The sequence below is a fragment of the uncultured Ferrovibrio sp. genome, assembly GCF_937960835.1.
GTDB lineage: Bacteria > Pseudomonadota > Alphaproteobacteria > Ferrovibrionales > Ferrovibrionaceae > Ferrovibrio.
The window spans coordinates 57,672-264,262 of record NZ_CALGPC010000003.1; the positions used below are offsets into that span (position 1 = coordinate 57,672).

Here is a 206,591-nt window from a genome sequence, read left to right on the forward strand (position 1 = left end):
AAGATGACCGATGCCCTGGTGGCGGCATTCATTGCGCAGCAGATCATAGCGTGCCTGACGCGCCTCGGCCTGACGGTTCGCCGTCGGCTTGGCGGTATGTTTCCAGGTAAGCACGCGGCTTTCGATGCCGGCGCTCTTCAACAGCCGCGCGACATGGCGGGCCTCTTTGGTCGATTCCGCGCGCAGGCGGTGATCGACGATCAAGGCAACAAGGCCGGCTTTGTGTTTGGCGGCCCAATCACGGGCAAGCACGGCGAGCGCCATGCTGTCGGCACCGCCGGAGACGGCGACCGCGAGCTTCGCTGCCTTGTCGGATGCCAGAAGCGGCCGCAGCAGGCGATGGAATTCGGCAGCCGTGACAGGCTTTACGGCGCGGTCTTTCGCCGGCTGCACCATGCGGGGGCGGTTATTTGCAGTTAAGCTTGCCGCGCTCGCGGACGGCTGCGTCCTTCACGTGGGTCGGCGCGTTGGGGAATTCCTTCGCCAGCTGACCGAGCGCAGCACAAGCCTCCGGCGTCTTCTTCATCGCCGCTAAAGTCATACCGAGTTTAAGCAGGCTGTCGGGAGCCTTGGCGCTTTTCGGATAGTTCTGATAGCCCTGCAGGAAGGCCTGCGCCGCCGGCTCGTATTGCTGGCGGACGTAATAGGTTTCGCCCAGCCAGTATTGCGCGTTGCCGGCCAGCATGTCCTGCGGATGCGCGCCGAGGAATTCGCGGAAGGCGGCCTCGGCATTGGCATAGTCGCTCTGCACCAGCAGGCGATAGGCGTAGTTATAGCGCTCCTGCGGCGTGCCCTGCGGCAGCTTGCCCGCAGCGCCGGCGGGCGGCGTAACACGAGCAGTTTGCTGCTGGCCCGACTGCTGACCAGGCGCCACGGGCAGCGGGCGGCCCTGCGCGTCAGCGGGCATGGTGCCGAGGACGCCTTCGCGGCTCGGTGCCTGGCCGGGCGTGGCCGACGTCGAGCCGCGCGCCAGAGGCAGTGCAGCCGGCTGGCCGCCCGGCTGTGTGCCTGGTTGTGCGCCCTGGCCTTGCTGGGGCTGCGCGCCTTGGCCTGGCACTCCAGCGGGCGCCTGACCGGCGCGCTCAAGCTCGCTCAGACGGAAATCGACATCCTCGACCAGCTTGTCGAGACGGCGCTGCGCTTGCGTGGCCTTGAACTCGACCTCCTCGAAGCGTCCGGTGAGTTCGCGGATCTGGTTTTCCAGATCGTCGATGCGGGCATTCAGCCGGTTGGCGATGGAACCGCCGCTGCCATCCGAGTCAGTCAGTGCCGGGCCAGCGCCGCTGCCGCCTGAGGGCGGCGTACCGCCGCGATAGACCTGGCGCTGCAGGGTACGCAGGTCGTTTTCCAGCCGGTTGAGGCGGTCGATGGTCTGGGCGTCCTGGGCGGAGGCAGGCAGCGCCACGAGCGGCGCGGCCATCAGCAGCAAGGCGGCGAAAACAGGTTTGGCAAAAGACGCAGGCATAGCAGGACCCCACGGTAGCCGACTCGGCGGAAAACCAAGCTGGTCGATTTTAAAGGGGTTTACGTCAAAAGCATGGCGTGTCGCAACGGCGAGGCGACGCGGCAGGAAAGCCGCACCCGCCCCGGATACGATGTGCCTGCGTCTTGCTGCGGCCTATCAGTTAGCCAGCACCGTGACGCCCCGGCGGTTCTGCGCCCAGGCAGCCTCGTTGGAGCCGATCGCCACCGGGCGCTCCTTGCCATAGGAGATCGTGCTGATGCGATCGGCCGGGATGCCCTGATTGACCAGATAGGATTTCACCGTCGTGGCCCGGCGGTCGGCGAGCGCGAGATTGTATTCACGGGTGCCGCGCTCATCGGAATGGCCTTCAATGACCACGCGCCACTGCGTGTTGCGCTTCAGCCAGGCCACCTGCTTGTCGAGCGTGGCGCGCCCTTCAGGCTTCAGTGTGAAGGAATCGTAGTCGAAGAAGACGCGGTCGCCGACTTCCATTGCGAACTGGCGCTGCGCCTCCTCTCGGCCGAGCGGTGCGGTCCCCACATCGCTTCTGCCGCCCGTACCGTAGGCGCCAGAGGTTGTCGCACCACCAGCACCACCACCGCCCGACAGCGAAGGATCGTAGGACGGTGCCGATTCACAGGCCGCCAAAGCCAGCGCCAGCGCGCCGAAGAGCGCGGACCGCATCATCATCTGCATGAGTTGGATACTCCCCTTTTTTGTCTGCCCGATTCAAATGATCCATAGCAAAGCGCGGCTTTGCGGCAGAAAGGCGCGGGATTTGCGGCAGGAAAAGGGCGCGAAGGGGAAACACCCTGACAGAAATCGCGCCGTAGCAGCGTATACGCAGCCCGAGATAGCAGAACACCCGCCTGCGCCTGACCAAAGCCAGGAGCAGAGCGGGTGTTCCTCAAATCATCATTCCGGGCAGCCTAGCCGCCCGAAGCGATATTAGTTCGACAGGACCGTCACACCGCGACGGTTCTGGGCCCAAGCAGCCTCGTTCGAACCCAGCGCCACCGGACGCTCCTTACCGTAGGAGATCGTGGTGATGCGGTTCGCCGGGATGCCCTGGTTGACCAGGTAGTTCTTCACGGCGTTGGCGCGACGCTCACCCAGCGCGAGGTTGTACTCGCGGGTGCCGCGTTCGTCGCAGTGACCCTCGATCACGACCTTCCACTGCGGATAGCGCTTCAGCCAAGCAGCCTGCTTGTCCAGCGTGGCGCGGCCAGCCGGCTTGACCTCGTACTTGTCGTAGTCGAAGAACACGCGGTCGCCGACGTTAACCTGAAAGTCCTGCACCGAGCCGGCCTGGATGCCGGCGGCAGGGGTGGTAGCAGCAGCAGCGGTGCCGGTGCCGCCGGTGGAGGCGGCTTGTTCGGGGGCCTTCTCGCACGCGGCAAGGAACAAGCCCAGGGCAGCAACGGCCAGGAACTTGGAGCCGAAGGTGTTGAGGCGCATTTTTTTTATCCCTCCAAGGGTTTCGAAGTGAGTCAGGTACTAGAGAACAAAAAATCAGGACCGGCGTTCCGCCTCGGGATCGTCACTTTCTCGTCCCTAGTGCGGCCCGCCTGACTGGTTACCGCCGTTCCGAGTGCTTCGTCGGGAGTTGGGTTTGCAAGACGGACTGTCCTGCAAATGAACCAACGGCAAACGAGGCTGGAACCTTGGTCCAAGCCATTGCGTCATAATCGACTATATGCCCCGGTTTTCGGGGAATCAATAGGGGCTAAGGACTTAGCCGAGCGTTGTTGCAGAAAAGCCGCAGCGCCCGGCGGCAGCAATCCGTATCCTGACTGTCGCCCGAAGGATTAACGGATCAGGGGCGACAGCGGCGACCAGGCCGGGTCGGAGGCATCGATCGGAGTAGGAATTTCCCGTTCGTTATACCCGGTCAGGTCGATGGAGACGAGCCGGACGCGCTGGCCACGCCCGCGGGCATCCGGCGGCGCTTCCCGATAGAACATCAACACGCGGCCATTCGGCGCCCAGGTCGGCGCTTCCTGCACCATCGGCGAGGTCGAAAGGATTCGTTCGCCGCTGCCATCGGGGCGCATCACGCCGATGGAGAATTGTCCGCCGCCTTCCTTGGTGAAGGCAATCAGATCGCCGCGCGGCGACCAGACCGGCGTCGAGTAGCGGCCCTGGTTGAAGCTGATGCGCCGCTGGTTGGTGCCATCGGCATTCATCACGTAAATCTGCTTCGAGCCGCCACGGTCCGAGTTGAAGGTGATCTGCCGGCCATCAGGCGAAAACGACGGCGAGGTGTCGATCGCCGGATCATTGGTCAGGCGCGACCGCTGCCGCGTGCGCAGATCCATCATGTAGATGTCGGAGTTGCCGTCCACCGCCAGCGACATGATGACGCGATTGCCGTCCGGCGAGAAACGCGGCGCAAAGGTCATGCCCGGGAAATCGCCGACCAGTTCCTGCTGTCCGGTATCGATGTTGAACAGATACACGCGCGGCTTGTCGTTGAAATAGCTCAGATAGGTGATTTCCTGCTGGCTCGGCGAGAAGCGCGGCGTCAGCACCAGATAGCGGCCATCGGTGAGGAAGCGATGATTCTCGCCATCCTGATCCATGATGCCCAGGCGCTTGATGCGGCGATCCGGCGGGCCGCTCTCGGCGACATAGACGATGCGGGTATCGAAATAGCCGTCCTCGCCGGTAACGCGCTTGTAAATCGCGTCCGAAATGAGATGCGCCAGGCGACGCCAGTTATCCGGGGTAGTGAACAGCGCCAGGCCGGTCATCTGCTGCTCGGCGGCGACGTCCCAGAGGCGGAATTCGCCGCGCAGCCGGCCGTCGGCCTGCAGCTCGATGCGGCCGTTGACCAGCGCATCGACATTGATGACACGCCAATCCGCAAAACGCGGCTGCACGCGCATGGCCTGCGGGGTCTGGATATGCGCGCGCGGATCGGCCGGCTTGAACAGGCCGGAGCGTTCGAGATTGGCGCGGATGACGCGGGCGACGTCCTGACCGATCTTGGTCGCCTGCGGATTGTCGGCATCGAAATCGGAGATTGCGATCGGCACCGGCTTGAAATTGCCGCGGGTGATGTCGATCTCGACCGCCGCAGTTGCAGGTCTTGCGACCGCCAAGACAACAATCAGCGACGCGAGAAACGCCCCCAGCTTCGGCAGTTTGGACCTGCGCTTCATCCTGTTCTCCGTCATGATTTACCCACCCAACATTTGTCGCGGATCGAAGTTCAGGATGATCTCCTGACTCCATTTGTCCTTATTGCCCGGCGGCAGTTTGAACGGTGCCGCTTTCAGCACGGCACGACGCGCCGATTCAGCCGCTGAGCGGTAGGCCTCCTGGCCCGGCATATACATTCGCGCCTGATCGACGATCTCCGGCTGCGTGCGCAGGCTGCCATCCGGATTGAGGCTGAACCGGATGCGCACGATCAGATTCTGCGCATCCCGCGCGCCCAAATCAAACAGCCACTGATCTTCGACCTGCTTGCGGATGAAATCCTTCTCGCTCATCGAGATCGGCAGATTGGGATTGGAGGGGCCTTCCATGCGCTGCGCGGAGGCCGGCGGCGTGCGCGCAGCCGTCTGCGGCGCCGGATTGGGCTGGGTCGCCGGCGGCGCTTTCATCTTGTTCACCAAAGCCGCCACGTCGGCAAAACTCGGCGCCTTGGATTTTTCCTCAGTGCGCTGTGCCGGCTTGGGCGGCGTCGGCTTGGCTTCCGGCTTCTTCTCCGGCGGCTTGGGCTGCTCGGGCAGCTTGGCCTCTTCCTTCGGCTTGGGCACCGGTTTCGGCGTCGGCTCAGGCTCGGGCATCGGCGCGGGCTTGGGCGCCTCGGCCTGCTGCTTGGGCGGCTCGGGTGCTGGTGGCGGCGGAGGGGGCGGGGGTGCGACCGCCTGCGGCTGTTGCGGCGGCTGCGGCTTCGGCTCCTGCTTCACTTCCGGCGCCGGCTCTTCCTTCGGCTCGGCCTTGTTCTCGACCGCCTTGGGCTGCGGCTTGGGAACATTGGTCTTCTCGGCGATCGGCACGAACTCGGCCAGGATCACCGGCGGCTCGGCCTCCTTCGGCGGTTCGAAGATGTGCGGCAGGCCGAACATCGCCACTGCCAGGATTCCGGCATGGAGGCTCGCCGACAATATATACGAAGACCGATGCACTGCAGCCGACCCTACTCTTCCTGCCTCAACGCTTGCTGCCGCTGGCCGGACCGGTGCCACCGCTCGGCGGATTGCCGACCAGAGCCACCTTGGTGAAGCCGCCCGAATTGATGACACCCATCACTTCCAGCACTTTGCCGTAATTGATCGCCTGATCGCCGCGCACAAAGATGCGGCGGTCGGGCGCACTGCCGGCAATCGCCTGAAGGCGTGGCACCAGCTGGTCTAGCTCAACCGGTGTTTCCTGAAGGTAAATGACGCCCTTGGAATCGACCGTGATGCTGAGCGGCTCGTCCTGGCCCTGGATGGCAGCGGCCTGGGTCTGTGGCAGATCGACCTGCACGCCGACGGTCAGCAGCGGCGCGGCCACCATGAAGACGATCAGCAGCACCAGCATCACGTCGACCAGCGGGGTGACGTTGATGTCCGACATCGGCCGGCGCTTCATCCGGCCGGACCGGCTGCCGCCCTGGAGCTGGATCGCCATCTAGGCCGCCTCCTCGTCGAGCTGGCGCGACATCAGCGCCGAAAACTCGCCGGCGAAACCCTCAAGCCGCACCGACAGCCGGCTGAGATCATTGGAGAACTTGTTGTAGGCCATCACCGCCGGGATCGCGGCCAGCAGCCCGAGCGCGGTGGCAAACAGCGCCTCGGCAATGCCCGGCGCAACCACCGCCAGCGAGGTGTTCTTGCTGGAGGCGATGGCATGGAAGGAATTCATGATGCCCCAGACGGTGCCGAACAGGCCGACGAAGGGCGAGACCGAGCCGACGGAGGCGAGGAAACCGAGATAACGCTCCAGGCGTTCCATCTCGCGGTCAATGGACACGCGCATCACCTGACCAATGCGCACCTGCAAGGAGCCCAGCCCCTGCTTGCCGCGCACCAGTCCGCGCTCGGTGGAGCGACGCCATTCGCGCATGGCAGCCAGGAACAGCACCGCCATCGGATGCTGCGGGCCGGAGATCGACAGCCGGTCATAGAGCGCATCCAGCGAGCCGCCCGACCAGAAATCGGTCTCGAACTTGTCGGTATCGGCGATGACCTTGCGGATCTTGATCAGCTTGTCGAAGATGATTGCCCACGACCAGAAGGAGGCCAGGACCAGCATCAACATCACGGCTTTGACGATCCAGTCGGCCTGGAGGAAGAGCGTCCATAGCGATAAGTCGGAAGCCACTGAAGAGCCCCCGAGCGGCATGGCGCTGACGGTCCTGTCCATACGATTTGGTCCTTCCGTTATAAGTTTCAGATCAACGCGACAAATTTGGTGAAAGTGTGGCGAATATCGCCGCAATTGCCCTCGGAACGCGTGTGGGGCGTCCCTTCTGATCGATACAGGCCAGCTTGACCAAGGCTCGCGCCAGCACCTCTTCCCCGCGCCAAACGTCCTGCTGCAGGCTGACGCTTGCCCCGCGTGATTCGGTGATTGTCGTGAAAACCGTTAATTCTTCGTGCAAGCGGGCGGGCTTGAGGTATTCGATGTTGCAGGCCCGAACGGCGAAGGCGATACCTTCCTCGCCCCGCATCAGGCCAAGCTGGTCGATGCCATGCTGCAACAGCAAGTCGGACCGGGCGCGTTCGATAAAGCGCAGATAATTCGCATAATAAACGATACCCGCGGCATCGGTGTCTTCCCATTGCACCCGTAACGCGTAGCGATGGGCCTGATCAGACATCGTCGTCCTCGTCGCTGGCCAGCAGATCGAGCTGGCTGTCCTGCGGACGCGCCGGCATCGGCAAGCCAAGATGGGCGAAGGCCTGCGCGGTGAGCAGCCGCCCGCGCGGCGTGCGCTGCAGGAACCCCTGCTGGATCAGATAAGGCTCGATCACGTCTTCCAGCGCGTCGCGCGGCTCGCTCAGCGCCGCGGCGATGGTCTCGACGCCGACAGGACCGCCCTGGAAATCACGCGCGATCATGGTCAGGTAGCGGCGGTCCATGGCATCCAGCCCGCGTTCGTCGACCTCCAGCCGCTTGAGCGCCGCATCGGCCTTTACGGCATCCACCAGATCGGCCTTGGCAACGGCAGCGAAGTCGCGCACCCGGCGCAGCAGACGGCCGGCGACGCGCGGCGTTCCGCGGGAACGGCGGGCAATCTCGCGGGCGCCGGAGGCATCCAGGTTGAGGTTCAGCACGCGGGCACCGCGCCGCACGATCAGCTCCAGTTCTTCCACCTCGTAAAAATTCAGGCGCAGCGGAATGCCGAAGCGTTCGCGCAGTGGCGTGGTCAAGAGGCCTGAGCGGGTGGTGGCGCCAACCAGCGTAAAAGGCGGCAGGTCGATGCGTACGCTGCGCGCCGAGGGGCCTTCGCCGATGATCAGGTCGAGCTGGAAATCCTCCATCGCCGGATAGAGGATTTCTTCCACCGCCGGATTGAGGCGATGGATCTCGTCGATGAACAGGACGTCGCGCGCCTCAAGATTGGTAAGCAGGGCGGCGAGATCACCGGCCTTGGCTATCACCGGGCCGGATGTGGCCTTGAAATTGACGCCGAGCTCACGGGCGACGATCTGTGCCAGCGTGGTTTTGCCCAAGCCCGGCGGCCCGTGCAGCAGCACATGGTCCAAGGCTTCGCCGCGCGCCTTGGCTGCCTCGATGAATACCTGCAGATTTTCGCGGGCGCGCGCCTGGCCGATGAAATCGTCCAGGGTCTGCGGGCGCAGATGGCGCTCGAAATCATCGCCATCGGCAGATGCGGCGGAAACGAGCCGCGAGCCCGCTTTGGACCTGTCAGTCATCGCGCCAACTCCTTCAGCCCGGCGCGGATGAGATCCTGCACATTGGCCTTGTCGCCGAGGCTGCGCGCTGCCGCGGTGACCGCGCCGAAAGCCTCAGCCCGCTTGTAGCCAAGATTGACCAGCGCCGAGAGCGCATCGGCCACGGCGCCATTGGCATTCTCCGCATCCGCACCGCCCGGGGGTGCCTGCAAACCCGGACCCAGATCGATGCCGCCGACCTTGTCCTTCAGTTCGGTGACTAGCCGCGCCGCCAGTTTCGGCCCCACGCCGTCGCAGCGGTTCAGCATCGTCTTGTCGGCCGAGGCGATGGCGCGCACCAGTTCGTCCGGCGACAGCGTCGAAAGGATGCCGAGCGCCACTTTGGCGCCGACGCCCTGCACTGTCTGCAGCAGATTGAACCAGCCGCGTTCGGCTTCGGTCGCGAAGCCATAGAGATGGATATGGTCTTCGCGGACATGGGTTTCGATATAAAGCTTCACGGCTTCGCCTGGCCGCGGAAGTGACCGCAAGGTGCGTGCCGAGCAGAAGACCTGATAGCCGACACCGCCGACATCGAGAATGCAGGCGGCATCGGCGACGGAGTCGAGCAGGCCGCTGAGTTTGGCGATCATCGCGCAGCCCGTAAAAGCGCGGCTTCCGCGCTGCGGACGACACGGGCGGAAGCGGCAAAATGCGCATGGCAGATCGCCACCGCCAGGGCATCGGCGGCATCGGCGCCGGTGACGTTCACGCCGGGCAGCAACCGCTTGACCATGGCATGGACCTGTTCCTTGTCGGCATGGCCGGTGCCGACCACCGCCTTCTTGACCATGGTTGGCGCATATTCCGCCACCGGCAGGCCAAGCTGGGCTGGCGCCAGCAGCACGACGCCGCGCGTCTGGCCAAGCTTCAGGGTCGAGGCCGGGTTCTTGTTGACAAAGGTCTCTTCCACGGCGGCGGCCTGCGGCTGCCATTCGGCGAGCAGCAGCGCAAGCGCGTCATGCACGGTACGCAGCCGGTAGGCGAGTTCGTCGTCGGGGTTGGTGCGGATGGTGCCGTGGGCGACATGGCTCAAGCGGTTGCCCTCGGCGAGGATGATGCCCCAGCCGGTGGCGCGCAGACCCGGATCGAGTCCGATGATGCGCATGCGCTCCGCCACTTCGCCTACTGCCCGCCCCCTTTTGCCTGCCGAGACGCTCAGCTGGCGAGCTTCTTCAGCTCGTCGTCCGAGATCTCGAAATTGGCATAGACCTGCTGCACGTCGTCGGAATCCTCAAGGACTTCGATCATCTTGAACAGAGTCTCGGCCTTTTCGCCGTCGATCGGCGTCGTCGTCTTCGGCCGCCAGACCAGCTTGGCCGATTTCGGCTCGCCGAACTTGGCTTCCAGCACCTCGCGCACCTGGGCGAAATCGTCCTGGCTGCAGGTCACGGTATGGCCGTCCTCATCTGACTGCACGTCGTCGGCGCCGGCCTCCAGCGCCCCTTCGAACAGCGCTTCGGCCGAGGCGGCAGAAACCGGGAAGACGATCTCGCCGACCCGGTCGAACATGAAGGCGACCGAGTTGGTTTCGCCCAGGGCGCCGCCGTTCTTGGAGAAAGCAGCGCGGACTTCGCCTGCGGTGCGGTTGCGGTTGTCAGTCAGCGCTTCCACGATCACGGCAACGCCGCCCGGGCCGTAACCCTCGTAGCGCACCTCTTCATAATTGTCCGCCGCGTCGCCGCCGCTGCCGCGCTTGATGGCGCGCTCGACCGTGTCCTTCGGCATGTTGGCGGCACGGGCGGCCTGGACGGCGGCGCGCAGGCGCGGGTTGGTCGCCGGGTCCGGCTGGCCCATGCGGGCCGCGGTGGTCAACTCGCGGATCAGCTTGGTGAAGATCTTGGCGCGCTTGGCATCCTGCGCGCCCTTGCGATGCATGATGTTCTTAAACTGGGAATGGCCGGCCATGACCTTAAACCTATGGCATGAGATAAAGGGCTGTGAACGAATCGGGCATATTTATCATATTTCCGATCATGCGGGCAGCCGAAGGCCGGCCGCCGCTGGCGCCCGGATAAAGCTGACGGGCGATAATTGCAAGCCGCGCGAAGACTGCGGTGGCAGATGCCTTGCTACCGCTCGTTGCAGGCCGCACGCTTGCAGGAAAGAAACACGAACTATACCATCCGCCGCGGCGGCGCACCGGTCTGCCCCGCCAGTTTCCTGACGGGGCGCGCATGCCTGATCTCATGAGTTTGATTGCCGTCCCGCGGGTGGCATCACCGCATTCCTCGGGAGCGCTGCCTGGCTATCCGCAATCCCGCCTGCTGAACGACGCCCATGCCTATTGGCTGGCCTGCCGCTCGGCTGCCGAGATGCCGTCTTGGCGGACGGTCAATACGGCGGCGCTGGACCCATTGCGGCCCCATACGATCCTGTTCGAGGTGCAGCGGGAACCCCTGGATTTCCGCTATGCGGAGATCGGCTCCACGATCCGGGGCATCAGCAATTCCGATCTGACCGGCACGCTGATGAGCGCACTGCCCCACCAGCAGCCGCCCAGCAAGGTCTGGGACCATTTATCCGGCGCAGTGGACGCACGCGCGCCGGTGAAGGGCGTGCTGCCCTATGTCGGAAGGCAGCGGGACATCAACAGCATCTATCATATCGTTCTGCCGCTGGCCGACGACGGCGAAACCGTGGACCGGCTGCTGGTCTGCGTCGATATCGGCCCGTCCTTCCGGCTGCAGGATGGCACCCCGCCCTTTAGTCAGCTGGGCTGAGACAACGGGCCTATAATCGGATCGCCATTGGCGATGGAATTTCGTCGCCGCGTTGGCGCTTCAGTCCTTAAGCGCCGCAGCGACGTGGCGGCGCAGTGCGGGCACGACCTCCGCATCGAACCAGGGCTGGCGTTTGCGCCAGCCGATATTGCGCCAGCTTGGATGCGGCAGCGGAAAGAATTGCGGCGAATAGGCGCGGAAATTCTGCACCGTTTCCGTCATCGTCTTTCCCCGCCGGCGGCCAAGATAATGCGCCTGGGCATATTGGCCGACCAGCAAGGTGAGGCGGATATTGGGAAGTTGCGCCAGCAGACGGCCATGCCAGCGCGGGGCGCATTCCGGGCGCGGCGGATTATCACCGCCCTTCGGATCGCGACCAGGATAGCAGAACCCCATCGGCATGATGGCGATGGTTTCCATGTCGTAGAAACGATCGCGATCCATCGCCAGCCATTCGCGCAGCACGTCGCCGCTGCGGTCATTCCAGGGCAAGCCGGTCTGATGAACTTTGGTGCCCGGCGCCTGGCCGATGATCAAAAGCCGCGCGTTGGGCTTCAAGCGGACCACCGGGCGCGGGCCAAGCGGCAGATAGGGGCTGCACAGATCGCAGCCCCGCACCTGCGCGAGCAGCCTCTGAAGGCGGCCGGTCACGCGCTATAGCATGGCCTGCTGCAGCCGGCCGCCGAGGCGGATCGGCTGGATACGGGTAGCCAGGCCGGTGCGATCATCGGTTTCGACATAGACGGCGCAGAGGGTCGCCTCGCCCATCGCCGGCTCGAAACGGCCGCCGGGCACGCGGCGGGTGAAGCGGTTGAGCGGCTCGGTCTTTTCCATGCCGATCACCGAATTGTAGTCGCCGCACATGCCCGCATCGGTCTGATAGGCCGTGCCGTTGGGCAGGATCTGCGCATCTGCGGTGGGCACATGGCTATGGGTGCCGCAAACCAGCGAGACACGGCCATCGCAGAAGTGGCCCATTGCCATTTTCTCCGACGTCGCTTCGCCATGGATATCGACGACGATGGCATCCGCGCCTGAACCGAGGCGGTATTTCTGCAACTCTCCATCGACGGCCGCGAAGGGATCATCGAGCGGGTCCATGAAAATGCGGCCCATCACCTGGATCACCAGCACCTTCTTGCCGTTTTGCAGCGTGAACAGGCCCGCGCCCTTGCCGGGCGTGCCCTTCGGATAATTCAGCGGCCGCAGCAGGCGCGGATCGCCGTTGATGTAGCTGAGCGTCTCGCGCTGATCCCAGGCATGGTTGCCGAGCACGATGACATCGACGCCGGCAGCATAGAATTCCTCACAGATCTTGCCGGTGATGCCGAAGCCAGCAGCCGCATTCTCGCCATTGACCAGTACGAAATCGAGGCCAAGGCTGCGGCGCAGTTCAGGCACGCGAGCCACAATCGCATCACGTCCGGCCCGCCCGACCACATCGCCGCAATAAAGAAGTTTCACCGGCTCACTCACTTTCCTTAGCATTCTGACCGAATGCGACCGCGCCGCGTTCGGTCACCACCCAATCCAGCATCTCGTCGCCGTCGCCGTGGGGCAGTTCCGCCACCTGCTGTACCGCGAAGGCATAGCCCACGGCCAGCGGCAATTTTGCGCCCGCCGCCCTGGTGCGCCGCAGGGCCCTCAATGTCGTGTCATAATAGCCGCCACCCATGCCAAGGCGATGGCCTTCGCGATCAAAACCCACCAGCGGCACCAGCAGGACATCCGGCTGCAGCGGCGAACTGCCTTCAGGGGGGGCTGGAATGCCATAGGCGCCCGCTGGCGGCACTTGGCTCAGATCCTTGCATAAGCGGAACAGCAGCAGGCGGGAGCCTGTCTGGATCACCGGCAGCACGATCAGCGCGCCCCGGCGCTGAAGCTGCTGCAAAAGCGGGCGCGGATCGAGCTCATCACCCATTGGCCAGTAGCCAGCGACCACCTGACCGGCCTTAACCGGGATCGCCGCCAGGAACCGTTCGGCAGCAAGCTGTGCAATGGCCGCGCCATTGGCGGCGGCGGCTTCAGCGCGGCGCTGCTTGAGCTTGGCGCGGAAACTGGCCTTGCGGGCGTCGGTATCTGGATCGGTGCTAATCAAACGCGATTGGAAAAAAGAAGCGGACGGGCCCGCCATGGCCGTTGGCGTGAGCAAACCTCTGTGGCCTGGCGTACCAGGTGGGCGCCGTATATCCGAAACCACGGTTCCGGTCAGGGACAGCTCCCTCAGAGATGAGCATTGGCCCCAGGGTTATGTATGCCTGACGTACCGGGCAGCACTCCGTCCTAGCCCTTATTTAGGCGCTCTCCAGGCGGGCGGCAATATCCTCCAGGCGTTTTGCCAGGCCAATCAGCGCATCGTTGTCGCCTTGCGCGGTTTTCTGCTCTTCGCGCATGGCGGCGATTTCCTGTTTGATGCTGGCAATATCGCGCTGTGCAGTCTCTAGGTCGTCGGCCAGGGTCAAAGCCGTCATGAGCAAAAGCCGCGCCTCTCCCACCTGGCCAACCAGTGCCGCCAATTCGCGTACCCGCCCATCGATGATCTGCGACAGGCGGCGGACCTGCTCCTCTTCGCCATCGTCGCAGCCGATCGAATAAAGGCGGTTATTAACGGTCACATTCACCTGACCCATGCCACACTCCTAAACTCTCGAAGGCAGTCTGACTGAAAGGCGCAAAGCGCCTGAATCTATTGCCGATGGCTTTAACGCGCCGCCTCGGCATCCAAAGCCTGGCGCAGGCGAGCCATCGTGGCTTCCAGCCTTGCGGCGATGCCCGACTGGAATGCCTGCATCTCGGCGCGCGCGGCCTGAGCCGCTGCCAATTCGGCCTTGAGCGCGGCGACTTCACTCCCGGCAGCGGAAGGCATGGCGCCATCGCCCGATGCCTCGTCCTTACCGCCCGATCCAGCCGCAGCCTCGGCCGCGGCGAGTCGCGTCTGCAAAGCATCGCGCTCGCTTTTTAGCTGAGCGATCTCCCCCTCCAGCGCTTCGATACGCGCATCGTCAGCCTGACCGCTATCGGCCGTATCCTTGCCGGCCCGCTCGGCCTCAGCCTGCATCTGGGCAAGTTCCTGGCGCAACGCATCCACCAGGGCGGCACGTTCCCGCAGACTGGCGGCTTCGTCCTTCGCGGCCTGCAATTCTTCCCGCAGCAGGCGCAGCTCGCTCGTGAGCTGCCCATGCTGGTCCGACAGGCTGCGATAGGCGGCCGCGCGCTGTGCCAGCGCCGCATCCAGACGCCGCACCGCTCGCTCCATGGCGGCTATCGCTGCGGAGGCACCGGATTGCATCAGTTCTTTCTGATAATTGGTCTTGGCTTGTGTAGTTGAGATGGAAGATAAACTTCGTGCCACAGAAGCGTCAACCAAAGCGACCTCCCCTCCAATATCATGCTGTCTTCGTTCACAATGATTTCCGATCCTTGGTTCTATGCCGCCGCCTTTCCGGCGGTATTGATCGTTGGCCTCAGCAAGGGCGGCTTCGGCCCTGGCACGAGCCTGCTTGCCCTGCCGCTGCTGAGCCTGGTCCTGCCGCCCCTGCAGGCCGCGGCGATCATGCTGCCCGTGCTCTGCGCCATGGATCTCGCGGGCCTGTGGGGCTATCGCGGCCTGTGGGACCGCCGGAATATGGCGATCATCCTGACAGGCGCGCTGATCGGCATCCTGATCGGAACCTTGACCGCAGATTATGTCAGCAATAAGGGCGTCCAGATCATCGTCGGCGCCGTCGCGGTCGTCTTCGTACTGCAGAAATGGCTTGGCCGCGGACAGACCGAACCCACCGCGCCCAATGTCGCCAAAGGCCTGTTCTGGAGCGCCTGTTCGGGCTTCACCAGCTTCATCGCCCATGCCGGTGGCCCGCCCCTGCAGATCTATCTGCTGCCTCAGCGGCTGGACAAGACGCTGTTCGTCGGCACGACGGTGGTGTTCTTCGCCGTGGTCAATTACGTCAAGCTGATCCCTTATTGGTGGCTGGGCCAGTTCACGCCGGAAAACCTGGGCACGGCGGCGGTTCTGGCCCCGGTGGCAGTAGCCGGGGTGTATCTCGGCATCTATCTGCACCATAAGCTGAGCGATGCCGGCTTCTACCGCATCGTCTACGTGTTCACCTTCGTCTGTGGACTGAAGCTGCTGGCGGACGGATTCGGCCTGCAATTCCCATAACGTTGCTGGCCAACCCCTTCCGGCCGTTGCCGCGGCCGTACAATTTGTTCTAGCGTGGCGCGCGCCGGGGGGATGGAACCCTCGCACATAGCGCCCAAAGGCTGCGGATACCGGCGCCTGGCGCTCTGAGAGGAACAGCGCATGACGACGATTTACGACCGCGATCTCGATAAAAATCCCGCCAATTACGAACCGCTGTCCCCATTAAGCTTTCTGCGCCGCACGGCCGAGGTCTTCCCCGACCGTCTTGCGGTGATCCATGGCGACTTGCGTTACACCTATGCCGAGCTATACGCGCGCTGCCGCCGGCTGGCCTCGGCGCTGGCACGGCGCGGCATCCGGCGCGGCGACACCGTGGCGATCGTCGCCGCCAACACGCCCGCGCATCTGGAGGCGCATTTCGGTATTCCGGCGACCGGCGCGGTCATCAACGCGATCAACACCCGCCTCGATCCGGCCGCCATCGCTTTCATTCTTGAGCATGGTGAAGCCAAGATTCTGTTCACCGACCGCGAATACAGCGCCGTGGTGAAGGAAGCCGTCGCGCAATCGAAGAACAAGCCCTACGTGATCGACATCGACGATCATCTCTGCACCACGGGCGAGCTGTTCGGCAGCATCGAATACGAGGATTTCCTGAAACTGGGCGATCCCGATTATGCCTGGGCCGGGCCGAGCGACGAATGGGATGCCATCGCGCTGGGCTATACCTCGGGCACCACCGGCAACCCCAAGGGCGTGGTGACACATCATCGCGGCGCCTATCTGAACGCCATGGGCAACGCCGTGACCTGGAACCTGCCCAAGCATCCGGTCTATCTCTGGACCCTGCCGATGTTCCATTGCGACGGCTGGTGCTTCCCCTGGACCATCACCATGCTGGCCGGCGTGCATGTCTGCCTGCGCAAGGTGGACCCGGCCTTGATCTTCGACAGCTTCGTCAATCATGGCGTGACGCATTTCTGCGGCGCGCCGACCGTGCTGAACATGCTGATCAATGCGCCGGCAGAGGTGAAAGCCAAGCTGAAGCCCGGCGTGAAATGCATGACCGCCGGCGCCGCGCCGCCGGCCGCCGTGCTGGCCGCAATGGAGGCCATGGGCTTTGACGTCACCCATGTCTACGGCCTGACCGAAGTCTATGGTCCGGCCGTCGTCTGCGACTGGCATGATGAATGGGACAGCCTGCCCCTGCCCGAAAAAGCAGCGATGAAGGCGCGCCAGGGCGTGCGCTACCACGTCGAGGAAGACGTCACCGTGATGGACCCGCAGACCATGCTGCGCGTGCCTGCCGATGGCCAGACGATGGGCGAGATCATGTTCCGCGGCAACATCGTCATGAAAGGCTATCTGAAGAACCCGAAAGCGACGCAGGAAGCCTTCGCCGGCGGCTGGTTCCATTCCGGCGACCTGGCCGTGCTGCACCCCGACGGCTACATGCAGATCAAGGACCGTTCGAAGGACATCATCATCTCCGGCGGCGAGAATATCTCGACGCTGGAGGTCGAGGGCGTGCTCTACATGCACCCCGACATCCTCGAAGCCGCCGTGGTGGCGCGGCCCGATCCGCATTGGGGCGAGACGCCCTGCGCCTTCGTCACGCTGAAACCCGGCGCGACGACGACGCAGGAGGAGATCATCGCCTTCTGCCGCGAGCGGCTGGCGAAGTTCAAATGCCCCCGCACCGTGGTCTTCGGCGAATTGCCGAAGACCTCGACCGGCAAGATCCAGAAGTTCGAGCTGCGCGAGAAGGCGAAGGCGCTGACCTGAGGTCAGCCCTGAGGTCAGCGCTGACGCCTAAGCCTCAAGGCTCAGCGCCGCGCTTCTCGCGCAGCAGCAAGGATCACTGCTGATAGCGTGTGATCTCTTCCTTAAGTTTCAATTTTTCGCGTTTGAGTTGGGTCAAGCGAACCTGATCGGGCATGGGGCGGTGAATCTCGTCATCGATCTGATCTTGCAACGCATGATGTTTTTCGATGAGAGTGTCGAGATGCGCCGTATTGTTCATCGCATGCTCCTTCTGTCAGTTCGGAGCGCGTCATCCGGCACGGCCTCCCCAGCCCTGGGCGCGGCCGCACCGACACGCGCCTGTTATGATCTAAGCACTGCCCTGTCAGTTTGTCAGCCCCAAAGACAAAATTTCCTTCGGATGTGAGACGATGCGCCGCACAATCAAAACGAGTCGCGCAACAGCGAAGAAGGCAGCGGCAAAATCGGCACCGCCCGCATTGACAGAAACCGTGCCTACCGCGACACGCCGCCGACCGGTCGCTGCAAAAGCTGCCCCCACCGCAACCATGACGATCCGTGCGCCGGCGCAGCGGCGGCTGGTGATTGGGATCACCGGCGCCTCAGGTGTGGTCTATGGACTGCGGCTTTTGGAATGGCTCAAAAACAGCAGCATCGAGGCGCATCTGGTGCTGACCCGCGCTGCGGAAATGACCATCGCTTATGAAACGCCGTATGCGATCAAGGATGTGAAGGCCCTGGCGGCGAAGACCTATCCGATCAGCGATATCGGCGCGGCAATTTCATCGGGTTCATTCCAGACGCTGGGCATGGTGGTGATGCCATGCTCGATGAAGACCTTGGCGGAGATCGCCACCGGGGTGACTTCCAACCTGCTGACACGGGCCGCCGACGTGACCCTGAAGGAGCGCCGCCGCCTTGTGCTGGTGCCGCGCGAGACGCCGCTGCATCTGGGCCATCTGCGCAACATGACTGCGGTGACGGAGATGGGCGCCATCGTGGCCCCGCCGATGCCGGCCTTCTATGCTCAGCCCGAAAGCCTGGACGATCTGGTCAACCACACGGTAGGCCGTGTGCTTGACCTGTTTGGCATCGAAACGACGCTGGTCAAACGCTGGAGCGGCAAGCCGCTCAAGCCGTAAAGGCCGCGCGCAGCAAAGCCGCACCCAACTCACGGGCAGCCTCGTCCCGTGGGGCCAGGCCGTCGAGATAGGCATAAAGATGCGCGGCCGCGGCCATTTCCTCGTCGGCGGTGTCCTGCATCGCCGGACTGAACCGGCTGGCCGCCGCCAGCCAGACCTGGGCGATCTGCTCAAGCCGCAATTCCAGCTGCTTGGCCTCGTCATAGAGCGCGGCCGCCGCGGGCTCGTCGGCCTGCAGATCCTTCAGCGCCCGGCGCGCCTGCCGCAGCGGCAGCAGCGCGGCGTTGACCGGGGCCACCGCCGCCTGGGCGCGGTCCAGCTCGCCTGCGGCCCAGCCGGCGAAGCCACGCCGGGCCCGCCAGAAGCCGAGCAGCAGCATATTCACGTCAGCGCCGAAGCGGTCCTGCAGGGCCAGGCAAGCCTCGGCCACGCCCGGCCGCCCGTAAAGAGCGACGGAAAAACCCCAGAATCCGGCACCCCGCTGGTTGCCGGTATTATCGTCTGCACCCGTGCCTAGCTGTTTCATTCATGCTATGGTTAGGCGCTTTTCCGTGAGGATGAAAGGCGCGGGCCCCGCTCGCGGCTGATGTAATGAATTTGACCGGTCCGATCGACCAAGAGGCCTTGCAGCGCAAACTCGCCGATCTCCGCGCCGAACATCGCGACCTCGACGACGCCATCACTGCGCTGGCCGAGCAGCCAAGCCTCAACCTGATTCAGATCCAGCGCATGAAAAAGCGCAAGCTGGCGCTGAAGGATCAGATCGCCAAGATCGAGAATCTGCTGATTCCCGACATCATTGCCTGACCGCCACACTATCAGGAATGCACGATGATCGGCACCGAGGTGCGATCATCGGAAAATGCCACTACGCGGCTGCCGGCGTGACCCTGAAGGAGCGCCGCCGCCTTGTGTTGGTGCCGCGCGAGACGCCGATGCATCTGGGCCATCGACAGCTGCCGCAGCGTTGATCAGCAGACCCTCGCGGGCGGCTCTGCCCGAGGCGGCGTCATATACGGCGCGACGCCGTTGGTGAGCGTTATGGCCTGATTGATGAAATATCGGATGAAAAAAGAATTTAAAAATATCACGCTGGGAAATTGGGGCAGCTGCGCCAGCGCTGCCGGGCTGCCCACGATGACAAATTCCCGTTCATTCGTAATGTCCTAGGACGCCCGAAGGATATGATCCAGCTGGTCGCGCTCCACTTACGCGCCGCGCTTCTCGATCGTGCGCTTTTCTGCGAGAAGCCGATTGGCCGCGCTTAGAATACGCTCGCGGTCCGCGATCCCAAGCAATCCTGAGACCGGTGCGATCTGCCGCAGATGCGCGCCACGATCACTATCCTCTCGCAACGCGCTGAGGATTGCCGGCGCGCCATCATCGAGCAGTTGCTCCCAGCGATCGATGAAATCATCGCGCATAGAGCGGACCTCGCGATAGCGCTGCAAGGTGCGGCGCATGACTTTCAGCGTCTCGGTCGGATGATCGCGCAGCAGCCGGTCAAGCTCGCTCACCATCAGCCAGGCAACAATATCCTGCCGGCTGAATCGCGCTGTTAGGGGCAGATCCTCGAAGCGGATCCGGTCGAGCGGATCGATGCCAGCATAATCCAGGGGCACCAGCATGCACCGTGTGCGGCCGCGGAACGCCACGCCGATCGGCCGCTTCTCCGCCTGGCGAAAATACCGGGCCGGTCTCCGGTTGAACTCGGTGGAACTGATTGTCTGCATGCTGCACTCGAATTACGTAATTGAGCTATAACTCAATGATATTATTAGCCTCGCGGAAAGCAAAAAATCGCAAGCTGGCGCTGAAAAGATCAGATCGCCAAGATCGAGAATCTGCCGATTCCCGACATCATTGCCTGGCCGCCACACTATCAGGAATGCACGATGATCGGCACCGAGATGCGATCATCGGAAAATGCCACTACGCGGCTGCCGACACGCTGGAACACCAAATTCACCTTCGCATCACCGACGCCGATATCGCTCAGCACCAGGCGGTCGATTGCAGAGGGCAAGGCCGGACGGTGGATATGAATCTCACCGCGTTCGCCATCGATGCGCAGCCCTAAACCCGCTTGCAGCAGCATGAAGATCGCACCGGCCGCCCAGGCCTGCGGCAGGCAGGCGACCGGATAATCGATCGGCGGCTCTCCCTTGGCGCGCGGGAAGCCGCAGAACAGTTCCGGAAGGCGCATGTCGTAATGCACGGCCGCCTCGAACAATTCGTCCAGCAGCCGGATAACGCCATCGCGCTCGCCATACCGCGCCAGGCCTGCCGCGCAGAGCGCTGTATCATGCGGCCAGACGGAGCCGTTGTGGTAGGACATGGGATTGTAGCGGGCCTGGCCGGGCGCCAGCGTACGCACGCCCCAGCCACTGTCGAAAGCCCCGGACAAGATCTGCGCCGTCACCTTTGCCGCGCGATCCGGCACGGGCAGGCCGACATAAAGCAGGTGCCCGGCATTGGAGGCGCGTACACGACACAGTGAACCGTCGCCATCCAGCGCGATCCCATAGAAGCCCGCCTCCGGCATCCAGAAATGATCCTCCACGGCGCGGCGCAGCATCTCGCTGCGCATCTGCCAGCGGCCGGCGGCAACCGCATCGCCGCGCCGCTCGGCCAGTTTCGCCATAGCCGTCAGCGCAGCGAAAACATAGCCCTGCACCTCGACCAGGGCGATCGGCCCCTTGGGATTGCTGCCATCGGCATGGAAGATTGAGTCTTCGCTGTCCTTCCAGCCTTGATTGGCAAGACCCGATGTCTCGCCGCGGGCATAGACGAGGAAGCCCGTAGGCGTCGATTGCATGACCGATTCGATCCAGGACAACGCCGCGACCAAGGCAGGCCAGAGATCCTCGATGAAAGCCAGATCGTTGGTGCGTTCGGCATAGGCGCCAGCCAGCATGATGAAAAGCGGCGTGGTATCGACGCCACCATAGTAGCGCTCGAACGGTACCTCCTGCAGCCGCGGCATCTCGCCCTTGCGGGTTTCGTGCATGATCTTGCCAGGCGCTGAATCGCGGAAGCTGGAGGTTTCCTGGGCCTGATGCTGGGCCAGGAATTTCAACACGCCGCGCGCCAAGGCCGGATCAAACCATAGGGTCTGCAATGCCGTGATGATGGCGTCACGGCCAAACGGCGTGGAGAACCATGGAATGCCGGCATAGGGATAGGGACCAGTCGGCAATTCGCTGGTCAGCAAGGCAAGATCGGCGCGGGATTTATCGAGCCAGGCATTGAACAGGCGGCTGTTGCTGCGCAGCCGCCCGCCGCGCCGCAGTCGCAGACGCATGGCCCGGCGCGCTTTTGCAGCCGCCGCCCGATACCGCACCCTGGATGGCGATGCAGTGCCAGGCATGCTGCCGATTTCGAGGTAGAAGTCGATGCAGCCATTGGGCGGCAGCAGGATCAAAAAATCGGCGCGATCGGCCGTCAGACGGGATGGCGGATGCGAAAAGGCAATGCAGGTGGCGCGTTCCAGGCCATCAAGGCCTTCATAACGGAAGGTCACGCCGGCATTTTCGACCTGTACCGGCAACATGCGACCGCGGCGCTGGCGCATCTGGCCGCGCACCTCGAACATGTCGAAAAAATCGGCACCGAAACGAAAGCCCAAGGGCAGAGCTGCTTCGCGGTCGCTGTAATTGACGCAGCAGATGCGCTCATACAACCGGGCATCCCACAGAAACCGGCTGCGTTCGATATGGATTACGCCTTCGGGAAGGGAGCGGCCACCCAGCGGCGGCAATGGCCGGTTGGTGACATGGGCGGTGAAGAAGATGTTATCGCGGCTGATCGCGGCACTCAGCAGTGACGGGCGTTCGCCTGCCAGCGTCAGCCGGAAATCGGAGAGGATGCGGGTATCGTTATGGAACAGCCCGTCGCCTTCGCCGAGAATATTTCCGTAGGCATCGGCAATAATGAAGGTGTCGCCCTCTTTAAGCGCATAGAGCCGGTTGGGAACGCGCGGTTCGGCGACGGTTTTCTCCTGGCTCTGCGGAACTGCAGCGGCGGGCGACAATCCTTGCGACATGGGATACTCCGACGCTTCCCCCCTTTTTCCCAGCAAGGCTAGGCGCCGGCCGGCATGCCATCTGCAAGGAGACCGATGGATGCCGGCCTGGCCGGAGCCTGACGACGATTTAGGCTGTCTGCATCAAAGCAGGAGTGCTGGCGGCATCGTCGAGGCGGCCAAGGCGCCAATAGAGTTCAAGATATTGCCGCGCCATGACTGTCGCCGAGAAGCGCAGCTCGAAGGCACGCCGGATCTGCCGGCGGTCCAGCTGGCCGATCTGCCAGACCGCCGTGACCGCATCCTCTTCGGTATCGATGATGCGACCGGTCAAGCCATCCTCGACCACTTCCGGAACTGAGCCGCAATTCCACGCCACCACCGGCGTGCCGCAGGCCATGGCTTCAATCATCACCAGACCGAAGGGCTCGGGCCAGTCAATTGGGAAGAGCAGCGCCAGCGCATTGCCCAGGAAATCGGATTTCTGCGCATCGCTGATCTCGCCGATATACTGGATCAGCTTTCCGTCTATCTGCGGCTCGATCACTTCGCGCCAATAGACGCGGTCGGCAGCATCGATCTTGGCGGCGATCTTCAGCGGAATGCCGGCGCGCCGCGCGATCTGGATGGCGCGGTCGGGACGCTTCTCGGGCGAAATCCGGCCCAGGAAAGCCAGATAGCCGCCGCTTGGCTGCGCCGTGAAGCGATACAGATCGATCGGCAGGCCATGGTGGACGGTGCCGATCCAGTTGGCGAAGGAAAGCGGTGCGCGCTGGCTGTTGGAAATCGAAACCAGCGGATAATACGGCCAACGCTTGTAGGCGAGGTCGAGATCCTTCATGTCGAGCCGCCCGTGCAGCGTCGTCACGGTGCGCTCGGCAATGTCCTGGAAATACGGGAAATGCAGAAGATCGACGTGGAAATGCAGCACATCGAATTGATCCGCACGCCGCCGCACCTCATGCAGCATCGAAAGATGCGCGGCGATGTCGGATTTCAGCGCTTCGGGGTCGAGGCGGATCGCCTGGTCGCGAACCGGAACAAGCTTGGCTTTGGTGACAGCGTCGGCGCTGGCGAATAATGTGACCTCATGTCCGAGATCGACCAGCGCGTCGGCAAGATAGGCCACAATGCGCTCGGTGCCGCCATAGAGCTTCGGCGGCACCGCCTCGTACAGAGGGGCGATTTGCGCAATTTTCATACGAATCTCCTCCTTCCTCCTAGCAGCCTGTGGTCGCCTTCGCCGGACGCGCGGCAAGCGCTGCCCCAGGTAAACACCTGACGGAGGAAATCGGATCATTTTGGGCGGAACCCGCAGCAAGCCGCCAGCGGGGTAGCCGCGCTTGCCGTATCCTCCCTCGAGCAACACGGGCAACGAAGCCGCTCGGGCCGCGCGCTCTATAGCCGCGTCAAAGCCCGGCAGCCGGGATGCGGGGCATCCCCGGCGGCGCAGAGATAAGCACGGTTTGCCATGGTTCAAGAGGTCGGCGATCCGCCGCACCCGCGACGAGAGAATCAGAAGCGATCGATCTCAGCCGAGCAAACGCAGGATTTCTGCCGCTGCCGTGCGACCGGAGATCCACGCGCCCGTTGCCGAGCCAACCCATTCGGACGGCGCGAAAGCCTCGCCGGCAAAAACCAGCCGCCGCTGGCCGCTGCGAGCCGCGTTGCGGCGAGCGATCGAAAAGCCGGGTCGCGCTGCTGCAACGGCGCCACGGCTATAGGGTTCCGCCCCCCAGCGGGAGGCAATGCCTTTGATGAAACGGCGATCGATCTCCTCGCCCAAAAGGGCTTTGAGCTGCGCGCGGGCGGCGTCGATCATCGCGGCCTCGCCCTGCGTTTCCAGCGCCCGCGCATAATCGCCGCCAACCACAGCGACGGCGACCGGCTGCGCCTGCACATTCAGGCGGAACAGCATGGGGCCTGTGCCACGCGCAGCACCGGCATCGACCCGCAGAAGCACCTGGGTATTCACCGGCGCTTCGAAGCTGCCCGGCTCATAATGCAGCGCAATGCGGTTGAGCAGTCCCATGGAGAGCCGGCGTAAGGCATCGCGCTGTTCCGCCGGCAATGCGGGCTGGAAGACCAGATCACTTTGCTGCAGCACGCCGATCGGCACCGTCACGATGCAGGCGGCGGCGCGGACCTGGCCCAGCGCCGTGGCAACCGTAGCGCCGCTGTCACCCCATTCGATGCGTGTCACGGGATGCGACAGATACACAGGCAGACCTTCGGCATAGGAGGCCAGCCAGGATCCCATGCCACCAGGCAGCCAGGCATCGTTGCCGGTGCCGGCCAGCCGCGGCACATCGATGGCAGCCACCTGGCCAAATTCAACGCCGATATGCAGCGGGCCGGCCAGCGCCCGGGCCGTATCGGCCCAGCGGGTATCGGTGCCATTGCCATTGAACTTCACCCGGCTGGCCAGCGCGACATCGACGCGCAGGGTCTGCGCATCCACGATGGCGTCGTCTACCCGGTCGTACAAGCTGCCGAGCGCGTCGTAATCCAGGCCGGAGGCCTCGCGCACACCATCGCGCGTGCGATCGAACAACCAGAAATCGCCATCATCGGCCTGCAGCTTGACCTCGCGGCGGCGCAAGTCGGCGACCAGCGGATTGATATCGGCCGAACGCAAAGAGGCAGCACCGAGATCGACGGGGAAGCCAAGCCGCACCGTATCGGTCCAGATACGGCCGCCGATGCGGTCGCGCGCTTCCAACACAGCGACGCTGCGGCCGCGTTCAGCCAAAATGCGCGCGGCAGCAAGGCCGGCAATCCCAGCACCGATGATGGCAACATCGACGCTGCCCGGCAGAGCGGGTTGGGGGTGTGTCTGTGCAAGCGCAGTGTCGCGACGCGGCCATAACGGCAACGCTGCCGTCGCCAATCCTCCTTGGATCGCCCTTCTGCGCGATATGCCTGCCATTGCGCTATTATGCCTGCATGACTGCCGGAATGGGAGGGCTTGCAGCCCGGTCCAGGGCGCGGCCTGCCCGATACGACACCAGATAGATTTAAAGCCGGGCCGCGATGCGGCCCGGCTTGGTCGTCTTGACGGTGCAACGGCGCGTTACTTGGCGAAAGCCTGACGCAGTGCGCTGTTCGCCTGGCTGATCGCAGCGGACGTGGCCGGGCTGTCGGCAACGCCATGCAGCATGACGAAGTCGTGGATCGTGCCGTTGTAGCGCGTCGAGGTGACGGTTACGCCAGCTGCGGTCAGCTTGCGGGCATAAGCCTCGCCTTCGTCGCGCAGCAGGTCATTCTCAGCGACGATCACGGTCGCGGAAGGCAGGCCCTGCAACTGCTCGACCGATGCCTTCAACGGGAAAGCGAGGGCATCGTTACGCACTTCCTTCGGATAGTAGGCATCCAGGAAGTAATGCATCGCATTGGTCGTCAACCACGGACCGTTGCCGAAGGCCGTGTACGAGCCGTTCTGCGAGACGTCGTCGGTCACCGGATAGAACAGCACCTGATGGCTGATCTTCGGGCCGCCGCGCTGCTTGGCCAGCAGGGTCACCGCCGCCGCCATGTTGCCGCCGGCTGAGTCACCCGCGACCGCGATGCGCGATCCGTCGACATTCAGCGCCTTGGCATTATCCACCACGTACTTGGTGGCGGCATAGGCTTCCTCGTTCGGCACCGGATACTTCACCTCAGGCGCCCGGTGGTAGTCGACGAAGATCACGGCGGCCCGAGCACCGACGGCGATCTCGCGGATCAGGCGATCATGGGTATCCTTGCCGCCCAGCACCCATCCGCCGCCGTGAAAGTACATCACAGCAGGCAGGGCTTCGCTGACGCCTTCAGGCCGCACGATCCGGAGATCGACCGCCCCTAGCGGGCCGACCGGGATGGTGAGGTCCTGGATGCTCGCCGGCTGCTTGGCGACCGGGCCGGCCTGGGCGCCGGACAGGACCTTGCGGGCCTCTGCCGGGCTCAGCGTATAGATGGGCGGGCCACCGGCTGCGGTAACGGCGTTCACGAAGTTCTGGCTGACCGGATCGAGATTGGCGGCCTGGGCTCCGGCCTCCCCGGAGATGGCCAGGGCAAGGCCGGCGACCAGGGCGGTAGTGGCGACAAGCTGGCGGGTTTTGCGTGCGATAATCATGACTTAGCTCCGTGATCTGTTGGTTGGCGGTGTCTGGCTGGTGGGCCAGGTGTCCGTCACCGGACAGGAGTTATTTATCGTGATAATTAGTCGCTTGATAATTGATTTCTCCGAATACCTGCTATGAATTTATCGCAGGCGATAATTTATCACGCTATATAATAATGGGCACAAGACAGGAGCTATTGTCATGACGGGACCCAAATCCCCCTCCCCCGACCAAATGCTGCGTTTGGACAACCAGCTCTGTTTCGCCATTTATTCGACGGGGCTGGCCTTCAACCGGCTTTACAAGCCCATCCTGGACGAGATGGGCCTGACCTATCCGCAATATCTGGTGATGCTGGCGCTGTGGGAGCAGGACGGCCAGACCGTCGGCGCCCTGGGCGAAAAGCTGTTCCTGGAGTCGAGCACGCTGACGCCCCTGCTCAAACGTCTGGAGACAGCTGGCTATGTGAAGCGCAGCCGCAACCCGGAAGACGAGCGCCAGGTGCAGATCACCCTGACCGAAACCGGCCGCGCGCTGAAGGACCATGCCCTCGTCTGCCCGACCACGGTGGTGCAGGCCTCGGGACAAAGCCTGAGCGCGTTGATGGAATTGAAGGAAGCGGCGGTGAAGCTTCGCGACGCCTTCAATGCCTACAATGCAGGACGCTGAATGGTCTTATGCTTCCGAACGGAAGGAGTGGGCGGAGAAGACGCCGAGCACTTTCAGCGAGCGGCTGAAATACTCCAGTTCCTGCAGCGCCAGATCGACATGACGCTGGGCCGGATGACCGTCGATCTCGGCATAGAATTCGGCAACCTTGAAGCCATCGGTCAGATAGCTTTCCAGCTTGATCACGTTCACGCCGTTGGTGGCGAAGCCGCCTAGCGCCTTGTAAAGCGCGGCCGGCACGCTGCGCACCTTGAACATGATGGCGGTGATGCAGCCGCCTTTGTTCGGATCAGGATCGCGGCGCTGGCGCTCCAGCTTGATGAAGCGCGTCGTATTGGTGTGATTGTCCTCGATATCGGCGCGCAGGATCTGCAAACCGTAAAGCTCGCCGGCAATGGCCGAAGCAATCGCTGCCTCTTCGGGATTGTTGCGCTCGGCCACGTCCTTCGCCGAACCAGCCGTGTCGCTGGACACCACAGGCTCGATGCCAAGATCCTTGATCAGCCGTCGGCATTGCGACAGCGCCTGCACATGACTGTAGACGCGCTTGATGCTTTTCACCGTGGCCGATTTCGGCGCCAGCAACTGATGGCGCACACGTAGGAAATGCTCGGCCGTGATGTACAGGCCGCCGGTGGGCAGCAATTGGTGGATGTCCGCCACGCGTCCAGCAGTGGAATTCTCAATGGGGATCAGTGCGCAGGCTGCCTTGCCGTCGCGCACTGCAGAGAAGGCATCCTCGAAGGTCGCACAGGGCAGCGGTGCAAATTCGGGCAACGCCTCGCGGCAAGCCAGATGCGAATAGGCGCCCGGCGCGCCCTGAAACGCCACGACCGTTGCGGGATCGGTGGCATCGGTGGCGAGATTGGGCGCGAGAGCGGACGCGGACATGCGAATAACTTCTTTTTTAGATCGGAAAATGCGGATATGGCCTAGCGGCCCGTCATGACCTGGCGGATGCGATCGAGGTCAGAAGGAGTATCGACCCCGAGCGGAAGGGTGTCAACGACAGCCGCCGCGATGCTCATGCCGTTCTCCAGCGCGCGCAATTGTTCGAGCTTTTCGCGCTGCTCCAGCGGCGCTGGCGGCAAGCTGACGAAACGCTCCAGCGCCGCACGGCGATAGGCATAGATGCCGATATGATGCCACAGCGGCCCCTCGCCAGATGGCACCGGGCGGCGGCTGAAATAGAGCGCGCGGCCAATGGTCGCGCCCGACTGAAGGCTAAGCACCGCCTTCACGACATTCGGATCGTCAATCTCGTGGCTTTCGACAATGGGGGTCGCCAGGGTGGCGATGTCGAAGGCAGCATCGGAAAGCGGACTGAGTGCGGCGCGCACCACCTTGGGGTCGATGGCCGGCAGGTCGCCTTGCAGGTTGATGACAGCATCATGGCGCCGCTCGGGGTCCAGCTTGGTCAGCGCCTCATAAATGCGATCCGAGCCCGAGGGATGGTTGGGATCGGTCATCACCGCCTCGCCCCCGGCCGCCCGGACGGCATCGGCGATGGCGGCATCCCCGCAGGCCACGGCGACCCGGGAGAAGCCAGCTTCCTGCGCGCGGCGCAGGCAATGCACGATCATCGGCAGGCCATGGATGTCGGCCAGCGGCTTGTTGGGCAGGCGGGTGGAGGCCAGCCGCGAGGGGATCAGGACGATGGGATTCTGCGGTAAAGAAGCAGTCATGGCGGCTCGGCGAAAAGCGGGACGGGACAAGCGGTTGGCGGCGACTCGAGACAGAGCCACAGGGTGCGGCACTTCGCCGCAGCCAGCGCTGGCGTCAGCTCTTATCGTGCCGATATATACGGGTTGCGAACGGTCCGGGGAAGCCGCTAATGTGCAGCGCGTTTTCGGGCCGTTTCGGGCCCTTTTGCCCATGCTTTCCTGCCGTCAGGAGTGACTTCAAGATGGATAGTTTCGAGCTGAACAAGATGATCGGCGCAGTGCTGTTCTGCCTGCTCATCATCATGGGTGTGAATCAGTTCGGCAACATCGTGGTCAAGCCAAAGCCGCTGGCTGAAGCCGCCTACAAGATTGAAGTCGCCGAGGAAGCCGCGCCGCAGGGCGGTGCTCCGGCCGGCAAGCAGGAAGATGCCGATCCGCCGGTGGCCGAGGTCCTGGCCAAGGCCGATGTCGAGGCCGGCAAGAAGGCGTTTTCGAAATGCGCCGCCTGCCATACTGCTGAACAGGGCGGTGCTGCCAAGGTTGGCCCGAACCTCTTCGGCGTTGTCGGCGCCAAGAAGGGCCATATGGACGGCTTCGCCTATTCGGACGCTCTGAAGAAGACCGAAGGCGACTGGACGTATGAGAATCTCTACGCCTTCCTGAAGAACCCGAAGGCCTATGCCCCGGGCACCAAGATGGCCTATGCCGGCTCGAAGAGCGCCACCGAACGGGCGAACCTGATCGCCTATCTGCGCTCGGTGTCGCCGAACGCGCCGCCGCTGCCGAACTAAGACATGATGTTGGCGACAAGGCCGGGGCTGTCGAAATGAGCGACATCCCGGCCTTTTCCATGTCTGCCGATGCGCTGGTGGCTTTTGCCAACCGGCTGGGCGATCTGGCCCGCGATGCCATCCGCCCGCATTTCCGTAAACGCATCGAAATCGAAAGCAAGGCCGACGCCTCGCCGGTGACCATCGCCGACCGTGCGGCGGAAGCCGCGATGCGTCAGGCCATCGAGGCGGAATATCCCGATCATGGGATCTATGGCGAGGAGTACGGCCATGCGCGGCCGGATGCGCCCTGGCAATGGATCCTCGATCCGATCGACGGCACCAAGAGCTTCGTCACGGGACTGCCGATCTTCGGCACGCTGATTGCGCTGACCTATGAAGGCCAGCCGGTGCTGGGCGTCATCGATCAACCGATCTTGAGCGACCGCTGGCTTGGCGCGCTGGGGCGCCCGACTACCTATAACGGACAGCCGGTGCGCGCGAATACCGGCACCGAGCTCAGCGGGGCCGCCGTGATGACCACCTATGTCGATCTGTTCACCGACAGCGAAAGCGCGGCCTTCAATCGCTTGCGCAAGGCCTGCCGGCTGAATCGGATGTCGGGCGACTGCATCGCCTATGCGATGATCCCGGCTGGTTTTGCCGATATCGTGCTGGACGGCACGGTGCAGCCCTATGATTACGCTGCGCTGATTCCGGTGATCGAAGGCGCTGGCGGCCTGATTACCGACTGGGAAGGTCGGGCTCTGGACACCAAGAGCCCGGCGCGGGTGCTGGCTGCCGCCAATCCTGCGCTGCATGCGGCAGCGCGCGAGATACTCAGCGGAGCATAAGCCATGCGGAAGACGCTTGTTGCGGTTGCCATCGCTCTGAGTTTAACCGCTCCGGCGGTGGCGCAGACGGTGAGCCACGCGCTGTCGCTGGGTGATGCGCCGAAGTACCCGGCCGACTTCAAGCAGCTGGATTATGTGAACGTGAACGCTCCGAAGGGCGGTGAGCTGCGTCTTTCCACGCCGGCCGGTTTCGACAGCCTCAATCCGTTCATCCCCAAAGGCGACGACGCGCCGGGGCTCGGACTGATCTATGAGACCCTGATGACCTCCCCGCCCGACGACGATCTCAGCGAATACGGGCTGATCGCGGAAACGGTCGAGGTGCCCGAGGACCTGAGCTGGGTAATCTTCAACCTGCGCGCCGAGGCGAAATGGCCCGACGGCAAGCCGATCCTGGCGGAAGACGTGGTCTGGAGCTTCGAACAGATCAAGGAACATGGCGATCCCACCCGCCAGCTTTATTACGCCAATGTGCAGAAGGCCGAGGCGCTGGGGCCGCGCAAGGTGAAGTTCAGCTTCTCCGGCCCGAAGAACCGAGAATTGCCGCAGATCATCGGACAGTTGCCGGTGATCCAGAAATCGCTGTGGGAGAAGCGCGGCTTCGACAAGCCGACCTTGGAGAAATGGGAAGGCTCTGGCCCCTACCGGATCAAGGAATTCGAAGCGAACCGCTTCATCGTCTATGAGCGGCGCGAGGATTGGTGGGCCAAGGATCTGCCGATCAACAAGGGCCGCTACAATTTCGGCACCATCCGCTACGACGTCTATCGCGACCAAACGGTAGCGCGCGAAGCCTTCAAATCAGGGCAATACGATTTCCGCGGCGAGAATAGCGGCCGCGAATGGGCCACCTTCTACGACTTCCCCGCCGTCCATCAGGGCCTGGTGAAGAAGGAGATGGTCAAGCACGAGCGGCCAGGTGGCATCAGCGGCTTCATCTTCAACACCCGGCGCGAGAAGTTTCAGGACATCCGCGTGCGCCGCGCCCTGATCCTGGCCTGGGATTTCGAATGGGTAAACAAGAACCTCGCTCATGATGCCTATTACCGGCCGAGCAGCTATTTCGACAATTCGGAATTCGCCGCCACAGGCGAGCCTTCGCCGGAGGAACTGAAGCTGCTGGAGCCGCTGCGCGGGCAGATCCCGGACGAAGTCTTCGGGCCGGCCTACAAGGCGCCCGTCTCCGACGGCTCAGGCAGCGACCGGCGCAACCTGCGCGAGGCGGCGCGGTTGCTGAAGGAAGCCGGCTGGGACGTGAAGAACGGCCGGCTGGTCAACGCCAAGGGCGAAGCCTTCACCATCGACATGCTGTTGCGCGATCCCAGCTATGAACGCATGGGCGCCCCATGGGCGCAGAACCTGCAGCGGCTCGGCATTCAGCTCAACATGCGCAGCGTGGACAGCGCCCAGTATGTCAACCGCGTGCGCAGCTTCGATTACGACGTGATCTATGCCGGCTGGGGGCAGTCGAATTCGCCGGGCAACGAGCAGCGCTTTTTCTTTTCCAGCCGCGCCGCCGACAATCCGGCCAGTCAGAACTACGCCGGCATCAAGAGCCCGGCCATCGACAAGCTGATCGAGGCGGTGATCCACGCGCCGAACCGTAAGGAGCTGGTGGTCGCCACCCGCGCGCTCGACCGCGTGCTGACCTGGGGCCAGTATATCGTGCCGACCTTCGGCCTGAATGCTGACCGCATTGCCTATTGGGATAAATTCGGCAAGCCCGAAAAGACACCGAAGAATGGCGTCGATTTCATGTCCTGGTGGGTCGATCAAGACAAGGCGGCCCGCATCAATGCCGCCCGCGGGAGATAGGTAAGCATGTCGTGGCCTGAACCTATAGAGCTTCGCGATTCCGCCGTGGCGCTGGTGCCGCTGTCGCATACGCATCACGACGATCTGGTCGAGGCGGTGAAGGACGGCGAACTGTGGAACCTCTGGTATACCTTCATCCCGACCCCGGAGAAGATGAAGGCCGAGATCGACCGCCGGCTCGATCTGCAGAAGAAGGGCTCGATGCTGCCCTTCACGGTGATTGACCTCGCCAGCAACAAGCCGGTCGGCATGACCACCTACATGAACATCGATGCGGCCAACAAGCGCGTCGAGATCGGCTCCACCTGGTACCGCAAAAGCGTGCAGCGCACCTCGCTCAATACCCGGGCCAAGATGCTGCTGCTGAGCCATGCTTTCGAGACGCTGGGCTGCATCGCCGTCGAGTTCCGCACCCACTTCTTCAACCATCAGAGCCGCAAGGCCATCGAGCGGCTGGGCGCCAAGATGGATGGCATCTTGCGCAATCACCAGGTTGCCCCGAATGGCAGCCTGCGCGATACCGTGGTCTACAGCATCCTGCCCAGCGAATGGCCTGCCGTGAAAGCCAATCTGCAGCACAAGCTGAAACTGGCGGAGGGTCAGGCGACGTGACGCTCGCGCGTATCTTCGCCCTCGTCCTGATGCTGGCTTCGGCTGCGACAGGCGCGATGGCGCAGGCACGCCATGGTCTTTCTGCGTTTGGCGATCTGAAATACCCGCCCGACTTCAGGCATTTCGATTACGTCAATCCCAATGCACCGAAGGGCGGTGAGCTGCGGGCCTGGCAGCTCAACGTCTTCGACAATCTCAATCCCCTGATTCTCAAGGGGGTAATGGCGCGGGATCTGACGCTGGCTTATCAAAGCCTGATGGTGCGCGCGATGGACGAGCCCGATGCCGTCTATGCTGCTCTGGCCGAAAGCGCGGAGCTGTCGCCCGACCGCCGCTGGGCCGCCTTCAACCTCAATCCCAAGGCCCGCTGGCATGACGGCACGCCGGTCACTGCCGAGGATGTGGTCTTCACTTTCGAGGCCGTGAAGAAGGACGGCCATCCGCTGTATCAGCTGGTGCTGCGCGATCTCGACAGCATCACGGCGGAAACGCCGCTGCGTGTCGTTTTCCGGTTCAAGGAGAGCGAGACCCTTCGCGACCTGCCGCTTACCGTGGCGCAGATCCCGATCATGTCGAAGGCCTGGTTCACCGGCCGCGATTTTGCCAATCCGACCATCGAGCCGCCGCTTGCCTCGGGCCCCTATAAGATCGCCCACGTCAATCCGGGACGCACGCTGATCTTCGAACGCGTGAAGGATTGGTGGGCCAAGGACCTGCCCGTCTATCGGGGCCGCTATAACTTCGATTTCATCCGCGAAGATTACTATCACGACCGCGACATCGCGCTGCAGGCCTTCTTCTCCGGCGAATACGATTTCCGCGAAGAGATCATCGCCCGCGCCTGGGCGACGGCCTATCACGGCAAGCCGGCCTTCGATGCCGGGCGGATCAAGCGCGAGGTGCTGAAGGATGAAACGCCGTCAGGCGTGCAGGCTTTTTTCCTGAACAGCCGCAAGCCGCATCTGAGCGACCGCCGCGTCCGGCAGGCGCTCAACCTCGCCTTCGACTATGAGTGGATGAACAAGACGCTGTTCTACAGCCTGTATAAACGCACCCGCTCCATGTTCGAAAACTCCGATCTGGCTGCTACCGGCTTGCCCAGCGAGGCGGAGCTGAAACTGCTGGAGCCCTTCCGCGGCCGCATCCCTGACGAAGTCTTCACCACCGAATTCCAGCCGCCGGTGAGCGATGGCAGCGGCAACAACCGCGCCAACCTGAAGAAGGCGCAGGAATTGCTGCTGCAGGCGGGATGGCGGATCAAGGATGGCCTTCTGGTCGATAGCCAGGGCAAACCGTTTGAGCTGGAATTCCTGCTGTTCGAGCCGAGCTTCCAGCGCATCATCAATCCCTTTGCCCGCAGCCTGGAGCGGATCGGTATCACTGTCGCCATCCGCCTGGTCGATGTCTCCGCCTTCGAGAACCGGCTGCGCAGCTTCGATTTCGACGTGATCGGGCGGCGCTTTTCCCAGCCGCTGACGCCTGGGGTTGAGCAGCGGAATTTCTGGACCTCGCAAAGCGCCGCGAGTATCGGCAGCTTCAATTATTCCGGCATCCGCGATCCCGTGGTGGATGAACTGGTCGAACATATCGTCACCGCCAAGAGCCGCGACGAGCTGCGTACCGCCACCCGAGCACTGGACCGCGTGCTGATGTGGGGCTGGTACGTCATCCCCAACTGGTATAGCGGCACAGTAAAGCTTGGCTATTGGGACCGTTTTGCACGCCCTGCCGTCAAGCCGGCCTACGATACCGGCCTGATGGACACCTGGTGGATCGACAGCGCCAAGGACAAGGCGTTGAATCTGGCGCGGCAAAGGTGAGACACTGACGCCATGCTTGCTTACATCCTGCGCCGCCTGCTGCTGATCGTGCCGACCCTGCTCGGCATCCTGGTAATCAACTTCGTGATCATCCAGTTCGCACCTGGCGGCCCGGTCGAACAGGTGATTGCGCAGGTCACCGGCACCGCCGCCGATGTCACCGCCCGCGTCTCAGCCGCCAGCGGCGGCGAGGCAGGCCCTGGCGCTGGCACTTTCGTCCAGGCCGGCGATACGGCCGGCAAATACCGCGGCGCCCAGGGTCTGGATCCGGAATTCATCAAGAAGATCGAAAAGCAGTTCGGCTTCGACAAGCCGCCGCATGAACGCTTCTTGCTCATGCTGGGCGACTACCTGAGCTTCGATTTCGGCGAGAGCTATTTCAAGGCGCGGCCGGTGGTCGACCTGATTATCGAGAAGCTGCCGGTATCCATTTCTCTGGGCGTCTGGACGACGCTGCTGGTCTATCTGATCTCGATCCCGCTCGGCATCGCCAAGGCGATGCGGGACGGCAGCCGGTTCGATATCTGGACCTCGGCAGCCATCGTCATCGGCTATGCCATCCCAAGCTTCCTGTTCGCGGTCCTGCTCGTGGTGCTATTTGCCGGCGGCAGCTTCGTGCAATGGTTCCCCTTGCGCGGCCTGACCTCCGACAACTGGAACGAGCTCAGCCTGATCGGCAAGGTGGCGGATTATTTCTGGCATATCACCCTGCCCGTCCTGGCGATGGTGATCGGCGGTTTCGCCTCGCTCACCATGCTGACCAAAAATTCCTTCCTGGAAGAGATCAACAAGCTCTATGTGCTGACGGCACGCGCCAAGGGCCTGTCGGAAAACCGGGTCCTCTATGGCCATGTCTTCCGCAATGCCATGCTGCTGGTGATCGCTGGATTTCCGTCCGCCTTCATCAGCGTTCTGTTCACCTCCTCGCTGCTGATCGAGGTGATCTTCTCGCTGGACGGGCTTGGCCTGCTCGGCTTTGAGGCGGCGTTAAAACGCGACTATCCGATCATGTTTGGCTCGCTTTACATCTTCACCCTGCTTGGCCTGATCGTTAATCTGATCTCTGACCTGATGTACGTCGCTGTCGACCCCCGCATCGACTTCGAGAGCCGGGAGGCGTGATCGGATGCAGATGAGTCCGATCAATACCCGGCGCTGGCGCAATTTCGTCGCCAACAGACGCGGCTTCTGGTCGCTGTGGATATTCCTCATCCTTTTCGGCCTCAGCCTGTTCGCCGAATTCCTGGCCAATGATGCGCCGCTTGTCGTGCGCTATGACGGCAAGTTCTATTTCCCGGTCTTCAAGGCTTATCCAGAGACCACATTCGGTGGCGATTTCGAGACCGAGGCCAAATACCGCGATCCCTTCGTCCAGGAACTGATCCAGGAGAAGGACGGCTGGATGATCTGGCCGCCGATCCGCTACAGCTACCGCACCATCAATTACGACCTCGGCCGCCCCGCCCCGGCGCCGCCATCGCGCGAGAACCTGCTCGGGACCGACGACCAGGGACGCGACGTGCTGGCGCGCCTGATCTATGGCTTCCGCATCTCGGTGCTGTTCGGCCTGGTACTCACCATCCTCAGTTCGATCATCGGCGTTGCCGCCGGTGCAGTGCAGGGCTATTTCGGTGGCAAGACTGACCTGATCTTCCAGCGTTTCATCGAAATCTGGTCAGGCCTGCCGACGCTCTATCTGCTGATCATCCTGGCTTCCATCGTGCAGCCGAATTTCTGGTGGCTGCTTGGGATTATGCTGCTGTTTTCCTGGATGGCGCTGGTCGGCGTGGTCCGTGCTGAATTTCTGCGCGCCCGAAATTTCGGCTATGTGCGCGCCGCCCGCGCGCTCGGCGTATCGAATATCGCTATCATGTGGCGCCACCTGCTGCCCAATGCGATGGTTGCAACATTGACTTTCATGCCGTTTATCCTCAATGGCTCGATCACCACGCTGACGGCGCTGGACTTCCTCGGCTTCGGCCTGCCGCCCGGATCGCCGTCACTGGGCGAATTGCTGGCCCAGGGCAAGAACAACATCCAGGCGCCCTGGCTCGGCATCACCGCGTTCGCGGTGCTGGCGATCATGCTGAGCCTGCTGATCTTCATCGGTGAAGCCGTGCGCGACGCCTTCGATCCGCGCAAGATTTTCCGGTGATGTCATGAGCGAGGCTTTGCTGCAGGTTCGCGATCTGAGCGTCCGCTTCGGCGAAGGCCCGACAGCGGTGGATGCCGTCAGGCATGTTTCTTTTGACATCGCCCGCGGCGAGACGCTGGCGCTGGTGGGCGAAAGCGGGTCGGGCAAGTCAGTGACCGCCCTGTCGGTCATGCAGCTTCTGCCCTATCCGCTTGCCACTCATCCGTCGGGTTCGATCCAGTTCCGTGGCGAGGAACTGGTCGGCGCTCCCGAGAAGGTTCTGCGGCGCATCCGCGGCAACCGTGTGGCAATGATCTTTCAGGAGCCGATGACCTCGCTGAACCCGCTGCACACTATCGAGCGGCAGGTCAACGAGGTCCTGTTCCTGCATAAGGGCCTGCGCCGCGAAGCCGTGCGTGCCCGTACCCTGGAACTGCTCAAACTGGTCGGCCTGCAGGAGGCCGAAAAGCGGCTGAATGCCTATCCGCATCAGCTTTCCGGCGGCCAGCGGCAGCGCGTGATGATCGCCATGGCGCTGGCCAACGAGCCGGACATCCTCATTGCAGACGAACCGACCACGGCGCTCGACGTCACCATTCAGGCGCAGATCCTTAAGCTGCTGAAGGATTTGCAGGCCCGGCTGGGTATGGCTTTGCTGCTGATCACCCATGATCTCAGCATCGTGCGCAAGGTGGCCGACAAGGTCTGCGTGATGACCAAGGGCGAGATCGTCGAGGCCGGCCCGGTCAACGAGGTCTTCTCCGCGCCACGGCATGCCTATACGCAGAAGCTGCTGGCGGCCGAGCCAAAGGGCCGGCCGCATCCGGCATTGGCCGATGCGCCGATGGTGATGGAAGCCCAGGGCATCAAAGTCTGGTTTCCGATCACCGCCGGCCTGCTCAAGCGCACCGTCGGCCATGTGAAGGCCGTGGATGGCATCGATCTCAGCATCCGTGCCGGCGAAACCCTGGGCGTCGTGGGCGAAAGCGGCTCGGGCAAGTCGACCTTGGGCTATGCGCTGCTGCGGCTGCAGAAATGCGAGGGCAGCATCCGCTTCAAGGGCCAGGAACTTCAAGGCAAGAGCTGGGGCGAGATGCGCCCGCTGCGTCCGCAGATGCAGATCGTCTTCCAGGATCCCTTCGATTCCCTGAGCCCCCGCATGTCGGTTTTCCATATCGTCGAAGAAGGTCTGCGGGTGCATGGCCTGGGCGGCAGCGAAGCAGAACGTCGCAAGCTGGTGGCCGATACATTGCACGAAGTCGGCCTCGACCCCGCCACCATGGATCGTTATCCGCATGAATTCTCCGGTGGCCAGCGCCAGCGCATCGCGATCGCACGCGCCATGGTGCTGAAACCCCGCTTCGTGGTTCTGGATGAGCCGACCTCGGCCCTGGACATGAGTGTGCAGGCGCAGATCGTCGATCTGCTGCGCGATCTGCAGGCCAGGCACAAGCTGGCCTATCTCTTCATCAGCCACGATCTGCGAGTGGTGCGCGCACTCGCCGACCGTGTGCTGGTGATGAAGGACGGAAAGGTGGTGGAGCACGGCTCTGCCGAACAGATCTTCGCTGCGCCGCGCACAGATTACACTCGCGCGCTGATTGCGGCCGCGCTCAATCTGGACGTCGCGCCAGCCGGCGTCGTACGCAGTTAGACATCATGGCATTGCTGATTTATTCACCGAGCCACGCGGTGGCCGATTGGGCCAAGGCCATTCAGGCGCTCGCTCCCGATCTCGATATCCGCATCGATCCGGAAGCCGGAAATCCGGCTGACATCGACGTCGCGCTGGTCTGGAAGCCGCCGCCGGGTCTGCTGCAGCGCTTTTTCAATCTCAAACTGATCCATAGCTTTGGCGCCGGGGTTGACGGCATCCTGGCTGATCCGAATATCCCGAAGCATGTGCCGCTGGCGCGCGTTGTCGATGGCGGGCTGACGGTCAGCATGGCGGAATATGTATTGCTGCATGTGCTGCGCTTCCATCGCCAGCTCGACGTTCTGCAGCAGAACCAGCGCGACCGCACCTGGCGCTGGCTGCCGCCGGTGGACGCGAGCGAGCGCGTCGTCGGCATCATGGGGATGGGTGCGCTGGGCAGCCATGTCGCACCCAAGCTGGTCAATCTCGGATTCCAGGTGGCGAGCTGGAGCCGCAGCCTCAAGGCCGTGGAAGGCGTCACCAGCTTTCACGGCGACGAGCACTTGGATGGCTTTTTGCGCATCTGCAACATTCTCGTCTGCCTGCTGCCGCTGACGCCGCAGACCAGAGGCATCATCAATCGCCGGACATTATCCCTGCTGCCGCGCGGCGCCTATCTGATCAATGCCGGGCGCGGCGCGCATGTGGTGGATGACGATCTGCTGCATGCACTGGACAGCGACTGGCTGGCCGGCGCGACGCTGGATGTCTTCAACGAAGAACCGCTGCCGCCTGATCATCCCTTCTGGACGCATCCGAAGGTGACGGTAACCCCGCATAACGCGGCCGACAGCATTCCAGCTCATGTGGCGCCGCAGATCGTCGACAATATCCGCCGTCTGCAGAATGGCCAGCCGATCCTGCGGCTGGTGGATTATGCGCGGGGATATTGAGGCTTTCGCCTCAATCGCTTGCCGCCACTCACTGCCACTTGCGGAAAATCTCGACGAACTTCTCCTCGCCGCAGGCAATGAAGAAGCCGCGTGCAACGCAATTCTCGGTCTCGCCCAGGCGGCGGCGCACGGCTTGCAAGGCAGGCAGGGCTTCCTTGGTGATCTGCTTCTCCTTGAAGCGCAAAACCTCGCCTTCGGTGCGGGCACCGTCATAGATCACGCCCAGGCTTTCCTCGGCGGCAATCTCCGGGCGGCGCTTGTAATAGGTGTTCAGGCTTTTCAGACCGCCGGTCTTCTGGATGAACTGAACGAAGTTGCTCAGTCCCGTATGGCGCTGATCCGGCGCGGTCGACTTCTCTTCACAGGCCGTCAGCAAACCGGCCAACACGACGGCGGCAACACTCGCCGCGGCGCGATTCAACAGCATTTTTCTCTCCACCCCGAGAATCAGGGATCGGCCGGCTAATCCACCCACGGGCCGATCATTGGCGCAAACTTAAAAACCGGGTTGTTAAAGAAAGCTATAAGGATCGACGTCCACGGCGCACTTTACAGCCGATGGTAGTTTGATCTTAGCAAGCCATTCTCGCAGCACGTTCGGAACATCGATATCGCGGGCGGCTTTCAGCAACAGCCGTTCGCGGAACCGGCCCCGCAAATAGTGCAGGGGCGCCGGCGCCGGCCCCAGGACAACCAGGCCTGGACCGCGCGGCGCGGCCTGGGCGAGCCCACGTGCTGCTGCCTGCACCTGGGCCTGGTCTGAACCGCTGAGGATCAGCGCGGCCAGCCGGCCAAAAGGCGGCATACCGGCACGCTGACGCTCCGCCATCTCGGCAGCGATAAAGCCGGCACTGTCATGGCGCGCGAGCGCCGCGATCACCGGATGCTCTGGCAGAAAGCTTTGCAGCAGCACACGGCCCGGATGTGCGGCGCGGCCGGCGCGACCGGCGACCTGGGTCAGCAATTGATGGGTGCGTTCGGCGGCGCGCGGATCGCCGCCCGCCAGACCAAGATCGGCATCGATCACACCGACCAGGGTCAGCAACGGGAAGTGATGACCTTTGGCGACGATCTGCGTGCCGATCAGGATATCGATCTCCTGCCGCTCCATGCGCGCGATCATCTCGGCCAGCTGACCAGGCGAGGTCATGGTATCGGACGCCATGATGGCCAGGCGCGCATCCGGGAACAGCATTGCGGCTTCTTCCGCCAGACGCTCAACGCCCGGACCGCAGGCCTTGAAACGATCCTCAGCGCCGCAGGACGGACAGGCCTCGGGCAGGCGCTGCTGATGGCCGCAATGATGGCATTGCAGGCGGCCATGGCGCTTATGCTCGACCAGCCAGGCCGAGCAGTTCGGGCAACTCAAGCGGTGGCCGCAAGCGCCACATAAAGTGAGCGGCGCATAGCCACGGCGATTGAGGAACAGCATGGCCTGCTCGCCGCCAGCAAGGGTCTCTTCCAGCGCCTGGACCAAAGGCGCGCTGAGAAACCGCTGGCTTGGCAGTTTCTCCTTGCGCAGATCGATCACCGCGATCTGCGGCAATGCAGCGGCGCCATGACGTTCGGGTAGCACGGCATGGGCATAGCGGCGGCGTGCCACATTATACAGGCTTTCCAGCGATGGCGTCGCCGAGGCAAGCACAACGGGTATGCCTTCCAGCTTGCCGCGCACAACCGCCATGTCGCGGGCGTTGTAAATGACACCTTCCTCCTGCTTGTAGGAGGCGTCATGCTCCTCATCGACGACGATCAGGCCAAGATCGGCATAGGGCAGGAATAATGCCGACCGGGCTCCAATCACCACATGCGCTTCGCCACGGCTGATCGCACGTAAAGTCGCAGCGCGGCGCCCTTCCGCCATCTCGGAATGCCATGCCCAGGCGGGTGCGCCAAAACGCTGCTCGAAGCGATCCAGCGATTGCTGCGTCAGCGCAATTTCGGGCAGCAGTACCAAAGCCTGCCTTCCCGCTGCGAGACAGGCAGCAATCGCTTCGTAATAGACCTCCGTCTTGCCGGCGCCGGTCACGCCTTCCAGCAAGGTTACCGAAAAATCCCGTGCATTGACCGCGGCGCGCAGGCCGGCTGCAGCCTCTGCCTGGGCGGTATTCAGCGGCCGGCCCGGCTTGCGCCAGTCAGGATGCGGCGGCGGGCGGAAAGCAGGCACGCTCTCTGCCCGCAAAGCGCCAAGTTCGAGCAGCTTGCGCACCACGGCGGACGAAACGGCGGCGGCTTCAGCCAGTTCGGAGATGCCAAGCCCAGGACGCTCGCGCGCGATATCCAGCACACGCTGACGCTGCGCGCTGGGCCGCATCTCGACGCTGGCGCCAGGATGCAGCACCTGGCGCATGGGCGGCGGCGCGATCAGCGCCCGGGGCTCGGGCAGGCACATTTTTAACACAGCGCCGGACGGGTTGAGCGTATAGCCTGCCACCCAGTCGACCAGCTTGCGCAAGGCCGAACCGATCGGCGGCGCATCACAGGAGCGGATCACCTGCTTGATCGTCTTGCCCGGCCCCAGCGGCTCGGCCTCGCCATCCCAGACCACGCCCAGAGAGACCCGGTTGCCGATCGGCACTTCGACGATCTCGCCGGGCTGCAACCCGCCCGCGCTGGCGCGATAGCTGAACGGCTCCGCCAGCGGCAGAGGCAGCAGAACACGAACCAGATCGGCGGCAGTCAAGGGGTGGGTTCCGGTAGAACAGGAATACGGGGTCAGGTATTGTTAACCAGGTGATTACAGCATTCGCTTATAGCATCCGAGGGCGATTCGGCGCGCCCGCCAGAGTGCCCGTCGAGGACCTCGCCGTGGAGAGTTAGGAGCTTGGAAAGATGAAATTTTTCGTTGATACCGCCGATATTGCCGAAATCAGCGAGTTGAACGATACCGGGCTGCTGGACGGCGTCACCACCAACCCCTCCCTGGTGGCCAAGACCGGCAAGGACTTCTTCGCCACGGTGAAGGAAATCTGCAAGATCGTGAAGGGGCCGGTATCGGCTGAGGTCACCGCCACCGACCATGCCACCATGCTGGCCGAGGGCCGCAAGCTGGCCGAGATCGCCACCAATATCGCGGTGAAGGTCCCGCTCACCCTGGACGGACTGAAAACCTGCAAACTGCTGAGCGATGACGGCATCATGGTCAACGTCACGCTCTGCTTCTCGCCCGCCCAGGCAATCCTGGCCGCCAAGGCCGGCGCGACCTTTATCTCACCCTTCGTTGGCCGGCTGGATGATATCGGCCATGACGGCATGGGCCTGATCGCCGACATCGTGCAGATCTACAACAACTATTCCGACTTCCAGACGGAAGTGCTGGTCGCCAGCATCCGCCATCCGATGCATGTGGTGGAGGCTGCCAAACTGGGCGCCGACATCTGCACCGTGCCGCCCGCCGTTCTGAAATCGCTGGTCAAGCATCCGCTCACCGACAAGGGGCTGGATGCCTTCCTCGCTGACTGGAAAAAGACCGGGCAATCAATCCTAGGAAATCCCTGATGGCCGATTATCGTGCGCCTGCCAGCCCACGTTCCGCCCCCGCTTATCTGGATGAGGCGGATGTCGTCGCCTGGCTGAGGCAGAATCCCGATCTGCTGACGCGCCATCCCGATCTGTGCGAGGTGCTGCTGCCGCCGTCGCGGGCGCAAAGCGGCGACAACGTCGTCGATCTGCAGCGCTTCATGGTGCAGCGCCTGCAGGGCGAGCTTGCGCGTGCTTCCGATGTGGGCGCGGAATTGCTGGATGCGAGCCGGCAGAACATGTCTGCGACGCAGCGCGTGCACGCAGCCGTGCTTGCCCTTCTGGAAGCCGGCAGTTTTGAGCATCTGATCCATATCGCCACTCAGGATTGGACGGACCTGCTGGAGGTCGACACCATCAGTCTTTGCGTCGAAGGCGATCCGCACCGCATGAAGGACATCATCACCGGCGGCGTCTTCGTGCTGCCGCATGGCGCCATCGACACGCTGATCGGCGCCTTGCCAGCTCTGCTGCGCGATCACTGCGAGGCTGCCGAATGGCTTTATGGCCCGGCCGCCAATCTGGTGCGTTCGGATGCCCTGGCACGGCTCGATTTCGGCCCGACCGCGCCGCAGGCGATGCTGGCGCTCGGCTCGCGCGAGCCGGACAAGTTCCAGCCCAATCAGGGTACCGAACTGCTGCAATTCATTGCCGGCGTGCTCGGCCGATCGGTACGCGCATGGCTCGATCTGCCGCAGCCCTGAAGATCGAAGAGGAAGACCGGCTGCCGTTCTTCCTCGCCGCCGAAGACGCCAAAGCCGCGGCTGAGGCCTGGTATCGCTGGCTGGCCAAGGAAAAGCGTTTTTCGAAACACACGCTGCGCGGCTATGGCCTCGATCTCGCCGGCTTCTTCGCATTCCTCGCCGATCACCTGGGGGAAGCAGCGACGCTGCAGGACCTGCGCACGTTACGGCAAAGCGATTTCCGTTCTTACCTTGCCCGCCGTCGCGGCGATGGTCTCGAAGCCAGTTCGCTTGCACGCAGCCTCAGCGCCATCCGCAGCTTCTTCCGCCGTCTGCAGCGCGATGGCCTGGTCGATAATCCAGCGGCACGGCTGATCCGCACGCCGAAGCGGCCGCATAGCGTGCCCAAGCCACTTTCTGTACCCGCCGCCCAGCAGGTTATCGACGCGGTCGAGGAATTCTCTGAGACGCCGTGGCTTCAGGCGCGCGATACGGCAATTCTCACTCTGCTTTGGGGTGCGGGCCTGCGCCTGGGTGAAGCGCTGAGCCTGAATGGCGATCAGATCCCGAAAGGCGACAGCCTGACCGTCACCGGCAAGGGCAACAAGCAGCGGCTGGTGCCGATCCTACCCGTGGTACGCGAGGCAATCCTCGCCTATGCAAAGCTTTGCCCTTATCCGATCGGCCCTGGCACGCCGCTTTTTTATGGCGCGCGCGGTAAAAGGCTGGACCCTGCCATCGTGCAGAAAGCAATGCGCCAGGCCAGGCGGGCGCTGCAACTTCCTGAGACGGCAACCCCGCACGCATTGCGGCACAGCTTCGCCACGCATCTGCTGGCCGGTGGCGGCGATCTGCGCACCATCCAGGAATTGCTCGGCCATGCCTCTCTCGCCACCACCCAGCGCTATACCGAGGTGGATGCGGAGGCGCTTCTGCGGGTCTACGACAGCGCACACCCCCGGGCCCGCGGCGTCAGCACGACTTCGTGATCGCCGTCATCTTGCTCCAGCCGCAGGTAACGGTAGCATCCATCGTATCTGAGAGACGATGCCGATGCGCCGCTGGATCCTCCGCTCCCTTCTGATCGCCCTAGCCCTGCTGATCGTCCTGCCGATTCTGGCCTCGGGCGGCAGCATCGCCATGGCCGAGCGCAAGCATTGGTCGACCAGCCGCTGGGATTCCGCCGGCCTGGCGCCCGATCCGGCCGCGGTGAAGGATGCTGTGGTGCAGGTCTATGGCGCGCGGCTTTGGGGCTGGCGCGGGGCGCTCGCAGTGCATACCTGGATTGTGGTCAAGCCGGCCGGAGCGCCGTCCTACACGCGGTATGAAGTGGTCGGCTGGGGCAGTTCCCCGGTGCGGATCAGCCAGCGCGTGCCGGACGGCTACTGGGCCGGCAACGCCCCGGAACTGCTGCTCGATATGCGGGGGCCGGAGGCCGCCTTTGCCATTCCTTTGATCATTGCTGCCGCCGAACGCTATCCCGGCCGCGAGAAATACGTGATGTGGCCCGGACCCAACTCGAACAGCTTCGTCGCCTATATCGCCCGCCAGGTTCCGGAACTGGGCCTGCATCTGCCGCCGACCGCGATCGGCAAGGACTGGATCGGCACCGATCAAATTTTCGCCCCCGCTCCCAGCGGGACGGGCTGGCAGATCTCGCTTTTCGGCCTTGCCGGGGTGACGGCGGCGGTCAGCGAGGGGATTGAACTCAACCTGCTCGGCCTCACCCTTGGGGTGGACCTGCTGCGGCCCGCCTTGAAGCTGCCTGGGATCGGCCGGCTCGGGATGCCTGCCCATGACGGCCCATTGACGCCGTTTCTCGTACCGGCCGCCGCCCAGGAAACCAGCGGTTGAGCTGCCCGCTGCCGTTATAATTGCAGCCATTTCCCCGCCGGCAGTGTTAAACTGCCTCTCGGCAGGCAGCGTTAGGGATGACCTTGATGACCAATCACCGCAAGGCGTCGTCCCTAGCCCCAGAGGAGTGCGTTATGCTCAGAAACACCGCCCATTTCGCCGCTTCGGCGATCGACGCCGCGTTGACGCGTGGCATGGTCGAGGCCGAACAGACGTCCTGCTGATGCGGGATTGACCAAGAGCGGCGTGCCATGACCCAGTCATCTGCCAACCCCGCTCATGCGCCGGCCATGCCGGTGCTGGCAGGAGGGGATCGACCCAACCCTGGCAGGCTGAACCCGGACCGGGCCGGCATCGGCCTGCGTGCCCCCCATCATCGCGCGTTGCTGGAGCTGCGGCCAGCGGTGGGCTGGGTGGAAATTCATGCCGAGAATTACATGGGCGGCGGCGCGCCGCGTTATTATCTGGAGCAGGCGCGGGCGATCTGGCCGGTTTCAGTGCACGGCGTGGGCCTTGGCTTGGGCGGCAGCGAATTGCCGGATGCGGCCCATCTCGAAAGACTGGCGGCGCTGGTCGAATGGCTGGAGCCGGTGCTGGTGTCGGAGCATCTTGCCTGGGTGGGCGTCGATGGCCGCTACTATAACGACCTGCTGCCGATCCCCTATACTGATGAAAGCCTGGAACTGGCCAGCCGCAATATCGATATCGTGCAGGCGCGGCTGAAGCGACCGATCCTGATCGAAACGCCGGCGACTTATCTGCGCTTTCGCGAAAGCCACATTGCCGAGGCAGAGTTTCTAAGCCGGCTCAGCACCAGCACCGGCTGCGGCATCCTTTGCGACGTCAACAATATCTATGTTTCCAGCGTCAATCATGTCGGACGCGAGGCTGCGCCTGCGGTGGCGGAAGCCTATCTCGACAGCTTGCCGCCCATGGCCGTGCATGAACTGCATGTGGCCGGCCATACCGAGATCGACGCCGATGGGCAGACAATCCTGATCGACGATCACGGCTCCCTGGTGGCCGAGCCGGTCTGGCGGCTTTATGCCAGCGCCGTGCGGAGATTCCCGCATGCCGCCACCTTGCTGGAATGGGATGTCAATATCCCGCCGCTGCCGCATCTGGTCGCCGAAGCCGAACATGCTGACCGCCGTCGCGTCGAAGCGCTGGCAGCCCTTGCAGCGCCGACTGTTGGGCAGACTACCGGGGATAGCGATGAGCGCGCTGCTTGAACGCCAGCGGGAATTTGCCACGGCGCTGACCGACTCGCTCTACATGATCGCCGAGAAGGTGATCGGCGACGCGATTCCGGCCGAAGGCCGCGTGCAGATCTATGCCGATCATTTCCGCACCAGCCTTCTGGAGGCGCTCGCCACCACCTTCCCGGTGACACGAGCCCTGGTTGGCGAGGCTTTCTTTGCCCAGACCGCGCGTGACTTCCTGATTTTCGAGCCGCCGCGTTCGCCCATCCTTACGCAATATGGCGGCGGCTTCCCAACCTTTCTGGCGGCCCTGCCCGACCTGGGTGGGCATAACTACCTGCCCGATATCGCGGCTTTCGAATGGGCGCTGAACACTGCCTATCACGCCGAAGACGCGACCCTGCTGCGTCCTGAAGATCTCCCCGATGCTGAGGTGACGGCGCAATTGCACCTGCCGCTGCATCCTTCGGCCCAGCGGCTGTCAACGCCGTTCCCGGTCAGCGAAATCTGGCAGGTTCATCAGCCGGACGCGCCTGCCGTGGACCGGATTGACATGAATGGAAGCGGCGAGCGTCTGCTGATCTGGCGCCAGCATATCGATATCCGCTGGCGCAAGCTCAATCCGGGCGAGGATCTGCTGCTGGCGGAGCTCAGCGCCGGCGCTCCGCTCGGCAAAGCAGCCCTGGCGGCTTCCGGACAGCCTGGCTTCGATTTCCCCGCCAGCTTCAGCTGGATGCTGGATGGCGGGATCTTCGCCCGGCCGGCGGATCTGCCGCCGCAGGCCGAATAGGCAAGCTGCGCCGTCAATCCAGCCAGGCGTAAGCCGCCGTCAGCATCGCCTCGATGCCCGCCTTCAGCGAAGGATGGATCACCGGCGCGAAGAACGGCGAGTGATTGACCGGGATCGGCTCGCCGCCGGCTTGCGCCTCGGCGAATTTCTTCGGGTCGGTACCGCCGACCCACCAGAAGACGGACGGCACGTTCCAGGCTGTGCCGAACAGACCAAAATCCTCGCTGCCTGACAGCGGCTCCATCGGCAGCATGCGCTCGGCGCCAAGCCGCGCGGTCATCGCATCCACCGTGCGGGCCATCGCCGCCTCGTCATTGATGGTGACGGGGAACTTGCTGATCTCGCGGATCTCCGGCGGCCGCGGTGCACCGGAGGCAGCCGCCTCGGCATCGATGATGCGCTTGATCGAAGCGAGCACGCGGCTGCGCACCTCCTCCTTGAACGAGCGCACATTCAGACGCAGCAGAGCTTCGTCAGGGATAACGTTCTCATTGAAGCCCGACTGCAGCGTGCCGACGGTGACCACGGCGCTGTCGACCATCGCCACCTCGCGCGACACCACGGTCTGCAGCCGCATCACGGTGGCCGAGGCCATCACCACCGGGTCGACGCTGTTCTCCGGCTTGGAGCCATGGGCGCCGCGGCCGATCATCTTCACTTCCCAGCTATCGGCGGCCGACATGGCAATGCCCGGCTTGTAGCCGATCATACCGGCCGGGATCGGGATCAGATGCTGGCCGAGGCAGACATCGGGCTTGGGGAAACGTTTTACCATGCCATCGGCCAGCATCGCGGCAGCGCCGGCGCCGATCTCTTCGGCCGGCTGGAACACCGCCATCACCGTGCCGCGCCACAAATCGCGCGACTCTGCGAGCAGCTTGGTCACCGCCATCAGCCAGGTGACATGCATGTCATGGGCGCAGGCATGCATGATCGAAACCGATTGCCCGAAGCGGTCCGTGCCGGTCTGCTCGCTGGCATAGGGCAAGCCGGTCTTTTCCTTGACCGGCAGACCGTCCATGTCAGCGCGCAGCAGAATGCAGGGACCATCGCCATTCTTCAGCAGGCCGACCACGCCGGTCTTGCCGATGCCGGCATGGACCTCGTAGCCATGATCCTCCAGCCAGCGCGCTGCGATGCCAGCGGTGCGCACCTCCTGCATCGACAATTCGGGATGCTTGTGCAGATCGATATAGATCTTCTCCAGCTCCGGCAGCAGGGCATCGATCCGGCCGAAGACCGCGGCCTTTGCGTCACTGGATTTGGCGGAGGCGACCTGAAGATTCATCGCGGCAGTCCTTAATGATGGATCAGTGGAATTCGCTTAGAGGCGGTAGCCCGTCGCGGCGGCGCGGCAAGCCGATCCGCGCAAGCTTGAAATCCGCACAGGCATCGTCGATCTCGTCCAGCAGGGCGAAAATCTGCTGTGCGATGCGCAGCACATCCTGCTGCGGCAACGCGTCCGGATGCTCGACCAGAGTCAGCAATTGCAGGATTTGCCTCTGCTTGGCGACCTGCTCAGGTGTCAGGTCGGCAGTGGAGGCGTCGAGATCACACCAGCGGCACATCCTGCAATTTGACAGGATCGTCCGCCTGCGGTCAATCTGAGTTTGCTGCTGCGCGGCCCTTCACGCCGCGGCCCGCCCAGATCAGAGCCACCGGGCCCAATAATACGCTCAGGCCCATTACCGCGAAGCCGATCCCCCAGGTCAGCGTGTTCTCGCCGCCGATCGCCTGCTGCGCCGCATCCAACGCAAGACCGACCACAATGGGCCCCAGCACGGAAACGCCGAAGCCCAGGGTCGAATGCAGCGCCATGGTGGAGCCGCGATGCTCCGGCTCGGCCGCTGCCATCATGCCCGACGTCAAGGAGCCCGAATCCCCTGAGATGAAAATGTAGTAGATCGCGCAATAGATGAGCACGCACCAGACCGGCAGGGCGGCCGTGAAGCCGATCATCACGCCGAGCAGCCCCGAGATGCTCATGATTGCGATCAACGCACGGCGGCGGCCGAATTTCAGCGCGAGCTCATTACCAAGCAGGCTGGCCGGCAACCCGATCAGTGTGATCACCGCCGCCAGGACGGTTGGGCTCGGCAAATGCTCCGCCCAGGCGCCGCCCTGGGCGGCATCCCGAGCCAGAACATAGACCAGGAAGGCCGTGATCCAGGCGCGGATCGCGGTCAGCTCGAAGCCATGCGCCGCATAGCCAAGGATATAGCCCATCGCATCGCGATTGCGCAGCACGGGCTTGAGCGCGAAAAGCGGCTGCCCCTTTTTCCGCTGCGGCGGACGCGGCGCGAGCAGTATCCAGGCGGCCACCGCAGCCAGCAGGGAGCCCAGGCCGAGCACGGCAAAACTCACGCGCCAGTCATACCATTCCGCCAGCAATCCGGTGACGGTGAAGCTGAGCGAGATCGCGATCGAATAGCTGGCCGTGTAAAAAGTCACTGCGCGGCTTTGCTCGCCGCCTTCCAGACGATCGGTCAGTGCGCGCAGCCCTGGCATATAAACGGCCGCCTGCCCGACGCCGCCGATGGCGCGCAGCAGAAAGCCGGACCAGAAGTCATCGGCGAGAAAAGCGAAGGCCACGGTGGCGACGCCGGTGACGGCGCTGCCCAGCACGAAGATGTTACGGGCATCATAGCGGTCGGTCAGCGTGACGGCGGGCGCCACCAGCAGCATGTAGCCAAGATAATAGACGCCGGCGATCCAGCCGGCTTCCGTATTGTTTAAGTTCCAGGCCTCGATGAAGGTCGGCATCAGGGCGGGGAAGCTGGCGATGGGGAGGATGGCCAGCACCTCCAGCGCGGCGAGCAGGAGGATCAGTTGACGCGGGGACATATCTGGGCAGGGCGGATGGGCATGCTATTGTTGTCATGCAGTATTCACCGATCTCGTCCAAACCGCCAGAGGGAACGCCGCCTTCTCCTCCGGCCAGACCATAAAAGGGATTTTTATGCTGCCGCTCGTCTCCCGCCGTCGCTTTCTGTTCGGTTCCGCCGCCCTCGGGTTGAGCCCGCTGCTGGCCTGCGCGCCGCGTTTCGAGAATGCCGCCCCGGTGGTGTTCGTACATGGCAACGGCGATACGGCTGCGTTGTGGCACACGACATTCTGGCGCTGGGAAAGCAATGGCTTTCCGCGCGACCGGCTGTTCGCGGTCGACTTCCCCTACCCGCTGGCACGCAATAACGACGCGGTCTTCCAGCGCCTGCGCTCGTCCAGCACCGACCAGCGCGAACAGCTTGCCGCTTTCGTTTCCGAGGTCAAACAGCGGACCAATGCCGCAAAGGTCGCCCTGGTCGGCTCCTCGCGGGGTGGCAATGCAATCCGCAATTACATCAAGAATGGTGGGGGCGCAGCGCATGTTTCGCATGCAGTTCTGTGCGGCACGCCCAATCATGGCGTCATTGTCTCCGACCGGGTTCTGCTCGGCAGCGAATTCAACGGCAGCTCCGCCTTCCTGCGCCAGCTGAACGAAGGGCCGACCGAGACTGTCCCCGGTCCGGCCTGGATGACCACCCTTTCGGACACCAACGACAAATTCGCCCAGCCAGATGGCCGCTATCTGGGAATGCCCGGTCAGCCGACCGGTGTGGCCTTCGACGGCCCCGCATTGAGAGGGGCAAAGAATGTGGTACTGCCTGGCCTCGATCATCGCGAAGTGGCCTTCCATCCAAGGGCCTTCGCCGCGATCTGGGAATTCATCATGGGCGGTGCGCCGGGCACCACCGGCATCGCCGCCGAGGCAGCGCCGATCCTGAACGGCAAGGTCAATGGAATGACCAGCCCGCCCAGCGGCTCTGCGGTGCAGACCAATTTGCCCGTGGCCGGTGCCGTGGTGGAAATCTACGAGACCGATCCGCGAACCGGCGAACGGCGGCGGCAAGTGCATCGGCAGGAAACCGGCGCCGATGGCTATTGGGGGCCGTTCCGCGCCTCACCCTATGCGACGTACGAATTCGTCATCGCCACGCCGGATCATCCGATCACCCATATCTACCGGTCACCCTTCCCGCGTTCATCCTCGATCATTCACCTGCGCCCCGGCTCGCTCAGCGACAAGGCCAAGCTGGCCAGCAGCGCGATTACGCTGAGCCGCCCGCGCGGCTATTTCGGAATAGGCCGCGATACCATCACCTTCGACGGTCAACCCGCAGAGGGTATCGCCGAGGGTGTGCCGAATGTTTCAACAGCGACTTTGCTGCTGCCGGCAGGCTCACCCAAACGCAGCGTCGTCTGCCGGTTCAACGATGAAACCATCGCCGTGCAGTCCTGGCCGCTGGCCGATAACCGCGTGGTGATCGCGGAGCTGCATTACTAGCGGCGGATCAGCAGCAGCCCGCCGCCAACGATCAGCGCCGTGCCGATCCAGGCCGCCAGGCTGGGTATGTCCCCGAAAACCACCCAGCCGATCAGGGCAGCGAAAGCCACCGAGGAATAGCCGAACGGCGCCAGCCAGGCAGCATCTGCGATCTGATAGGCGCGGACATTGCAGAGCTGCCCGGCGATGGCCATCGGCCCCAGCAGGGACAGAGCTGCAAGCTGTTGCCACGATGCATCCTCCCACAGCAGCAGCATCGGCACGATCAGCAGCAGCGTGGCGAACCCGTTGACATGCAGCAGCATGGACAGCGCGCTTTCATGCCGGGTCAGGAACTTGATCAGGATGATCTCGCAAGCGATCAGGAAGGCGCCGAGGATGCCGAATAACGGCCCCCAGCCTGCTTCGAGCATGGCGCCCAAGCCACCGGCCGGCGCATTGCCGCGCACGATCACAAACGCCCCGGCCAGACAGAGCAAGGCCGCAAGGATCTGGCCGCGGCTGACACGTTCCCGCAACAGCAGCACGGCCAGGAGCATGGTGAACATGCCCTGCAGCAGCGCCAGCGCCGCGGCATCGGCCAACGGCATCAGCATCGCTGCCGCCACGTTGCAGCTGCCGCCCGCCACGCCGCAGAAGGCGCGCAGGAAATGCAGCCAGCGCCGCTGGCTGGCTTGGATGGCAGGCCAGACCTCGCGGCGGAGGGCGACCATGCCGCTGACGGTGACAAAGCCACTCAGATAGCGGATGAAGATGATCTGCAGCGCCGGAATGACACCACCGATCAGCTTTCCGGACGAAAAAAGCAGTGAAAAGGCGAAGGCGCCGGCCAGGACCCAGAGTGCGGCGGCCAGCTTCGACTGGCCCCAGCCGGCAGTTGCGTGGGCAATGCTCTGATTGTCGATCATGCCCCTTTTCCTAGCCCGGAACAGGGATCATCGACCAGACCCCGGCCGGAGCAGGTCCGACCTGCCGGGCGGCCAATTGTCCCTGACGGTCCCGGCACTATTTCGCTTCCTAGATTGCGGGGCTGCGCTGCCCCTCCAGGCCGCGGAGGCGGGACAGGAGAGCCATGGGAACAACATTCGCGACATCGGTCACCCTGCGTCCCGCCCGGGCCGAGGATCTGAACTTCGCCTGGTCGATTTACGCCGAGGGCATCCAGCCTTTCGCCTCGGCCTATTATCACTGGGACGAGAAGGATCAGGCTGCCCGTTTCGCACGGATCTACGACTGGCGCCATTCGGCGATCGTGCAATGCGGCAGCGACGATGCCGGCTGGTTCACCATTACCCGCACCGAGCGGGCGATCTGGCTGCAGCAATTTTTCATGAGCGTTGAGTTCCGCGACCTCGGGATCGGCAGCTACCTGCTGGAGCGCCTCTGCGAGGAATGGGATGAAGCGCGTGAAACCGCTTCGCTGATGGTCCTGCGCAACAATCCGGCGCGGCATCTTTATGCACGCTTCGGCTTCCGCACCATCCGGCGCAACGACAGCTGCGACTTCATGCTGCGGCGACCGAGATGACAAAGCCGGCATGAAGCCGAAATGAAAAGGGCGGCCTGGCGGCCGCCCTTTTGCAGTAATGCCTGAAGTCAGCCATCAGATATTGATGGTGCGGCCGTCCACGGCCAGCGCGGCTTCCTTCACCGCTTCCGTCAGCGCCGGATGGGCATGGCAGGTGCGGTAGATATCCTCCGCCGAAGCGCCGAACTCGATCGCCATCACCACTTCCTGGATCAGATGGCCGGCATCCGGGCCAATGATGTGGCAGCCGACGACACGCTTGGTCTTCTCGTCTTCGAGGATTTTCACGAAGCCATCGGTCATCGTCATGGCGCGGGCACGGGCATTGGCCGTGAAGGGGAACTTGCCGGCCTTGTAGGCAATGCCTGCAGCCTTCAGCTCTTCCTCGGTCTTGCCGACGCTGGCGACTTCCGGCCAGGTGTAGACCACCGCCGGAATGGCATCGTAGTTGATATGAGGCTTCTGGCCGGCCAGCATCTCGGCCAGCACGACGCCTTCTTCCTCGGCCTTATGCGCAAGCATGGGACCGGCGATGACATCGCCGATGGCATAGACGCCTGCGGCAGTGGTCTGGAAATGGCCATCGGTCTTGATGCGCCCGCGCTCGTCCAGCTGAACGCCTGCGGCTTCCAGGCCGAGCGCATCGGCATAAGGACGGCGGCCGATCGAAACCAGCACGATATCCGCCGTCATTTCCTCGGCAGCGCCGCCGGCAGCCGGCTCCATGGTCAGGGTGACGCCGGACTTTCCGGCCTTGGCGGAGGCGACCTTGGTCGACAGCTTGAACTTCATCCCCTGCTTGGAGAGGATGCGCTGCATCTGCTTGGAAACTTCGCCATCATTGGTTGGCAGGATGCGGTCGAGGAATTCCACCACCGTGACTTCGGCACCCAGCCGGCTCCAGACCGAGCCGAGCTCCAGGCCGATCACGCCGCCGCCAATCACCACCATCGTCTTCGGCACCTTGCCCAGTTCCAAAGCACCGGTGGACGAGACGATCTGCTTCTCGTCGATCTCGATACCCTTCAGCGGCATCACGTCGGAGCCGGTGGCGATGACGATATGCTTCGCCGAGTAGGTGCCGGCCGATTCACCCTTCACTTCCACCTTGCCGCCGCCGAGCAGCTTGCCTGCTCCCTTCAGCCAGGTGATCTTGTTCTTCTTGAACAGGAACTCGATGCCCTTGGTGGAGGCATCCACCACGCTCTGCTTCTGCTTCATCATCGCCGGCAGGTCGAGTTCGAGCTTGCCCACCTTGATGCCATGCGTGGCGAAGCCATGGCCGGCCTCGTTGAACAGTTCAGACGATTGCAGCAGCGCCTTGGAGGGAATGCAGCCGACATTCAAGCAGGTGCCGCCCAGCGTGGCGCGCTTCTCCACCACTGCGGTCTTCATCCCAAGCTGGGCGCAGCGGATGGCCATGGTGTAGCCGCCCGGCCCGGCGCCGATGATGATGATGTCGAATGCCTGTTCGCTCATCGCTGACTCCAAAATTTTCTGATTGTTCTTGGAAACTGTGCCGGGTGGAAGGTGACGCGGGACCGGCGCAAAAACAAGGGCGGGCCCGAAGGCCCGCCGCACTGATCACATCTCGAACAGCAGACGCTGCGGATCCTCGATGCATTCCTTGACCCGCACCAGGAAGCTGACCGCCTCGCGGCCGTCGATGATGCGGTGGTCGTAAGACAGCGCCAGATACATCATCGGGCGGATCACCACCTGCCCGTTGATGGCCATCGGACGCTCCTGGATCTTGTGCATGCCAAGGATGGCCGACTGCGGCGGATTGATGATCGGCGTGGACATCAGCGAGCCGAACACGCCGCCGTTGGAGACGCTGAAGGTGCCGCCCTGCAGCTCATCAAGGCCAAGCTTGCCGTCACGGGCGCGCTTGCCGAAATCGGCGATCGCCTTCTCGATGCCGGCGAAGGACAGCTGATCGGCATCGCGGATCACCGGCACGACCAGACCGGTCGGCGTCGAGACCGCGCAGCCGATGTTGTAGTAGTTCTTGAAGACGATATCGTCGCCCTCGATCTCGGCATTGACCGCCGGGAATTCCTTCAGCGCCTGCACGCAGGCCTTCACGAAGAAGGACATGAAGCCAAGGCGCACGCCATGGCGCTTCTCAAAGGCTTCGACATACTGCTTGCGGGCAGCCATCAGCGCCGACATGTCCACCTCGTTGAAGGTGGTCAGCATGGCGGCGGTGTTCTGGGCTTCCTTCAGGCGGCGCGCGATGACCTGACGCAGCTTGGACATGCGCTGACGCTCTTCGCGGGCCGCATTGGGGCGCGGACCGGCCGGCACGGCGGGCTTGGCAGCCGGGGCCGCGGCGCCGCCCTGCAGGAGACCGAGCACATCGCCCTTGGTGACGCGGCCATCCTTGCCGGTGCCGGTCACGCCGGAAACGTCGACGCCCTGCTCGGCAGCCAGCTTGGCCGCGGCGGGCAGCGGCTGACCAGCCGCAGAACCGCCCTGCGTGGCAGCCGGGGCGGCGGCGGGGGCAGGGGCAGCAGCCTGCGGCGCCTTCGGAGCCTCAGCCTTGGCAGCCGGCTTCGCGGCAGCGGCACCAGCGCCCGCGGTCAAGGTGGCGAGCAGGTCGCCCACCTGCACGGTGGCGCCTTCCTGAGCAAGCACCTCGGCCAGCGTGCCGGCTTCCGGCGCGTTGACCTCGACGGTCACCTTGTCGGTTTCGAGTTCGACCAGCAATTGGTCCCGTGCGACCGCCTCGCCCGGCTTGACGGCCCAGCGGCCCACCGTGGCTTCGGAGATCGATTCCGCCAATTGCGGGACGCGAATTTCGACTGCCATTTCATACTTCCTTTATCTAACGACGCCCCTCGACTTCAGCCTCGGCGGCCCATCAGGCCGTCAAGGCGTCATCGACCAGCTTCGCCTGCTGTTGGTTATGCTTGCTCATCAGGCCGGTGGCCGGCGAAGCCGCCTCGACACGGCCGGCATAGACCGGACGCTTCACCTTGGAGCCCATCTCGGTCAGCACATGCTCGATATGCGGCTCGATGAAGCTCCAGGCGCCCATATTCTTCGGCTCTTCCTGGCACCAGACGACCACCTTGGCGTTCTTGTAGCGCTGCAGTTCGCTCATCAGCGCCTTATGCGGGAAGGGATACAGCTGCTCGATGCGCAGGATCACCGTATCCTTCATCTCGCGCTTCTGCCGCTCCTCGAACAGGTCGTAATAGACCTTGCCGGTGCAGAGGATGACGCGCTTGATCTTCGCATCATCAAGCTGCGCATCGTCCCACAGCACGCGATGGAAGGACGAGCCGGGGCCCATATCGGTCAGCTTCGAAACCGCCAGCTTGTGACGCAGCAGCGACTTCGGCGTCATCAGGATCAGCGGCTTGCGGAACTTGCGATGGATCTGCCGGCGCAGGATGTGGAAGTAGTTCGCCGGCGTGGTGCAGTTCGCCACCTGCATGTTGTCTTCGGCGCAGAGCTGCAGATAGCGCTCCAGGCGGGCCGAGCTGTGCTCCGGACCCTGGCCTTCATAGCCATGCGGCAGCAGGACGGTGAGGCCCGACATGCGCATCCACTTGGCTTCGCCCGAGGAGATGAACTGGTCGAACACCACCTGCGCGCCGTTAGCGAAGTCGCCGAACTGCGCTTCCCACATGACCAGCGCGTTCGGCTCGGCCAGGCTGTAGCCATACTCAAAGCCAAGCACCGCGGCCTCCGACAGCAAGCTGTCGATCACCTCGTAATGGGCCTGGCCCTCGGCGATATGGTTGAGCGGCACATAGCGCTCTTCCGTCTGCTGGTCGTGCCAGACGCTGTGGCGCTGGCTGAAGGTCCCGCGGCCGCAATCCTGGCCCGACAGGCGGACCGGGAAGCCTTCGAGCTGCAGCGAGCCGAAGGCCAAAGCTTCCGCCGTCGCCCAGTCGATGCCTTCGCCGGCCTCGATGGCATTGCGGCGATTCTGCACGTTGCGCGCCAGCGTCTTGTGAATGTTGAAGCCTTCCGGAATCGTCGTGATCGCCCGGCCGATCTTCTTCAGCGTCTCGATCTCCACCGCGGTGGTGCCGCGGCGGTCCTCGCCGGAGGCGATCTCCAGGCCCGACCACTTGCCTTCCAGCCAGTCAGCCTTGTTGGGCTTGAAGGACTTCGAGGCCTCCAGCTCTTCCTCCAGGCGGTTCTGGAATTCGGTCACCATCGCCTCGGCTTCCGCCTCGGTGACGACGCCCTCCTCGATCAGCCGCTTGGCATAGATCTGCCGCGTCGTCGGATGCGTGGCGATCGTGCGGTACATGATCGGCTGGGTGAACGACGGATCGTCGGTCTCGTTATGGCCGTGACGGCGATAACAGAACAGGTCGATGACCACGTCCTTCTTGAACTTCTGGCGGAACTCGGTGGCGATCTTCGCCACATGAGTCACCGCTTCCGGATCGTCGCCGTTGACATGGAAGATCGGCGCCTGCACCACCTTCGCGCCATCCGACGGATAGGGCGAGGAGCGCGAATAGGACGGATTGGTCGTGAACCCGATCTGGTTGTTGACGATGATGTGGATCGTGCCGCCGGTGCGATAGCCGCGCAGCTCGGACAGCGCGAAGCATTCCGCCACCACGCCCTGGCCGGCGAAAGCCGCGTCGCCATGCAGCAGCACGGTCAGCACCTGCTCGCGCTCGGTGTCGCCATACTGGGTTTGCTTGGCGCGCGCCTTGCCCAAGCAGACCGGATCGACGATCTCAAGATGCGACGGGTTGGCCGCCAGCGACAGGTGCACCTTGTTGCCGTCGAACTCGCGGTCGGCGGAAACGCCAAGGTGATACTTCACGTCGCCCGAACCCTGGAAATCGTCCGGGTGGTAGGCCATGCCCTTGAATTCGGAGAAGATCGCGCGATACGGCTTGGCCATCACGTTGGCCAGCACATTGAGGCGGCCGCGATGCGGCATGCCGAGCACGATCTCGCGCAGGCCGAGCTGGCCGCCGCGCTTGATGATCGCTTCCATCGCCGGGATCAGCGCTTCGCCGCCTTCCAGGCCGAAGCGCTTGGTGCCGGTGAACTTCATGTGGCAGAAGCGCTCGAAGATCTCGCCTTCCACCAGCTTGTTCAGGATCGCCTTCTTGCCCTCGGGCGTGAACTGGACTTCCTTGTCGCGCCCTTCAATGCGCTGCTGGATCCAGGCCTTCTGCTCGGGGTGATAGATGTGCATGAACTCGACGCCGATGGTCGAGCAGTAGGTGCGGCGCAGGATCTGGAGGATTTCGCGCAGCGTCGCGGTCTCCAGGCCCAGCATATTGTCGATGAAGATCGGCCGGTCCATGTCGGCTTCGGTGAAGCCGTAGGTTTCCGGCTCAAGCTCGGGATGCTCGCCGGGCGCCTGGATGCCGAGCGGATCGAGCTGCGCCTTGAGATGGCCGCGGATGCGGTAGTTGCGGATCAGCATCGCCGCGCGGATGGTATCCAGCGCAGCGGCGCGGGCATCGGCGGCGGAGGCGCCGGCCTTGGTGGCGCGCTCGGCGGCCTTGACCGCCTTGCCCTGCGGGCCGAGCAGGCCTTCGTCCTCCAGCGGCACCAGCGAAGCCGGCGGCGCCCAGGAGGGGCGGCTCAGCGCCTGTTCGGGCTTGGCGAAATCTTCGCCCAGCGCCTCGAAGAACTGCCGCCAGGAGGCGTCGACGCTGTTGGGGTTGGCAACGTACTTGGCATACAGCTCCTCAACGAAGGTGCTGTTGCCACCGTAGAGGAACTGCGTGCGTTCAAGCTGCGCCGTCATCGATGTCATGGCGCCGCTTGTTGGCCGGCGCCGTCCTCTGGTTACTTCGGTTACTTCCCGTTCAACAGATCGACCAAGGTGGTGCCAAGCGCTGCCGGGCTATCCGACACACGGATGCCGGCCGATCGCATGGCATCCAGCTTGGTATTCGCGTCGCCCTTGCCGCCCGAGATGATGGCGCCGGCATGACCCATGCGGCGGCCCGGAGGCGCGGTGCGACCGGCGATGAAGCCAACCGTCGGCTTCTTCACCTTCGACTTCTTCAGAAACTCGGCGGCTTCCTCTTCGGCGCTGCCGCCGATCTCGCCGATCATGATGATGCACTCGGTTTCCGGATCGCCCAGGAACAGGTCGAGCGCATCGATGAAGTTGGTGCCGTTGACCGGGTCGCCGCCGATGCCGATGCAGGTGGTCTGGCCGAGACCGGCCGCAGTCGTCTGCGCCACCGCTTCATAGGTCAGGGTGCCGGAGCGCGACACGATGCCGACCTTGCCGCGGCGATGGATATGACCCGGCATGATGCCGATCTTGCACTCGCCCGGCGTGATCACGCCCGGGCAGTTCGGACCGATCAGGCGGGTCTTGCTGCCGCTGAGCGCGCGCTTGACCTTCACCATATCCAGCACCGGGATGCCTTCGGTGATGCAGACCACCAGCGGGATCTCGGCGTCGATGGCTTCAAGGATCGAGTCGGCCGCAAACGGCGGCGGCACGTAGATCACAGAGGCATTGGCGCCGGTCTTCTCGACCGCCTCGGCCACGGTGTTGAACACCGGCAGACCGAGATGCGTGGTGCCGCCCTTACCCGGGGTGACGCCGCCGACCATCTTCGTGCCGTAGGCGATCGCCTGTTCAGTATGGAAGGTGCCCTGGCTGCCAGTGATGCCCTGGCAGATGACCTTGGTGTCCTTGTTAACGAGAACGGCCATTTACTTGGCTCCCTTCACGGCCTTCACCACCTTCTCGGCGGCATCGGCGAGATTGTCGGCAGAGATGATCGGCAGGCCCGATTCGGCCATGATCTTCTTGCCCAGATCGACGTTGGTGCCCTCGAGGCGAACCACCAGCGGCACCGACAGCTTCACTTCGCGGGCAGCGGCGACCACGCCTTCGGCGATGATGTCGCAGCGCATGATGCCGCCGAAGATGTTGACCAGGATGCCTTTGACGTTCGGATCCTTGAGGATGATCTTGAACGCTGCAGTGACGCGCTCCTTGGTGGCGCCGCCGCCGACATCGAGGAAGTTGGCCGGCTCGGAGCCGTACAGCTTGATGATGTCCATCGTCGCCATGGCCAGGCCGGCGCCGTTGACCATGCAGCCGATCTCGCCGTCCAGCTTGACGTAGTTCAGCGACCACTTGGCGGCTTCCAGCTCGGAGGCATCCTCCTCGTCCGGATCGCGCATATCTTCGACATCCTTATGCCGGTATAGCGCGTTGTCGTCGAAGTTCATCTTCGCATCGAGCGCGATCATGTCGCCCGCGCCGGTGACCACCAGCGGGTTGATTTCGACGATCGAGGCGTCGAGGCCGACGAAAGCCTCGTACATCGCCATCATGAACTTCACCGCCGACTGCACCTGCTTGCCTTCCAGGCCGAGGCCAAAGGCAATCTTGCGTGCGTGATGCGGCTGCATGCCGGTCGCCGGGTCAATGGCGACCTTGAGGATCTTCTCCGGATGCTTGGCGGCAACCTCTTCGATCTCCATGCCGCCTTCGGTCGAGGCCATCACGGTGATGCGCGAGGTGGCGCGGTCGACCAGCAGCGAGAGATACAGCTCACGCTTGATGTCGCAGCCTTCCTCGATATAGAGGCGCTTGACCACCTTGCCTTCCGGGCCGGTCTGGTGCGTGACCAGCGTCATGCCCAGCATCTTCTTGGCATTCTCTTCGACGTCGTCGAGCGACTTCACCACCTTGACGCCGCCGGCCTTGCCGCGGCCGCCTGCATGGATCTGGGCCTTGACCACCCAGATCGGGCCGCCGAGCTCGCGGGCTACGGTCTTGGCTTCGTCAGGAGAAAAGGCGACACCGCCGCGGGGTACGGCAACGCCGTATTTCGCGAGCAGGCTTTTTGCCTGATATTCATGGATATTCATGCTGACCTACGGGTTTCGGACCAGAGGCGGGAGCCCAGGTTATGCGGATTGCCGTTCGGGGCCGAGGTTATAGCAGCCTGTCGAAAGCCTGCAACCTTTGCTCCTGCTGAAAGCAGGGGTTTTCGACGAAAGTTCACGGACTTGCGTTCGGCCCCTGCACGCCGCCGTGACCATGGTCACGGAAATATCTGTACTTTGCCGGATGAGCTGATGGCCGCCCTCAGCGGCGGCGGCGCAACTCGCGCCCCTGGCTCGGACCGTCTCCGTAGGAGAAAAGCCGGCTGCTCAACTCTGGGTTGAAGTCAATCTGACTAAGCGAGATTGAGGTGGTCTTGCCCTGCGCGTCGGTCACGGTCCAGCCGGCGAATTCCAGCGGCCTGTCCCCGAAGACCAGGGTCAGCGTGCCTTCCTTGGGACGCGAGGGTTCGAACAGGGTGACCCGCAGGATGGCCGCCCCGCGCTCCACCTTGGCTATGCCGACGCTGTCGTCGAATTTGACCTCATCGCGCAGCAGCATATCCAGCGGCGTGGCACCCAGCGGGATACGCTCCACACTGCGCAGCTCACGATCCTCCATGATGATATAGGCGCCGTCGGAAACGATCAGCATCGGCACCGGCGGATCGAATTCAAAGCGGAAGCGGCCAGGCCGGCTCAAGAAAATCTGGCCTTCGGCGGCATTGCCGTCAGGGCCGACCTGAAGGAATCGGCCTTTCATCGTGCGGACGCTGTTGAAATAGCCGGCGATGCGCTGCAGGTCCTGGCGGTCCTGCTGGGTCAGTTGCGCGCTGGCAGGTGCGGCGGCATAGGCCACCGGCAGGGTCAGCTGCGCCGCAGCGGCAGTAACCGCCATGGCCAGCAGAAAACGGCGGCGGCTCAAGGCCCGGTCTTGAGAGTCTTGAGACTGAACGACCGTGTCCTGAGCGAGAAGGCCCTGAGCGGCGATGGCGGGAAATGTTGGAAGCATGGTTTGAGGCGTAGCCGTCGGGCGTGGCGAAATCAAGGCGGGCCGCTTACTCTTCCATGACAGCGATAGGAGCGCGCATCATGATCCTCACCAGCACCGACAGCGTCGAAGGCCGCAAGATCACTGCCTATCTCGGCATCGTGGCCGGCGAGGCCGTGATGGGCACCAACATCTTCCGGGATTTCTTCGCCGGCATCACCGATATCCTCGGTGGCCGCTCCGGCGGTTATGAAAAGGAGCTGCGCAAGGCCAAGGCGCTGGCGCTGGAAAGCCTGGTGGACGAAGCCAAGCAGCTCGGCGCCGATGCCGTGGTCGGCCTTGATCTCGATTATCAGCAGATCGGCGGCACCGACAGGCAGATGCTGCTGGTCGCGGCGAGCGGCACGGCCGTCAAACTGGGATAATCCTTCCACACATCCAAAAGCCCGGCCAAAAGCCCGGCGCGAACGGCTGCGCTTTCCGTCTTTTCGGCTGATCTTTGTGGTTGAAATGAAACGAACGTTCGATATTATGGCATTCTACATCCAGCCGAGAATATGCCATGACGCGCCCAACCGCCCCTCTTCGCCCTTCTTCCGCAAAAAGCACGAATATTCGTGCTATTATTAACGTACTGGCCAGTCGGCTGGTCTTGAAAGCTGCTTTTCGTCTTGCACCGGGCTGGGCTGCAGCCTACGCAGCCCGGCTTTTCCTCATCCCGCTCCGCCGCCCCGCTCCCAGTCGCTCAGGATATACCTTCCGCGGAGCGCCCCTTGCGGTCGAGGCGCCATCCGGCCCGGTGGCCGCCTGGCTTTATGGCCGGCGCGAAAATCCCGCCGGCCCGGCCATCCTGCTCGTGCATGGCTGGGAAGATGATCATCGCAGCTGGGCAGGTCTCGCGGATAAGCTGGTCCGGCGCGGCTATCAGGTACTGACCCTGGATCTGCCCGGCCACGGCCGCAGCAAGGCCAAGCTCGCCAGCCTTCCCATCCAGGCAGCCGCCATCGCCGCAGTCGCCCGCGAAGCAAACGCGCTGGGCCTTACGCCCTTCCGGGCCGTAATCGCGCATTCGCTGGGCGGGACGGCGACGCTGATTGCCGCAACCGAGATGGGGCTGCGGGCGGAGCGTTTTGCGATCCTCGCCGCGCCGAACCATCCCCGCCTCTTTGCCGGCGCGCTGATGAAGGTCTATGGGCTGAATCAGCAGCGCACGGCGAAAGCCTTTGCCGAGATCGAGCGGCTCGTCGGCCGCAGCATGGATTCGCTTTACCTGCCGCCCAAGCTGCGGCAGCTCGCAGCACCAGGCCTGATCCTGCATAGCCGCGACGACAGGACGGTGCCGCTGCAGCATAGCCAGGAGAATGCCGCCGCCTGGCCGCAGGCAGATTTCCGCATCCTCAACGGCCTAGGCCATCGCCGCCTGATGACCGATCCAGGCGTGCACGAGATGCTGCTGCATTTCGTAACGGCCGACGCGCCAGCGGATGCATTTGGGCTGAAGCCTGAGGTGGCTGCGTAAAAACCCGTCAGCGTCATGCCCAGCCTTAACGCCCAGCTACCATAGCCCCTCTACTTCAGCGCCGCCGCGTGATGGGCAATGTGATCGCCGATGAAGCTGGCGATGAAATAATAGCTGTGATCGTAGCCCGGCTGCAGACGCAGCTGCACCGGAATGCCAGTCTTGCTGGCCGCCGCGACGAAAAGCTGCAGCTTGAGTTGGGTCTCCAGGAACTCATCCGCACTGCCCTGATCGATCAGCACCGGCTTGCGCCAAGCCGTTTGCGTAGCCAGCGCGGTGGCATCGTAAGCACTCCATGCGGAGCGATCTGCTCCAAGATACCCTGCGAAAGCTTTTTGCCCCCAAGGCACCTGCATCGGCGCAACGATGGGAGCGAAGGCGGAGACGGATCGATATTGCTGCGGGTTGCGGAAAGCGCAGACGAGCGCGCCATGGCCGCCCATGGAATGGCCAAAGATTCCAGCACGGGCGCTATCGACTGGGAAATGCCGCGCCATCAGCGCCGGCAATTCCGCCGTGATGTAGGAATACATCCGGTAATGTTTCGACCACGGCGCCTCGGTTGCATCAACATAGAAGCCCGCGCCGGAGCCGAAATCGTATGCGTCGTTCTCACCTGGCAAATTGACCCCTCGTGGAGACGTGTCCGGCGCCACGAGGATCAGGCCATGTTCGGCGGCATAACGCTGGGCGCCGGCCTTGGCCGTCACATTCTCCCAAGTGCAGGTCAATCCCGACAGATAATAAAGCACCGGAAGCCTGGCGCCGTCTGCCGCCTGCGGCGGCAGGTAGATGGAGAACTCCATCCGGCAGTCAAGCACGGCTGATGCATGCGCCCAGACTTCCTGCCGGCCGCCGAAGCAGGCCCATTGTTTGATGCGTTCCATCAGACAGCTGCCCTAGAACGTGACGACCGAGCGGATAGACTTGCCCTCATGCATCAGGTCGAAGGCATCGTTGATCTTTTCCAGCGGCATCACATGGGTGATCAGATCGTCGATATTGATCTTGCCATCCATATACCATTCGACGATCTGCGGCACGTCGCTGCGCCCGCGCGCGCCGCCGAAGGCTGAACCTTTCCAGACGCGTCCGGTAACGAGCTGGAAAGGCCGCGTGGAGATCTCCGCACCTGACGGCGCCACGCCGATGATGATGCTTTCGCCCCAGCCCTTGTGGCAGCATTCCAGCGCCTGGCGCATGGTCTTCACATTGCCGATGCACTCGAAGCTGTAATCGGCACCGCCCTTGGTCAGATTGACGAGATACGGGACCAATTCGTCATCCTTCATGTCCTTCGGGTTGACGAAATGTGTCATGCCGAATTTCTCGGCCATTTCCTTGCGGGCCGGGTTGATGTCGACGCCGACAATCATGTTGGCGCCGACCATGCGCGCGCCCTGGATGACATTGAGGCCGATGCCGCCAAGGCCGAAGACCACGACATTGCTGCCTGGGGTGACTTTCGCCGTATAGATCACCGCGCCTATGCCGGTGGTGACGCCGCAGCCGATATAGCAGACCTTATCGAAAGGCGCGTCCTCGCGGATCTTCGCAACAGCAATTTCCGGCAGCACCGTGTAATTGGCGAAGGTGGAGGTACCCATATAATGCCAGATGGTCTCGCCGCGGCAGGAGAAGCGCGACGTGCCATCCGGCATTACGCCCTGGCCTTGCGTGATGCGGATCGACTGGCAGAGATTGGTCTTGCGGCTGAGGCAGTATTCGCATTGCCGGCATTCCGGCGTGTAGAGCGGGATGACGTGATCGCCCTTCTTCACGCTGGTCACGCCCGGACCGATATCGACCACCACGCCGGCGCCTTCATGGCCAAGGATGCAGGGGAACTTGCCTTCCGAATCCATACCTGAGAGCGTGTAGGCATCGGTATGGCAGACGCCGGTGGCCTTGATCTCGACCAGCACCTCGCCCGCCTTCGGTCCTTCCAACTTCACCGTTTCAATGCTGAGCGGCTTTTTCGCTTCGAAGGCGACGGCGGCGCGGACTTCCATGGGGCTTCCTCCTTGGGTTTGTGCCACCTGGATGATAACCCGCCTGCGCTTTGGGGAAAGCCCGAATTACCGAGATGAAACAGCTTCAAGATGAGGGTTCATGAATAAAACAAAACCCCGGCATCGCTGCCGGGGTTTGCATGTCATCTGAAATCTCATCAAGCTATTCGGCTGCTTCGATATTCCGGGCAAGCACTTCGCGCTTGCCGACATGGTTGGCGGCGCCGACCACGCCTTCCTTCTCCATGCGCTCCATGATGCGGGCGGCGCGGTTATAGCCAATCTGCAGGTGGCGCTGGATAAAGGAGGTCGACGCCTTGCGCTCGCGGCAGACCAGCGCAACAGCCTGATCGTAGAGCGCGTCTTCCTCGCCGCCCTCGCCGCCGGTGCCCGGCATACCGAACTTGCCGCCATCGGGATCAGCAGTGACGGCCTCGACATAGACCGGTTCGGCCTGATCCTTCAAGGTCTTCACCACGCGCTCGACTTCCTCGTCGGAGACGAAGGGGCCGTGGACACGCTGGATGCGGCCCGCGCCCGGCATGAACAGCATATCGCCCATGCCCAGCAACTGCTCGGCGCCCTGCTCGCCCAGAATGGTGCGGCTGTCGATCTTCGACGTCACCTGGAACGAGATGCGGGTGGGGAAATTGGCCTTGATCGTGCCAGTAATGACGTCCACCGAGGGACGCTGGGTCGCCATGATCAGGTGGATGCCGGCCGCGCGCGCCATCTGCGCCAGGCGCTGAATGGCGGCTTCGATCTCCTTGCCGGCGACCAGCATGAGATCGGCCAGTTCGTCAACGATGACCACGATGAAGGGCAGCGGCGAAAGATCGATCGGCCGCTCTTCATACATCGGCTTGCCGGTTTCCGGATCGAAGCCGGTCTGCACGGTGCGGCCAAGCTTCTCGCCCTTGGCACGGGCCTGCGCCAGGCGCTCGTTGTAGCTGGCAATGTTGCGCACGCCGAGCTCCGACATCTTGCGATAGCGGTCCTCCATCTCGCGCACGGTCCATTTCAGCGCCACAACCGCCTTGCCCGGCTCGGTCACCACCGGCGCCAGCAGATGCGGAATGCCGTCATAGACGGAGAGTTCCAGCATCTTCGGATCGACCATGATGAAGCGGCACTGATCCGGGGTCAGCCGGTAGAGCAGCGACAGGATCATGGTGTTGATCGCCACCGACTTGCCCGAACCGGTGGTACCGGCAACGAGCAGATGCGGCATCTTGGCGAGATCGGCGATGATCGGCGCGCCACCGATATCCTTGCCCAGCGCCAGGCCGAGCTTGTTCGATGAGGCCTCGAATTCGGCCGAGGCCAGCAACTCGCGCAGATAAACCGTTTCGCGCTTGGCATTGGGCAACTCGATGCCGATGGCGTTGCGCCCAGGGATGACCGCAACGCGGGCCGAAAGCGCGCTCATCGAGCGGGCAATATCGTCAGAGAGCCCGATCACACGGCTGGACTTGGTGCCGGGCGCGGGCTCAAGCTCATACAGCGTGACCACCGGACCGGGACGGACCTTGGTGATCTCGCCCTGCACGCCGAATTCGTTCAACACCGATTCGAGCATGCGCGCATTCTGCTCCAGCGCATCCTCGTTGATCTTCTCACGCGCCGAATCCGCCGGCGGCGGCTTCAGCAGCGACAATTCCGGCAGTTCGAAATCGCCTTCGCCCAGTTTGAGCGAGGTCTGCGCCTCGCGGGCAGCGCGGCTGCCGGTCTTGGGCTTCTCGATGCGGCGGGTGACGCGGCCCTCATCCGCCTTCTTGGCGGCGGGCAGGCGCGGCAAGTCCTCGTCCTCATCCAGGGTTTCGTCCAGATCCTCCTGATCGGCGTAATCCTCGTCGTCCTCAGCCGCAGCACGGCTGCTGCGGCGCAGGCTGGGCTCGGATTGCCGCAGCACGGGCTCGTCCTCGTCATCGCGGCGCGAAAAGATGGAGCGCAGGCGCTCGAAAAAGCCGCCCACCACCTCCGGCGCTTCCTGGCCCGCGCGGGCCACCGCCTTGCCGCCGCGATAAAGCCCTTGAGCGGCAAGCCCCGTAGTGGCCGCAGCGCCCAGGCCAAGGCCGGCGCCCATGCGGCGCCATTCATTCAGCGACAGGCCCGAAGCGAAATAGAAAGCCAAAACCGCGAAGCCAAAGCACAGCACGGCCGGCAGCACCGCCGACATCGGCAGGCCGAAGGTCACGCCGAGCGGCACAAGCTGCTGATAGAGAATGAAATCGCCAAGAATGCCGCCAAGACCAGTGCGCAGGCTCCAGACCGCCGGTACCGGCAAGGCGGCGGCAAAGCTTGCAAACAGCAGCAGCGTCAGCGGTACCAGCGCAACGTTGAGCCACCAGCGCGGCAGGCCACGATGGGAAACGATGCGAAAGCCCCAGGTGGCGAACAGCAGCACCATCAGCCAGGCCGAAAGGCCCAGCGTCTGCAGCAGGACGTCGGAGATATAGGCGCCCGGCAGGCCGAGCCAGTTCTGGGGTGCCTGCGGCGTGGCGTGATTGAAGTTCGGATCGGTGGGGTTGAAGGTGGCCAAGGCCAGCGCCAGCAGGAAGCTGAAACCAAGCAGCAGCACGCCGCTGCCCTCGGCGGCGCGGCGACGCAGGAAATCGTCGAAGCCATCCGGAAAAAACCGCGCCTTCTTCTTCGACCTGGAAGCCATACCCTTCCTCGCCGCTTTTGCCATGACCCCATTAACCATACGAACAGACATAAAACCGGGCCGGGACAGACTCTTCCGCCCCAGCTTGCCAGAATCTAACGCCCGAGAGTGTTACTGAATCGTTGAAGCGCCAGCTTGGTGGTCTCCACATCGGCCACCAAGGCCAGCCGAAGATACGGTTTTCCGGCTTTTTCGCCGTTATTCTCGGGCCGGGTCAGATAGCCGCCGGGCAAGGCCCGGATGCCAGCCTCCTGCCACAGCTTCTTGGCCGCGGCCTCCGAATCACCCACATCGAGCCAGAGATAGAAGCCGCCGGCCGGCCGGTAGAAGCCGAACCGGTTGCCAATGATGTTCTGGGCGATATCGAATTTCTGCCGGTACAGCGCGCGGCTGGCCTCGACATGGGCCTCGTCGCGCCACAAGGCCGCCGAGGCAGCAGCCACCGGCATCATCAAGCCGGCACAGCCGTAATTGCGCAGCTTGATGAAAGCCTGGCAGATCGTCAGATCGCCGGCGGCAAAACCCGAGCGCAGGCCCGGCACGCTGGAGCGCTTCGACAGCGAATGGAAGACGATCACGTTCTTCAGCGCATCGGCGGTTATCTTGCCGCCGCTGAGATGCATCGCTGCTTCGAGCCCGCCCGGCGGCGGCACCTTGTCGTAGATCTCGGAATAGCATTCGTCGAAGGCGATGACGAAATCGTATTCCCGCGCCAGTTCGATCAGCCGGGCGAGATATTCGATGCTGGCGACCGTGCCCTGCGGATTGGCCGGGGAGCACAGGTAGACCAGCGCCGTGCGGGCCAGGATATCCGGCGGCAGGCCGGCGAAATCCGGCAGGAAGCCATTCTCGGGCGTGGCCGCGACGAAATACGGCTCGGCGCCTGCCGTGACCGCGGCGGCCACATAGGTCTGATAGAAGGGATTGGGCATCAGCACCAAGGGCCGCTCGCCCTTGGGCCCCTTCTTCTCCGGCACGACCACCTGCGAGATCATGTACAGCCCCTCGCGGGTGCCGTTCAGCGCCACGACCTGCCGCTCCGGATCGATCAAGCCTTCAGGCAGGCGATAGCGGCGCTGCAGCCAGCCGGCGATGGCGGCACGCAGGTCCGGCGTGCCATTTGGCGTGGGATAACGGCTTAAGCCCGCAAGATCGCGCCCCAGATGCTCGGCCACAAAATCCGGCATCGCATGCTGCGGTTCGCCGATCGACAGGTTGATCGGCGTCATCCCCTCAGGCAGCGGCTCGGAGTCGAGCAGCGCGCGCAGGCGGGTAAAAGGATAATCGGTCAGCAGGTCGAGACGGGGGTTCAGCATGACACTCAAAATCGAATCGGCCCGCGAATCGGGCCAGGGGCGGCTTTGCCGCAATCTACGGGCGGACGAGTCGGGGGGCAAGCCAGCATCGCTCCCCCACCCACCGGCAGCCATCCTGATTTATTTCGTGTCCCGCCCCTAACAACACACGCAACACGTGTTTATCCTCTCGGCGCATCACGGGGAAAACATCCACTTATGATTACGCTTGGGCTGCCTGCTGGCTGCGGCAGCCCTGCTCTGGATTTCGCCCCCTCCTTTGTGCAGGACAAGATTGGCGTTGTGATGCTGCACGGAAAAAAACCGTCCATAACAGCCTCAATGAAGCGCGGCAGCAGGTGGCGTCCGGCCAGGGCGACAATCGCCGCGATTTCATGGGTCTGAACCATCCTTGCAAGTGCGGGCCATGGCCAGGTGGCGGCATGGATCAGCAGGCGGTTATGAATTGGTGTAAACTGGAAGCCTCCTGAAGGAGTGCTTCCATGACTGAGGGATTGCTGTCTGTCCTGACTTTGCTCGCTGCTTTGGGCAGCGGACTGATCGGTGGCGTCTTCTTCGCCTTTTCCACCTTCGTGATGAAGGCACTCTCCCGGCGCCCGGCCGCCGAAGCCGTCGCCGCCATGCAATCGATCAACATCGTCGTGATCAATCCCTGGTTCATGGCGGCCTTCCTGGGAACCGCGGCACTTTGCCTCCTCCTTGCCGTCCTGGCATTCACCCAAGGCCCGGCGCTGGCTCTGCCCCGGATACTGGCTGGCGCAGCTTTGTATGCCGTCGGCACGTTCGGCGTGACGATGGTTTTCAACGTGCCGCGCAACAACAGGCTGGCGCGGATGCAGCCTGCCAGCGCGGAGGCAGCCGCTTACTGGCCACGCTACGTCGCTGAATGGACGGGATGGAATCACCTGCACACCATTGCCGCCTTGGCTGCATCAGCGGCGTTCATGCTGGCACTATTTGGAATCGATTAAAAAATCCCAGGGATGCTCTCCATAAGGGCTGCTGGAGCCGAAACCGATGCACGACTGCCTGCACCGGCGGCTGCGTAAAAGCTGCCCCCCATAGCGCCCCGTCATGATATGATGGCGCCATGGAGCAGAAACCCCATGCCTCGCCGGCCTGCGCACTGAATGAAGCGCCGGACAGTTATCTTGGCTATCTGACGCCGGCAGAGATTGCCGCGCAGCTTGCGGCCATTGCACGCGCCGCGCATGCAAGCGGCCGGATGGCCTGGGCCGAGAAGATCGAGAGCATCCTGCGCAAGTTGCCATCCGCCTCACCTGCGCCCGAGATCGCGGATGCCGGCGCCGCCCTCGATGCGCTGCTGCCGAAGATCCGCGATGATGGACTGCACGCGACGCTGAAATCGCTGCGTGCGGAGTGGTAGACAGCTAGGCCTGTTCCGGCCCAGGCGGTCCACCGAAAGGCTTTCCTTCACCCGGCGCCATTTCGCCCTCGCCCTCGCGCTCCCGCAGGACACGCAGCGGCGGCGCGCTGCCATCCTTCTGGGTGCCGAAGTAGATGGTGCGATGCGGCCGCGGAATTTCGATTCCCAGCTCATCGAAACGCTTCTTGATGCGCTTCTGGAATTCACGTCGCACGTTCCACTGCTGGAACGGGACGGTGCGGAACCGCGCGCGGATGACAAAGCCCGACGTATCCAGCCTTTCCACGCCCCACATCTCGAATGGATCCAGGATACGGGCATTCCATTCCGGCTCGGCGCGGAATTCCTCGGCCAGCGCCTTCAACACCTCGATCACATGGTCGGGATCCTCGCGGTAAGACACATTGATGTCGAACACCGCCTGGGCGTAGCCGCGCGTCATGTTCTTGATCTTGGTGACCTCGCTGTAGGGGATGACGTGAACGATGCCGTCAAGGTCACGCAGCTTGATGGTGCGGATCGAAATATCCTCCACCACGCCGGCATTGCCGCCGAGATCGACGATATCGCCCACCGCCACCGTATCCTCGGTGAGGATGAAGATGCCGGTGATGATGTCTTTCACCAGGGTCTGCGCGCCGAAGCCGATGGCGAGACCGACCACTCCTGCGCCTGCCAGCAAGGGTGCGATATTGATGCCAAGCTCTGAGAGCACGATCAGCCCGGCGATCAGGCCAAGGATGATCGACACGGTGCGCCGCAAAAGCGGCAGCAGCGTGCGCACGCGGCCCGAGCGCGGCGTCGGGCGCCCATCCGGGCCCGGCTGCGTCAGGTAGTATTCAATGCCGGTGGCCGTGGCTTCCCACAGTGCAACCGTAATCATCAGCACGAGCAGGATGGTGACCATCCGTGCGACGACGGTGCGCCCGGTTTCGGTGGCAAGCCATCCCAGCGCATCGATGCCCCAGGACTGCAGGATCGCGAAGACCGCAATCACATAGATCACGCTCCGGATGATGCTGAGCAGAAGCGGCAGGTAGCGGTTGGCGCGTGCCTCCAGGCCGGGAAACCGAGCACGGGTTTCCCGGCTGATGGCGAATAGCCGGCCAAAGGCGCGCTCGGCAGCGAAACGCAGTGCGCGTGCCAGTACAATGATCGCAATCGTCAGCAAGGTGCCGCGCAGGACGACGCGGAAACCGCCTTCGACGTCGAAGGCCCAGATCGCGTAACTGACAGCGATGTAGAGGATTGCCAGAACATGCCAGATATCGCCGATGCGCTGTCTCAGGACGCGCCAGGTGCGGCTCTTCTGCGGTGTTTCAGGTACGCCCGCATCTTGAGACGGTGCGGTCGCTGCGGCATCGGCAGATGGCTGCTGCCCTCGGATACGGGCGGCAACCGGCGTGCGGATTTGCAGCACCAGAACGGTCAACAGGCCAGCGAAAGCAAAGCCGATCAGCTTGGCCAATGTGTCGACGGCTTCCGGCGGCACACGCACGCGCTCGGCAATCCGGACCACCCCATAGCCGTAGATCGCAACAGCGCTTAAGCGCCGCAGCCAGAGCAATGCGTAATGGGCGCTTTCCTCGTCCAGGCGCAGCAGGCGATTCTGCACTGCGCCATTGGTCAGCAGCGTTTCGGCCGCGATCCCGATGGCGCGCCCCCCGACAAAGGCGAACACGACGATCTGCGCCAGGTCGCGGGTCAAGGCGTTGGGGGCCAGAAATGCCAGGATGCCATGGGCACTGGCGGCGAAGACGGCAATCGGCACCAAACCGATCAGCACCCGCAGGATCGCAAACAGCACCTGAAGCCAGGCGCTGGGGCGCTGGCCTTGTCCGCTGCGCGGTGCATGTAAAGCGGCCAGAGGCCGCCGGATCAGGATATAAGCCAAAGCCTGCAACAGCAGCGCCGCGAGCAGCGTAGCGCCCAGCTTCAGCAGCACATCGGTCCATAAAGCACGTCGGCGCGGATCCTCGATCTGCAACTGCGCCCAATCGGCCAAAGCGGGAAGATCGGAGAACAAGGCGCCGATGGCGGCAAAGGCACTGCCGGCCTTGCGCATCTGTGTCAGCACACCATCCACAATGGCGGAGCTTGGATCTTCCGCCTCAGCAGGGGACGTATCGCTGCCGTCACGCAGCGTTGCCAAGGCGCGCAGGGCCTGGATCAGCTTCCTGCGCTCGTTTTCGTCTTCCAGGCGATCGGCGAAGGCTTGCAATTCGCCAGCGCTCAGCGGCGCTGCCGCGGCGGAAGACTGCGCCTCGGATGATGCCTGGACTGTTGGCAGCAACAAAGACGGCTGTGCCGCGGCCGTTGCCGTCGTCAGAAGGCCAAGACAGAAACATAACAATGTCAGGGTTCGCCGCGCCGGCTGACGCAGCCTGGAGAGAATCGGATTTTCAGTCATCGGGGTGAGCATTTAGCCCATTTTCCGGCATTAGCCACCCCATCGCCGGCTGCCGGGCTGATTGGTTTCGCTCCGCAGTAATAGTCTTCGCAACCAATAGCTTGCGGCTGCACATCAGGCTGATCCTTTGGCCTCGCAAAGGCAGCGCCTTGATTGGTGGACACTCTCAAATGAGAAGATGTGGCGCCCAGGAGCTCAAGCCAAGCACGCAAAATCAAAGGCTTACGGGTTGGCGGGACACTCGCCCCTATCCGCATTTTGCCCCTGAATGTCCCCCGGTTCCATTCCGCATCCAGGCGTGGAACCAATTGTCCAGGATCGGTTGGGCGCCGTTTCTCATAATCTCGGTTTATCGCCTTTGGCGCATAATTCAGAAATATGCGCTAATTCCGATATTTCATTTTTATCGGAATTAGCGCATAATGAGGTTGGAGTGAAAAATGTCCGACCTCGCCCGTACACCGCCCCAAATCGGAAACCTGATCCGCCGCGCCAGGAAGAAGCGTGGCCTGAGCCAGTCGCAACTCGGCGAGCTGGCGGGCCTGCGCCAGGAGACGATCTCGCTGATCGAGACCGGCAACCCGGCCGCGAAGCTGAAGACCATCCTCGCCGTGCTGGCCGCCCTCGACCTTGAATTCCGGATCGTCCCGCGCAGCAAGGGCGCTGCCGCCGAGCTTGAGGACATCTTCTGATGCCACGGCGTCCCCGCCACCAACCGTTGCACGTGCTGATGAACAACCGCCTTGTTGGCCACCTGCACAGGGCGGCCAGCGGCGCGGCTCCTGAACCAGTCAGGATCGCGCAGAACCGCAAGAGCCGCCATATCGACGGCGATCTCATCCTTGGACTTACCTGACGCCTCCAGAAGAGTGAATGGAATTTGGATCGTCGTTGTTTAAGGCGAGCCTGATGAACTTTGCATGAAATGTCTCACGCAATCTCAGCCAGTAAGTAGCTGGTACTGCGCCCCCCTCCCTCGTCCTTGACCAATATTTTACGCTCCAGAAGATCTGTGATGTCGCGCAGCGCCGTGTCCGGCGAGCACTTCTCGATCTTCGCCCATTTCGACGATGTCAGCTTACCTTCGAAGCCGTCTAGCAACCGGTTCAGCATGTCGCGCTGACGTGGGTTTAGGGAATCGCCCGCGTGCGTCTCCCAGAAACGCGCCTTCTTCAATACGCCTGCCAGAATCACTTCCGCACCCTCGAACGCCCGCGACAGGCATGCAAGGAACCACCCTAGCCACTCTGTAATGTCCAGGTCGCCCTTCTGCGTCCTTTCGAGAATCTCGTAATATGCCTTGCGCTCCTGCCGGATTTGCGCGGACAGGCTGTAAAAGCGTTGTGTGCTCTGCTCTGAGCGCGCAAGCTGCATGTCAGCGATGGCGCGCGCGATACGTCCGTTACCATCCTCAAACGGGTGGATGGTAACGAACCACAGATGGGCAACACCCGCCTTGAGCACTGGATCGACGCCGGCTTTAGCGTTGAACCAATCAAGAAATATCTGCATGTCGCCGGAAACACGCGATCCTTCCGGCGCCTCATAATGCACGCGCTCGTGCCCAACCGACCCCGAGATCACCTGCATGGGTCCAGCTTTGTCGTCACGCCACGCGCCGACGATGATGCGGCGCATCCCGCTGCGCCCGGTCGGAAACAGGGCTGCATGCCAGCCGAACAATCGCTCGTCGGTGAGTTCCTGATCATACTTCTGGGTCGCGTCGAGCATCATCTCGACGACGCCCTCGACATCGCGATCCGCCGGAATCAGCCCACCGATATCCATGCCCAGACGCCGGGCAATGGATGAGCGCACCTGATCGCGATCCAGGATCTCACCCTCGATCTCGCTGGACTTCAGGACCTCCTCAGTCATGGTCCGGAGGGTTGCCTCGCTGCGCAGCTCGAAGCCGAGCCCCTCCATCCGCCCGATCAGCCGTCCCTGACGGTGCCGGACGGCGGCAAGCGGCTCCGCCAGGACCTTGTGATCCCAGCGGAACTCCGGCCAATCCGGCAATTCATGAATATAAGGCATAATCTCCGCATCCCATGCGGTGATTATGCCAGCTATTCCCCGCACCACTCAAGTATAATCTCCGCACATCATGCGGAGATTATCGCACGGGCGGCCCTCGCCTTTGGCTTCGTCTATATCCATCCGTTCGAGGACGGTAACGGCCGCATTCATCCGTTATCTGATCCACCATGTCCTCGCCGAACGCGGCTTCAGTCACCGGGCGTGGCGTTCCCGGTCTCGGCGGCGATCCTCGACCGGATCGACCGCTACCGTCGGGTGCTGGAGAGCTACTCCCAGCGCCTGCTGCCGCTCATCCAGTGGGAGACGACACCCGAAGGTTGCCTCCTTCATCGACATGCCCGAACGCATGACCGACCTCCTCTTCACCAGAACGGCGGACGCGTCTCGCAACGCGCCCGCAAAAAAGAATTCGCGGCCCTCACCGACGAAGAAGCCACGCGCATCGAGACGATCTACCGCGAGGCCTTCGGCGAAGCCTGACACAACTGCGGCTGCGACCTCTCGCTCAAACATACTCCTTTGACTTCGGCCCTCACCATCACCCTGGCGAGGGATCAATACCGAATGTGGAGGCGCGAAGGTGGCTCCGGGAGCGCGGCGAGCAGAGCCCGGTGTGGCGCAGCCGACGCGCGCGCAATAGGTATTTGCGCAAGGCGGGCATCGCGATTGCCGCGTAAAACAGCGTGAACGAGCGCCAGCTCATGGCGATCTTCGGCTGACCAACCATGAAGGAGACGGCTCGCTACATGAAGGCCGCGCTCCAGAGGTGCGCGCTGCGAACGCCATGACGCTGTCATGCTGGATCAAAAACCGAACAAAAATGTCCCGCTTTGCCCGCACCGCAGACCGGCGGACATTTTCCGCATCTAACTCTTTGAAAGATCAGGAGTGCGATCAGGAATGGTGCCCAGGGACGGAATCGAACCGCCGACACGGGGATTTTCAGTCCCCTGCTCTACCATCTGAGCTACCTGGGCCCACGGGCAACTGCGAGCCGGAATGGGCCGCAACGGCGCGCGGTTATAGACAAAATCCCCCTGCCTGTCCATATCAACGGCTGCACAATTTTTTCAGCTTCGCCAATCGCTTCGTTCCACCGTTATGTCTGCCGCCCCCGTCATCGCCGTTGCCGGTCTGACCAAGACCTATGGGTCGGCAGCCGCCCCCGTGGTGGCGGTCGATGGCATCGATTTCACGGTGCCGGCCGGCGGGGTGACGGCCCTGCTGGGCGGAAATGGTGCCGGCAAGACCACGACCCTGGCGATGCTGCTTGGGCTGCTCAAGCCTACGGCCGGCAGCATCACCGTGCTGGGCATCGACATGCTGCGCGATCGCCACCGCGTCCTGCCGCGCATGAATTTCTCCAGCCCCTATGTCGATCTGCCGCATCGGCTGACAGTGGCGCAGAACCTGCGCGTCTTCGCCGACCTCTATGCCGTGCCGCACCCGAAGGATCGAATTGCCGAGCTGGCGCGCGATCTCGATTTCACCGCGTTGCTCGACCGCCCCTCGGGTGCCCTGTCGGCTGGACAGAAGACGCGGGTGGCGCTGGCAAAGGCGCTGATCAACAAGCCGGAACTGCTGCTGCTGGACGAGCCGACGGCATCGCTCGATCCCGATACTGCCGATTGGGTGCGCAGCCTGCTGGAAACCTATCAACGCGAGCACAAGGCGACGATCATGCTGGCCTCGCACAACATGGCCGAGGTGGAGCGGCTGTGTCAGCAGGTGCTGATGATGAAGCAGGGCCGCATCGTCGATCGCGGCGCGCCCGGCGAGCTGGTCGCCCGCTATGGCCGGCAGAATCTGGAAGAGGTTTTTCTCGACATCGCGCGCGGCCGCGGCAAGGCAGCGGAACAGGCCACCGCATGAACGGCGAGCTTCTCGGTATCAATCCCTATCGCATCCTCGCGATGCTGCGCCGGCATTGGTATGTCCTGTCCGGCTCGTGGACACGCGTGGTCGAGCTGATCTACTGGCCGGCCGTACAGATGATCATGTGGGGTTTCCTGACGCAGTTCCTGGCCGGCAAGACCTCCTTCGTGGCGCAGGCCTTTGGCGTCTTCCTGGCCGGCATGATGCTGTGGGATTCGCTGTTCCGCGTGCAACTCGGCGTCGCCATCTCGTTTCTGGAGGAAATGTGGGCGCGCAACCTTGGCAATCTCTTCGTTTCGCCGCTGCGTCCCAGCGAATTCGCTCTTTCAGTGCTGCTGATGGGCGTGCTGCGCGCTTTGGTCGGGATGATCCCGGTCAGCCTGATGGCCTGGTGGTTCTTCGGCTTCTCGCTGTATGAGATGGGCTTTGCCCTGGCCGCCTTCTTTGCCAGCTTGATGATGTTCGGCTGGGCGCTCGGTATCGCCGTCTGCGGCCTGATCATGCGGCATGGCTTGGGTGCCGAAAGCGCCGCCTGGGGCGCGATGTTCCTGATCCTGCCGGTGGCGGCCGTCTACTATCCCGTCGCGGTACTGCCGGATTGGCTGCAGGTGATCGCCTGGTCGCTGCCGCCGGCCTATGTCTTCGAGGGCATGCGGGCGCTGCTGATCGACGGCGTGTTGCGCACCGACCTGCTGCTGGGCGCCTTTGCACTGAACGCACTTTATCTGGCGCTGGGCTTTGCCGCCTTCATGGGATGGTTCGAGGCGTCGCGCCAGCGCGGGCTGTTGCTGGGCCAAGGCGAATAAGCGCCGCGTCACCGCGCTGCGGTATTCTGGTGCTGCGGTATTCTGGTACTGCGGTTGCAGCCGCTCTACATCAGGGTCCAAAGATCATTCCGCCCAGCAGCCGGTTCGGCAGCAGCGTAAAGATCCCGGCGATGACCAGACCACCAAAGAAGAGCGAGATCATGCTCCAGCGATGGCTTTGGATATTCCGGCGCCGGACCTGGTAGATCGCCCAGGGCAACGTCACCAAGGCGACGACCGACAGGATATGGATCGGGCTGAACCCGCCCGGCCGCAGCCCCGTGATCCAGAATGAACTGATCGCCGCAATCGCCATCAGTACCACCCAGGCCCAGCCGAGCCGCTTATGCCAGCCCGTGCCCTTGCGCCGGATCAGCATGACGCATCCCAATACAAGGGCCGCCAGAGTAGAGGCCAGATGGATCTGGATGGCAGGGCTGGCGGTCAGGATCGGGGTGAAGTTCATGGCGGAAAACTAGCCCCACCCCCTGAAAATCGGCTATGCCATAGCTATATTCATGTGACTTCTATCACAGTCGCCGCTGGGGAAATCCCACGCCCCACATATCCAAGGATCTTGCCGTGACCGCCACCATCGCCCTGGTCGATGACGACCGCAACATCCTCACCTCCGTCTCCATCGCGCTTGAGGCAGAAGGCTACAAGGTCCGCACCTACAACGACGGCGCCGAGGCGCTGCGCCATCTCACCCAGCAGATGCCGGACCTCGTCATCCTCGACATCAAGATGCCACGATTGGACGGCATGGAAACCTTGAGCCGGCTGCGCCGCGTCAGCCAGGTGCCGGTCATCTTCCTCACCTCCAAGGACGAGGAGATCGATGAGGTTCTGGGCTTGAAGATGGGGGCCGACGACTACATCACCAAGCCGTTCAGTCAGCGCCTGCTGATCGAGCGGATCAAGGCGGTGCTGCGGCGTGCCGAGGCGAACAAGCCCGGCGCGGAGGAAACGGCAACCGACAAGCTGATCGTGCGCGGCCCCCTGGTGCTGGACCCGGCGCGGCATCGCTGCACGTGGAACGGCCATGACGTGACGCTGACGGTCACCGAATTCCTGCTGCTGGAGGCGCTGGCGCAGCGGCCCGGCCATGTGAAGAACCGCGACCAATTGATGGACGCGGCCTATGATGACAACGTCTATGTCGACGACCGCACCATCGACAGCCACATCAAGCGGTTGCGCAAGAAGTTCAAGGCCGTGGACGACAACTTCGACGCGATCGAAACCCTGTATGGCGTCGGCTATCGCTTCAAGGAGCTTGCGTCCTGAAGGAAACCCGCCCGCAGCGGCGGCTGATGTCGCCGCTGACTCGTCGCATATTACTGATCAATCTGGCGGCACCGATATCGCTGGTTCTGGCGTTCCTCTATCTCGACCAGTTCCGGCTGGGCCTGATCGAGTCCCGCCTCACCTCGCTGCGCTACGAAGCAAACCTTATTGCCGGCGCACTGGGTGAATCTGCGATCAGCACCGAGGAATTCGCGCCCGCCCTCGATCGCGAGATGGCGCGCCAGTTGCTGCGCCGTCTTTCGGCGCAATCCAGCGCACGGGCGCGGCTATTCGATGCCGAAGGCGCGCTGATCGCCGATAGCCGTCTTCTGCTTGCCGCAGGCCGCGGCGTCGTCACCCGGCAATTGCCGCCACCGGAGATCGACACGCCGTGGGAGCGGGCACTCGTTGAAGTCTATGAAAGCATCAATGCGCAATTCATGACCCGGCTCGACCTGCCGAAATATGTCGAGCTGCCCTTCACCCATGCCAACGACTATACCGAGACCCGCAAGGCGCTCTCGGGCGACAGCGAAAGCCAGCTTCGCGACCTTGGCGGCGGCCGCATCATGCTGTCCACCGCAGTCCCAGTACAGGGCCTGCGCAAGGTGGTTGGCGCTCTGATGCTCAGCGTCGACAGCACCGAGATCGATACCAGGGTGCGTGAGGAGCGCCTGGCGGTGCTGAAGGTCTTCGCCGCCGTGCTGGGCTTCACGGTGCTTGCCTCATTGTATCTCGCCGGCGCCATCGTGCGGCCGATCCATCGTCTGGCCGAGGCCGCCGAACGCATCCGGGCGGCGAAAGGCCGGATTGCCCATCTGCATATTCCCGATTTTTCCAACCGCGACGACGAGATCGGCGATCTGTCCGCCGTCTTGCGGGCGATGACCGGCGCCTTGACCCAGCGGCTCGACTCCATCGAGCGCTTTGCCGCCGATGTGGCGCATGAGGTGAAGAACCCGCTGACCTCGCTGCGCAGCGCCATGGAAACCTTTGCGCGCACCGACAAGCCGGAACTGCGTGAAAGGCTGCTGAAGGTGATGCAGGACGACGTGCGGCGCATGGATCGCCTGATCTCCGACATCTCGGCTGCATCGCGGCTTGATACCGAACTGGCCCGCTCCGAGGCAGCGCCGATCGACATCGCCGAGATGCTGCGCTCGGTGGTGGAAACTTATGTCGTGCGCGGGCAAACCGAGCGGATGCCGAAGATCGAGCTCAAGCTGATCGAGCCCGGCCCCTATATGGCGCCGGGTTTCGAAAGCCGCTTGGGCCAGGTGGCGCGCAACCTGATCGACAATGCGATCTCCTTCAGCCCGCCCGGCGGAACCATCACCGTCACGGTGCGGCGCGAGCCGAAGCATGTGGTTTTCACCGTCACCGACGAGGGGCCGGGCATCCCGGAGGAAAATCTGGAATCCATTTTCGACCGCTTCTACAGCGAACGTCCCGCCGACGAGGCGTTCGGGCTGCATTCCGGCCTGGGCCTGTCCATTGCCCGGCAGATCGTGCAATCGCTTGGCGGGCGAATACATGCCGAAAACCGAGATGACGGCGTAAGCGGTGCACGTTTTGTGGTACGGCTGCCGCTTTAACCATCATCGGCATGTGATTTCACAGGGGCATGTATTGACTCTCCATGAGGTCAACGGCAGGCTGCGCGGCCATGCTAACTCTCCATGCCAGCTGCGTGGCATTGGCCGGCGAAGCGGTGCTGCTGCGCGGCCCGTCCGGTGCCGGTAAATCCGATCTTGCCTTGCGCTTGATCGAGGACGGCGCGCAATTGGTTGCCGATGACCAGACGCGCTTGCGCCGCGATGGCGCCATCCTCCAGGCGACCGCGCCGGAACGCCTCTATGGTCTTCTTGAAATCCGCGGCCTTGGCCCGGTCGATATCCGCACCATGAATTTAATGCCGGCAGAGACTGCACGGCTGCGCGTGATTTTCGATCTGCTGCCGCGCCCTGAAGTGCCGCGCCTGCCGGAACCGCGTTTTGAGACACTGCTTGGCGTCACCCTGCCCTGTCTTGCTCTCGATGCGTTCAGCACCAGCGCGCCCGTCGTCGTGCGCTGGGCCTTGCGCCTTGCCATCGCGGGCCGCCTGTTTGAGCCGGCGGAAGTGCATGACATGAGGCAACCATTGTCGCGCGGGGCCTGATGGCGGAAATCATCCAGATGCAGCAGATAGCGCCGGTTCGGGTCGTGATCGTCAGCGGCCTTTCCGGCGCCGGCAAGACGACCACGCTGAAACTGCTCGAGGATATGGGCTATGAGGCTGTGGACAATCTTCCATTGTCTTTGCTGCGTCGTCTGACCGCGCCGGAGGAGACCGGCCCGGTAGCGCATTCTGGAGGAGATACTTCGCGGCGTGCGATTGCCGTCGGCGTCGATACCCGCACCCGCGATTTCCAGTGCGAAGCGCTGTCTGCGCTGGTCAACGAGTTGCGGCGCCGCGCCGATCTCGAAACCAGCCTGGTGTATTTCGACTGCGACGATGACGTTCTGCTGAAACGGTTTACAGCAACACGGCGGCGCCATCCGCTGGCCGCCGACCGCCCGGTTGCCGACGGCATTGCGGCCGAACGCCGGCTGATGTCCACGCTGAAGACCGAGGCCGATCTCGTGCTGGATACCACCGCGCTGTCGCTTCCCGACCTAAGGCAGGTCCTGGCCGCGCAATTTGCGCTGGACGACCAGCCTGACCTTAGTATCATGGTGATATCCTTCTCCTATAAACTCGGCCTGCCTCGCGAGGCGGATCTGGTGTTCGATGTGCGCTTCCTGCGCAATCCTCATTATAACGACGAATTGCGGCCTCGCACCGGCGAGGATCCGGCTGTGGCAGCCTATGTCGCCGCCGATCCGGGTTATGCCGACTTCTTTACCCGACTGTCCGAGATGATCACCGCATTGCTGCCGCGCTACGCCGCCGAAGGCAAACGCTACCTGACCATTGCCATCGGCTGCACCGGCGGCCGGCATCGCTCGGTCGCCGTAGCGGAAGCGCTGGGCAAACACTTGCGTGCGGCGGGACAGCATGTCGATATTCGCCACCGCGATCGCGACCAGGCGAACCCTTGAAGCGCATCGAGAAACGCCTAACCCCATGACAGATATCGTCCCAGGATCGGCCCCATGATCGGTATTGTCGTCGTCACCCACGGTCGCCTCGCCGAAGAATTCATCCATGCGACCGAACATGTGGTCGGACCGCAGAAGAATCTGAAGGCGGTCTGCATCGGACCCGAAGATGATATGGAGCAGCGCCGGCAGGACATTCTGGCCGCTGTTGCCGAGGTCGATGCCGGCAAGGGCGTGATCGTTTTGACCGATATGTTCGGCGGCACGCCGTCGAATCTCGCCATCTCCATCATGGATCAGGCCAAGGTCGAGGTGATCGCCGGCGTCAACCTGCCGATGCTGATCAAGCTGGCCAGCGTGCGCACGAAATCCGAGCTGCCGGCAGCCGTCGCGGCCGGCCAGGAGGCAGGCCGCAAATACATCAATGTCGCCTCCAAGCTGCTGGCGGGGGAATCCGATTGATGGATGCGTCCCTCAACAAGGGCGGCGCGCTGCGGTGTAGCGTCACCATCGTCAACCAGCGCGGTCTGCATGCCCGCGCGGCGGCGAAATTCGTCCAAGTGGTGGCCAGGTTCCCGCAGGCCAAAATCCAGGTCCAGAAGGACGGCCAGACGGTGAACGGAGAGTCCATCATGGGGCTGATGATGCTGGCCGGTACCCAGGGCAGCAGCATCGAGATCATCGCCAGCGGCCAGGAGGCCGAGGCCGCCCTCAAGGCCCTGATCGAGCTGATCGAAGGCAAGTTCGGCGAGGCGGAATAGTCCGGACTTAATATTCCTATATAAAGATTTCTTTATATAGTGCTGGACAGACCTGTCCGCCCCCTGCTATATCCCGCCGGGTTTTCGACCCTGAACTGGAGCGGACGGACGATGAGTGCGGATTACAAGGTAAAGGATATCGGCCTGGCCGATTGGGGCCGTAAGGAACTCGATATGGCCGAGACCGAGATGCCGGGTCTGATGGCCGTGCGCGAGGAATTCGGCAAGAGCCAGCCGCTCAAGGGCGCCCGCATCGCCGGCTCGCTGCACATGACGATTCAGACCGCGGTGCTGATCGAGACGCTGAAGGCGCTCGGCGCGGATATCCGCTGGGCTTCGTGCAACATCTACTCCACCCAGGACCACGCCGCCGCCGCGATTGCCGCTGCCGGCATCCCCGTCTTCGCCGTGAAGGGCGAGACCCTGGAGGAATACTGGGAATACACCCACCGCATCTTTGAATGGTCGGACGGCGGCACGCCGAACATGATCCTCGATGACGGCGGCGACGCCACGCTGCTGATCCATCTGGGCATCCAGGCCGAGAAGGATCCGTCTGTCATCTCCAAGCCGACCAATGAGGAGGAGACCGTCCTCTATGCCGCGATCGCCAAGCGGCTTAAGGAGCAGCCCGGCTGGTATTCCCGCATGGGCGCTGCCATCCGCGGCGTGACCGAAGAGACCACCACCGGCGTGCATCGCCTCTATATGATGGCCAAGGAAGGCCGCCTGCTCTTCCCCGCCATCAACGTCAACGACTCTGTCACAAAGTCGAAATTCGACAATCTCTATGGCTGCCGCGAAAGCCTGGTGGACGGCATCCGCCGCGGCACCGACGTGATGATGGCCGGCAAGGTCGCCGTCGTCGCCGGTTTCGGCGATGTCGGCAAGGGCTCGGCTGCCTCTTTGCGCAATGCCGGCTGCCGGGTGATGGTCACCGAGATCGACCCGATCTGCGCGCTGCAGGCCGCCATGGAAGGCTACGAGGTGGTCACCATGGAAGAGGCCGCCCCCAAGGGCGACATCTTCGTCACCGCGACCGGCAACATCGATGTCATCACCCTGGACCACATGCGCCAGATGAAGCATCGCGCCATCGTCTGCAACATCGGCCATTTCGACAGCGAGATCCAGATTGGCGCGCTGCGGAACTACAAGTGGCACAACGTCAAGCCGCAGGTCGACGAAGTCGAGTTCCCCGACGGCAAGCGCATCATCGTCCTGTCGGAAGGCCGCCTGGTTAACCTGGGCAATGCCACCGGCCATCCGAGCTTCGTGATGAGCGCCTCCTTCACCAACCAGGTGCTGGCGCAGATTGAGCTGTGGACCAATCCGGGCAAGTACAAGAATCAGGTCTATACCCTGCCGAAGCACCTCGACGAGAAGGTGGCCAGCCTGCATCTCGCCAAGGTCGGTGCCAAGCTGACCAAGCTGACGCCGCAGCAGGCCAAGTATCTGGGCGTCGATCAGGCCGGGCCGTTCAAGCCGGACCATTACCGCTACTGATCCGCTCCCCTTGGGGAGCGCAAGCGATGGCCGGGCCGGAGAAATCCGGTCTGGCCATTACCATTTTGAAGCCTTGTATTCCCTGCCCCGGCTGTCGATAGTGACCCCCATGTTGGGGGTAGTGGTGACGAGATGTTGAGCGCGGCCGAATTAGGCCTGGGGCTGGCGGCCGTGGCCGCGGCAGGCTTGGCGGGCTGGCAGGCCTTGCGCGCCCAGCGCCTGTCCCGCCGCCTGCGCGAGACCGCCGCCGAGCGCGATCTGTTCGAGGCGGAGCGCTATGCCATTCGCACCGAAACAATCGCTCTGCGCGAAAAACTCGCGGCCCTGACCAGCGAGAGCGAAAACCGCAGCGCCGAGGCGCAGGCGCTCCGCCAGGCTGAGCTGGACGCCAGGGCGATCCTGGATGCCGCCCCCTTCCCAATCTGGCGCCGCGACATGCAGGCCCGGCTGCGCTGGGTCAATGCCCGCTACGCCCAGCTTGCCGAGACGACGCCCGAGGACGTGATCCGGCGCGGCCTGGAACTGGCCTCGCCGCATGATTTCGACCAGCCGCGCAACCTGGCACTGGATGCGCTGAACACTAAAACCCTGCAGACCCAGGAACGCCGCTTCGTCGCTGAAGGCGACCGCCGCAATTACCGCATCTTCGAACTGCCGGCGGGCGACGGCACGCTGGGCTTCGGCCAGGACATCACCGCCGAAGCTGATGCCCGCGGCCAGCTGCGCCGCCATATGGATGCCCATATGGAGGTGCTGCGCACCATCTCGACCGCCACCGCCATCTATGGCCCTGATCGCAAGCTGCTGCTGTGGAACCGCGCCTATGCGCGGCTTTGGGGCCTGGACGAGGCCTGGCTGGAAACGCGCCCCAGCTTCGGCGAGGTGCTGGAGCAGTTGCGCGCCGACCGCCGGCTGCCAGAGCAGATCGACTGGCAGGCCTATAAGCGCGGCCAGCTGGCGCTGTTCACCACTGTGATCGAGCGGCAGGAGGAATTGCTCCACCTTCCCGATGGCTCGACGCTTCGACTCATCATCAGCGCCTATCCGACCGGCGGCCTGCTTTTCGCCTATGACGACGTCACCCGCCAGCTCACCTTGGAGCGCGCCACCAACACCATGATCGCGGTGCAGCGTGCGACATTGGACAATCTCTACGAGGCGGTGGTCGTGTATGGCTCCGATGGCCGACTGTCGCTGTATAACCGCGCCTTCGCCCAGCTTTGGCAGATCGACCCGGATCTCCTCAATCGCCAGCCGCATCTGACCGAGGTGCTGGAAGCGGCACGGCCGCTGATGCAGCGCGGCCCGGACTGGGCGCAGCTGCGCGAGCGCCTGACCAACAGCTTTGCCGCGCGCAAGCCCACGCGCGGCCGGCTGGAGCGCGGCGATGGCCTGGTGATCGATTACGCTTCAGTGCCGCTGCCCGACGGGGCCGTGCTCTATACCTATCTCGATGTCAGCGACAGCATCCGCATCGAGCGGGCCTTGCGCGAGCGCAACGAGGCGCTGGAGCGTACCGACCGCATGAATGCGGCCTTCATCAATAATATCACCCACGACCTGCGCTCTCCGCTCGGCACGCTGATCAGCATGACCGAGGTGCTGAGCCAGGGCATTCTGGGTCCGATGAATGCGCGGCAGGAGGAGTATTGTCGCGACATCATGGTCGTGTCGCGCCACCTGCTGCGCCTATTGGACGACATCATCGCCATCGCCACTATCGAGGTTGGCCAGATGGCGCTGGAGCCCGAAGAAGTGCCGGTCGAAAAGCTGTGGCGCGAGCAGGCGGCGCATTGGCAGGAAGTGGCAGATCGCCGCGCCATCATTCTGGATTTGCCGAAAGAAACCCCGTTTGAGGCCGTCACCGGCGATGAGCAGCGCCTGCGCCAGGCGCTCGACAGCGTCATGGTCGCGGCGCTGGACGGCACGCCGCAGGGCGGCCGCGTCAGCCTCAGCATCAACGGCGTCGATACTCAGAATCTCAGCTTGCGCATCGAATGCCATAGCGGCGGCCTGTCGCCGGTGGAACCGCGTCAGCTTTTCGCCGATCTGGCCGATCCAGCCGGCGAACGCCGCGCCGACGCCGATCTCTCGCTGGTGGTCGCCCGCGGCCTGTTCGATCTGCACGGCGCCCGGCTGCATCTGGATACCGCCAGGGACGGCCAGCAGGCGGTGGAAATCCTCTTGCCGCGTAGCGTTGCGGCTGCACCCGTCCATCCTTAGAGTCACGGCATGCCGGTGATTCGAAGCCTCACGCTGCCCGACGAAGCGGCGACCGCCGCCTTGGCCGGCGCGCTGGCGCCTTTGCTGCGGCCCGGAGATGCCGTTCTGCTGGATGGACCGCTGGGCGCCGGCAAGACCAGCTTCGCCCGCGCGCTGATCCGTAGCCTGTCGCATCCCGGCACGGAAGTCCCCAGTCCCAGCTTCAACCTGGTGCTGACCTACGACACGCCGCAGGCAACGGTGTGGCATTTCGACCTTTACCGCGTCGCCGATCCACGCGAATTGGATGAGCTTGGCCTGGATGAGGCGATGCAGGACGGCATCACCTTGATCGAATGGCCGGAGCGGCTTGGATCGCAATTGCCCGCCCATGCCCTGAGCGTTCGCCTGGCCCCTGCATCCGCACCGACCGCGCGGCAGGTAGAGTTGCTCGGCGACGATGCCTGGGCGCAACGCTTATCTTCTTTCAAGGTATCCAGTGATGTCTGATCGCGCCGCTGTTGATCGCGCTGCATTGTCCGATCGCTTCCTGGCAGCGGCCGGCTGGGGCTCTGCATCCCGCACCAAGCTGGCCGGCGATGCGTCGTTTCGCAAATACGAACGCCTGCAGCGCGGCAGCGAGCCGGCCGTCCTCATGGACGCAGCGCCGCCGCAGGAAGACGTCCGCCCCTTCCTGCGCATCGCCCGCATGCTCCTGGGCTTTGGCTACAGTGCGCCGCGCATCCTGGCCGAGGATGTCGAGAACGGCTTTCTGCTGCTGGAGGATTTGGGCGACGGCCTTTATGCGCGTCTTCTCCGCCAGGGTGCGAACGAGACCGAGCTTTATGCCGCCGCCATCGACTTCCTGCTCGACCTGCATCGTCATCCCGCTGCTGACGATCTTGCAGCTTATGACGAAAAGCGTCTGGTGGAGGAAGCCGAACTCTTTCTCGATTGGTATCTGCCGGCCCTGACCGGGCAGGAGACGGATACCGGGCTGCGCTCGGAATTTTGCGACCTTTGGCATGCGCTGGCGCCGGAGGTGGCTTTGCCGCCGCGTGTGCTGGTGCTGCGCGATTTCCATGCTGAGAATCTGCTGTGGCTGCCCGAACGCAGCGGCACCGCCAAGGTCGGCCTGCTGGACTTCCAGGATGCTGTGGCCGGCCATCCAGCCTACGATCTGGTGTCGCTGCTGGAAGATGCCCGGCGCGATGTGCCGCCGGAACTGGCCGAGGCGATGCTGCAGCGCTACGTTGCTGGCAGCGGGAAAGACGATCAGAGCTTCCGGCGCGCCTATGCGATCCTTGGCGCGCAGCGCAACATCCGCATCCTTGGCGTCTTTACCCGCCTGTGGAAGCGCGACGGCAAGCCGCATTACCAGGCCTTCATGCCGCGCATGTGGGGTCTGGTCGAACGCGATCTCGCCCATCCGGCGCTGGCCGATCTGCGTGCCTGGTTCGACCGCACTGTGCCGCAGCCGCTGCGCCTGCAGCCCCTGCCGGGCCTGCCCGAACTGGCGGCGGCATCATGATTTCCATTCCCGCAACGGCGATGGTTCTTGCCGCCGGGCTTGGCACCCGGCTGCGGCCGCTGACCGAGCATACTCCCAAGCCGCTGATCAAAGTCGCGGGCCAAACCTTGCTGGATCGCTGCCTGGATCGTCTCGTCGAGGCCGGCGTGCAGCGCGCCGTCGTCAACATCCACTGGCTGGGCCAGCAGATCCGCGATCATCTCGCCAGCCGCAGGGATATCGAGATCGTCATCTCGGATGAGAGCGACCTTCTGCTGGAAACCGGCGGCGGCATCGCCAAGGCACTGCCGCTGCTGGGCGATGCGCCCTTCATTTCCGTCAATGCCGATCTGATCTGGCGCGATGCCGTAAGCGGCGGCAACAGCCTGCGGCAATTGGCGATGGCTTTCGATCAGAACGCGATGGATGCGCTGCTGCTGCTGCAACCGCGCGAAAAGGCTACTGGTCATAATGGCGCCGGCGATTTCAATCTGGCGCCATCGGGCCAGCTCAGCCGCCGCGGTGAAGCATCGCAGGCGGCCTTCGTCTATACTGGCGTGCAGATTTTGCAGCCGCGGCTTTTCACCGGCAGCCCCGCGGGAGCTTTTTCGCTGAACCTCCTCTACGACCGTGCGATTGCTGCCGGCCGTCTTTATGGCCTGCCGCATCAGGGCGACTGGGTGGATGTGGGCAGCCCGGCCGGTCTGGCGGCGGCGGAAGCTATGTTCAATGGCGAGCGCGACTAGGCCGCAGCTTTACACCATCGCCCCCGGCCGGCCTTTCCTCGATTTGCTGGCGGCGGGAATTCTGCGCCGCTTCGGCACCGATCCGCTGACGCTATCGCGTGTGACTGTCCTGCTGCCGACGCGGCGCGCCTGCCGCGGCCTGGCCGAGGCTTTCCTGCGTGCCCGCGATGGCGAGGCTTTACTGCTGCCGAAAATCCGCCCGTTGGGCGATATCGACGAAGACGAACTCGACTTACGCGGCATCGATACTGCGGAGGAGGCGCAGCCTTTCGCGCCGCTCGATCGCATGCTGCTGCTGGCGAAGCTGATCGCGGCATCGCCCTTGGCCGGCGGCGACAGTGCCACGGCCTTGCGGCTGGCGCGGCTGCTGGGCGATTTCCTCGACAATGCCGCCACGGAAGAAGTCGGACTGGATCGCCTGCCCGATCTCGTGCCCGCCGAACTGGCCAGCCATTGGCAGGCGACCCTGGAATTCCTGCGCGTCATCCGCGAGCATTGGCCTCGCATCAAGCAGGAACAGGGCCGCCTCGATGCAGCCGAACATCGCCGCCAGGCGATGCAGCGCTGGATCGATCATTGGCAAGCCGCGCCGCCCACCGAACCAGTGATCGCCGCGGGTTCTACCGGTACTATTCCCGCCACCGCGCGACTGCTGAAGCTGATCGCTCGTCTGCCGCAAGGCGCCGTGGTGCTGCCGGGACTGGACAGGCAGCTCGATGATGCCGCCTGGACCGCAGCCACGGCCGAGCCGACGCATCCGCAATTTGCGCTGGCCCATCTGCTCAACACGCTGGGGGCTTCGCGCGCCGATGTTGAAGACTGGTCGCCGGATGCGGCGCCTTCGGCCATTTCGGCCGCACGCGCAACCTTGCTGTCGATCGCGTTGCTGCCGCCATCGGAGACACATCGCTGGCGCAGCCTGCCAAATGGCATTCCACCGCAAAGCTTCCAGGGCCTGAAGCGGATTACAGCCCCGGGGCTGCATGAGGAAGCGCTCGCGATCGCGCTTGCCATGCGCGAAACCCTGGAGACCCCGGGCCGCACGGCTGCGCTGATCACGCCGGACCGCAATCTGGCGCGCCGGGTGGCCGCAGAACTGAGCCGCTATGGGATCGCGGTCGATGATTCCGCCGGCCAGCCGCTGTCGCAGACACCGCCTGCGGTCTTCCTGCGCCTGCTGGCGGAAGCCGTGGCTGAGGATTTCGCGCCAGAGCCTTTGCTGGCGCTGCTGAAGCATCCCTTCTGCACGCTGGGCCTGAAACGCCGCGAATTGCTGCGCTGGGTGCGCAAGATGGAACGCCGCGTCCTGCGCAAAACCTTGCCTCTGGCTTCGCTGGACGATCTCGCGGTGGAACTGGGCAAGCACGAGGAGCTGCTGGCGAATTTCGCGCGGCTGCGCACCGCGTTGCAGCCAGCACTGTCGTCAGAAACAGAGACACTGGCGGAGATGCTGCAGGGCCAGATCAAGGCTGCCGAGGCTTTAACAGCGCCGGATGCTGCATCGAGCGGCGGCCAGACGGAACTCTGGCGCCAGGAAGCCGGCGAGGCCCTGCATGATCTGGTCGTGGAACTGCTTCAGGCGACTGAGTTCGGTCCAGTAACGCGGCGCGAATGGCCGCGGCTGCTGGACGCTCTGCTGGAAGGCCGTGTGGTGCGGCCCCGCCATGGCCGCCATCCACGTCTGTTTATCTGGGGCTTGCTGGAAGCCCGATTGCAGCATGCAGACCGCGTCATCCTCGGCGGCCTGAACGAAGGCACCTGGCCGCCTCAGACGCATGACGATCCCTGGCTGAGCCGCCCGATGCGCGCAGCCCTCGGGCTGGCACCGCTGGAACGCCGGCTGGGACAAACGGCACAGGATTTCGTGCAGGCAGCCTGCAACGATGATGTCATCCTCACACGCTCGGAGAAGGTCGACGGCACGCCCACCGTGCCGGCGCGCTGGCTGCTGCGTCTTGACGCGCTGCTGAAGGATGACGAACGCTGGCAGGCCTGCCACGCGCCACACTATCTCGAATGGGCAGCGCAACTGGACCAGCCGGAGGCATTCATCGCCAGCGAGCCGCCGCGTCCTATGCCGCCGGTGGAAGCGCGGCCCCGGGAACTGCCCGTCACCGCCATCGAAACCTGGATCCGCGATCCTTACGCGCTTTATGCAAGGCGGATTCTGGATCTGCGCAAGCTCGACCCCGTCGGTCCGCCGCCGGATGCCCGCCTGCGCGGCGAGGTGATCCACAAGGTGCTGGAAATCTTTCTCGCCAGACACGGCGATACTTTGCCCGATGACGAGACCGCCCATGCCGAACTGCTGGCCCTGGGCAGGCAGCATTTCGGCGCCTGGCTGCAACGGCCGAATATCGCCGCCCTCTGGTGGCCGCGTTTTGAGCGCGCCATGCGCTGGTTCCTTGCCTATGAACGCGAACGGCGCACTGCCGGCTTCCGCCCCGTATTGCTGGAGAAGGACGGCCACTATGTCTTCCCGACACCGGGCGGCGCCTTCACCCTGAAAGCCAAAGCCGACCGCATCGACCGTCGTGACGGCGTCGGCGATCTGGCCGTGCTTGACTACAAGACCGGCACCCCCCCTTCGGTGAAACAGGTCCATAGCGGTCTGGCGCCGCAGCTCGCACTCGAAGCCGCCATCGCCCAGGCGGGCGGCTTTCCTGAACTGACACCGGCCACGATTGCTGAACTTGTCTATATCCGGCTTGGCGGCGGCGTCGAGCCCGGCGAGGCGAGATATATCGAAGGCACCAGCCGCTCGCCGGTGCCGCCGCCCGATGAATTGGCGAAACTCGCCTTGCAGCGATTGCAGGGCTGGGTGGCGCGCTTCGATGACGAGAGCACGCCCTATCTGTCGCGGCCGCGGCCGCAATTCGTCGACTATCCCGGCGATTACGATCATCTCGCCCGCGCCATCGAGCGCGCCGAAGGCATCGGGGAAGAGTGATGATGTCGCCCGATACCGAACTTTCACTGCATCAGGCAAACCAGCGCGTTGCCGCTGATCCCACGCTGTCGGCCTGGGTGGCGGCCAATGCGGGCTCGGGCAAGACGCGCGTGCTGGTGGACCGCGTCACCCGGCTGCTGCTCGCCGGTACCCGGCCAAGCGGCATTCTATGTCTCACCTTCACCAAGGCGGCAGCCGCCGAAATGGCGATCCGCCTCACCGACCGGCTCGGCGCCTGGACGACGCTGCCCGATGACGCGCTGAAGGCATCCCTGTTCGAATTGCTCGGCCGCCCCGTGACAAACGACGACATGCTTACAGCCCGGCGGCTGTTTGCCCGCACGCTGGAGGCACCCGGCGGCCTGCGGCTGCAAACCGTGCATGCCTTCTGCGAGGCGCTGCTGCAGCGTTTCCCTGTCGAGGCCGGCGTGCCGCCCGGCTTTGCCATTGCCGATGAGGCGATCACCGCCGATCTGTTCGCCGAAGCCCGCAGCCGGGTGCTGGAGCAGGGCCTCTCCGGCGATGCAACGCTTGCACCGGTCATCCGCTTCTTCGCCGAGCGTCTGGACGATGCGCGCTTCGAGCGGCTGTTCGCCACGCTGCTTGGCAAGCGCCGCGACCTTGCCGTGCTGCTGGAGGATTCCGGGGGTGCAGAAGCCGCGATTGGCCGGCTTTATGCACAGCTCGGCCTGCCGCCGGATGCGACCCGCGAGGGCGAAATCCGCCGCCATGTCGATGGCATGGCCATTGGCGACTTGCGGCGCGCGGTGGCTGCGCTGCTGCAAGGCGGCGCCAATGACAGCAAGCTGGGTAAAAAACTGGACCAGTGGCTTGCCGCCGGCTGTCTGCCGGAGCGCTTCGAGGCGGAATGGCTGCCGGCCTTCTTCACCAAGAGCGATCCCAATAAGGCACTGGACAAGCTCGCCAGCAAGATGGCCGAGAAGATCGCTTCCGATTGCGGCGCCATCCTGCAGGCCGAGCAGCAGCGGCTGCTGGCACTGAAGCTGATCCTGAACGCCCTGACGGTTGCCGAAGCAACGGCGATGCTGCTGCGACTGGCCGAGCATATGCTGCACGCCTATGCCGAATTGAAGGCCAGGCGCGGCCTGCTCGACTACGATGACCTGATCCTGCGCAGCCGCGAACTCCTGGTCGAGCCCAGCCGCGTGCCCTGGGTGATGTTCAAGCTGGATCAGGGCATCGACCATATCCTGGTCGACGAAGCGCAGGATACCAGCCCGGATCAATGGTCGGTGGTCGCCGCGCTGGCGGAGGATTTCTTCACTGGCTTCGGCGCGCGCGACGTCAGGCGCACAATCTTCGCCGTCGGCGACGTGAAGCAATCGATCTACAGCTTCCAGGGCGCCCGCCCGCAGGCCTTCCTCGACATGCGCAAGGATTTTGCCCGCCGTGCCGAAGCAGTGGGCGAGCGGCTGCATGCCGTGCCGCTGGAAATGTCGTTCCGCTCGGCACCGGCAATCCTGCAGATGGTCGATGCCGTTTTCGAGGACGAAGCAGCACGCAAGGGTCTGACGGAGGACGGTGCCGAACTGCGTCATCGTGCCAGGCGCCGCGAAGAAGCCGGGCGCGTCGAAATCTGGCCGCCGTTTAAGCCCGATCCGGCAGCGCAGAGCGAGCCTTGGGAAGCGCCGCTCGATTATGTCGGCAAGCGCGATCCGCGCGTACGCCTGGCCGAATGCATTGCCGCTCAGATCAAGCAGTGGACGCTGCATGAGGATCTGCCCAGCGCGGGCCGCAAGGTCAGGCCGGGCGACGTGATGATCCTGGTGCGGCGGCGCAACGTCTTCTTCGAGGCGATGGTGCAGGCGCTCAAGAAAGCCGGCGTGCCTGTTGCCGGCGCCGACCGGATGAAGCTTGCCGAGCAGATCGCCGTGCTCGATCTGCTGGCGCTGGGATCCTTCTGCCTGCTGCCGGAAGACGATCTGACTTTGGCCACGGTGCTGAAAGGCCCCTTGTTCAATTTCAGTGAGGACGATCTTTTTACGCTGTGCTGGAAACGTCAGGAGCGCCGCCTGTGGCACGAATTGCAGCGCCGTGCGGATGACAAACCGCATTGGCGTGCAGCGGTGCACGAGCTGCGGGAGATCATGGCGCGGGCCGATCTCATGCCGCCTTTTGCCTTCTATGCCGAACTGCTGGGCGCGGGCGGTGGACGGCGGCGGCTGGTGGCACGGCTAGGCGCGCAGGCCAACGAGCCAATCGACGAATTCCTTGCCGCCACGCTGAATTACGAGCGGGAAGCAACGCCAAGCCTGCAAGGCTTCCTGGCCTGGTTCCCGCGCCATGCCGGCGAGATCAAGCGAGACCTGGAACAAAGCCGCGACGAGGTGCGCGTGCTGACCGTCCATGGCGCCAAGGGACTGGAAGCACCTATCGTCATCCTGCCGGATTGCTGCGATCTGCCGCAGGAACGCAACGGCGAAGGCTTGCTATGGGGCGAAGCATCTGAGCCGCCGCGCCATCCCACTGCGGGGCCGGCGCAGACCGTGCCGCGACTTTATTGGCCGCTGCGCAAAGAAAACGACACGCCGTTGACTGCCTCAGTGCGTTTGGCGCGGCAGGAAGAACAGATGGCGGAATATCGTCGCCTGCTCTATGTGGCGCTGACCCGCGCCCGCGACCGGCTTTATGTCTGCGGTTATCTCAATGCCAAGACCGCCGAGAAAGGCCCGCCACCGCAAAGCTGGTATACGCTGATCGAAGCGGGCCTCAATCGCCTGTCGCCCATCCAGACCGTGCCGCTGCCCTGGGGCGAGGACGGCCGGCGCTATGAAACCTTTGGCGATCAGCGCGGCAAAACTGCCCCGGAATCCGAACAGAAGCCCTCGCCGCCTCTGCCCGCCTGGTGCCGCGCCCCAGCGCCGCCCGAGCCCTCGCCGCCGCGGCCGCTTAGTCCGTCGCGGCCCAGCCGCTCCGATCCGCCGCCGCTCAGTCCCACGGCGCCGGACCGCATCGCTGGCCTGGCGCGTGGACGTCTGATCCACCGCCTGCTGCAAACCCTGCCCGAGCTGCCGCCAGACGAGCGTAAGAAAGCAGCGACCCGCTTCCTGGCGCTGCCGGCCCATGGCTTGAGTGGCGCCCAGCAAGCGGAGATCGCCCGCGAGGTGCTGACTGTGCTGCAGGAGCCAAGCTTCGCCGCCGTGTTCCAGCCGGGTGCACAAGTGGAAGCCCCATTGGCCGGACGGCTGGGAGAGCGCCTGGTCGTCGGACAGGTTGATCGCTTAATTGTGAACGACGATGCCATCCTTGTTGTGGATTACAAGACGAACCGCCCGCCGCCGAGCCGCGCCGAGGAGATCGATCCGGCCTATCTGGAACAGATGGCCCTCTATCGCGGCCTGCTGCAGCAGATATTTCCCGGCCGTCCGGTACACGCGGCGCTGTTATGGACTTATGCGCCGCGCCTGATGCCGCTATCATCAAGCCTCCTTGATCGGGCGCTGGGCGCTTTCACCGCAACGTGACTGGTCGGAGGCGGGCCGTTTCCCTAGCTTGAGCACCATGTCTGCAAAACGGATCACTTCCTGGATACTGGCGATGGCGTTTGCGACCGGCCTCGGCAGCATCGCCATGGTGCAGAACGCCGCAGCGCAGGCCGGCCGCTCCATCATGGTGCTGGAGCTGTTCACCAGCCAGGGCTGCAACTCCTGTCCGCCCGCCGATGCGCTGATGTTCGACTGGGCCAAACAGCCTGATGTGCTGCCGCTCTCGCTGCATGTCGATTACTGGGACTATCTCGGCTGGAAGGACACTTTCGGCAAGAAAGGCCACAGCAAGCGCCAGCACGAATATGCGCAAAGCATGGGCAAGCGTCAGATCTACACGCCGCAGGTCGTGGTCGACGGCCGCTTTCAGGCGGTCGGTTCCGACCAGAATGCTGTCGCACAGGCGCTGAACAAGGCGCGCAAATCGGAGCGCGTGACCTTGCAGGCGGAATTTAGCAAAGGTGCCTGGCAGATTCTGGTCCCCGATGTTGCAGGCTGGCAAGGCGAGGCGAAGGTGCTGCTCTGCCGCTACGACCGCCGCCATGACGTCACCATCGAACGCGGCGAAAATCACGGCAAGACCATCACCTATCTGAATGTGGCACGGGCCTGGAACACCTTCGGCGAATGGAAGGGCCAGGCGGCGACCTACCGGCTGCCCGATCTCGGCGAGATCGACTGGAGCACCGAAGGCGTCGTCGTCATGTTGCAGTCGCACAATGGGCCAATTCTTGGCGCCGTGGATATCCAAGGCGCCAATTAGCCGCGCCTGCCGCAGCGGCACCGGTTGACACCTCACTGGACGAAGCCGAAGCTTTCCCAAAATCGAAGCATTGAAATCGAGTCATTGGGGACCGCGGAATGAGCGAAACCAAACCGGCTGCCCTACGGCCGTCCAGCACGGTTCTTCTGGTGCGCGATGGCGCCACCGGCCTTGAAGTCTTCATGGTGAAGCGCCACCACGCCATCGATTTCGCTTCCGGCGCGATGGTCTTTCCCGGCGGCAAGCTGGCCGAGGGCGACAGCGATCCGGTGCTGATGGGCCGCCATGCCCGGCCGGGCAAATTCGCGCCACATCTGACGCCCTTCGCCTTCGCCGCCATCCGCGAGGCCTTCGAGGAATCCGGCCTGCTGCTGGCCCGTCAGAAAGGCCAGTCGCGCCTGCTGTCGGCCGAGCAGGCCAGCGCGCTTGGCCATTGGCGCGATCCGCTCAATCGCGGCGAGAAAACCTTGCGCGACATGGCGGAAGCAGAGGGCATCGACTTTGCGCTCGATACCCTCGTGCCCTTCGCCCACTGGATCACGCCGGAGACGATGCCGAAACGCTTCGATACCTGGTTCTTCCTGGCTGCCGCGCCGGAAGGACAGATTGGCGCCCATGACGGCGGTGAATCCGTCGATTCCGCCTGGCTCGGCCCGCAGGCAGCGCTCGATGATTGGGAGGCTCAGCGGCGCACCATCGTGTTTGCGACCCGCATGCAGCTCGTGAAGCTGGCCCGCGCCAGCAACGTCGGTGCGGCTTTGGCCATGGCCGAGCAGGAGCCGATCGTCGATGTCATGCCGGTGCTGGACAGGAATGCGCCGGGAGAGCCGCATCTGCGCATCCCGGCGGAAGCCGGCTATGGCGTGACCGGCGTACCGCTCAGCCGGGTTGGCATGTAGAAGCGTCTTTTTACAGCGCCTTTTCCATCACGCGCGCGAGCCGCGCCGCAAAGCCCTGCGGATCGGCCAGCGGCTCGCCTTCCACCAGCCGAGCCTGATCGAGCAGCAATTGCGCAGCGTCCGTCAGCGCGTCGGTCGCACCCGGCTGCGTGGCCCGCGCAGCCAGCGCCTTGATCAGCGGATGCGACGGATTGATCTCCAGGATGCGTGCGCTGACACGATCGAGCTTCTGATGCAGCCGCAGCAGGCGCTCCAGATGCATGTCCATGTCGCCTTCGGCGGCGCTGAGGCAGACGGCACTGTCGGTCAGACGCTTGGATTCGCGCACATCCTTCACGGCATCGCCGAGGATCTGCTTCAAAGCAGCGATCAGCGTGCCCAGAGCCGCGCCCTCGATTTTGTCTTCCTGCGGCTTGTCGCTGGCCTCGCTCTTCACGGCATCCAGATCGTCGCCTGCCCGCGTCGCCGACTTGATCGGCTTGCCGGCATAGTCGGGCACCACCGAGAGCCAGAAATCGTCCACCGGATCGGTCAGCAGCAGCACCTCAACGCCCTTGGCGCGGAAGCCTTCCAGCTGCGGGCTGCGCTTGAGCTGTTCGATCTGGTCGCCGTTTATGACATAGATGGCGTTCTGCCCCTCCTTCATGGCGGCGATGTAGTCGTCGAGCGACACCCAGCCGTCGCGGGTCGACGAGCGGAAGCGCGCCAGCTTGAGAAGCTGATCGCGATGCTCACGATCCTCATAAAGGCCTTCCTTCAGCACGGCGCCGAAGGTTTCCCAGAATTTCGCGTAAGCCTCGGCGTCGTTCGAGGCCTTCTTCTCCAGCTCGGACAGGACACGCCGGGTGATGGCCTGGCGGATGCGCGCCACCACCGGATTGTTCTGCAGCATTTCGCGGCTGACATTGAGCGGCAGATCGGCTGAATCCACCACGCCGCGCAGGAAGCGCAGCCAGGCCGGAACCAAGTCGTCGCAGCGGTCGGTGATGAAGACCCGCCGCGCATAAAGCTTCAGTTGCGGCCTGCGCGCCGGATCGAACAAGTCGTGTGGCCGCGTGCCGGGGATGAACAGCAGCAGCGCGTAATCCAGCTTGCCTTCTGCCTTGGCATGCAACGTCAGCCAAGGATCATCGAAGGCATGCGCCACATGATGGTAGAAATCCTTGTACTGCTGCTCGGTGATCTCGCTCTTGGCACGGGCCCAGAGCGCGCTGGCGGCATTCAGCGTCTCGCTGTTGTCGCCGTCCTGCAGCACCACCGGCAAGGCGATGTGGTCGGAATAGGTCTTGACAATGCGGCGCAGCCGCTCGGGCTCCAGGAACTCTTCCTCGCCTTCGCGCAGATGCAGGATGATCGTGGTGCCGCGGCCGGAGCGCTCGGCTTCGCCGACGGTGAACTGCCCGGAGCCGTCCGAGACCCAGTGCCAGGCCTGATCCTCGCCGGCCTTGCGGGAGATCACCTCGACCTTGCCGGCCACCATGAAGGCAGAATAGAAGCCGACGCCGAACTGGCCGATCAGCGCCATGTCCTTGGCATTGTCGCCGCTCAGGCCCGCCAGGAACTCGCCCGTGCCCGAGCGCGCGATGGTGCCGAGATTGCTGATCAGCTCGTCGCGGTTCATGCCGATGCCGTTATCGGACAGCGTCAGCGTCTTGGCTGATTTGTCGGCCTGCAGCGTGACCTTCAGATCGGTATCGCCGCCCCACAGGCTGTCATCCGTCTGGGCGGCGAAGCGCAGCTTGTCGCAGGCATCGGAGGCGTTCGAGATCAACTCGCGAAGGAAGATTTCCTTCTGGCTGTAGAGCGCATGCGTGACGATATGCAGCAGCCGCGTCACCTCGGCCTGGAATTGCATCGTCTGATCGGTCATGGCGTCAGACCTCCACGGTGGTACTCAAAACGGAGGGGATCAGCCCTCCTTCTTTTCGTCGTCCTTCTTCTCCGGCTCGATCAGATCCTTAAGCCGGCGATTCATGTCGCGGACGGTCGATTCCGGCAGCAGATAGGCCCAGCCATCCACCCGCGCCTGCGCTTCCTTGGCCTGCTTCTCGGCCTCTTCCGGTGCCAGCAGATCCTTCTGCTCGACATCCTTCTTCACCAGTGCCGGGTCGAAGGCCACCTCGAAGCGGGCCCAGGCCTTCTTGTCATTCTGCTCGTCCGGAATGGCGCGCACGACGACGCGGACGCCGTCCAGCGTGGTGATCTCCACCACCGTGGCCTTGGAGAAATCCTTGCCTTCCGCCTTGGCGACGTCGTCGAAGGTCAGCCAGGCCAGCAGGCCCGGCACGGCATTCACGTCATACTGGGACGCGATCTTCATGCCCTTCGGCATTTCTGCCGGCGTGAAATCGACACTGCTGCTTTCCGCATCCTTCTTCGGCGCACGGACCAGTTTCAGCACTTCGCCATCAGGATAGGTCACCACCGCCTCGGCGACGCGGGCGCGGTCGACCTTGACCACGTCCTTCACCAGCCACTGCACCGGATCGGCGGGCAGTTCGAGAATGCCCTGCGCCAGCCAGGCGCGCGCCTCGCCCGGCTTGCGCACATGATACTGTCCCGGCTTGCCGCCGACGGGGTAGGACTTGATCTTGCCGACGATCACCGCCGCCATCGGCTTGGCCTCGCCATCCACCAGCCGCACCAGGATGGGGCCGGGATCGCTCTTCGCCGCCTCATCGAACGGCTTGTACTGATCCGGCTCGGAGACCTGCAGGCGATCGTAATGCTCCGGCTTGTCGGTGCGCGGCTCGACCGTCTCCAGGCCGGCAATGCCGATGGCGTTCTTGCGCACCAGTTCAGCCCGCACCGGATAATCGCCGCGGCTCGACATCGTCCACTGATCGCCGTTGCGCTCGATGCGGAACAGCGCCTTGGAGGTCGCGATCTCCAGCGACGCGATGTCGTTGACCTTCGCCGTCAATCCGGGGAACAGCGGCTTCGGCGTGAAATCTGCCTGCGTGGCGCTGTCGCGCGAAGCGGCAACCCACCAGCCAAGGCCACCCAGGACGACCGCCGATGCCAGCAAAACGGCCCAGCCTTTATTGCGCATGTCGATCCTCCTTTCCGCCTGCCGTCAGATTTCGGCCACGCGGCGTGCGCGGCGACGGCGCCAGGCGATGCTCAGGCCGATGGCGACCAGCGCGGCCAGCAAGGGCATCAGCCCGATATTGATGAACTTCACCAGGGTCTGCAGACCTTCGATGTCGCGGTTCAGCTCGCGCTGCACGCCGCGCAGCTCGCGCCGGGTCTGCAGCAGCTCGTCGCGGAAGGTATCCAGCGCCGCCTGCTGCTCAGCCGTCAGCAAAGCATTCGACTGCTCCTGGGTCTTGGACTGCAGATCGGCAAGCTTCTTCTGGGTATCCTCCAGCTTCTGCTCAAGCTGCCGCTGGCGCGCCAGGAACTGCTGCTCGGCCTGGCGACGCAGATTGTCGATCACCTCGAACGGCCGCTGCGACCGGCCGCGGCTGCGCAGGCCGATCAGATCGCCCGAGCCCGACATGTTGTCGATCGCATTGATCAGGAAATCGGCATTGGCGGCAATCGGCACATACATGTTCTGGCCGAACATCTGCTGGCTGCGCACCCAGAAGCGGTCATCCAGCAGGTCGGCATCGGCGACCAGCAGCACGTTGATCGGCTTGCTGCTTTCCTTCACCTGCTCACCAGCCGGCACCGCGGGAGCCGCATCCTTGTTCTCCTCCCCTTCCTTCTTCTCCGGCGCCGGAGCGCCGTCGGGGAAAGCCGTCTTGGCGGGGCCGCTGATGCGCGCCGCGAGCACATAGGTCTCGCCGGTCGGCTTGAACTTCTCAGCCAGAACCTGCGGATTGGGATCGCCCTTGAGATCGGCGGTATCCATCAGCATGGCCTGGTTCGAAGACGTAATAAGCGGCGTCACCGTGGTGCTGGCGCCATCGATCCTGCGGATCGAGCCCATCGAGGCCGTGTTGATCTGCGTCAGCTCGGCCGTGACCACATCGTCGCGGCTCATCTGCTCGCTGGAGATCGCCAGCCAGGGCAGGTAATCGACCACGGCCGCGGGACCGCTGCGTCCGGTCTGGACGCGCTGCGCCAGCGCCAGGTCGGCGACGTATTTGTCAGCCTCGACCTCGACGCCCCAGGCCTTGAACAGATCGGGCAGCAGCGAGCTCTGCTCGCCGCCCGGCATCGGCTGGCCGGTCATCGGATTCGGCATTGCCGCCATGGTTTCCGAATAGGGATCGGCGAAGACGATCAGGCGGCCGCCCTTGAGCACATACTGATCGATGGCGTACTGCGCCTGCGGCGACAGATCCTTCGGATGCGCCAGGATCAGCACGCTAAGCTTGTCATTGATCTCCTCGGGCTTCGATGCTTCCAGCATCTTCACTTCGAAGAACTGCTTGATCTGATCGAGGATCAGATAGGGCTGCGACTGCCCGCGCATCGCCGCCATGATGCCGCCCGGACCGTATTCCAGCGGCAGCGAGCCGAGGATGCCGACCACCGGCTTGGTCGGATTGCTCAAGCCGTAGATCAGCTTGGTCAGGTCATATTCCAGGAACTGCTCCTTCTCCGCCTGGAAGAAGGGAATCGTCTGCTGCTGGTCCAGCGTGTTGCTGCCGACCAGACCGAAATAGAACTGCCCGCCCGGCAGGTTGGCCGCCTGCAGCCCGGCCTGCACTGCGCGATCCTCGGCTTCGGTGAACGGCTCGGGGTCGATCACCTCAAGGCGGATCTTGCCATCGGCCAGCGCCGCATAGCGCTCCAGCAGCTCACGCACCCGCAGGCCGTATTGCCGCAGTTGCGGCGCAGCGGAGGCCAGCTTCTCGGAGAAGAAGAAGCGCAGCGTGATCGGTTCCGGAATCTGCTTCAGCACGTTGCGCGTGCCATCGGACAGCGTGTAGAGCCGCGCTTCCGTCAGGTCGACACGCGCGTTGCGCAATCCCTGGTTCGACAGGATGTTGACGGCAAAGAAGATGGCGAAGGCGGCGATCAGCCCGGTGCCGGTGAGAAACGCTTTGCTGCCGGTTTTCATGATGCAGTCTCAGCCCGCTTTCTTGAAATCGACGACAACGGCATTGGCATAGAGCCACACGACGATCAGCGACAGGAAGAAGATCACGTCGCGCAGATCGATCACGCCGTCGGTGATGGCGTTGAAATGGCCCAGGAAGCTGAAGGAGGCGATCGTGTCGACGATCAGACCGGGCGCCCAGCCCTGGAAGAAATTCAGCACCATCGGCGCGCCCGAAACCGTGAAAATGAAGCAGATCAGGACGCTGATCACAAAGGCGATCACCTGATTGCGGGTCAGGGCGCTGATGCAGCTGCCGATCGCCAGATAGGCGCCGGCCATCAGGAAGCTGCCGACATAGCCAGCCAGGATCACGCCGTTATCGGGCGTGCCAAGCCAGTTGACCGTGATCCAGAGCGGAAAGGTCAGCGCCAGCGCGATGCCTGCAAAAACCCAGGCGGCGACGAACTTGCCCAGCACCGCGGCCCAGAGCGGGATCGGCAGGGTCAGCAGCAGTTCGATGGTGCCCGACTTGCGCTCCTCGGCCCAGAGCCGCATTGCGATGGCAGGCAGGAAGAACAGGTAAAGCCAGGGATGAAACAGGAAGAAGGCCTTCAGATCGGCCTGGCCGCGCTCGAAGAACTGGCCGAGATAGAAAGTGAAGATTCCGGCCGTGAACAGGAAGACCACGATGAAGACATAGGCCACGGGCGTGGCGAAATAGCCGGAGAGTTCGCGACGAAGAACGGCGAGCATAGGCTTCATGGCTAATGATCCGATCAGGCGGCGCGCGCGAGCGCGGCGGCTTGGGTGATCTGGCGGAAGGCGGCGTCGAGCTTGCCGGGGCCGGCGATGATGTCGCCGATGCGCCAGCCGGCAGCACCGTCTGGCCGGCCCTCGGCCACGACACGGCCGCGGGCGATGATGATGGCGCGGCTGCAGACCGCTTCCACCTCTTCCAGGATATGGGTGGAGATGATGATCGCCTTGTCGCGCGCCATCGTCTGGATCAGCTGCCGCACTTCGTGCTTCTGGTTCGGATCCAGACCGTCAGTCGGCTCGTCCAGCACCAGCACCGGCGGATCATGCAGGATCGCCTGCGCCAGGCCGACGCGGCGCTTGTAGCCCTTCGACAGGGTGTCGATCGGCTGGTCCAGCACATCCTTGATGTTGACCTGGTCGACCACCTTCTCGATGCGCAACCAGCGGTCCTTGCCGGTCAGGCCACGCACATCGGCGATGAAGTCGAGAAAGCCGCGTGGCGTCATGTCGGCATAGGTCGGCGCGCCTTCGGGCAGATAACCGATGCAGGTCTTGGCAGCCTGCGGATTGGCCTCAACGTCATGACCCATGACCGATATACTGCCAGAAGTAGGACTTAGGAATCCGCACAACATCTTCATGGTTGTGGATTTCCCCGCCCCGTTAGGTCCGAGAAAGCCGAGCACCTCGCCTTTCGCGACCGTGAAACTGATATTGTCGACAGCGGTGAACGGACCGAATTGCTTGACCAGATTCTTTATGTCGATCATCGTTTTGCGTCGTCTCCTGCCTGTCCCCCGTCAGCGCCGTTCCGACGGCGCCCGCTAGATAAGGGTTTACCTGCCCATGGTTCAAGCCCTCCTGATGCGATTTTGCCGGAAAGGCTGGAATCCGCTTTCTCGCGGCCTCAATCGGGGCCTTTTCTGATCCGCCATGCCCCGTCAGCCTGCCATGGACCGCGAATCGCTTCCGTCCCCTGTTTCGCCCTGCGTGAGGATCTGTCAGATCGACCGCCGGACCGGCTGGTGCCTGGGCTGCTATCGCACCGGCGAAGAGATCGGCGCCTGGCCGGGCCTGGACGACAGCGGCAAGCGCGCCTTGCTGGCCCGCATCGCCGCGCGCCGGCAGGGCCTTAGGTAGCGTAAAACCTGCTCGATGCCGCAATTCCTGCTCAAGCGCCTCCTCACGCTGATCGCGACGCTGATCGCGACATCGATCATCGTTTTTCTGGTGCTGGAAATCCTGCCCGGCGATCCGGCACTGCTGGTGCTGGGCATCGATGCGACCGACGAGCAGCTTGCGGTCTTCCGCCAGCAATACGGCCTCGATAGGCCGATCCTGGAACGCTACACCGACTGGATCGGCAATCTGCTGGTTGGCGATTTCGGAATTTCCTATGCCTACAAGACGCCGGTCTGGCAGATGATCGCCGATCGCTTGCCGCTGACCTATCCGCTGACGCTGATGGCCATGCTGCTGACCATCCTGCTGGCCTTGGGGCTTGGCGTCTTTGCGGCCGCGCGCCACAACAAGCCGGCCGATGTCATCGTCATGGGCATCAGCCAGCTTGGCATCTCGATACCGAATTTCTGGTTCGGCCTGCTGCTGATCCTGCTGTTTGCCGTCAATCTCGGCTGGCTGTCGGCCGGTGGCTTTCCCGGCTGGGCCGACGGTCTGGGCCCGGGCCTGCAAAGCCTGATCCTGCCCAGCATCGCGCTGGCCGCCGTGCAGGCCGCGATTCTGGCCCGCATCACGCGCTCCTCGGTCCTGGAAGTGCTGCGCGAGGATTTCGTGCGCACGGCGCGCGCGAAAGGCTTGAGCCGCCATGCGGTGCTGTGGCGCCATGTGCTGCGCAACGCGCTGATCCCCGTTGTCACCATGATCGGCCTGCAATTCGGCAATCTTTTGGCCGGCGCCATCGTGGTCGAGCAGGTCTTCTCGCTGCCCGGCCTCGGACGGCTGATCTTCCAGGCAATCAACAACCGTGATATCGAGGTGGTGAAAGCCGCCGTTGTGCTGCTGGCCTTCACCGTGGTGACCGTCAATTTCATCGTCGATGTCCTTTATGCGGTGATCGATCCGCGCCTGAAGGCCCGCGATGTTTGACCGCGCTGGCTTTCTGCGCCGCGCCCTGCGGCATCGCAGCTTTGCCTTCGGCGGCCTGCTGACCGCCATCGTCGTCGGCATGGCGCTGCTGTCGCTCTTCTGGACGCCCTATTCCACCACGGCCATCAACATCCGCCGCCGCCTGGCGCCGCCATCGGCCGAGCACTGGCTTGGCACCGACGCCTTCGGACGCGACGTGCTGTCGCTCATCCTTGCCGGTGCGCAGAATTCGCTTTTCGTCGCCATCGTGTCGGTCGGCATCGGCCTGCTGCTGGGCAGCGCACTTGGCCTGCTGGCCTCGGCCAGGCGCGGCTGGATCGAAGAGCTGGTGATGCGCATGGCGGATTTCACCTATGCCTTCCCGGCGATCCTGTCGGCGATCATGTTCGCTGCCATTCTCGGGCCGCGGACGATCAACTCGATCATCGCCATCGCGATCTTCAACATTCCGGTCTTTGCCCGCGTCGTGCGTGCTTCAGCCAACGCGATCTGGGCGCGCGACTTCATCCTTGCGGCGCGCTCGGCCGGCAAGGGCCTCTTCCGCATCACCATCGAACATGTGCTGCCGAACATCCTGGCGGTGATCGTCGTGCAGGCGACCATCCAGTTCGCGCTGGCGATTCTGGCCGAAGCGGCCCTGTCCTATCTCGGTCTCGGCACCCAGCCGCCGACGCCCTCCTGGGGCCGCATGCTGAACGACGCCCAGACCTACGTCTTCCGCGCCCCCTTGCTCAGCGTGTTTCCCGGCCTCGCTATCGCGATCTCGGTGCTTGGCCTCAATCTTCTGGGCGATGGCCTGCGCGATCTGACCGATCCGCGCCTGGCGCGGCAAAGGTAAAGCCATGACAGCGCTGCTTTCCGTCCGCGATCTGCGCGTCGCCCTGCCGACCAACCGGGGCGCAACCGAAATCGTCCGCGGCCTCAGCTTTGACCTCAACAAGAGCGAAACGCTTGGCATCGTCGGCGAGTCCGGCTGCGGCAAGTCGATGACTGCTCTGGCTTTGATGGGCCTCCTGCCCGAGGGCGCGGAAACGGCAGGCGAGGTTTCCTACCAGGGCGAGAATCTGCTGCGCGCCAGCGAGAAGCGGCTGTGCGATCTGCGCGGCAACCGCCTGGCGATGATCTTCCAGGAGCCGATGACTTCGCTCAATCCGCTGCATCGCATCGGCGACCAGGTCGCCGAGCCCTTAACCCTGCATGCGGGCCTGAGCCGCCGCCAGGCCAAGGAGCGTGCCGTCGAATTGCTGGATCGCGTCGGAATCCCCGATCCGCGGTCGCGGCTGGATGCCTATCCGCATCAGCTGTCCGGCGGTCAGCGCCAGCGCGTGATGATCGCCATGGCGCTCGCCTGCGGGCCCGACATCCTGATTGCCGACGAGCCGACCACGGCTTTGGATGTCACCATCCAGGGCCAGATCCTCGATCTGATCCGCCAGATTGTGGACGATACCGGCATGGCGCTGATCCTGATCAGCCACGATCTTGGCGTCATTGCCGAGACCGTGGATCGCGTGCTGGTCATGTATGCCGGACGTGCCGTCGAGGCCGGCCCGGTGCATGCGGTCTTTTCCGATCTGGCGCATCCTTATGCCCGCGGCCTGTTCGCCGCCATGCCGCGCCTTGATCGCGCGCTGGCAGAGCGCGCCTATCCGCGCCCGCCGCTGCCGACCATTCCGGGTATCGTGCCCGATCTGCATGATCTGGGCCCGGCCTGCGCCTTTGCTGATCGCTGCAGCCTGTCCGAGCCGCGCTGCCGCGAGAAAATGCCGCCCGAGGTCTTTGTCTCGCCCGAGCATTGGGCGGAATGCTGGCGCACCGATGAAGCGCGGAGACGACTGCCGTGACCGCGCCGCTGGTTCAGCTTCAGGACCTCCACAAGTCCTATCCTTTGCCGCGCACAACGCCGTTTTCGCCGCCGCCGCGCATCCATGCCGTCAACGGCGTCACGCTCGACATCCAGGCTGGCGAGAGCCTTGGCGTGGTGGGCGAGTCCGGCTGCGGGAAGTCGACCCTGGCACGGCTGGTGATGGCTCTGGAGCCGCCCGATAGCGGCCGCATGCTGTTTGCTGGGCGGGATCTCAATGCGTTGACGCCCGCCGAACTGCGCAAGGCGCGGCGCGATTTCCAGATGGTGTTTCAGGACCCATACGGATCGCTCGATCCGAGGCTGACGGTCGAGCGCATCGTGGCAGAACCGCTCGATGTCTTGGAGCGCCTGAGCCGCAGCGACCGCCATCTCCGCATTGCCGATGCGCTGGCTGCTGTGGGCTTGCGCGAAGGCGACATGCGCAAATATCCGCATGAATTCTCCGGCGGCCAGCGCCAGCGCATCGCCATTGCCCGCGCGCTGATCACGCGCCCCAAGCTGATCGTTGCCGACGAGGCGGTGTCGGCGCTGGATGTCTCGGTGCAGGCGCAGGTGCTGAACCTGATGGCGGATCTGCAGCGCCGCTTCGGCATCACCTATCTGTTCATCAGCCACAACCTGGCGGTGGTCGATCATCTCTGCGCGCGGCTGGCGGTGATGTATCTCGGCCGCATTGTGGAAACCGGCCCCACGGCAGCGATCTTCGCGCAGCCCGCGCATCCCTATACCCAGGCTCTGATAGCGGCCCTGCCCCGCCCGGTTCCGCCGCCGCCGGGACAGCGGCGCCGACATTCCCTGCTGCAGGGCAATCCGCCGAACCAGGCAATCTTGCCGCCCGGCTGCGCGCTGGCCGAGCGCTGCCGCTATGCCGATGCAAGATGCCGGACAGACGCGCCGGTATTGCGCTCTTTAAGCGATGGACGCGATGTTGCCTGCCACAAGGCGGAAGAAGTCGCGACTATGAGCGCGGCCGTTCAATCGGTCTGAGCGTGTAGCCGCGTTCGCGCATGCAGTAGTCGACGAATTCGTATTCCCGCGGTCCCCGCATGAAGTAGGACGGCGACTGCACGGAATGGAAAGGCGGCCCCCAGCCGAAGCCGGTGCCGGTATAAGGCGGGTAAAGCTGATGCGTCGCCTGACTTTCATCCAGCGCCTGCCAGTAGGCCTTTTCCCTGCATTCCTTCTCGTCGGCGGCGATTTGCGCAGGCGAGGTATCCGTGCGCGCCCATTCGGTCGAAGCCGCACAGCCGCCCAGCACCAGCAGAGCAAAAGCGCACAGAACCCGTCTCATCATTCCACCGGGACCAGTTTATAGCCGCGCTGTTCCATGCAGTAGACGGCCAGTTCGTACTGACGGGGACCGCGGCGGCTGTAGGATGCCACCGGCCCGCTGCCGCCGTCCTCGCCGCCGCCATCCAGGATGAATTGCGTGTCGCGATAGGGCGGATATTTCGGGCCCGAGGCAAAGCTTTCATCCAGCGCCTGCTCGGCCGCGATCTCTTCGCAGTTCTTCTCATCGGCCAAACGCTGCGCATCCGCGGTATCCGGCCGCGACCATCGTGTCGCCGGCGCGCAGGCCGCCACCATCAGCAGGCACACCAATGCAAGCTTATTCATGCTCCTGATCATGCGAGAGACACTCACGATGGCGGCACCGGCGTCAGACTGTAGCCGCGCGCCCGCAGGCAGAAGGAGCGCAATTCATGCTCGCGCTGCATCCGCGACATGAAGGGATCGTCGAACGGGCCATAGGAGTAGCGGCGGTAGCGGGGAAAGCCGTAGGGCGACCAGGGATAATAGGCAAACGGCATGCTGTAGCTTTCGCGGAACGCCTGGTCGCGCGCAAGCCTGGCGCATTCGGCCGTATCGGCCTCCGCCTCCATCATGGAGACATTGGGCTTGGTCCATTCCATCTGCGGCCCGCAGCCGGCAAGGGTCAATACGACGGCGAGCGGCGATATCCGAAGCATGACATCCCTCCACCGGCAACCCAGCGGGGCAATCATTCACCTGATCCGCATTCAAATAGATCGCGATACAGGTGCGATCTAGATTTTTCCGCGATTGCGGCGGAATAAAGACGCAAGGCCTGTTCTTCTAGGGGCTATTCCTATTCCTGGCAGGGAAAGGCATCCGCCAGCGCCATACGGACCGCCTGCATGGCGTCCAGCTCCATCTGATCGGCGTTGTCCCGCGCCCATTCGACATATTGCTGCTGCAGCAATCCTGCCGGGGCTTCGTGCGGCGCGCAGAACCAGGTCAGTTCCTTGCCGTCGGCGACGATCAGCTCATACATCGCCACGGCCCCCTGCAGATAGCGCTGGCAGCCAGCCAGAAGCGGACTGCCCTCGCCGGACTCGCAGGATGCCGCCAGATCCTTGGCCAGAAACCGCGGCGGCGGAGTGAGATCATTCGACATCATCTGCGCCAGCACAGGCGACGCAATCAGGGTAGCCGCAAACAGCAGAAAAGCAGATAGGCGCATCACACGATCTCGTTCTCGACAGGCTCGCCGCCCAATTGGCGGAAAATGGCATGCATGGCTGAAGCGGCGGCTTCCAGCCGCCCGGCATCGGTAGACCGCAGCACGATGGCGGTGGAGGCCTTGCCGCCCCGGAAAGCCGGATAGGAGCCCATATCGACATCGGGATAGGTCTGCTGCAGCGCGCCCAGCGATTCCGCTACCGCGCCTTCCGGCACCTGGGCGACAATCGTGCGCGACAGCAGGCGATCCCCACCGACCAGCGTCGGCGCGACGCTGGCGACCATCGCCTGGAAAATCGCCGGCACGCCGGCCATCACCATGACATTGCCGATGCGAAAGCCCGGCGCGGCCGATACCGGGTTGTCGATCAGCGTCGCCGTATCGGGGACCCGCGCCATGCGCAGCCGCGCGGCATTCAGCATGCCGGGCTCGTAATGCGCTTCCAGACGGCGGCGGGCTTCCGGATGGATGTCGATGCCCACGCCAAAGGCCTTGGCGATGCTGTCGGCGGTGATGTCGTCATGGGTCGGCCCGATGCCGCCGGAGGTGAAGACGTAGTCATAACGGCTGCGCAGCTCGTTCACGGCAGCGACGATCATCGCCTCGATATCGGGCACCACGCGGGCTTCCATCAGCCGGATGCCCAGCTCGGTCAGCCGGCCCGACAGATAATGCATGTTGGCATCGCGCGTGCGGCCCGAAAGGATTTCGTTGCCGATGACCAGCATCGCCGCAGTGACGATCTTCGGCTGCCTGGTCTCGGCGTTGGGAGGCGTTTCCGTCATGGGGAGGAAATAGCACGCACAACGCGGGCAAGCCAGCACCCGATTAGCGCGATACGACCATTGCCGCCTCTACTTCCGGCTTGTATAGGCGGCGGATGGACTTCCCTGCCCCTTTGACCCCTGCGATCCTTTTGCGCCGCTACAAGCGGTTTCTGGCCGATGTCCGGTTCGATGACGGCCACGAGGAAACCGTGCATTGCCCCAATCCGGGCGCCATGCTGGGCCTGACGGAACCGGGCAGCCGGGTCTGGTTAAAACCCGGCAGGGGCAAGCTCAACTGGGGCTGGGTGCTGGCCGAGGCCGACGGCAGCTTGATCGGCATCGATACCGGGCTGCCCAACCGCCTCACCGCCGAAGCCCTGGCGGCCGGCCGCATTGCAGAACTGACCGGATATCACTTGCATCGGCCGGAAGTTGCCTATGGCGCCCACAGCCGGGTGGATTTCCTGCTGAGCGCCGAGGGCAAGCCCGACTGCTATCTCGAAGTGAAGAATGTCCATCTCAGCCGCCAGCCGGGTTTGGCGGAATTCCCCGATTGCGTCACCGAGCGCGGCGCCAAGCATCTGCGCGAGCTCGCGGCGATGGTCGCCGCCGGCAAGCGGGCCGTCATGCTGTTCGTGGTACAGCGCAGCGATTGCAGCCATTTTCGCATCGCCGCCGACTGCGATCCCGGCTACGCCGCGGCCTTCAGGGAGGCTAGGAATAGCGGGGTCGAGGCGCTATGTTACGCCTGCAACGTCAGCCCGGCCGGGATCAGTATTGCGCGGCCGCTGGTTTTGGACTCGTAACTCACTGGAATAGAACGTTGAATCAAGATTTTGCTCCTATCGTCGATACTGGCGACGAGGACGAGGATTTCCGTCCCGGCGCAATCCGCCTGCACAAGCCGGAGGATTTCGAGGGCATGCGCCGGGCCGGCCGGCTGGCCGCGGAGACGCTGGATTTCATCACCCCCTATGTCGTGCCGGGCGTGACCACCGGCGAGCTCGACGAGCTGTGCCACAAATTCATCGTTGAGCATGGCGCCGTGCCCGCGCCGCTCGGCTATCGCGGCTATCCGAAATCGATCTGCACCTCCGTCAACCACGTCGTCTGCCATGGCATTCCCGGCGACAAGGTGCTGGAAGACGGCGACATCATGAATATCGACGTCACCGTCATCCTGGACGGCTGGCATGGCGATACCAGCCGCATGTTTTTGCTGGGCGATGTCGGCGTGAAGGGCCGCCGCCTGTGCGAGATCACCTACGAAGCCATGATGCGCGGCATCGAAGTGGTGAAGCCCGGCGCCACCACGGGCGATATCGGCTACGCCATTCAGAAATTCGTCGAGAAGGAGCGCTTCTCGGTGGTTCGCGATTTCTGCGGCCATGGCCTTGGCCGCATTTTCCACGAGCCGCCGAACATTCTGCATTACGGCGAACCGGGCACCGGCGTGCCGCTGAAGCCCGGCATGTTCTTCACCATCGAGCCGATGGTGAATGCCGGCAAGTGGCAGGTGAAACTGCTGTCAGACGGCTGGACGGCGGTCACCAAGGACCGTTCGCTCTCGGCGCAGTTCGAGCATTCGATCGGTGTGACCGAAACCGGCTACGAGATCTTCACCCTTTCCCCTAAGGGCTGGCACAAGCCGCCCTATCTGTGATCCCGCATTCCAGTCTCATGCTGCCTGCTGAGGGCTGGCGAAGCAGCCGCGCTTTGCCAGCCTTTCGCCTGTCTCTCCCAGCACATCGACCAGCTTGCGCAGGCGCTGCCCTTCCGCAGTGAGGGAATATTCCACCTTCACCGGCACCTGCGGATAGACGGTCCGCTTCACCAGCCCAGCCTCTTCCAATGCGCGCAGATCCAGCGTCAGCATGCGCTGCGATATGCCGGTCATCAGACGACGCAGCTCGTTGAACCGCTTCGGCCCTTCCAGCAGGTAATACACCAGCACGATGCGCCAGCGTCCGCCCAGCAGGCGCATGGCATCTTCGACAGGACAACCAGAAACGCTTTCCTTCATGCGGAGTCCCCTTAAACCAGCCGGTTCATCCCGGTATAATTTTTGTACCAACGTCACAAAATAGTGCCTTCTTCACAAAAGAAAGCACCTTCTTCATCTTCTGCGCAGCCGGCCGGCATTCGGACAAACGCAGAAGAGGATCTGACGCAAATGGAACCCGTACTTTTCTACGGCATCCCGCATGGCTGCTCGTTCGGCTCCATCGTGGCGCTGGAATGGCTCGGCCAGCCCTATCGGCTTTGCCGCATCGACATGATCAACAAGGATGCGCGCTATGCCCGCTTCAACCCCCTGGAGGAAACACCGGCGCTGCTGCTGGAGAATGGCGAAACGCTGACCGAGAGCCTCGCCATCCTGCTCCACATCGCCGCGCGCGGGCCTGAGCGCAGGCTGGGCGTGACAGGTGGCCCGGCTGGCGACCGGCTGAACCAGATGCTGGCCTATCTGCATACCAGCATGCATGGCGCCTTCGCGCCGGCCTGGGCTGCCTATAAGCTCGAGGATAACGATCCGCTCAGCGCTCGCCTGCGCGAGATGGCGCGCGAAAGCGCTGCCGAATGCTACGCATATCTGCAGTCGATCCTCGCCAAGCGCGACTGGCTACTGGGCGAAAGCCGCAGCATTGCCGATGCCTATCTTGCCGGCATCGCCCGCTGGGGCGAAGACCTGAACCTGTTCGATCTGCAAAAGGATTATCCCGCGCTCTACAGCTATCTGCAAAAGCTAAAGGCCGATCCGGCTGTTGCCTTCGCCCATGCCATCGAAGATGGCAAGCCGGCACAGACCAGCGGGCAGTTCCTCGGCCATGTCGCGATTGGCGAGCTGCTCTCGGCTGTGGCTGCCTGACATGGGCTGAATTTCGCGGTGCCGCCGGCAGACGGCGGCACCGCCACATGCAGCATATCCGCCCGCGCCATCTTGATCATTGCAGCTGGCCGCCATGCTTCAGCCCGCAGGCCGTGAATGGCATTGGATCAGGAAAGCATCTGCCAACCCGGTGACCGTTCTACAAAGGCATCGATACCGTAATCAGGATATGAAATACCCATGATATCGGCCAGATGCCGGGATCTGGCATCGATGACGCCGAGTATGCGGCTGGCATGAAACCGCGACACGTCGATTTCTCTCGATAGTGTGATGGCGATAGGTGTCGCTTTGCTCACCAGTTTGTTGACCGTCTTCGCAAGCAGCTTCCAGCCGATCGTTGTTTCCTTCGCAAAGGCCTCAAGGTCCGCCTTTGCAATCTCGTCTGGATTGGCCGTGCCTCCGATCTTCTGGGCCATGTCGTGATTGTAGTCCGGATAAAGCTTTACACACAGAATGTCGTAAATCGGTGCAAGCGACGGGTACTTTGAGCCCTGCTGGTAGACGAGAGAGAAATTCTTGGCGTGCGCATCCGAATTGCCGCAAAGAAGGTTTGCGATCAACGCCTCGAGCAGCGTCTGCCGTGTGCTGGCGGGCACGGCGGTGTGTTCAGCGACCTCGAATATGCGCTGCAATGTCGGCCCCCCTCTATGCTCGTATTTGGCATACGAAGTGCAGCCGAGCGCTTGGCAGAAGTCCTCCTGATGCAACCTGCTGACCTCCAGCCCATTCCCCTGGCTGACGATCTTCCGGTCATAGCGGTCAACGATCAGGGCATCGAGCTGCGTGCCATCTGCTGCCATGAAGCGGCGCTTCTGGAAGTTTACGGTCGGGATGCCGAGCCGCTTTAACAAAGACAGACAGAAGTATTCATTGTCGACTCCGTTGGGAAACTGACGATCGGAAACCTTGATCAGATGGGTCGTTGCCGCTCCGTTGCACGGCATGTAGAAAGCACCGTTGCGATCCATGGCAACTGCAATCTTGCCCTGCACGCCGGCAAGCGACGGCTTCTCTTTCTGATCAGCGGGCATGCCCTGCTCAAGGCGCCGCAGGCTTTGGATCAGTGTCTCTTCATCGAGCGGATCGTAGTCATCAGGCAGAAGCGCCGGACGCTTGACAGGCCTCTCGCCAGGACGGACGAGCGAGACCGCGCCGGCACAGTCCTTCCCGATCAGGCCGAGAATGCCGATGACGTCATTAGCAGTGGTGCCAGCCCGTGCAGCCTCCTGATCCCGGCGCCTGCCCTCGGGCAGCAGGTTTTCGAAATACGGCCGAGCAACGACGTCGTCGTAGGGCTGCTCGCGCAGCGGCAGACGCAATGACAGCTGAATCTTGTCGGCGCGCTGCAGATAGTCCGGATCATAGGTGAACTCGATTTCGCCTGGAGTCTTGCCTGCCTGACGAAGCAGGCCAACCGGCCTGTCGAAAGGCTCCAGATATACCTCCAGCATCGTGGCCGGCTTATCCATGATCGATCATCAATCAGTGTAGAGGCGAATGCCGACGGCTTCGGCCACGCGCACGGCCAGGTCAAACTCGACGCTAGGCTTTCCGCTCTCCAGCTCGCTGATGAACCGGGTTCCGCAGCCGCACAAACCCGCAAGTGTCGCCTGCGTCATTTTGATTGACTTGCGTGCCTGGCGCACCAGCCCACCCAGGTCCCTGGCAGACCGGATCTGATGATTCCCGATCGGTATGGAAGCTTTGGTCATAGGAGGCCGCTCGACAATTATTCCCGAGCGGGAATAATAAGCGTCGAGTAGAACCGGCGCAACCGATATATTACCGATCGGTAATAAAAGCTTCTTTGGTAGCCGGTCGAGCAATATTTATTCCTGAACGGGAATATTAAACGGTTTAAGACGCTCGCTGCCGGATTTATTCCCGTTCGGGAATAAGCTGCCGCTGACAAGTATTAAACCAAACCCGAGTTCTAGAGGTTCCTCAGTATCCCGAACCTGCTCGCTGGCCAGAGGATCGCCGCCGCCAAACAGGATATCGCGTTCGGTTGACGAAGAGGCAGCCCTGGATCACTTTCAGCCTTACCGAGGGGGGCGCCGCTAGGGCGCTGAGATTCGGCCGGCTGCATCTGCAGCAACGCCGTGACCCTGAAGACCGCCGCATCTGCGGGCTTGATCAGCTCGCCGCCGGCGGACTTGTGAACCTGATCCGGGTCATGCCGGCGGAGGGAACGGTCGTGAGGCGTGAAAGAGTCTGTCTGCTCTATTTGCCGCCTGCATTCCGCGAACATCCACCCATTCCCGGATCTCCACGTCGCCTAGCCGAAGGGAGATCCTCATGGACAAGCTTACCGACGCTTTGAACTTCCACATCACCACGGGGCCGCTGCCGGCCTCGCGCAAAGTCTATCAGCCGGGAAAGCTGCATCCCGACATTCGCGTGCCGCATCGCGAGATCGCGACTCATCCGAGCGCAAACGAGCCGCCGCTTGCGGTCTACGACACCTCCGGCCCCTATACCGACCCGGAAGCCGAGATCGACATCAATCGCGGCCTGCCGCGCTGGCGCACGGCATCGATCCTGGCGCGCGGCGATGTTGAAGCCTATGACGGCCGGCTGCTGCGGCCGGAAGACGATGGCGGCAGCGGCGCGGTTCCCGCCTTTCCGGTGACACACCGCCCGCTGCGCGCCAAAGCAGGCCGGGCGGTAACGCAGCTTGAATATGCGCGGCGCGGCATCATCACGCCCGAGATGGAATATGTCGCCATCCGTGAAAACGAAGGGCGCGCGGCGCTGCAGGAAAAACGCGCCCGCGATGGCGAGGATTTCGGCGCGTCCATCCCCGATTTCGTGACGCCGGAATTCGTGCGCGACGAGATCGCCAGGGGCCGCGCCATCATCCCCTGCAACCTCAACCATCCCGAACTGGAGCCGATGATCATCGGCCGCAATTTCCTGGTGAAGGTGAATGCCAATATCGGCAATTCCGCCGTCACCTCGTCGGTGGCCGAGGAAGTCGACAAGATGGTCTGGGCGATCCGCTGGGGCGCGGATACGGTGATGGACCTCTCCACCGGCCGCAACATCCACAATATCCGCGACTGGATCATCCGCAATTCGCCGGTGCCGATCGGTACCGTGCCGATCTATCAGGCACTGGAGAAGGTCGGCGGCCGCGCGCAAGATCTGAGCTGGGAAGTCTACCGCGACACCTTGATCGAGCAATGCGAGCAGGGCGTCGATTACTTCACCGTCCATGCCGGCGTGCGGCTGGCCTATATTCCGCTCACTGCCAACCGCGTCACCGGCATCGTCAGCCGCGGCGGCTCGATCATGGCGAAATGGTGCCTGGCGCATCATCGGGAGAGCTTCCTCTACGAGCATTTTGAGGAGATCTGCGACATCCTGCGCGCCTATGACGTCAGCTTCTCGCTGGGCGATGGCCTGCGGCCGGGCTCGACCGCCGATGCCAACGACGCGGCGCAATTTGCCGAACTGGAAACCTTGGGTGAGCTGACCAGGATCGCCTGGGACAAGGGCGTGCAGGTGATGATCGAAGGCCCCGGCCATGTGCCGATGCACAAGATCAAGGCCAACATGGACAAGCAGCTCAAGGCCTGCGGCGAGGCGCCCTTCTACACGCTGGGGCCGCTCACCACCGATATTGCGCCGGGCTATGACCACATCACCAGCGGCATCGGCGCGGCGATGATCGGCTGGTATGGCTGCGCCATGCTGTGTTACGTCACGCCGAAGGAGCATCTCGGCCTGCCCGACCGCAACGACGTGAAGACGGGCGTGATCACCTACAAGATCGCCGCCCATGCCGCCGATCTGGCGAAGGGCCATCCCAACGCGGCGCGGCGCGACGATGCCTTGAGCCGGGCACGCTTTGAATTCCGCTGGGAGGATCAGTTCAACCTCGGCCTGGATCCCGAAACGGCGCGGGATTTCCACGACAAGACCCTGCCGAAGGAGGCGCACAAGCTGGCGCATTTCTGCTCCATGTGCGGGCCGAAATTCTGCTCCATGAAGATCAGCCAGGAGGTACGCGACGCCGCGCGCCAGCAGAATGACGTGGCGGAAAGCGGCATGGCCGAGATGGCAGAACGCTTCCGCAGACAGGGCGGGGAGATTTATCATCCCAGCCGATGAGCCAGGATGCGCTGCCGCCCGATTTCGACGCCGCCTTTCGGGAGAAGCTGAAAGAGCTTTTCCTGTGGCGGCGCGACGTGCGGCATTTCCGCCCTGATCCGGTCGATCCGGCCTTGCTGCAGCATCTGCTGGAAGTGGCGGCCCTGGCGCCAAGCGTGGGTAACAGCCAGCCCTGGCGCTTCGTGCTGGTGGAGGATGCCGCGCGCCGCGCCAAGGTGCTGGCCAATTTCGAGCAGGAAAATGCCGCAGCGCTTGGCGATTACAGCGGCGACAAGGCGAAGCTCTATGCCTCGCTGAAGCTGGCGGGACTGAAGGAAGCGCCGGTGCATCTTGCCGTCTTCTGCGACGAGGCCACCGGGCAGGGCCATGGTCTTGGCCGCCGCACCATGCCGGAGATGCTGGATTATTCCGCCGTGATGGCGGTCTATGGCTTCTGGCTGACGGCGCGCAGCTTCGGCATCGGCGCGGGCTGGGTGTCGATCCTCGATCCGGTGGCGGTGAACCGCGATCTCGACCTGCCGGCGGAATGGCGGCTGATCGCCTATCTCTGCGTCGGCTATCCGGCCGAGGAGAGCATCGATCCGGAACTGGAGCGTCGCGGCTGGGAACACCGCCGTCCGGCAACGAGCTTCATCATCCGGCGGTGACGCCTTACCCCTCTCCGGCAAGCGGGAGAGGCGTAAGGCGCGAATTTGAACAAAACAAGTACGATTAAATCCAAAATCAAGGCCCGTTCGGGCCTTGAGAAAGATGCCGGGGCCGGAGCCCGGGCATGACGTCTTTCGTGGTGCCGGTTGGGCGGCCGCCTGCCTTTAAAGCGCGGCTTACGCCACCGCCTCGAGCATGGCGGCGTATTTGTCGACCAGCGCCTGGCAGCGGGCCTTGGCATGCTCGTCCTTGGCGTCCTCGAAATCCTCGCGGGCGTCCTTCAGCTGCTGCTCGACCTTGGCGCGGTCCAGCTTGGCCAGCGGGACAGCCTCCTCGGCCAGCACGGTCAGCTTGTCGCCACCGACCTCGGCGAAGCCGCCGGCGACGAAGATGCGCTCCGGCTCGGCCTTGCCCGGCGTGGTGACCTCGATGACGCCATTGCGCAGCGTCGAGATCACCGGCGCATGGCCCGGCAGCACGCCGAAATCGCCAGCCTCGCCCGGCACCACCACCATCTCGGCATCCACCGAGAGCAGCAGCTTCTCCGGCGATACCAGTTCGAACCCGAAGGTCTCGGCCATGATCAGCTCCTAATCTACGCGACCGGCAGCCTTAGGCCGCCTCGGCCGCCATCTTCTTGGCCTTGGCGATCGCCTCGTCGATGGTGCCGACCATGTAGAAGGCGGCTTCCGGCAGATGGTCGTGCTTGCCGTCGCAGATCTCCTTGAAGCCGCGGATCGTCTCGGCCAGCGGAACCTGCACGCCCGGCGAGCCGGTGAAGACCTGGGCAACGTCGAAGGGCTGCGACAGGAAGCGCTGGATCTTACGGGCGCGGGCAACCGTCAGCTTGTCTTCTTCCGACAGCTCGTCCATGCCCAGGATCGCGATGATATCCTGCAGCGACTTGTAGCTCTGCAGGATTTCCTGCACGCGGCGAGCAACGGTGTAATGCTCTTCGCCGACGATGCGCGGATCGAGGATGCGCGAGGTCGAGTCGAGCGGGTCCACCGCCGGATAGATGCCGAGCTCGGCGATCTGGCGGCTCAACACGGTGGTGGCGTCCAGGTGCGAGAACGAGGTCGCCGGCGCCGGGTCGGTCAAGTCGTCGGCCGGCACGTAAATGGCCTGCACCGAGGTGATCGAGCCCTTGTTGGTGGAGGTGATGCGCTCCTGCAGGGCGCCCATATCGGTGGCCAGCGTCGGCTGGTAACCCACCGCCGAAGGAATGCGGCCGAGCAGCGCCGACACTTCCGAACCCGCCTGGGTGAAGCGGAAGATGTTGTCGACGAAGAACAGCACGTCCTGGCCTTCCTGGTCGCGGAAGTATTCGGCGAGCGTCAGACCGGTCAGCGCGACGCGGGCGCGGGCGCCCGGCGGCTCGTTCATCTGGCCATACACCAGCGCCACCTTCGAGCCCGGGCCGTCGGTCTTGATAACGCCCGATTCCATCATCTCGTGATAGAGGTCGTTACCTTCGCGGGTACGCTCGCCCACACCGGCGAACACCGAGTAACCGCCGTGGGTCTTCGCGATGTTGTTGATCAGCTCCATGATCAGCACGGTCTTGCCGACGCCGGCGCCGCCGAACAGGCCGATCTTACCGCCCTTGGCATACGGCGCGAGCAGGTCGACGACCTTGATGCCGGTGACCAGCACCTTCTGCTCGGTCGACTGATCGACGTATTCCGGCGCGGGCGCATGGATCGGGGCGGCCTGCTTGGCGTTGATCGGGCCGCGCTCGTCGATCGGCTGGCCGATCACGTTGATGATGCGGCCGAGCGTCTCCGGACCCACCGGCACCGAAATCGGCGCGCCGGTGTCGGTGACTTCCATGCCGCGGACCAGACCGTCGGTCGAGTCCATCGCGATGGTGCGCACGGTGTTCTCGCCCAGATGCTGGGCCACTTCGAGCACCAGGTGGTTGCCCTGGTTGGTGCAATGCAGCGCGTTCAGGATTGCCGGCAGGTGTCCGTCGAACTGAACGTCGACGACCGCGCCGATAACCTGGGTGATGCGACCCACCTTGTTCGTAGCCATGATGCTGCTCCGTCCTTCTATCTCGTTTCCCAGCGCGCCGACTTACACGGCCTCGGCGCCGGAGATGATTTCGATCAGTTCCTTGGTGATCTGCGCCTGACGCGAACGGTTGTAGTTCAGCGTCAGCTTCTTGATCATTTCGCCGGCATTGCGCGTCGCATTGTCCATCGCGGTCATGCGGGCGCCCTGCTCGGAAGCGGCATTCTCCAAGAGCGCGCGGTAGACCTGCATCGACAGGTTCCGCGGCAGAAGCTGGGTGAGGATGGTTTCCTCGTCCGGCTCGAACTCGTAGATGGCGCCGCCGAGATCCAAAGCCGCCTCGGCATTCTCGCCGCCGGCGACCATGGCCGGGATGAGCTGCTGCGCGGTCGGAATCTGGCTGATCACCGACTTGAAGTTATTGAAGAAGATCGTGGCCACGTCGAACTCGCCGGCCTCGAACATCGCCAGCACGCGGTCGGCGATTTCCTGAGCTTCGGCGAAACCGATCTTCTTGGACTTCGACAGATCGAGCGTGTCGACGATCTTGCTGGCATGGTCGCGGCGCAACTGGTCGCGGCCCTTCTTGCCGACGCAGAGGATCTTCACCGTCTTGCCGGCGGCCGTCAGCTCGTCGATGCGGCGGCGGGCCAGCTTGACGATGGAGGAGTTGAACGCGCCGCAAAGGCCGCGTTCAGCGGTGGCGACGACGAGCAGATGGACCTGGTCGCTGCCGGTGCCGACCAGCAGGCGCGGGGCATTCTCCGCGCCAGCCTGACCGGCCGCCAGCGAAGACAGAATCTTCGCCATGCGCTCGGCATAGGGCCGGGCCTGTTCGGCCGCCTCCTGGGCGCGGCGCAGCTTGCTGGCCGCCACCATCTTCATCGCCTTCGTGATCTTCTGGGTCGATTTGACCGAGTTGATCCGAACGCGCAGGGATTTAAGGCTAGGCATGACGCGCTACCCGTTCCCTGCCGATCAAGCGAAGGTCTTGGCGAGCTCGTCGAGCACGGCCTTGAGCTTGGCTTCGATCTCCGGCGTCAGCGCCTGCTGCTCGCGGATACCCTGCAGGATATCCGGATGCTTGCTGCGGACGGTGGTCAGCAGGGTCTGCTCGAAACGGCCGACCTGGTTGACCGGCAGCTTGTCGAGATAGCCCTTCACGCCCGAATAGATCGAGACGACCTGCTCTTCGACCGGCAGCGGCTGATACTGCGGCTGCTTGAGCAGCTCGGTCAGGCGGGCGCCGCGGTTGAGCAGGCGCTGGGTCGCCGGATCGAGGTCCGAACCGAACTGGGCGAAGGCGGCCATTTCGCGATACTGCGCCAGTTCCAGCTTAATCGTGCCGGCAACCTGCTTCATCGCCTTGATCTGCGCGGCCGAACCGACGCGGCTGACCGACAGACCGACGTTAATCGCCGGACGGATACCGCGGTAGAACAGCTCGGTCTCGAGGAAGATCTGGCCGTCGGTGATCGAGATGACGTTGGTCGGGATGTAGGCCGACACGTCGCCCGCCTGGGTTTCGATGACCGGCAGAGCGGTCAGCGAGCCGGCGCCGTTCTTGTCGTTCATCTTCGCGGCACGCTCGAGCAGGCGCGAATGGATGTAGAAGACGTCGCCCGGATAGGCTTCGCGGCCCGGCGGACGGCGCAGCAGCAGCGACATCTGGCGGTACGCGACGGCCTGCTTGGACAGGTCGTCATAGATGATCACGGCATGCATGCCGTTGTCACGGAAGTACTCGCCCATGGCGCAGCCGGTATACGGCGCCAGGAACTGCAGCGGGGCCGGCTCCGACGCGGTGGCGGCGACCACGATGGAGTATTCCAGCGCGCCCGACTCTTCCAGCGTCTTCACCACCTGCGCGACGGTCGAGCGCTTCTGACCGATCGCGACGTAGATGCAGTACAGCTTCTTCTTCTCGTCGCCAGTGGCGTTGACCGCCTTCTGGTTCAGGATGGCGTCGATCGCCACGGCGGTCTTGCCGGTCTGACGGTCGCCGATGATCAGCTCGCGCTGGCCGCGGCCGACGGGCACCAGGGCGTCGAGCGCCTTCAGGCCGGTCTGCATCGGCTCGTGCACCGACTTGCGCGGGATGATGCCCGGCGCCTTCACTTCCACGCGGGCGCGGGTGACGTTGGTGAGCGGGCCCTTGCCGTCGATCGGGTTGCCAAGCGCGTCGACGACGCGGCCGAGCAGGCCCTTGCCGACCGGAACGTCGACGATGGTGCCGGTCCGCTTGACGGTGTCGCCTTCCTTGATGCCGCGGTCTTCGCCGAAGATCACGACGCCGACGTTGTCGGTCTCAAGGTTGAGCGCCATGCCCTTGATGCCGCCGGGAAACTCGACCATCTCGCCGGCCTGGACCTTGTCGAGGCCATGCACGCGGGCAATGCCGTCGCCGATGCTGAGCACCTGGCCGACTTCCGAAACCTCGGCTTCAGCGCCGAAATTCTTGATCTGCGACTTGAGGATTTCCGAAATCTCTGCGGCGCGGATGTCCATCACGCAACCCCTTTCATGGCGGACTTGAGATTGTTGAGCTTGTTACGGATCGACGCATCGATCATGCGCGAACCCAGCTTGACGACCAGGCCGCCGATGAGGTCGGGATCGACCTTGGCGTTGATCACCACGTTGCCGGCGGCTTCCGACGACAACGAAGACTTGAGCTGCTGCAGCTGCGCGTCCGTCAGCGGAACGGCAGAGATCACCTCGGCGACGGCTTCGCCGCGATGGTGGCTGAGCAGCTTCTTATAGGCGGAAATGATGTCGCTGAGCGCGAACAGCCGGCGGTTCTGCGCAGTCACGCCGAGAAAGCGGCGGACCAGATCCCCCAGCCCTGCGCGTTCGGCCACGGCTGACATGGCCTTGGCCTGTTCGTCGCGGCCGAAGACCGGCGAGCGGACCAGGCGGACCAGATCGGCGGATTCGGCCAGCAGGGCGGAGAGCGTGTCGAGATCCTTGGCGACGGCGTCGAGCTGACCGGCATCGCGCGCCAGATCGAACAGCGCGGTCGCATAACGGCCAGCAATACCGGAGACGAGCGTTGTTTCCTGAGCCACGAACGACCCTTCTTTCTTATGGGCGCCGGGCCATCGGACCGGGATTCGGATGCAGGCATCCGACCGAACCCCGATAGACCAGCTAAGACTTTGATCGGCCTGGGGAATTCACGAGCCAAAGAGCGCGTTCCCGCAGCCCCCCGGCGCGAAAGCCGCGATTACCTAGCATATGGGTCTGGCGGCTGCAACAGCGAGGCCAAACGACAACCCAACGACAACGCGATGACAGGCCAGGAGGCTTCCGCCGGAGGCTGCAAAGACGGCTGCAGAGGCTGACCAAACAGGTCCAACGGAGCCAAACAGAGCCCAAATGCGTCCATACAGGACTGAAGCCGTCCTAACCGGGCGGGCGGGCCCCTGCCATCAAAGACCACTCCGTCCGGCGCGCCGCAGGTTGCGGTGAATCACCTGGGGCCGGCAGCCGAGTTCCACCGCCGCCGCGACGCTCAAGCCACGGCCAGCCGTTCGGCGGCCTTTATTCAGTCGAGCCGGCGGCGGCGCGGCGGCCCGGCCATGGCGGGAGGCGATTCTGGGCAGGCATCCTCTCTGTTCCGGTCGGAAGTGTAGGATTATTTTTTATTTTTAAGAACAAAGAGTGAAGCAGTATCTGCCGCCCCATCCCGTGCCCGGATACAGGCGGTTTATCCCCGGCGGTTCGTCCCCAGCGGTTCATCACCCAAAGATCCGCGCCGGCCGGAGCAAGGCGCGGGTTGGCAAAGCCCGGCGGCGGCATAATGCTCAAGCCATGCCTGACTCCGTCGCCGACCGCATCCTCGCCGATCTCTGGGCCATCCTCATCTATGTCGGCCGGCCGACCCTGCTGGGCGGGCTGGCGCTGATCATGCTTGCCGCCATCGGGCTGATCTGGACGCGCAAGCATCGCGTGCGCGATCCGCGCGATCCGCTCAAACGCGGCGTGGCGATCATCGTTGGCCTGATCGCGCTGGCGCCGCTGGTGGCGACCATGACCCTGGCGGCGATGCAGCAGGCTGGTCTGCCGCTCGATCGCACCTATTGGCTCGCGCGCACCGCCAAAGCCGTGCCTGGCACCGAGATCGTCGCCGTCATTCTGCTCTTCTGGCTCACCGCACGGCTGAACTGGCAGCGCCGCTCATGGTATGCGGTCTATGGCATTGCAGGAATACTGGTCTCGTTCGGCGGCAGCGTGCTGCTGATCTATGTGCTGAGGTGATGGGCTCCCCTACCGTCATGCCCGGGCCCAGTGGAATGTTCCTGGCCGGGGATCTCCTGCCGAATTGAAAAAACCGATCCGTGGGTGACGGGAGAATGTTGATCATTTCCGTCACGTCTATGCCTGGCATCCACGCGTTGTTTTCAGACGCCGCAGAAAAAATGGGACTCATGGATGCTCGGGGCCAAGCCCGAGCATGACGGCTGGCGGTGCAGACAGATGGGCAGCGTCCGCCGCTATTTGCTCAGCACCTTCTGCACGGCCTTCTGCCAGCCGGCATAGAGCTGCTCGCGGGTGGCGGCGTTCATGCGCGGCTCGAACCGGCGGTCGACGTTCCAGCCGTAAGCGACCGCATCGAGGCCGGCATAGACGCCGGATGCCAGGCCGGCAAGATAGGCCGCGCCCAGAGCCGTCGTCTCGATCACCTTGGGGCGTTCGACGGCGACGTTGAGCATGTCGGCAAGAAACTGGCAGAGCCAGTCATTCGCCACCATGCCGCCATCGACGCGGATCGCGGTCGGCGTCTGCGCGCCATCCGCCTTCATCGCGTTGGTGAGATCGCGCGTCTGATAGGCGACCGATTCCAAAGTGGCGCGGGCAATATGCTCATAGCCCGCATCGAAGGTCAGGCCGAGGATCGCGCCGCGCGCATCCGGATCCCAGTACGGTGCGCCAAGACCAACGAAAGCCGGCACCATATACACGCCGTGATTTTCCGGCACGGCGGCGGCAAGCGTTGCCGTTTCGGCGGCGTCCTTGACGCAGCGCAGCCTGTCGCGCAGCCATTTTACCGCAGCACCCGCAACGAAGATCGAACCTTCAAGCGCATAGGTGGCCTTGCCATCCAAACGATAAGCCACCGTGGTAAGCAGGCGGCTGTTCGAGGCAATCGCCGTGTCGCCGATATTGAGCAGCGCGAAGCAGCCGGTGCCATAGGTCGATTTCACCATGCCGGGCTGGAAGCAGGCCTGGCCGAAGGTGGCGGCCTGCTGATCGCCGGCGATGCCTGCCACCGGCAGGCTGGTGCCAAGGATTTCCGGCAAGGTCGCGCCGAATTCGCCGCTGCAATCCTTCACCTCGGGCAGCATGGCGGCGGGGATGTCGAAGATCTTCAGCAGCGCCTCGTCCCATTGCTGGCGATGGATGTCGAACAGCATGGTGCGCGAGGCGTTGGTGGCATCGGTGGCATGCACCTTGCCGCCGGTGAGCATGAAGAGCAGATAGCTGTCGATGGTGCCAAAGCAGAGCTCGCCCTTCTCGGCACGTTTGCGGGCACCCGGCACATTGTCGAGCAGCCAGTTGATCTTGGTGGCCGAGAAATAGGAATCGATCAGCAGTCCGGTCTTGGCCTGCACCACCGAGTTGATGCCGTCAGAGATCTTGCGGCGGCAGTATTCGGCGGTGCGGCGATCCTGCCAGACGATGGCGCGATGGATCGGCCGGCCGGTTGCGCGCTCCCACACCACGGTGGTCTCGCGCTGATTGGTGATGCCGATGGCGGCAATGTCGCTGGCGCTGAGGCGCGCGCGGGCAATGGCCTCGCGCATCACGCTCTGCACATCGCGCCAGATTTCCTCCGCATCATGCTCAACCCAGCCATCGGCGGGGTAATGCTGCGTCAGTTCCTTCTGGGCGAGGCCGACCACCATGCCCTGCGCATCGAAGACGATGGCGCGCGACGAGGTTGTGCCCTGATCGACGGCAAGGACGTACTGTTTCTGCGCCATGACTTACGCCACCTGCCGGCAGCCTTCGGCCTTGAACACGCGCCTGGTGCTGGGCGGATATTTTTCCAAAAGCCGGGCCGGACGGATCGGACGCGCCACGAGATTGCCGCCGCAATTGGGGCAGATGCCGCGCAGGGTATTCTCCGCGCAGTCGCGGCAGAAGGTGCATTCAAAGGTGCAGATCATCGCATCCGCTGCATCGGGCGCGAGGTCGCGGTTGCAGCATTCGCAGTTCGGGCGCAGTTCCAGCATGAAAACCCTCTCTTTACTTTCGCTTCGCGTCCTGCGCGGCTTTCACCGCCCGCTGCGCCAGCGCGGTGATCGCAGCCCAGTCGCCGCCCGCCACCTTGTCCTTCGGCGCAAGCCAAGAGCCGCCGACGGCAAAGACATTCGGCAGAGCGGCGTAAGACGCGAGATTGGCTTCGGTCACGCCGCCGGTCGGACAGAAGCGCGCATCGGGGAACGGCCCGCCAAAACTTTTCAGCGCAGCAATACCACCCATGCTTTCGGCCGGGAAGAATTTGAACCGCGCGAAGCCATGTTCCAGCCCGCGCATGATCTCGCTGGGCGTCGCAACGGCGGGGATGAAAGGCAGGCCGGTGTCTTTGGCGGAGGCATACAGCGCTTCGGTGGTGCCCGGCGCGATGATGAATCTTGCACCCGCAAGCTGCGCGGCTGCGAACTGCGCGGGATTGAGCACCGTTCCGGCGCCGACGATGGCGGCCGGCACTTCCTGCGCGATGCGGCGGATCGCCTCCAGAGCGGCGCTTGAGCGGAGCGTGATCTCCAGCACCGGCATGCCGCCGGCAACCAGGGCCTGCGCCAAAGGCACAGCATGGGCGGCATCCTCGACGACCAGCACCGGAATGACCGGCGCAGACTGCATCAGGACATCGACGGGTGTGACGCGGTCGATCTTCTCCAGCATGGCTCCTCCCGTTTTCTTTAGGCTTAACACAGAGGAGCCGGGGTCGTCATGCCTGACCCGCAATCGTCATGTCCGGGCCCTTAGTCATCATGCCTGGGCCCAGCAGCAGCATTCCTCGCCGGCATCTTGCGCAAAACGGAGAAAGACCTGCGGGTCAGACCCGCCGGTGACGGCATTGTGGCCAGGCGCGGCATCCATGAGTTGTTTTGGACAGGACCTCGCCGACGGCACGGCCAAGCCGTGCCATGACGTCGAGGCTATGGAGAGCTCTCCTATTCCTTCAGCCCACCGCTTTTCAGGATGAAATCGGCGATTTCGGCGACGCCCTTGTCGGCTTTCAGGTTGGCGAAGATGAAGGGCCGGGTGCCGCGCATCTTTTTCGCATCGCGGTCCATCACTTCCAGCGAAGCGCCGACCAAAGGCGCAAGGTCGATCTTGTTGATCACCAGCAGGTCGGAACGGGTGATGCCCGGGCCGCCCTTGCGCGGGATCTTGTCGCCGGCAGAGACGTCGATGACGTAGATGGTGATGTCAGCGAGTTCGGGCGAGAAAGTCGCAGCCAGGTTGTCGCCGCCGGATTCAACGAAGATCACGTCGAGGCCGGGAAATTTCTTCTGCATCTCGGCCACGGCGGCGAGATTGATCGAAGCATCCTCGCGGATCGCCGTATGGGGACAGCCGCCGGTCTCCACACCCATGATGCGCGCCGGGTCCAGCGCGCCGGCGCGGGTCAGAAACTCGGCGTCCTCCTTGGTGTAGATGTCGTTGGTGACGACCGCGATGTTCCAGTCGTCGCGCAGATGGCGGCAGAGCCGTTCGACCAGCGCCGTCTTGCCCGAACCCACGGGACCGCCGATGCCGACGCGCAAGGGATTTGATGAACTCATGAGCGGAACAGCCTCGTATACTGGGTTTCGTGCATCATAGAGCAAAGATCGACCATCGGTGCAGCCGCGCCGCACTCCTCCAGCGGACAGGCCAGGGCGCAATCCACCACGCTGTCGACCACGGGCAGCAGCGCGGCCAGGGCGCGCTGGCCATCGGTCTGTCCAAGCGGGATGATGCGCACGGCGGCCGAAACGAGATTGGCGGCAAAGGCATGCAGATAAGCCGCCACCACCGCCTTCAGATCGAGCCGGTGCACGGCAGCAGCAAGGCCGATCACGATACTGAGCGCGACGGGCCTGTCGGCACGCAGGCGCGCGAAGTCGTCGAGCACAGGTTTTTCCGCCGCGTTCCAGGCGGCACGGGTCACTGATAAAAACGAGCCGCCCTGCTGCGACGATTCCAGCGCCATTTCCTGCGTACCGCGCCAGGCGGCGGCCAGATCGGCCAGTTCATCAAGGCGCGCAAGATCGCCGGCGGCGGCATAAGCTTCCTTCAGCAGCACGGCATCCGTAAAGCCGGCGCCGCGGCGCAGGATATGGGCGATCCAGCCGCTCAGCGTGGCAACGTCTTTCACATAGCCCGCTTCGATGGCGTATTCGATGCCATGGCTGTAGGAGAAAGCGCCAATCGGATAGCTGGGCGAGAACCAGGCCATCAGGCGATAGAGATCGCCGGATGCGAAGCTCTGCGGCTGCGCGGCTCCGGGTTCAATGCTCGTGGTCATGGCTGTGATGATGGTGGTGGCCGTGATCGTGGGAATGGCTGTGACTGTGGTCGTGGCTGTGATGGTGGCTATGATCATGCCCGCGATCGTTGCCCGGCTTGCCGTAGCGCGAGCCCAGGCCGTAAGGATGCGTGGGATCGCGATTATGCTGGCCATAGGCGCCGCCTTCGGGATCGAAGGGCGCTTCGGTTGGCCGCACCTCGGCGCCGAGGCCTTTCAGCATGTCGACAATGACATGATCGTCGCGGATCAGGATGCGGTCGCCATGGATTTCGGCCGGCAGATGGCGGTTGCCGAGATGCCAGGCGAGCCGCGCCAGCAATTGCGGCGTGGCGGCGCGCACCTCCACCAGCGGCTCGGGCGCGGCCTGCACTTCGATATAGCCTGAGCCGTCCTCCAGCTTCAGCCCGTCGCCATGGCGCAGAACGGTGGCTTCCGCGAGATCGAGCAGGAAGGCGGTGCCATCATCCGCTGCAAGACGGATGCGCCGGCGGTGGCGATCATGATGAGCAAGCGTCACTGTGGCGCGGCGCTCGGAAGCGGGCCAGCGGCTGGCGGGAATGACGGCGGTGGCTTTCAGCATTTCTCTATGGCGTGACTGCTTCTAAGGACGTCATCCGCGAGCTCGGGAATGGTTTTTGGCCGCGGATCTTTCTTTGTTCTGTACAAGATGGCCGGGTCGAGCCCGGCCATGACGCATGCTGTGGCAGGCGCGGCTCTCAAAACAGAAAATACCGCTGTGCCATGGCGAGTTCCTTGGCCGGCTCGCAGCTGAGCAACTGGCCGTCGGCGCGGACGACGTAGGTTTCCGGATCGACCTCGATCTTGGGCATGTAGTTGTTGTGCACCATGTCCTTCTTCGTCACCTTGCGGCAGCCTTTCACGGCGACGAGCGGACGCTGCAGGCCGAATTTCTGCGCGATGCCGGCATCGAGGCTGGCCTGGCTGACAAAGGTGAGGCTCGACTGCACCATGTTGCGGCCGAAGGCGGCGAACATCGGGCGGTAATGCACCGGCTGCGGCGTCGGAATCGAGGCATTTGGGTCGCCCATCGGCGCGGCGGCAATGCTGCCGCCTTTCAGCACCATATCGGGCTTCACGCCGAAGAAGGCCGGCGACCAGATCACCAGATCGGCGAACTTGCCGACCTCGACCGAGCCGATCTCATGCGCAACGCCATGGGAGAGCGCCGGATTGATCGTGTATTTGGCGACATAGCGCTTGGCGCGGACATTGTCGTTGTCGCCTGTCTCCTCGGGCAGGCGGCCGCGCTGCTTCTTCATTTTATCTGCCGTCTGCCAGGTGCGGATGATCACCTCGCCGACGCGGCCCATCGCCTGGCTGTCAGAGGACATCATCGAGAAGGCGCCGAGATCGTGCAGGATGTCTTCGGCCGCGATGGTCTCGCGCCGGATGCGGCTGTCGGCGAAGGCCACGTCCTCCGGGATTTTCGGGTCCAGGTGATGGCAGACCATCAGCATGTCGAGATGCTCGTCCACGGTATTGACCGTGTAGGGCATGGTCGGATTGGTGGATGAGGGCAGCACGTTCGCAAGCCCCGCCACCTTGATGATGTCCGGCGCATGGCCGCCGCCCGCGCCTTCGGTATGGAAGGCGTGGATCGTGCGATGCTTAAACGCGGCGATGGTATCTTCGACGAAGCCGCTTTCGTTCAGCGTATCGGTGTGGATCGCCACCTGGATGTCGTATTGCTCGGCGACGCTGAGGCAGTTGTCGATGGCAGCCGGCGTGGTGCCCCAGTCCTCGTGCAGTTTCAGGCCGCAGGCGCCGGCTTCGATCTGCTCGGCCAGCCCCTCGGGCAAGGCCGCATTGCCCTTGCCGAGGAAGCCGATATTCATCGGGAAGGCTTCCGCTGCCTGCAGCATGCGCATCAGATGGAACGGGCCGGGCGTGCAGGTGGTGGCCGCGGTGCCCGCCGCCGGACCGGTGCCGCCGCCCATCATGGTGGTGACGCCCGAATACAGCGCTTCCTCGATCTGCTGCGGGCAGATGAAATGGATATGCGCATCAAAGCCGCCGGCGGTGACGATCTTGCCTTCGCCCGCAATCGCTTCGGTGCCAGGGCCGATAACGATGTCGACGCCGGGCTGGATATCCGGATTGCCCGCTTTGCCGATGCCCGCGATACGGCCGTTCCTGATGCCGATATCGGCCTTCACGATGCCCCAGTGATCGAGGATCAGCGCGTTGGTGATCACCGTGTCGACGGCGCCGGCGGCATTGGTGGCCTGGCCCTGGCCCATGCCGTCGCGGATCACCTTGCCGCCGCCGAATTTCACCTCTTCGCCATAAAGCGGGGTGTTGGCGGAATAGCCCTCCGGCTGGCCCGCGGCCGCCGTGCGGACCGGCGGCTGTGCGGTGAAATCCTTCTCCACCTCGATGATGAGATCGGTATCGGCCAGCCGCACCTTGTCGCCCACGGTGGGGCCGAACATGCTGGCATAGGCGGAACGGGGAATGCGGTTGGCCATGACTTATTCCTCCGGCCTCAAAGTGCCCATCACCAGTCCGCGGAAGCCGAAGGCATTGCGCTTGCCAGCGAAAGCCACCAGCGAAACCGTGCGCGTCTGGCCGGGCTCGAAGCGCACGGCGGTGCCGGCGGGGATGTCGAGCCGCATGCCGCGCGCCTTGGCGCGGTCGAATTGCAGCGCCGCGTTGGTCTCGAAGAAATGATAATGGCTGCCGACCTGGATCGGCCGGTCGCCGGTATTGGCGACCTCCAGCGTGACCGTGGGCCGGCCGGCATTCAGCTCGATCTCGCCCGGCGCGGTGATGATTTCACCTGGGATCATGGTCTGTGCCCCCTGCCCTTGCGGTTATCCGTCATGCCCGGGCTTGCCCCGGGGCAATCTTGTGCAGATTTGCGAAAGATCCGCGGGGCCAAGCGTGCGGATGACGCATGGTGTTTTCGATGCCCGCATTAGCCATCACCGGATCGGGTTATGCACGGTCACCAGCTTGGTGCCGTCGGGGAAGGTGGCTTCCACCTGGATCTCGTGGATCATCTCGGCAATGCCGGGCATCACCTGATCGCGGGTCAGCACGTTCGCGCCGTCGCGCATCAGTTCTGCGACGGAGCGGCCGTCGCGCGCGCCTTCGACGACGAAATCGGTAATCAGCGCCACGGCTTCGGGATGATTGAGCTTCACGCCGCGCTCCAGCCGGCGGCGCGCTACCATGGCCGCCATGGCCACCAGCAGCTTGTCCTTCTCGCGGGGCGTCAAATTCATGCCGCTCGCCTCCCCCTTTCAACGCAACGAATTGTCAGACGGTAAGATAACGGCGGACATCATCGGCATCCAGCCTGGCGCCGTCGCCTTCGACCACCACTTCGCCGCGCTGCAGCAGGATGAAGCGATCGGCCAGCGCCTTGGCGAAATCGAAATACTGCTCGACCAGCACGATCGCCATGGTGCCGCGACTGGCAAGATCGCGGATGACACGGCCGATATCCTTGATGATGGAGGGCTGGATGCCTTCGGTCGGTTCGTCCAGCAGCAGCAGTCGGGGCCGCGTCACGAGTGCGCGCGCGATTGCCAACTGCTGCTGCTGTCCCCCCGAAAGATCGCCTCCCCGGCGATGACGCATCTCGTGCAGGATAGGAAACAGTGCGAAAATGTCATCGTCAATATGTCTTTCACCGGACGGCAACGGCGCCAGGCCGGTCTGCAGGTTCTCATAGACCGTAAGCCGCGGAAAAATCTCGCGCCCCTGCGGCACCAGGGCGATGCCGCGGCGGGCGCGCTCATGGGGCTTGAGCCCGGTAATATCGACTCCCTCCCAAACCACGCGGCCCGAACGCACGCCCTGCAGGCCGACCAGCGCCCGCATCAGCGAGGTCTTGCCCACGCCATTGCGGCCCAGCACGCAGGTAATCTTCCCGGGCTCGGCCGAAAGCGAGACATCGCGGAGCGCGTGGCTGGCGCCGTAATAGAGATTGATATTCTCGACTGACAGCATCGCTAGCGCCCCAGATAAACCTCGATGACGCGCTGATCGTTCTGCACCGCCTCGACGCTGCCTTCCGCCAGCACGCTGCCTTCATGCAAAACGGTGACCTTGGCGCCGAGGTCGCGCACGAATTCCATATCGTGCTCGACCACGATCAGGGTGCGTTCGCCTTTGAGAGAGAGAATCAGCTCCGCCGTCTGCTTGGTTTCGGCATCGGTCATGCCGGCCACCGGCTCGTCCAGCAGGATGAGCTGGGTGTCCTGCACCAGCAGCATGCCGATCTCCAGCCATTGCTTCTGGCCATGGCTGAGCGCACCGGCAGACTCGCGCACCTTGGCTCCCAAGCCGACGATCTCCAAGGCCCAGGCGATGCGGTCGAGCGCTTCGCCATCAAGCCGCGCGGTCAGCGTCTTGAAGGCGCCGCGCGGCGCTTTCAGGGCAAGCTCGAAATTCTCGAAGACGGTGAGATTTTCGAAAACGGTGGGTTTCTGGAATTTGCGGCCGATGCCGAGATTGGCGATCTCGGTCTCGTCCAGCTTGGTGAGATCGATGCGGCCAGCGAACAGCACCTCGCCCGCATCGGGCTTGGTCTTGCCGGTGATGATGTCCATCATCGTGGTCTTGCCGGCGCCGTTGGGGCCGATGATGGTGCGCAGCTCGCCCGGCGCCACCATCAGCGCCAGATTGTTGATCGCCTTGAAGCCGTCAAAAGAGACCGACACGCCATCGAGATAAAGCTGCGTATCGGACACGCGCGGGCGTTCGATCACCTCAGGCGCAAGGCCCGCGATGGCGGGCTGGATGACGGGCGATGGAATGGGTGTTGCGGCGTGCATTACTCGCTGGCCTCCGCCGTCTTGTAGCTCTGGCGTTCGGCGCGCCAGGATTTCCACTGGCCGATCAGGCCGACGATGCCCTTCGGGAAAAGCAAGGTGCAGGCGACGAACAGGCCGCCGAGCACGAAGAGCCAGAGTTCGGGCGCGGCGCCGGTGAGCCAGGTCTTGACCAGATTGATCAGCACGCCGCCGAGGATGGCGCCATAGAGCGTGCCGCGGCCGCCGACCGCCACCCAGATGGCGATCTCGATGGAATTGGCGGGCGAGAATTCCGACGGATTTATGATGCCGACCTGCGGCACATAGAGCGCGCCGGCGATGCCAGCCAGCACGGCAGAGAGCGTGAAGGCGAAGAGCTTGGCCGCTGTGGGCGAGTAGCCGAGGAAGCGTACGCGGCTTTCGGCATCGCGCACCGCCAGCAACACGCGACCGAGCTTGGACAATGTGACGAAGCGGCAGAGCAAGAAGCACAGGCCCAGTGCCAGCACGGAGGCGATGTAGAGGCCGATGCGGGTGCCCTGCGCCTGGATCGGGAAGCCGAGGATGTCCTTGAAGTCGGTCAGGCCGTTATTGCCGCCGAAGCCCATGTCGTTGCGGAAGAAGGCAAGCATCAGCGCAAAGGTCATCGCCTGGGTGACGATGGAGATGTAGACGCCGGTGACGCGGCTGCGGAAGGCGAACCAGCCGAGCACCAAAGCCAGCAGGCCCGGCGCCAGGATCACCATCAGCAGCGCAAAGGGGAACTGGTCGAAGCCATACCAGTACCAGGGCAGCTCCTTCCAGTTGAGGAAGACCATGAAGTCGGGCAGTTCGGGATGGCCGTAGACGCCGCGCGTGCCGATCTGACGCATCAGGTACATGCCCATGGCATAGCCGCCGAGCGCGAAGAAGGCGCCATGGCCAAGGCTCAGGATGCCGGCATAGCCCCAGACCAGATCGAGGCTGAGCGCGAGGATCGCGTAGCAGGCATATTTGCCGAGCAGCGGCACGAGGTAGTCGGGCAGATGCAGGGCCGAGCCCGACGACGGCAGGACATTGAGCAGCGGCACCAGCACGATCAGCACGAAGCCGATGCCGAGGAACGTGGCCCAGCCGCGCAGGGACAGAAGCGGCGCAGGCCTGGCAAGAGCGGCGAGATCTTCACGCATCAAAAGCTCCTTACGCATCTGCGGCGCGGCCCTTGGCGGCGAACAGGCCGCGCGGGCGCTTCTGGATGAACAGGATGATGAAGATCAGCACCACGACCTTGCCCAGCACGGCGCCGGCGATCGGCTCGAGGAACTTGTTGACGATGCCAAGCGTCAGCGCGCCGACCAGGGTGCCCATCAGATTGCCGACGCCGCCGAAGACGACGACGAGGAAGCTGTCGACGATGTAGATCTGGCCGAGATTGGGCGAGACATTGCCGATCTGGCTGAGCGCGACGCCCGCCATGCCGGCAATGCCCGAGCCGAGCGCAAAGGTCATGGCATCGATGCGGGCAGTCGGGATGCCCATCACATCGGCCATGGCGCGGTTCTGCGTCACCGCCCGCATATGCAGGCCGAAGCTGGTGCGATGCAGGATCAGCGCAATCAGGCCCAGCACGGCGAAGCAGAAAAGAATGATGTAGAGGCGGTTCCAGGTCACAGCGAAGCCGCCAGCCAGCTCGATGGCGCCGGTCATCCATTCCGGATTGGCGACCTCCTTGTTGGGCGCGCCGAAGATCATGCGCACGGCCTGCTGCAGGCCCAGGCTGATGCCCCAGGTGGCCAGCATGGTTTCCAGCGGCCGCCCGTAGAGGAAGCGGATCACGCCGCGCTCGATGGCTACACCGACGGCAGCCGCGACCAGGAAGGCGACAGGAAGAGCGGCGATCAGATAGGCGCCGATCCAGGAGGGCGGCAGCATGGCGCGGAAGATTTCCTGCGTCACATACGCAGAGTAAGCGCCCAGCATGATCATTTCGCCATGCGCCATGTTGATCACGCCCATGACGCCGAAAGTGATGGCAAGGCCGACAGCAGCCAGCAGCAGCACGGAGCCAAGGCTGATGCCCTGCACCAGATTCTCGGCATAGCCCATCAGTGTGAGCTTGGTCTGGATCCTGTCGAAGGCAGCCGCGATGGCGGCTTTTACTTCTGCATCCTGCTCCTGCCCCAGACGGCTCTGCAGCAGGGCGCGCACGCGCATGTCGGAGGAAGAGCCAAGGACCGCCACGGCCGCCAGGCGGCGCGCCTTGTCGGGATCGCTGAGTTCGGCAGCAGCCAGAGCCAGCGCCATCGCCTCTTTCACGTAAGCGATGCTTTCCTTCGCATAGGCCTCGCGCAGCAACGCGACCGCATCGGGCGTGATGCCATCAAGCAAGGCCTTGGCGGCACCGGTGCGCGTGCTGGCCTCGGCGCTGAGCAGGCCTAGGCGGCCGATTGCCTCGCGCAGCACGTTGCGCAGGTTGTTGTTGACGAAAATGACATCCAGGGTGTCGGGCGCGACGATGCCGGCGGGCTCCAGCGTCTCGGCCATGGTCAGGCGCACGTCGTTGCCGCTGCGGTCGCCGATCACGACGGCGCCGTCGGATTTGCGGCTGAACAGGCGGCCGTCGGCCAGCGCTTGGAAAACCGGGATGGCGCGGCCATCGCCCAGAGCCGTCAGCTTCTCGATGGCCTTGCCCTTCTCGGCAAAGCCTTCGGCATTCAGCGCTTTGACGCCGGTGGCGAAATCGAACGGGCCGGCATCCTGCGCGGCGGCATCGCCAGCACCGCCGAGAAGCGCTTTAGCCTCGTCATCCAATACGATGGCCTGCAGTTCCTCGGCGCTGGCCATGGCTTCGATTTCGCCGGTCAGCGCATTGGTGATCACATATTGCTCGCCGTCCTTCTCCGCAATGACGACGGCATTGTCTTCGATACGGATGAAAAGATTGCCCTTGGCCAGCGCCGCAGCAGCCGCCTTGGCCTTCTCGTCCTCGGCGGCGATGAGCATCTGGATCGCGGCCTTGGGATCATCTGTCAGGCCGGCGAGCATGTCTTCCAGCGACTGCGCGAGCGCAGGCGGCGAGAAGAGCCCGGCCAGGACACCGGCCAGGACGAAGGCAATGGCAAGGATGCGTGCGGCGAGGATGCGTGCGACGGACACGGCGATACTCCGGTTGCGCTTATTGCGCGTTATGCCGGGGGCCTGTGCCCCTCTTCCGCTGCAACCCGGAAGAGGGGCCGTGGCCATGGACTACGCTACGACGCTGCTTAGTTGGCGAGGGCCGCGTATTTCGGCTTCTCGCAATTGCCGCAGACCCAGGGGAAGGTCCAGTCCGCGGTCAGCTTGGCGCTTTCCGGAATGTACTTGGACCAGGCATCGGCCTTCACCGGGCCCTTGGTCTTCCACACGATGTTGAACTGACCATCCGGGCGGATCTCGCCGATATAGACCGGCTTGGACAGGTGATGGTTGGTGTTCATCACCGCCGTGAAGCCCGACGGCGCCTTGACCTTCTGGCCATACATCGCCTGGCGCACCGCATCGACATTGGTGGTGCCGGCCTGAGCGACGGCCTGGGCCCACATCTTGAAGCCGATATAGGTGGCTTCCATCGGGTCGTTGGTGACGCGCTTGTCGTCCTTAATAAAGGTCTTCCACTGCTTGATGAACTCGTCGTTCACCGGGTTCTTGATGGACTGGAAGTAGTTCCAGGCCGCCAGATGGCCGACCAGGTTCTTGGTGTCGATGCCGGCCAGCTCTTCCTCGCCGACCGAGAAGGCGACCACCGGGATGTCGGAGGCCTTGATGCCCGCATTGGCCAGTTCCTTGTAGAACGGCACGTTGGCATCGCCATTGATGGTGGAGACCACCGCCGTCTTCTTGCCCGCCGTGCCGAACTTCTTGATGTCGGCGACAATGGTCTGCCAGTCGGAGTGACCGAACGGCGTGTAGTTGATCATGATGTCTTCCTGAGCCACGCCCTTGGACTTCAGGAAGGCTTCCAGGATCTTGTTGGTGGTGCGCGGATAGACGTAATCGGTGCCCGCCAGAACCCAGCGTTTCACCTCGCCGCCTTCCTTGCTCATCAGGTATTCCACTGCCGGGATCGCCTGCTGGTTCGGCGCGGCGCCGGTGTAGAAGACATTGCGCGAGCTTTCCTCGCCTTCATACTGGACGGGATAGAACAGCAGGCCGTTCAGTTCCTCGAAGACCGGCAGCACGGACTTGCGCGACACCGAGGTCCAGCAGCCGAACACGACCGCAACCTTTTCCTTCGACAGCAGCTCGCGCGCCTTTTCGGCAAAGAGCGGCCAGTTCGAGGCGGGATCGACCACCACGGCCTCGACCTTCTTGCCGAGCAGGCCGCCCTTCTTGTTGATGTCCTCCACCATCATCAGGACGGTGTCTTTCAGCGTGGTCTCCGAGATCGCCATCGTGCCCGACAGCGAATGCAGCACGCCGACCTTGATCGTATCCTGGGCTTGGGCGGCGCTGGTTGCCACACCGGCGGCGACTGCGCCCAGCATGGCCATTGTCCGCATGAACTTGCTCATAGTTCCTCTCCTGCGCTCGTGGCGGCCCCCCCTTGGGCTCGTCCAGCAGGAAGGAAATGGCAAAGACCGTGCCAAAGCGGGCAGCGAGGCCTCAGCCGGAGCCGCCGCGCCGATAATTGCCTGATTATGACGGATGAAACCGGAACCGGTCTTCGCGGATGCAAAAAGACCAGATGCGATCCACTTCCGTTATGCGATCCGATAAGGCGGGATTATTGATCCGAATTTAGGCATAGCTGGCAAAAAATGGTGCAGTGGCGAAATTACAGGCAGATTTCGAAGCGGCAGGACGATTCAAAAAAATTCACGATGACTCACAAAGAGTCATTCGACCTTGGTCGAAAGCCGTTCGCTCAGAAACGCCAAAGCCGCGGCATGGATGCCGGCCGGCCCAGCCGGGACCGCAGCACCGACCACAGCGTTGCAAAATGCCGGCGCAGGCGGGCGGCATCCTGATCCAGCAGCCGCGCAAGCAGGAGATCGCCCAGAAGCGTAACGCCGCCTTTAATGTCGTCAGCCTGAAGCCCTTCGCGCAGCAGATCGCGGCAGGCTTCGGCTTCAGGGCCGTGATAAAGAATGAGCGCCTGGGCGACTGCGCCGCCGAACCCTGCCGGATGATCCAGCAGGCCGGCGATATCGCCATCGAGTCTCGTTGCGTCATGCCAGAGCGGCTGCGCCTCGCGCCGCACCTGCCAGCGGTCGAACAGCAGGCCCTGGCGGAAGCGTTCGCCGCGCGCGGTGCGGCCGAAGACCGTCATGTCGCCGGCCAGCAGCAGGCTGTCGGCGGCCAGATCGATCTCCACCTTGCGCCTCAGCCGGGCGCCGTCAAACAGGATCATCTCCTGCGGCAGCCATTCCAGCCGCGCGCCGGCAGCGGCGCGCAGATGAATGCCGATCTCTGCGGTTTCCTCAGCGGTGGCGCGGTAGATCTTCTCGGCCGCCTGCGGTGTGCAGAGCGCATCCGCCTGCGCATCGACCGCGATGGCGATCTGCAGTCGGTCGCCGCCGGTCAGCCCCCCGGCAGTGGTGATCAGCACGGCGGTGGCCGCCTCGCCCGGATCGGGCTGCGGCAGCAGAGCGCGGCAGGGATCGCTTTGATAGAGATCGGCCAGCCGGGTGATGCCCGCCTGCTGGCCAAAACGCAGACGCAGTGCGCCATCGGCCCGCTGAAGGCTGGCAGCGGGCATCATCGCGCAGGAAAAGAGTTCGGCCAAAGCATCGGATCATCATCGGCAAGCATCGGCCGTAAATCAAGCTGATGAGCGGATCCGGTCCGCCATGAGCCGACGGGCCCGAACCGGCCAGATCCCATCAGAAGCGGTATTCAAACAATGCCGCCCGGCCTGAAGGACAGGCCGGGCGGTCATCGCAGCGGCTATTGGAGAAACATAGCTGCCAAAGAAGCGGCGCGATCAGCAGGAAGCGCCATTCAGCTCGATGGTTCCGGTCACTTGCGCGTTGAAACTGCAGCCGACATTGCCGGTATTGCCGGTCGAGCGGGCTGTATCGAGCCTTATATCCTGGACGGTTTTGATGAAGGAGTTTTCATCTGCGCCACCATCAACAGTGACATGGTTGTTGGTGATGGTCGCACTCACCCAGGTTCCGCCCCCTGACTGCGCGGCGATACCGGAGGCAAACGTCCCGGGACCTCCGGGCGTGGACACGTCCATCTTATTGCCGGAGATCAGGATATTTTCAGCCTGGCCCACCAGACGGATGGCTGTGGCATGGTCGCCGCCCGTGACCTTTGATGTAATGGTGTTGTTCAAGATGGCGACGTTGCTGACACCATCGACGGCGATTACACCCCAGCCCGCGCTGCTGCCGGTGCGGCTGAGCGTCAAGCCAGTAATGGTGCTGTTGTCGGCTGCCCTGATGCTCCAGCCGGTCGACATGTCGATCTGACCCGCGGTACCCGGCAGCGTCAGCGTCGCGGTACGCCCGCTGTCAACACCCTACAGCGCGATCTGCGAACCGCCACCGGCCAGAGTCTGCCCATTTTGCATGACGACGTTAGCTGTGGTGACTTCCGCAGTACCGTTCAGGACGATGAGGCTATTGGGGCCGGCCGCGGCAACTTCTGTCGGCAGGTCGGCAATGGCAGACGCATCGAGCTGCACTACCTTTTCCACCGGGCCATTGCCGCCGACGAGCGATGCCGTTTCGACGATATCGGGAAGCTGCGTGACCTGCTGCCCGGTAACGATATCAATGTCACGCACGATCGCGGTGGTCATGCGCCGCTCCTGCAGGCTGGCGGGACGGCTGGAGCCTTTCGGTGCGGCCTGCAGCGGAATGCGCAGACGCAGGCTGGCAAAGCTTTGCGAGCCGCGGACATCGTCATGCTGCCATTCGCCTCCCAGCGTCACCCGCGCGCCCTCCCACAGGCCCGGCGTGTCGAAGCTGACGAATTCAGCGCGAAAACGCGGACCGTAGATGGCCTCCACGCCATCGCCGTCGAAGCGATAGCCGCCGGCATAGACCCGCAGGTCGAAATTGGATTCGGCATCGAATATGGGCACCCGCCAGCCGACTTCCGCGTCGAAACCGCCGATCGCACGCTCCACCATCTGGCTGCGATGGGTGATCATCTGCACCTGCGTGCCGTTCAGCACTGCTTCAGTCTGGTCTGTGGCGCCGACCTGGTTCTCACGGTTTCCAACCGGCCAGTAGCTGTTAGCCCGCAGATCGAAATCTCGGCCCAGCAGCTCCGCGCCGATGGTGAGCTGGTTATAGGTATGACCGGTCGGCGAGCGGCGGCGGTCATAATAGCCATAACCGCCGATATTCCAGCCATCGCTCAGCATCTGCCGCAGGCCGAAGCCGAAATTGCCTTCGCGCGAGGAAGCATCATCCATGCGCAGACGGAAATCGCCGAAAAACAGCGTGTCGTGATCCTGGTCGATAGGCACGAAGAGATCGATTTCGCCCAGGCTGCGCTTGCTGCCGAGCTTGCCCTCGGTTTCGATCCAGGGCTGCCACTTGTCCGACCGGGCGGAAGCAGCCTGAGCCTCGTTCGCCCAAAGCGGCTGCGACAGAAGGCAATATCCCATCCCCGCCAGCAAGGCTGCGGTGCCGGCCGCAATCTGAATCGCCGTTTTGGCAAAGCCGTCGGCTCCCCTGGCATGCACCCTGCCCCGCCGATACCGGCGCCCGGCTGTGCCTTGCAGAAACGTTGCTTCCCGCCCCTGAACCCCAATGTTTTTCATCTGTATTTTTCACCCATAGATGCATCCCACCATCCGCAATGCGAATGGAGCGCTGCATCCTAGGAACAGGCAAAAGGCAGGCAATCACATGGGACGTGCCGTATAAACCACGCCCCTAAGTTGAGATTTCGGAGCGATCAACCGGCCAGATGGTGCAGCCAGGCTTCATATTCCCGGTCGAGGGCATAACGATGCACCGCGAGGCGCCAGCGTTCGGGATATTCGATTGTCCAGCGTTGCCGCACCTGTCGCGGCGCCACCCCGAAATGGCGGCGAAAGACGCGGCTGAAGTCGCTGGCGCTGCCAAAACCCGTACGACGGGCGATTTCGCCGACAGGGCAGTCCGCTTCCTTCAGCAGAAGCCGTACGGCAAAGGAGAGCCGGCGCTCGCGAATACAATGCATCACCCCGCCGTCTTCACCGAAGTGACGATATAATGCGCTGCGCGAAAGGTTCAGCGCGTCGCATATGGCATCGGGGCCCAGCGTCTGATCCGCCAGGTGCTGGTCGATATAGGTATGGATCTGCCGCTCCATCTGCCATCGGCGCCAGGCCACCGTATTCAGATGCGCGCCGTCCACCCCCTCCAGCGAGACGGCCAGCAGATTCAGCAGATTCGGCAATGCCTTCCGGCAGCCTTCGATATCGTTGCCCTTCGCCAGGGCATGAAAGCGCAGCAATGCCTGGCGCAGCGCCGCCGCAGCGGGATCTTTCGCAGTCAGACGACGCATGTGATGGTCATCCGACGCTTTCAGCAAAGGCTCCAGAAGCCCACGCGGCAGGATGAAAGACAGGTGCGAAAACGCACTGGTTTCGCTGTGCATGGGCTGCGACAGATCGAACAGCACCATGTCGCCTGGTTCGATTTCGCCGCCTCCCTTATGCCGCTGCCAGCTCATGCCGCCTGCGAGGAACAGCTGCAGCATATAATGATCCATGCCGTCACGGGCGATCTCAAGGGCGCTGCGGCGCCAGCTCTGCTCGCGTGTCCGAGTATGGGCGAGAACGATATTGTCGAGACGGAAAGCTTCGACAAAGCCCTGGAAATCCGTTCCCGGACGCCCCATCGGTCCCGGTGAAACGTCGAAGATGCAACTCAGGCTGTCGCGCCACAGATCATAGCGGTCCCGGCTGGGTACCGCATTTACATCGAAGCGGGACCGCAGAAGACCGCCGACCGACACCTGCTCCCCGGCCTTGCTCGAATCCATATCATTCCTCCCACCCGCAACTCGATTAAAACAGCATCGGCGGGCAGGCAACCCTGATCCGGGACTGCAGGGGGTATTGTATGGTCGGAAAAGATTCGTGCTGGCCATGGGCCGCGACTTGCCGCAGCCCTGCTTTTCGCCATGCCGCGGCTTGGCCGTGGCGTTCACGAATGCTTGTCTTCTTCGCCTGCAAAGAACCTGTGGATGCCCGGGCCGGCCCGGGCATGACATTGTTTATGCGTCGGATGTGTATATGGCGCGCGCTACACCACTGTCCGGTGGCGCTCGATGCAGGTGCGCAGCACTTCGTCTGCGTCCTTCTTCCACCAGGTGTTCGCCGACATGATCTCGACCTCGCAGAAGCCGCGATAGCCCACGGCTTCGACCATGGCGCGGATAGCGGGGATATCGATCACGCCATCGCCCATCATGCCGCGGTCCAGCAGCAAATCGGTGGTTGGCACCAGCCAGTCGCAGATATGGAAGGCCAGCACCCGTCTTGCGGCGCGCTCGATCTGGCTTTTGAGCTGCGGGTCCCACCAGACGTGGTAGACATCGACGGCGACGCCGAGATGCGTGTCATCGGGGCCCGAGCCGAGCGCATCGCAGATATCGAGCGCCTGGGCCAGCGTGTTCACGCAGGCGCGGTCGGCGGCATACATCGGATGCAAGGGCTCGATCGCCAGCGGCACGCCGGCGGCCCTGGCATGTTCCAGGATTGCGGCGATGCCGTCCTGCACCTGGGCGCGGGCACCAGCGAGGTCTTTTGAGCCCTGCGGCATGCCGCCGACGACCAGCACCAGGCATTGCGCATTCAGCGCCGCCGCATCGTCGATGGCGCGCTTGTTGTCCTCGATTGCCGCCTTCCGCCCAGCCGCGTCTTTCGCCGGGAACATGCCGCCGCGGCAAAGCCCCGTGACAGTCAGTCCCACATCGCGGATATGTTTTGCCGCTTTCGCAGTAGTGTACTCCGCCAGCTTGTCACGCCAGGGCGAGATGCCGGTAATGCCATGGCGCGCGCAGCCTTCGATGCATTGCTGCAGCGACCATTGCTCCTTCACCGTGGCGGTGTTGAGCGAAAGCGGCCCGGGCTTGCTCATGCGGCGATCCCATGCACGGCCATCACCGCCTTCATGCGGCTGGCGGCGCGATCCGGGTCGCTGAGCAGGCCTGCTGCATCGGCCAGGCGGAACAGTTCGGCCAGATGCAGCGCAGAGCGCGTGCTCTGCTGGCCGCCAACCATGACGAAATGATCCTGATGGCCGTTCAGATAGGCCATGAAGACCACGCCGGTCTTGTAGAAGCGGGTCGGCGCCTTGAAGATGTGGCGTGACAGCGGCACGGTAGGCGCCAGCAGCTCGTGGAAGGTCTTCTCATCGCCACGAGTGAGCGCGCCCAGAGCCGCCGAAGCGGCCGGCGCGATGGCATCGAAAATGCCGAGCAACGCATCGGAATGGCCCTGTTCGTCGCCCGCGATCAGTTCGGCATAATTGAAATCGTCGCCGGTATACATGCGCACGCCCTTGGGCAGGCGGCGGCGCATGGTGATTTCCTTGTCCTTGTCCAGCAGCGAGATCTTGATGCCGTCGACCTTGGATGCATTGGCGGAAATGATGTCGAGGCAGACCTCCATCGCGGCCATATGGTCGCCCTTGCCCCAATAGCCCAGCAGGGCCGGATCGAACATCTCGCCCAGCCAATGCAGGATCACCGGCTGCTTCACCTGCCTCAGGATATGGCCATAGACCTGGACGTAATCATCGGGCGATCTGGCGCAGGCGGTAAGCGCGCGCGAGGCCATCAGGATGATGCGGCCGCCAAGCTTTTCAATCGCAGCGCATTGCTCTTCGTAGGCCGCGATCACCTTGTCTATGGTCACATCCGGGCCGGGCGGCAGATGATCGGTACCGGCGCCCGAGAAGACCACCGCGCCGGGCACATCTTTCGCGGCATCGAGCGAGCGGCGGATCAGCTCCAGCGCATCCTTCCATTCCAGCCCCATGCCGCGCTGCGCGGTATCCATCGCTTCGGCCACGCCAAAGCCCAGCGACCAGAGGTGCTGACGGAAGGCGATGGTACGCTCCCAGTCAATCGCCGGGGTCAGCCAGGGGTCGTGGTCGGCCAGGGGATCGGCCACGACATGGGCGGCAGCGAAGGCAACGCGGCTGAAGGGCGGCTTGGTGGCGGGAAAGGCCTTCGGCTGTTTCAGCGTATAGGGCGCCAGCTTGCCGGCGCTGATGGGGAGATTGAGCGTCGTCATTTCAGACCTTCAATTCCGGCAGATCGATCCAGCGGCGTTCCTTCCAGCTCTTCAAGCCCGCTTCCGCCAGCTGCACGCCTTTCGCACCTTCGAGCAGGGTCCATTTGAACGGCTCGTTGTCGATGAGATGGCGGATGAACATCTCCCACTGGGCGCGGAAGCCGTTCGGATAGACCTGGTTGTCGGGAACTTCCTGCCAGGTCTCAAAGAAATTGATGGTCTGCGGAATGTCCGGATTCCACACCGGCTTCGGCGTCGCCGCGCGCGGCTGGATGAAGCATTTATGCAGACCGGCCACGGCGGAGCCGAGCGTACCATCGACATGGAAGGTGACCAGATCGTCGCGCCGCACGCGGGTCACCCAAGAGGAATTGATCTGGGCGATCACGCCGCCTTCCAGTTCGAAGGTGGCATAGGCCGCGTCGTCGGCATCCGCCTTGTAGGGCTTGCCGTTTTCGTCCCAGCGCTGCGGGATATGGGTGGCGCCGAGACAAGAAACGCTTTTGACATTGCCGAACAGGTTGTCGAGCACGTAGCGCCAGTGGCAGAGCATGTCGAGGATGATGCCGCCGCCGTCCTTCAGACGATAATTCCAGGACGGCCGCTGCGCCGGCTGCCAGTCGCCTTCGAAGACCCAGTAGCCGAACTCCCCACGCACGGAGAGGATCTGGCCGAAGAATCCGCTGTCGATCAGCATTTTCATCTTCTGCAGGCCCGGCAGGAACAGCTTGTCCTGCACCACGCCGTTCTTGACGCCGTGCTGCTTGGCGGCCTTGACCAGCTCCATGGCGCTGTCGAGCGTTTCGGCGATCGGCTTCTCGCAATAAATGTCCTTGCCGGCTGCCATCGCCTTTTTCAGCAGATCGGCGCGGAGCTGCGTGGTGGCGGCGTCGAAGAACAGCGTGTCGTCCCTGTTCTTCAGCGCGCCGTCGAGATCGTCGGTATAGCGCTGGATGCCATACTGCCGGGCGAGCTGGGCCACCTTGTCGATATTGCGGCCGACCAGGATCGGATCGGGCATGACGCGGCGGCCATCCTTGAGCAATACCCCGCCATCCTTGCGGATCGCCACGATGGAGCGGATAAGGTGCTGGTTCATGCCCATGCGTCCGGTGACGCCGTTCATGATGATGCCGAGGCGGATTTCCTTGCTCATGATGCTTCCTTATTGGCAAAGGCGGAATGAGGCATGGGCGCGAGCGTGGCCCAATCGGGTTCTGCGGCGCTGGCAAAGCCGGGTGCGGCGAGAAGACTGCCCAGCGCGATCTGGCCGTTTCGGATAGCCAGACGCGCGCGGCCCTGGTGATCGCCGTAAAGATCAGGATGCGCGGCGCGAAAGGCAGCCTGTTCGGAGAGCGGCGCAAAGCCGAAGCCATCGACAAAATGATGGCCATTGCGCTCGACATGCGTCAGGCCCAGCACGGCAACCAGCGCCAGATCCTGCTGCAGCGCGAGGCCGGCCTGGCAGGTGAGGTCCTCTCCGGTAATGAAGTAGCTTTCGCCCCAGGCCTTGCAGCGGGCGGCATTCAGCACCGCCCGGTAGACGCCTTTGCAGGTCTTGGACGAGATGCCGCGATAGCCAAGATCGCGCGCCTGCGGGAAGACATCGTAATCGGCATCCGATTCATCGATGATGACCGGCACATCCTGGCCGAAGCGACCGAGCGGCCTGGACAGAGCCGAGACGCGCCTGATCGGCTGCTCGATATACAGAATCGAGCGGCAGAGATTCTGCAAAGCCGGCTCCGCCTGCATCGCCTGCCACAGCGCAGCGATGCCATCGGCATCGTCATACTGCTCGTTGCCATCGAGGCTGGCCTGATACGGCGCCGCATGGCGATCCAGCACGGCCGCGATGGCCTTGAGGCGGCTTAGGTCATCCGACAGGTTGCCCCCGACCTTCAGCTTGAAATAGCGCAAGCCATAGGCAGCGATGGCGCCTTCCAGAGTTTCGGGCAGGCCGTCATTCAGGCGTCCTGCCGCCGGCAGGTCGGCCTCGGCCAGCGCGTCGAGCATGCCGACGGTATGGCGCGCGGCGATTTGCGAGGCCGGCTGCAGCAATTTCAGGAAACCATTGAGATCAAAACCGGCAAGGTCCGGCGTCAGCGCCACATCGATGCCGAAAAGATTCTGCTGCAAGGCTGCGGCAAACGGCAGGCCATGCAGACGGCAAAGTGCGTCGATCACCGCGCGGTCGAGCAAGGCCGGGCCATAGCTGGCGACCAGGGCGTTCAGCCCCTGCCCTGCGCCCTGCTTCACCAGCGCGCGATGATGCATGGCGGAGTGGCCGAACGCGCTGCGCGGCGTTATGTCCGCGCAATAGGCGGCAACGGCATTCTGCAGGGATTGGCGAAGCTGGGCAAAATTCTGCTCGTTCGATAAAGCCGGGTCCTTGTCGAACCATTTCGGCACCATCAGTTCGGCAGCAGAGCCCCAGGCCTCGCGGCCATCCGGCAACGCGATGCGCAAGCGCACAAAAGCCTGCGGCGCCTCGGTCAGCGTAATCACGCCGAAGCGGAACGGCAGGCGCAGATGCACCAAACGCTCATAAAGCGCGATCTCCCGGATGCGGAAGACCGGCGCCGTCATGGCAGCGCCTCCAGGATGCGGCGCAGATAGCGGATACTGTGCTCGGCCACGCCGGGACCGTCAGGCACGTATTCGAACGGCTCGACGCCGATATCGCCCTGATAGTTGTTGCGCTTCAGCGCGGCGAGGATCGGGGCGAAATCCATCTCGCCCTGGCCGGGGCCGCGGCGGTTCGGGTCGTTGACCTGGATATGGCGGATCAGGCCGCTGGGCATCCATTCGTCGATCAACTGGGGCACCGACTGCTCTTCCGTCAGCCCGGCCGCCGAGCAGTCGATCATGGTGCAGAAATGATTGCTGCCGATGCCTTCGACGATGCCGATCGCTTCGGCCACGGTATTGACGAAATTGGTCTCCTGACGCGACAGCGGCTCAAGGCAGTAGATCACGCCGGCCTCTTCCGCTGCCTCGGCGGCCTTGCGGAAAGCCTCCAGTGCCCAGCCCTTCGGCGCATGGATGTCGCGCTCGGGCAGGCGGCGCTGGGCCGGGGAGCCATGCACCAGGTACCGTCCGCCCAATTCGGCACAGAGGCCACATAGCCGCTTCATCGCCTCGATGGTGCGGCGGCGGGTTGGCGGGTCCGGATCGGTGAGCGACAGGCCTTTCGGCGCAACCAACAGCCAATGCAGGCCGGTGATGGCAATGCCTACCTCTTCCGCCGCGCGGCGCAGCACGCGGCATTCGTTTGTGGTCAAGGCGAGCGGATCTTCAGCCAGAGTGAACGGCGCAACCTCCAAGCCGTCATAGCCGAGCGAGGCCGCATAGGCGCATTGCGCCTCAAACGGCATGCCGGCCAGGACTTCGTTGCAGAGCGCTATTCTCATGAGAAGTAACCAATCAGTTACTTATCCTAGGGCCGGGCCGGCGCATCGTCAATCACGCCCTACAGCACGCGGCGGCGGAACGGCCGCAGCAGCAGGCCGGTGGCGGCACCGAAGGCCCGCCGTGCCGGCGGCACGCTCATCAGCACGGTCACCGCAACCAGCAGAAAGATCACGAAGCTGATCGGGCGGGTGAAGAAGGGCGTAAGATCGCCATCCGACAGGGTCAGGCCGCGGCGCAGGCTTTTGTCCAGCAGATCGCCCAGCACGATACCGAGCACCAGCGGCGCCATCGGATAATTCAGGCCGCGCAGGATCAGACCGATGATGCCGAAAGCCAGCATCACGATAATGTCGAACGGCCGCGAAGCAATGGCATAGGAACCGACGGCGCAAAGCACGAAGATCACCGGCATGATCATCGGCCGGGGGACGGTGAGCACTTTCACCAGCAGCCTGGTGAGCGTCAGGCCATAGAACAGGATGCCGATGGACGCCATCAGCATCATGGCGACGACGTCGTATACGAATTGCGGATTCTCGACCATGATCAGCGGCCCGGGCCGCACGCCATGGATCATCATCGCCGCCAGCAGAACGGCGGCGGGCGCGGAACCCGGCACGGCAAGCGTCAGCACGGGAATGACCGAACCCGGCACGCAGGCATTGTCGCCGGTTTCGGCGGCCATCAGGCCCTCCACCGAGCCCTTGCCGAATTTCTCCTTCTCCTTGCTGGCGCGGCGCGCGGCGGCATAGGAGCTCCAGGCGGCAACATCCTCGCCCACGCCGGGGACAATCCCGACAAAGGTGCCGATCAGGCCCGAGCGGATGACGGTGCGCCAGTACTGCAGCACGTCGCCGATTTTCGGGATGACGGAATCGAATGCATTCACCACGAACTTCGCCGGCTTGTCCTTCATCACGCTGAGCACCTCGGCGAAGCCGAAGACGCCGACCAGCGCCGGGATCAGCGCAATGCCGCCGGAAAGGTCGTGAATGCCGAAGGTGAAGCGGTCATAGGCGTACATGCCTTCCTGGCCGATGCAGGCGATGAACAGCCCGATGAAGCCGGCGATCCAGCCTTTCAGCGGATCGGTGCCGGTGAGATTGCCCGAAATCACCACGCCGAAAACAGCAAGCCAGAAGAATTCATAGGCGCCGAATTTCAACGCCATCTCGCCCAGCACCGGCGTGAACAGCGCCAGGAAGAACATGCCAATCCAGGTGCCGAGCACCGAGCCTGAGGTCGCAATACCCATGGCACGGCCAGCCAGGCCCTGCTTGGCCAGCGCGTGACCGTCAAGGCAGGAGGCCGCCGAAGCCGGCGTACCGGGAATGTTGAGCAGGATGGCGCTGCGGCTGCCGCCATAAATGGCGCCAACGTAGGTGCAGATCAGGATCAGCAGCGCCTCTCCCGGCTGCAGCTTGAGCGTCATCGTCGTCATCAGCGCGACGCCCATCGTGGCAGTGAGGCCTGGCAGTGCGCCGATGATGACGCCAAGCAGGGTGGAGGCCAGCGCGTAAAAGATGATCTGCGGCGTAGAGAATGTGGCTATCGAAGTGGCGAAGCCGATCAGACCGTCCAACATGGCAACTTGCTCAGTTCACATTCAAGGCAGACGCACGAGGAAGAGATCCTCGAACACATACTGGATGATCAGGCCTGACAGCAGGCCATGCACGACGGCAATGAGGATGCCACGCGCAAGCTGGCCTTTCGCACGGCGCTCTTCGTACTGAAAGATGACGACGAAGACGGCGATATAGATCGCGGTCGCCAGCCAGAAGGGCAGCAGGCTTTTGATCAGCGCGCCGGCATAGATGAGCGACCAGCCCAGGGATACAGCAAGCCGCCAATGCTGAGACGGAATGAAAGACCGGCGCTGACGCGGCGCCAGCGCACCGGCGCGGATGGCACGGCTCGCCAGGATCACGCCCATGAAGGCGATGGAGGCGCCGAGAATGCCGGGCAGCAGGCCCGGGATCGTATAGATGGTGACCTGCAGATGCGCGAGGCGGTCCATCGCCCAGCTGCCCCAGACGATGGCAAGTCCGAACAGAATCCAGAAGACGCCCGCCCACAGATCGGCGCGCGGCGATGGCTTGTCATCCTGAGGCGTCGCATCCATCGAAGATTCTCCTGACACGAAGCGGCCGCCCGGTGCGCGCCGGGCGGCCAGGCTCATTCACGCAGTTACGGCTTGGGGATGCCGACGGTGTCGGGTGAGACCTTCGCCTTGCCGCCTTCCTGCAGAATCCAGGCAGCGCCCTGGATCGCCGGGAAGGCCGCCTTCTTGGCGGCTTCGCCGTACTGCGGGTCGAACAGCGCGCCCTTTTCGGTGGCGTATTTCTTCAGCGCGGCCGAATTCTTCATCTTCTCGGCCCAGATCTTGTCGAGCGTGGCCGTGACTTCCGCCGGCACGCCCTTCGGCACGAAGATGCCGAAATAGTTGGTCTCGGTACGGAAGTTCGGCAGCGTCTTGGTCACCGGCTCGATCGGCGCCATGCCTTCGATCTCCAGCGGCTTGTCGGCCAGCACCGCCAGCGGACGCAGACGTTTGGCGCGGATCATCTCGACCTGCTCGACGCCAAGCTGGGTGGTGACCTCCGTCTCGCCCGAGACAGTGGCGATCACCGCGGGATTGCCGCCATCGTAGGAAACGTGTTTGTAGGTGACGCCCGCGCCGCGCGCCAAGGCTTCAGAGCCGAAGTGACCGGATGAATTCACGCCCGCCGTAGCGATCGAGATCTGCCCCGGCTTGGCCTTCATCGCGTCGATCAATTCCTTCAGCGTCTTGTAGGGCGAATTGGGATTCACGCTGACGACCGACTGATTGGCAACGGTGAGATAGAAATGCCAATCGTCCATCTTGGTGTCGAGCAGGCCGGAGACCGCATAGGTACCGACATCCTTCGCCGCGCCCGAAGCCCAGGTATAGCCGTCCTTGGCCGCTTCCAGCACGCTCTTGGTGCCGATCGAGCCCGAGGCGCCGGGCTGGTTGACCACGACAACCTTCTGGCCAAGCGCGTTTTCAAGCTCGCTGGCGGTGACGCGGATCACCTGGTCGGTGGAGCCGCCGGCCGCCCAGGGTACAACGATGGTGATCGGCTTGGTCGGTTTCCACTCTGCCTGGGCCGGAGCCGGGAGGCTCAGGCTGACTGCGCCCAGCACAAAGCCAGCGATTGCGGCACGAGACACGATACTGCCTGCCATGGCGTTTTTCCTCCGTTGCGTGACCATCTTTGTGGCCGTTGGCAACAGCATTTCGCCGCCCGCCGCTCTTGTCAACGGAGAAGTAACTGGTCAGTTACGAAATTGGCGTTTCGCCTGTGACCTTCCAAGGGTTCGCCCAAGGGGTGCCAGGAGACCGTTCAAGGCCGCAGATAGCCGAGAATGACCTCGACCGAATGCTCCATGCGGGCCTTTTGCTGCTTCGGACTCAACAGGTTGCGGCCATAGATGGTCGACAGCGTGTGCACGTTGGAGAAGTAGAAGAAGCCGAGCGCCGCGATGGTGGTATACAGCTCGACCGGATCAACGCCCTTGCGGAACACGCCTTCCTTGACGCCGCGTTCAAGCAGGTCCTGGATGACCACCAGCAGCGGCGTGTAAAGCTGCTGGATCTTCTTGGAATGCCGCAGGTAGCCGGCCTTGTGCAGGTTCTCGGCATTGAGCAGCGCGATGAATTCCGGATTGCGCGAGCAGAATTTGAAATTGAATTCCATGAGATAACGCATGCCCTCGCGCGGCGGCATGCGGGCAACGTCGATGGCGTGTTCCTCCTCGCGCATCTTCTCATAAGCGCGTTCCAGCACGGTCAGCCACAGGCCTTCCTTGTTGCCGAAATACTCGTAGATCATGCGCTTGTTGGCGCCGGACCGCGCGGCGATCTCGTCCACCCGGGCGCCGGCCAGGCCCTTGGCGGCAAATTCATACAGCGCCGCATCAAGGATATTGCGGCGCGTCACATCCGGCTGGCGGCTGCGCTTTTCCGGTTTTTTGTCCGGCTTTCTGGGTTTCTGGTTCGGCATGCTCGCCCCCTGCTCGCCTTCGCGGCGGACATATCGTCTGGCCGGGAAGTCTTGCCGGGCGGCGGGGGGCGGCGTCAAGCGGGGCGCGGGTCTTAACCCTGCGCCCCGTCAGGTCGGCATCGGATCAGGCGAGCATCTCGGGCAGGGTGACGATCTTCACCCCGGCCTTCTCCAGCCCGGCGCGGATATGGCGGGCCATCGACACCGCGCCGGCGCTGTCGCCGTGCACGCAGATCGAATCGACATTGCAGGGAATACGCTTGCCGTTCACCGAGACAATGGCGCGCTCCTGAACCATGCGCAGCACGTTGTTCAGCGCCTCGTCGTTGTCGTGCACCATGGCATTCGGCTGGCCACGCGGCACGAGGTTGCCCTCGTCGTCGTAATTGCGGTCGGCGAAGACTTCCTGGGCCACCGGCAGATTGGCTTTCGCGGCCGCCTCGACCATGGCCGAGCCGGCCGGCGCCAGGAAGATCAGATCCTTGGATACGCCGGCGATGCCGCGGGCGATCGCGGCGGCGAGGTCGGCATCCACAGCGGCCTTGTTGTTGATCGCGCCATGCGGCTTCACATGGGTGACCTTGGCGCCGCGGGTGGCGGCGACACCCATCAGCGCGCCGACCTGATAGGCGATCAGCGCCTCGACTTCCTTGTTGCTCATGGTCATCGGGCGGCGGCCAAAGCCCTGCAGATCGGGATAGGACGGATGGGCGCCGATGGAGACGCCGTTCTTCACGGCTTCCGCCACGGTGTTCTGCATCACCACCCAGTCGCCGGCATGAAAGCCGCAGGCGACATTGGCCGAGGTCACGACGCTGAGCATCGCCGCATCGTCCCCCATATTCCAGGCGCCGAAGCTTTCACCGAGATCACTGTTCAGATTGACCTTCATCGTCACACCCTTCTCCCGCTGGTGTTTCCCGCTGGTGTTTCCCGCTGGTGTTTCCCTCTGGCGTTTTTCACTCGCCGCTACAGGCGTCGACCATGCCGCTGATCAGGTTCTGCGTATATAGGGCATTCAAGTCGAGATAGACATCGGGCAAGGCGGTGCGGATGCCGTCCGCCAGGCGCTTGAGCATTTTTTCCTGCTCACGGCGGATCATCTCGGCCTCGGCCACCGAGATCGCGGTGAAGGTCAGCGTATCGCCCGGCTTCATGCGGCCCACCCGCGGCAGGTCGGCAGAGATCACGGTGGCGATCTTGGTATAGCCGCCGGTGGTCTGGCGGTCGGCCATCAGGATGATCGGCTTGCCGTTGCCCGGCACCTGGATCGAGCCGCTGACCACGCCTTCGGAGGCGATATCCGCGCCCCTGGTATGCTCGATCACCTCGCCGTCGAGGCGGATGCCCATCCGATCGGCTTCCTTGGTGACGGTATAGGTCGCCGAGAGGAAAGTCTGGATGCCTTTTTCGGTAAAGCGGTCTTCCTGCGGACCGAGCACGACGCGGACCGGGCCGCTGCCGTAATCGATGACATCGGCCAGTTCGCGCTCATCGCCTTCCTGCGCAACCTTATTGAGCGGAAGCCGGTCGCCCGCCTGCAAGGCACGGCCTTGGAAACCGCCCAGACCGGAACGCATATAGGTCGAAAAGCTGCCCATGAAGGGCGCAATCGCGAAGCCACCTTCAATGGCCAGGTAAGCGACGCTGCCGTCTTCCACCGCACCGATGGCCAGGCGGTCGCCGCGCTTGAGCAGAACCGAACGCCAGGGCTTGACCGGGCGGGCATCGCCGCCGCCGGCCGGCTGCAACGTCAGCTTGGCCGCACCGCCGAAAGCCACGCGCACCGCATCGGCATTCACCGTGAAAGTCGGGCCGAGATAACCGATTTCCAGCGCGCCGGTATTTTCCTCGTTGCCGACAAGCCGGTTGACCAGCCGGAAGGCGAGCGGATCGGTAGCGCCAGCCACCGGCATGCCAAGCGCCTGATGGCCATAGCGGCCAAGATCCTGCACCGAGGTCATCAGGCCCGGCGCAATAATATCCAGCGTGCCCGCGCTCATGACTTCACCTGCAGGGCGGCATAGTCGAAGCTGCCCTGCTCCACCTGACGCAGCATGGCTGCGTAATCATCCTGCGAGATCGCCGCAAAGGTCACTTCATCGCCGGCGGCCAGCAGAATGGGTTCCTCACGCGAGGCTTCGAACAGCCTCAGCGGCGTGCGGCCGATCAAATGCCACCCGCCCGGGCTTTCCCACGGATAGATCGTGGTCATCGATTCAGCGATCGCCACCGAGCTTTGCGGCACCTTGGTGCGCGGCGACGAGCGGCGCGGCAGATGCAGCCGGGCATCGAGGCCGCCCATATAGGCAAGCCCCGGCATGAAGCCGAGCATGTAGACGAAATAGCGGCCGCCGGCATGCGCGGCGATCACCTGATCCGGCGTGAGCTTGCAGCGCTCGGCGACTTCGGCGAGATCGGGGCCGAGATCGGGCGCGTAGCAGACCGGCAGGCGCCAGAGCCGGCCGACGCGGGCGGCAGGCTTGAGATCGGCCAGCATGGCGCGGACCTTCTCTTCCAGCTCGGCGCGCGTCGCCACCAGCGGGTCATACTGCACCAGCAGGGCCCGGAAGGAGGGGATCGTCTCGATCACGCCCGGCAGATGGGCATCGTGCAAAGCGGCATGCAAGGCCATGACCATGGCATTGATGCCACGGTCGATGCCTTCACCGAATTCGATGCTGAAACCGGTATCGCCGAAGGAGCGGATTTGCGGATAGGCGCTCATACCGCTTCCATAAACCGAGGCGGCTCAGGCCACAACCGGCAAGACCTCGATGTCGTAGCCGTGCGTCAGCTTGCGGCCCAGAACCGGATCTTCCAGCTCCATCTCGAAGCGGCTGGCCGGACGGATGCCGCCAATGGCGCCGAGCGTGCCGCCGAACATCAGGGTGCCGGGCGGCAGCGAAGCCTCGTTGCGATAGCGGGTCATCAGGTCGTCGGGGCTGCGCAAGGACGACACCGCGCCCTCCTGATAGAGGACGCGCTTGCCGTCAATGGTGGCCCAGGAGCGCAGGATCAGCTGATCCCAGTGCGGCTGGACCTCATCGTAGCGCCACAGACCGGTGCCGACCACCTTCGAGCAGAGCTGCTTGGACAGCGCCACGCCGGCGGCTTCCGCCTTGCGGTCTGTATGGTCGGAACCCATCGCGACCCACAGACCATCGGCCATGCTGACGATCACCGGCTCGACCTCGCCCGAAGTATCCGGGCCCAGCACCTGCAGATGCGTGGTCTGCGTCAGCTGGCCGGTGCCGATGCGATAGAACAGCGGCACCGCGGAGGGACGCGGCACGCCGATGGCGGCCAGTTCCTCGATATGATGCTCGATGGCATGCATGTCGCGGCCGGCCCAGCCGGCCACGATCAGCGTATCGATCTCGACCGCGACGCGGTCGCGCTTGTCCTGCCAGAAGCGATCAAATGTCAGCACGCTCGATATCCTCGATTAACCGAAAGTCTTCGGCAGCCACAATGCAAGTTCGGGGAAGACCGCCAAAAGCACGATCGAAATGATCATCGTCAGCACGAAGGGGACCGAGCCGATGATGACGTCGTTCAGCGTGCCCTTGGTGCGCAGCGACTGCACCACGAAGAGGTTGAGACCGACCGGCGGCGTGATCAGCGCCATCTCGATCAGGATGATGAGGATGATGCCGAACCAGATCGGATCGAAGCCGAGACCGAACATCACCGGCGCGACGATCGGGATCGTCGTGATCATCATCGACAGCGTCTCCATGAAGCAGCCAAGGATCAGATAGAAGATCACCACGGCGATCAGCATCTGCCACTGCGACAGGCCGAGCTGGGCAATGTAGTTTGTCAGCATCGTGGTCAGGCCGATGGCCGAGATCACGAAGTTCAGGAAGTAGGCAGCCACGATGATCAGCATCACCATCGCGGTGGTGCGCATGGTGTTTTCCAGCACTTCCTTCATCATCGCAAACGACAGCCTGCGATAGGCAGCCGCAAGGCCGAGCGCGGCGACCACGCCGAGCGAAGCGGCCTCAGTCGGCGTCGCCAGACCGGCATAGATCGAGCCGACCACGACCAGGAAGATGCCGAACGGCGGCACCAGATCGACCAGGCTGCGGATGCGTTCGCCCCAGGAGGCGCTCAGCTTGGCACCACCCCATGAGGGTTTGATCATGCAGAAGATCACGACCATCGCCATGAACAGCAGCGCCAGGCCAAGACCCGGAATGATGCCGGCCAGATACAGCTTCGGGATCGAGGTATCAGTCAGCACCGCATAGATGATGATGTTGATCGACGGCGGGATCAGGATGCCGAGCGTGCCGCCGGCCGCCAGCGTGCCGAGGAAGAGGCGCTCGTTATAGCCGTGCTTCTGCACCAGCGGCAAAGCCACGGTGCCCACTGTCGCCGCGGTGGCCACAGAAGAGCCGGAGGTGGCGGCAAAGACCGCGCAGGCGCCGATATTGGAATGCATCAGGCCGCCCGGCAGCCAGGACAGCCACTTCACCATGGAATCGTACATCCGCTCCGCCACGCCGGCGCGCAGCAGGATCTCGCCCAGCAGGATGAACATCGGGATCGAGACGAGCAGGAAGTCCTTCGACGACGCCCAGGCGACCTCGCCCAGCGCCAGGGTCAGCGGCATCTGGGAATAGAGTTTGTCGAGCAGCAGACCGAGCACGCCGAGCGCGGCGGCAACCGGCAGCGCCAAAGCCAGCAGGACGAGCAGAAGAATCAAAGAGGTGGCAAGCATGTAATCAATCCAGCGGCTTGAGGGACGCGGTATGGGCCGCTTCATCGGCGGCGTCTTCTTCGATCGTGCGGGCGCCGGCAAGACGGCGCACAGTGGCAAGATCGCCACCCAGCAGGGCGAAGAAAGCGCGCAGCAGAAGGGGAATCAGGGTGAACATGAACAGGATGAGGCCGAGCAGCCACAGGATCTGCGGCATCCACAGGGGCGTGGCGAGCGGCGTGGTGGCACGGGCATCAAAAGCCAGCGACGTATCCAGCACGGACCAAGCCTGCCAGGTCAGCAGGGCAATGAACAGGCCAAGCGAGATCAAGGCCGCGATATCAAGCACGGCGCAAACCGGCTGCGGCAGGCGGGTATACAGCGCATCGACCCGCACATTGGCGCGACGCAGCAAGGTGAAAGCCAAAGCCCAGGTCGTGCCGATCGCGAAGGCATAACCGGACAACTCATCGGCGCCGCCCATCGAGATCAGGAACAGCTTGCGGATCAGGACGTCGACGGAGACCAGGATGGCCGAGGCCAGCACCAGGGCGCCGCCGAACCAGATGGCGTAGCGAGAGAAGCGGTCGGCGAGGCCGAGCCAGCGATCGAGCAGGATCATGGGAACCAATCTTACAGGAAAAAAATGGCGAGGCCCTGGAATAAAAGGGCCTCGCCGGGACAGGGACTTACTTGGCGGAGGCGGTCAGGCCGACCACCTTGCCGATGCTGTCGTTCCAGGCCTGGACGCAGTCACCCGGGCAGCGGGCCGCCCATTTCGGCAGAACCACCTCGCTCATCGCCTTCTTCAGCAGAGCCTTGTCGGCATCGGAAACCGGCACGATCGTCATGCTGGCCTTGGTGCCCATGGTGCAGGTGTCCTTGCCGGCGTTGCAGTCGTAACCCTGCTGGGTCTCTTCCGCAGCGGCCTTCCAGATGCGGTCCTCAAGACCGGCGATCTCCTTCTCGAGGAAAGTGCGCACCTTCGGATCCAGCTTCTGCCAGGTCTTGATGTTCACGGCATGCATGACGTGGCTCCAGCCCAGCGGCAGCGCGTAGATGTGGGTGGAGACTTCATGCCACTTGGCCGAGTTGCCCGACAGCGTGCCGGTGATGGCGCAGTCGACGACCTTGTTCTGCAGGGCGGGCACGACTTCATTGAAGGCCAGCGTCACGCCGGTGCCGCCGAAGGCCTCGACGAATTCCGCCAGCGTGCGGTTGCCAGTGCGGACCTTCTTGCCCTTGAGATCGGCCAGACCCTTGATCTCGCCGTTGCAGAACAGAACCTGCGCCGGATACGGCCAGATGCCGAGCACCTTGATGCCGAAGCGCTCGCCATAGAACTTGTCATAGACCGGCTTGTAGGCATCCGAGACCTTGCGGGCGATGTCCGCGTCCGGCGACAGGCCGGCGAGGTCGACGGCTTCGTTGCGGGCGTCGTCGGTGGCGACGTAGCCGAGCACGGTGGAGCCGAAGTCGATGACGCCGAGGCGCATCAGGCGGAAGATTTCCGCGCCCTTCAGGCCCATTTCGTTGAACGGGGTGATTTCAGCGGTGATCGCACCGCCCGACTTCTCCAGCACTTCCTTGGTCCAGAAGGGCTGCTCGAAATTCTTGTACTGGCTCAGGTTACCCCAAGCGCCGACGACCTTCAGCGGCGTCTTGGGCATATCCTGTGCAACGGCGGCGCCGGCCATGCCGACCACCATCGCACTGGCCAGTGCCAGCATCTTCAACTTGCTCATTTCTCTTCCCCTTTAGGTTAGTGAACTTACAGAATCGATAAACGGCTGTTCTTCAGATCGGTGACCAGCATGTAGCCGGGCGCATGGGTGATGCAGAAATCCGGCTTGGCGGCGGCGATCACCGATTGCGGCGTGACGCCGCAAGCCCAGAAGACCGGCAATTCGTCGTCCTTGACTTCGACCGGATCGCCGTAATCGGGCTTCATGATGTCCTTGATGCCGATCATCTCGGGCTTGCCGATATGCACCGGCGCGCCATGCACGGCCGGGAAGCGCGAGGTGATCTGCACGGCGCGGATCGCATCCGCCGGCTTCATCGGACGCATCGACACGACCATCGGGCCGTGGAACACGCCGGCGGGTCGGGTCTGGATATTGGTGCGCCACATCGGCACGTTGGTGCCGCAGGCGATATGGCGCAGCTCGATGCCGTCCTCGACCAGCGCCTCTTCGAAGGAAAACGAGCAGCCGATCAGGAAAGCGACGAGATCGTCGCGCCAGACATCCATGAGATCGGTGACTTCGGCCACCATCTCGCCGTTGCGCCAGATGCGGTAGAGCGGAATGTCGGTGCGGATGTCGACGTCATCGCCAAGCGCCGGAAGGCGCGGATCGCCGGGCTCGGAAGCGGCCAGCAGCGGGCAGGGCTTGGGATTGAACTGGCAGAAGCGGAAGAAATCGTCGGCCAGGGCCTTGGGCAGGATGGCGAGATTGCCCTGCACATAACCCGGCGCGATGCCGGCGGTCGGGCCACGATGCTCATTGCGGCGCACGGCAAGGCGTGCTTCGCGGCCGGTTGGGAAAATACGAAGACCTTGCTGCGCGGCAACAGCATTCATGAACAACTACTCCCCGTGTCATGACGATTTGGCTATCGAGCATGACCAGAGCGCAGCTGTCCAATTGGGAGTTCGGATGAGGAGCGATAAGAAACGCTTATCAGCCCATATTAAATGCAATCAGCCGATGTGCGAGGCAGACTTTAGCGATTGACTACTGCCGATTGCTCAACCTGCGGCGTCTTCTTGCGCTGGCGATGCAAGACCATGTCGTGATGCAGCCCCGTAATGATGGTGCTGCCGGTCTTCGTAAATAAGCCCGGAATTGCGGCATGAATAAGACAGGCGATGCTGGCGAGCAGCATGCGCAGAGAAAAATTCAGGGCCATCAGGGCATGCTCGCCATAAGTCTCGCCGACGCTGCGCGGATGATCGGTAAAAAGACGTGCGAACATGTGACTCCTCGCCAGATTGATGATTTGGCGAAGAATATCCTTGTGATTCGCCGAAATTTTCCCAAACTCCTGATGCTTTACGGCGTATTGATGGGAAAATTTCACACAAACGGCTACCATGCTCGAATTCGACCGCACCGATCTGCGACTCCTTGCCGCGCTTCAGGAGGATGCCAGCCAGTCGCTTAACGAGCTGGCGGAGAGCGTGAACCTGTCGACCAATGCCTGCTGGCGGCGGGTGAAGCGGCTGGAAGAGGCCGGCGTGATTCGCAAACGCGTCGCGCTGCTCGATCCCGTGCTGGCCGGCTGCGGCGTGACAGTATTCGTCGCCGTGCGCACCAACCAGCATACCCATGAATGGCTGGATGCCTTCGCCAGGGCCGTGCGCAAGATACCGGAAGTCGTGGAATTCTACCGGATGAGCGGCGATCTCGATTACCTGCTGAAGATCCTGGTCCGCGACATCGCCCATTACGACCGCGTCTACAAGCGGCTGATCAAGGAGATCAGCCTGTCGGATGTCTCGGCCAGCTTCGCCATGGAGCAGATCAAATACACCACGGCGATTCCGCTGCCGGACAAGACGACGCTGTCGTAAGCCGCGCCGGATCGGTCAGCGCCTGCCGCGCCGCTTGCTTTCCGCTTCGGTGACCTCGCGGGCAATCTCGACAACCGCCTCCGCCATGTAGCTGTCCGGCTTCACCGGATAGCTGGCGTGGAAATTCAGATCGCCCAGCGTCTGCTCGGCATCGACGATGCGCAGCCGCTTTTCCGCCAGTTCGCGGCGGATCACCACCGGCGGGATCGCGGAAACCCCGATCCCGTCCAGCGTCATGCGCACGATGGTGGACAGCGAGGCGTTGCCGTACATGCGCAATTGCGGGAAATCCGAGCGCGTCATCATCTCGCGGATCGCCGTATAAGGCCGCGTGTTGCGCGGATAGGTGATGATCGGCCAGCGCGCGAGCGCAGACAGCGCCACCGGCTCAGGCCCCAGGTCCAGAGCCGGGCTCGCCACCCAGGCCAGCGGGTAGCTCGACAGCGCCACATTCTTCATCCGCGGCTCGCTGATCGGTCCGAGCACGAAGGCGATGTCGAGCTGATGCGCCAGCAGGCGCTCGCGCAGCACCGGGGTGATGTCGACCTCGATCTCAAGCGTAAGCGCCGGATAGACGGCGTGCATGCGCTCGATCAGCTTGGCAAGCCAGGTATGCACAATGGTTTCCGCCACGCCCAGGCGCACCACCCCGCGCATGGCATGCTTTTCGCGGGCCGCCTGCATCATGTCGGCGCGCAGCTGCACCATGCGCTCGGCATAGCCGAGCAATTCGCGGCCCTTCGGCGTCAGCGAGATGCCGCGCGGCTCGCGATCAAACAGCTTCACGCCGAGTTCGGCTTCCAGCAGCGCAATGCGCTGCGACACCGCCGGCTGCGTGGCGTTCAGCTTGTCGGCAGCCGCGCGGAAGCCGCCCAGATGGGCGACCCAGACGAAGGTTTCGAGATTACGGAGATCGGCCATAGAAAAACTCACAACACTGGCGGCCTGACTATAAGCAGATTTTATCGCTTTCAGCAAAGCAGGATATGGAACGATTGTTTCATATTGAATTATTAAGAATCATTTGTTGCATGGGCTGGCGGAATAGGGTTCTATGACAGCCATGAGCCCGGACCGCCTGGCCGACCGCATCGCCGCCGCCTTCGAAAGCCTGCCGCCGCAATTGCAGGCCGCAGCGCGTTTCGCGCTCGATCATCCTGAAGACGTCGCCCTGCTGTCGATGCGCGAGCAGGCCCGCCGCGCCGGGGTGCCGCCGGTGACCATGACCCGGCTCGCGCGCCAGCTTGGTTTTAAGGATTACCAGGATTTCCGCGACCAGCATGCCAGCCTGCTGCGTCGCACCAGCCCCTCGCCGGTCGGCTTCAGCGACCGCGCCGGCCGCCTGCAGCAGCGCCAGCAGCAAAGCGGCGATGCCGGACTGGCGGCGCAGATCGGCTGGAATGTCGCCGAGCAGATCGCCGATTGCCACGACGACGAAGCCATTGCCGGGCTGATCGCCGCCGCCAAGCTGATCGAAAAAGCGCGGCGGGTGCATTTTCTGGGCGCCCGCTCCTGCCATGCGGTCGCCTTTCACGCGCATTACATCTACAGCCTGTTCCGCGATAACGGCGTGCTGCTGGACGGCGCCGGCGATACCGGCATCGATCCTTTGCGCCATATCGGCGCGGAGGATGTATTGCTGGCCGTCAGTGTCGCGCCTTATGCGACGGCGACAATCGAACGGGTCCGTTATGCATCGGCGCGCGATACCAGGATCATCGCCATCACCGACAGCCGGGTTTCGCCGCTGGCCAAGGCCGCGCACGAATGCCTGCTGGTGCCGACGGAAACGCCATCCTTCTTCCATGCGATCACGCCGGCTTTTGCCACGGCCGAAACCCTGATCGCACTGGTTGCCGCGCGCGCCGGCGAAACCGCGCTCTTTGCCATCCGGAATGCCGAGGATCAACTCAATGCCTTCGGCACTTTCTGGACGGCATCCAAAAGCTCCCGCAAAAGGATATCCTCATGAGCACCCGCATCCTGCATCGCGTCATCAATCACGAATATCCGGTCGCCGTCGGCGGCCAGGGGATCTATATCGAGGATGCCGCCGGCAAGCGTTACATCGACGCCTCCGGCGGCGCGGCGGTGAGCTGCCTTGGCCATGGCCATCCGGACGTAACCCGCGCCATGCAGGAACAGGCCGGCAAGCTGGCTTATGCCCATACCAGCTTCTTCACCACCGAGCCGGCCGAGAAGCTGGCCGAATATCTGGTGCAGACCGCACCGGCCGGGATCAGCCATGTCTATTATGTCTCCGGCGGCTCGGAAGCCGTGGAGGCCGCGCTGAAGATGGCGCGGCAGTATCATGTCGAGCGCGGCGAGCCGCAGCGGCGGCATTTCATCGCCCGCCGCCAGAGCTACCACGGCAATACGCTGGGCGCGCTGAGCGTCGGCGGCAATGAATGGCGGCGCCAGCAATTCGCGCCGCTTTTGATCGAGGCGCATCACATCGCGCCCTGCTTCGAATATCGCGAGCGCCGGCCGGAAGAGAGCCTGGAGGCTTATGGCAAGCGCGCCGCCGACGAGCTGGAAGCCAAGATCCTGGAACTCGGCAAGGACAGCGTCATCGCCTTTATCGCCGAAACAGTGGGCGGCGCGACCTCGGGCGCGATCACGCCCGCGCCGGGCTATTTCAAACGCATCCGCGAAATCTGCGACAAATACGGCGTGCTGCTGATCCTCGATGAAGTGATGTGCGGCATGGGCCGCACCGGCACCTTGCATGCCTGCGAGCAGGAAGGCGTTTCGCCCGACATCATGGCCATCGCCAAGGGCCTGGGCGGCGGCTATCAGCCGATCGGCGCCGTGCTGCTGGGCCAGCATGTTTTCGATGCCTTCAAGAACGGCTCCGGCTTCTTCCAGCATGGCCATACCTATCTCGGCCATCCGATGGTCTGTGCGGCGGCTCTGGCGGTGCAGCAGGTGATCCAGCGCGACAACCTGCTCGACAATGTCAAAGCGATGGGCATCCATCTGAACGAGCGGCTGACCGAGCGGTTCGGCAATCACCGCCATGTCGGCGATATCCGCGGCCGCGGCCTGTTCCAGGCCATCGAGCTGGTGAAGGACCGCGCCGACAAGTCGGTGTTCGATCCATCATTGAAGCTGCATGCCCGCATCAAGAAGGAAGCGATGGCGCGCGGCCTGATGGTCTACCCGATGGGCGGCACCATTGATGGCAAGCATGGCGACCACGTTCTGCTGGCGCCGCCTTTCATCTGCCAGAAGCAGGATATCGATATCATCGTCGAACGCCTGGGCGATTCCGTCGAAGCCGCATTGAAGAGCATTGCCTGATGAAGCCCGCCATCATTGCCGTTGCTCCGAACGGCGCCCGCAAGGTCAAGAGCGACCACCCAGCCGTGCCGCTGACCGCTGACGAACTCGGCCGCTGCGCAGCCGATTGCGCCGCCGCCGGCGCCGCCATGATCCATCTGCATGTGCGCCAGGCGGATGGCCGCCATTCGCTGGATGCCGATCTCTATCGGGACGCGATCAAGGCCGTGCGGCGCGAAGCCGGCGAGCAGCTGATCATCCAGGCCACCTCGGAAGCGGCCGGCATCTATAACCGCCATGAACAGATGGCGGCGATGCGCGCGCTGATGCCGGAAGCCTGTTCGCTGGCGGTGCGGGAAATCATCCCCGACGAAGCCGCTGAAACGGATGCGGCCGCTTTCTTAAGCGAGCTCTACAAGGCTGACGTGATGATGCAGTACATCCTCTATTCGGCGGAGGATCTGCAGCGCTTCCATGACCTGAAGGCGCGCGGCATCGTGCCGGGCGATAGGCATTTCGTGCTGTTCGTGCTGGGCCGCTATACGAAGGGCCAGGTTTCCGATCCCATCGACCTGCTGCCTTTCCTGGAAAACTGGAGCGAAAGCGACGGCCTGTTTGCTGTCTGCGCATTCGGGCCGCGCGAATCGGCCTGCGCGCTGACCGCGCTGGGACTGAACGGTCATGCACGCATCGGTTTTGAGAACAACACCCTTCTGGCCGATGGCAGCACGGCGCCAGACAATGCCGCGCTGGTTCGCCAGACGGCATCCGCAGCGGGCGTGATGGGCCGCAGCATAGCCGATGCGCCAGCCGCGCGCGCGATGCTTCACAATCTGCGCTGAAGGCGTCTCCGCCAAACGGGCAGGTTATCGTTAATTAACTGTCGAGACGGGGGGCGGGCCGCCATTTTTCCCTGGAGCGTATTTTTAGCAGGTTCAACAGTAATGGCGTCCATCCTTCTCGTTGATAACGATATGGCCACAGCGGCCGATATCGGCGATTTCCTGAGCGAGGCCGGCCATGAGGTGCATCATGCCATCAATGGGATTGCCGGCCTGCAGGTTCTGATTGCACATCCCATCTCGCTCATCATCGTCGCGCGCAAGGCGCTGCGCATGTCCAGCGTGGACTTTCTGCAATCGCTGCGACAATACGCACCTTATGTGGAAACACCTGTAGTGATGATCGGCGGCACGTCGGGCATGGAAGACGTCGATGCCAGCTTCGGGCCGAGTTTTTCGGAAGAGGTCTTCCTGGCCACCGTCTCGCGGCTGCTGCGCCGCTCGGCCCGCCCGAGCCGCACGTATTACGCTGCAGCCTACTAGGCCGTGGCTGACTAAGCCGCTTTCAGGCTGAAATCCTCCGCCGGCACCGGCAGCGGGCGGCCGGCAAGCTGTGCTGCCATCACTTCGGCCGAACCAAAGGCCAGGGTGAAGCCGAGCGCGCCGTGGCCGACATTGAGCAGCAGATTGTCGATGCCGCTCTCGCCGAGAATGGGCAGCCCCTTCGGCGTGGCCGGACGCAGGCCGGTCCAGGGCGTGAGCTGCTGCCAGGTGGCGGCTGTCGGGAAAGTCTCGCGCGCCTGACGCGTCAGTTGCGCCAGCCGGTCCGGATCGATCTCGCCGCTTTCGCCCACCAGATCGGCCATGCCGGCGACGCGCAACTGCTTGCCCAGCCGCGCATAGACCACCTTATGCGCCGTATCGGTCACCGAGACGCGCGGCGCGGCATCGTCGTTGGCGATCGGCAGCGACAGACTGTAGCCCTTGATCGGATAGATCGGCAGATCAAGGTCCGCCGTCAGCCCCAGCCGCCGGCTGGCGACGCCCGCCGCCAGGATATAGGCGTCGCCTTCGACAACGCCGCCTTCGGTTTCCACGCCGAGCAGCCTGCTGCCCGCGCGCAGCAGGCGTTTGACCCTGCGGCCATAGGCAAAGCGCACACCGCTGCTGCCGCCCGCCAGCAGGCCTTCGATGCCGATGCAGAGCCGATAGGGATCGGCCGCCTCCTCATCGGCGGTATAGACGCCTCCGACGATCCGGTTTGCGATGTTTTGCAGGGAGGGCTCGACCTGCAGGCAGCCGTCGCGGTCCAGCACCTGCTGCACGCTGCCAAGGCGGCTTTGATACTCCACCTGCAGGCGCGCGCCGGCCAATCCCTTTTCGCTGCTGTAGACCACCAGCTTGCCCGCGCGCGTCCAGGCGAAATCGATGCCGCGGATGTCGCCGGCCTGATGCAGAACCTCGCGGCTGAGATAGGCAAGCCGCAGCAGCTTTTCGGTGGTGGCCTGGGCTTCCCGCCTGGTGCAGGCGGCGAGGAACTTCAACAGCCAGCGATACTGAAACAGATCAAAGCCCGGCCGGAAGCGCATCGGCGAGTCGGGATGCAGCAGCAGCTTGGGCAGATCGAACCACACCGATGGCGAAGCCAGCGGCGCGACGTAGGAATAGCTGAGCTGCGCGCCATTGGCATGGCTGGCGCCCTGCGCTGTCGTGGCGGCCCGATCCAGCACGGTGACGCGATGGCCTTCGCGCGCCAGCCGCCAGGCGGTCGTCATCCCCACCACACCAGATCCGATTACGACGACGTCCATGCCGCCCTCCGCGCTGTGCCCGCGGTCATCGCCGGCTCTTGAGGCCAAGCTAGGCATCGCCGCGGCGATCTGCCACTGCGGATCGGCGCAAGCCCTATAACATAATGTAATGCCGCCTCTTGGGCTTGCGCCCGGACAACGCTAGGATGCGCCCGCCTGTTGGGGGGAAATCAAGAATGCAGCTGCGTCATTTGGAAGTCTTTCATGCGGTGATGCTGACAGGAACGATTACGGCCGCCGCGAAGCTGCTCAACATCTCGCAGCCAGCGGCCACCCGCCTGCTGCTGCGTGCCGAGGACCAGCTCGGCTACAAGCTGTTCGACCGCGTCAAAGGCCGGCTCATTCCCACCCGCGAAGGCCAGGTGCTGCATGCCGAGAGCGAGCGCATCGTCAGCGGCCTGGAAAACCTGCGCAAGCTGTCGCGCAATCTCGGCGCCGCCACCAGCGGGCATCTGCGCATCGCCGCGGCACCGGCGCTGTGCATCGATCTGGTGCCGCTGGCGATCTCACGCTTCCGCCAGAAGCATGCCGATGTCAGCTTCGAGGTCGAAACCCGGCAGTATTCCGATCTCGTCCGCGTTGTGCTCAATCACGAGGTGGATATCGGAATCGGCTTCGACGTGCAGCCGCATCCCGGGCTGGAATTGCAGCTGGTCGCCGGCGCCCAATTCTACGGCATTTTTCCGAAGTCCATGGAGAATCGAGTCCCCGCCAGTGTGAAATTCGACTGGTTCCGCAGGCATCCCTTCATCGGCCTGCGCAACGATGATCCTCTGGGCGCGGCGGTCAGTTCCGGACTGAAACTCGCCGGAGTTGAGCTGCAGCCCATCGTGGAGGTCAAGACCAACCAGATCGCGCTTTCCTTGGTTTCCCGCGGCGCGGGCGTTGCCGTGGTCGATCAGTACACGGCCGCAGCCTATGACAGATCGCAGGTGATCGTGCGGCCGCTTACGCCGCGCATCGATTTTGCAGTGCACGCGATTCGCGCCAAGCATCAGCCCGCATCGGTGCTGGCACGCAAGTTCATCGCCACTTTGGCACAGACGGAGAAAACCATTTCCGCGCTGCTGCCTGCCCCGGGAAAGCGAAACGAGACTTGACGAAACCACCTCTCCCGGTGTCCATACCAGTAGGTTATGGGACAGGCACCGATACGCATGGTGGGTGGCTTAGGCTTTCCGCTATCACAGGGGGCGCGTGGGTCCGGCCATAGTCTTTGAACTGGGCATGTCCCGGTCTGGTCGTCAGGCGGCTCGCCATCGACGGCTACCGCAAGCAATCACGGAGGAGAAAATAATGACGCAGTTTACAGCCAAGCGCCTGTTCGGGGGTATCCTCGGCGCGGCCCTGTTGGCCGCCCTGCCCGGCACCGGCATGGCACAGCAGAAGTTCATCACCATCGGCACCGGCGGCGTGACCGGCGTCTATTACGCGGCCGGCGGCGCCATCTGCCGTCTGCTGAACAAGGACCGCAAGTCGCACGGCATCCGCTGCTCGGTCGAGTCGACCGGCGGTTCGGCCTACAACGTCAACACGATCCGCGCCGGCGAGCTCGACTTCGGCATGGCTCAGTCGGACGTGCATTTCAACGGCCTGAAGGGCGTCGGCGCGTTCAAGGATGCCGGCCCGTTCGCCGATCTGCGCTCGGTCTACTCGATCCATCCCGAGCCGTTCACCGTGCTGGCCCGCAAGGAAATCAACGCCACCAAGTTCGAGGATCTGAAGGGCAAGCGCTTCAACGTCGGCAACCCCGGCTCGGGCACCCGTGCCTCGCTGGAAGAGCTGCTCGGCGCGCTCGGCTGGAAGCTGTCTGACTTCTCGCTCGCCTCCGAGCTGAAGGCCGACGAGCACGGCCCGGCGCTGTGCGACAACAAGATCGATGGCTTCTTCTACGGCGTCGGCCATCCTTCGGCCAACATCCAGGATCCGACCACCACCTGCGGCGCCAAGCTGGTCTCCATCGAGGGCCCGGCTGTCGACAAGCTGGTTGCGGAGCATCCCTACTTCGCCAAGGCCACCATCCCGGGCGGCCTGTACAACAACAACCCGCAGCCGACCAACACCTACGGCGTGCTGGCGACCCTGGTCACCTCGGCCAAGGTCGACACCGAGACCGTCTATCAGCTGGTGAAGGCCACCTTCGAGAATTTCGACGAATTCAAGAAGCTGCATCCGGCTTTCGCCAACCTTGATCCGAAGAAGATGATCAAGGACGGCCTCTCGGCGCCGCTGCATGACGGTGCCGTGAAGTACTACAAGGAAAAGGGTTGGATGTAATTTTTCACATCCGGGGAAGCCGGCCCGCGTAACTGCGGGCCGGCTTTTTTGTTGAGCAGATGCCAGTAACGGACGGGGGATCGACCATGACCGAAGCCAAGCCACGGCCAGCCACCGAACAGGAATTGCAGGAACTTGTCGCCGAAGCCGATCTCGGCGGCCGCGACCCAAAAGGCCTGGTGGCCAAAATCATCCTGACCGTCGCCGTCGCCTGGTCCACCTTCCAGGTCTGGTATGCCTCGCCGCTGCCGTTCATGCTCGGCGTCTTCATCCTGAACGACACCCAGGCCCGCGCGATCCATCTCGGCTTCGCGGTCTTTCTCGCCTTCACCTGCTATCCGGCCTTCCGCAAGTCGCCGCGCAGCTATATCCCGCTGATCGACTGGATTCTGGCGCTCGCCGGTGCCTTTGCCGCTTCGTACCTGTATCTTTTCTACGTCGCGCTGTCGCAGCGGCCCGGCACCCCGACCTGGTATGACCTTGTCACTGCCGGTGTCGGCCTCGTGCTGCTGCTCGAAGCGACCCGCCGCACGCTTGGCCCGCCGATGGTGGTCGTGGCTGCGGTCTTCATCGTGTTTACCTTCGCCGGCCCCTACATGCCGGACGTGATCCAGCACAAGGGCGCGTCGGTCTACAAATTCCTGCAACATCAGTGGCTGACCACCGAAGGCGTCTTCGGCGTGGCGCTTGGCGTCTCCACCAGCTTCGTCTTCCTCTTCGTGCTGTTCGGCTCGCTGCTGGAGAAAGCCGGTGGCGGCAACTGGATGATGCAGATTTCGGTCGCCCTGCTCGGCCATCTGCGCGGTGGCCCCGCCAAGGTGGCCGTGGTGTCCTCAGCCCTGAATGGCGTGGTGTCCGGCTCGTCGGTTTCCAACGTCGTCTCCGGCGGCATCTTCACCATCCCGATGATGAAGCGCACCGGCCTTTCCGGCATCAAGGCCGGCGCGATTGAGACCGCCTCCTCCGTCAACGGCCAGATCATGCCCCCGGTGATGGGTGCCGCCGCCTTCCTGATGACGGAATATGTCGGCCTGCCCTATTCCGAGATCGTCAAGCACGCCTTCCTGCCGGCGGTGATTTCCTACATCGCGCTGTTCTACATCGTCGATCTGGAAGCCGTGAAAATCGGCTCCAAGCCGCTGGAGCGCGCCGTGAAGCGTCCGCGCCGCGAATTCTGGCTGCGCCAGGCATTGGGCTGGGCCGGCACCATCGTCGTGCTCTGCGTCCTGTATTATGCCGTGCTCGGCATTCAGGCCGCCTTCGGCGATGCCGCGCCCTGGCTGGTCGCGCTCGGCGGCCTTGCTGTCTATCTGCTAACGCTTTGGTATGCGACGAAGTTCCCCGACCTGGAATTGGACGACGCCAACAATCCAGACATCAAAGTGCCGGAAGCCTGGAGCGTGGCGCGCACCGGCCTGCAATTCATTCTGCCGATCATCGTATTGCTTTGGTGCTTGATGATCGAGGAATTGTCGCCTGGCCTTTCCGCCTTCTGGGCGACCGCCACGATCATCGGCATCGTGGTGACGCAGCGGCCGATCATCGCGCTGTTCCGTAACAGCGGCGGCCTCGCTGCGGCATTCCGCCAGGGTGTGGCCGATCTGATCGACGGCTTCAATCTCGGCGCCCGCAACATGATCGGCATTGGCATCGCGACCGCAACAGCCGGCATCATCGTGGGCACCGTGACGCTGACCGGCATGGGCCTGATGATGACCGACTTCGTCGAGTTCGTCTCCGGCGGCAACATCATCATCATGCTGCTGCTGACGGCCTTCATCTGCCTGATCCTCGGCATGGGCATCCCGACCACGGCAAACTACATCCTGGTCGCCACCCTGATGGCGCCGGTAATCGTCGAGCTCGGCGCTCAGGCGGGCATCCCGATCCCGCTGATCGCCGTCCATCTCTTCGTCTTCTATTTCGGCATCATGGCCGACGTGACGCCGCCGGTGGGCCTGGCCTCCTTTGCCGCTGCCGCGATCTCGGGCGAGGATCCGATCAAGACGGGCCTGCAGGGCACGCTGTACTCGATGCGCACGGCGATCCTGCCCTTTGTCTTCATCTTCAATCCGCAATTGCTGATGATCGACATCGACAACACCATGGAAGCCCTCCTGGTGATCGGCGTCTCCACCATTGCCATCCTGGTCTTCTCGGCCGCCACCATGGGCTGGTTCCTGACCAAGAGCAAAATCTGGGAAACGGTCGTGCTGCTGCTGGTCTGCCTGGCGCTGTTCCGCCCCGGCCTGTTCTGGGATCAGCTCTACGAACCCTACAAGGAGGCGCCTGCGTCGCAGGTCTTTGATATCGCCGGCAAGCTGCCCGAGGATGGCCGCCTGCTGCTGGTCGTCAGCGGCGTCACCCTGGAAGGCGACGATGTGACCAAGACCATCAGCCTGCCGGTTGGCAAGCCGGGCGATGGCCGCAAGCGCCTGAACGACGCCGGTCTGATGGTCACGGCGCTGGGCAACCAGGTGCAGATCGGCTCGGTCCAGTTCGGCTCGGCGGCGCGCCGTGTCGGTCTGGAGCAGGGCTTCACCATCGAGCACGTGCTGCTGCCGGCTGACCGGCCCAGCAAGCACTGGGTCTATGTGCCGGCCTTCGCCTTGCTCGGTCTGGTGATGCTGCTGCAATGGCGTCGCCGGCGCCAGCAGCCGGCCGCCGCGCCGCAGGCCGCATGATGCGTACCGTCGTTCTCTGCTCCGGCGGCATCGATTCCGCCACCTTGGCCTACAAGGTGGCGGCGGAGCGGCAGCTGGATCGTCTGGTCTCCTTCGATTACGGCCAGCGCCACCGGCGCGAACTGGAACATGCCGCGCTGATCGCCGAGCGGCTGGAAACGCGGCATGACGTGATCAACATCGCCGGGCTGGGGCGGTTCCTCTCAAGCTCGGCGCTGATCAGCGGCGGCGCCGAGCCGGTGCCGGACGGGCATTACGCCGAAGACAACATGAAGGCGACCGTGGTGCCGAACCGCAACGCCATCCTGCTCAGCATTGCCTTCGGCATTGCTGCCGGCGCGAAAGCCGATGCGGTCGGCATCGCCGTGCATGGCGGCGACCATTTCATCTATCCCGATTGCCGCCCCGCCTTTGTCGATGCCTTCCGCGCGATGCAGGCATGCGCGCTGGAAGGCATGTGGGAAGTCGAGCTTTACGCGCCGTTTATCGGCACCGACAAGGCCGGGATCGTGCGCGAGGGCCTGCGGCTTGGCGTGCCTTATGAACTGACCTGGAGCTGCTACAAGGGCGGCGAGAAGCATTGCGGCCGCTGCGGCACCTGCGTCGAGCGCCGCGAAGCCTTCCATCTCGCCGGCGCGCCGGACCCGACGCAGTATGAGGATCCGGATTACTGGATCGAAGCGATCCGGAAGATGAAGACGGCGTAGATGTCATGCCCGGCCTTGCGCCGGGCATTTCTTTTCAGCAGCGATCAGGCGGCGGCAATCCCAAGCCGCGCATCGCGGTCGCGCAGCAGGCGGATGATCGGAATGCTGAACAGCACCATCCAGGCCTTGCCGATGATCTGGCCGGCCAGATAGTCGAGGCTGCCGAAGGCCAGATACAAAAACACCACGGAGTCGACGCAAAGGCCCACCAGGCTGGACAGCAGCACGGCGCGGATCAGGCCGCGCTTTTGCAGCGGCGTGTAGACGGCAAAGTCGGCCAGTTCGGACAGCAGGAAGGCCGCAGCCGAAGCCACCACCAAGGACGGCGCAGCCACGAGCCCCGACAAGGCCGCGCCGGCCAGGATCGCCCCCAAGGTCCACAGCTTGCCGAGGCGGCGCTGCACCAGATCGCGCAGCACCAGCGCCAGGCCGATGATCAGCACGCCGCTCGGCGCGGTCACGGCCTGACCATTGAAGCCGGGCGCGACGGGGATGAGACATGGCCCCTGCGGCACGCAGATGGTGCCGACATTCCCGATCAGCCAGTTGGCCAGCGGGACGCAGGCGATGAACGCCGCCAGAAACGCAAATCCTTCCAGACGAATACGGGCCATATGGGGAGACTCCTGTCGGGGCTGGGATATACGGCCCCCGCCCTGTTAAGGCAACCCGGCGGCTTAGTCCTTGATTCTGCTCATTAAGCTGTCCAGCCGGTCGGCCTCAGAGGCCGGCTTGTCCCAGCGGATGCGGGCGATCCGGGGAAACCGCATGGCCACGCCGGATTTGTGCCGGCTGGAGCGGCGCAGGCCCTCATAGGCGATTTCCAGCACCAGGGCTGGCTCGACGCGGCGCACCGGGCCGAAGCGTTCGACGGTGTGGCTGCGCACCCAGCGGTCGAGCTGCTGCAATTCCTCGTCGGTGAAGCCGAAATAGGCTTTGCCGACCGGGACCAGCTCGGCATTGCCCGCCGCATCATCGCGCCAGCAGCCGAAGGTGAAATCCGAATAGAAGGACGAGCGTTTGCCGCTGCCGCGCTGCGCATAGAGCAGCACGGCATCCACCGTATCGGGCGCGCGCTTCCATTTGAACCACAGCCCTTTCGGCCTGCCCGCCACATAGGGGCTGTCGCGCCGCTTGAGCATCAGGCCCTCGGCATTCACCGAGGCCGCCAGTTGGCGCGCCTTCTCCAGCTCCTCCCAGCTCTTGAACGGAAGCTGCACCGAGAGATCGAAGCGCTCCAGCAACGGCATATGCAGCACGCGGCGGCGATACCAGTCCTCCAGCCGGGCCCGCCGTTCCTCGAAGGAGAGGCTGCGCAGATCCTCGTCGCCTTCGAACAGAATGTCGTAAAGGCGCACGAAAGCGGGACGCTGCTTCAACTGCGCAGCAGAGACCGTCTTGCGGTTCAGGCGCTGCTGCAACTCGTTGAAGCTGCCATGCTGATCGCCGATGCGCACCAGCAGTTCGCCGTCGAGAACCGCATCAAGCCCCTGCAGATCGCCGATCTCCGGGAAGGCGGCGCTGATCTCTTCGCCGCCGCGCGAAAAGATGCGTGTCTGCCGCGCCCCGCCCAGCACCTGCACACGGATGCCGTCCCATTTCCATTCGGCGCAAAAATCCTCTGGCTTGAGCTTCCGCAGATCAGCCTCGTCCACCGCCTGCGCCAGCATCAACGGCCGGAAAGCGGCCAGATGATCGACCTGTGGCCGCGCCCTGCCATGCTGCAGCCAGGCAAAAAGCTCGCGATAGGGCGGCTGCAGGCCGGGCCAGACTTCTTCGACCTCATCGATGGAAACCTGGCCGAACTCGGCCAAAGCCGTTTTCACCAGGCGCTCGGACACGCCGACCCGCAGGGAGCCGGTGAACAATTTGATCAGAGCCCAGCGGCCGGTGGCGTCCAGACGATCGAGCCAATCGCCGAGCAATCCTTGCGCCTCGCTGCGCCCGGCAATCCGCGCGCGTTCGATCACTTCCGACAGAGCAGGCGCCACATGCGCATCATCGTGATGCTCAGGCCAGATCAGGGCGACCGTCTCGGCCAGATCGCCGACGAAATCATAAGACCAGCGAAACAGCACCGGATCGCTGCGGCTTTCAGCCAGTTGACGGACTGCCGCCGGCTTGATCGCGGCGATGTTCAGCGCGCCGGTCAAAGCCGCCAGTGCCCAGCCGCGATCAGGATCCGGCGTATGGGCGAAGTAGTCGCGCAGATGCGCCAGCTTGGCATTGCGGCCAGGCGTGAAGATCAGGCTCTCCAGCAATGCGGAAAACGGCTTCACACCGGATCCTCGTCCTCGAAACCGATGAGCGACAACGCCCGGGTGCGGATGCCGCGCTGGCTGGCGGCATGGATCAGTGCCTCCTCGCGCCCATGGGTGACCCAGACCTCCGGCGCGCCGACCTCATCGAGCGTCGCGTTCAACTCGTCCCAGTCCGCGTGATCGGAAATCACCAACGGCAATTCCAGGCCGCGCTGCTTGGCGCGCTGCTTGACCCGCAGCCAGCCGGAGGCGGCGCAATTGACTGCATCTGGCAGGCGGCGCGACCAGCGGTCTTCGATGGCCGATGGCGGTGCCAGTACGATCTGGCCGACCAGTCCGGATTTGGGCATGTCGCCGACATGCCGAAATTCGCCGAGATCGAGGCCGGAACTGCGGTAGAGCTCGCACAGGCCGACCAGTGCGCCATGCAGCCAGATCGGCGCGTCGTAGCCTGCCTCGCGCAGCAGCATGATCACACGCTGCGCCTTGCCCAGCGCATAGACGCCGACCAGATGCGCGCGTTCCGGGAAAAGCTGGACGGATTGCAGCAGCTTGGCGATCTCGTCCTTGTCATCGGGATGTTTGAAGATGGGCAAGGCGAAGGTCGCCTCGGTAACAAAGACATCGCAGCTCTGCACGTCGAAGGGCGGGCAAGTCGGATCGCGGCGGCGCTTATAGTCGCCGGACACCACGGCACGGCTGCCGCGATACTCCAGCACCACCTGGGCGGAGCCGAGCACGTGGCCTGCCGGGATCAGCCGTAAGGTCACATCCTTGATCGTCAGGCTCTCGCCGTATTGAAGCGCCTGCTGCTGACGGCCTGCCTCATCCCCCATGCGGAGCCGCATGATCGACAAGGTCTGCGCTGTTGCCAGCACGTGGCGGTGGCCACCGCGGGCATGGTCGCTGTGGCCATGGGTGATAACGGCGCGATCCGATGGCGCCGTCGGGTCGATGTAGAAATCGCCGGGCTCGACATAGAGGCCGCGCGGCGTGGTCTTCAGCCAGGTTTCGGGATGGGGTGCGTGCATCTGTGGCAAAGATATAGGGCGCGGCAGCGTTCCATCCATTCCGTCCCTGCTCCACCGGCCGGTAGTGACGCGCCGCGATTCAGACCTATATCGCTGGCATGGCGCGTTCATCAGCCCCAGCGCAGCTTCCCGCGCCGCTTGCGGCCTGGTTTGCGGCGCGTGGCTGGCAATTGCATCCGCATCAGCGCGCCATGCTACAAGCCGCCCGGAAAGGCCGTTCCGCCCTGCTGATCGCGCCGACCGGTGGCGGCAAGACCCTGGCCGGTTTCCTGCCCAGCCTGACCGAATTGACGCTGCAGCCTGCCCGGGGACTGCATACGATCTACATCTCGCCGCTGAAGGCGCTGGCCGTCGATGTTCATCGCAACGTGGACACGCCGATTGCCGAAGCGGACTTGCCGATCCGCGCCGAAACCCGCACCGGCGATACGCCGCAATCGAAACGCCAGCGCCAGCGCAGCAAGCCGCCGCATATCCTGATGACCACGCCGGAAAGCCTGGCCCTGATGCTGTCCTATCCGGATGCAGACCGGCAGTTTCGCCACCTGCGCTGCGTGATCATCGATGAGGTGCATTCGCTGACCGGCACCAAGCGCGGCGATCTGCTGAGCCTGGGCCTGGCGCGTCTGGCGCATCTTGCGCCCGAGGCCCGGCGGGTAGGCTTGTCGGCCACCGTTGCCGAACCCGAGCGGCTTGCCGCCTGGCTTGGGTCCGGGATGACGGAAACCGTTAAGATCATTCGTGGCGATCCCGGCATTGCGCCGCAGATCGACATCCTGCTGCCCGGTGCGCGCGTGCCCTGGGCCGGTCATATGGCAATGCACGCGATCCCGGACATCTATGCCGCGATCCGCAGAGCGCGAACGGCGATCGTCTTCGTCAATACCAGGGCGCAGGCCGAACTGGCTTTCCGCGAGTTGTGGCGCATCAATGACGACAATCTGGCCATCGCGCTGCACCACGGCAGCCTGGCGGCCGATCAGCGCCGCAAGGTCGAAGCCGCAATGGCCGCAGGCCGCCTGCGCGCCGTCATTGCGACGGCTTCGCTCGATCTTGGCATCGACTGGGGCGCAGTGGATCTGGTGGTGCAGATGGGTGCGCCGAAAGGCATTTCACGGTTGCTGCAAAGGGTTGGCCGCGCCAATCACCGGCTCGATTGCCCAAGCCGTGCAATCCTGGTGCCGGGCAACAGGTTTGAATTGCTGGAATGCCGCGCCGCCATCGCTGCGGCTGCAGCCGGAGCACTGGATGGCACGCCTGATCGTCCCGGCGCACTCGACGTGCTGGCTCAGCATGTGCTGGGCTGCGCCTGTTCGGCACCGCTTGATCCCGGCAAGCTGTATGCGGAGGTGATCACGGCACAGCCCTATGCAAAGCTGGACCGCGCCAGTTTCGATGCCGTGTTCGATTATGTCGCCACCGGCGGCTATACGCTGCGGGCTTATGAGCGCTATCAGCGCCTGCGCCCACGTCAAGACGGGCTGTGGCAGATCACAACGCCAGCGGTGCTGCGGCTGTATCGCATGAATGTCGGCACCATCGTGGAGGCGCCGATGCTGTCGGTTCGCATGAAGCGGGGCGCGCGTCTGGGCCAGGTACGCCTGGGTCAGGTGGAAGAGTGGTTCGTCCAGGGTCTGCAGCCTGGCGATACCTTTATCTTCGCCGGGCGGCTGCTGCGCTTTGAAGGCATCCGCGACATGCAGGTCATCTGCACGGCGGCAGCCGGAACCGAGCCGAAGATTCCGGCTTACAATGGTGGCAAGCTGCCGTTGTCCAGCATCCTGGCCGACCGCGTACGCGCCCTGCTGCAGAACCGGCGGAACTGGAACGGCCTGCCGCCGGATGTGCGGACCTGGCTGCAGGCGCAGCACCGTCGTTCGGCCCTGCCGCGCCGCGACAACCTGCTGGTCGAGACCTTTCCGCGCGGCAAGCGGCATTTCCTCGTCGCCTATGGCTTTTCCGGCCGCAACGCGCATCAGACGTTGGGCATGCTGCTGACCCGCCGGATGGAGCGTTTCGGCCATCAGCCGCTCGGCTTTGTCGCTACCGATTATGCGCTGGCAATCTGGTCGCTGAAGCCGGCGGAAAAAATCCCGGCGCTGTTTCATCCGGACATGATGGGTGACGATCTGGAAGCCTGGATGGCGGAATCCGCGCTGCTCAAGCGCACTTTTCGCAATGTCGCCGTGATCGCCGGGCTGATCGAGCGGCGCCATCCCGGCCAGGAGAAGACCGGGCGACAGGTTACCTTCAGCTCGGACACGATCTACGACGTGCTGCGCAGGTATCAGCCCGACCATATCCTTCTGCAGGCAACCTGGGCCGACGCCGCTGGCGGTCTGGTGGATGCGCGGCGTCTGTCCGATCTGCTGGCCGCGGTGGAAAGCCGGATCGATCATCGCGCGCTCGACCGCGTCTCGCCGCTGGCAGTGCCGCTGCTGCTTGAGATCGGCGGCGAGCGCGTGCCGAGCAGCGCCGAGGATGCCTTGCTGGCCCAGGCCGCAGCCGAGGCGCTGATTGATGAAGCGATGCAGATCCCACCCTGCTCGGCGCGGAGCGTGGCGTGAGCGTCACCTTCGATCTGAATGGCGCGCGTCTGCATGCAGAACCCGATGGCAGCCTGTGGTGGCCGGCCGAACGGACCCTCGTCGTTGCCGACCTGCATCTGGAAAAGGGCAGCAGCTTTGCGCGCCGCGGCAGGCCGCTGCCGCCCTATGATACGCGCGCAACCCTGGAGCGCCTGCGCCTTGCCATCGAGCGGCACAGGCCAGCGCGGGTCATTTCACTGGGCGATGCTTTCCACGACAAACAGGCGGCCCAGCGCATGCCCGGCGACGACCGCGCCCTGCTGCTGCAGCTCGCAAAGGACCGCGACTGGATCTGGATTGCCGGCAATCATGAAGCTGGCGCCGTGCCCTTCGGCAGCAGCATTGCACAATGGCGCTGCGGCCCGCTGGTCTTCCGCCACGAGCCGCAGCCTGATTTTATCAGCGGCGAAGTGGCCGGACACTGGCACCCGAAGGCGACGGTACGGATGCATGGCCGCAAGGTGTCGCGGCCGTGTTTCGCGACCGATGGCCGGCGGCTGATCCTGCCGGCCTTCGGCGCTTACACGGGCGGTTTCGATCTGCTGACGCCCGTGCTGCGGCAGATGTTCGGCGAGGGCTTGCTGGCGCTGATGCTGGCCCGCGATGTTGTGCATGCGGTACCCGCAGCGCAGCTTGCCCCTGCCGTGCCGTGAATTTTTAAGCGCCGGCCATGCCGGCCCAGGGCTGCGCGATCTCGGTCATGCCGACGCGGTTGCCGTCGCTCTCGATCTGCACTGCGCTGGGGCAGGCATAGCTGAGCGGCAGGGGATCGCGGCGCTTTTCGACGGCCTGCGGGAAGCGCGCCTTCACGGCCTTGCGCACATCCTCGGGCAGCAGCGGATCGAGGAAAGGCTGGCCGATGATGCTGGCATCGAGCCGCGGCTGATGGAAGGCGGCTTCCAACTCCATGCCGTAGTCGATCAGGAAGGAGAGCAGCTGCATCACCGCCGGCATGATGCGGCGCCCGCCCGAGGCGCCGATGGCAAGCCAGGGCTTGTCCTGATCCATCACCAGGGTTGGCAGCATGTTGCTCAACGGGCGTTTGGCGGCGCCGATCGAGTTCGGCGTCCCCGGACGCGGATCGAACCACATGATGCCGTTATTCATCAGGACGCCGCTTTCGGGCAGCATCACGCGGCTGCCGAAGCCCGACAGCAGCGTCTGCGTCACCGCTGCCATGTTGCCGTGCTTGTCGATGACGCAGAAATGGCTGGTGCAGCTCTTGCCGTTATCGGCATCGCCCATGCCGGCAAGGCGCTTCTCGTACGCCTGCGTCAGCCCTTCCGCATAGGCAAGATAGCTTTGCGCCGTCAGACCCTTGCGGTCGAGCTTCGGACCGGCGGCTTCCAGCGCATCGCGCAGGCTGGGCCCCGCGGTGAGGCCAGGCGGCAGCAGCAGCGTCTTGCCGTGATAGTCGTAGCGCAGCGGCTCGACCATGCGGGCGCGGTAGCCGGAGAAGTCGGCTGCCGTAATCTTCGAGCCGCCGGCCTGCAGGTCGCGCACCAGGCTGCGGGCCAGTTCGCCATCGTAATAGTCGCGCGCGCCGGCAGCCGCGAGGCGCTTCAAGCTGGCATGCAGCGCATCATTCTTCAGAAAGCCTTCAAATTCCGGCGCCGGCGGCATGCCGCCTGGCAGAAACACCGCCTTCGATGACGGAAAACGCGCCAGGTCGGCTGCGGCATTGGCCACATGCAGGGTAAGGAACCAGTCATTCTCCATGCCGCGCTCGGCCAGCGCGACGGCGGGTGCCAGGCTCTCGGCCCAGCTGCGGGTGCCGAAGGTTTCCAGCGCCAGCCGCATGCCGTCCACGACGCCGGGAATGGCGATCGAGTGATAGCCGACGATGTTGCGGTCCTCTAGAACGGCGGGCCAGCCGAACAGGTCGCCAGCCACGCCGCCGGTCAGCGGGTAGTCGGCCGGGTTGAGGCCCGAGGCGCTGATCATGCCGTAATCGATGACATGCGAGGTCTTCTTGGCGGCGTCGTAGACCACCATGAAACCACCACCGCCGATACCACTCATCCACGGTTCCAACACGCCAAGCGAGAAGGACACCGCCACAGCGGCATCGATGGCATTGCCGCCGGCGCGCAGCACCTCGGCGCCGATATCGGCCGCCTTCTGGTTCTGGGCGGCGACGACGCCATGCTTGGAACGGACCGCTGCCTTGCTGTAGCGCAGCTCGCGACTGAGATTTTGCGACATGTCGTTTGGCCTTTTCTCTGGGTGGCTCAGACGGTGAAAGGATCCTGGACGCGAGGCCAGTATGGCATCCGCACCTTCTGGAAGGGAATATCCGCGTAATCGGACCGCATGGCGCCGGGGGCCTGCACATAGAGGATCCCGCCTGCCATCGGCGCGAAGCCGGCATGGAAATGCTGTGTCGACTTCACGACAATGATGGCCTTGGCTTTGACGTCGATGCCGAACTGCTCGAAAGCGCCTGGATGGAAGGTCTGCGTCCGGTAGCTGTTCAGCACCAGGTCGACACCATTTTCGGCCTGTATCCAGACGGAATCGCCCATTGGCACATCGCCGCCAAGGCCCGGCTGCATCGCATTCTCGATGATGCGCTTGACCGTGACCTTGAGATCGAGCGGATCGCCCGAGGTCGGGCCGCATTTGCCGCCAACGCGCAGATCAAGACTGGCCCCCTCGCCCGCATCGCAGCAGAAGCGCACCGCCATCGGATCCCAATAGACGCCGCTGACGGCATTGCCGATGCCGCGCTCGATGATGCGGCGCAGGATGAAGGTGGAATCGCCCGGCGCGCCGCCGCCTGGGTTGTCGGTAACATCCGCCAGCACCATAGGCCGCTTGGCGCCTGACGCCGTGGCGCGATCCAGCGCTGCATCAATGCTGAGATTCTGCGTCGCCGTCTGCTCGCGCAGCGACCAGATCTTGCGGCCAAAACGCTCGGCCACCGCCTGGGCCTTGGCCTTGTCGCCATCGGCGATGACCAGCATTTTCGCCGTCGCCTCCAGCACGTCCTGCATCGGGAAACCATGAGCGAAGGAAACCGACAGGATGCCGTCCCTGCCTTCGGCCGCCTGCATCTCGCGCACGAAGGATTTCATCGGTTCGACCGGCGTGCGCCACAGGTTGATCATGCGGGTATCGAAGACCGCCATTACCGGCTTGGCCGTGCCCTGATGCTTGGCCAGCAGGATATTGAACAGTTCCAGCGCGCGCTCCTTGCTGTCGGTATGGGGATACTCCTTGAAGGTGATCAGCGCATCGGCATTGGCCAGCATCGCCTCAGTGATGGAACAATGCAGGTCCAGCTCGGCGCCGACGGCGGCCTGTGGCCCGACAATGGCGCGAATCCGGGCCAGAAGATCGCCTTCGCAATCGTCATAGCCATCCGCCACCATCGCGCCATGCATGCTGAGCAGCACGATATCCACCGGCATGGCCGCCTTCAGGTCGCGCAATATCTCGTCGCGAAAGCCCTCATAGACCTTGCGGACCGTAATTCCAGCGGGCTGTGCGAATGCGGCAAGGCTTTCGGCAACCTCGGCCTGCCGCGCCTCTGCTTCCCGGCGCCAGACATGCAACGGCGCCGAAAACAGGTTCTCAGGCCGCTTGGTGGCATCGCCGCGATAGAGCATCCATTCGGCAAAGCCCTTCTCGCCCGTCGGCAGCGGCGAGAATGTGTTGGTCTCGGTTCCCAAACAGGCGATGAATACCTTCATGGCATGGCTCCCCCAACGTGCCCTTATGGCCTGAAACGGCTCCTTCAGGCGTATTCATTTGTGCTGTAGCGAATCCGCTTGACGAAGCGCAATGCATTGGACACGCTTTGCAGTGACGAAATTACAAATCAGGGGGTTTAAATGAAAAAGAGTACGCTGCGACACCTCGGGTGCTTTGCCTCAATTCTGGCTCTCACTGCTGCTTTTGGCATCACCACGATTAACGATGCGGCAGCGCAGGACAAGAAGGTTCTGCGCTTCATTCCGCATTCGGGCCTGCGCATCACCGACCCGATCATCACCACGGCGTTCATGTCGCGCAATCATGGCTACATGATCTACGACACGCTGTTCGGCGTCGATGAGAAGATGCAGCCGCAGCCGCAGATGGTCGAGAAATACGACGTCAGCGGCGACAAGCTGACCTACACCTTCACGCTCCGCGACGGATTGAAGTTCCACGACGGCGCGCCGGTCACCACGACCGACGTGATCGCCTCGCTGCAGCGCTGGGGCAAGAACGATGCGATGGGCCAGAAGCTCATCGCCTACACCAAGGAGATGAAGGAGGTCGACGCCAAGACCTTCCAGATCATCCTCAAGGAACCCTACGGCCTGGTGATCGATTCGCTGGCCAAGCCCAGCTCGAACGTGCCCTTCATCATGCCGAAGAAGATGGCGGACACGCCCGCCAATCAGAATGTGCCCGATGAAATCGGCTCCGGCCCCTACCGCATGGTCAAGGCCGAGTTCCAGCCGGGCGTGAAGGTCGTCTACGAAAAGAACCCCGACTACAAGCCGCGCAGCGAGCCGCCCAGCTACATGGCCGGCGGCAAGGTGGTGAAGGTCGATCGCGTCGAATGGATCACGATGAGCGACGCGCAGACCGCGATGAACGCGCTGATCAAGGGCGAGGTCGATATCTGGGAGCAGCCGTCTTTCGACCTGCTGCCGGCTCTGAAGAAGGAGAAGGATATCGAGATCCGCAATCTGCAGCCGCTCGGCATGAACTACATGCTGCGCATGAACTGGCTGCAGCCGCCTCTGGACAACGTGAAGGTCCGCCAGGCGATCCTGCATGCGGTCAACCAGGAAGACTACCTGGCGGCGCAGGTGGGCGATCCCGACTATTATAAGGTCTGCCCCGCCATGTTCGGCTGCGCCACTCCGCTGAACACCGCGGAAGGCGCTCCGAAGCCGAGCATCGAGACCGCCAAGAAGCTTTTGAAGGAAAGCGGCTATAAGGGCGAGAAGATCGTCATCATGGCGCCGACCGACCTGGGCAGCATCGCTCAGCTGCCGCTGGTCTCCGGCCCCGTGCTGCGCTCGATCGGCATGAATGTCGACGTCCAGTCGATGGACTGGCAGACGCTGGTCGGCCGCCGCGCCAAGATGGATCCGGTGGATCAGGGCGGCTGGCACATCTTCCACACCGCCTGGGGCACCGCCGACATGATGAACCCGATCGCCAATGCCGGCGTGAAGGGTCTGGGCAAGGAAGGCGGCTTCTTCGGCTGGACGGAAGATCCGGTCATCGAGAAGCTGCGCGACGACTACGCCCGCGAAACCGACCCGGAGAAGCAGAAGCAGATCGCCGCGGCCGTGCAGAAGCGCGCCTATGAAATGGTGCTCTACGTCCCGCTGGGCGAATACTTCCAGCCGTCGGCGGTTCGCAAGAACGTCAAGGGCACCCTGCCCTCGCCGGCCGTCGTTCTGTGGAACATCGAGAAAGAATAAGACTGGCATGGTCGTTGCGTAACGTTTCATCATGCTACGTCTAGTTCTGTCGCGTCTGATGGCTGCCATCCCCGTCATGGGGGTGGTAGCTGTCTTCGTCTTCCTGCTGCTGCGCCTCAGCCCGGGCGATCCGGCCGCGATCCTGGCCGGCGATGCCGCCACGGTGGAAAACATCGCCGCCATCCGTGCCGATCTGGGCCTGGACAAGCCGCTGCCGGAACAGTTCGTCACCTGGATGGGCCAGCTGCTGCAGGGCGACCTCGGCAGATCGGTCTTCTCCAAGCAGCCCGTCACCGTGCTGATCGGGCAGCGCATCGAGCCGACCATTTCGCTAGCCCTGATGACGCTGCTGTTTTCCGTGCTGGTTGCCGTTCCGATGGGCATCATTGCGGCCTGGCGCCAGGGCGGCTGGCTGGATCGCGGCATCATGGCCCTGTCGGTGGCCGGTTTCTCCATCCCGGTCTTCGTGCTCGGCTATATCCTGATCTATTTCTTCTCGATGAAGCTGGACCTGCTGCCGGTGCAGGGCTTCGCCTCGCTGAGCGAGGGCATCCTGCCCTTCCTGGAGCGCATCACCCTGCCGATGGTCACCCTCAGCTTCATCTACATCGCGCTGTTCGCGCGCATCACCCGCGCCGCCATGCTGGAAGTGCTGGGCGAGGATTACATCCGCACCGCCCATGCCAAGGGCCTGAAAGAGAATGTGGTCCTGGTCAAGCATGCGCTGCGCAACGCTGCCATTCCGATCGTTTCGGTGATCGGCATCGGCTTCGCGCTGATGATCGGCGGCGTGGTGGTCACCGAGACGGTGTTCAACATTCCCGGCGTCGGCCGTCTCGTGGTCGATGCGGTGCTGGCGCGCGACTATCCCATCATCCAGGGCGTGATCCTGCTGTTCTCCGGTGTCTATGTCCTGATCAACCTGGCGATCGACGTCGCCTATGTGCTGCTCGATCCGCGGATCAGGTACTGAGGTCAAGCCGCCGATGTCACGTGTCTTAAGTCATCCGCTTTTGCGCAATCCTTCGGTATTGATCGGCGGCGGCATCCTGCTGTTGCTGCTCATCGTCGCGGTTCTGGCCCCCTTGCTGTCGTCCTACGATCCGCAGGCGATCTCGCCGCGCTTCCGCCTGCGCGCGCCGTCGGATCAGTTCCTGATGGGCACCGACATGCTGGGCCGCGATGTCTGGACCCGCGTGGTGCACGGCGCCCGCGTCTCGCTGCTGGTCAGCGCCTGCGTCGCCGTGATCGCACTCTCGATCGGCCTCGTCATCGGCCTGCTGTCGGGCTACATCCGCTGGCTGGACGGGCCGATGATGCGCACCATGGACGGCGTCATGGCCATCCCCGGCATCCTGCTCGCCATCGCGCTCGTCTCGCTGTCCGGCGCGTCGCTGCTCACCGTGATCGTCGCCATCGTGATCCCGGAAATCCCGCGCGTCGCGCGTCTCGTTCGCGGCGTGGTTCTGTCGATCCGCGAGGAGCCTTATGTGGAGGCGGCGATCGGTCTCGGCACGCCGACCCGCAAGATCCTCGTCACCCACATCCTGCCCAACACCATCGCGCCGCTGATCGTGCAGGGCACCTATATCTGCGCCTCCGCCATTCTGGTGGAAGCGATCTTAAGCTTCCTCGGCGCCGGCCTGCCGCCGGAGATTCCCACCTGGGGCAACATCATCGCCGAGGGCCGCGGCGTGTTTCAGCGCGCGCCCTGGATCATCCTGTTCCCCGGCGCCTTCCTCGCCGTCACCATCCTGGCGGTGAACATGCTGGGCGACGGCCTGCGGGACACACTCGATCCGCGCATGAAAAAGCGGCTGGGGGCGTAAGCCATGGCACCGGTGCTCAGCATCCGCAATCTTTCCGTTGCGCTTCCCGCAGGCGGCGACCGCGCCCATGCGGTGAAGAATGTCAGCCTTGAGGTCAATCCCGGCGAGATCGTCTGCCTGGTCGGCGAAAGCGGCTCGGGCAAATCGGTCACCGCCTCCACCGTGATGCGGCTCAATCCGCTTCCGGTAACGGGCGGCCAGGTCCTGCTGGAAGGCGAGGATGTGCTGGCCGCCTCCAAGGCCCGGCTCAGGGCTTTGCGCGGCTCGCGCATGTCGATGATCTTCCAGGAGCCGATGACGGCGCTGAACCCGGCGCACCGTGTCGGCGATCAGGTCGCGGAAATCCTGCATGCCCATGGCTGGACGGCGCAGTCCCACGGCAAGGGATTAAGCATAGCCGAGCGCGTCGAGATGCTGTTCTCGGACGTGCATCTGCCCGATCCGCCCAAGCTGATGCGCGCCTATCCGCATCAGCTGTCCGGCGGCCAGCGTCAGCGCGTGATGATCGCCATGGCCCTGGCGCTGGAGCCCGCCCTGCTGATCGCGGACGAGCCGACGACCGCTTTGGACGTGACCACGCAGGCGCAGATCCTGAGCCTGCTGCGCGAGCTGCAGCAGCAGCGCGGCACCGGCGTCCTGTTCATCACCCACGATTTCGGCGTGGTGGCCGATATCGCCGACCGCGTCGTGGTGATGCGCTATGGCGAGGTGGTGGAAAGCGGCCCGGCGCAGGACGTGCTCTACAACCCGCAGCATGAATATACCAAGATGCTGATCGCGGCAGTGCCGAAGCTGACGCCGCGCCAGGCCAAGCCGGTGGACAATGCGACGCCGCTGATGAGCGCGCGCAACCTGGAAAAGCTTTATGTCACGGCCAGCATGTTCAAGGGCAAGCGCGAGGTGCGCGCCGTCGACAATATCCAGCTCGATCTCTACAAGGGACAGACGCTTGGCATCGTCGGCGAAAGCGGCTCGGGCAAATCGACCGCGGCGCGCTGCGTCGCCCGGCTGATCGAGCCGAGCGGCGGCAGCGTAATGCTGGACGGCCAGGATATCGCGCATCTCAACGAGCGCGCCCTGCATCCCTTCCGCCGCCGCATCCAGGTGGTCTTCCAGGATCCCTACCGCTCGCTCAATCCGCGCCGTACGGTGGGCGAATCGATCATCGAAGGGCCCCTGAACTACGGCGTCAGCCGCAGCGAGGCACTGGAACGCGCCCGCAGCCTGCTGCGCACGGTGGGCATCGACGTCAACGCGCTGGATCGCTATCCGCACCAGTTCTCGGGCGGCCAGCGCCAGCGCATTGCCATCGCCCGCGCGCTGGCCATGGAGCCGGAAATCCTAGTGGCCGACGAGGCCGTGTCGGCACTCGACGTCTCGGTGCAGGCGCAGGTACTGGATCTTCTGGAGAATATCCGCGACCAGTTCGGCATCTCGATCCTGTTCATCACCCATGACCTGCGCGTGGCGGCACGGCTTTGCGACCGCATCGCGGTGATGCAGCGTGGCAAGATCGTCGAGTTTGCCGAGACGGCGAAGCTCTTCGCCGCCCCGCAGCACGAATATACCAAGCAGCTCTTCGCGGCCCTGCCCGGCCGCCATTGGCTGGAAGGCCGCGCCGCAGAATAAACATCGCTGCATAGCCGCGGCCTTCTGGCGGCCTAGATCACATCGGCCACCACGCCATCCAGGGAGGATGCGATGTCGAGTGCGGTGCAGGATGCAGTCGGCCAACAGAATACAGAGGGCCAGCAGGATACAGTGGGCCAGCAGGATATCGCCGCCGCGGTAGCCTCCTTGCGCGAGGAGGCGGTCGCCATGCTGGCCGATCTGGTGCGGCATCCTTCGCTGCTCGGCGATGAGAAAAGCGCGCAGGATTACATGCGCGGCGTTTTCGAGGATCTGGGCCTGACGGTCGATGAATTCGCCATCGACGAAGCCAAGCTGAAGACCCATCCCGGCTATTCGCCGTCTATTATCTCCTATGAAGGCCGCCACAATATCGTCGGCATCCATGAGCCGCGCCATGGCGCCAGGGGCAGATCGCTGATCTTCAACGGCCATATCGACGTGGTGCCGGTCGGCGCCGAGAAGCTGTGGACCCATCCGCCATTCGAGCCGGTGATCAAAGACGGCAGGCTCTATGGCCGCGGCGCGGGCGACATGAAGGCCGGGATCGTCGCCTATACGATGGCCTTCAAGGCTTTGCAGAAGCTGGGCTTCGAGCCGGCGGCCAGGGTGATGCTGCAATCGGTTGTGGAAGAGGAATGCACCGGCAATGGCGCCCTGGCCTGCCTGCTTCAGGGTTATACGGCGGATGCTGCGATCATCACCGAACCGACGCCGGGCATCATGCTGGCGCAGATGGGGGTCATGTGGCTGACGCTGGAGGTCAGCGGCAAGCCGGTCCATGCCTCGGTGGCCCATACCGGCGCCGGCGCCACTGATTTCGCCATGTACATGTTCGGCGAGCTCAAAAAACTGGAGCATCGCTGGAATGCGCCTGAGGGCCGGCATGAGCAATACCGCCATCACGAGCATCCGGTGAACTTCAACCTCGGCAAGATCCAGGGCGGCGAATGGGCTTCCTCGGTGCCGACCGAATGCCGCGCCGATATCCGCATCGGCTTCTATCCGGGAATTTCGCCGGCGCAAGTGCGCGAGACGGTCGAGAAGCTGCTGGCCGAGGCCTATCGGGCGCATCCGCAGAACAACAGCCTCGATTACAGGATCGTCTACGAAGGCTTCCAGGCCGAAGGCTTCGTGCTCGACATGAACGAGCCTGTGCTTGCCGCGCTGGCCGATTGCCATCGCGCCGTGCTGGGCAGCGATGCGCAATTCACCGCCTTCACCGGCACGACGGATGCGCGGTTCTTCAATCTCTACGGCAATACACCGGCCACCTGCTACGGCCCGCAGGCAGGCAATTACCACGGCATCGATGAATGGGTGTCGCTCGACAGCATGATGGACGTGACCATTGTGCTGGCGCTGTTCATGGCCCGCTGGTGCGGCCTTAACCGTCTCGCCTGAAGCACAAGGAAGAAAAAGAAAGATGACTGCATTACACGATCTGTCGGCGCATGACCTTTGGCTGGCTTATCGCACCGGCCGCCTTTCGCCGGTGGAGGTCACCAAGGCGGTGCTGAAGCGGATCGAGGCCTGGGAGCCGAAGATCAACGCCATGTACATCACCGATGCCGAAGGCGCGTTGAAGGCCGCCAGGGCATCCGAGCAGCGCTGGCGCAAGGGCGAGCAGCTGTCGCCGCTGGACGGCGTGCCGATCACGATCAAGGACAATATCGGCACCAAGGGCTGGCCCGCGCCGATCGGCACGGCGGCCGGCGACCTGTCTCCCGGCCCAGTCGATGCGCCGCCGACTGCGCGGGTGCGCGAAGCCGGCTGCGTCATCCTGGGCAAGACCACGATGCCCGATTTCGGCATGCTGGCCTCGGGCGTGTCCAGCCTGCATGGCATCTCGCGCAATCCCTGGAACACGGCGCGCAACACGGCAGGCTCGTCCTCGGGCGCGGGCGCGGCCTTGGCCGCCGGCTACGGCCCGCTGGCGCTCGGCACCGATATCGGCGGCAGCGTGCGCCTGCCGGCGGCTTACAACGGCGTCTTCGCCCTCAAGCCGAGCCTCGGCCGCGTGCCGATCAATCCGCCCTGGCTGGGCCGCGTTACCGGCCCGATGAGCCGCACGGTGATGGACACGGCGCTGCTGATGAACCATCTCACCCGGCCCGATCCGCGCGACTACATGGCTTTGCCGTATCAGGAGGCGGATTACCCCAAACTGCTGGGCGGCGAGGCCAAGGGCAAGCGGATCGGCCTGCTGCTCGATATCGGCGTCGGCATGCCGCTGCAGCCTGCGATCCGCGACGCGATCGAGCGCGCCGCCAAACTGTTCGAGGCTGCCGGCGCCATCGTCGAGCCGGTAAAGCCTTTCCTGACCGCAACGATGACGCAGGGGCTGGATAGCGTCTTCCGCGCCCGTGCCTGGGCCGATTTCGAGCAGATGCCACCCGAGCGCCAGGCCAGGGTCCTTCCCTTCATCGCCGAATGGTGCCGCACCGCCAAGGACATGACGGCCGCCGAGGCCATGCGCGGCCTGGGCCAGGTCTTTGCCTTGCGCGAGGCGACGGTGAATGCCTGCGAGCCCTATGATTTCGTCCTGTCGCCCACCTCGCCGATCACGGCCTATGCCGCCGAGGAGGCCTGCCCGGGCAACGATCTGGAGCATCCCTTCGACCACCTCGTCTTCACCGCGCCCTTCAACATGTCGGAGCAGCCGGCCGCCTCGATCTGCGCCGGTTATGACGGGGAAGGCCTGCCGATCGGCCTGCAGATCATCGGGCACCGGTTCGACGATATCGGCGTGCTGCGCATGGCGGCCATTTTCGAGGAAATCCGCCCGGCACTACGCCCCTGGCCGGAGCCCTGATTCCCCACCCTGGCCTAAGCCTGTGAACCGAAATCCCAGCCGGGCGCCCGGCTGGACTTGTATATACAATTGAACCTATACTGCCCCGAGACGCATCTGAAGGCGCGATTACGGGGCGGGAGAGGCATGTCCGAGGCAAGGCCGAATGCAGAAAGCCTGAACGGGCCGACGCCGCGCTACCGGCGGGTCAAGGAATACATCGTCAAGCATATCGAGTCCGGCCAGTGGCGGGCCGGCGACCAGGTGCCGTCCGAGAGCACCCTGGTGCGCGAGCTCAAGGTCAGCCGCATGACGGTGAACCGCGCGCTGCGCGAGCTGACCCATGAGGGCCTGCTGCTCAGGGTGCAGGGCACCGGCACTTTCGTCGCCGAGAAGCGGCCGATGTTCAACCTGGTCGAATTGCGCAACATCGCCGAGGAGATCCGCGAGCGCGGCCAGCGCCATACCTGCCAGGTCGAACTGCTGCGAAGCGAAAAGGCGGATGCCGAGATTGCCCGCGACCTTGGCATCGATCCCGGTGCGGCGGTCTATCATTCGATCCTTGTGCATCTGGCCGATGGGGTGCCGCTGCAGGTGGAAGACCGCTTCGTCAATCCCGCCACGGCGCCTGGCTATCTCGAAGCCGATTTCAGCACCGTAACGCCAAATGAATTTCTCATGCAGGCAGCGCCCGCCACCGAGGTCGAGCATATCGTCGAGGCCACCATGCCCGATGCCCGCACGCGGCGCCTGCTCAAGATGAAAGACGGCGAGCCTTGCCTGCGGCTCAAGCGCCGCACCTGGTCGGGGGAGCGGATCGTTTCAGCGGCGACGCTGCATTACCCCGGCCATGCCCATCGCTTCGCCACCCGGTTTTCCCACCGCGCCGATGGCACGTCCAAACGGTCGTATCTATAGCGCATCGCATTTGTGAAGAGGTTCCATGTCTGCCGACCTGCGCCGTGACAATTCCCGCCTGATCAAAAGCCCGCACGGACCGGAGCTGACCTGCCGCAACTGGCAGATCGAGGCCGCCTATCGCATGATGCGCAACAACCTCGATCCGGATGTGGCCGAGAAGCCGGAAGAGCTGGTCGTCTATGGCGGCATCGGCCGCGCCGCGCGCAACTGGAAGTATTTCGACCAGATCCAGGAAAGCCTGAAGCAGCTGGCGCCCGACGAAACCCTGCTGGTGCAATCGGGCAAGCCGGTCGGCATCTTCCGCACCCATGAGGATGCGCCGCGCGTACTGATCGCCAATTCCAACCTGGTGCCGAACTGGGCGACCTGGGAGCATTTCCACGAGCTCGACCGCAAGGGCCTGATGATGTACGGCCAGATGACGGCCGGCTCCTGGATCTATATCGGCAGCCAGGGCATCGTGCAGGGCACGTATGAAACCTTCGTCGAGATGGGCCGCCAGCATTACGGCGGCAACCTGAAGGGCCGCTGGATCCTCACCGCAGGCCTTGGCGGCATGGGCGGCGCCCAGGCTCTGGCCGCCACCATGGCCGGCGCCTCGATCATTGCCATCGAATGCCAGCCCTCCCGCATCGAGATGCGGCTGCGCACGCGCTATCTCGACGCCCAGGCCAAGACGCTGGATGAAGCGCTGGCCATGCTGGATGACGCGAAGAAAGCCGGCAAGGCGATCTCCATCGGCCTGCTTGGCAATGCCGCCGAAATCCTGCCCGAGATGGTCAAGCGCGGCATCCGCCCCGATGCGGTGACCGACCAGACCAGCGCCCACGATCCGCTGAACGGCTATCTGCCAGCCGGCTGGAGCCTGGAGAAATGGGAGCAGGCGCGCGAGCAGGACCCGCAGGCCGTGATCAAAGCCGCGAAGGCCTCGATGGCCGAGCATGTGAAGGCGATGCTCGCCTTCAAGGAAATGGGCATTCCGGTTTTCGACTATGGCAACAACATCCGCCAGATGGCCAAGGAAGTGGGCGTCGCCAACGCCTTCGACTTCCCCGGCTTCGTGCCGGCCTATATCCGGCCGCTATTCTGCCGCGGCATCGGACCGTTCCGCTGGGCGGCGCTGTCGGGCGATCCGGAAGACATCGCCAGGACCGATGCCAAGGTTAAGGAGCTGATCCCAAACGATCCGCATCTGCATACCTGGCTCGACATGGCGGGCAAGCGCATCGCCTATCAGGGCCTGCCGGCGCGCATCTGCTGGGTCGGCCTGGGCCAGCGGCATCGGCTGGGCCTTGCCTTCAACGAGATGGTGAAGAACGGCGAGCTGAAGGCGCCCATCGTGATCGGCCGCGACCATCTCGACAGCGGCTCGGTCGCCTCGCCCAACCGCGAAACCGAAGCCATGAAGGACGGCTCGGATGCCGTTTCTGACTGGCCGCTGCTGAATGCGCTGCTCAACACGGCGTCCGGCGCAACCTGGGTGTCGCTGCATCATGGCGGCGGCGTCGGCATGGGATTTTCGCAGCATGCCGGCGTGGTCATCGTTGCCGACGGCACCGAGGCGGCCGCGAAGCGCCTGGAGCGCGTGTTGTGGAACGACCCGGCCACCGGCGTCATGCGCCATGCCGATGCCGGCTATGAGACGGCGATTGCCTGCGCCAAGGAACAGGGCCTGAAGCTGCCGTTTCTCGGCTGAACCGGCAGTTTGATCTAGGCAGCTTCGCCTATTTGGTGTTTGCTGCCTGGATCATTGACCGGAGCCATCGTGACGCCTTCGCTTTTCCTTCGCCGCCACGGCCGGACGCTTGCCGTATTGGCAGTGCCGGTGCCTGTGGTGATCGGTCTCGTTTTCCTGATCTGGCCCCAGCTTGGCGCAGAGACGGCCTATTACACCCCGGGTGTGACGCCGACGCGCGAGGATTGCGCCCTGGCCAAAATGAAGGACTACGCCCGGCTGGACCGGCAGATCCTGCTCAACATCGCACAGGAATGCGAACTGACGGTGCAAAGCATCGAAGGGCATGAGCGGCTGCGCAAAGCCTGGGAAGAGCGCCAGGCCGCACGCCAGGCAGAACCCAAGCCTGCCCCAGCCGCCCCGGCGCCAGAGCCTGACACGCCGCAGGGCGACACGCTGCGCCGCGTCTGGCGCTGAGCGCAGCTCAGGCTCAGCCCTTCAATCAATCGAAAAGATTTGCGATCCGGCCAAGATCACTCGGCCGGATGCGCCTCGGCTTCCGCCAGGGCCAGCTTGCTGCGGTCACGCGCCAGCAGGGTATAGGCCGTGGGAACCACGAACAGCGTCAGCAGAGTGCCGAGCAGCAGGCCGCCGACGATGACAAGGCCGATCTGGTTGCGGCTTTCCGCGCCAGCGCCGGTCGCCATCGCCAGGGGCAGCGCGCCCAGCACCATGGCCGCCGTGGTCATCAGGATCGGGCGCAGACGCAGCGAGGCCGCTTCGATCACCGCATCCAGCCGGCTGCGCCCCTGCTCCTGAAGCTGGTTGGCGAATTCCACGATCAGGATGCCGTTCTTGGTGATCAGACCGACCAGGGTGACCAGTCCCACCTGGCTGTAGATGTTCATCGTGCCGCCGCCCAGCTTCAGCGCCAGCAGAGCGCCGGTCATGGAGAGCGGCACCGTCAGCATGATGATGAAGGGATCGATGAAGCTTTCGAACTGCGCCGCCAGCACCAGATAGATGAAGATCAGCGCGAGCACGAAGATGAAATAGATGTCGCCGGTGGCCTGCTTGAACTCGCGGGACTGGCCGTTGTAGTCGATCTGCACGCCCGGCGGCAGCACCTTGCGCGCAGCTTCCTCCAGCTGCGCCAGCGCCTCGCCCTCGGAATAGCCCGGCGCCACGTTGGCGGTGATATCGGCCGCACGCATCTGGCTCATGCGCGTCAGTTCGCGCGCCGTCAGCGACTCACGCACATCGACCAGATTGGACAGCTGGACCATCTGCCCGCTGCTCGAGCGGACATAGATCTTCGACAGATCCTCCGGCGTCGTGCGCTCGACATTGGCGACCTGAACGATGACTTCGTACTGCTTGCCGTTCTGCTTGAAGCGCGTCACCTGGCGGCCGCCCAGCATGGTTTCGAGCACGCGGCCAATCGTTTCGACCTCGACGCCCAAGTCGGCCGCCTTGTCGCGATTGACCGAGACCTTGACCTCAGGCTTGTTCAGCTTCAGGCGCGTATCGATATTGGTCAAAGCGGGATATTTCGACGCCTCGATCATCACCTGCTGCACCAGGCGGTCCAGCTCGTCGTAATCCATGCTGGCCTGCAGAACGATCCAGATCGGCGCCGAGCGCAGGTTCTGTCCCAGCGACGGCGGATTGTTCACGAAGCCCTGCACGCCGGCCAGCTCGCGGAACTTCGGGGCCAGTTCGTTGACGATGTCCTGCTGCTTGCGGCTGCGGTCATCCCAATGCGTCAGGCGGGTGAACGACACGCCCTGCGAGACGATCGGGTTGCCGGCCACCACGAAGCGGGACTGCGCTTCCGGCACCTGCTCGACGATCGATTCCACCTGCCTGGCGTAACGCTCCATATAGCCGATGGTGGCGCCTTCCGGGCCGTTGAAGCTGCCGATCACGGTGCCGCGATCCTCGATCGGCGACAGTTCCGGCTTGATGCCGAGAAACAGGAAGTAGCTGCCCGCCGCAAAGCCCAGGCCCACCAGGATGACGCCGAGGCGCAGCTTCAGCGAGGCGCGCAGGATGCGGCTATATCCGTCGGTCAGTCCATTGAGCGCCCGCTCCACCAGATTGAACAGCGCGCCATGCTTGGCTTCATGGCGCAGCAGGCGCCCGCACATCATCGGGCTGAGCGTCAAGGCGATGAAGCCCGATACCAGAACGGCGCCGGCCAGCGCCCAGGCGAATTCGGTGAACAGCCGCCCGGTGGTGCCGCTCATGAAGCCGATCGGCGCGTAGACGGCGGCAAGCGTCAAGGTCATCGCCACCACGGCGAAGCCGATCTCCTTGGCCCCCTTGAAGGCGGCCTGCAGCGGCTTCATGCCCTCTTCGATATGGCGGTAGATGTTCTCCAGCACCACGATGGCGTCGTCGACCACCAGGCCGATGGCCAGCACCATGGCCAGCAGGGTCAGCGTGTTCACCGTGAAACCCATCGCCGACATGATGGCAAAGGCACCCAAAAGCGAAGTCGGAATGGTGACGACCGGGATCAGCGTCGCGCGCAGGTTCCGCAAAAACAGGAAGACGACGCCGACCACCAGCAGCACCGCCTCGCCAATGGTGCGGTAGACCGAGTTGATCGAGGCACGGATGAAAATGGAGGTGTCATAGGCGATTTCCGCGCGCATGCCTTCGGGCAGGCTGGCGAGGATGGCGGGCAAGGCCTCGCGGACGCCTTCAGAGATGTCCAGCGGATTGGCGACCGCCTGCTTCACGATGCCAAGCGAGACGGCCGGCTTGCCGTTGAAGCGGACGCTGACGCGCTCGTCCTGCGGCCCGATCTCGGCGCGGCCGACATCCTTGATGCGGACGGGATAGCCGTTGACCTCGCGCACGATGATGGCGTTGAACTGCTCGGCGGTACGCAGATCGGTTTCCGACAACACGGTGAATTCCATGTTGCTGCTTTCGATGCGGCCGGCCGGCACTTCGACATTCTGCCGCCGCAGAGCGGTTTCGACATCCTGCGGCGTCAGGTTGTAGGCGGCGAGCCGCGCCGGATCGAGCCAGATGCGCATCGCATAGCGGCGCTCGCCGAAAATCCTCGCCTCGGCCACACCGGGGATGGATTGCAGGCGGTCCTTGACGAAGCGGTCGGCATAGTCGGTCAGCTCCATCGCCGAATGCCGGTCGGAGGAAAACGCGATGTAGAGCACCGGCTGGGCATCCGCCTCCACCTTGGAGACGATCGGCTCGTCGATCTCATCGGGCAGCTTGCCGCGCACGCGGCTCACCCGGTCGCGCACATCGTTGGCCGTCGATTCCGCATCCCGCGACAGCTTGAAGCGCACCACGACCATGCTGCGCTCGGGGCGCGTAATCGAGCGGACGAAGTCGATGCCCTCGATGCCGGCGATCGATTCCTCCAGCACGCGGGTCACCTGGCTTTCGATGACTTCCGCGCTGGCGCCGCGATAGATGGTTTCGACCAGCACCACCGGCGGGTCGATATTGGGATATTCGCGGACCGACAGGCGGCTGAAGGCCACCAGGCCGATCAGCACCACCACCAGACTGAGAACCGTAGCGAAAACCGGACGTCGGATGCAGATCTCGGAGATTCCCATGATCAGGAACCCCGGATCTCGGAAGCGCGGACATATTGCCCGTCACGGATTTTCTGGCCACCCTCGGCGATGATCTGATCGCTGGCGCTCAGCCCCTCCAGCACCTCCACCTCGCCGGCACGGCGCAGGCCGATACGCAGCTTGGTCATCACGGCTTTGCCGTCTATGACACGGAAGGCGAAGATGTCGTTGCCGACCGGCACCAGGGCGGTTTCGGGCACCAGAACCGCATTGGCGCGGTCCTCCACGATCAGCGACACGCGCGCGAACATGCCCGGATTGAGCTGCTTGTTCGGATTGGGCAGACGCGCGCGCAGGATGGCCGCACGACCGCCCGGATCGAAAGCCGGATCCATCGCATAGACCTTGCCCTCGAAGCTCTTGCCCGGCAGCGCGTCGACCCGCACCTGGATGGTCTGGTTGACGGCGATCAGATGGGCATGAACCTCCGGGATGCGGAAGTCGACCTTCAGCTGATCCAGGCTTTCGATATTCACCAGGGCCTGGCCGGGATTGACGTAATCGCCCACACTGATCTGCCGCAGGCCCATGACGCCATCGAAGGGCGCCACGATGGTGCTCTTGTCCAGCACCGCCTGGGCCAGCGCCAAAGCGGCTTCGTCGGTCGCCAGCTTGGCCAGCGCCTCTTCATGGGCGCGCTGCGTGCCGGCGCCGCGGCCGAACAATTCCTTAGCGCGGTTGAAGTTCGCCTGGCTCAAGGCGACGCTGGCCTTGGCCTGGGCGAGCTGGGCCCGGGCAATGGTGGCATCGAGTTTGATCAGCGGCGCACCGCGTTTGACCGGCGTTCCTTCGTCGAACAGGATTTCCACCACGCGGCCAGCGATCTCGGGGCGCAGGATCACGGACTCGTCGGAGACCAGGCTGCCAACCGCCTCGATCTGCTGACGCACGCGGCCCAGGCTGACCGGCCGGATATCGACCGGGATGGGATTATGCTGGCTGCCCAGCTGGGCGCCGGCCGGACCTGTTGCCGATCCCGTCGCCGACGGCGTCAGGGCCGCCTTGATCTCCGGCCCGAAGAGCATTCCACCGAAAACGCCGGCTGCCACCAGAACCAGGGCAACCCCCATCGCATAGGACTTTTTCATACTTTCCCCGCCTACGAGACATCCAGTCCGGGCAATGCATACATCCAGTCTGGGCAATGCATAGCGTGTGCCGGTCGAAGGAGCTGCCTCGCGCATCCCTAACCTGAAGCAATAATTATACTGTAGAGTTCAGAAAATATGAAATACACATGAATGTCATGCGACGGCAAAAACTGAAGCAAGCCCCCGGCAAAAGCGGCGCGGCCAAGGCGGTGCGCCGGGGCAGGCCGGTCGATGCCCGAAAACACGCCAAAATCCTGGCGGCGGCCAACCGGGTATTTCTGGAGCAGGGCTATGGCGCGGCCAGCATGGATTTGATCGCCCGGCAGGCCGGCGTCTCCAAAATCACCATCTATGCCCATTTTTCAAACAAGGCGACGCTATTTGGCGCAATCGTGGAAGATCTCGCCGCCCGGCTGACCCGGGCGATCGACCAGTTGGCCATTGCCGGGCTGCAGCCGGAACAGGCGCTGCGGCGCGTCGGCGCGGCCTATCTGCGGTTGGCCCTGGCTTCCAGCTCGCTTGCGCTGCACCGGCTGATCGTTGCTGAAACCGCCCGCCACCCCGAGCTCGGCCAACTGATCCATCGCAGCGGACCGCAAATGATCGTCGCCACCCTGGCCAGCTATCTGGCCGGGCGGGCGGAACTGAAACTGAGCAATCCCAAACTGGCGGCCGAGCAGTTCCTTGGGATGGTGCTCGGCCATCGCCAGCTCGGCCTGCTGCTGGGCGCCATGCCGGCGGCCAAGACCCGCAAGACGATCGATCAGACCGTCGACCACGCCGTGCGGCTTTTCCTCAAGGGCTGCCAGCGATAGGCGCGATCATGGCCGCATTCGGCCGTCAATGCGCGCCGGCGAACTGCGTGCGCACCAGATCGGCAAACAGGCCGCCCTGTTCGACCAGCTCGTCGAAACTGCCGCGCTCGACGATGCGGCCCTGGTTCAGCACCAGGATCTGATCGGCCTGACGCACCGTTGCCAGCCGATGCGCAATGATGAAGGTGGTGCGCCCCTGCATCAGCGTATCCAGTGCCTGCTGGATGCGCGCTTCCGTTGCCGCATCGAGGGCAGAGGTTGCTTCATCCAGAATCAGGATCGGCGGGTTCTTCAGCAGCGCGCGGGCAATCGCCAGCCGCTGGCGCTCGCCGCCGCTGACATTCACGCCGCGCTCGCCCACCATCGTCGCATAGCCCTGCGGCTGGCGCATGATGAAGTCATGCGCTTGCGCAAGCTTGGCTGCCTGCTCAACTTCGGCATCGGTTGCCTCCGGCCGGCCGATGCGGATGTTGTCGGCAATCGTGCGATGAAACACGGCGCTGTCCTGAAAGACCACGCCGATATGCTGGCGCAGGCTTTCCAGCGTCACATCGCGGATATCGACACCATCGATCAGGATGCGGCCCGATTGCGGATCCCATAGCCGGCTGAGCAGGGCCATCGACGAGGTCTTGCCTGAGCCGGTCGGGCCGACGAGCGCCACCTTGGTGCCGGCAGGCACTTCGAAGGTGAGATCGATCACCGCCGGGCGCGCATCGTTGTAGGACAGCGTAACGTGATCGAAAACGACATCGCCCTTCACATTGCTCAGCACCGCTGCGCCGGGCTTGTTGCGCACTGCCGCCTCGGTATCGAGGACACTGAAGAACTGATCGAGCGAATGCATCTGGAAGAACATGCGGCTGACGAAGCCCATCGCCGCCTCCAGGCGGCTGATCAGCATGGTGGCGAAGCCCATGAAGCTGACGATCTCGCCGACGCTCGTTTGGCCATGCAGATGCAGCCAGCTTCCCAGCACGAAAATGCTGATAATCGTGATGGTGGACGCCATGCGGCTTAAGACCGTCATCAGCGCCCAGAGATTCAGCACCGGGAATTGCGCCTTCAGCAGACGCTCCATCACCACGGCAAGATCACGCACCTCCAATGCCAGGCGCACGAAACTCTGCACCAGCACGACATTGCCCAAGGCGTCGCCGGCACGGGCCGCCAGTTCGGAGTGATAATCCTCCACCTGGCGCTGGGCGCCCTCGGTGCGATGCACGACGAAGGCGCTGACGAGCGCGAAGACGATGATGAGCGCGATCAGCAGCAGGCCAAGCCGCCAGTTCAGATACAGCGACAGCGGCAGCAGGACGAGCACGGCGACGAAAGTCGACAGATGCTCGCGGAAGAAGGACAGCCACAGGCCGAACAGGTTGTCGGCGCCGGTGAGCATGATCTTAAGCAGGGCGCCGGAATGGGTGCCGCTGTGGAAGGCGGCCGGCAGGCTCATGACATGCTCGAAATACAGCGCCATGGCGGCCAGCCGGCGCCGGTGCGCCAGCCGGTCGGCATGCAGGGCAACCAGGATATTGGCCAGGATGCCGATGCTGCCGGCCGCGATCCAGATCACCAGAAGCTGTATCGTGCGGCTCCAGCTCTCCTCCGGGGTGGCGCCGGTCGGATTGGCCAGCACATCGATGATGCGGCCGAACAGGATCGGTTCGATGAAGCCGATGCCGGCCAGGCCGATATTGGCAACCGCCAGGATCACCGCCAGACGGCGTTCCGGCTGCAACAGGCCCAGGACCCGGGCGTATATGGCGACAAAACCCATGGGTCCCCGCAATATTGGCGCTGCACGGCCATCTGGCTAGGTCCTGCCGGCCAGATGCCGCTGATTTAAGTCCTGGCGCCAAGTCTTGCCGCCGCCGGTGAATCGGCGATAGTGCCGGCCAGTCTACTTTCAGTCCCCGGAGAGATGTCCATGACGACCCGTAGCCGCGACCGCCTCGAAGCCTGCCTTAGCCGCATTGCGGACCCGAATGGCGAGGGCAGCCGCGCGATGCTGAAGGTCTATGCCGATCTGGCCCGCGCCGCCGCCGATGCGGCCGATGCGCGCGCCAAGCTCGGGATGAGCTTGAGCCCGCTGGATGGCCGGATCGTCAGCATCAAGGATCTCTTCGACGTGGCCGGGGAAACGACCACTGCCGGCTCCAAGCTGCTGCGCGGCATGGCGCCGGCAGCCAGCGAGGCACCCGCCATCGCCCGCCTGCGCGCTGCCGGCGCGGTGATTATCGGCAAGACCAACATGACCGAATTTGCCTTCTCCGGCGTCGGCATCAATCCGCATTACGGCACGCCGGGCAACCCGGCCGATCGCAGCCGCATCCCGGGTGGCTCTTCCTCGGGCGGCGCGGTGGCAGTGGCCGATGGGATGAGCGAGATCACCATCGGCTCGGATACCGGCGGCTCGACCCGCATTCCCGCCGCGATGTGCGGCATCGTCGGCTGGAAACCCAGCCAGTACCGGGTGCCGACCAAGGGCGCCTTCCCGCTTTCTTATGCGCTGGACAGCATTGGCCCGATGGCCACCAGCGTCGCCGACTGCGCGCTGGCCGACGCCGTCATGGCGGGCGAAGCGCCGGCTGTCCCGGTCCCGGCGCCGCTGGCCGGGCTGCGGCTTGGCATCGCCAAGGGGCCGCTGCTGGACGGCCTGGAGGCGGCGGTAAGCGACAGCTTCGAGGCGGCGCTGGCGGCGCTGAGCAAGGCCGGCGTGCGCTTCAGCGACGAGCCGCTGGAGGCGCTGGCAGATCTTGCCGTGGTCAATGCCAAGGGAGGCTTCGCCGCCACCGAGGCCTTCTACATCCACCAGGCCTGGATGGACAGCAAGGCGACGGAATTCGATCCCTTCGTGCGCGGCCGCATCGAGCGCGGCCGCAATGTCAGCGCTGCCGATTACATCTTCATGCAGCGCCGCCGGGCCGAGCTGATCAAGGCCATGGACCTGCGCCTGGCCGATCTGGATGCCTTGATCCTGCCGACCACGCCGATTGTGGCGCCGAAAATCGCCGATCTGGCCCATGACGAGGAGGCCTTTACCAAGGCCAACACGCTGCTGCTGCGCAACACCTCGGTTGCGAATTTCTTCGATCTGTGCGCGATCTCGCTGCCGCTGCCAAAGGGCCTGCGCAAGGGTGATCTCAATGTCGGCCTGATGCTGGTCGCCCGCAATGGCCATGATCAGCGCCTGCTGCGGATTGCGGGAGCGGTTGAGGCTCTTCTGGGCGGGCCGCATCGGTAATCCAGAGCCAAAGGACGGCTCCGGGCGCAGATGGTCTGGGCCAGCTGGCGCAATCGCAGGCATAGTCGCGGCGAACGGCGGATGTCGCCCGGTTTCGCATCAGTAGCTCCGGAGCGGGCAACCGCCTCGCCTTGCCCAGGATGCGAACTTCCTCGAATTGACTGACTGGGGGTGGAGCACCTATGTTCATATTATGAACAAGGAAGCTAAGATCGGAAGCGATCCTGCTGACAGCGCCACCATGGCGGCCCTGCTGGATGCCATTGATCGGACCGATCAGCACACCCAGCGCAGTCTGGCAGCACGCCTAGATATTGCCCTGGGGCTCGCCAATACACTGCTGAAACGCTGTGTTTCCAAGGGGTTAGTCAAGATCCGGACTGCCCCCCGCGGCGCTACGCCTATTACCTGACACCGAAGGGCTTTGCAGAGAAAAGCCGCCTGGTTGCTGAATACCTGACGGTTTCCCTGAATTTCTTCCGCCGGGCTCGCGGCCAATACGAAGATTCCTTTTCGGCTCTTGCTGCCCGCGGCATCCGGTCGGTTGCCATCGCCGGCTGCGGCGAGCTTGCCGAAATCGCTCTGCTATCTGCCTCCGCCGCCAACCTGGAGGTGACAGCAATCATCGCTGCCGGGCGTAACGAAGCCTACTTCCACGGCCGGCCGATCGTTGCCGATTGGGAAGCGGCGCAGAAACTGGGGGCGAAGGCCGTCGCGATTGCGGATTCGACCGCCCCTCAGACCGTCTATAACCAGCTTCGAAACCTGCTCTGTGATGAGTACCTGATCGCCCCGTCACTTCTGCACGTGGTACCGTCGAAAAACGGCACACCCTACGAGCCCGCACCCGAATGGCCAAAGCCATGACCGCCTGGTTCGCCGTCTACACCCAGCCACAGAAGGAAGCGCTGGCTGCACAACAGCTCCAGAACCAGGGCTTTGCGGTCTATCTGCCGCGTTACCAGAAACTGCGCCGGCATGCCGGAAAAAGCGAGATCGTCGCCGCACCGCTTTTTCCCCGCTACCTGTTTGCAGGCATCGATCTGATGACCCAGCGCTGGCGCTCGGTCAATGGCACGCGTGGGGTGGTGGGCCTTGTGATGTTCGGAGACAAGCCGGTCCCCGTGCCAGCCCCGGTCTTGGCGGAAATCCGCTCCCGCGAGGACGATCAAGGCTTCATTCGCCTCAATCACGCCGCCGCCTTTCAACCAGGCCAGAGCCTGCGCATCGTCGAAGGTCCGATGGCGGATACAGAGGCTCTGTTCGAGGAAGCCGTCGATGGCCGCCGCGCCATTTTGCTGATCTCCCTGCTGGGCCGCCTGGTACGAACCCAAATGCCGTTGAGATCGCTACAAGCGGCCTAACGGCCCTAGCCAGCTTGCCGATTCGGCCCTATAAGGCGCCGCCATGAGCAAAGCCCCTGCCCCGCAAACCGCCGCGCCCCCGAAAGTGGGCATCGTCAGTCTCGGATGCCCCAAGGCGCTGGTCGATTCAGAGCGCATCATCACCAAACTGCGTGCCGAGGGCTATGCGATCTCGGGCTCCTACGACGCCGCCGATGTGGTGCTGGTCAACACCTGTGGCTTCCTCGATAGCGCCAAGCAGGAATCGCTGGAGGCGATTGGCGAGGCAATGCAGGAAAACGGCCGTGTGATCGTCACCGGCTGCATGGGGGTTGAGGCCGAGAAGATCCGCAGCCTGTTTCCCGACGTGCTGGCGATCACCGGACCCCAGCAGTATGAAGCCGTGGTCGAGGCCGTCCATGAAGCTGTGCCGCCGGCGCATGATCCCTTCATCGATCTCATGCCACCGCAGGGCATCAAGCTCACCCCGCGCCACTATGCCTATCTGAAGATCTCGGAAGGCTGCAATCACAGCTGCAGCTTCTGCATCATCCCGAGCATGCGCGGCAAGCTGAAGAGCCGGCAGGCCAATGACGTGCTCTTTGAGGCCGAACGTCTGGTCCGGGCCGGCGTAAAAGAGCTGCTTGTCATCTCCCAGGATACTTCCGCCTATGGCATCGACCTCAAGCATGCCGAAAGCCAATGGCGCGAGCGCAAGGTCAAGGCACGACTGACCGAGCTTTGCGAGGCCATGGGCAGCCTAGGCGCCTGGGTGCGGCTCCATTACGTCTATCCATACCCGCATGTGGATGAGGTCATCCCGCTGATGGCCGAGGGCAAGCTGCTACCCTATCTCGACATCCCCTTCCAGCATGGCTCGCCGAAAATCCTCAAGGCGATGCGCCGCCCGGGCAATCAGGAAAAGGTTCTGCAGCGGATCAGTGCATGGCGCAGCATCTGCCCGGATCTGGTGATCCGCTCGACCTTCATCGTCGGCTTCCCCGGCGAGACCGAGGAGGAATTCCAGTTCCTGCTCGACTGGATGCAGGAAGCCCAGCTCGACCGCGTTGGCTGCTTCAAGTATGAAAACGTTGACGGTGCAGCCGCCAACGATCTGCCCGGCCATGTGCCTGACGATATCAAGCAGGAGCGCTGGGAGCGCTTCATGGCGGCCCAGCAGCAGATCAGCGCATCCCGGTTGAAGCGCTTTGTCGGACGCACATTGGATGTTCTGGTGGACGATGCCAAGAAAACCACCGCCACCGGCCGCTCTTATGCCGATGCTCCTGAGATCGACGGCGTGGTGAAGATCAGAAAGGCGATTGGCGTCAAGGTCGGTGACATCATCAAGGTCAAGATCGAAAAAGCCGATGCCTACGATCTTACCGGTACCGCTCTACCGGTTTAGCGCGCCACCAGCCCATAGCTTGAGCCGGGAACGAGGCTCAAGCGTTCAGGAACGCTATCGAAAAGTTGTGGCTGCGTCAGCGGCTGGTTAGCAAGGCAGCGACGATTGCGTTAAAGCGCTCGCCGACTGCATCCGACCGGAACTCGGCCGGCAGGAGCGAGGGGCGCAAGGAAGTCGGCGGCGCGGCAGGAACTTGTCGCATGACCTCTATGAATTCTTGTCCTGCAGGCACAATCACCACATTCATCAGCTCGCCGATACCTCCAGCCTCCGGGGTTGCGATGACCTTCACGCCGAGTGCCAGCGCTTCCAGGGCTGCATTTGGCATGCCTTCGTAGCGCGAGGGCATAAGGAAGGCGTCACTCCCGGCGATCCATGAAGCTGGATTGGGATCGTATCCCGGCAGACTGACCCGATCGCCAAGGCCCAATGAGTGGATCTGAGCATTCAATCGAGCGCGTTGTGAACCCTCACCCAGGATGACACAGTGACTGTCCTGCGGCATCTTCGCCATGAAGTCGATCAGCCGATCGAAGCCCTTGGCAGGCTCCAGCCGCCCGGCGGCCACGAAGCGGACCCCTTTGCCGGGGTGACGCCGCAGCGGTATTGCTGCTGCGCGGATCGCCATCTCATCCACCGGATTATTCAGACGCCTCAACTGATGTCGCGGAATACCAAGCTGCAGGAGATCATTTTCCATCCGCTCGGATGTGGCGATCACCAAGTCAGCACTGCCATAAAGCCGCGCGCCCAATCTCCCCCACACGGATTCCGGCGACAAGGATCTGGAAACGTCATTTGCCTCACGCACAATCAGGCGCGCCTGACCCAGCAATGGTCGTGCTGCCAGGAGCGGCAAATTGATATAGCTGAAGGTGGAATAGACAACAGCCGGTCGGATACGCCGCAAGCTGCGGATCAGCGGCAAAAAACCGCTGCGCAGTCGGCTGTGGTTAAGTCCAACCACTTCCAACGATTCCGAGACCTCCCCAAGCCGCGGCCCCTGCGGGTTGAGCACGATGAGAATCGGCTGGAACCGCTGTTGGTCGAGAAGCTTGAAAAGAGTGAGCGTTACGCGCTCAGCTCCACCGCCCGCGAAGGATGGCAGAATTGCGACAATGCGATGCCTGGTCATATTGCTCACGGTCCGGCAAGGAGCACTCGCGGCTAGCGAGCGCCGTAAAAGACGCATAGATGGTGGGCTTATTCCAACTGGTGGCGCTGGTTGCGACGATTGCCGTTCATATCGCGTCAATGCTGCCTGCCGGATGCTCTACAGCAAATCCACGCATTGCAGATCGGCATCAGCCAGCAACGCTACCAACTGATTCAAGCCGTTGTCTCTTCGCCAGGATTGCTGGCTGCTGTTTCACGCATGTCAAGCAGCTCCTCCCAGCGCGCAGCAACCGCCGTTATGCTGTCCTGAGCCACTCTCGCCCGTGCGGCCTCGCCGAGTTTCTTGCGCAGGCTGGCGTCGTCCATCAGGCGCTGCAGGCATGCTGCTAGATGCCTGCTGTCACCCGCGCGATAAACCAGGCCAGTCCGACCGTCCTCGACATAATCTAACGCTCCAGGCAAGCAGTCGGAAACGATGCAGGGCAGGCCGAAGGACATGGCTTCAAGCAATGCATTCGGAGTCCCCTCATACAAGGACGAAAGAACAAATATTCCAGCAGATTTATAAAAGGGCGATGGATCCCTAACGTTACCTAGAAGATCAACGATCGGGCCGATCCCCAACCCTCGCCCCTGCTGTATTAGCTCATCGCGAAGCGGGCCATCGCCCAAAATATTGAGCTGCCAGCCAGCAGCAGCGACATCAAGAAGGGACAAGGCCTGCAGTATCTGAATCTGCCCCTTTTGTGGGACGAGACGGCCCACATTTAGGATGATCCTGTTAGAGACCGGATCGGCCATGGTTTCCGGCAGGCTTACGGGATTGCGCACCACTGCAAGCCGTGCACGAGGGACATAGGACGACATTATCTCGACTGCGTGGGCGGAATTGGCAGTGATACGATCTGCAAAACGATAGAGCAAACGACGCAGAAAACGCCACTGGATTCCCGGATCCTGGCGCTGAGGATCGTTGCGTTCCGAAATGGCCAACGTCAGGCGAAGGCCGATAGACGCCAGGATAGCGAGAACATTCATGGGCGTCAGAAAGGCAATAACAGTCGCCGCATTCGCCCGGACCAATGCGCGGCGCAAGCGAATGATGCGACCTATGTTTGCGATCAATGCCGACCATGGATTGGCGGACGCCCGCACACCGCCGATGACAATGCGCTCGACACCAGCAGGTAGCTGATAGAAATCCTCATCCTTGTTGCGCAATGTTATTGCGACCACTCGCCGGCCCTGCCGAGACCAGTGTTCAAGCAGATTCACGGCAACCCTTTGAGCTCCGCCACCACCAAAGCCTTCAATAGCTATTGCAACAGCTCGCGATCGTGTGAACTCTGCACTCATCGCCGTATGGCTCTGTATACCTTCCTGACTTCGCTCGCATGCCGGGAGATCGAGAATCTCTGGCGAGCATATTCAAAAGCACTGGCGGCAATCTGTTTTGCTCTTTCGGAATCTCGCAGTAATGACGCGACTGCCTCGACAAAGGCATTCTTGTCGTCGGGAGGCACAAGCAGTCCCAATGATGGAGATCCTATAATCTCCGCGTTCCCCCCATCATTGGAGGCAACGACTGGCGTTCCGACAAGCATTGCCTCGATTAAGGTGCGACCAAAAGGTTCAGCTCGCGCCGGCGCAAGCAGCACATCACTCCCAGCAAGCCACGGCTCTATTGGGAAGCGCGCCCCGAGAATCTTGCATATATCCTGAATACCTGCTCTCTGGATTGCTTCCTCCACTTCCTGTCGTAGATCAGGGCGGGGATCGCCCAGCATGGGAAAAAATAGGTTTGCATCTAGTCGACGGCGCAATTCGGCTGCGCAGGCTACAAAGAACTCCGGACGTTTGCGTTTGATGAAATTTCCAACAAAGGTGACGATGTAAGTGTCGTGCGGCAACGCATATTCTTCAAGCAGGTGTTGGCGGGCCTGCATTCGATCTAATTGGTCGTCAATATCGAAGGGATTGTCGATGACCAGACAATCGCGAGCCATTCGCGGCGTCAGACAACGTCGACAGAATTCCGATACGGTAATCTTGGCATCAGCGAGTGCGGAGTAGAAGCCAAGCCTTCTGGAATTCTCAACAGAGCGCTGATGCCAAATCAAATTGATTCCAGCACTGGCCTGACCCCATAGGGTGGTCCGGTTTCAATCTTAGTTCATGATCGGCCTTGGGGCTATTGCCTGGGCAGATGA

The 206,591-nt window shown here is 63.6% G+C and carries 197 protein-coding genes, 1 tRNA gene, 1 other RNA gene, 2 pseudogenes and 1 riboswitch (1 of these 202 only partly in view); of the genes and pseudogenes, 85 read left to right on the plus strand and 116 right to left on the minus strand.

The genetic code is table 11. The features are described 5' to 3' along the window. The 13 genes from tilS to Q0603_RS02650 form a co-directional block, all read right to left on the minus strand. A protein-coding gene (tilS, locus tag Q0603_RS02590; RefSeq protein WP_298721617.1) for a tRNA lysidine(34) synthetase TilS crosses the window boundary here: on the minus strand, positions 1–396 show its start. The gene continues 945 nt to the left of window position 1, outside the view; 396 of the gene's 1,341 nt are visible here — the first part of the coding sequence; its start codon is at positions 394–396; the stop codon falls past the left edge of the window. A 10-nt stretch (positions 397–406) separates the two neighbouring features. Next, entirely contained in the window at positions 407–1,465 is a 1,059-nt protein-coding gene (gene ybgF / locus Q0603_RS02595) for a tol-pal system protein YbgF (protein WP_298721619.1), read from the minus strand. Between the two features lie 156 nt (positions 1,466–1,621). Continuing rightward, on the minus strand, positions 1,622–2,161 hold the full coding sequence (gene pal / locus Q0603_RS02600; protein ID WP_366132435.1) for a peptidoglycan-associated lipoprotein Pal: 540 nt from the start codon (positions 2,159–2,161) through the stop codon (positions 1,622–1,624). A 252-nt stretch (positions 2,162–2,413) separates the two neighbouring features. Next, positions 2,414–2,923, minus strand: a complete 510-nt coding sequence (pal, locus tag Q0603_RS02605; protein ID WP_298721621.1) for a peptidoglycan-associated lipoprotein Pal — start codon at positions 2,921–2,923, stop codon at positions 2,414–2,416. Between the two features lie 350 nt (positions 2,924–3,273). Continuing rightward, positions 3,274–4,629, minus strand: coding sequence for a Tol-Pal system beta propeller repeat protein TolB (gene tolB / locus Q0603_RS02610; RefSeq protein WP_298721623.1), 1,356 nt, complete (start codon positions 4,627–4,629; stop codon positions 3,274–3,276). Between the two features lie 18 nt (positions 4,630–4,647). Further along, a complete protein-coding gene (locus tag Q0603_RS02615; protein ID WP_298721625.1) occupies positions 4,648–5,550 on the minus strand; it encodes a hypothetical protein in 903 nt (300 codons plus the stop codon). Positions 5,551–5,629: 79 nt separating this feature from the next. Beyond that, on the minus strand, positions 5,630–6,091 hold the full coding sequence (gene tolR / locus Q0603_RS02620; protein ID WP_298721627.1) for a protein TolR: 462 nt from the start codon (positions 6,089–6,091) through the stop codon (positions 5,630–5,632). Continuing rightward, complete coding sequence (gene tolQ / locus Q0603_RS02625) at positions 6,092–6,826, minus strand: protein TolQ (protein WP_298721630.1); 735 nt, start codon at positions 6,824–6,826, stop codon at positions 6,092–6,094. 31 nt (positions 6,827–6,857) lie between these two features. Continuing rightward, positions 6,858–7,283 carry a YbgC/FadM family acyl-CoA thioesterase gene (locus Q0603_RS02630; protein WP_298721632.1) on the minus strand — a complete coding sequence of 142 codons (426 nt, stop codon included), beginning with the start codon at positions 7,281–7,283 and terminating at the stop codon, positions 6,858–6,860. Continuing rightward, entirely contained in the window at positions 7,276–8,343 is a 1,068-nt protein-coding gene (ruvB, locus tag Q0603_RS02635; RefSeq protein ID WP_298721634.1) for a Holliday junction branch migration DNA helicase RuvB, read from the minus strand. Before ruvB ends, Q0603_RS02630 begins: the two co-directional genes overlap by 8 nt. Beyond that, positions 8,340–8,954 carry a Holliday junction branch migration protein RuvA gene (gene ruvA / locus Q0603_RS02640; protein WP_298721636.1) on the minus strand — a complete coding sequence of 205 codons (615 nt, stop codon included), beginning with the start codon at positions 8,952–8,954 and terminating at the stop codon, positions 8,340–8,342. Before ruvA ends, ruvB begins: the two co-directional genes overlap by 4 nt. Beyond that, positions 8,951–9,469 carry a crossover junction endodeoxyribonuclease RuvC gene (gene ruvC, locus Q0603_RS02645; RefSeq protein WP_298721639.1) on the minus strand — a complete coding sequence of 173 codons (519 nt, stop codon included), beginning with the start codon at positions 9,467–9,469 and terminating at the stop codon, positions 8,951–8,953. The genes ruvA and ruvC overlap by 4 nt, the downstream gene beginning before the upstream one ends. Before the next feature lie 50 nt (positions 9,470–9,519). Then, positions 9,520–10,269, minus strand: a complete 750-nt coding sequence (locus Q0603_RS02650) for a YebC/PmpR family DNA-binding transcriptional regulator (RefSeq protein ID WP_298721642.1) — start codon at positions 10,267–10,269, stop codon at positions 9,520–9,522. 281 nt (positions 10,270–10,550) lie between these two features. Here Q0603_RS02650 and Q0603_RS02655 point away from each other — a divergent pair, with 281 nt between their 5' ends. Further along, on the plus strand, positions 10,551–11,084 hold the full coding sequence (locus Q0603_RS02655; protein WP_298721645.1) for a hypothetical protein: 534 nt from the start codon (positions 10,551–10,553) through the stop codon (positions 11,082–11,084). Positions 11,085–11,144: 60 nt separating this feature from the next. Here Q0603_RS02655 and Q0603_RS02660 read toward each other — a convergent pair whose 3' ends face one another. The 6 genes from Q0603_RS02660 to Q0603_RS02685 form a co-directional block, all read right to left on the minus strand. After that, positions 11,145–11,735: a uracil-DNA glycosylase family protein gene (locus tag Q0603_RS02660; protein WP_298721648.1), complete on the minus strand. Its 591-nt coding sequence runs from the start codon at positions 11,733–11,735 to the stop codon at positions 11,145–11,147. 3 nt (positions 11,736–11,738) lie between these two features. Further along, positions 11,739–12,548 carry a TIGR00282 family metallophosphoesterase gene (locus Q0603_RS02665; RefSeq protein ID WP_298721651.1) on the minus strand — a complete coding sequence of 270 codons (810 nt, stop codon included), beginning with the start codon at positions 12,546–12,548 and terminating at the stop codon, positions 11,739–11,741. Between the two features lie 4 nt (positions 12,549–12,552). Beyond that, positions 12,553–13,182, minus strand: a complete 630-nt coding sequence (locus tag Q0603_RS02670; protein ID WP_298721654.1) for a 5-formyltetrahydrofolate cyclo-ligase — start codon at positions 13,180–13,182, stop codon at positions 12,553–12,555. 29 nt (positions 13,183–13,211) lie between these two features. After that, positions 13,212–13,358, minus strand: a non-coding RNA gene (gene ssrS, locus Q0603_RS02675) — 6S RNA. Between the two features lie 20 nt (positions 13,359–13,378). Further along, positions 13,379–13,714: a cell division protein ZapA gene (zapA, locus tag Q0603_RS02680; protein WP_298721656.1), complete on the minus strand. Its 336-nt coding sequence runs from the start codon at positions 13,712–13,714 to the stop codon at positions 13,379–13,381. Positions 13,715–13,785: 71 nt separating this feature from the next. Beyond that, positions 13,786–14,340, minus strand: coding sequence for a hypothetical protein (locus Q0603_RS02685; RefSeq protein ID WP_298721659.1), 555 nt, complete (start codon positions 14,338–14,340; stop codon positions 13,786–13,788). 132 nt (positions 14,341–14,472) lie between these two features. Between Q0603_RS02685 and Q0603_RS02690 the strand changes: the two genes are divergently transcribed. After that, entirely contained in the window at positions 14,473–15,246 is a 774-nt protein-coding gene (locus tag Q0603_RS02690) for a sulfite exporter TauE/SafE family protein (RefSeq protein WP_298721662.1), read from the plus strand. Positions 15,247–15,387: 141 nt separating this feature from the next. Beyond that, the gene (locus Q0603_RS02695; RefSeq protein WP_298721665.1) at positions 15,388–17,013 is read left to right on the plus strand and encodes an acyl-CoA synthetase; all 1,626 of its coding nucleotides are present in this window, start codon (positions 15,388–15,390) and stop codon (positions 17,011–17,013) included. Between the two features lie 73 nt (positions 17,014–17,086). Here the strand turns inward: Q0603_RS02695 and Q0603_RS02700 are convergent, their stop codons facing one another. Beyond that, a complete protein-coding gene (locus tag Q0603_RS02700) occupies positions 17,087–17,251 on the minus strand; it encodes a YdcH family protein (protein ID WP_298721668.1) in 165 nt (54 codons plus the stop codon). A gap of 105 nt (positions 17,252–17,356) precedes the next feature. After that, the gene (locus Q0603_RS02705) at positions 17,357–17,542 is read right to left on the minus strand and encodes a hypothetical protein (RefSeq protein WP_298721671.1); all 186 of its coding nucleotides are present in this window, start codon (positions 17,540–17,542) and stop codon (positions 17,357–17,359) included. On the opposite strand from Q0603_RS02705, the gene Q0603_RS02710 reads away from it, so the two are divergent. Beyond that, a complete protein-coding gene (locus tag Q0603_RS02710) occupies positions 17,541–18,134 on the plus strand; it encodes a UbiX family flavin prenyltransferase (protein WP_298721674.1) in 594 nt (197 codons plus the stop codon). The genes Q0603_RS02705 and Q0603_RS02710 overlap by 2 nt on opposite strands. Here the strand turns inward: Q0603_RS02710 and Q0603_RS02715 are convergent. Then, the gene (locus Q0603_RS02715; RefSeq protein WP_298721676.1) at positions 18,124–18,660 is read right to left on the minus strand and encodes a TIGR02444 family protein; all 537 of its coding nucleotides are present in this window, start codon (positions 18,658–18,660) and stop codon (positions 18,124–18,126) included. The two genes, Q0603_RS02710 and Q0603_RS02715, sit on opposite strands and share 11 nt — an antisense overlap. 65 nt (positions 18,661–18,725) lie before the next feature. On the opposite strand from Q0603_RS02715, the gene Q0603_RS02720 reads away from it, so the two are divergent. Both Q0603_RS02720 and Q0603_RS02725 read left to right on the plus strand, forming a co-directional pair. Next, positions 18,726–18,941 carry a DUF465 domain-containing protein gene (locus Q0603_RS02720; RefSeq protein ID WP_298721679.1) on the plus strand — a complete coding sequence of 72 codons (216 nt, stop codon included), beginning with the start codon at positions 18,726–18,728 and terminating at the stop codon, positions 18,939–18,941. Between the two features lie 68 nt (positions 18,942–19,009). After that, a pseudogene (locus Q0603_RS02725) lies at positions 19,010–19,084 on the plus strand (flavoprotein); the annotation flags it as partial. 258 nt (positions 19,085–19,342) lie between these two features. On the opposite strand, the gene Q0603_RS02730 reads toward Q0603_RS02725, so the two are convergent. The 5 genes from Q0603_RS02730 to Q0603_RS02750 form a co-directional block, all read right to left on the minus strand. Further along, a complete protein-coding gene (locus Q0603_RS02730) occupies positions 19,343–19,867 on the minus strand; it encodes a hypothetical protein (protein ID WP_298721681.1) in 525 nt (174 codons plus the stop codon). Between the two features lie 149 nt (positions 19,868–20,016). Then, a complete protein-coding gene (locus tag Q0603_RS02735; RefSeq protein WP_298721684.1) occupies positions 20,017–22,179 on the minus strand; it encodes an amylo-alpha-1,6-glucosidase in 2,163 nt (720 codons plus the stop codon). Positions 22,180–22,288: 109 nt separating this feature from the next. Continuing rightward, a complete protein-coding gene (locus Q0603_RS02740) occupies positions 22,289–23,359 on the minus strand; it encodes a glycosyltransferase family 4 protein (protein WP_298721686.1) in 1,071 nt (356 codons plus the stop codon). Positions 23,360–23,689: 330 nt separating this feature from the next. Then, entirely contained in the window at positions 23,690–25,033 is a 1,344-nt protein-coding gene (locus Q0603_RS02745) for an NAD(P)/FAD-dependent oxidoreductase (protein ID WP_298721689.1), read from the minus strand. 198 nt (positions 25,034–25,231) lie between these two features. After that, a complete protein-coding gene (locus Q0603_RS02750; RefSeq protein WP_298721692.1) occupies positions 25,232–26,272 on the minus strand; it encodes an alpha/beta hydrolase in 1,041 nt (346 codons plus the stop codon). Between the two features lie 190 nt (positions 26,273–26,462). Here Q0603_RS02750 and Q0603_RS02755 point away from each other — a divergent pair, with 190 nt between their 5' ends. Then, the gene (locus tag Q0603_RS02755) at positions 26,463–26,930 is read left to right on the plus strand and encodes a MarR family transcriptional regulator (protein ID WP_298721695.1); all 468 of its coding nucleotides are present in this window, start codon (positions 26,463–26,465) and stop codon (positions 26,928–26,930) included. Between the two features lie 6 nt (positions 26,931–26,936). On the opposite strand, the gene Q0603_RS02760 is transcribed toward Q0603_RS02755, so the two are convergent. After that, a complete protein-coding gene (locus Q0603_RS02760; RefSeq protein ID WP_298721697.1) occupies positions 26,937–27,821 on the minus strand; it encodes a prephenate dehydratase in 885 nt (294 codons plus the stop codon). Between the two features lie 41 nt (positions 27,822–27,862). Next, positions 27,863–28,615, minus strand: a complete 753-nt coding sequence (locus Q0603_RS02765; protein ID WP_298721700.1) for a 3-deoxy-manno-octulosonate cytidylyltransferase — start codon at positions 28,613–28,615, stop codon at positions 27,863–27,865. A 221-nt stretch (positions 28,616–28,836) separates the two neighbouring features. On the opposite strand from Q0603_RS02765, the gene Q0603_RS02770 reads away from it, so the two are divergent. The 9 genes from Q0603_RS02770 to Q0603_RS02810 are packed head-to-tail and all read left to right on the plus strand — an operon-like array spanning position 28,837 to position 39,188. Further along, a complete protein-coding gene (locus Q0603_RS02770; protein WP_298721702.1) occupies positions 28,837–29,385 on the plus strand; it encodes a cytochrome c family protein in 549 nt (182 codons plus the stop codon). 35 nt (positions 29,386–29,420) lie between these two features. Then, a complete protein-coding gene (hisN, locus tag Q0603_RS02775; protein ID WP_298721704.1) occupies positions 29,421–30,218 on the plus strand; it encodes a histidinol-phosphatase in 798 nt (265 codons plus the stop codon). A gap of 3 nt (positions 30,219–30,221) precedes the next feature. Further along, a complete protein-coding gene (locus Q0603_RS02780; protein ID WP_298721708.1) occupies positions 30,222–32,033 on the plus strand; it encodes an extracellular solute-binding protein in 1,812 nt (603 codons plus the stop codon). 6 nt (positions 32,034–32,039) lie between these two features. After that, entirely contained in the window at positions 32,040–32,645 is a 606-nt protein-coding gene (locus Q0603_RS02785) for a GNAT family protein (protein ID WP_298721711.1), read from the plus strand. Beyond that, positions 32,642–34,465, plus strand: a complete 1,824-nt coding sequence (locus Q0603_RS02790) for an extracellular solute-binding protein (RefSeq protein ID WP_298721714.1) — start codon at positions 32,642–32,644, stop codon at positions 34,463–34,465. Before Q0603_RS02785 ends, Q0603_RS02790 begins: the two co-directional genes overlap by 4 nt. 12 nt (positions 34,466–34,477) lie before the next feature. Further along, positions 34,478–35,587, plus strand: a complete 1,110-nt coding sequence (locus tag Q0603_RS02795) for a microcin C ABC transporter permease YejB (protein WP_298721717.1) — start codon at positions 34,478–34,480, stop codon at positions 35,585–35,587. Positions 35,588–35,591: 4 nt separating this feature from the next. Next, positions 35,592–36,620 (plus strand): ABC transporter permease, encoded by a 1,029-nt coding sequence (locus tag Q0603_RS02800; RefSeq protein WP_366132436.1) that lies wholly within the window; start codon positions 35,592–35,594, stop codon positions 36,618–36,620. A gap of 4 nt (positions 36,621–36,624) precedes the next feature. Then, the gene (locus Q0603_RS02805) at positions 36,625–38,253 is read left to right on the plus strand and encodes an ABC transporter ATP-binding protein (RefSeq protein ID WP_298721720.1); all 1,629 of its coding nucleotides are present in this window, start codon (positions 36,625–36,627) and stop codon (positions 38,251–38,253) included. A 5-nt stretch (positions 38,254–38,258) separates the two neighbouring features. Further along, positions 38,259–39,188: a glyoxylate/hydroxypyruvate reductase A gene (locus Q0603_RS02810; protein ID WP_298721723.1), complete on the plus strand. Its 930-nt coding sequence runs from the start codon at positions 38,259–38,261 to the stop codon at positions 39,186–39,188. A gap of 28 nt (positions 39,189–39,216) precedes the next feature. Here Q0603_RS02810 and Q0603_RS02815 read toward each other — a convergent pair whose 3' ends face one another. After that, complete coding sequence (locus tag Q0603_RS02815) at positions 39,217–39,615, minus strand: hypothetical protein (RefSeq protein ID WP_298721726.1); 399 nt, start codon at positions 39,613–39,615, stop codon at positions 39,217–39,219. An 84-nt stretch (positions 39,616–39,699) separates the two neighbouring features. Continuing rightward, positions 39,700–41,871 carry a primosomal protein N' gene (locus Q0603_RS02820; RefSeq protein WP_298721729.1) on the minus strand — a complete coding sequence of 724 codons (2,172 nt, stop codon included), beginning with the start codon at positions 41,869–41,871 and terminating at the stop codon, positions 39,700–39,702. 149 nt (positions 41,872–42,020) lie between these two features. Here Q0603_RS02820 and fsa point away from each other — a divergent pair, with 149 nt between their 5' ends. The 6 genes from fsa (at position 42,021) to Q0603_RS02850 (ending at position 47,236) form a co-directional block, all read left to right on the plus strand. Beyond that, positions 42,021–42,686, plus strand: coding sequence for a fructose-6-phosphate aldolase (gene fsa / locus Q0603_RS02825; RefSeq protein WP_298721732.1), 666 nt, complete (start codon positions 42,021–42,023; stop codon positions 42,684–42,686). After that, complete coding sequence (locus Q0603_RS02830; RefSeq protein WP_298721735.1) at positions 42,686–43,411, plus strand: DUF484 family protein; 726 nt, start codon at positions 42,686–42,688, stop codon at positions 43,409–43,411. Before fsa ends, Q0603_RS02830 begins: the two co-directional genes overlap by 1 nt. After that, positions 43,387–44,379: a tyrosine recombinase XerC gene (locus Q0603_RS02835; RefSeq protein WP_298721738.1), complete on the plus strand. Its 993-nt coding sequence runs from the start codon at positions 43,387–43,389 to the stop codon at positions 44,377–44,379. The genes Q0603_RS02830 and Q0603_RS02835 overlap by 25 nt, the downstream gene beginning before the upstream one ends. Positions 44,380–44,443: 64 nt before the next feature. After that, complete coding sequence (locus Q0603_RS02840; protein WP_298721743.1) at positions 44,444–45,244, plus strand: DUF3750 domain-containing protein; 801 nt, start codon at positions 44,444–44,446, stop codon at positions 45,242–45,244. A gap of 251 nt (positions 45,245–45,495) precedes the next feature. Further along, positions 45,496–46,476, plus strand: coding sequence for a DUF692 domain-containing protein (locus Q0603_RS02845; RefSeq protein WP_298721748.1), 981 nt, complete (start codon positions 45,496–45,498; stop codon positions 46,474–46,476). Next, positions 46,460–47,236 (plus strand): DNA-binding domain-containing protein, encoded by a 777-nt coding sequence (locus Q0603_RS02850; RefSeq protein WP_298721751.1) that lies wholly within the window; start codon positions 46,460–46,462, stop codon positions 47,234–47,236. Before Q0603_RS02845 ends, Q0603_RS02850 begins: the two co-directional genes overlap by 17 nt. A 13-nt stretch (positions 47,237–47,249) precedes the next feature. Here the strand turns inward: Q0603_RS02850 and Q0603_RS02855 are convergent, their stop codons facing one another. From Q0603_RS02855 to Q0603_RS02865, 3 genes are read right to left on the minus strand one after another with little or no spacing between them, the layout of a single operon-like run. Continuing rightward, on the minus strand, positions 47,250–48,524 hold the full coding sequence (locus Q0603_RS02855) for an amidohydrolase (protein ID WP_298721754.1): 1,275 nt from the start codon (positions 48,522–48,524) through the stop codon (positions 47,250–47,252). Between the two features lie 22 nt (positions 48,525–48,546). After that, positions 48,547–48,804 (minus strand): hypothetical protein, encoded by a 258-nt coding sequence (locus tag Q0603_RS02860; RefSeq protein ID WP_298721757.1) that lies wholly within the window; start codon positions 48,802–48,804, stop codon positions 48,547–48,549. Between the two features lie 31 nt (positions 48,805–48,835). After that, positions 48,836–50,080 (minus strand): MFS transporter, encoded by a 1,245-nt coding sequence (locus Q0603_RS02865; RefSeq protein ID WP_298721760.1) that lies wholly within the window; start codon positions 50,078–50,080, stop codon positions 48,836–48,838. A 115-nt stretch (positions 50,081–50,195) separates the two neighbouring features. Here Q0603_RS02865 and Q0603_RS02870 point away from each other — a divergent pair, with 115 nt between their 5' ends. Continuing rightward, a complete protein-coding gene (locus Q0603_RS02870; protein WP_298721763.1) occupies positions 50,196–51,560 on the plus strand; it encodes an alpha/beta fold hydrolase in 1,365 nt (454 codons plus the stop codon). Here Q0603_RS02870 and Q0603_RS02875 read toward each other — a convergent pair. Further along, the gene (locus tag Q0603_RS02875) at positions 51,557–52,468 is read right to left on the minus strand and encodes a DMT family transporter (protein ID WP_298721766.1); all 912 of its coding nucleotides are present in this window, start codon (positions 52,466–52,468) and stop codon (positions 51,557–51,559) included. The genes Q0603_RS02870 and Q0603_RS02875 overlap by 4 nt on opposite strands. A gap of 164 nt (positions 52,469–52,632) precedes the next feature. Between Q0603_RS02875 and Q0603_RS02880 the strand changes: the two genes are divergently transcribed. Beyond that, a complete protein-coding gene (locus Q0603_RS02880) occupies positions 52,633–53,088 on the plus strand; it encodes a GNAT family N-acetyltransferase (RefSeq protein ID WP_298721769.1) in 456 nt (151 codons plus the stop codon). 75 nt (positions 53,089–53,163) lie between these two features. Here Q0603_RS02880 and lpdA read toward each other — a convergent pair whose 3' ends face one another. From lpdA to Q0603_RS02910, 6 genes are all read right to left on the minus strand, one after another. After that, a complete protein-coding gene (gene lpdA, locus Q0603_RS02885) occupies positions 53,164–54,567 on the minus strand; it encodes a dihydrolipoyl dehydrogenase (RefSeq protein ID WP_298721771.1) in 1,404 nt (467 codons plus the stop codon). A 105-nt stretch (positions 54,568–54,672) separates the two neighbouring features. Beyond that, on the minus strand, positions 54,673–55,902 hold the full coding sequence (gene odhB / locus Q0603_RS02890) for a 2-oxoglutarate dehydrogenase complex dihydrolipoyllysine-residue succinyltransferase (RefSeq protein WP_298721774.1): 1,230 nt from the start codon (positions 55,900–55,902) through the stop codon (positions 54,673–54,675). 52 nt (positions 55,903–55,954) lie between these two features. Continuing rightward, entirely contained in the window at positions 55,955–58,834 is a 2,880-nt protein-coding gene (locus tag Q0603_RS02895; RefSeq protein ID WP_298722176.1) for a 2-oxoglutarate dehydrogenase E1 component, read from the minus strand. Positions 58,835–58,884: 50 nt separating this feature from the next. After that, a complete protein-coding gene (sucD, locus tag Q0603_RS02900; protein WP_298721777.1) occupies positions 58,885–59,763 on the minus strand; it encodes a succinate--CoA ligase subunit alpha in 879 nt (292 codons plus the stop codon). Continuing rightward, complete coding sequence (gene sucC / locus Q0603_RS02905; RefSeq protein ID WP_298721780.1) at positions 59,764–60,933, minus strand: ADP-forming succinate--CoA ligase subunit beta; 1,170 nt, start codon at positions 60,931–60,933, stop codon at positions 59,764–59,766. It abuts the gene before it with no gap. 220 nt (positions 60,934–61,153) lie between these two features. Further along, positions 61,154–61,813 carry an outer membrane lipoprotein carrier protein LolA gene (locus tag Q0603_RS02910; RefSeq protein ID WP_298721783.1) on the minus strand — a complete coding sequence of 220 codons (660 nt, stop codon included), beginning with the start codon at positions 61,811–61,813 and terminating at the stop codon, positions 61,154–61,156. 167 nt (positions 61,814–61,980) lie between these two features. Here Q0603_RS02910 and Q0603_RS02915 point away from each other — a divergent pair, with 167 nt between their 5' ends. Both Q0603_RS02915 and Q0603_RS02920 read left to right on the plus strand, forming a co-directional pair. Beyond that, entirely contained in the window at positions 61,981–62,304 is a 324-nt protein-coding gene (locus Q0603_RS02915; protein WP_298721786.1) for a YbjQ family protein, read from the plus strand. 374 nt (positions 62,305–62,678) lie between these two features. Next, entirely contained in the window at positions 62,679–63,398 is a 720-nt protein-coding gene (locus Q0603_RS02920; RefSeq protein WP_298721788.1) for an alpha/beta fold hydrolase, read from the plus strand. Positions 63,399–63,448: 50 nt separating this feature from the next. Here Q0603_RS02920 and fghA read toward each other — a convergent pair whose 3' ends face one another. From fghA to Q0603_RS02940, 4 genes are all read right to left on the minus strand, one after another. Continuing rightward, a complete protein-coding gene (fghA, locus tag Q0603_RS02925) occupies positions 63,449–64,285 on the minus strand; it encodes an S-formylglutathione hydrolase (RefSeq protein WP_298721791.1) in 837 nt (278 codons plus the stop codon). Positions 64,286–64,297: 12 nt separating this feature from the next. Next, positions 64,298–65,410: an S-(hydroxymethyl)glutathione dehydrogenase/class III alcohol dehydrogenase gene (locus Q0603_RS02930; RefSeq protein WP_298721794.1), complete on the minus strand. Its 1,113-nt coding sequence runs from the start codon at positions 65,408–65,410 to the stop codon at positions 64,298–64,300. Between the two features lie 163 nt (positions 65,411–65,573). Next, positions 65,574–68,078 (minus strand): DNA translocase FtsK, encoded by a 2,505-nt coding sequence (locus Q0603_RS02935; RefSeq protein WP_298721797.1) that lies wholly within the window; start codon positions 68,076–68,078, stop codon positions 65,574–65,576. Between the two features lie 95 nt (positions 68,079–68,173). Continuing rightward, a complete protein-coding gene (locus Q0603_RS02940; protein WP_298721800.1) occupies positions 68,174–69,394 on the minus strand; it encodes an aminotransferase class I/II-fold pyridoxal phosphate-dependent enzyme in 1,221 nt (406 codons plus the stop codon). 482 nt (positions 69,395–69,876) lie between these two features. Here Q0603_RS02940 and Q0603_RS02945 point away from each other — a divergent pair, with 482 nt between their 5' ends. Together Q0603_RS02945 and Q0603_RS02950 are read left to right on the plus strand one after the other, a co-directional pair. Next, entirely contained in the window at positions 69,877–70,365 is a 489-nt protein-coding gene (locus Q0603_RS02945) for an anthrone oxygenase family protein (RefSeq protein ID WP_298721803.1), read from the plus strand. 119 nt (positions 70,366–70,484) lie between these two features. Next, on the plus strand, positions 70,485–70,781 hold the full coding sequence (locus Q0603_RS02950; protein ID WP_298721806.1) for a hypothetical protein: 297 nt from the start codon (positions 70,485–70,487) through the stop codon (positions 70,779–70,781). 4 nt (positions 70,782–70,785) lie between these two features. On the opposite strand, the gene Q0603_RS02955 is transcribed toward Q0603_RS02950, so the two are convergent. Further along, positions 70,786–73,074 carry a mechanosensitive ion channel domain-containing protein gene (locus Q0603_RS02955; protein ID WP_298721809.1) on the minus strand — a complete coding sequence of 763 codons (2,289 nt, stop codon included), beginning with the start codon at positions 73,072–73,074 and terminating at the stop codon, positions 70,786–70,788. A gap of 557 nt (positions 73,075–73,631) precedes the next feature. Here Q0603_RS02955 and Q0603_RS02960 point away from each other — a divergent pair. Next, a complete protein-coding gene (locus Q0603_RS02960) occupies positions 73,632–73,883 on the plus strand; it encodes a helix-turn-helix domain-containing protein (protein ID WP_298721812.1) in 252 nt (83 codons plus the stop codon). Between the two features lie 238 nt (positions 73,884–74,121). Here the strand turns inward: Q0603_RS02960 and Q0603_RS02965 are convergent, their stop codons facing one another. Beyond that, on the minus strand, positions 74,122–75,231 hold the full coding sequence (locus Q0603_RS02965; RefSeq protein WP_298722179.1) for a Fic family protein: 1,110 nt from the start codon (positions 75,229–75,231) through the stop codon (positions 74,122–74,124). On the opposite strand from Q0603_RS02965, the pseudogene Q0603_RS19305 reads away from it, so the two are divergent. Together Q0603_RS19305 and Q0603_RS02970 are read left to right on the plus strand one after the other, a co-directional pair. After that, a pseudogene (locus Q0603_RS19305) lies at positions 75,214–75,366 on the plus strand (hypothetical protein); the annotation flags it as partial. The gene Q0603_RS02965 and the pseudogene Q0603_RS19305 sit on opposite strands and share 18 nt — an antisense overlap. Positions 75,367–75,432: 66 nt before the next feature. Next, positions 75,433–75,711, plus strand: a complete 279-nt coding sequence (locus tag Q0603_RS02970) for a hypothetical protein (protein WP_298721815.1) — start codon at positions 75,433–75,435, stop codon at positions 75,709–75,711. Positions 75,712–76,132: 421 nt separating this feature from the next. Here the strand turns inward: Q0603_RS02970 and Q0603_RS02975 are convergent. Beyond that, positions 76,133–76,208: transfer RNA gene (locus Q0603_RS02975), tRNA-Phe, on the minus strand. Positions 76,209–76,332: 124 nt separating this feature from the next. Between Q0603_RS02975 and Q0603_RS02980 the strand changes: the two genes are divergently transcribed. Both Q0603_RS02980 and Q0603_RS02985 read left to right on the plus strand, forming a co-directional pair. Then, positions 76,333–77,103 carry an ABC transporter ATP-binding protein gene (locus Q0603_RS02980; protein ID WP_298721818.1) on the plus strand — a complete coding sequence of 257 codons (771 nt, stop codon included), beginning with the start codon at positions 76,333–76,335 and terminating at the stop codon, positions 77,101–77,103. After that, positions 77,100–77,912 (plus strand): ABC transporter permease, encoded by an 813-nt coding sequence (locus Q0603_RS02985; protein ID WP_298721821.1) that lies wholly within the window; start codon positions 77,100–77,102, stop codon positions 77,910–77,912. Before Q0603_RS02980 ends, Q0603_RS02985 begins: the two co-directional genes overlap by 4 nt. Positions 77,913–77,982: 70 nt before the next feature. On the opposite strand, the gene Q0603_RS02990 is transcribed toward Q0603_RS02985, so the two are convergent. Next, positions 77,983–78,378 carry a DUF2306 domain-containing protein gene (locus Q0603_RS02990; RefSeq protein ID WP_298721823.1) on the minus strand — a complete coding sequence of 132 codons (396 nt, stop codon included), beginning with the start codon at positions 78,376–78,378 and terminating at the stop codon, positions 77,983–77,985. A 116-nt stretch (positions 78,379–78,494) separates the two neighbouring features. Here Q0603_RS02990 and Q0603_RS02995 point away from each other — a divergent pair, with 116 nt between their 5' ends. The 15 genes from Q0603_RS02995 to Q0603_RS03065 all read left to right on the plus strand — a co-directional run bounded on the left by Q0603_RS02995 (position 78,495) and on the right by Q0603_RS03065 (position 97,126). Then, positions 78,495–79,202 (plus strand): response regulator transcription factor, encoded by a 708-nt coding sequence (locus Q0603_RS02995; protein WP_298721827.1) that lies wholly within the window; start codon positions 78,495–78,497, stop codon positions 79,200–79,202. Between the two features lie 26 nt (positions 79,203–79,228). Beyond that, positions 79,229–80,797: a stimulus-sensing domain-containing protein gene (locus Q0603_RS03000; protein ID WP_298721830.1), complete on the plus strand. Its 1,569-nt coding sequence runs from the start codon at positions 79,229–79,231 to the stop codon at positions 80,795–80,797. A gap of 71 nt (positions 80,798–80,868) precedes the next feature. Beyond that, positions 80,869–81,360: an HPr kinase/phosphatase C-terminal domain-containing protein gene (locus Q0603_RS03005; RefSeq protein WP_298721833.1), complete on the plus strand. Its 492-nt coding sequence runs from the start codon at positions 80,869–80,871 to the stop codon at positions 81,358–81,360. Further along, positions 81,360–82,283, plus strand: a complete 924-nt coding sequence (gene rapZ, locus Q0603_RS03010) for an RNase adapter RapZ (protein WP_298721835.1) — start codon at positions 81,360–81,362, stop codon at positions 82,281–82,283. Before Q0603_RS03005 ends, rapZ begins: the two co-directional genes overlap by 1 nt. Before the next feature lie 54 nt (positions 82,284–82,337). Further along, a complete protein-coding gene (locus Q0603_RS03015; protein ID WP_298721837.1) occupies positions 82,338–82,745 on the plus strand; it encodes a PTS sugar transporter subunit IIA in 408 nt (135 codons plus the stop codon). Continuing rightward, positions 82,745–83,044 carry an HPr family phosphocarrier protein gene (locus Q0603_RS03020; protein WP_298721840.1) on the plus strand — a complete coding sequence of 100 codons (300 nt, stop codon included), beginning with the start codon at positions 82,745–82,747 and terminating at the stop codon, positions 83,042–83,044. Before Q0603_RS03015 ends, Q0603_RS03020 begins: the two co-directional genes overlap by 1 nt. A gap of 111 nt (positions 83,045–83,155) precedes the next feature. Further along, a complete protein-coding gene (ahcY, locus tag Q0603_RS03025) occupies positions 83,156–84,550 on the plus strand; it encodes an adenosylhomocysteinase (RefSeq protein WP_298721843.1) in 1,395 nt (464 codons plus the stop codon). 132 nt (positions 84,551–84,682) lie between these two features. After that, positions 84,683–86,773 carry a PAS-domain containing protein gene (locus tag Q0603_RS03030; RefSeq protein ID WP_298721846.1) on the plus strand — a complete coding sequence of 697 codons (2,091 nt, stop codon included), beginning with the start codon at positions 84,683–84,685 and terminating at the stop codon, positions 86,771–86,773. A gap of 9 nt (positions 86,774–86,782) precedes the next feature. Further along, positions 86,783–87,262 carry a tRNA (adenosine(37)-N6)-threonylcarbamoyltransferase complex ATPase subunit type 1 TsaE gene (gene tsaE, locus Q0603_RS03035; protein WP_298721849.1) on the plus strand — a complete coding sequence of 160 codons (480 nt, stop codon included), beginning with the start codon at positions 86,783–86,785 and terminating at the stop codon, positions 87,260–87,262. Continuing rightward, a complete protein-coding gene (locus Q0603_RS03040) occupies positions 87,255–88,283 on the plus strand; it encodes a phosphotransferase (protein WP_298721852.1) in 1,029 nt (342 codons plus the stop codon). The genes tsaE and Q0603_RS03040 overlap by 8 nt, the downstream gene beginning before the upstream one ends. Continuing rightward, complete coding sequence (locus tag Q0603_RS03045) at positions 88,280–89,008, plus strand: nucleotidyltransferase family protein (protein ID WP_298721855.1); 729 nt, start codon at positions 88,280–88,282, stop codon at positions 89,006–89,008. The genes Q0603_RS03040 and Q0603_RS03045 overlap by 4 nt, the downstream gene beginning before the upstream one ends. Then, positions 88,992–91,958 carry a double-strand break repair protein AddB gene (addB, locus tag Q0603_RS03050; protein ID WP_298721858.1) on the plus strand — a complete coding sequence of 989 codons (2,967 nt, stop codon included), beginning with the start codon at positions 88,992–88,994 and terminating at the stop codon, positions 91,956–91,958. The genes Q0603_RS03045 and addB overlap by 17 nt, the downstream gene beginning before the upstream one ends. After that, positions 91,958–95,443: a double-strand break repair helicase AddA gene (gene addA / locus Q0603_RS03055; protein WP_298721861.1), complete on the plus strand. Its 3,486-nt coding sequence runs from the start codon at positions 91,958–91,960 to the stop codon at positions 95,441–95,443. The genes addB and addA overlap by 1 nt, the downstream gene beginning before the upstream one ends. Before the next feature lie 73 nt (positions 95,444–95,516). Continuing rightward, the gene (locus tag Q0603_RS03060; RefSeq protein WP_298721864.1) at positions 95,517–96,227 is read left to right on the plus strand and encodes a DUF1223 domain-containing protein; all 711 of its coding nucleotides are present in this window, start codon (positions 95,517–95,519) and stop codon (positions 96,225–96,227) included. Between the two features lie 98 nt (positions 96,228–96,325). After that, positions 96,326–97,126: an NUDIX hydrolase gene (locus Q0603_RS03065; RefSeq protein ID WP_298721867.1), complete on the plus strand. Its 801-nt coding sequence runs from the start codon at positions 96,326–96,328 to the stop codon at positions 97,124–97,126. Between the two features lie 10 nt (positions 97,127–97,136). Here the strand turns inward: Q0603_RS03065 and htpG are convergent, their stop codons facing one another. From htpG to Q0603_RS03090, 5 genes are read right to left on the minus strand one after another with little or no spacing between them, the layout of a single operon-like run. Further along, positions 97,137–98,996 (minus strand): molecular chaperone HtpG, encoded by a 1,860-nt coding sequence (gene htpG, locus Q0603_RS03070; protein ID WP_298721869.1) that lies wholly within the window; start codon positions 98,994–98,996, stop codon positions 97,137–97,139. 39 nt (positions 98,997–99,035) lie between these two features. After that, positions 99,036–100,178, minus strand: coding sequence for a DUF4340 domain-containing protein (locus Q0603_RS03075; protein ID WP_298721871.1), 1,143 nt, complete (start codon positions 100,176–100,178; stop codon positions 99,036–99,038). A 24-nt stretch (positions 100,179–100,202) separates the two neighbouring features. Then, entirely contained in the window at positions 100,203–102,143 is a 1,941-nt protein-coding gene (locus Q0603_RS03080) for a Gldg family protein (protein WP_298721873.1), read from the minus strand. Between the two features lie 9 nt (positions 102,144–102,152). Then, positions 102,153–102,887, minus strand: a complete 735-nt coding sequence (locus tag Q0603_RS03085) for an ABC transporter permease subunit (protein ID WP_298721875.1) — start codon at positions 102,885–102,887, stop codon at positions 102,153–102,155. 14 nt (positions 102,888–102,901) lie between these two features. After that, positions 102,902–103,654, minus strand: coding sequence for an ABC transporter ATP-binding protein (locus Q0603_RS03090; RefSeq protein ID WP_298721878.1), 753 nt, complete (start codon positions 103,652–103,654; stop codon positions 102,902–102,904). A gap of 163 nt (positions 103,655–103,817) precedes the next feature. On the opposite strand from Q0603_RS03090, the gene Q0603_RS03095 reads away from it, so the two are divergent. From Q0603_RS03095 to Q0603_RS03115, 5 genes are read left to right on the plus strand one after another with little or no spacing between them, the layout of a single operon-like run. Next, positions 103,818–104,024: a DUF1289 domain-containing protein gene (locus Q0603_RS03095; RefSeq protein ID WP_298721881.1), complete on the plus strand. Its 207-nt coding sequence runs from the start codon at positions 103,818–103,820 to the stop codon at positions 104,022–104,024. Positions 104,025–104,039: 15 nt separating this feature from the next. Then, complete coding sequence (locus tag Q0603_RS03100; RefSeq protein ID WP_298721884.1) at positions 104,040–104,990, plus strand: ABC transporter permease; 951 nt, start codon at positions 104,040–104,042, stop codon at positions 104,988–104,990. Then, positions 104,983–105,828 (plus strand): ABC transporter permease, encoded by an 846-nt coding sequence (locus tag Q0603_RS03105; protein WP_298721887.1) that lies wholly within the window; start codon positions 104,983–104,985, stop codon positions 105,826–105,828. The genes Q0603_RS03100 and Q0603_RS03105 overlap by 8 nt, the downstream gene beginning before the upstream one ends. A gap of 4 nt (positions 105,829–105,832) precedes the next feature. Then, a complete protein-coding gene (locus tag Q0603_RS03110; RefSeq protein ID WP_298721890.1) occupies positions 105,833–106,834 on the plus strand; it encodes an ABC transporter ATP-binding protein in 1,002 nt (333 codons plus the stop codon). Continuing rightward, positions 106,831–107,844 carry an oligopeptide/dipeptide ABC transporter ATP-binding protein gene (locus Q0603_RS03115; protein WP_298721895.1) on the plus strand — a complete coding sequence of 338 codons (1,014 nt, stop codon included), beginning with the start codon at positions 106,831–106,833 and terminating at the stop codon, positions 107,842–107,844. The genes Q0603_RS03110 and Q0603_RS03115 overlap by 4 nt, the downstream gene beginning before the upstream one ends. Here the strand turns inward: Q0603_RS03115 and Q0603_RS03120 are convergent. The 5 genes from Q0603_RS03120 to Q0603_RS03140 all read right to left on the minus strand — a co-directional run bounded on the left by Q0603_RS03120 (position 107,816) and on the right by Q0603_RS03140 (position 110,127). Next, positions 107,816–108,151 (minus strand): hypothetical protein, encoded by a 336-nt coding sequence (locus Q0603_RS03120; RefSeq protein ID WP_298721898.1) that lies wholly within the window; start codon positions 108,149–108,151, stop codon positions 107,816–107,818. The genes Q0603_RS03115 and Q0603_RS03120 overlap by 29 nt on opposite strands. Next, positions 108,148–108,474: a hypothetical protein gene (locus tag Q0603_RS03125; protein ID WP_298721901.1), complete on the minus strand. Its 327-nt coding sequence runs from the start codon at positions 108,472–108,474 to the stop codon at positions 108,148–108,150. The genes Q0603_RS03120 and Q0603_RS03125 overlap by 4 nt, the downstream gene beginning before the upstream one ends. 23 nt (positions 108,475–108,497) lie before the next feature. Beyond that, entirely contained in the window at positions 108,498–108,827 is a 330-nt protein-coding gene (locus Q0603_RS03130; RefSeq protein ID WP_298721903.1) for a hypothetical protein, read from the minus strand. Between the two features lie 140 nt (positions 108,828–108,967). Next, entirely contained in the window at positions 108,968–109,342 is a 375-nt protein-coding gene (locus Q0603_RS03135; protein ID WP_298721906.1) for a Rap1a/Tai family immunity protein, read from the minus strand. Then, the gene (locus Q0603_RS03140; protein ID WP_298721909.1) at positions 109,342–110,127 is read right to left on the minus strand and encodes a molybdopterin-binding protein; all 786 of its coding nucleotides are present in this window, start codon (positions 110,125–110,127) and stop codon (positions 109,342–109,344) included. Before Q0603_RS03140 ends, Q0603_RS03135 begins: the two co-directional genes overlap by 1 nt. Before the next feature lie 95 nt (positions 110,128–110,222). Here Q0603_RS03140 and sfsA point away from each other — a divergent pair, with 95 nt between their 5' ends. Together sfsA and map are read left to right on the plus strand one after the other, a co-directional pair. Continuing rightward, on the plus strand, positions 110,223–110,915 hold the full coding sequence (gene sfsA, locus Q0603_RS03145) for a DNA/RNA nuclease SfsA (protein WP_298721912.1): 693 nt from the start codon (positions 110,223–110,225) through the stop codon (positions 110,913–110,915). A gap of 83 nt (positions 110,916–110,998) precedes the next feature. Further along, positions 110,999–111,772, plus strand: coding sequence for a type I methionyl aminopeptidase (gene map, locus Q0603_RS03150; protein ID WP_298722182.1), 774 nt, complete (start codon positions 110,999–111,001; stop codon positions 111,770–111,772). A gap of 15 nt (positions 111,773–111,787) precedes the next feature. On the opposite strand, the gene Q0603_RS03155 is transcribed toward map, so the two are convergent. After that, entirely contained in the window at positions 111,788–112,132 is a 345-nt protein-coding gene (locus Q0603_RS03155) for a helix-turn-helix domain-containing protein (RefSeq protein WP_298721915.1), read from the minus strand. A 150-nt stretch (positions 112,133–112,282) separates the two neighbouring features. On the opposite strand from Q0603_RS03155, the gene Q0603_RS03160 reads away from it, so the two are divergent. Beyond that, positions 112,283–112,978, plus strand: a complete 696-nt coding sequence (locus Q0603_RS03160) for a glutathione binding-like protein (protein ID WP_298721919.1) — start codon at positions 112,283–112,285, stop codon at positions 112,976–112,978. Positions 112,979–113,106: 128 nt separating this feature from the next. On the opposite strand, the gene Q0603_RS03165 is transcribed toward Q0603_RS03160, so the two are convergent. Both Q0603_RS03165 and Q0603_RS03170 read right to left on the minus strand, forming a co-directional pair. Beyond that, the gene (locus Q0603_RS03165; RefSeq protein ID WP_298721921.1) at positions 113,107–114,471 is read right to left on the minus strand and encodes a type II toxin-antitoxin system HipA family toxin; all 1,365 of its coding nucleotides are present in this window, start codon (positions 114,469–114,471) and stop codon (positions 113,107–113,109) included. Positions 114,472–114,480: 9 nt separating this feature from the next. Then, positions 114,481–114,714, minus strand: coding sequence for a helix-turn-helix domain-containing protein (locus Q0603_RS03170; protein ID WP_298721923.1), 234 nt, complete (start codon positions 114,712–114,714; stop codon positions 114,481–114,483). Positions 114,715–115,040: 326 nt separating this feature from the next. After that, positions 115,041–115,211: riboswitch (TPP riboswitch) on the plus strand. An 89-nt stretch (positions 115,212–115,300) separates the two neighbouring features. Between Q0603_RS03170 and thiC the strand changes: the two genes are divergently transcribed. Next, the gene (gene thiC, locus Q0603_RS03175; RefSeq protein ID WP_298721926.1) at positions 115,301–117,118 is read left to right on the plus strand and encodes a phosphomethylpyrimidine synthase ThiC; all 1,818 of its coding nucleotides are present in this window, start codon (positions 115,301–115,303) and stop codon (positions 117,116–117,118) included. Then, on the plus strand, positions 117,115–117,765 hold the full coding sequence (gene bluB, locus Q0603_RS03180; protein WP_298721931.1) for a 5,6-dimethylbenzimidazole synthase: 651 nt from the start codon (positions 117,115–117,117) through the stop codon (positions 117,763–117,765). Before thiC ends, bluB begins: the two co-directional genes overlap by 4 nt. A 177-nt stretch (positions 117,766–117,942) precedes the next feature. On the opposite strand, the gene Q0603_RS03185 is transcribed toward bluB, so the two are convergent. The 5 genes from Q0603_RS03185 to Q0603_RS03205 are packed head-to-tail and all read right to left on the minus strand — an operon-like array spanning position 117,943 to position 122,850. Then, entirely contained in the window at positions 117,943–118,347 is a 405-nt protein-coding gene (locus Q0603_RS03185; protein WP_298721934.1) for a F0F1 ATP synthase subunit epsilon, read from the minus strand. A 31-nt stretch (positions 118,348–118,378) separates the two neighbouring features. Continuing rightward, positions 118,379–119,803, minus strand: a complete 1,425-nt coding sequence (gene atpD, locus Q0603_RS03190) for a F0F1 ATP synthase subunit beta (RefSeq protein ID WP_298721937.1) — start codon at positions 119,801–119,803, stop codon at positions 118,379–118,381. A 42-nt stretch (positions 119,804–119,845) separates the two neighbouring features. After that, complete coding sequence (locus Q0603_RS03195; protein WP_298721940.1) at positions 119,846–120,736, minus strand: F0F1 ATP synthase subunit gamma; 891 nt, start codon at positions 120,734–120,736, stop codon at positions 119,846–119,848. A gap of 24 nt (positions 120,737–120,760) precedes the next feature. After that, a complete protein-coding gene (gene atpA / locus Q0603_RS03200; protein ID WP_298721943.1) occupies positions 120,761–122,290 on the minus strand; it encodes a F0F1 ATP synthase subunit alpha in 1,530 nt (509 codons plus the stop codon). Further along, positions 122,290–122,850, minus strand: coding sequence for a F0F1 ATP synthase subunit delta (locus Q0603_RS03205; protein WP_298721946.1), 561 nt, complete (start codon positions 122,848–122,850; stop codon positions 122,290–122,292). The genes atpA and Q0603_RS03205 overlap by 1 nt, the downstream gene beginning before the upstream one ends. Before the next feature lie 745 nt (positions 122,851–123,595). Between Q0603_RS03205 and Q0603_RS03210 the strand changes: the two genes are divergently transcribed. Further along, positions 123,596–124,042 (plus strand): hypothetical protein, encoded by a 447-nt coding sequence (locus tag Q0603_RS03210; RefSeq protein ID WP_298721949.1) that lies wholly within the window; start codon positions 123,596–123,598, stop codon positions 124,040–124,042. 236 nt (positions 124,043–124,278) lie between these two features. Here Q0603_RS03210 and glpK read toward each other — a convergent pair whose 3' ends face one another. From glpK to Q0603_RS03390, 36 genes are all read right to left on the minus strand, one after another. Further along, positions 124,279–125,769 carry a glycerol kinase GlpK gene (gene glpK / locus Q0603_RS03215; RefSeq protein ID WP_298721952.1) on the minus strand — a complete coding sequence of 497 codons (1,491 nt, stop codon included), beginning with the start codon at positions 125,767–125,769 and terminating at the stop codon, positions 124,279–124,281. A gap of 3 nt (positions 125,770–125,772) precedes the next feature. Further along, a complete protein-coding gene (locus Q0603_RS03220; RefSeq protein WP_298721955.1) occupies positions 125,773–126,021 on the minus strand; it encodes a DUF1272 domain-containing protein in 249 nt (82 codons plus the stop codon). Between the two features lie 13 nt (positions 126,022–126,034). After that, positions 126,035–126,697, minus strand: a complete 663-nt coding sequence (locus Q0603_RS03225) for a bifunctional 4-hydroxy-2-oxoglutarate aldolase/2-dehydro-3-deoxy-phosphogluconate aldolase (protein ID WP_298721960.1) — start codon at positions 126,695–126,697, stop codon at positions 126,035–126,037. A gap of 272 nt (positions 126,698–126,969) precedes the next feature. Further along, a complete protein-coding gene (gene ureG, locus Q0603_RS03230) occupies positions 126,970–127,584 on the minus strand; it encodes an urease accessory protein UreG (RefSeq protein ID WP_298721963.1) in 615 nt (204 codons plus the stop codon). Further along, positions 127,581–128,309, minus strand: coding sequence for an urease accessory protein UreF (locus Q0603_RS03235; RefSeq protein WP_298721966.1), 729 nt, complete (start codon positions 128,307–128,309; stop codon positions 127,581–127,583). The genes ureG and Q0603_RS03235 overlap by 4 nt, the downstream gene beginning before the upstream one ends. Beyond that, a complete protein-coding gene (locus Q0603_RS03240; RefSeq protein WP_298721969.1) occupies positions 128,293–128,892 on the minus strand; it encodes an urease accessory protein UreE in 600 nt (199 codons plus the stop codon). The genes Q0603_RS03235 and Q0603_RS03240 overlap by 17 nt, the downstream gene beginning before the upstream one ends. A 136-nt stretch (positions 128,893–129,028) precedes the next feature. Continuing rightward, positions 129,029–130,801, minus strand: coding sequence for an urease subunit alpha (ureC, locus tag Q0603_RS03245; protein ID WP_298721972.1), 1,773 nt, complete (start codon positions 130,799–130,801; stop codon positions 129,029–129,031). A 3-nt stretch (positions 130,802–130,804) separates the two neighbouring features. After that, the gene (locus Q0603_RS03250; protein WP_298721975.1) at positions 130,805–131,122 is read right to left on the minus strand and encodes an urease subunit beta; all 318 of its coding nucleotides are present in this window, start codon (positions 131,120–131,122) and stop codon (positions 130,805–130,807) included. A gap of 135 nt (positions 131,123–131,257) precedes the next feature. Next, positions 131,258–131,560, minus strand: coding sequence for an urease subunit gamma (locus Q0603_RS03255; protein ID WP_298721978.1), 303 nt, complete (start codon positions 131,558–131,560; stop codon positions 131,258–131,260). A 34-nt stretch (positions 131,561–131,594) separates the two neighbouring features. Next, entirely contained in the window at positions 131,595–132,290 is a 696-nt protein-coding gene (urtE, locus tag Q0603_RS03260) for an urea ABC transporter ATP-binding subunit UrtE (protein WP_298721980.1), read from the minus strand. Positions 132,291–132,292: 2 nt separating this feature from the next. Then, on the minus strand, positions 132,293–133,117 hold the full coding sequence (urtD, locus tag Q0603_RS03265) for an urea ABC transporter ATP-binding protein UrtD (RefSeq protein WP_298721983.1): 825 nt from the start codon (positions 133,115–133,117) through the stop codon (positions 132,293–132,295). Continuing rightward, positions 133,117–134,265: an urea ABC transporter permease subunit UrtC gene (gene urtC, locus Q0603_RS03270; RefSeq protein WP_298721986.1), complete on the minus strand. Its 1,149-nt coding sequence runs from the start codon at positions 134,263–134,265 to the stop codon at positions 133,117–133,119. The genes urtD and urtC overlap by 1 nt, the downstream gene beginning before the upstream one ends. Before the next feature lie 10 nt (positions 134,266–134,275). Then, on the minus strand, positions 134,276–136,231 hold the full coding sequence (gene urtB / locus Q0603_RS03275; protein WP_298721989.1) for an urea ABC transporter permease subunit UrtB: 1,956 nt from the start codon (positions 136,229–136,231) through the stop codon (positions 134,276–134,278). A 107-nt stretch (positions 136,232–136,338) separates the two neighbouring features. Then, a complete protein-coding gene (gene urtA, locus Q0603_RS03280) occupies positions 136,339–137,613 on the minus strand; it encodes an urea ABC transporter substrate-binding protein (RefSeq protein WP_366132437.1) in 1,275 nt (424 codons plus the stop codon). Between the two features lie 365 nt (positions 137,614–137,978). Further along, the gene (locus Q0603_RS03285) at positions 137,979–138,839 is read right to left on the minus strand and encodes an urease accessory protein UreD (protein WP_298721994.1); all 861 of its coding nucleotides are present in this window, start codon (positions 138,837–138,839) and stop codon (positions 137,979–137,981) included. 198 nt (positions 138,840–139,037) lie between these two features. Further along, positions 139,038–139,523, minus strand: a complete 486-nt coding sequence (locus Q0603_RS03290) for a hypothetical protein (RefSeq protein ID WP_298721997.1) — start codon at positions 139,521–139,523, stop codon at positions 139,038–139,040. Positions 139,524–139,583: 60 nt separating this feature from the next. Beyond that, positions 139,584–140,759 (minus strand): inverse autotransporter beta domain-containing protein, encoded by a 1,176-nt coding sequence (locus Q0603_RS03295; RefSeq protein WP_298722000.1) that lies wholly within the window; start codon positions 140,757–140,759, stop codon positions 139,584–139,586. Between the two features lie 215 nt (positions 140,760–140,974). Further along, positions 140,975–142,156, minus strand: coding sequence for a helix-turn-helix domain-containing protein (locus tag Q0603_RS03300; RefSeq protein WP_298722003.1), 1,182 nt, complete (start codon positions 142,154–142,156; stop codon positions 140,975–140,977). Positions 142,157–142,311: 155 nt separating this feature from the next. Then, entirely contained in the window at positions 142,312–143,148 is an 837-nt protein-coding gene (locus tag Q0603_RS03305) for a sugar phosphate isomerase/epimerase (protein WP_298722006.1), read from the minus strand. Continuing rightward, positions 143,145–144,308 carry a dihydrodipicolinate synthase family protein gene (locus tag Q0603_RS03310; RefSeq protein WP_298722008.1) on the minus strand — a complete coding sequence of 388 codons (1,164 nt, stop codon included), beginning with the start codon at positions 144,306–144,308 and terminating at the stop codon, positions 143,145–143,147. Before Q0603_RS03310 ends, Q0603_RS03305 begins: the two co-directional genes overlap by 4 nt. Position 144,309: 1 nt before the next feature. Continuing rightward, positions 144,310–145,464 carry a Gfo/Idh/MocA family oxidoreductase gene (locus Q0603_RS03315; RefSeq protein WP_298722011.1) on the minus strand — a complete coding sequence of 385 codons (1,155 nt, stop codon included), beginning with the start codon at positions 145,462–145,464 and terminating at the stop codon, positions 144,310–144,312. Beyond that, a complete protein-coding gene (locus Q0603_RS03320) occupies positions 145,461–146,897 on the minus strand; it encodes an enolase C-terminal domain-like protein (protein ID WP_298722013.1) in 1,437 nt (478 codons plus the stop codon). Before Q0603_RS03320 ends, Q0603_RS03315 begins: the two co-directional genes overlap by 4 nt. Beyond that, positions 146,894–147,721 carry a sugar phosphate isomerase/epimerase family protein gene (locus Q0603_RS03325; protein WP_298722015.1) on the minus strand — a complete coding sequence of 276 codons (828 nt, stop codon included), beginning with the start codon at positions 147,719–147,721 and terminating at the stop codon, positions 146,894–146,896. Before Q0603_RS03325 ends, Q0603_RS03320 begins: the two co-directional genes overlap by 4 nt. Before the next feature lie 59 nt (positions 147,722–147,780). After that, a complete protein-coding gene (locus Q0603_RS03330; protein ID WP_298722017.1) occupies positions 147,781–149,307 on the minus strand; it encodes a tripartite tricarboxylate transporter permease in 1,527 nt (508 codons plus the stop codon). Positions 149,308–149,328: 21 nt separating this feature from the next. Further along, positions 149,329–149,847 carry a tripartite tricarboxylate transporter TctB family protein gene (locus tag Q0603_RS03335; RefSeq protein ID WP_298722019.1) on the minus strand — a complete coding sequence of 173 codons (519 nt, stop codon included), beginning with the start codon at positions 149,845–149,847 and terminating at the stop codon, positions 149,329–149,331. Positions 149,848–149,912: 65 nt separating this feature from the next. Continuing rightward, the gene (locus Q0603_RS03340) at positions 149,913–150,932 is read right to left on the minus strand and encodes a tripartite tricarboxylate transporter substrate binding protein (protein ID WP_298722021.1); all 1,020 of its coding nucleotides are present in this window, start codon (positions 150,930–150,932) and stop codon (positions 149,913–149,915) included. 158 nt (positions 150,933–151,090) lie between these two features. Next, a complete protein-coding gene (locus tag Q0603_RS03345) occupies positions 151,091–151,750 on the minus strand; it encodes a TetR/AcrR family transcriptional regulator (protein ID WP_298722023.1) in 660 nt (219 codons plus the stop codon). A gap of 124 nt (positions 151,751–151,874) precedes the next feature. Further along, positions 151,875–152,642, minus strand: coding sequence for a 5-oxoprolinase subunit PxpA (locus Q0603_RS03350; RefSeq protein ID WP_298722185.1), 768 nt, complete (start codon positions 152,640–152,642; stop codon positions 151,875–151,877). Positions 152,643–152,709: 67 nt separating this feature from the next. Continuing rightward, positions 152,710–153,753 (minus strand): biotin-dependent carboxyltransferase family protein, encoded by a 1,044-nt coding sequence (locus Q0603_RS03355; RefSeq protein ID WP_298722026.1) that lies wholly within the window; start codon positions 153,751–153,753, stop codon positions 152,710–152,712. After that, positions 153,750–154,478: a 5-oxoprolinase subunit PxpB gene (pxpB, locus tag Q0603_RS03360; RefSeq protein ID WP_298722030.1), complete on the minus strand. Its 729-nt coding sequence runs from the start codon at positions 154,476–154,478 to the stop codon at positions 153,750–153,752. The genes Q0603_RS03355 and pxpB overlap by 4 nt, the downstream gene beginning before the upstream one ends. 24 nt (positions 154,479–154,502) lie before the next feature. Continuing rightward, on the minus strand, positions 154,503–155,183 hold the full coding sequence (locus Q0603_RS03365) for a DUF2848 domain-containing protein (RefSeq protein WP_298722033.1): 681 nt from the start codon (positions 155,181–155,183) through the stop codon (positions 154,503–154,505). Between the two features lie 15 nt (positions 155,184–155,198). Then, on the minus strand, positions 155,199–156,482 hold the full coding sequence (locus Q0603_RS03370; RefSeq protein ID WP_298722035.1) for a TRAP transporter large permease: 1,284 nt from the start codon (positions 156,480–156,482) through the stop codon (positions 155,199–155,201). A 4-nt stretch (positions 156,483–156,486) separates the two neighbouring features. Continuing rightward, on the minus strand, positions 156,487–157,083 hold the full coding sequence (locus Q0603_RS03375) for a TRAP transporter small permease (RefSeq protein WP_298722038.1): 597 nt from the start codon (positions 157,081–157,083) through the stop codon (positions 156,487–156,489). Positions 157,084–157,150: 67 nt separating this feature from the next. Then, on the minus strand, positions 157,151–158,206 hold the full coding sequence (locus Q0603_RS03380) for a TRAP transporter substrate-binding protein (RefSeq protein WP_298722041.1): 1,056 nt from the start codon (positions 158,204–158,206) through the stop codon (positions 157,151–157,153). Positions 158,207–158,232: 26 nt separating this feature from the next. Beyond that, entirely contained in the window at positions 158,233–159,045 is an 813-nt protein-coding gene (locus Q0603_RS03385) for a putative hydro-lyase (protein ID WP_298722044.1), read from the minus strand. Positions 159,046–159,188: 143 nt separating this feature from the next. Next, complete coding sequence (locus tag Q0603_RS03390) at positions 159,189–159,560, minus strand: DUF6356 family protein (protein WP_298722047.1); 372 nt, start codon at positions 159,558–159,560, stop codon at positions 159,189–159,191. Between Q0603_RS03390 and Q0603_RS03395 the strand changes: the two genes are divergently transcribed. Continuing rightward, complete coding sequence (locus Q0603_RS03395; protein WP_298722050.1) at positions 159,559–160,038, plus strand: Lrp/AsnC family transcriptional regulator; 480 nt, start codon at positions 159,559–159,561, stop codon at positions 160,036–160,038. The two genes, Q0603_RS03390 and Q0603_RS03395, sit on opposite strands and share 2 nt — an antisense overlap. Positions 160,039–160,053: 15 nt before the next feature. On the opposite strand, the gene Q0603_RS03400 is transcribed toward Q0603_RS03395, so the two are convergent. Then, entirely contained in the window at positions 160,054–160,959 is a 906-nt protein-coding gene (locus Q0603_RS03400; protein WP_298722054.1) for a LysR family transcriptional regulator, read from the minus strand. Positions 160,960–161,092: 133 nt separating this feature from the next. On the opposite strand from Q0603_RS03400, the gene Q0603_RS03405 reads away from it, so the two are divergent. From Q0603_RS03405 to Q0603_RS03420, 4 genes are all read left to right on the plus strand, one after another. Further along, positions 161,093–162,010, plus strand: coding sequence for a MurR/RpiR family transcriptional regulator (locus Q0603_RS03405; RefSeq protein ID WP_298722057.1), 918 nt, complete (start codon positions 161,093–161,095; stop codon positions 162,008–162,010). Next, on the plus strand, positions 162,007–163,341 hold the full coding sequence (locus Q0603_RS03410) for an aspartate aminotransferase family protein (RefSeq protein ID WP_298722060.1): 1,335 nt from the start codon (positions 162,007–162,009) through the stop codon (positions 163,339–163,341). Before Q0603_RS03405 ends, Q0603_RS03410 begins: the two co-directional genes overlap by 4 nt. Then, positions 163,341–164,162 carry a 3-keto-5-aminohexanoate cleavage protein gene (locus Q0603_RS03415; RefSeq protein WP_298722063.1) on the plus strand — a complete coding sequence of 274 codons (822 nt, stop codon included), beginning with the start codon at positions 163,341–163,343 and terminating at the stop codon, positions 164,160–164,162. The genes Q0603_RS03410 and Q0603_RS03415 overlap by 1 nt, the downstream gene beginning before the upstream one ends. A 132-nt stretch (positions 164,163–164,294) precedes the next feature. After that, complete coding sequence (locus Q0603_RS03420) at positions 164,295–164,645, plus strand: response regulator (RefSeq protein ID WP_298722067.1); 351 nt, start codon at positions 164,295–164,297, stop codon at positions 164,643–164,645. 11 nt (positions 164,646–164,656) lie between these two features. Here the strand turns inward: Q0603_RS03420 and Q0603_RS03425 are convergent, their stop codons facing one another. Continuing rightward, positions 164,657–165,913 (minus strand): D-amino acid dehydrogenase, encoded by a 1,257-nt coding sequence (locus Q0603_RS03425; protein ID WP_298722070.1) that lies wholly within the window; start codon positions 165,911–165,913, stop codon positions 164,657–164,659. Positions 165,914–166,089: 176 nt separating this feature from the next. Here Q0603_RS03425 and Q0603_RS03430 point away from each other — a divergent pair, with 176 nt between their 5' ends. From Q0603_RS03430 to queC, 4 genes are all read left to right on the plus strand, one after another. Next, the gene (locus Q0603_RS03430; protein ID WP_298722073.1) at positions 166,090–167,013 is read left to right on the plus strand and encodes a LysR substrate-binding domain-containing protein; all 924 of its coding nucleotides are present in this window, start codon (positions 166,090–166,092) and stop codon (positions 167,011–167,013) included. A gap of 196 nt (positions 167,014–167,209) precedes the next feature. Further along, positions 167,210–168,190, plus strand: coding sequence for a TAXI family TRAP transporter solute-binding subunit (locus Q0603_RS03435; protein ID WP_298722076.1), 981 nt, complete (start codon positions 167,210–167,212; stop codon positions 168,188–168,190). 86 nt (positions 168,191–168,276) lie between these two features. Further along, a complete protein-coding gene (locus Q0603_RS03440) occupies positions 168,277–170,874 on the plus strand; it encodes a TRAP transporter permease (RefSeq protein ID WP_298722079.1) in 2,598 nt (865 codons plus the stop codon). Beyond that, entirely contained in the window at positions 170,871–171,581 is a 711-nt protein-coding gene (queC, locus tag Q0603_RS03445; protein WP_298722082.1) for a 7-cyano-7-deazaguanine synthase QueC, read from the plus strand. Before Q0603_RS03440 ends, queC begins: the two co-directional genes overlap by 4 nt. Before the next feature lie 44 nt (positions 171,582–171,625). On the opposite strand, the gene Q0603_RS03450 is transcribed toward queC, so the two are convergent. The 3 genes from Q0603_RS03450 to Q0603_RS03460 all read right to left on the minus strand — a co-directional run bounded on the left by Q0603_RS03450 (position 171,626) and on the right by Q0603_RS03460 (position 174,873). After that, positions 171,626–172,195, minus strand: a complete 570-nt coding sequence (locus Q0603_RS03450; protein ID WP_298722085.1) for a VUT family protein — start codon at positions 172,193–172,195, stop codon at positions 171,626–171,628. A 63-nt stretch (positions 172,196–172,258) separates the two neighbouring features. Beyond that, complete coding sequence (locus Q0603_RS03455) at positions 172,259–173,860, minus strand: cisplatin damage response ATP-dependent DNA ligase (RefSeq protein ID WP_298722088.1); 1,602 nt, start codon at positions 173,858–173,860, stop codon at positions 172,259–172,261. Continuing rightward, a complete protein-coding gene (locus tag Q0603_RS03460; protein WP_298722091.1) occupies positions 173,857–174,873 on the minus strand; it encodes a ligase-associated DNA damage response exonuclease in 1,017 nt (338 codons plus the stop codon). The genes Q0603_RS03455 and Q0603_RS03460 overlap by 4 nt, the downstream gene beginning before the upstream one ends. Positions 174,874–174,971: 98 nt before the next feature. Here Q0603_RS03460 and Q0603_RS03465 point away from each other — a divergent pair, with 98 nt between their 5' ends. Both Q0603_RS03465 and pdeM read left to right on the plus strand, forming a co-directional pair. After that, entirely contained in the window at positions 174,972–177,440 is a 2,469-nt protein-coding gene (locus Q0603_RS03465; protein WP_298722093.1) for a ligase-associated DNA damage response DEXH box helicase, read from the plus strand. Next, a complete protein-coding gene (pdeM, locus tag Q0603_RS03470) occupies positions 177,437–178,114 on the plus strand; it encodes a ligase-associated DNA damage response endonuclease PdeM (RefSeq protein WP_298722096.1) in 678 nt (225 codons plus the stop codon). Before Q0603_RS03465 ends, pdeM begins: the two co-directional genes overlap by 4 nt. Before the next feature lie 4 nt (positions 178,115–178,118). On the opposite strand, the gene Q0603_RS03475 is transcribed toward pdeM, so the two are convergent. Beyond that, entirely contained in the window at positions 178,119–179,666 is a 1,548-nt protein-coding gene (locus Q0603_RS03475) for a gamma-glutamyltransferase (protein ID WP_298722099.1), read from the minus strand. Between the two features lie 26 nt (positions 179,667–179,692). Continuing rightward, positions 179,693–181,156: a M81 family metallopeptidase gene (locus Q0603_RS03480; protein WP_298722102.1), complete on the minus strand. Its 1,464-nt coding sequence runs from the start codon at positions 181,154–181,156 to the stop codon at positions 179,693–179,695. 141 nt (positions 181,157–181,297) lie between these two features. On the opposite strand from Q0603_RS03480, the gene Q0603_RS03485 reads away from it, so the two are divergent. The 9 genes from Q0603_RS03485 to Q0603_RS03525 all read left to right on the plus strand — a co-directional run bounded on the left by Q0603_RS03485 (position 181,298) and on the right by Q0603_RS03525 (position 192,218). Next, positions 181,298–182,893, plus strand: coding sequence for an ABC transporter substrate-binding protein (locus tag Q0603_RS03485; protein WP_298722105.1), 1,596 nt, complete (start codon positions 181,298–181,300; stop codon positions 182,891–182,893). A gap of 31 nt (positions 182,894–182,924) precedes the next feature. Next, on the plus strand, positions 182,925–183,866 hold the full coding sequence (locus tag Q0603_RS03490; RefSeq protein WP_298722108.1) for an ABC transporter permease: 942 nt from the start codon (positions 182,925–182,927) through the stop codon (positions 183,864–183,866). 13 nt (positions 183,867–183,879) lie between these two features. Beyond that, entirely contained in the window at positions 183,880–184,722 is an 843-nt protein-coding gene (locus Q0603_RS03495) for an ABC transporter permease (protein ID WP_298722111.1), read from the plus strand. A 3-nt stretch (positions 184,723–184,725) separates the two neighbouring features. Beyond that, positions 184,726–186,351 (plus strand): ABC transporter ATP-binding protein, encoded by a 1,626-nt coding sequence (locus Q0603_RS03500; protein ID WP_298722114.1) that lies wholly within the window; start codon positions 184,726–184,728, stop codon positions 186,349–186,351. Between the two features lie 72 nt (positions 186,352–186,423). Then, on the plus strand, positions 186,424–187,755 hold the full coding sequence (locus tag Q0603_RS03505; protein WP_298722117.1) for an ArgE/DapE family deacylase: 1,332 nt from the start codon (positions 186,424–186,426) through the stop codon (positions 187,753–187,755). 22 nt (positions 187,756–187,777) lie between these two features. Further along, entirely contained in the window at positions 187,778–189,166 is a 1,389-nt protein-coding gene (locus Q0603_RS03510; RefSeq protein ID WP_298722119.1) for an amidase, read from the plus strand. 126 nt (positions 189,167–189,292) lie between these two features. Then, the gene (gene hutC / locus Q0603_RS03515) at positions 189,293–190,063 is read left to right on the plus strand and encodes a histidine utilization repressor (protein ID WP_298722122.1); all 771 of its coding nucleotides are present in this window, start codon (positions 189,293–189,295) and stop codon (positions 190,061–190,063) included. A 25-nt stretch (positions 190,064–190,088) separates the two neighbouring features. Next, positions 190,089–191,762, plus strand: coding sequence for a urocanate hydratase (hutU, locus tag Q0603_RS03520; RefSeq protein ID WP_298722125.1), 1,674 nt, complete (start codon positions 190,089–190,091; stop codon positions 191,760–191,762). A gap of 69 nt (positions 191,763–191,831) precedes the next feature. Beyond that, entirely contained in the window at positions 191,832–192,218 is a 387-nt protein-coding gene (locus Q0603_RS03525) for a hypothetical protein (RefSeq protein WP_298722127.1), read from the plus strand. Between the two features lie 56 nt (positions 192,219–192,274). On the opposite strand, the gene Q0603_RS03530 is transcribed toward Q0603_RS03525, so the two are convergent. Both Q0603_RS03530 and Q0603_RS03535 read right to left on the minus strand, forming a co-directional pair. Further along, positions 192,275–195,340 carry an efflux RND transporter permease subunit gene (locus tag Q0603_RS03530; protein WP_298722130.1) on the minus strand — a complete coding sequence of 1,022 codons (3,066 nt, stop codon included), beginning with the start codon at positions 195,338–195,340 and terminating at the stop codon, positions 192,275–192,277. A 2-nt stretch (positions 195,341–195,342) separates the two neighbouring features. Then, positions 195,343–196,449: an efflux RND transporter periplasmic adaptor subunit gene (locus Q0603_RS03535; protein WP_298722133.1), complete on the minus strand. Its 1,107-nt coding sequence runs from the start codon at positions 196,447–196,449 to the stop codon at positions 195,343–195,345. Positions 196,450–196,607: 158 nt separating this feature from the next. Between Q0603_RS03535 and Q0603_RS03540 the strand changes: the two genes are divergently transcribed. Further along, positions 196,608–197,267, plus strand: a complete 660-nt coding sequence (locus Q0603_RS03540) for a TetR/AcrR family transcriptional regulator (RefSeq protein WP_298722136.1) — start codon at positions 196,608–196,610, stop codon at positions 197,265–197,267. Between the two features lie 25 nt (positions 197,268–197,292). Here the strand turns inward: Q0603_RS03540 and Q0603_RS03545 are convergent, their stop codons facing one another. After that, positions 197,293–199,047, minus strand: coding sequence for a glucan ABC transporter ATP-binding protein/ permease (locus Q0603_RS03545; RefSeq protein WP_298722139.1), 1,755 nt, complete (start codon positions 199,045–199,047; stop codon positions 197,293–197,295). Positions 199,048–199,197: 150 nt separating this feature from the next. Here Q0603_RS03545 and Q0603_RS03550 point away from each other — a divergent pair, with 150 nt between their 5' ends. The 5 genes from Q0603_RS03550 (at position 199,198) to rimO (ending at position 203,265) form a co-directional block, all read left to right on the plus strand. After that, the gene (locus Q0603_RS03550) at positions 199,198–200,514 is read left to right on the plus strand and encodes an amidase (protein ID WP_298722142.1); all 1,317 of its coding nucleotides are present in this window, start codon (positions 199,198–199,200) and stop codon (positions 200,512–200,514) included. A gap of 193 nt (positions 200,515–200,707) precedes the next feature. Beyond that, positions 200,708–200,926 (plus strand): winged helix-turn-helix transcriptional regulator, encoded by a 219-nt coding sequence (locus Q0603_RS03555; RefSeq protein WP_298722145.1) that lies wholly within the window; start codon positions 200,708–200,710, stop codon positions 200,924–200,926. A gap of 200 nt (positions 200,927–201,126) precedes the next feature. Next, positions 201,127–201,381, plus strand: coding sequence for a hypothetical protein (locus tag Q0603_RS03560; protein ID WP_298722148.1), 255 nt, complete (start codon positions 201,127–201,129; stop codon positions 201,379–201,381). Further along, positions 201,366–201,878, plus strand: coding sequence for a transcription termination/antitermination NusG family protein (locus Q0603_RS03565; RefSeq protein WP_298722151.1), 513 nt, complete (start codon positions 201,366–201,368; stop codon positions 201,876–201,878). The genes Q0603_RS03560 and Q0603_RS03565 overlap by 16 nt, the downstream gene beginning before the upstream one ends. Before the next feature lie 43 nt (positions 201,879–201,921). Next, a complete protein-coding gene (gene rimO / locus Q0603_RS03570; protein WP_298722154.1) occupies positions 201,922–203,265 on the plus strand; it encodes a 30S ribosomal protein S12 methylthiotransferase RimO in 1,344 nt (447 codons plus the stop codon). A gap of 76 nt (positions 203,266–203,341) precedes the next feature. Here the strand turns inward: rimO and Q0603_RS03575 are convergent, their stop codons facing one another. The 3 genes from Q0603_RS03575 to Q0603_RS03585 all read right to left on the minus strand — a co-directional run bounded on the left by Q0603_RS03575 (position 203,342) and on the right by Q0603_RS03585 (position 206,387). Continuing rightward, positions 203,342–204,400, minus strand: a complete 1,059-nt coding sequence (locus tag Q0603_RS03575) for a glycosyltransferase (RefSeq protein WP_298722157.1) — start codon at positions 204,398–204,400, stop codon at positions 203,342–203,344. Between the two features lie 194 nt (positions 204,401–204,594). Continuing rightward, positions 204,595–205,737, minus strand: coding sequence for a glycosyltransferase family 4 protein (locus Q0603_RS03580; RefSeq protein WP_298722161.1), 1,143 nt, complete (start codon positions 205,735–205,737; stop codon positions 204,595–204,597). After that, on the minus strand, positions 205,734–206,387 hold the full coding sequence (locus Q0603_RS03585) for a glycosyltransferase family 4 protein (RefSeq protein ID WP_298722164.1): 654 nt from the start codon (positions 206,385–206,387) through the stop codon (positions 205,734–205,736). Before Q0603_RS03585 ends, Q0603_RS03580 begins: the two co-directional genes overlap by 4 nt. Positions 206,388–206,591 lie beyond the last annotated feature (204 nt).

Excerpts from the sequence above, each read along its gene's own strand:
- ybgF (WP_298721619.1), bottom strand. The coding sequence starts at position 1,465 with ATGCCTGCGTCTTTTGCCAAACCTGTTTTCGCCGCCTTGCTGCTGATG.
- pal (WP_366132435.1), bottom strand. The coding sequence starts at position 2,161 with ATGCAGATGATGATGCGGTCCGCGCTCTTCGGCGCGCTGGCGCTGGCT.
- pal (WP_298721621.1), bottom strand. The coding sequence starts at position 2,923 with ATGCGCCTCAACACCTTCGGCTCCAAGTTCCTGGCCGTTGCTGCCCTG.
- tolB (WP_298721623.1), bottom strand. The coding sequence starts at position 4,629 with ATGAAGCGCAGGTCCAAACTGCCGAAGCTGGGGGCGTTTCTCGCGTCG.
- tolR (WP_298721627.1), bottom strand. The coding sequence starts at position 6,091 with ATGGCGATCCAGCTCCAGGGCGGCAGCCGGTCCGGCCGGATGAAGCGC.
- tolQ (WP_298721630.1), bottom strand. The coding sequence starts at position 6,826 with ATGGACAGGACCGTCAGCGCCATGCCGCTCGGGGGCTCTTCAGTGGCT.
- Q0603_RS02630 (WP_298721632.1), bottom strand. The coding sequence starts at position 7,283 with ATGTCTGATCAGGCCCATCGCTACGCGTTACGGGTGCAATGGGAAGAC.
- ruvB (WP_298721634.1), bottom strand. The coding sequence starts at position 8,343 with ATGACTGACAGGTCCAAAGCGGGCTCGCGGCTCGTTTCCGCCGCATCT.
- ruvA (WP_298721636.1), bottom strand. The coding sequence starts at position 8,954 with ATGATCGCCAAACTCAGCGGCCTGCTCGACTCCGTCGCCGATGCCGCC.
- ruvC (WP_298721639.1), bottom strand. The coding sequence starts at position 9,469 with ATGCGCATCATCGGACTCGATCCGGGTCTGCGCGCCACCGGCTGGGGC.
- Q0603_RS02650 (WP_298721642.1), bottom strand. The coding sequence starts at position 10,269 with ATGGCCGGCCATTCCCAGTTTAAGAACATCATGCATCGCAAGGGCGCG.
- Q0603_RS02655 (WP_298721645.1), top strand. The coding sequence starts at position 10,551 with ATGAGTTTGATTGCCGTCCCGCGGGTGGCATCACCGCATTCCTCGGGA.
- zapA (WP_298721656.1), bottom strand. The coding sequence starts at position 13,714 with ATGGGTCAGGTGAATGTGACCGTTAATAACCGCCTTTATTCGATCGGC.
- Q0603_RS02685 (WP_298721659.1), bottom strand. The coding sequence starts at position 14,340 with ATGGAGCGAGCGGTGCGGCGTCTGGATGCGGCGCTGGCACAGCGCGCG.
- Q0603_RS02690 (WP_298721662.1), top strand. The coding sequence starts at position 14,473 with ATGCTGTCTTCGTTCACAATGATTTCCGATCCTTGGTTCTATGCCGCC.
- Q0603_RS02695 (WP_298721665.1), top strand. The coding sequence starts at position 15,388 with ATGACGACGATTTACGACCGCGATCTCGATAAAAATCCCGCCAATTAC.
- Q0603_RS02700 (WP_298721668.1), bottom strand. The coding sequence starts at position 17,251 with ATGAACAATACGGCGCATCTCGACACTCTCATCGAAAAACATCATGCG.
- Q0603_RS02710 (WP_298721674.1), top strand. The coding sequence starts at position 17,541 with ATGACGATCCGTGCGCCGGCGCAGCGGCGGCTGGTGATTGGGATCACC.
- Q0603_RS02705 (WP_298721671.1), bottom strand. The coding sequence starts at position 17,542 with ATGGTTGCGGTGGGGGCAGCTTTTGCAGCGACCGGTCGGCGGCGTGTC.
- Q0603_RS02715 (WP_298721676.1), bottom strand. The coding sequence starts at position 18,660 with ATGAAACAGCTAGGCACGGGTGCAGACGATAATACCGGCAACCAGCGG.
- Q0603_RS02720 (WP_298721679.1), top strand. The coding sequence starts at position 18,726 with ATGAATTTGACCGGTCCGATCGACCAAGAGGCCTTGCAGCGCAAACTC.
- Q0603_RS02730 (WP_298721681.1), bottom strand. The coding sequence starts at position 19,867 with ATGCAGACAATCAGTTCCACCGAGTTCAACCGGAGACCGGCCCGGTAT.
- Q0603_RS02735 (WP_298721684.1), bottom strand. The coding sequence starts at position 22,179 with ATGTCGCAAGGATTGTCGCCCGCCGCTGCAGTTCCGCAGAGCCAGGAG.
- Q0603_RS02740 (WP_298721686.1), bottom strand. The coding sequence starts at position 23,359 with ATGAAAATTGCGCAAATCGCCCCTCTGTACGAGGCGGTGCCGCCGAAG.
- Q0603_RS02750 (WP_298721692.1), bottom strand. The coding sequence starts at position 26,272 with ATGATTATCGCACGCAAAACCCGCCAGCTTGTCGCCACTACCGCCCTG.
- Q0603_RS02755 (WP_298721695.1), top strand. The coding sequence starts at position 26,463 with ATGACGGGACCCAAATCCCCCTCCCCCGACCAAATGCTGCGTTTGGAC.
- Q0603_RS02760 (WP_298721697.1), bottom strand. The coding sequence starts at position 27,821 with ATGTCCGCGTCCGCTCTCGCGCCCAATCTCGCCACCGATGCCACCGAT.
- Q0603_RS02765 (WP_298721700.1), bottom strand. The coding sequence starts at position 28,615 with ATGACTGCTTCTTTACCGCAGAATCCCATCGTCCTGATCCCCTCGCGG.
- Q0603_RS02770 (WP_298721702.1), top strand. The coding sequence starts at position 28,837 with ATGGATAGTTTCGAGCTGAACAAGATGATCGGCGCAGTGCTGTTCTGC.
- hisN (WP_298721704.1), top strand. The coding sequence starts at position 29,421 with ATGAGCGACATCCCGGCCTTTTCCATGTCTGCCGATGCGCTGGTGGCT.
- Q0603_RS02780 (WP_298721708.1), top strand. The coding sequence starts at position 30,222 with ATGCGGAAGACGCTTGTTGCGGTTGCCATCGCTCTGAGTTTAACCGCT.
- Q0603_RS02785 (WP_298721711.1), top strand. The coding sequence starts at position 32,040 with ATGTCGTGGCCTGAACCTATAGAGCTTCGCGATTCCGCCGTGGCGCTG.
- Q0603_RS02795 (WP_298721717.1), top strand. The coding sequence starts at position 34,478 with ATGCTTGCTTACATCCTGCGCCGCCTGCTGCTGATCGTGCCGACCCTG.
- Q0603_RS02800 (WP_366132436.1), top strand. The coding sequence starts at position 35,592 with ATGCAGATGAGTCCGATCAATACCCGGCGCTGGCGCAATTTCGTCGCC.
- Q0603_RS02805 (WP_298721720.1), top strand. The coding sequence starts at position 36,625 with ATGAGCGAGGCTTTGCTGCAGGTTCGCGATCTGAGCGTCCGCTTCGGC.
- Q0603_RS02810 (WP_298721723.1), top strand. The coding sequence starts at position 38,259 with ATGGCATTGCTGATTTATTCACCGAGCCACGCGGTGGCCGATTGGGCC.
- Q0603_RS02815 (WP_298721726.1), bottom strand. The coding sequence starts at position 39,615 with ATGCTGTTGAATCGCGCCGCGGCGAGTGTTGCCGCCGTCGTGTTGGCC.
- fsa (WP_298721732.1), top strand. The coding sequence starts at position 42,021 with ATGAAATTTTTCGTTGATACCGCCGATATTGCCGAAATCAGCGAGTTG.
- Q0603_RS02830 (WP_298721735.1), top strand. The coding sequence starts at position 42,686 with ATGGCCGATTATCGTGCGCCTGCCAGCCCACGTTCCGCCCCCGCTTAT.
- Q0603_RS02835 (WP_298721738.1), top strand. The coding sequence starts at position 43,387 with ATGGCTCGATCTGCCGCAGCCCTGAAGATCGAAGAGGAAGACCGGCTG.
- Q0603_RS02840 (WP_298721743.1), top strand. The coding sequence starts at position 44,444 with ATGCGCCGCTGGATCCTCCGCTCCCTTCTGATCGCCCTAGCCCTGCTG.
- Q0603_RS02845 (WP_298721748.1), top strand. The coding sequence starts at position 45,496 with ATGACCCAGTCATCTGCCAACCCCGCTCATGCGCCGGCCATGCCGGTG.
- Q0603_RS02850 (WP_298721751.1), top strand. The coding sequence starts at position 46,460 with ATGAGCGCGCTGCTTGAACGCCAGCGGGAATTTGCCACGGCGCTGACC.
- Q0603_RS02855 (WP_298721754.1), bottom strand. The coding sequence starts at position 48,524 with ATGAATCTTCAGGTCGCCTCCGCCAAATCCAGTGACGCAAAGGCCGCG.
- Q0603_RS02860 (WP_298721757.1), bottom strand. The coding sequence starts at position 48,804 with ATGTGCCGCTGGTGTGATCTCGACGCCTCCACTGCCGACCTGACACCT.
- Q0603_RS02865 (WP_298721760.1), bottom strand. The coding sequence starts at position 50,080 with ATGTCCCCGCGTCAACTGATCCTCCTGCTCGCCGCGCTGGAGGTGCTG.
- Q0603_RS02870 (WP_298721763.1), top strand. The coding sequence starts at position 50,196 with ATGCTGCCGCTCGTCTCCCGCCGTCGCTTTCTGTTCGGTTCCGCCGCC.
- Q0603_RS02875 (WP_298721766.1), bottom strand. The coding sequence starts at position 52,468 with ATGATCGACAATCAGAGCATTGCCCACGCAACTGCCGGCTGGGGCCAG.
- Q0603_RS02880 (WP_298721769.1), top strand. The coding sequence starts at position 52,633 with ATGGGAACAACATTCGCGACATCGGTCACCCTGCGTCCCGCCCGGGCC.
- lpdA (WP_298721771.1), bottom strand. The coding sequence starts at position 54,567 with ATGAGCGAACAGGCATTCGACATCATCATCATCGGCGCCGGGCCGGGC.
- odhB (WP_298721774.1), bottom strand. The coding sequence starts at position 55,902 with ATGGCAGTCGAAATTCGCGTCCCGCAATTGGCGGAATCGATCTCCGAA.
- Q0603_RS02895 (WP_298722176.1), bottom strand. The coding sequence starts at position 58,834 with ATGACGGCGCAGCTTGAACGCACGCAGTTCCTCTACGGTGGCAACAGC.
- sucD (WP_298721777.1), bottom strand. The coding sequence starts at position 59,763 with ATGGCCGTTCTCGTTAACAAGGACACCAAGGTCATCTGCCAGGGCATC.
- sucC (WP_298721780.1), bottom strand. The coding sequence starts at position 60,933 with ATGAATATCCATGAATATCAGGCAAAAAGCCTGCTCGCGAAATACGGC.
- Q0603_RS02915 (WP_298721786.1), top strand. The coding sequence starts at position 61,981 with ATGATCCTCACCAGCACCGACAGCGTCGAAGGCCGCAAGATCACTGCC.
- fghA (WP_298721791.1), bottom strand. The coding sequence starts at position 64,285 with ATGGAACGCATCAAACAATGGGCCTGCTTCGGCGGCCGGCAGGAAGTC.
- Q0603_RS02930 (WP_298721794.1), bottom strand. The coding sequence starts at position 65,410 with ATGGAAGTCCGCGCCGCCGTCGCCTTCGAAGCGAAAAAGCCGCTCAGC.
- Q0603_RS02935 (WP_298721797.1), bottom strand. The coding sequence starts at position 68,078 with ATGGCTTCCAGGTCGAAGAAGAAGGCGCGGTTTTTTCCGGATGGCTTC.
- Q0603_RS02940 (WP_298721800.1), bottom strand. The coding sequence starts at position 69,394 with ATGCTGAACCCCCGTCTCGACCTGCTGACCGATTATCCTTTTACCCGC.
- Q0603_RS02945 (WP_298721803.1), top strand. The coding sequence starts at position 69,877 with ATGACTGAGGGATTGCTGTCTGTCCTGACTTTGCTCGCTGCTTTGGGC.
- Q0603_RS02950 (WP_298721806.1), top strand. The coding sequence starts at position 70,485 with ATGGAGCAGAAACCCCATGCCTCGCCGGCCTGCGCACTGAATGAAGCG.
- Q0603_RS02960 (WP_298721812.1), top strand. The coding sequence starts at position 73,632 with ATGTCCGACCTCGCCCGTACACCGCCCCAAATCGGAAACCTGATCCGC.
- Q0603_RS02980 (WP_298721818.1), top strand. The coding sequence starts at position 76,333 with ATGTCTGCCGCCCCCGTCATCGCCGTTGCCGGTCTGACCAAGACCTAT.
- Q0603_RS02985 (WP_298721821.1), top strand. The coding sequence starts at position 77,100 with ATGAACGGCGAGCTTCTCGGTATCAATCCCTATCGCATCCTCGCGATG.
- Q0603_RS02990 (WP_298721823.1), bottom strand. The coding sequence starts at position 78,378 with ATGAACTTCACCCCGATCCTGACCGCCAGCCCTGCCATCCAGATCCAT.
- Q0603_RS03000 (WP_298721830.1), top strand. The coding sequence starts at position 79,229 with ATGTCGCCGCTGACTCGTCGCATATTACTGATCAATCTGGCGGCACCG.
- Q0603_RS03005 (WP_298721833.1), top strand. The coding sequence starts at position 80,869 with ATGCTAACTCTCCATGCCAGCTGCGTGGCATTGGCCGGCGAAGCGGTG.
- rapZ (WP_298721835.1), top strand. The coding sequence starts at position 81,360 with ATGGCGGAAATCATCCAGATGCAGCAGATAGCGCCGGTTCGGGTCGTG.
- Q0603_RS03015 (WP_298721837.1), top strand. The coding sequence starts at position 82,338 with ATGATCGGTATTGTCGTCGTCACCCACGGTCGCCTCGCCGAAGAATTC.
- Q0603_RS03020 (WP_298721840.1), top strand. The coding sequence starts at position 82,745 with ATGGATGCGTCCCTCAACAAGGGCGGCGCGCTGCGGTGTAGCGTCACC.
- ahcY (WP_298721843.1), top strand. The coding sequence starts at position 83,156 with ATGAGTGCGGATTACAAGGTAAAGGATATCGGCCTGGCCGATTGGGGC.
- Q0603_RS03030 (WP_298721846.1), top strand. The coding sequence starts at position 84,683 with ATGTTGAGCGCGGCCGAATTAGGCCTGGGGCTGGCGGCCGTGGCCGCG.
- tsaE (WP_298721849.1), top strand. The coding sequence starts at position 86,783 with ATGCCGGTGATTCGAAGCCTCACGCTGCCCGACGAAGCGGCGACCGCC.
- Q0603_RS03040 (WP_298721852.1), top strand. The coding sequence starts at position 87,255 with ATGTCTGATCGCGCCGCTGTTGATCGCGCTGCATTGTCCGATCGCTTC.
- Q0603_RS03045 (WP_298721855.1), top strand. The coding sequence starts at position 88,280 with ATGATTTCCATTCCCGCAACGGCGATGGTTCTTGCCGCCGGGCTTGGC.
- addB (WP_298721858.1), top strand. The coding sequence starts at position 88,992 with ATGGCGAGCGCGACTAGGCCGCAGCTTTACACCATCGCCCCCGGCCGG.
- addA (WP_298721861.1), top strand. The coding sequence starts at position 91,958 with ATGATGTCGCCCGATACCGAACTTTCACTGCATCAGGCAAACCAGCGC.
- Q0603_RS03060 (WP_298721864.1), top strand. The coding sequence starts at position 95,517 with ATGGCGTTTGCGACCGGCCTCGGCAGCATCGCCATGGTGCAGAACGCC.
- Q0603_RS03065 (WP_298721867.1), top strand. The coding sequence starts at position 96,326 with ATGAGCGAAACCAAACCGGCTGCCCTACGGCCGTCCAGCACGGTTCTT.
- htpG (WP_298721869.1), bottom strand. The coding sequence starts at position 98,996 with ATGACCGATCAGACGATGCAATTCCAGGCCGAGGTGACGCGGCTGCTG.
- Q0603_RS03075 (WP_298721871.1), bottom strand. The coding sequence starts at position 100,178 with ATGCGCAATAAAGGCTGGGCCGTTTTGCTGGCATCGGCGGTCGTCCTG.
- Q0603_RS03080 (WP_298721873.1), bottom strand. The coding sequence starts at position 102,143 with ATGAAAACCGGCAGCAAAGCGTTTCTCACCGGCACCGGGCTGATCGCC.
- Q0603_RS03085 (WP_298721875.1), bottom strand. The coding sequence starts at position 102,887 with ATGAAGCCTATGCTCGCCGTTCTTCGTCGCGAACTCTCCGGCTATTTC.
- Q0603_RS03090 (WP_298721878.1), bottom strand. The coding sequence starts at position 103,654 with ATGATCGACATAAAGAATCTGGTCAAGCAATTCGGTCCGTTCACCGCT.
- Q0603_RS03095 (WP_298721881.1), top strand. The coding sequence starts at position 103,818 with ATGCCCCGTCAGCCTGCCATGGACCGCGAATCGCTTCCGTCCCCTGTT.
- Q0603_RS03100 (WP_298721884.1), top strand. The coding sequence starts at position 104,040 with ATGCCGCAATTCCTGCTCAAGCGCCTCCTCACGCTGATCGCGACGCTG.
- Q0603_RS03105 (WP_298721887.1), top strand. The coding sequence starts at position 104,983 with ATGTTTGACCGCGCTGGCTTTCTGCGCCGCGCCCTGCGGCATCGCAGC.
- Q0603_RS03110 (WP_298721890.1), top strand. The coding sequence starts at position 105,833 with ATGACAGCGCTGCTTTCCGTCCGCGATCTGCGCGTCGCCCTGCCGACC.
- Q0603_RS03120 (WP_298721898.1), bottom strand. The coding sequence starts at position 108,151 with ATGATGAGACGGGTTCTGTGCGCTTTTGCTCTGCTGGTGCTGGGCGGC.
- Q0603_RS03125 (WP_298721901.1), bottom strand. The coding sequence starts at position 108,474 with ATGAATAAGCTTGCATTGGTGTGCCTGCTGATGGTGGCGGCCTGCGCG.
- Q0603_RS03130 (WP_298721903.1), bottom strand. The coding sequence starts at position 108,827 with ATGCTTCGGATATCGCCGCTCGCCGTCGTATTGACCCTTGCCGGCTGC.
- Q0603_RS03135 (WP_298721906.1), bottom strand. The coding sequence starts at position 109,342 with ATGCGCCTATCTGCTTTTCTGCTGTTTGCGGCTACCCTGATTGCGTCG.
- Q0603_RS03140 (WP_298721909.1), bottom strand. The coding sequence starts at position 110,127 with ATGACGGAAACGCCTCCCAACGCCGAGACCAGGCAGCCGAAGATCGTC.
- sfsA (WP_298721912.1), top strand. The coding sequence starts at position 110,223 with ATGGACTTCCCTGCCCCTTTGACCCCTGCGATCCTTTTGCGCCGCTAC.
- Q0603_RS03155 (WP_298721915.1), bottom strand. The coding sequence starts at position 112,132 with ATGAAGGAAAGCGTTTCTGGTTGTCCTGTCGAAGATGCCATGCGCCTG.
- Q0603_RS03160 (WP_298721919.1), top strand. The coding sequence starts at position 112,283 with ATGGAACCCGTACTTTTCTACGGCATCCCGCATGGCTGCTCGTTCGGC.
- Q0603_RS03165 (WP_298721921.1), bottom strand. The coding sequence starts at position 114,471 with ATGGATAAGCCGGCCACGATGCTGGAGGTATATCTGGAGCCTTTCGAC.
- Q0603_RS03170 (WP_298721923.1), bottom strand. The coding sequence starts at position 114,714 with ATGACCAAAGCTTCCATACCGATCGGGAATCATCAGATCCGGTCTGCC.
- thiC (WP_298721926.1), top strand. The coding sequence starts at position 115,301 with ATGGACAAGCTTACCGACGCTTTGAACTTCCACATCACCACGGGGCCG.
- bluB (WP_298721931.1), top strand. The coding sequence starts at position 117,115 with ATGAGCCAGGATGCGCTGCCGCCCGATTTCGACGCCGCCTTTCGGGAG.
- Q0603_RS03185 (WP_298721934.1), bottom strand. The coding sequence starts at position 118,347 with ATGGCCGAGACCTTCGGGTTCGAACTGGTATCGCCGGAGAAGCTGCTG.
- atpD (WP_298721937.1), bottom strand. The coding sequence starts at position 119,803 with ATGGCTACGAACAAGGTGGGTCGCATCACCCAGGTTATCGGCGCGGTC.
- Q0603_RS03195 (WP_298721940.1), bottom strand. The coding sequence starts at position 120,736 with ATGCCTAGCCTTAAATCCCTGCGCGTTCGGATCAACTCGGTCAAATCG.
- atpA (WP_298721943.1), bottom strand. The coding sequence starts at position 122,290 with ATGGACATCCGCGCCGCAGAGATTTCGGAAATCCTCAAGTCGCAGATC.
- Q0603_RS03210 (WP_298721949.1), top strand. The coding sequence starts at position 123,596 with ATGCCTGACTCCGTCGCCGACCGCATCCTCGCCGATCTCTGGGCCATC.
- glpK (WP_298721952.1), bottom strand. The coding sequence starts at position 125,769 with ATGGCGCAGAAACAGTACGTCCTTGCCGTCGATCAGGGCACAACCTCG.
- Q0603_RS03220 (WP_298721955.1), bottom strand. The coding sequence starts at position 126,021 with ATGCTGGAACTGCGCCCGAACTGCGAATGCTGCAACCGCGACCTCGCG.
- Q0603_RS03225 (WP_298721960.1), bottom strand. The coding sequence starts at position 126,697 with ATGCTGGAGAAGATCGACCGCGTCACACCCGTCGATGTCCTGATGCAG.
- ureG (WP_298721963.1), bottom strand. The coding sequence starts at position 127,584 with ATGAGTTCATCAAATCCCTTGCGCGTCGGCATCGGCGGTCCCGTGGGT.
- Q0603_RS03235 (WP_298721966.1), bottom strand. The coding sequence starts at position 128,309 with ATGACCACGAGCATTGAACCCGGAGCCGCGCAGCCGCAGAGCTTCGCA.
- Q0603_RS03240 (WP_298721969.1), bottom strand. The coding sequence starts at position 128,892 with ATGCTGAAAGCCACCGCCGTCATTCCCGCCAGCCGCTGGCCCGCTTCC.
- ureC (WP_298721972.1), bottom strand. The coding sequence starts at position 130,801 with ATGGCCAACCGCATTCCCCGTTCCGCCTATGCCAGCATGTTCGGCCCC.
- Q0603_RS03250 (WP_298721975.1), bottom strand. The coding sequence starts at position 131,122 with ATGATCCCAGGTGAAATCATCACCGCGCCGGGCGAGATCGAGCTGAAT.
- Q0603_RS03255 (WP_298721978.1), bottom strand. The coding sequence starts at position 131,560 with ATGAATTTGACGCCCCGCGAGAAGGACAAGCTGCTGGTGGCCATGGCG.
- urtE (WP_298721980.1), bottom strand. The coding sequence starts at position 132,290 with ATGCTGTCAGTCGAGAATATCAATCTCTATTACGGCGCCAGCCACGCG.
- urtD (WP_298721983.1), bottom strand. The coding sequence starts at position 133,117 with ATGCACGCCGCAACACCCATTCCATCGCCCGTCATCCAGCCCGCCATC.
- urtC (WP_298721986.1), bottom strand. The coding sequence starts at position 134,265 with ATGCGTGAAGATCTCGCCGCTCTTGCCAGGCCTGCGCCGCTTCTGTCC.
- urtA (WP_366132437.1), bottom strand. The coding sequence starts at position 137,613 with ATGCGGACAATGGCCATGCTGGGCGCAGTCGCCGCCGGTGTGGCAACC.
- Q0603_RS03290 (WP_298721997.1), bottom strand. The coding sequence starts at position 139,523 with ATGTCGACCGGCTGGAGCATCAGGGCAGCCGACAACAGCACCATTACT.
- Q0603_RS03300 (WP_298722003.1), bottom strand. The coding sequence starts at position 142,156 with ATGGCCAGCACGAATCTTTTCCGACCATACAATACCCCCTGCAGTCCC.
- Q0603_RS03305 (WP_298722006.1), bottom strand. The coding sequence starts at position 143,148 with ATGAGCAAGCCCGGGCCGCTTTCGCTCAACACCGCCACGGTGAAGGAG.
- Q0603_RS03310 (WP_298722008.1), bottom strand. The coding sequence starts at position 144,308 with ATGACGACGCTCAATCTCCCCATCAGCGCCGGCAAGCTGGCGCCCTAT.
- Q0603_RS03315 (WP_298722011.1), bottom strand. The coding sequence starts at position 145,464 with ATGAGCAAGGAAATCCGCCTCGGCATCATCATGAACGGCGTCACCGGA.
- Q0603_RS03320 (WP_298722013.1), bottom strand. The coding sequence starts at position 146,897 with ATGACGGCGCCGGTCTTCCGCATCCGGGAGATCGCGCTTTATGAGCGT.
- Q0603_RS03325 (WP_298722015.1), bottom strand. The coding sequence starts at position 147,721 with ATGAGAATAGCGCTCTGCAACGAAGTCCTGGCCGGCATGCCGTTTGAG.
- Q0603_RS03330 (WP_298722017.1), bottom strand. The coding sequence starts at position 149,307 with ATGTTGGACGGTCTGATCGGCTTCGCCACTTCGATAGCCACATTCTCT.
- Q0603_RS03335 (WP_298722019.1), bottom strand. The coding sequence starts at position 149,847 with ATGGATGCGACGCCTCAGGATGACAAGCCATCGCCGCGCGCCGATCTG.
- Q0603_RS03340 (WP_298722021.1), bottom strand. The coding sequence starts at position 150,932 with ATGGCAGGCAGTATCGTGTCTCGTGCCGCAATCGCTGGCTTTGTGCTG.
- Q0603_RS03345 (WP_298722023.1), bottom strand. The coding sequence starts at position 151,750 with ATGCCGAACCAGAAACCCAGAAAGCCGGACAAAAAACCGGAAAAGCGC.
- Q0603_RS03350 (WP_298722185.1), bottom strand. The coding sequence starts at position 152,642 with ATGAAGGTCAATCTGAACAGTGATCTCGGTGAAAGCTTCGGCGCCTGG.
- Q0603_RS03355 (WP_298722026.1), bottom strand. The coding sequence starts at position 153,753 with ATGAGCGCGGGCACGCTGGATATTATTGCGCCGGGCCTGATGACCTCG.
- pxpB (WP_298722030.1), bottom strand. The coding sequence starts at position 154,478 with ATGAGCGCCTATCCGCAAATCCGCTCCTTCGGCGATACCGGTTTCAGC.
- Q0603_RS03370 (WP_298722035.1), bottom strand. The coding sequence starts at position 156,482 with ATGCTTGCCACCTCTTTGATTCTTCTGCTCGTCCTGCTGGCTTTGGCG.
- Q0603_RS03375 (WP_298722038.1), bottom strand. The coding sequence starts at position 157,083 with ATGATCCTGCTCGATCGCTGGCTCGGCCTCGCCGACCGCTTCTCTCGC.
- Q0603_RS03380 (WP_298722041.1), bottom strand. The coding sequence starts at position 158,206 with ATGAGCAAGTTGAAGATGCTGGCACTGGCCAGTGCGATGGTGGTCGGC.
- Q0603_RS03385 (WP_298722044.1), bottom strand. The coding sequence starts at position 159,045 with ATGAATGCTGTTGCCGCGCAGCAAGGTCTTCGTATTTTCCCAACCGGC.
- Q0603_RS03395 (WP_298722050.1), top strand. The coding sequence starts at position 159,559 with ATGCTCGAATTCGACCGCACCGATCTGCGACTCCTTGCCGCGCTTCAG.
- Q0603_RS03390 (WP_298722047.1), bottom strand. The coding sequence starts at position 159,560 with ATGGTAGCCGTTTGTGTGAAATTTTCCCATCAATACGCCGTAAAGCAT.
- Q0603_RS03400 (WP_298722054.1), bottom strand. The coding sequence starts at position 160,959 with ATGGCCGATCTCCGTAATCTCGAAACCTTCGTCTGGGTCGCCCATCTG.
- Q0603_RS03405 (WP_298722057.1), top strand. The coding sequence starts at position 161,093 with ATGACAGCCATGAGCCCGGACCGCCTGGCCGACCGCATCGCCGCCGCC.
- Q0603_RS03410 (WP_298722060.1), top strand. The coding sequence starts at position 162,007 with ATGAGCACCCGCATCCTGCATCGCGTCATCAATCACGAATATCCGGTC.
- Q0603_RS03415 (WP_298722063.1), top strand. The coding sequence starts at position 163,341 with ATGAAGCCCGCCATCATTGCCGTTGCTCCGAACGGCGCCCGCAAGGTC.
- Q0603_RS03420 (WP_298722067.1), top strand. The coding sequence starts at position 164,295 with ATGGCCACAGCGGCCGATATCGGCGATTTCCTGAGCGAGGCCGGCCAT.
- Q0603_RS03425 (WP_298722070.1), bottom strand. The coding sequence starts at position 165,913 with ATGGACGTCGTCGTAATCGGATCTGGTGTGGTGGGGATGACGACCGCC.
- Q0603_RS03430 (WP_298722073.1), top strand. The coding sequence starts at position 166,090 with ATGCAGCTGCGTCATTTGGAAGTCTTTCATGCGGTGATGCTGACAGGA.
- Q0603_RS03435 (WP_298722076.1), top strand. The coding sequence starts at position 167,210 with ATGACGCAGTTTACAGCCAAGCGCCTGTTCGGGGGTATCCTCGGCGCG.
- Q0603_RS03440 (WP_298722079.1), top strand. The coding sequence starts at position 168,277 with ATGACCGAAGCCAAGCCACGGCCAGCCACCGAACAGGAATTGCAGGAA.
- queC (WP_298722082.1), top strand. The coding sequence starts at position 170,871 with ATGATGCGTACCGTCGTTCTCTGCTCCGGCGGCATCGATTCCGCCACC.
- Q0603_RS03450 (WP_298722085.1), bottom strand. The coding sequence starts at position 172,195 with ATGGCCCGTATTCGTCTGGAAGGATTTGCGTTTCTGGCGGCGTTCATC.
- Q0603_RS03460 (WP_298722091.1), bottom strand. The coding sequence starts at position 174,873 with ATGCACGCACCCCATCCCGAAACCTGGCTGAAGACCACGCCGCGCGGC.
- Q0603_RS03465 (WP_298722093.1), top strand. The coding sequence starts at position 174,972 with ATGGCGCGTTCATCAGCCCCAGCGCAGCTTCCCGCGCCGCTTGCGGCC.
- Q0603_RS03475 (WP_298722099.1), bottom strand. The coding sequence starts at position 179,666 with ATGTCGCAAAATCTCAGTCGCGAGCTGCGCTACAGCAAGGCAGCGGTC.
- Q0603_RS03480 (WP_298722102.1), bottom strand. The coding sequence starts at position 181,156 with ATGAAGGTATTCATCGCCTGTTTGGGAACCGAGACCAACACATTCTCG.
- Q0603_RS03485 (WP_298722105.1), top strand. The coding sequence starts at position 181,298 with ATGAAAAAGAGTACGCTGCGACACCTCGGGTGCTTTGCCTCAATTCTG.
- Q0603_RS03490 (WP_298722108.1), top strand. The coding sequence starts at position 182,925 with ATGCTACGTCTAGTTCTGTCGCGTCTGATGGCTGCCATCCCCGTCATG.
- Q0603_RS03495 (WP_298722111.1), top strand. The coding sequence starts at position 183,880 with ATGTCACGTGTCTTAAGTCATCCGCTTTTGCGCAATCCTTCGGTATTG.
- Q0603_RS03500 (WP_298722114.1), top strand. The coding sequence starts at position 184,726 with ATGGCACCGGTGCTCAGCATCCGCAATCTTTCCGTTGCGCTTCCCGCA.
- Q0603_RS03505 (WP_298722117.1), top strand. The coding sequence starts at position 186,424 with ATGTCGAGTGCGGTGCAGGATGCAGTCGGCCAACAGAATACAGAGGGC.
- Q0603_RS03510 (WP_298722119.1), top strand. The coding sequence starts at position 187,778 with ATGACTGCATTACACGATCTGTCGGCGCATGACCTTTGGCTGGCTTAT.
- hutC (WP_298722122.1), top strand. The coding sequence starts at position 189,293 with ATGTCCGAGGCAAGGCCGAATGCAGAAAGCCTGAACGGGCCGACGCCG.
- hutU (WP_298722125.1), top strand. The coding sequence starts at position 190,089 with ATGTCTGCCGACCTGCGCCGTGACAATTCCCGCCTGATCAAAAGCCCG.
- Q0603_RS03530 (WP_298722130.1), bottom strand. The coding sequence starts at position 195,340 with ATGGGAATCTCCGAGATCTGCATCCGACGTCCGGTTTTCGCTACGGTT.
- Q0603_RS03535 (WP_298722133.1), bottom strand. The coding sequence starts at position 196,449 with ATGAAAAAGTCCTATGCGATGGGGGTTGCCCTGGTTCTGGTGGCAGCC.
- Q0603_RS03540 (WP_298722136.1), top strand. The coding sequence starts at position 196,608 with ATGCGACGGCAAAAACTGAAGCAAGCCCCCGGCAAAAGCGGCGCGGCC.
- Q0603_RS03545 (WP_298722139.1), bottom strand. The coding sequence starts at position 199,047 with ATGGGTTTTGTCGCCATATACGCCCGGGTCCTGGGCCTGTTGCAGCCG.
- Q0603_RS03550 (WP_298722142.1), top strand. The coding sequence starts at position 199,198 with ATGACGACCCGTAGCCGCGACCGCCTCGAAGCCTGCCTTAGCCGCATT.
- Q0603_RS03555 (WP_298722145.1), top strand. The coding sequence starts at position 200,708 with ATGAACAAGGAAGCTAAGATCGGAAGCGATCCTGCTGACAGCGCCACC.
- Q0603_RS03565 (WP_298722151.1), top strand. The coding sequence starts at position 201,366 with ATGGCCAAAGCCATGACCGCCTGGTTCGCCGTCTACACCCAGCCACAG.
- rimO (WP_298722154.1), top strand. The coding sequence starts at position 201,922 with ATGAGCAAAGCCCCTGCCCCGCAAACCGCCGCGCCCCCGAAAGTGGGC.
- Q0603_RS03575 (WP_298722157.1), bottom strand. The coding sequence starts at position 204,400 with ATGACCAGGCATCGCATTGTCGCAATTCTGCCATCCTTCGCGGGCGGT.
- Q0603_RS03580 (WP_298722161.1), bottom strand. The coding sequence starts at position 205,737 with ATGAGTGCAGAGTTCACACGATCGCGAGCTGTTGCAATAGCTATTGAA.
- Q0603_RS03585 (WP_298722164.1), bottom strand. The coding sequence starts at position 206,387 with ATGGCTCGCGATTGTCTGGTCATCGACAATCCCTTCGATATTGACGAC.